193 protein-coding genes, 4 tRNA genes and 1 pseudogene (2 of these 198 cut by a window edge) are annotated in these 230686 nt (G+C 64.3%); 106 read left to right on the forward strand and 92 right to left on the reverse strand.

Annotation, left to right across the window (positions count from 1 at the left end; genetic code table 11):
- The 3 genes from G3574_RS10795 to G3574_RS10805 all read left to right on the forward strand — a co-directional run.
- Positions 1-897 carry the 3' portion of a replication-associated recombination protein A gene (locus G3574_RS10795; RefSeq protein ID WP_205609736.1) on the forward strand. 399 nt of this gene lie to the left of the window's left edge, so only the last 897 of its 1296 coding nucleotides appear in the window; the start codon falls outside the window, past its left edge; its stop codon occupies positions 895-897.
- A 107-nt stretch (positions 898-1004) separates the two neighbouring features.
- Positions 1005-2297 (forward strand): serine--tRNA ligase, encoded by a 1293-nt coding sequence (gene serS / locus G3574_RS10800; protein WP_163962909.1) that lies wholly within the window; start codon positions 1005-1007, stop codon positions 2295-2297.
- Between the two features lie 179 nt (positions 2298-2476).
- Positions 2477-2566, forward strand: a tRNA-Ser gene (locus G3574_RS10805).
- Between the two features lie 173 nt (positions 2567-2739).
- On the opposite strand, the gene G3574_RS10810 is transcribed toward G3574_RS10805, so the two are convergent.
- The gene (locus G3574_RS10810) at positions 2740-4455 is read right to left on the reverse strand and encodes a methyl-accepting chemotaxis protein (RefSeq protein ID WP_163962911.1); all 1716 of its coding nucleotides are present in this window, start codon (positions 4453-4455) and stop codon (positions 2740-2742) included.
- A gap of 51 nt (positions 4456-4506) precedes the next feature.
- A complete protein-coding gene (locus G3574_RS10815) occupies positions 4507-4953 on the reverse strand; it encodes a chemotaxis protein CheW (protein ID WP_235953294.1) in 447 nt (148 codons plus the stop codon).
- A 627-nt stretch (positions 4954-5580) separates the two neighbouring features.
- Between G3574_RS10815 and G3574_RS10820 the strand changes: the two genes are divergently transcribed.
- From G3574_RS10820 to ccmI, 14 genes are all read left to right on the forward strand, one after another.
- Entirely contained in the window at positions 5581-5751 is a 171-nt protein-coding gene (locus G3574_RS10820) for a periplasmic nitrate reductase, NapE protein (RefSeq protein ID WP_163962915.1), read from the forward strand.
- A gap of 25 nt (positions 5752-5776) precedes the next feature.
- The gene (locus tag G3574_RS10825) at positions 5777-6055 is read left to right on the forward strand and encodes a chaperone NapD (RefSeq protein ID WP_163962918.1); all 279 of its coding nucleotides are present in this window, start codon (positions 5777-5779) and stop codon (positions 6053-6055) included.
- On the forward strand, positions 6052-8547 hold the full coding sequence (gene napA / locus G3574_RS10830) for a periplasmic nitrate reductase subunit alpha (protein ID WP_163962920.1): 2496 nt from the start codon (positions 6052-6054) through the stop codon (positions 8545-8547). Before G3574_RS10825 ends, napA begins: the two co-directional genes overlap by 4 nt.
- Before the next feature lie 10 nt (positions 8548-8557).
- Positions 8558-9049, forward strand: a complete 492-nt coding sequence (locus G3574_RS10835) for a nitrate reductase cytochrome c-type subunit (RefSeq protein WP_407941666.1) — start codon at positions 8558-8560, stop codon at positions 9047-9049.
- Positions 9050-9056: 7 nt separating this feature from the next.
- Positions 9057-9638, forward strand: a complete 582-nt coding sequence (locus tag G3574_RS10840; RefSeq protein ID WP_163962922.1) for a cytochrome c3 family protein — start codon at positions 9057-9059, stop codon at positions 9636-9638.
- 88 nt (positions 9639-9726) lie between these two features.
- Positions 9727-10374 carry a cytochrome c biogenesis heme-transporting ATPase CcmA gene (ccmA, locus tag G3574_RS10845; protein ID WP_163962924.1) on the forward strand — a complete coding sequence of 216 codons (648 nt, stop codon included), beginning with the start codon at positions 9727-9729 and terminating at the stop codon, positions 10372-10374.
- Entirely contained in the window at positions 10368-11036 is a 669-nt protein-coding gene (gene ccmB, locus G3574_RS10850; protein ID WP_163962932.1) for a heme exporter protein CcmB, read from the forward strand. Before ccmA ends, ccmB begins: the two co-directional genes overlap by 7 nt.
- Before the next feature lie 275 nt (positions 11037-11311).
- Positions 11312-12085 (forward strand): heme ABC transporter permease CcmC, encoded by a 774-nt coding sequence (gene ccmC, locus G3574_RS10855; RefSeq protein ID WP_205609745.1) that lies wholly within the window; start codon positions 11312-11314, stop codon positions 12083-12085.
- Between the two features lie 11 nt (positions 12086-12096).
- On the forward strand, positions 12097-12327 hold the full coding sequence (gene ccmD / locus G3574_RS10860; RefSeq protein ID WP_235953296.1) for a heme exporter protein CcmD: 231 nt from the start codon (positions 12097-12099) through the stop codon (positions 12325-12327).
- Positions 12311-12748, forward strand: a complete 438-nt coding sequence (ccmE, locus tag G3574_RS10865) for a cytochrome c maturation protein CcmE (protein ID WP_163962944.1) — start codon at positions 12311-12313, stop codon at positions 12746-12748. Before ccmD ends, ccmE begins: the two co-directional genes overlap by 17 nt.
- Complete coding sequence (locus G3574_RS10870) at positions 12748-14727, forward strand: heme lyase CcmF/NrfE family subunit (protein ID WP_163962946.1); 1980 nt, start codon at positions 12748-12750, stop codon at positions 14725-14727. Before ccmE ends, G3574_RS10870 begins: the two co-directional genes overlap by 1 nt.
- A 2-nt stretch (positions 14728-14729) precedes the next feature.
- On the forward strand, positions 14730-15257 hold the full coding sequence (locus G3574_RS10875) for a DsbE family thiol:disulfide interchange protein (protein WP_163962948.1): 528 nt from the start codon (positions 14730-14732) through the stop codon (positions 15255-15257).
- The gene (locus G3574_RS10880) at positions 15250-15762 is read left to right on the forward strand and encodes a cytochrome c-type biogenesis protein (protein ID WP_163962950.1); all 513 of its coding nucleotides are present in this window, start codon (positions 15250-15252) and stop codon (positions 15760-15762) included. The genes G3574_RS10875 and G3574_RS10880 overlap by 8 nt, the downstream gene beginning before the upstream one ends.
- The gene (gene ccmI, locus G3574_RS10885) at positions 15759-16637 is read left to right on the forward strand and encodes a c-type cytochrome biogenesis protein CcmI (RefSeq protein WP_163962952.1); all 879 of its coding nucleotides are present in this window, start codon (positions 15759-15761) and stop codon (positions 16635-16637) included. Before G3574_RS10880 ends, ccmI begins: the two co-directional genes overlap by 4 nt.
- A 14-nt stretch (positions 16638-16651) precedes the next feature.
- Here the strand turns inward: ccmI and G3574_RS10890 are convergent, their stop codons facing one another.
- Positions 16652-17170 (reverse strand): polyhydroxyalkanoate granule-associated phasin, encoded by a 519-nt coding sequence (locus tag G3574_RS10890; protein ID WP_163962954.1) that lies wholly within the window; start codon positions 17168-17170, stop codon positions 16652-16654.
- Between the two features lie 161 nt (positions 17171-17331).
- Here G3574_RS10890 and G3574_RS10895 point away from each other — a divergent pair, with 161 nt between their 5' ends.
- From G3574_RS10895 to G3574_RS10935, 9 genes are all read left to right on the forward strand, one after another.
- A complete protein-coding gene (locus G3574_RS10895) occupies positions 17332-18564 on the forward strand; it encodes a DUF445 domain-containing protein (protein ID WP_163962955.1) in 1233 nt (410 codons plus the stop codon).
- 161 nt (positions 18565-18725) lie between these two features.
- The gene (pstS, locus tag G3574_RS10900; RefSeq protein WP_163962956.1) at positions 18726-19769 is read left to right on the forward strand and encodes a phosphate ABC transporter substrate-binding protein PstS; all 1044 of its coding nucleotides are present in this window, start codon (positions 18726-18728) and stop codon (positions 19767-19769) included.
- Between the two features lie 186 nt (positions 19770-19955).
- Entirely contained in the window at positions 19956-20903 is a 948-nt protein-coding gene (gene pstC, locus G3574_RS10905; RefSeq protein WP_235953318.1) for a phosphate ABC transporter permease subunit PstC, read from the forward strand.
- A gap of 46 nt (positions 20904-20949) precedes the next feature.
- Entirely contained in the window at positions 20950-21795 is an 846-nt protein-coding gene (gene pstA / locus G3574_RS10910) for a phosphate ABC transporter permease PstA (protein ID WP_235953298.1), read from the forward strand.
- 31 nt (positions 21796-21826) lie between these two features.
- On the forward strand, positions 21827-22615 hold the full coding sequence (pstB, locus tag G3574_RS10915; protein ID WP_163963361.1) for a phosphate ABC transporter ATP-binding protein PstB: 789 nt from the start codon (positions 21827-21829) through the stop codon (positions 22613-22615).
- Between the two features lie 29 nt (positions 22616-22644).
- Positions 22645-23346: a phosphate signaling complex protein PhoU gene (gene phoU / locus G3574_RS10920; protein WP_163962957.1), complete on the forward strand. Its 702-nt coding sequence runs from the start codon at positions 22645-22647 to the stop codon at positions 23344-23346.
- 14 nt (positions 23347-23360) lie between these two features.
- Positions 23361-24050 (forward strand): phosphate regulon transcriptional regulator PhoB, encoded by a 690-nt coding sequence (gene phoB / locus G3574_RS10925; protein WP_163962958.1) that lies wholly within the window; start codon positions 23361-23363, stop codon positions 24048-24050.
- Between the two features lie 43 nt (positions 24051-24093).
- A complete protein-coding gene (gene phoR / locus G3574_RS10930; protein WP_163962959.1) occupies positions 24094-25410 on the forward strand; it encodes a phosphate regulon sensor histidine kinase PhoR in 1317 nt (438 codons plus the stop codon).
- Between the two features lie 87 nt (positions 25411-25497).
- The gene (locus G3574_RS10935; RefSeq protein ID WP_163962960.1) at positions 25498-26451 is read left to right on the forward strand and encodes a patatin-like phospholipase family protein; all 954 of its coding nucleotides are present in this window, start codon (positions 25498-25500) and stop codon (positions 26449-26451) included.
- Positions 26452-26505: 54 nt separating this feature from the next.
- Here G3574_RS10935 and G3574_RS10940 read toward each other — a convergent pair whose 3' ends face one another.
- Positions 26506-27000, reverse strand: coding sequence for a C40 family peptidase (locus G3574_RS10940; RefSeq protein ID WP_407941667.1), 495 nt, complete (start codon positions 26998-27000; stop codon positions 26506-26508).
- Positions 27001-27177: 177 nt separating this feature from the next.
- Between G3574_RS10940 and G3574_RS10945 the strand changes: the two genes are divergently transcribed.
- From G3574_RS10945 to G3574_RS10965, 5 genes are all read left to right on the forward strand, one after another.
- Positions 27178-27582, forward strand: coding sequence for a GlcG/HbpS family heme-binding protein (locus tag G3574_RS10945; RefSeq protein WP_163962962.1), 405 nt, complete (start codon positions 27178-27180; stop codon positions 27580-27582).
- Between the two features lie 268 nt (positions 27583-27850).
- The gene (carA, locus tag G3574_RS10950; RefSeq protein ID WP_163962964.1) at positions 27851-29017 is read left to right on the forward strand and encodes a glutamine-hydrolyzing carbamoyl-phosphate synthase small subunit; all 1167 of its coding nucleotides are present in this window, start codon (positions 27851-27853) and stop codon (positions 29015-29017) included.
- Positions 29010-32240: a carbamoyl-phosphate synthase large subunit gene (gene carB / locus G3574_RS10955; RefSeq protein ID WP_163962966.1), complete on the forward strand. Its 3231-nt coding sequence runs from the start codon at positions 29010-29012 to the stop codon at positions 32238-32240. Before carA ends, carB begins: the two co-directional genes overlap by 8 nt.
- A gap of 157 nt (positions 32241-32397) precedes the next feature.
- Positions 32398-32874 (forward strand): transcription elongation factor GreA, encoded by a 477-nt coding sequence (gene greA / locus G3574_RS10960; protein WP_163962967.1) that lies wholly within the window; start codon positions 32398-32400, stop codon positions 32872-32874.
- An 11-nt stretch (positions 32875-32885) separates the two neighbouring features.
- Positions 32886-33359 carry a DUF4149 domain-containing protein gene (locus G3574_RS10965; RefSeq protein ID WP_163962969.1) on the forward strand — a complete coding sequence of 158 codons (474 nt, stop codon included), beginning with the start codon at positions 32886-32888 and terminating at the stop codon, positions 33357-33359.
- Positions 33360-33441: 82 nt separating this feature from the next.
- On the opposite strand, the gene G3574_RS10970 is transcribed toward G3574_RS10965, so the two are convergent.
- Positions 33442-33903 (reverse strand): YhbY family RNA-binding protein, encoded by a 462-nt coding sequence (locus tag G3574_RS10970; protein ID WP_163962971.1) that lies wholly within the window; start codon positions 33901-33903, stop codon positions 33442-33444.
- Positions 33904-33941: 38 nt separating this feature from the next.
- Between G3574_RS10970 and G3574_RS10975 the strand changes: the two genes are divergently transcribed.
- The 8 genes from G3574_RS10975 to G3574_RS11010 all read left to right on the forward strand — a co-directional run bounded on the left by G3574_RS10975 (position 33942) and on the right by G3574_RS11010 (position 43270).
- On the forward strand, positions 33942-34586 hold the full coding sequence (locus tag G3574_RS10975) for an RlmE family RNA methyltransferase (RefSeq protein ID WP_163962973.1): 645 nt from the start codon (positions 33942-33944) through the stop codon (positions 34584-34586).
- A gap of 134 nt (positions 34587-34720) precedes the next feature.
- Positions 34721-36607 (forward strand): ATP-dependent zinc metalloprotease FtsH, encoded by a 1887-nt coding sequence (ftsH, locus tag G3574_RS10980; RefSeq protein ID WP_163962975.1) that lies wholly within the window; start codon positions 34721-34723, stop codon positions 36605-36607.
- Between the two features lie 130 nt (positions 36608-36737).
- Positions 36738-37607, forward strand: a complete 870-nt coding sequence (gene folP, locus G3574_RS10985; RefSeq protein WP_163962977.1) for a dihydropteroate synthase — start codon at positions 36738-36740, stop codon at positions 37605-37607.
- Between the two features lie 16 nt (positions 37608-37623).
- Positions 37624-38961: a phosphoglucosamine mutase gene (gene glmM / locus G3574_RS10990; protein WP_163962979.1), complete on the forward strand. Its 1338-nt coding sequence runs from the start codon at positions 37624-37626 to the stop codon at positions 38959-38961.
- Positions 38962-39024: 63 nt separating this feature from the next.
- Positions 39025-39101 (forward strand) — tRNA-Pro (locus G3574_RS10995).
- A 280-nt stretch (positions 39102-39381) separates the two neighbouring features.
- Positions 39382-41511 carry a putative bifunctional diguanylate cyclase/phosphodiesterase gene (locus G3574_RS11000; RefSeq protein WP_163962981.1) on the forward strand — a complete coding sequence of 710 codons (2130 nt, stop codon included), beginning with the start codon at positions 39382-39384 and terminating at the stop codon, positions 41509-41511.
- Between the two features lie 148 nt (positions 41512-41659).
- Positions 41660-41736 (forward strand) — tRNA-Arg (locus G3574_RS11005).
- Positions 41737-41956: 220 nt separating this feature from the next.
- Entirely contained in the window at positions 41957-43270 is a 1314-nt protein-coding gene (locus G3574_RS11010) for an HD-GYP domain-containing protein (protein ID WP_163962983.1), read from the forward strand.
- Between the two features lie 37 nt (positions 43271-43307).
- On the opposite strand, the gene G3574_RS11015 is transcribed toward G3574_RS11010, so the two are convergent.
- From G3574_RS11015 to wrbA, 4 genes are read right to left on the reverse strand one after another with little or no spacing between them, the layout of a single operon-like run.
- Positions 43308-43820, reverse strand: coding sequence for a hypothetical protein (locus G3574_RS11015; protein ID WP_163962985.1), 513 nt, complete (start codon positions 43818-43820; stop codon positions 43308-43310).
- A complete protein-coding gene (locus G3574_RS11020) occupies positions 43817-45223 on the reverse strand; it encodes an FAD-binding oxidoreductase (protein ID WP_163962987.1) in 1407 nt (468 codons plus the stop codon). Before G3574_RS11020 ends, G3574_RS11015 begins: the two co-directional genes overlap by 4 nt.
- Entirely contained in the window at positions 45220-45612 is a 393-nt protein-coding gene (locus G3574_RS11025) for a DUF2069 domain-containing protein (protein ID WP_163962988.1), read from the reverse strand. The genes G3574_RS11020 and G3574_RS11025 overlap by 4 nt, the downstream gene beginning before the upstream one ends.
- Before the next feature lie 14 nt (positions 45613-45626).
- Positions 45627-46235 (reverse strand): NAD(P)H:quinone oxidoreductase, encoded by a 609-nt coding sequence (gene wrbA, locus G3574_RS11030; protein WP_163962990.1) that lies wholly within the window; start codon positions 46233-46235, stop codon positions 45627-45629.
- Between the two features lie 126 nt (positions 46236-46361).
- On the opposite strand from wrbA, the gene G3574_RS11035 reads away from it, so the two are divergent.
- On the forward strand, positions 46362-47663 hold the full coding sequence (locus G3574_RS11035; RefSeq protein WP_163962992.1) for a YihY family inner membrane protein: 1302 nt from the start codon (positions 46362-46364) through the stop codon (positions 47661-47663).
- Here G3574_RS11035 and G3574_RS11040 read toward each other — a convergent pair.
- The 3 genes from G3574_RS11040 to G3574_RS11050 all read right to left on the reverse strand — a co-directional run bounded on the left by G3574_RS11040 (position 47623) and on the right by G3574_RS11050 (position 50215).
- Positions 47623-47940, reverse strand: coding sequence for a DUF962 domain-containing protein (locus G3574_RS11040; RefSeq protein ID WP_163962995.1), 318 nt, complete (start codon positions 47938-47940; stop codon positions 47623-47625). The two genes, G3574_RS11035 and G3574_RS11040, sit on opposite strands and share 41 nt — an antisense overlap.
- 141 nt (positions 47941-48081) lie before the next feature.
- Positions 48082-48903 carry an alpha/beta fold hydrolase gene (locus G3574_RS11045; RefSeq protein ID WP_163962997.1) on the reverse strand — a complete coding sequence of 274 codons (822 nt, stop codon included), beginning with the start codon at positions 48901-48903 and terminating at the stop codon, positions 48082-48084.
- Position 48904: 1 nt separating this feature from the next.
- On the reverse strand, positions 48905-50215 hold the full coding sequence (locus tag G3574_RS11050) for an O-acetylhomoserine aminocarboxypropyltransferase (protein ID WP_163962999.1): 1311 nt from the start codon (positions 50213-50215) through the stop codon (positions 48905-48907).
- A gap of 194 nt (positions 50216-50409) precedes the next feature.
- On the opposite strand from G3574_RS11050, the gene G3574_RS11055 reads away from it, so the two are divergent.
- Both G3574_RS11055 and G3574_RS11060 read left to right on the forward strand, forming a co-directional pair.
- The gene (locus G3574_RS11055; protein ID WP_163963001.1) at positions 50410-50856 is read left to right on the forward strand and encodes a CBS domain-containing protein; all 447 of its coding nucleotides are present in this window, start codon (positions 50410-50412) and stop codon (positions 50854-50856) included.
- Positions 50857-51540: 684 nt separating this feature from the next.
- Positions 51541-53427, forward strand: a complete 1887-nt coding sequence (locus tag G3574_RS11060; protein WP_163963003.1) for an MFS transporter — start codon at positions 51541-51543, stop codon at positions 53425-53427.
- Between the two features lie 6 nt (positions 53428-53433).
- Here G3574_RS11060 and G3574_RS11065 read toward each other — a convergent pair whose 3' ends face one another.
- The 3 genes from G3574_RS11065 to G3574_RS11075 are packed head-to-tail and all read right to left on the reverse strand — an operon-like array spanning position 53434 to position 59443.
- Positions 53434-56709 (reverse strand): PAS domain S-box protein, encoded by a 3276-nt coding sequence (locus G3574_RS11065; protein ID WP_163963005.1) that lies wholly within the window; start codon positions 56707-56709, stop codon positions 53434-53436.
- A 56-nt stretch (positions 56710-56765) separates the two neighbouring features.
- Positions 56766-59006 carry a GGDEF/EAL domain-containing response regulator gene (locus G3574_RS11070; protein ID WP_163963007.1) on the reverse strand — a complete coding sequence of 747 codons (2241 nt, stop codon included), beginning with the start codon at positions 59004-59006 and terminating at the stop codon, positions 56766-56768.
- Positions 59003-59443 carry a hypothetical protein gene (locus tag G3574_RS11075; RefSeq protein WP_163963009.1) on the reverse strand — a complete coding sequence of 147 codons (441 nt, stop codon included), beginning with the start codon at positions 59441-59443 and terminating at the stop codon, positions 59003-59005. Before G3574_RS11075 ends, G3574_RS11070 begins: the two co-directional genes overlap by 4 nt.
- Here G3574_RS11075 and aroC point away from each other — a divergent pair.
- From aroC to G3574_RS11170, 19 genes are all read left to right on the forward strand, one after another.
- A complete protein-coding gene (gene aroC, locus G3574_RS11080) occupies positions 59387-60520 on the forward strand; it encodes a chorismate synthase (protein ID WP_163963011.1) in 1134 nt (377 codons plus the stop codon). The two genes, G3574_RS11075 and aroC, sit on opposite strands and share 57 nt — an antisense overlap.
- Complete coding sequence (locus G3574_RS11085; RefSeq protein ID WP_328804778.1) at positions 60436-61770, forward strand: MFS transporter; 1335 nt, start codon at positions 60436-60438, stop codon at positions 61768-61770. Before aroC ends, G3574_RS11085 begins: the two co-directional genes overlap by 85 nt.
- Positions 61767-62597 carry a M48 family metallopeptidase gene (locus tag G3574_RS11090; RefSeq protein ID WP_163963016.1) on the forward strand — a complete coding sequence of 277 codons (831 nt, stop codon included), beginning with the start codon at positions 61767-61769 and terminating at the stop codon, positions 62595-62597. Before G3574_RS11085 ends, G3574_RS11090 begins: the two co-directional genes overlap by 4 nt.
- Positions 62598-62772: 175 nt before the next feature.
- Entirely contained in the window at positions 62773-64176 is a 1404-nt protein-coding gene (gene leuC / locus G3574_RS11095; RefSeq protein ID WP_163963018.1) for a 3-isopropylmalate dehydratase large subunit, read from the forward strand.
- A gap of 26 nt (positions 64177-64202) precedes the next feature.
- Complete coding sequence (locus tag G3574_RS11100; RefSeq protein WP_163963020.1) at positions 64203-64334, forward strand: entericidin A/B family lipoprotein; 132 nt, start codon at positions 64203-64205, stop codon at positions 64332-64334.
- A gap of 28 nt (positions 64335-64362) precedes the next feature.
- Positions 64363-65010, forward strand: a complete 648-nt coding sequence (leuD, locus tag G3574_RS11105) for a 3-isopropylmalate dehydratase small subunit (protein WP_163963022.1) — start codon at positions 64363-64365, stop codon at positions 65008-65010.
- A gap of 18 nt (positions 65011-65028) precedes the next feature.
- The gene (gene leuB / locus G3574_RS11110) at positions 65029-66105 is read left to right on the forward strand and encodes a 3-isopropylmalate dehydrogenase (RefSeq protein WP_163963024.1); all 1077 of its coding nucleotides are present in this window, start codon (positions 65029-65031) and stop codon (positions 66103-66105) included.
- A gap of 33 nt (positions 66106-66138) precedes the next feature.
- Positions 66139-67275 carry an aspartate-semialdehyde dehydrogenase gene (asd, locus tag G3574_RS11115; protein ID WP_163963026.1) on the forward strand — a complete coding sequence of 379 codons (1137 nt, stop codon included), beginning with the start codon at positions 66139-66141 and terminating at the stop codon, positions 67273-67275.
- Positions 67276-67559: 284 nt separating this feature from the next.
- Positions 67560-70520, forward strand: a complete 2961-nt coding sequence (locus tag G3574_RS11120; protein WP_163963029.1) for a FimV/HubP family polar landmark protein — start codon at positions 67560-67562, stop codon at positions 70518-70520.
- A gap of 128 nt (positions 70521-70648) precedes the next feature.
- Complete coding sequence (gene truA / locus G3574_RS11125) at positions 70649-71452, forward strand: tRNA pseudouridine(38-40) synthase TruA (RefSeq protein WP_163963031.1); 804 nt, start codon at positions 70649-70651, stop codon at positions 71450-71452.
- Complete coding sequence (locus G3574_RS11130) at positions 71449-72114, forward strand: phosphoribosylanthranilate isomerase (RefSeq protein ID WP_163963363.1); 666 nt, start codon at positions 71449-71451, stop codon at positions 72112-72114. The genes truA and G3574_RS11130 overlap by 4 nt, the downstream gene beginning before the upstream one ends.
- 24 nt (positions 72115-72138) lie before the next feature.
- Positions 72139-73407, forward strand: a complete 1269-nt coding sequence (gene trpB, locus G3574_RS11135) for a tryptophan synthase subunit beta (RefSeq protein WP_163963033.1) — start codon at positions 72139-72141, stop codon at positions 73405-73407.
- Positions 73408-73527: 120 nt separating this feature from the next.
- Positions 73528-74325, forward strand: coding sequence for a tryptophan synthase subunit alpha (gene trpA, locus G3574_RS11140; RefSeq protein WP_163963035.1), 798 nt, complete (start codon positions 73528-73530; stop codon positions 74323-74325).
- Positions 74326-74484: 159 nt separating this feature from the next.
- The gene (gene accD, locus G3574_RS11145; protein ID WP_163963037.1) at positions 74485-75357 is read left to right on the forward strand and encodes an acetyl-CoA carboxylase, carboxyltransferase subunit beta; all 873 of its coding nucleotides are present in this window, start codon (positions 74485-74487) and stop codon (positions 75355-75357) included.
- Positions 75358-75426: 69 nt separating this feature from the next.
- Entirely contained in the window at positions 75427-76725 is a 1299-nt protein-coding gene (gene folC, locus G3574_RS11150) for a bifunctional tetrahydrofolate synthase/dihydrofolate synthase (protein WP_163963039.1), read from the forward strand.
- 71 nt (positions 76726-76796) lie between these two features.
- Positions 76797-77699, forward strand: coding sequence for an SPOR domain-containing protein (locus G3574_RS11155; RefSeq protein WP_163963042.1), 903 nt, complete (start codon positions 76797-76799; stop codon positions 77697-77699).
- Positions 77700-77705: 6 nt separating this feature from the next.
- On the forward strand, positions 77706-78200 hold the full coding sequence (locus tag G3574_RS11160) for a CvpA family protein (protein WP_163963045.1): 495 nt from the start codon (positions 77706-77708) through the stop codon (positions 78198-78200).
- Between the two features lie 14 nt (positions 78201-78214).
- Positions 78215-79738 carry an amidophosphoribosyltransferase gene (gene purF, locus G3574_RS11165; protein ID WP_163963047.1) on the forward strand — a complete coding sequence of 508 codons (1524 nt, stop codon included), beginning with the start codon at positions 78215-78217 and terminating at the stop codon, positions 79736-79738.
- A gap of 183 nt (positions 79739-79921) precedes the next feature.
- The gene (locus tag G3574_RS11170) at positions 79922-87568 is read left to right on the forward strand and encodes a hypothetical protein (protein WP_163963049.1); all 7647 of its coding nucleotides are present in this window, start codon (positions 79922-79924) and stop codon (positions 87566-87568) included.
- Here the strand turns inward: G3574_RS11170 and G3574_RS11175 are convergent.
- Positions 87498-88637, reverse strand: coding sequence for an acyltransferase family protein (locus G3574_RS11175; protein WP_328804779.1), 1140 nt, complete (start codon positions 88635-88637; stop codon positions 87498-87500). The genes G3574_RS11170 and G3574_RS11175 overlap by 71 nt on opposite strands.
- Positions 88638-88817: 180 nt before the next feature.
- Here G3574_RS11175 and G3574_RS11180 point away from each other — a divergent pair, with 180 nt between their 5' ends.
- Positions 88818-89291: a cupin domain-containing protein gene (locus tag G3574_RS11180; protein WP_163963051.1), complete on the forward strand. Its 474-nt coding sequence runs from the start codon at positions 88818-88820 to the stop codon at positions 89289-89291.
- A gap of 67 nt (positions 89292-89358) precedes the next feature.
- Here the strand turns inward: G3574_RS11180 and G3574_RS11185 are convergent, their stop codons facing one another.
- The 4 genes from G3574_RS11185 to pgi all read right to left on the reverse strand — a co-directional run bounded on the left by G3574_RS11185 (position 89359) and on the right by pgi (position 93797).
- Positions 89359-89631, reverse strand: coding sequence for a KTSC domain-containing protein (locus G3574_RS11185; protein ID WP_163963053.1), 273 nt, complete (start codon positions 89629-89631; stop codon positions 89359-89361).
- 35 nt (positions 89632-89666) lie between these two features.
- A complete protein-coding gene (locus G3574_RS11190; protein WP_163963055.1) occupies positions 89667-90536 on the reverse strand; it encodes an SIS domain-containing protein in 870 nt (289 codons plus the stop codon).
- Positions 90537-90557: 21 nt separating this feature from the next.
- On the reverse strand, positions 90558-92036 hold the full coding sequence (zwf, locus tag G3574_RS11195) for a glucose-6-phosphate dehydrogenase (protein ID WP_163963057.1): 1479 nt from the start codon (positions 92034-92036) through the stop codon (positions 90558-90560).
- Between the two features lie 111 nt (positions 92037-92147).
- Entirely contained in the window at positions 92148-93797 is a 1650-nt protein-coding gene (pgi, locus tag G3574_RS11200) for a glucose-6-phosphate isomerase (protein ID WP_163963368.1), read from the reverse strand.
- 274 nt (positions 93798-94071) lie between these two features.
- Between pgi and edd the strand changes: the two genes are divergently transcribed.
- A complete protein-coding gene (edd, locus tag G3574_RS11205; RefSeq protein ID WP_163963059.1) occupies positions 94072-95982 on the forward strand; it encodes a phosphogluconate dehydratase in 1911 nt (636 codons plus the stop codon).
- 40 nt (positions 95983-96022) lie between these two features.
- A complete protein-coding gene (locus G3574_RS11210) occupies positions 96023-96646 on the forward strand; it encodes a bifunctional 4-hydroxy-2-oxoglutarate aldolase/2-dehydro-3-deoxy-phosphogluconate aldolase (protein ID WP_163963061.1) in 624 nt (207 codons plus the stop codon).
- Between the two features lie 539 nt (positions 96647-97185).
- Here the strand turns inward: G3574_RS11210 and G3574_RS11215 are convergent.
- The 3 genes from G3574_RS11215 to G3574_RS11225 are packed head-to-tail and all read right to left on the reverse strand — an operon-like array spanning position 97186 to position 99198.
- On the reverse strand, positions 97186-98220 hold the full coding sequence (locus G3574_RS11215) for a sensor domain-containing diguanylate cyclase (protein WP_163963063.1): 1035 nt from the start codon (positions 98218-98220) through the stop codon (positions 97186-97188).
- A 1-nt stretch (position 98221) separates the two neighbouring features.
- A complete protein-coding gene (locus G3574_RS11220; RefSeq protein ID WP_163963066.1) occupies positions 98222-98836 on the reverse strand; it encodes a chemotaxis protein CheC in 615 nt (204 codons plus the stop codon).
- Positions 98837-98838: 2 nt separating this feature from the next.
- Entirely contained in the window at positions 98839-99198 is a 360-nt protein-coding gene (locus G3574_RS11225) for a response regulator transcription factor (RefSeq protein ID WP_163963067.1), read from the reverse strand.
- Between the two features lie 176 nt (positions 99199-99374).
- On the opposite strand from G3574_RS11225, the gene rpiA reads away from it, so the two are divergent.
- Positions 99375-100046 carry a ribose-5-phosphate isomerase RpiA gene (gene rpiA / locus G3574_RS11230; protein ID WP_163963069.1) on the forward strand — a complete coding sequence of 224 codons (672 nt, stop codon included), beginning with the start codon at positions 99375-99377 and terminating at the stop codon, positions 100044-100046.
- 52 nt (positions 100047-100098) lie between these two features.
- Here the strand turns inward: rpiA and G3574_RS11235 are convergent, their stop codons facing one another.
- Entirely contained in the window at positions 100099-100371 is a 273-nt protein-coding gene (locus G3574_RS11235) for an oxidative damage protection protein (protein WP_163963071.1), read from the reverse strand.
- Between the two features lie 35 nt (positions 100372-100406).
- Positions 100407-101717, reverse strand: coding sequence for an amino-acid N-acetyltransferase (gene argA, locus G3574_RS11240; RefSeq protein ID WP_163963073.1), 1311 nt, complete (start codon positions 101715-101717; stop codon positions 100407-100409).
- Positions 101718-101899: 182 nt separating this feature from the next.
- On the opposite strand from argA, the gene hrpA reads away from it, so the two are divergent.
- The gene (hrpA, locus tag G3574_RS11245) at positions 101900-105841 is read left to right on the forward strand and encodes an ATP-dependent RNA helicase HrpA (RefSeq protein WP_163963075.1); all 3942 of its coding nucleotides are present in this window, start codon (positions 101900-101902) and stop codon (positions 105839-105841) included.
- Positions 105842-106227: 386 nt separating this feature from the next.
- On the forward strand, positions 106228-107514 hold the full coding sequence (locus tag G3574_RS11250) for a PQQ-dependent sugar dehydrogenase (protein WP_235953329.1): 1287 nt from the start codon (positions 106228-106230) through the stop codon (positions 107512-107514).
- A 12-nt stretch (positions 107515-107526) separates the two neighbouring features.
- Here G3574_RS11250 and G3574_RS11255 read toward each other — a convergent pair whose 3' ends face one another.
- Positions 107527-107916, reverse strand: a complete 390-nt coding sequence (locus tag G3574_RS11255; protein ID WP_163963079.1) for a DUF488 domain-containing protein — start codon at positions 107914-107916, stop codon at positions 107527-107529.
- A 286-nt stretch (positions 107917-108202) separates the two neighbouring features.
- On the opposite strand from G3574_RS11255, the gene G3574_RS11260 reads away from it, so the two are divergent.
- On the forward strand, positions 108203-109555 hold the full coding sequence (locus G3574_RS11260; protein WP_163963081.1) for an NAD(P)/FAD-dependent oxidoreductase: 1353 nt from the start codon (positions 108203-108205) through the stop codon (positions 109553-109555).
- A gap of 3 nt (positions 109556-109558) precedes the next feature.
- Here G3574_RS11260 and G3574_RS11265 read toward each other — a convergent pair whose 3' ends face one another.
- Positions 109559-110551, reverse strand: a complete 993-nt coding sequence (locus G3574_RS11265; protein ID WP_163963083.1) for a hypothetical protein — start codon at positions 110549-110551, stop codon at positions 109559-109561.
- Positions 110552-110855: 304 nt separating this feature from the next.
- Here G3574_RS11265 and dcd point away from each other — a divergent pair, with 304 nt between their 5' ends.
- Entirely contained in the window at positions 110856-111422 is a 567-nt protein-coding gene (gene dcd, locus G3574_RS11270; protein WP_163963086.1) for a dCTP deaminase, read from the forward strand.
- 8 nt (positions 111423-111430) lie between these two features.
- Here the strand turns inward: dcd and G3574_RS28660 are convergent, their stop codons facing one another.
- The 4 genes from G3574_RS28660 to G3574_RS28665 form a co-directional block, all read right to left on the reverse strand.
- The gene (locus G3574_RS28660; RefSeq protein WP_163963088.1) at positions 111431-112432 is read right to left on the reverse strand and encodes a glycine-rich domain-containing protein; all 1002 of its coding nucleotides are present in this window, start codon (positions 112430-112432) and stop codon (positions 111431-111433) included.
- An 82-nt stretch (positions 112433-112514) separates the two neighbouring features.
- Positions 112515-113534, reverse strand: a complete 1020-nt coding sequence (locus G3574_RS28090) for a hypothetical protein (protein WP_205609739.1) — start codon at positions 113532-113534, stop codon at positions 112515-112517.
- A gap of 13 nt (positions 113535-113547) precedes the next feature.
- Positions 113548-114519 (reverse strand): glycine-rich domain-containing protein, encoded by a 972-nt coding sequence (locus tag G3574_RS11285; protein WP_163963090.1) that lies wholly within the window; start codon positions 114517-114519, stop codon positions 113548-113550.
- A 128-nt stretch (positions 114520-114647) separates the two neighbouring features.
- A complete protein-coding gene (locus G3574_RS28665) occupies positions 114648-115622 on the reverse strand; it encodes a glycine-rich domain-containing protein (RefSeq protein WP_205609740.1) in 975 nt (324 codons plus the stop codon).
- Between the two features lie 249 nt (positions 115623-115871).
- Here G3574_RS28665 and G3574_RS11295 point away from each other — a divergent pair, with 249 nt between their 5' ends.
- Genes G3574_RS11295 through G3574_RS11305 form a run of 3 tightly spaced genes read left to right on the forward strand, consistent with a single transcriptional unit; the run spans position 115872 to position 121275 of the window.
- Positions 115872-118901: an ESPR-type extended signal peptide-containing protein gene (locus G3574_RS11295; protein ID WP_163963091.1), complete on the forward strand. Its 3030-nt coding sequence runs from the start codon at positions 115872-115874 to the stop codon at positions 118899-118901.
- A gap of 47 nt (positions 118902-118948) precedes the next feature.
- Positions 118949-120100 carry a DUF2827 domain-containing protein gene (locus G3574_RS11300; protein WP_163963093.1) on the forward strand — a complete coding sequence of 384 codons (1152 nt, stop codon included), beginning with the start codon at positions 118949-118951 and terminating at the stop codon, positions 120098-120100.
- The gene (locus G3574_RS11305) at positions 120097-121275 is read left to right on the forward strand and encodes a DUF2827 domain-containing protein (protein WP_163963095.1); all 1179 of its coding nucleotides are present in this window, start codon (positions 120097-120099) and stop codon (positions 121273-121275) included. The genes G3574_RS11300 and G3574_RS11305 overlap by 4 nt, the downstream gene beginning before the upstream one ends.
- Before the next feature lie 131 nt (positions 121276-121406).
- Here the strand turns inward: G3574_RS11305 and G3574_RS11310 are convergent, their stop codons facing one another.
- The 4 genes from G3574_RS11310 to ybaL all read right to left on the reverse strand — a co-directional run bounded on the left by G3574_RS11310 (position 121407) and on the right by ybaL (position 127894).
- Positions 121407-122525 carry a DUF2827 domain-containing protein gene (locus tag G3574_RS11310; RefSeq protein WP_163963098.1) on the reverse strand — a complete coding sequence of 373 codons (1119 nt, stop codon included), beginning with the start codon at positions 122523-122525 and terminating at the stop codon, positions 121407-121409.
- A gap of 287 nt (positions 122526-122812) precedes the next feature.
- A complete protein-coding gene (locus tag G3574_RS11315) occupies positions 122813-124264 on the reverse strand; it encodes a DUF1501 domain-containing protein (protein ID WP_163963100.1) in 1452 nt (483 codons plus the stop codon).
- 13 nt (positions 124265-124277) lie between these two features.
- Entirely contained in the window at positions 124278-126008 is a 1731-nt protein-coding gene (locus G3574_RS11320) for a DUF1800 domain-containing protein (protein ID WP_163963102.1), read from the reverse strand.
- 188 nt (positions 126009-126196) lie between these two features.
- Positions 126197-127894, reverse strand: a complete 1698-nt coding sequence (gene ybaL, locus G3574_RS11325; RefSeq protein ID WP_163963104.1) for a YbaL family putative K(+) efflux transporter — start codon at positions 127892-127894, stop codon at positions 126197-126199.
- 141 nt (positions 127895-128035) lie between these two features.
- Here ybaL and G3574_RS28795 point away from each other — a divergent pair, with 141 nt between their 5' ends.
- On the forward strand, positions 128036-129772 hold the full coding sequence (locus tag G3574_RS28795; protein WP_163963106.1) for a cation:proton antiporter domain-containing protein: 1737 nt from the start codon (positions 128036-128038) through the stop codon (positions 129770-129772).
- A gap of 52 nt (positions 129773-129824) precedes the next feature.
- Here the strand turns inward: G3574_RS28795 and G3574_RS11335 are convergent, their stop codons facing one another.
- The 11 genes from G3574_RS11335 to G3574_RS11385 form a co-directional block, all read right to left on the reverse strand.
- Positions 129825-132074: an arginine/lysine/ornithine decarboxylase gene (locus G3574_RS11335; protein ID WP_163963109.1), complete on the reverse strand. Its 2250-nt coding sequence runs from the start codon at positions 132072-132074 to the stop codon at positions 129825-129827.
- Positions 132075-132346: 272 nt separating this feature from the next.
- Positions 132347-132916, reverse strand: a complete 570-nt coding sequence (locus G3574_RS11340; protein ID WP_163963111.1) for a DUF4337 domain-containing protein — start codon at positions 132914-132916, stop codon at positions 132347-132349.
- Between the two features lie 8 nt (positions 132917-132924).
- Positions 132925-133422, reverse strand: coding sequence for a dihydrofolate reductase (locus G3574_RS11345; RefSeq protein ID WP_163963112.1), 498 nt, complete (start codon positions 133420-133422; stop codon positions 132925-132927).
- A gap of 78 nt (positions 133423-133500) precedes the next feature.
- Positions 133501-134295, reverse strand: coding sequence for a thymidylate synthase (locus tag G3574_RS11350; protein ID WP_163963115.1), 795 nt, complete (start codon positions 134293-134295; stop codon positions 133501-133503).
- 22 nt (positions 134296-134317) lie between these two features.
- Entirely contained in the window at positions 134318-134854 is a 537-nt protein-coding gene (locus G3574_RS11355; RefSeq protein WP_163963117.1) for a cytochrome b/b6 domain-containing protein, read from the reverse strand.
- 24 nt (positions 134855-134878) lie between these two features.
- Entirely contained in the window at positions 134879-135154 is a 276-nt protein-coding gene (locus G3574_RS11360; RefSeq protein WP_163963119.1) for a PepSY domain-containing protein, read from the reverse strand.
- A gap of 109 nt (positions 135155-135263) precedes the next feature.
- A complete protein-coding gene (locus G3574_RS11365) occupies positions 135264-136187 on the reverse strand; it encodes a sterol desaturase family protein (protein WP_163963121.1) in 924 nt (307 codons plus the stop codon).
- Between the two features lie 92 nt (positions 136188-136279).
- Entirely contained in the window at positions 136280-138073 is a 1794-nt protein-coding gene (locus tag G3574_RS11370; RefSeq protein WP_163963123.1) for an ABC transporter transmembrane domain-containing protein, read from the reverse strand.
- Complete coding sequence (locus tag G3574_RS11375; RefSeq protein WP_235953302.1) at positions 138070-139173, reverse strand: lipocalin-like domain-containing protein; 1104 nt, start codon at positions 139171-139173, stop codon at positions 138070-138072. The genes G3574_RS11370 and G3574_RS11375 overlap by 4 nt, the downstream gene beginning before the upstream one ends.
- A gap of 11 nt (positions 139174-139184) precedes the next feature.
- Positions 139185-141719, reverse strand: coding sequence for an FtsX-like permease family protein (locus G3574_RS11380; protein ID WP_163963125.1), 2535 nt, complete (start codon positions 141717-141719; stop codon positions 139185-139187).
- Positions 141716-142375, reverse strand: coding sequence for an ABC transporter ATP-binding protein (locus G3574_RS11385; protein WP_163963127.1), 660 nt, complete (start codon positions 142373-142375; stop codon positions 141716-141718). The genes G3574_RS11380 and G3574_RS11385 overlap by 4 nt, the downstream gene beginning before the upstream one ends.
- Positions 142376-142550: 175 nt before the next feature.
- On the opposite strand from G3574_RS11385, the gene egtD reads away from it, so the two are divergent.
- Both egtD and egtB read left to right on the forward strand, forming a co-directional pair.
- On the forward strand, positions 142551-143501 hold the full coding sequence (gene egtD, locus G3574_RS11390) for an L-histidine N(alpha)-methyltransferase (protein WP_235953304.1): 951 nt from the start codon (positions 142551-142553) through the stop codon (positions 143499-143501).
- A gap of 22 nt (positions 143502-143523) precedes the next feature.
- Positions 143524-144774 (forward strand): ergothioneine biosynthesis protein EgtB, encoded by a 1251-nt coding sequence (gene egtB, locus G3574_RS11395; RefSeq protein WP_163963129.1) that lies wholly within the window; start codon positions 143524-143526, stop codon positions 144772-144774.
- 414 nt (positions 144775-145188) lie between these two features.
- Here egtB and G3574_RS11400 read toward each other — a convergent pair whose 3' ends face one another.
- The 3 genes from G3574_RS11400 to G3574_RS28680 form a co-directional block, all read right to left on the reverse strand.
- Positions 145189-147213: an alkyl/aryl-sulfatase gene (locus tag G3574_RS11400; protein WP_163963130.1), complete on the reverse strand. Its 2025-nt coding sequence runs from the start codon at positions 147211-147213 to the stop codon at positions 145189-145191.
- 141 nt (positions 147214-147354) lie between these two features.
- Complete coding sequence (gene leuA, locus G3574_RS11405) at positions 147355-149031, reverse strand: 2-isopropylmalate synthase (RefSeq protein ID WP_163963131.1); 1677 nt, start codon at positions 149029-149031, stop codon at positions 147355-147357.
- Between the two features lie 335 nt (positions 149032-149366).
- On the reverse strand, positions 149367-149489 hold the full coding sequence (locus tag G3574_RS28680) for a hypothetical protein (RefSeq protein WP_268958874.1): 123 nt from the start codon (positions 149487-149489) through the stop codon (positions 149367-149369).
- A gap of 136 nt (positions 149490-149625) precedes the next feature.
- On the opposite strand from G3574_RS28680, the gene senA reads away from it, so the two are divergent.
- Positions 149626-150810 carry a selenoneine synthase SenA gene (gene senA, locus G3574_RS11410; RefSeq protein WP_163963132.1) on the forward strand — a complete coding sequence of 395 codons (1185 nt, stop codon included), beginning with the start codon at positions 149626-149628 and terminating at the stop codon, positions 150808-150810.
- 65 nt (positions 150811-150875) lie between these two features.
- On the opposite strand, the gene G3574_RS11415 is transcribed toward senA, so the two are convergent.
- The 10 genes from G3574_RS11415 to G3574_RS11460 all read right to left on the reverse strand — a co-directional run bounded on the left by G3574_RS11415 (position 150876) and on the right by G3574_RS11460 (position 162302).
- Complete coding sequence (locus G3574_RS11415; RefSeq protein WP_163963133.1) at positions 150876-152288, reverse strand: DEAD/DEAH box helicase; 1413 nt, start codon at positions 152286-152288, stop codon at positions 150876-150878.
- A gap of 373 nt (positions 152289-152661) precedes the next feature.
- Positions 152662-153444, reverse strand: coding sequence for an enoyl-ACP reductase FabI (gene fabI, locus G3574_RS11420; protein ID WP_163963135.1), 783 nt, complete (start codon positions 153442-153444; stop codon positions 152662-152664).
- Positions 153445-153625: 181 nt separating this feature from the next.
- Entirely contained in the window at positions 153626-154567 is a 942-nt protein-coding gene (locus G3574_RS11425; protein ID WP_163963137.1) for a MurR/RpiR family transcriptional regulator, read from the reverse strand.
- Between the two features lie 226 nt (positions 154568-154793).
- On the reverse strand, positions 154794-156053 hold the full coding sequence (locus tag G3574_RS11430) for a tetratricopeptide repeat protein (RefSeq protein ID WP_163963139.1): 1260 nt from the start codon (positions 156051-156053) through the stop codon (positions 154794-154796).
- A 99-nt stretch (positions 156054-156152) separates the two neighbouring features.
- Complete coding sequence (locus tag G3574_RS11435) at positions 156153-156584, reverse strand: ExbD/TolR family protein (protein WP_205609741.1); 432 nt, start codon at positions 156582-156584, stop codon at positions 156153-156155.
- Between the two features lie 38 nt (positions 156585-156622).
- Positions 156623-157054, reverse strand: coding sequence for an ExbD/TolR family protein (locus tag G3574_RS11440; RefSeq protein WP_163963141.1), 432 nt, complete (start codon positions 157052-157054; stop codon positions 156623-156625).
- Positions 157055-157057: 3 nt separating this feature from the next.
- The gene (locus G3574_RS11445; protein WP_163963143.1) at positions 157058-157966 is read right to left on the reverse strand and encodes a MotA/TolQ/ExbB proton channel family protein; all 909 of its coding nucleotides are present in this window, start codon (positions 157964-157966) and stop codon (positions 157058-157060) included.
- Positions 157967-158034: 68 nt separating this feature from the next.
- Entirely contained in the window at positions 158035-158700 is a 666-nt protein-coding gene (locus G3574_RS11450; RefSeq protein WP_163963145.1) for an energy transducer TonB, read from the reverse strand.
- Between the two features lie 194 nt (positions 158701-158894).
- Complete coding sequence (locus G3574_RS11455) at positions 158895-161771, reverse strand: TonB-dependent receptor (protein WP_235953306.1); 2877 nt, start codon at positions 161769-161771, stop codon at positions 158895-158897.
- 135 nt (positions 161772-161906) lie between these two features.
- A complete protein-coding gene (locus G3574_RS11460; RefSeq protein ID WP_163963147.1) occupies positions 161907-162302 on the reverse strand; it encodes a hypothetical protein in 396 nt (131 codons plus the stop codon).
- 68 nt (positions 162303-162370) lie between these two features.
- Here G3574_RS11460 and G3574_RS11465 point away from each other — a divergent pair, with 68 nt between their 5' ends.
- From G3574_RS11465 to G3574_RS11525, 13 genes are all read left to right on the forward strand, one after another.
- A complete protein-coding gene (locus G3574_RS11465) occupies positions 162371-164140 on the forward strand; it encodes an ABC transporter substrate-binding protein (RefSeq protein WP_163963150.1) in 1770 nt (589 codons plus the stop codon).
- 154 nt (positions 164141-164294) lie between these two features.
- Entirely contained in the window at positions 164295-166055 is a 1761-nt protein-coding gene (locus G3574_RS11470) for an ABC transporter substrate-binding protein (protein ID WP_235953308.1), read from the forward strand.
- A 134-nt stretch (positions 166056-166189) separates the two neighbouring features.
- On the forward strand, positions 166190-167929 hold the full coding sequence (locus tag G3574_RS11475) for an ABC transporter substrate-binding protein (RefSeq protein WP_163963154.1): 1740 nt from the start codon (positions 166190-166192) through the stop codon (positions 167927-167929).
- A 10-nt stretch (positions 167930-167939) separates the two neighbouring features.
- Entirely contained in the window at positions 167940-169727 is a 1788-nt protein-coding gene (locus G3574_RS11480; protein WP_163963156.1) for an ABC transporter substrate-binding protein, read from the forward strand.
- Between the two features lie 38 nt (positions 169728-169765).
- Positions 169766-171562 carry an ABC transporter substrate-binding protein gene (locus tag G3574_RS11485; protein WP_163963376.1) on the forward strand — a complete coding sequence of 599 codons (1797 nt, stop codon included), beginning with the start codon at positions 169766-169768 and terminating at the stop codon, positions 171560-171562.
- Between the two features lie 250 nt (positions 171563-171812).
- Complete coding sequence (locus G3574_RS11490) at positions 171813-173819, forward strand: M3 family metallopeptidase (RefSeq protein ID WP_163963158.1); 2007 nt, start codon at positions 171813-171815, stop codon at positions 173817-173819.
- Between the two features lie 27 nt (positions 173820-173846).
- Positions 173847-174785 (forward strand): ABC transporter permease, encoded by a 939-nt coding sequence (locus G3574_RS11495; protein WP_163963160.1) that lies wholly within the window; start codon positions 173847-173849, stop codon positions 174783-174785.
- A gap of 9 nt (positions 174786-174794) precedes the next feature.
- The gene (locus G3574_RS11500; RefSeq protein WP_163963162.1) at positions 174795-175958 is read left to right on the forward strand and encodes an ABC transporter permease; all 1164 of its coding nucleotides are present in this window, start codon (positions 174795-174797) and stop codon (positions 175956-175958) included.
- A 9-nt stretch (positions 175959-175967) separates the two neighbouring features.
- Positions 175968-177668 (forward strand): ABC transporter ATP-binding protein, encoded by a 1701-nt coding sequence (locus G3574_RS11505; protein ID WP_163963164.1) that lies wholly within the window; start codon positions 175968-175970, stop codon positions 177666-177668.
- A gap of 154 nt (positions 177669-177822) precedes the next feature.
- Positions 177823-179262 (forward strand): TldD/PmbA family protein, encoded by a 1440-nt coding sequence (locus tag G3574_RS11510; protein ID WP_163963166.1) that lies wholly within the window; start codon positions 177823-177825, stop codon positions 179260-179262.
- A complete protein-coding gene (locus G3574_RS11515) occupies positions 179262-180584 on the forward strand; it encodes a TldD/PmbA family protein (protein ID WP_163963168.1) in 1323 nt (440 codons plus the stop codon). The genes G3574_RS11510 and G3574_RS11515 overlap by 1 nt, the downstream gene beginning before the upstream one ends.
- Positions 180585-180744: 160 nt before the next feature.
- Positions 180745-181974, forward strand: coding sequence for an efflux RND transporter periplasmic adaptor subunit (locus G3574_RS11520; protein WP_163963170.1), 1230 nt, complete (start codon positions 180745-180747; stop codon positions 181972-181974).
- 3 nt (positions 181975-181977) lie between these two features.
- A complete protein-coding gene (locus G3574_RS11525) occupies positions 181978-185097 on the forward strand; it encodes an efflux RND transporter permease subunit (protein WP_163963172.1) in 3120 nt (1039 codons plus the stop codon).
- A 52-nt stretch (positions 185098-185149) separates the two neighbouring features.
- Here the strand turns inward: G3574_RS11525 and G3574_RS11530 are convergent, their stop codons facing one another.
- The 4 genes from G3574_RS11530 to G3574_RS11545 all read right to left on the reverse strand — a co-directional run bounded on the left by G3574_RS11530 (position 185150) and on the right by G3574_RS11545 (position 188435).
- Positions 185150-185413 (reverse strand): hypothetical protein, encoded by a 264-nt coding sequence (locus G3574_RS11530; RefSeq protein ID WP_163963174.1) that lies wholly within the window; start codon positions 185411-185413, stop codon positions 185150-185152.
- 531 nt (positions 185414-185944) lie between these two features.
- Positions 185945-186697: a LytR/AlgR family response regulator transcription factor gene (locus tag G3574_RS11535; RefSeq protein ID WP_163963176.1), complete on the reverse strand. Its 753-nt coding sequence runs from the start codon at positions 186695-186697 to the stop codon at positions 185945-185947.
- Between the two features lie 29 nt (positions 186698-186726).
- Positions 186727-188067, reverse strand: a complete 1341-nt coding sequence (locus G3574_RS11540) for a sensor histidine kinase (protein WP_235953310.1) — start codon at positions 188065-188067, stop codon at positions 186727-186729.
- 83 nt (positions 188068-188150) lie between these two features.
- Complete coding sequence (locus G3574_RS11545; protein ID WP_163963180.1) at positions 188151-188435, reverse strand: hypothetical protein; 285 nt, start codon at positions 188433-188435, stop codon at positions 188151-188153.
- Positions 188436-188714: 279 nt separating this feature from the next.
- On the opposite strand from G3574_RS11545, the gene G3574_RS11550 reads away from it, so the two are divergent.
- Positions 188715-191378, forward strand: coding sequence for a M1 family metallopeptidase (locus G3574_RS11550; RefSeq protein ID WP_163963182.1), 2664 nt, complete (start codon positions 188715-188717; stop codon positions 191376-191378).
- 97 nt (positions 191379-191475) lie between these two features.
- Here the strand turns inward: G3574_RS11550 and G3574_RS11555 are convergent, their stop codons facing one another.
- From G3574_RS11555 to gloB, 3 genes are all read right to left on the reverse strand, one after another.
- Complete coding sequence (locus G3574_RS11555; RefSeq protein WP_235953311.1) at positions 191476-193491, reverse strand: S9 family peptidase; 2016 nt, start codon at positions 193489-193491, stop codon at positions 191476-191478.
- Positions 193492-193659: 168 nt separating this feature from the next.
- Entirely contained in the window at positions 193660-195174 is a 1515-nt protein-coding gene (locus G3574_RS11560; protein WP_163963184.1) for a transglycosylase SLT domain-containing protein, read from the reverse strand.
- Positions 195175-195311: 137 nt separating this feature from the next.
- Entirely contained in the window at positions 195312-196085 is a 774-nt protein-coding gene (gloB, locus tag G3574_RS11565; protein WP_163963187.1) for a hydroxyacylglutathione hydrolase, read from the reverse strand.
- Between the two features lie 3 nt (positions 196086-196088).
- Between gloB and G3574_RS11570 the strand changes: the two genes are divergently transcribed.
- From G3574_RS11570 to G3574_RS11590, 5 genes are all read left to right on the forward strand, one after another.
- A complete protein-coding gene (locus G3574_RS11570) occupies positions 196089-196865 on the forward strand; it encodes a class I SAM-dependent methyltransferase (protein ID WP_163963189.1) in 777 nt (258 codons plus the stop codon).
- Positions 196866-197306: a ribonuclease HI gene (gene rnhA, locus G3574_RS11575; RefSeq protein ID WP_163963191.1), complete on the forward strand. Its 441-nt coding sequence runs from the start codon at positions 196866-196868 to the stop codon at positions 197304-197306.
- Positions 197307-197392: 86 nt separating this feature from the next.
- On the forward strand, positions 197393-198103 hold the full coding sequence (gene dnaQ, locus G3574_RS11580) for a DNA polymerase III subunit epsilon (RefSeq protein WP_163963193.1): 711 nt from the start codon (positions 197393-197395) through the stop codon (positions 198101-198103).
- A 35-nt stretch (positions 198104-198138) separates the two neighbouring features.
- Positions 198139-198213, forward strand: a tRNA-Val gene (locus G3574_RS11585).
- A 114-nt stretch (positions 198214-198327) separates the two neighbouring features.
- Positions 198328-198945, forward strand: a complete 618-nt coding sequence (locus tag G3574_RS11590; protein ID WP_163963195.1) for a DUF6680 family protein — start codon at positions 198328-198330, stop codon at positions 198943-198945.
- A 166-nt stretch (positions 198946-199111) separates the two neighbouring features.
- Here the strand turns inward: G3574_RS11590 and G3574_RS11595 are convergent, their stop codons facing one another.
- The 13 genes from G3574_RS11595 to G3574_RS11655 all read right to left on the reverse strand — a co-directional run bounded on the left by G3574_RS11595 (position 199112) and on the right by G3574_RS11655 (position 209239).
- Complete coding sequence (locus tag G3574_RS11595; protein ID WP_163963197.1) at positions 199112-200620, reverse strand: terminase large subunit; 1509 nt, start codon at positions 200618-200620, stop codon at positions 199112-199114.
- On the reverse strand, positions 200620-201093 hold the full coding sequence (locus G3574_RS11600; protein WP_163963199.1) for a P27 family phage terminase small subunit: 474 nt from the start codon (positions 201091-201093) through the stop codon (positions 200620-200622). Before G3574_RS11600 ends, G3574_RS11595 begins: the two co-directional genes overlap by 1 nt.
- A gap of 45 nt (positions 201094-201138) precedes the next feature.
- Positions 201139-201540, reverse strand: a complete 402-nt coding sequence (locus G3574_RS11605) for an HNH endonuclease signature motif containing protein (RefSeq protein WP_328804780.1) — start codon at positions 201538-201540, stop codon at positions 201139-201141.
- Positions 201473-202750, reverse strand: coding sequence for a phage portal protein (locus G3574_RS11610; RefSeq protein WP_163963204.1), 1278 nt, complete (start codon positions 202748-202750; stop codon positions 201473-201475). Before G3574_RS11610 ends, G3574_RS11605 begins: the two co-directional genes overlap by 68 nt.
- Positions 202747-203289: an HK97 family phage prohead protease gene (locus G3574_RS11615; protein WP_235953313.1), complete on the reverse strand. Its 543-nt coding sequence runs from the start codon at positions 203287-203289 to the stop codon at positions 202747-202749. Before G3574_RS11615 ends, G3574_RS11610 begins: the two co-directional genes overlap by 4 nt.
- Positions 203290-203303: 14 nt before the next feature.
- Positions 203304-204536 carry a phage major capsid protein gene (locus tag G3574_RS11620; RefSeq protein WP_163963209.1) on the reverse strand — a complete coding sequence of 411 codons (1233 nt, stop codon included), beginning with the start codon at positions 204534-204536 and terminating at the stop codon, positions 203304-203306.
- A gap of 594 nt (positions 204537-205130) precedes the next feature.
- Positions 205131-205571: a hypothetical protein gene (locus G3574_RS11625; protein WP_163963211.1), complete on the reverse strand. Its 441-nt coding sequence runs from the start codon at positions 205569-205571 to the stop codon at positions 205131-205133.
- 72 nt (positions 205572-205643) lie between these two features.
- Complete coding sequence (locus tag G3574_RS11630; protein ID WP_163963213.1) at positions 205644-205973, reverse strand: hypothetical protein; 330 nt, start codon at positions 205971-205973, stop codon at positions 205644-205646.
- Positions 205974-206248: 275 nt separating this feature from the next.
- Positions 206249-206536 carry a helix-turn-helix domain-containing protein gene (locus tag G3574_RS28340; protein ID WP_235953315.1) on the reverse strand — a complete coding sequence of 96 codons (288 nt, stop codon included), beginning with the start codon at positions 206534-206536 and terminating at the stop codon, positions 206249-206251.
- A 3-nt stretch (positions 206537-206539) separates the two neighbouring features.
- Positions 206540-206782, reverse strand: coding sequence for a hypothetical protein (locus tag G3574_RS11640; protein ID WP_163963215.1), 243 nt, complete (start codon positions 206780-206782; stop codon positions 206540-206542).
- 150 nt (positions 206783-206932) lie between these two features.
- On the reverse strand, positions 206933-207727 hold the full coding sequence (locus tag G3574_RS11645; RefSeq protein ID WP_163963216.1) for a hypothetical protein: 795 nt from the start codon (positions 207725-207727) through the stop codon (positions 206933-206935).
- Positions 207724-208962 (reverse strand): site-specific integrase, encoded by a 1239-nt coding sequence (locus G3574_RS11650; RefSeq protein WP_163963219.1) that lies wholly within the window; start codon positions 208960-208962, stop codon positions 207724-207726. The genes G3574_RS11645 and G3574_RS11650 overlap by 4 nt, the downstream gene beginning before the upstream one ends.
- 133 nt (positions 208963-209095) lie before the next feature.
- Positions 209096-209239 (reverse strand): hypothetical protein, encoded by a 144-nt coding sequence (locus tag G3574_RS11655; RefSeq protein WP_163963221.1) that lies wholly within the window; start codon positions 209237-209239, stop codon positions 209096-209098.
- Here G3574_RS11655 and G3574_RS11660 point away from each other — a divergent pair.
- Positions 209238-209645, forward strand: coding sequence for a nucleotide pyrophosphohydrolase (locus G3574_RS11660; protein WP_163963223.1), 408 nt, complete (start codon positions 209238-209240; stop codon positions 209643-209645). The two genes, G3574_RS11655 and G3574_RS11660, sit on opposite strands and share 2 nt — an antisense overlap.
- A 58-nt stretch (positions 209646-209703) precedes the next feature.
- Here G3574_RS11660 and G3574_RS11665 read toward each other — a convergent pair whose 3' ends face one another.
- Both G3574_RS11665 and G3574_RS28685 read right to left on the reverse strand, forming a co-directional pair.
- Complete coding sequence (locus tag G3574_RS11665) at positions 209704-209940, reverse strand: hypothetical protein (RefSeq protein WP_163963225.1); 237 nt, start codon at positions 209938-209940, stop codon at positions 209704-209706.
- Between the two features lie 414 nt (positions 209941-210354).
- On the reverse strand, positions 210355-210486 hold the full coding sequence (locus tag G3574_RS28685; RefSeq protein WP_268958875.1) for a hypothetical protein: 132 nt from the start codon (positions 210484-210486) through the stop codon (positions 210355-210357).
- 395 nt (positions 210487-210881) lie between these two features.
- Between G3574_RS28685 and G3574_RS11670 the strand changes: the two genes are divergently transcribed.
- From G3574_RS11670 to G3574_RS11695, 6 genes and pseudogenes are all read left to right on the forward strand, one after another.
- A complete protein-coding gene (locus tag G3574_RS11670) occupies positions 210882-211064 on the forward strand; it encodes a hypothetical protein (RefSeq protein ID WP_163963226.1) in 183 nt (60 codons plus the stop codon).
- Between the two features lie 658 nt (positions 211065-211722).
- Positions 211723-212844, forward strand: a pseudogene (locus tag G3574_RS11675) (ABC transporter substrate-binding protein); the annotation flags it as partial.
- A 502-nt stretch (positions 212845-213346) separates the two neighbouring features.
- Positions 213347-214357, forward strand: a complete 1011-nt coding sequence (locus tag G3574_RS11680; RefSeq protein ID WP_163963230.1) for an ABC transporter permease subunit — start codon at positions 213347-213349, stop codon at positions 214355-214357.
- A complete protein-coding gene (locus G3574_RS11685; RefSeq protein ID WP_163963232.1) occupies positions 214354-215286 on the forward strand; it encodes an ABC transporter permease subunit in 933 nt (310 codons plus the stop codon). The genes G3574_RS11680 and G3574_RS11685 overlap by 4 nt, the downstream gene beginning before the upstream one ends.
- A gap of 13 nt (positions 215287-215299) precedes the next feature.
- Positions 215300-216313, forward strand: a complete 1014-nt coding sequence (locus G3574_RS11690) for an ABC transporter ATP-binding protein (RefSeq protein WP_163963235.1) — start codon at positions 215300-215302, stop codon at positions 216311-216313.
- Positions 216310-217287 (forward strand): peptide ABC transporter ATP-binding protein, encoded by a 978-nt coding sequence (locus G3574_RS11695; RefSeq protein ID WP_163963237.1) that lies wholly within the window; start codon positions 216310-216312, stop codon positions 217285-217287. The genes G3574_RS11690 and G3574_RS11695 overlap by 4 nt, the downstream gene beginning before the upstream one ends.
- Positions 217288-217324: 37 nt before the next feature.
- Here G3574_RS11695 and G3574_RS11700 read toward each other — a convergent pair whose 3' ends face one another.
- Entirely contained in the window at positions 217325-218119 is a 795-nt protein-coding gene (locus G3574_RS11700; protein WP_163963238.1) for a substrate-binding periplasmic protein, read from the reverse strand.
- A 170-nt stretch (positions 218120-218289) separates the two neighbouring features.
- Between G3574_RS11700 and G3574_RS11705 the strand changes: the two genes are divergently transcribed.
- Entirely contained in the window at positions 218290-218769 is a 480-nt protein-coding gene (locus G3574_RS11705) for a type 2 periplasmic-binding domain-containing protein (protein ID WP_235953316.1), read from the forward strand.
- Between the two features lie 17 nt (positions 218770-218786).
- On the opposite strand, the gene G3574_RS11710 is transcribed toward G3574_RS11705, so the two are convergent.
- The gene (locus G3574_RS11710; protein ID WP_163963241.1) at positions 218787-221018 is read right to left on the reverse strand and encodes a YgiQ family radical SAM protein; all 2232 of its coding nucleotides are present in this window, start codon (positions 221016-221018) and stop codon (positions 218787-218789) included.
- Positions 221019-221108: 90 nt separating this feature from the next.
- Positions 221109-221516: a hypothetical protein gene (locus G3574_RS11715; RefSeq protein WP_163963243.1), complete on the reverse strand. Its 408-nt coding sequence runs from the start codon at positions 221514-221516 to the stop codon at positions 221109-221111.
- Between the two features lie 196 nt (positions 221517-221712).
- On the opposite strand from G3574_RS11715, the gene G3574_RS11720 reads away from it, so the two are divergent.
- Positions 221713-222042: a hypothetical protein gene (locus G3574_RS11720; protein WP_163963245.1), complete on the forward strand. Its 330-nt coding sequence runs from the start codon at positions 221713-221715 to the stop codon at positions 222040-222042.
- A 99-nt stretch (positions 222043-222141) separates the two neighbouring features.
- Here G3574_RS11720 and minE read toward each other — a convergent pair whose 3' ends face one another.
- The 6 genes from minE to kynB all read right to left on the reverse strand — a co-directional run bounded on the left by minE (position 222142) and on the right by kynB (position 227081).
- Positions 222142-222405, reverse strand: a complete 264-nt coding sequence (gene minE / locus G3574_RS11725; RefSeq protein ID WP_163963247.1) for a cell division topological specificity factor MinE — start codon at positions 222403-222405, stop codon at positions 222142-222144.
- Between the two features lies 1 nt (position 222406).
- The gene (gene minD, locus G3574_RS11730; RefSeq protein ID WP_163963250.1) at positions 222407-223222 is read right to left on the reverse strand and encodes a septum site-determining protein MinD; all 816 of its coding nucleotides are present in this window, start codon (positions 223220-223222) and stop codon (positions 222407-222409) included.
- A gap of 20 nt (positions 223223-223242) precedes the next feature.
- A complete protein-coding gene (gene minC, locus G3574_RS11735; protein ID WP_163963252.1) occupies positions 223243-224025 on the reverse strand; it encodes a septum site-determining protein MinC in 783 nt (260 codons plus the stop codon).
- Between the two features lie 254 nt (positions 224026-224279).
- Positions 224280-225170, reverse strand: coding sequence for a tryptophan 2,3-dioxygenase (gene kynA, locus G3574_RS11740; protein WP_456237893.1), 891 nt, complete (start codon positions 225168-225170; stop codon positions 224280-224282).
- 13 nt (positions 225171-225183) lie between these two features.
- On the reverse strand, positions 225184-226434 hold the full coding sequence (kynU, locus tag G3574_RS11745; protein WP_163963254.1) for a kynureninase: 1251 nt from the start codon (positions 226432-226434) through the stop codon (positions 225184-225186).
- A 5-nt stretch (positions 226435-226439) separates the two neighbouring features.
- The gene (kynB, locus tag G3574_RS11750; protein WP_163963256.1) at positions 226440-227081 is read right to left on the reverse strand and encodes an arylformamidase; all 642 of its coding nucleotides are present in this window, start codon (positions 227079-227081) and stop codon (positions 226440-226442) included.
- A 132-nt stretch (positions 227082-227213) separates the two neighbouring features.
- Between kynB and G3574_RS11755 the strand changes: the two genes are divergently transcribed.
- Positions 227214-227714 (forward strand): Lrp/AsnC family transcriptional regulator, encoded by a 501-nt coding sequence (locus tag G3574_RS11755; protein WP_163963258.1) that lies wholly within the window; start codon positions 227214-227216, stop codon positions 227712-227714.
- 85 nt (positions 227715-227799) lie between these two features.
- Entirely contained in the window at positions 227800-228546 is a 747-nt protein-coding gene (phbB, locus tag G3574_RS11760) for an acetoacetyl-CoA reductase (RefSeq protein ID WP_163963260.1), read from the forward strand.
- 111 nt (positions 228547-228657) lie between these two features.
- Here phbB and G3574_RS11765 read toward each other — a convergent pair whose 3' ends face one another.
- Together G3574_RS11765 and G3574_RS11770 are read right to left on the reverse strand one after the other, a co-directional pair.
- On the reverse strand, positions 228658-229539 hold the full coding sequence (locus tag G3574_RS11765) for a Crp/Fnr family transcriptional regulator (protein ID WP_163963262.1): 882 nt from the start codon (positions 229537-229539) through the stop codon (positions 228658-228660).
- A 507-nt stretch (positions 229540-230046) separates the two neighbouring features.
- Positions 230047-230686 carry the 3' portion of a response regulator gene (locus G3574_RS11770; RefSeq protein ID WP_163963264.1) on the reverse strand. 5 nt of this gene lie beyond the right edge of the window, so the window shows 640 of its 645 coding nt (coding positions 6-645); its start codon lies beyond the right edge, outside the window; its stop codon occupies positions 230047-230049.

Below are 230686 nucleotides of genomic sequence, written 5' to 3' on the forward strand. Positions count from 1 at the left end.
GAGAACCCCTCCTTCGAGGTCAATAGCGCGCTGCTGTCGCGCGCGGCCGTCTACGTGCTCAAGTCCCTCAGCGACGAAGACCTCGACGCCCTGGTCGACCGCGCCTGCATCGAGGAACTCGACGGACTCGACTTTGAACCGGATGCCAAGCAGACCCTGGTCGCCAGCGCCGACGGCGATGGCCGCAAGCTGCTGAACAACCTCGAAATCGTCGCCCGCGCCGCTGCCGCCAAGGACACGCAGACCGTGGACGAAGCCTTGCTCGCCACTGCCCTCGCGGAAAACCTGCGGCGCTTCGACAAGGGCGGCGACGCCTTCTATGACCAGATCTCGGCGCTGCACAAGTCGGTGCGCGGCTCCAATCCGGATGCCTCGCTCTACTGGTTCGTGCGCATGCTCGACGGCGGCGCCGATCCGCGCTACCTCGCGCGGCGCATCATCCGCATGGCGGTCGAGGACATCGGCCTGGCCGACCCGCGCGCGGTCCGCCTGTCGCTGGACGCCGCCGACATCTATGAACGCCTGGGCTCGCCCGAGGGCGAGCTGGCGCTGGCCGAGGCCGTGGTATACCTCGCCTGCGCCGCCAAGTCGAATGCCGTCTACAACGCCTACAACGCCGCGCGCGCCTTCGTCGCCAAGGACAAGTCCCGCCCGGTGCCGGAGCATCTGCGCAACGCCCCGACCAAGCTGATGAAGGAACTGGGCTACGGCAAGCTCTACCGCTACGCGCACGACGAACCGGACGCCTACGCCGCCGGGGAAACCTATCTTCCCGACGGCATGCGCGAACCCGGCTGGTACCAGCCGACGCCGCGCGGGCTGGAAGGCAAGATCGGCGAGAAGCTGGCCTACCTGCGGGAACTCGACCGCGAGGCGCGCAAGAAAGGCAAGGCCTGAGGGGCTCCACGCCCTCCCTTTGCCGCCGCTCAATTCCGGCCCATGCCGGATTCCGCGCGTTCGCTTGCTACAATGGCGGTTTCGCATACCTCCAACCCGGCACTTCCATGATCGACATTCAACTGCTCCGCAAGGACATCGACGGCGTGGCCGCGCGCCTCGCGACCCGCAAATTCCAGCTTGACATCGCCGCCTTCAACGCGATGGAAGCCGAGCGCAAGCAAATCCAGACCCGCACCGAAGAACTGCAGGGCAAGCGCAATTCCCTGTCCAAGCAGATCGGCATGCTGAAAGGCAAGGGCGAGGACACCACGGCGGTAATGGCGGAGGTGGCCGGCATCGGCGACGAGCTCAAGGCATCCGCCGAGCGCCTCGACGCCATCCAGGCACGGATGAGTGATTTCATGCTCAGCATCCCCAACCTTCCGCACGAATCGGTGCCGGTGGGGACGGACGAAACCGGCAACGTGGAAGTGCGCCGCGTCGGCACGCCGCGCCAGTTCGACTTCGAGGTGAAGGACCACGTGGACATTGGCGAAGCCCTCGGACTGGATTTCGACACTGCTGCCAAGCTCACCGGCTCGCGCTTCGCCGTCATGAAGGGCGGCATCGCCCGCCTGCACCGCGCGCTCGCGCAGTTCATGCTCGACACCCAGACCGGCGCGCACGGCTATACCGAATGCTATACGCCTTACATCGTGAACGCGGACTCCCTGCGCGGCACCGGCCAGTTGCCCAAGTTCGAGGCCGACCTGTTCGCCGTAAAGAAGGGTGGACAGGAAGGCGAGGGCGAGTCGCTCTACCTGATCCCAACCTCGGAAGTCTCCCTGACCAACATGGTGCGCGATGAAATCCTTGCCGCCGACGCCTTGCCGCTCAAGTTCACCGCGCACACGCCGTGCTTCCGTTCCGAAGCGGGCAGCTACGGCCGCGACACCCGCGGCATGATCCGCCAGCACCAGTTCGACAAGGTCGAGATGGTGCAGATCGCCCATCCCGAGAAATCCTACGAGGCCCTGGACGAAATGGTCGGCCATGCCGAAGCCATCCTGCAGAAGCTCGGCCTGCCTTACCGCGTCCTCGCGCTGTGCACCGGCGACATGGGCTTCGGCGCCACCAAGACCTTCGACCTCGAGGTCTGGCTGCCGGCGCAGAACACCTATCGCGAGATATCGTCGGTCTCCAACTGCGAAGCCTTCCAGGCCCGCCGCATGCAGACCCGTTTCCGCAATGCGCAGGGCAAGCCTGAACTCGTGCACACGCTCAACGGCTCCGGACTGGCGGTCGGCCGCACCCTGGTCGCCGTGCTGGAAAATTATCAGCAGGCGGATGGCAGCGTAGAAATTCCGGAAGTGCTGCGTCCGTACATGGGCGGACTGACAAGCCTGGCCCGCGGCTGAATTGCCGGATCGTCTCTCGTAGCGGCAGAGCCTTGCCGCATTGAAAAGTTCTGGCACCGTCGTTAGGGATTTTTCGTCGGGTCCTGAGGTTTCGCATGGGAACGCCTATTCCGCCTCGCGAGATGATCTGCTATACTTGCACGCTTTGCAGCTCCCCGAGCTGCAAGTCGACCCTATTCGGAAAGGTGGCAGAGTGGTCGAATGCGCTGGACTCGAAATCCAGTATACGTTTATGCGTATCGAGGGTTCGAATCCCTCCCTTTCCGCCAGTAGATCGACAAACTGGATTCAAAAAAGCCGCTGAAAAGCGGCTTTTTCTTTGCGCGTTCGGAAAGCTTCCCAAGATTTCATCAGCGACCCGGCTATCGTTCCGGACCGGCCGGGGGCTCACATCGTCCCCGCTGCCGCGAGGACGACATTCCGCTGACGGCGATATCTCACATCAAAACGTTTCCCACTCGTCGGCGCTGTTCGATGCCAAGGCGGGATTGGCCCTGCGATCGGCCCGCGTCGCCACGGCGTGTTGCTGGCGGATCGCACGCACCGGCTGGCGCGCAGCGTGTGGCCGGGCTGGTGCTGCAACTGCCGAAGGCAGGGTGGCTGCAAGATGGGTGGAATCCACGCGGAAGATGCTCACCGCCTGCGCCAGTTTCGCGGCCTGGTCCTGCATGGCTTCCGAAGCGGCGGCGGCTTCTTCCACCAGCGCGGCGTTCTGCTGCGTGACCTGGTCCATCTGCGTCACCGCCTGGTTTATCTGCTCGATGCCGGACGTCTGCTCGGCGCTGGCGGCGCTGATCTCGGCCATGATGTCGGTCACGCGGCGCACGCTCTCGACGATTTCCTGCATCGTCGTTCCGGCGTCGTTCACCAGCTTGCTGCCCGCTTCCACCTTTTCCACCGAATCGCCGATCAGGCTCTTGATTTCCTTGGCCGCGTTCGCCGAGCGCTGTGCCAGGGTGCGCACTTCGCTTGCCACGACCGCGAAGCCGCGTCCCTGTTCGCCGGCCCGGGCCGCTTCGACCGCGGCGTTCAAGGCCAGGATGTTGGTCTGAAAGGCGATGCCGTCGATGACGCCGATGATGTCCACGATCTTGCTGGCGGACGCATTGATCTCGCCCATCGTGCCGACCACCTGGCCGATCACCGCGCCGCCCTTGGATGCCACTTCGGAAGCCGTTGCCGCCAGCGCATTCGCCTGGCGGGCATTGTCCGCGTTCTGCTTCACGGTGGAGGTCAGTTCTTCCATCGACGACGCGGTTTCTTCCAGCGAGCTGGCCTGCTGTTCGGTGCGGGAAGACAGGTCCTGGCTGCCCGCCGCGACCTGTGCCGAGGCGGTCGCAATGGTGTCCGTGCCGGCCCGGACGGTCGCCACGGTGTGCGCAAGGCTTTCGTTCATCGCCTTCAGGGCATTCAGCAGCTGCCCCATTTCATCGGTGGTGTCGACGTCGATGCGGCTGGTGAGATCGCCGGACGCCACCGTGTTGGCCACCTTCAACGCCTTGGCGACGGGACGGGTGATCGATACCGTGATCCAGTAGCCGACGACGGCCGCGAACGCCAGGATGCCGATGCCCAGGCCGATCATCAGGTTGCGGGCACCCGAATAGGTGTCCTCCGCGTCGCCGGCGAGCTGTTGCGTCACCTCCGTCTGCATCTTGATCTGGTCGGTAATCGCCTGCTTGTAATCCGCCAGGATGGGCCGGAGGTCCTTGCCCAGGAATGCCTTGGCTTCATCGCTGGAACCGGCATTGATGAGCTTGATGAGCTGGTCCTGGCCGCTGACGAACTTCTCGTTGGACGCGACCATCCTCTCCAGCACTTCCTTTGCCTTGGGCAGGCGCAAGCTGCGCTGCAATTCCGCCAGCGAGGCGCTGACGTTGCCGCGCAGGGTCATGATGCGTTCGACCTGGCGTTGACGGTCTTCCTTGCTCTCCGTAAGCATCATGTTGCGCACGGTGATGGCAATGGTATTGATGTCGGCGAGCAGGGCGTTCGCCACGGCGATCTTCGGCATCCGGTCATTGACGATCTGGTTCGTGCCGTCATTGATGCGGCCCAGCATGGTGATGCTCAGGACCTGGACGAAAACGAGCAGGGCGCAGATGATGCCGAAGCCGAGCCCGAGGCGCTTGCTGATATTGAGATTCGAGATTTTCATGATGGCTGCCAGCACACAGCTGGTCTGAGTGGTTCTGTGGTTGCGGGGGATTCAGGCGGCGAGCTTTTGCAGCAGGCCGATTTCCGCGCCGGACATCAGGCGGTCGATGTCGACCAGGATGAGCATCCGGTCGTCGATGGTGCCCAGGCCGATCAGGTAGTCGGTATTCAGCGCCGTCCCCATCTCCGGCGCGGGTTTGATCTGCTCGCTCGCGAGGGTGACCACGTCCGATACTGAATCCACCACCATCCCGATCACGCGGCCGGCGATGTTGAGGATGATGACCACGGTGAAATCGTCGTAGGACGGCGTGCCGATGTTGAAGCGCACGCGCATGTCGACGATAGGCACGATGATGCCCCGCAGGTTGACCACGCCCATGATGTAGTCGGGCGCATTAGCGATCCGCGTGACGGATTCGTACCCGCGTATCTCCTGCACCTTCAGGATGTTCAGGCCGTATTCTTCCTGGCCTAGCTTGAATGACAATATTTCCATTGAAGTATCGCCCGATGTTGTCGTTTCCATATGCCTCCGAACTGCGATGTCAGCCATGTGGCACTTGGCCGTTGCCGGTGGTGCCGATGTCGTTGAACCAGGACCGCTGCCCGATGGCTTCCGGTGCGCGGCCGCTGTCCTGCAGCACGCTGGTAAAAATAATTTACTGGTGTGCACATGCATGGTGCGTTATTGCCAGGAAACATTCATTAGGTATCTCACTGCAGGAACTAGGCAATTTCCCTATTGTTGGAATGCCGGCAGGCGTGATAGAACACTAAGTTGCATTTCATTCACGCTCGGGTGCCATTGCGCCCGGCCTTGCCTTGCTGCCTGCCCCCGATGCGCATGCATGCCCCCGCGCCCGGTCCTGACTTCTTCCTTCCGCTCTTCCTGATTGCGCCTGCGTGGCATGCCGGGTTCGACTGATCCGTCCAGAACGTCATCTTTACCTTCCCGATACGGTGATCGAAACGACCCGGTTCCGCGAGCGACCGTGGCGTCAAGTTCCCCATCCGGCATAACTTGATTCAGATCAAGGTTCGATTTTGGTGCGCGCCGATACGATGCACCAAATCCAGGCGGGCCAGGCAACCCGCGACGAATGACCCCAGACCGGACCGAAACATGAAACGAGACGACCACGTCGAGCACGTGCCCACCAAGACCCAGGAACTGCGCGCGTTCCTGATCCTGACCGTCATCACCGCGCCCATCCTCGCCGTCATGACGGTGGGCGGCTACGGCTTCTGCGTCTGGATGATGCAGCTGCTGAGCGGACGCCTGCCCGGCGCCTGATGACCCTCACATACCCAGGACCAACATGTCATCAGAACAGCAAGAACTGCACATCGCCAGCGTGGTGGTGTCTGCCCGGCACGAACAGCTTTCCTCCATCCGTTCCTGCGTCGAGTCCGTGCCCGGCGCGGAAGTCCATCATGTCGCCGCCGGCAAGATGATCGTCACCCTGGAAACGGAAAGCACGCGGCGCACCGTCGACATCATGGATGCAATCCGCGCGCTGCCGGGCGTCATCGACGCGGTACTCATTTATCAACATGCGGAACCCGTTTCCGCGCTCGAACAGGAAGTGCAATCATGACGCTCACACGGCGCGACTTCATCAAGCAAACGGCGGTCGTGACGGCTGCCAGTTCGATCGGCATCCCGGTCGAATCCATCGCGTCCAACGTGGTGACCGACGCTTCCAAGACCCAGTTGCAATGGTCCAAGGCGCCATGCCGGTTCTGCGGCGTGGGCTGCGGCGTCAACGTCGGCGTCAAGGACGGTCGCGTGGTCGCCACCCATGGCGACGTGAACGCCGAGGTCAACCGCGGCATCAACTGCGTCAAGGGCTACTTCCTCTCCAAGATCATGTACGGGCAGGATCGTCTCACCAAGCCGCTGCTGCGCATGAAGAACGGCAAGTACGACAAGAACGGCGAATTCATGCCGGTGTCGTGGGACACGGCGTTCGACACCATGGCGAGCCAGTTCAAGAAGGTCCTGCGCGACAAGGGCCCGACCGGCATCGGCATGTTCGGCTCCGGCCAGTGGACCATCTGGGAAGGCTATGCGGCGGCGAAGATGTTCAAGGCCGGCTTCCGCTCCAACAACATCGATCCGAACGCGCGCCACTGCATGGCCTCGGCCGTGGCCGGCTTCATGCGCACCTTCGGCATGGACGAGCCCATGGGCTGCTACGACGATATCGAAGCGGCCGACGCCTTCGTGCTGTGGGGTTCGAACATGGCGGAGATGCATCCCATCCTCTGGACCCGCATCACCGACCGCAAGCTCTCAAACCCGCACGTGAAGGTGTCGGTGATGTCGGTGTACGAGCACCGCAGCTTCGAGCTCGCCGACCTGCCGATCATCTTCAAGCCGCAGAGCGACCTGGCGATCCTGAACTACATCGCGAACTACATCATCAAGAACAACAAGGTCAACAAGGACTTCGTCAGCAAGCACACCCGCTTCGCGATGGGCAACACCGACATCGGCTATGGCCTGCGCCCGGACCATCCGCTGCAGAAGGCCGCGAAGAACGTCGCCGACGCCAACGGCAGCAAGCCCATCACCTTCGAGGAATTCGCCAAGTTCGTCAGCACCTATGACGACGAATACACCTCGAAGCTGTCCGGCGTCCCGAAGGACAAGCTGCACAAGCTGGCCGAGATGTATGCCGACCCCAAGGTCAAGGTGACGTCCTTCTTCACCATGGGCTTCAACCAGCATACGCGAGGCGTCTGGTGCAGCAACCTGCTGTACAACATCCACCTCCTCACCGGCAAGATCTCGACGCCGGGCAACAGCCCGTTCTCCTTGACGGGCCAGCCCTCGGCCTGCGGCACGGCGCGCGAAGTCGGTACTTTCTCCCACCGCCTGCCCGCGGACATGGTCGTTGCCAATCCCAAGCACCGCGAGAAGGCCGAGAAGATATGGCAGCTTCCCGCCGGCACCATCCCCGAGAAGCCGGGCTTCCACGCGGTGGTGCAGTCGCGCATGCTCAAGGACGGCAAGCTGAACGCCTACTGGGTCATGGCAAACAACAACATGCAGGCCGGACCGAACGCGCTGCAGGAAATCTATCCGGGCTTCCGCAACGGCGCCAACTTCGTGGTCGTTTCCGATCCGTACCCGACCGCCACCACCATGGCGGCCGACCTCATTCTGCCGACCGCGATGTGGGTGGAGAAGGAGGGCGCCTATGGCAACGCCGAGCGCCGCACCCAGTTCTGGCACCAGCTCGTCAATGCGCCCGGCGAGGCACGTTCGGATCTATGGCAGCTCGCCGAGTTCTCCAAGCGCTTCAAGATGGAAGAGATCTGGCCCAAGGAACTGCTGGACAAGGCGCCGCAGTATCGCGGCAAGACCATGTACGACCTCGTCTTCCGCAATGGCGTGGTCGACAAGTTTCCCGTCGCCGACATGGCGAAGGAATACGAGAACCACGAAGCCAAGGCCTTTGGTTACTACATCCAGAAAGGCTTGTTCGAGGAATACGCCGAGTTCGGCCGCGGCCATGGCCATGACCTCGCTCCCTTCGACACCTATCACAAGGAGCGCGGCCTGCGCTGGCCGGTGGTCGACGGCAAGGAAACGAAGTGGCGTTACCGCGAGGGACTCGACCCCTACGTCAAGGCCGGCGCCGGCGTGGAATTCTATGGGCAGCCCGATGGCAAGGCAGTGATCTTCGCCTTGCCTTACGAGCCGCCCGCGGAGTCGCCGGACAAGGACTATCCGTTCTGGCTGTCGACCGGCCGCGTGCTCGAGCACTGGCACACCGGCACCATGACGCGCCGCGTGCCCGAGCTGTACCGCGCGGTGCCGAACGCGGTGTGCTTCATGCACCCCGAGGATGCCAAGGAGCTCGGCGCGCGCCGCGGCGACATGATCGAGATCGCGTCCCGCCGCGGCTCCATCCGCAGCCGCGTGGAAACGCGCGGCCGCAACAAGCCGCCGCGCGGCCTGGTGTTCGTGCCCTTCTTCGATGCCAGCCAGCTGATCAACAAGGTGACGCTCGACGCCACCGATCCGATTTCTTTCCAGACCGACTTCAAGAAGTGCGCGGTCAACATTCGCAAGGTATAAGGAGATTACCGTGAAAAAATGGCTTATCGCCTTGCTGGCCCTGTTGTCATTGCTGTCCCTGCATGCGGGAGGTGCCTCCGCCGTCGACCTGCAGGACGGCATGCGCGGCCCACTGGGATTCGAGCAGACCACCCAGCCGCCGCCGCTGGCCAATCCGGACAACAGCGACATCAAGCGTTCGCGCAACTACGCCATGCAGCCGCCGGTGATTCCCCACAAGATCGAAGGCTACCAGCTCGACAAGAATGCGAACCGCTGCATGATGTGCCACGCGCGCACGCGTACCCAGGAAAGCCAGGCGCCCATGATCAGCGTCACCCACTTCATGGACCGCGACGGAAACTTCCTGGCCGAGGTTTCCCCGCGCCGCTATTTCTGCATGCAGTGCCACGTGCCGCAGGCCGGGCTGAACCCGCTGGTGGGCAATACCTTCACCGACGTCGACAGCATGCTCAAGAAGACGGATGGCAAGCAGGAAACTCCCGCCGCCAGGAAGAAGTGAGGCCGCCATGATCGCCATCATGAAGCAGTACTGGACCATCCTCCGCCGTCCCAGCATGCACCTCAGCCTGGGCTTCCTGACCATCGGGGCCTTCATTGCCGGCGTGATCTTCTGGGGCGGCTTCAACACCGCCATGGAAGCGACCAATACCGAGAAGTTCTGCACCGGCTGCCACGAGATGCGGGACAACGTGTTCCAGGAACTGCAGAACACGATCCACTACTCGAACCGCAGCGGCGTGCGCGCGGTGTGCTCGAACTGCCACGTGCCGCATAACTGGACCGACAAGATCGCGCGCAAGATGCAGGCCTCGAAGGAAGTCTGGGGCAAGCTCTTCGGCACCATCGATACCCGCGAAAAGTTCGAGGCGCACCGCCTTGAGCTTGCCAGCCACGAGTGGGCCCGCCTCAAGGCCAACAACTCGCTGGAGTGCCGCAACTGCCACCAGTTCGAATCGATGGACTTCACCCGGCAGAGCAAGCGCGCGGTGGAAGCGCACTCGACCTACCTGGCAAAGGGCGAGAAGACCTGCATCGATTGCCACAAGGGCATCGCCCACCAGCTGCCTGACATGGCTGGCGTAAAATAAGCCGTCATCGTCTGACGCGCTTCCGGCAGCGGAAAGGACGCCCCTTGCGGGACGTCCTTTCCTTCGCCGCGGCCATCCTTCCGATTCCATGACTCTCGAAGCAAGCAAGCTGACCTGCAGGCGCGGCGATCTCGAATTGTTCGCCGGCATCGATGCCGTCGTCGCTGCCGGCGACGCATTGCGGGTCGCGGGCGGAAACGGCAGCGGCAAGACCAGCCTGTTGCGCATTCTCGCCGGCCTGTCGCCGCCCGAAGCGGGCGAGGTGGCATGGCAGGGGCGCAACATCCGCCGCATCCGCGACCAGTTCAACAGCCAGCTCGTCTTTCTCGGGCATGCGCTGGGCGTCAAGGATGAGCTGCTGGCATGGGAAAACCTCGTCATGGCCATGACGCTCGCGGGCAGGCGCCTCGGTCCCGACGAAGCGATCGATGCCCTCGAGGCGGCGGGCATCGGCCACATCGCCGACCTGCCGGGACGCGCGCTGTCGGAAGGGCAGCGCAAGCGGGTCGCGCTGGCCAGGCTGCCCCTGTTGTTCGACCGCCCCCTCTGGATTCTCGACGAACCCTTTGCCGCGCTGGACGTCGCCGCCATCAAGGATCTCATTGCCGTGATCGACCGCCATCTCGCCGGCGGAGGCATGCTCGTCTACACCACGCACCAGGATGTTTTCCTGCAGGCAGCCCGACAGGGCCTCCTTGACCTGGGCAAGACGCCGGAAAGGCCGGACGCATGCTGAACCTGCTGCTGGCGGTGGCGCGCCGCGACCTCCTGCTTGCCTGGCGCCGCAAGTCCGACGTGCTCACCACGGTGTTCTTCTTCATCATCGTCATCAGCCTGTTTCCCCTTGGCGTCGGGCCCGAGCCGCAACTCTTGCGCAGCATGGCGCCGGGCATCGTCTGGGTGGCGGCATTGCTGGCCTCCATGCTGGCCCTCGGCCGCCTTTTCGCGCAGGACCATGCCGACGGTTCGCTCGAACAGATGGTGCTGTCGCCCGAGCCCCTGACCGTCATCGTGCTGGGCAAGGTCATCGCCCACTGGCTGGTGACCGGGATGCCGATCACCTTGCTGGCGCCGGTGATGGCGCTGCAGTTCGACCTGCCCGGCCAGTCCGTGGCCATCCTCGCAATCGGCCTGCTGCTTGGCACGCCGGTGCTGAGCCTGGTCGGCGCCATCGGCGCTGCGCTCACGCTCGGCGCGCGCGGCAGCGGCGTGCTGGTCGCGCTGCTCGTCCTGCCGCTCTACATTCCCGTCCTGATCTTCGGCGCCGGCGCGGTGGGGGCGGATGCGGCCGGCGTGGGTGCCAGCGCGCACCTGCTCCTGCTGGGCGCCGGGCTCGCCGCCTCGGCGGTGCTGTCGCCATGGGCCACTGCGGCGGCCTTGCGCATCTCGCTCGAATAGAGTCGCCGGGCCCGGCTGGTACGGTGCTTGCTCTATACCCCTTCGTTACCGCGAACGCGCCGCCCAGGCCGCCGGGCAATGAAAAAACCCAAGAAAATCGGCCCACTGGGTGGCCCGCGCGACGAGAAAGAACATATCGATGCGGACCGCCTTCCCGGCCGCGGGAAAACAGGCCAGGCAAGGCGAAACCAGGCGGAATGCGCCCCAGACCGCCTTTCATCACCAAGCACCACCAAGCAAACCGGAGTCACGACACCATGGCGAATGCCAGCCCAATGATGCCGACGCGGCACCCCTGCCTTGCGCCGTCGCTGTACAGATTCGCATCGCCGCAGGCGTTTTTCCCGCTCGCGGGAAAGCTGATTCCCTGGTTCGGGATTTCGGCCGCGCTGCTGGCTCTTGCCGGCATGGCGATCGGCTTCCTTTTCGCGCCGACGGATTTCCAGCAAGGCGATGCTTACCGCATCATCTTCCTGCACGTGCCGGCGGCGTGGATGTCGATGTTCATCTACATCGTGATGGCGGCATGGGCCGGGCTCGGACTGGTCCTGAACACACGGCTGTCGTCGATGATGGCCACGGCTCTCGCGCCCACCGGCGCGATGTTCACCTTCGTCGCCCTGTGGACCGGCGCGCTTTGGGGCAAGCCGACCTGGGGCGCGTGGTGGGTCTGGGATGCGCGCCTGACGTCCGAGCTCATCCTGCTGTTCCTGTATGCCGGCTTCATCGCGCTGCAATCCTCGATCGACGACCCGCGCCGCGCCGACCGCGCTGGCGCCGTCCTCGCGCTCGTGGGCGTGGTCAACGTCCCCGTCATCTATTTCTCGGTGCAATGGTGGAACACCTTGCACCAGGGCTCATCCATCAGCATGACCAAGGCGCCGAGCATGGCGCTGGTGATGGTGGCCGGGATGGTCGTCATGGCGCTCGCCGCCTGGGCCTATACCGTTGCCGTCGCGCTGAAGCGGGTGCGCCTCATCATTCTCGAACGCGAACGCCATGCCGACTGGGCAAGGCAATACTTGCAGCAGCAACGGGGGCACGCATGAACTGGCACGGCATGAACGAATTCATTTCCATGGGCGGCTATGCGCTCTACGTCTGGGGCGCGGCGGGCATGACGGCCTTGCTGGTCGCGGGCGAAGTGCTGGCGCTGCGCAGCCGGACGAAGGCCATCGTGCGCCAGCACCAGCGCGCGCTGCGCCGCGAGCGGCACCCGACCGACGGCATTGGCGGAAGGAACGGAAAGAACGGAAAAAACGGAAAGGATGGACATGAAGGCAAGGCATAAGCGCCTGGCGCTGGTGGCAACCGGGCTCGCGCTGCTGTGTCTCGCGGCATGGCTGGTGCTGTCCGCGTTCCGGCAAAACATGGTGTTCTTCTACACCCCCGCGCAGGTCAGCGCAGGCGAAGCGCCTAAGGGCCGCAGCTTCCGTGTCGGCGGCATGGTGGAATCCGGCAGCCTGCGGCGCCATGCCGACGGCGTGACGGTCAGCTTCACCGTCAGCGACAACGTCAAGACCATCCCGGTGACATACAAAGGAATGCTTCCCGACCTGTTCAAGGAAGGGAAGGGCGTGGTCGCGCAAGGCAGCCTGGACGGCGAGGGCCGCTTCCGTGCCGACAAGGTGCTGGCCAAGCACGATGAAAACTACATGCCGCCGGAAGCTGCCTATGCCTTGAAGAAGGGGCAGGAAGGGAAGGTCCGCTGATGTTGCCGGAACTCGGAAACTTTTCCCTCATGCTGGCGCTGTGCGTCGCGCTCGTGCAGGCGATCCTGCCTGTCGTCGGCGCGCACCAGGGAAGGCGTGGCTGGATGGCGCTGGCGCGTCCGGCGGCGCTTGCCCAATGCCTGCTGGTCAGCGTCGCCTTCGGCGTCCTGGTCCATGCTTTCGTCGCCAACGACTTTTCCGTTGCCTATGTCGCTGGCAATTCCAACTCCAGGCTGCCGGTCTACTACCGCATTGCAGGCGCATGGGGCGGCCACGAAGGCTCGCTGCTGCTGTGGATCGAGATGCTTTCCTGCTGGGCGCTCGCCGTGGCGCTGCTGAGCCGGCAGCTCGCGGAAGACACCGTGGCGCGGGTGCTGGGCGTGCTCGGCATGATCTCCGTGGGCTTCCTGGCGTTCCTGCTGTTCACCTCGAATCCGTTCGACCGCCTGCTGCCGGGCGCGCCGGAAGGCCGCGACCTCAACCCCTTGCTGCAGGACTTCGGCATGATCGTGCATCCGCCGCTGCTGTACATGGGCTACGTCGGATTCTCGGTCGCCTTTGCCTTCGCCATCGCGGCGCTGCTCTCGGGACGGCTCGACGCGGCGTGGGCGCGCTGGTCGCGCCCCTGGACTTCCGCCGCCTGGACCTTCCTTACCCTCGGCATCTTCATGGGCAGCTTCTGGGCCTACTACGAGCTGGGCTGGGGCGGCTGGTGGTTCTGGGATCCGGTGGAGAATGCGTCCTTCATGCCGTGGCTGGTCGGCACGGCATTGATGCACTCGCTGGCGGTGACGGAAAAGCGCGGCAGCTTCAAGAACTGGACGGTGCTGCTGGCAATCGTGGCCTTCTCGCTGTCCCTGCTCGGCACCTTCCTGGTTCGTTCCGGCGTGCTGACTTCAGTGCATGCCTTCGCCACCGATCCTCGCCGCGGTACCTACATCCTGGTCTACCTCGCGCTGGTGATCGGCGGGTCGCTGAGCCTGTATGCATGGCGCGCGCCGAAGGTGGGATTGGGCGGACGCTTCGAACTGGTGTCGCGCGAATCCCTGCTGCTGGTGAATAACGTGCTGCTGCTGGTGGCATCGGCCACGGTGCTGCTTGGCACCTTGTATCCCCTGTTCATGGATGCCTTCGGCCTCGGCAAGATTTCCGTCGGTCCGCCGTATTTCGAGGCGGTGTTCGTGCCGCTGATGCTGCCGATGCTGCTGCTGCTGGCCGCGGGTCCGTTCGCGAGGTGGAAGCGCGACACGGCCGGCGAGATCATGCGCCGGTTGCGCGTTAGCGCCTTCATCGCAGTGGTTGCCGCGCTTGCCATGCTTGCGGTCCTTGCCGCTTCGCCGATGGCGGCGGCGGGCATCGGCATGGCGGCCTGGATCGTGGCATCCTGCGTGGCGCACGTGGTCGAACGCGCGCGTCACGCGCCGCGCGGCATGTCCTGGCGCCGCCGCCTGGGACGCGAGCCGGCCAGCTTCTGGGCCATGCAGCTTGCGCATGCCGGCATCGGCATCTTCGTGGTCGGCGTCACCATGGTCAACGGCTTCGCCATCCAGAAGGACGTGAAGATGCGCCCGGGCGACGTCGTGCAGCTCGGAGAGTACCGCTTCTCCTTCGCCAAGCTGGAAGACGTTGCCGGCCCCAATTACGTCGCCGCCCGCGGCAGCTTCGCGGTCAGCCGGGGCGATGACGCGGTCACGGTGCTCCAGCCGGAAAAGCGCGTCTACCTGGCATCGCGCATGCCGATGACGGAAGCGGCCATCGACCGCGGCCTGGCGCGCGACCTCTACGTTTCGCTAGGCGAGGCGGCGGACGACGGGGCGTGGATCGTGCGGCTGCAGCAGAAGCCCTTCGTCAGCTGGATCTGGGCCGGCTGCCTCGTCATGGCCCTGGGCGGCGTGCTCGCGGCCGGCGATCGCCGCTACCGCCAGGCTGCGCGCAAGAGCGCGGCCGCGCCCGCCAACATCAATCTCGTGAACTCCTGAACATGAAACGTTTTCTGCTGCCGCTCGGCGTATTCCTCGGCCTGTTGCTGCTGCTGGCCGTCGGCCTGCGCCTGAACCCCCGCGAGATTCCTTCGCCCTTCATCGGCAAGCCGGCGCCCGCCTTCCGTCTCGAACAGCTGCATGCCGCCGGCAAGACTATCTCTGCCGCCGACATGGCCGGCCAGGTGTGGATGCTCAACGTCTGGGCGTCGTGGTGTTCCTCCTGCCGGGTGGAACATCCCGCCCTGCTGAAATTCGCCAGGACGAATGCCATCCCTGTGCTGGGGCTGAACTACAAGGATACCCGCGAGGAAGGCATGAAATGGCTGGAAGAGCAGGGCAATCCCTACCTGGTGTCGGCGTTCGACAAGGAGGGCAGGGTCGGCATCGACTATGGCGTGTACGGCGTGCCCGAAACCTTCGTCATCGACAAGAAAGGCGTGATCCGCATGAAATTCACCGGCCCGCTGACCGACGACACCATCCGCGGCAAGCTGCTGCCCCTGATCGAGGAACTCAAGAATGCCTAAGTTCGCCACGATGCTGTGCGGGATCTGCTTCGCGCTGCTCGCCGCCGCGTCCAGCGGCGCCGGCGCGGCGGGCCCGGACCTTCCGTCCGACGATCCCGTCCTCGAGAAGCGCGTCGCCGCCCTGTCCTCAGAGTTGCGTTGCCTCGTCTGCCAGAACCAGACCCTCGCGGATTCCCACGCCGACCTGGCGATCGATCTCAAGAAGCAGGTCCGCGAAAAGCTGGCGTCAGGCATGTCGGAACGCCAGGTCGTCGATTACCTGGTCGAGCGCTACGGCGACTTCGTGCTGTACCGTCCGCCCCTGCGCGCCGCAACGATGCTGTTGTGGGCAGGCCCCTTCCTGCTGCTGGCCTGCGGGCTGTTCGTCCTGCTGCGCGTCGTGAGGCGGCGTGCAGCGGCCGGGGAAGATTCCCCCGAGCGGGCGTCGGCCGCCGACATGAAGCGCGCCGCGGCCCTGCTGGAAAGCGATTTGCGAAGCGACCAACTTGATGGAGCGCGGTCATGATTCCATTCCTGGCGTGCGCCTTGCTGCTGCTGGTCCTGACCCTCGGGCTGCTGCTGCCGCCCCTGTTCAGGCAGAGGACGAGGACGACGGTCGAGGGAGGCGAGGCGGGGGGTGAAATGCGGGGGCAGCTCAACCTCGCCGTCCTGCGCGCGCATTCGCGCGACCTGGACCTCGACCTGCAGGCCGGCCGCCTCGACCCGGCGTCGCATGCCGCCGCGCGCGAGGAATTGCAGCGGCGCGTCCTCGAAGAATCCGGAACGCCGCCCGCAACCCTGTCCGGCAAGGCATCGGCATCGAGATGGGCCGGCATCGTCGTCGGCATCGCGGTGCCGGTCCTGGCGGCGGCGCTCTACGTGCTGGCCGGTACGCCCATGGCACTCGTGCCGGTGCAGGACGAACGCCACGCGCCTGCATCGAGCGAAGTCGAAGCCATGGTGGCGGGACTCGCCGAGCGGCTCAAGGCCAATCCGGACAACGTGGAGGGTTGGCAGATGCTGGTGCGCTCCTACAACGTCATGGGCCGTCACCGCGAGGCGAGCGAGGCCTACGCCGAACTCGTCAAGCGCGTGCCGAACGATGCGCGCGTCTACGCCGACTACGCCGACACGCTGGCCATGGCGCAGGGGCGTACCTTGCTGGGCGAGCCGGAGCGCCTGATCGACAAGGCGATCGCGCTCGACCCCGGCAACCTCAAGGCATTGGCGCTGTCAGGCAGCGCCGCCTTCGAGCGCAAGGACTTCGCCAGGGCGATCGCGGTCTGGGAAAAGCTCATGCGCGTGGCGCCGGCCGACAGCGACGTCGCGCAGTCCACAGCCGAAAGCATCGCGCATGCGCGCCGCCTGCTGAAGGAGCAGGGCGGCAAGGCGGCCGGCTAAACCGCCTTCCAGGATCACTTTCCCCGTTTCTTCCCGAGGGGCGCGCCGCCGACCGGGTTGAGCTTGATGAGGCGCCGGGCGTTGCCCGTGGCGCGCCGGTGTATCGGCTTCAAGCCATGCTGGCCGACATGGGCCATCGCGCCAATCATCTGGTTCGACAGGGCGCCGGCGTGCCGGTAAGCCTGCCCGGGCAATTGCATCATGCGGGCCGGCGATGCAGCCGCCGTCATCATGCTGGTCATGCCGGTCATAGCCTGCTGCCAGAAGCCGGCAACGAGCTGCTGGTTGGCAAGCAGGTAGCGGGTGGAGGCCGCCATCGCGGATTCCATCACGGCGTCGACCTTCTCCTGGCCCATCTTCGTGAATTCCCGCTGGTCGCGCGCGCTGGGAAGCGGCCCCGCGCTCATCATGCGGGTCGTGCGGTGGCCGATCACCTGTGCCGATGCCGCCAGCATCTCGGCGGTCTGGAACCACAGGCGGAACCAGACGAGGAAGGGGTTGAGCGAAGTGACGGCGGGAAAGGCTGGGCGCATGGCAGGGATCCGGAAAGGCATGAACCGCTTGGATGCCGGAGATTGCAAGACGTTCATTGGCTGGCATGCAATGATCGGCAGCATGGCATTGTTGTCGGAAACGAACCATCTTCCCCGGTCAGGCTCGAAACGCTAGATCAATTCATGCCTTGCGATTGCCGATGACAGAACAGGAACAGGTTGCCCAGCTGAAAAAGACGCGCGCCCTCGCGACCGGCCTGCTTGTCGTCATGAGCATCCTTTTCCTGGTTTCCCGCAGCATGCAGGCGCGTCATCCCGCCCTCGGCTTCGTCGCCGCCTTCGCCGAGGCGGCCATGGTGGGCGCACTGGCCGACTGGTTCGCGGTCACGGCCTTGTTCCGCTCGCCGCTCGGCTTGCCCATCCCGCACACCGCCATCATTCCGAAGAACAAGGACCGCATCGGCGACAGCCTGTCGGATTTCCTGGAGCACAATTTCATGACCCAGGAAATCATCCGGGAGGAACTGCGGCCCATCGACTTCGCCGGCGCGGCTGCGGCGTGGCTGGTCGAGCCGGAGAACAGCCGCGCCATCTCCCGGCAGATCGTGCGCAGCCTGCCAGCCCTGCTCAAGGTGGTGGAGGACGATGACGTCCAGAAATTCATGCATGGCCAGATGCAGTCGACCATCGACAAGATGCAGTTCGCGCCGGTGTTCGCCGAACTCGTCTCCACCCTTGCCGCCGCCCGTCATCACCAGGCGCTGTTCAATTACCTGATCGACATGGCCGCCAGCGCGTTCGAGCACAACAAGCCGTACATCCGCTGGAAGATCCACGAGAACAGCCCGAAGTGGATGCCCAAGATGGTCGACGAGAAAGTGTACGAGCGCCTGCTCAATGCCGTCCAGAGCACCTTGAATGAGATGCGGGAAGAAGATAGCGAATGGCGGATGCGTTTTGAAAAGGCAACGGCAAGCCTGATCGAACAGCTGCGCACCTCGCCTGTTTACGAGGAAAAGATCGGCGCGGTGGTGCGCGACGTGCTGGCCCACCCCCTGTTCAGGAACTACACCTTGGACATCTGGCATGGCGTCAGGCAGCGCCTGGTGCAGGATGCAACGTCGCCGGATTCGCAGATGGTCGCCAAGCTGGATGGCGTGTTCCGTTCCTTCAGCAAGGACCTGCTGGGCGACCGCCAGGTGCAGAGCAAGCTGAACCAGTGGATACGCATCACCGCCACAGAGACCATCGTTGCCCGACGCGAGGCAATCGCCGACCTCGTGGCGCGCGTCATCCGGAAATGGGACGCCGACACCATGTCCCGCAAGCTCGAGCTGCATGTCGGCAAGGACCTGCAATACATCCGCATCAACGGCACGCTGGTCGGAGGCCTCGTCGGCCTGCTGCTGCACGTGGTCTCGCTGGCGCTCTAGGCGGGCTTGCGTCCCGCCTCCGCCATGACAACTCCATGACGGAAAATCTCCTGCCGCCGCCAAATATGACAAGTCGCCAGGGCCGTGTCATGAAGCCGTCATAAAGCGTGTTTACAGTTCGCGTTGTCACTTTTCCGACGATAGATTACGTGGAGAAAACCATGCGAATGAACAAGTTCCTCACCGTTGCGGTCTTCGCGGCGGGCGCGGCCCTCACCTCGATCAACGCCCTGGCCGCCGAAATGACCGGCGCCGGCGCGACCTTTCCCTATCCGATCTATGCGAAGTGGGCGGAGGAATACAAGAAAGCCAGCGGCAACGGCCTGAACTACCAGTCCATCGGCTCCGGCGGCGGCATCAAGCAGATCAAGGCCAAGACGGTGGATTTCGGCGCGTCCGACATGCCGCTCAAGGCCGAGGACCTCGACGCCGAAGGCCTGACGCAATTCCCGGCCATCATGGGCGGCGTGGTGCCGGTGGTGAACCTGGATGGCGTCACGCCCGGCCAGATGAAACTGACCGGCCAGGTCCTCGCGGACATCTATCTCGGCAAGATCACCAAGTGGAACGCGCCGGAAATCGCCGCCCTCAACCCGGGCGTCAAGTTGCCGGCGGATGACATCACCGTGGTGCACCGTGCCGACGGCTCCGGCACTTCCTTCCTCTTCACCGATTTCCTGTCCAAGACCAACCCCGATTTCAAGGCCAAGGTCGGCGCGTCGACCGCGGTCAAGTGGCCGGTCGGCGTGGGCGGCAAGGGCAACGAAGGCGTCGCCGCCAACGTGCAGCGCATCAAGAACGCCATTGGCTACGTCGAGTATGCGTACGCCAAGAAAAACAAGATGACCCACACCCAGATGAAGAACAAGGACGGCCAGTTCGTGCAGCCGGACGACGAAACCTTCAAGGCCGCGGCAGCCAACGCTGACTGGGCCAAGACGCCCGGCTTCGCCGTGGTGCTGACCGACCAGCCAGGCAAGAGCAGCTGGCCGATCACCGGCGCTTCCTTCATCCTGATGCACAAGGCCCAGGCCGACGCGGCCAAGGGCAAGGAAGTGCTCAAGTTCTTCGACTGGGCCTACAAGAACGGCGGCGCGATGGCCACCGACCTGGACTACGTGCCGATGCCGCAGAACGTCGTCAAGCTGGTGCAGGACGGTTGGAAGGCGCAGATCAAGGACGCCTCCGGCAAGGCGGTCTGGTAAAGCCAAGCCGCGACCTTCTCCGGCCAGCGCGCCGGAGAAGGCGCGGCGCCGCAGCGAAACAGCATGTCACTCATCGGGAACATATCCGCCATGGCAACCAGGACCACCTTCATGGAAACGCCAGCAAGCCAGTCTGACGCCGCCCGCCAGACGGCGGGCGCAGGCCTTCCGCCCGCCGAGAAGGCCATGGTTGCCGTCATGCGCCGCCAGCGGGTGCAGGACTTCCTCTTCCACCGGGTAACGCAGCTGTTCGCCCTCAGCGTGCTGGCGGTGCTGGCCGGCATCATCGTGTCGCTGATCATCGGCGCCTTCCCCGCGCTGCGCGAGTTCGGCCCCTCGTTCGTGACCACCATCGAATGGGATCCGGTGAACGACCAGTATGGCGCCCTGATCGCCATCGTCGGCACGCTTGCCACTTCCTTCGTCGCGCTGCTCATCGCCTTTCCGCTCAGCTTCGGCATCGCACTGTTCCTGACCGAGATCTGCCCCGCGCGCCTGCGCCGTCCGCTCGGCACCGCGGTCGAACTGCTGGCCGGCGTGCCGAGCATCATCTACGGCATGTGGGGGCTGTTCGTCTTCGCGCCGCTGTTCGCGGACTACGCCCAGCCGGCGCTGCACAACACCATCGGGAAGCTGCCCGTGGTCGGCGCGCTGTTCTCCGGGCCGATGATGGGCATCGGCATCCTGACGGCCGGCATCATACTGGCGGTGATGATCGTGCCCTTCATTTCGTCCGTGATGCGCGACGTGTTCGAGATCGTTCCCGCCGTGCTCAAGGAATCCGCCTACGGCCTCGGCTGCACGCGCTGGGAAGTGGTGCGCAAGATCGTGCTGCCCTACACCAAGAACGGCGTGGTCGGCGGCGTGATGCTAGGACTGGGACGCGCCCTCGGCGAGACCATGGCGGTGACCTTCGTCATCGGCAATGCGCACGCGCTTTCCTGGTCGCTGTTCGCGCCGGGCAACAGCATCGCCTCGACGCTCGCCAATGAGTTTGCCGAGGCGGAGTCGACGCTGCACGTGTCCTCGCTGTTCGCGCTCGGCCTGATCCTGTTCGTCATCACCTTCCTCGTGCTCTCCGCCGCCAAGCTCATGCTGATGGGCCTCGCGCGCAAGGAAGGCACCAAGTCCTGAACCAGGCGAGACAACCGTGACTAGCGACCCAATGTTGAATCCTCCCATGAATCCGGTTTACCGCAGGCGGCTCTGGTCGCACCGCATCGGCATCGCCCTCTCGGTGGCGGCGATGGCGGTCGGCCTGTTCTTCCTGCTGTGGATCCTGTTCACGCTGCTGATCAAGGGCGTCGACGCGATCAGCCTGGCGATGTTCCGCGATACCACGCCCGCGCCCGGCAGCGATGGCGGCGGGCTGCTGAACGCCATCGTCGGCAGCCTGATGATGGTCGGCGCCGCGACCGCGATCAGCACGCCGGTCGGCATCCTCGCCGGCATCTATCTCGCCGAGTACGGCGAGGAAAGCTGGCTGGCGCAGGTCACGCGCTTCGTGACCGACATCATGCTGTCCGCGCCCTCGATCGTGATCGGCCTGTTCGTCTATGCCGTCTACGTCGCCAACGTGAAGCATTTTTCCGGCTGGGCCGGTACCTTCGCCATCTCGCTGATCGCGGTGCCGGTGATCGTGCGCACCACCGACAACATGCTCAAGCTGGTGCCGAGCAGCCTGCGCGAGGCGGCCTTTTCGCTGGGCGCGCCGCGCTGGAAGGTGGCGCTGATGGTGAGGCTGCGCGCGGTCAAGGCCGGCGTGGTGACCGGCGTGCTGCTCGCGGTGGCGCGCATCTCGGGCGAGACCGCGCCGCTGCTTTTCACCGCGCTCAATAACCAGTTCTTCAACGCGGACATGAACAAGCCGCTCGCCAACCTGCCCGTGGTGATCTACCAGTTCGCCATGAGCCCCTACGACAACTGGCGCGCGCTGGCCTGGGGCGGCGCGCTGCTGATCACCTTCAGCGTGCTCGGCCTCAACATCCTCTCGCGCACCCTGTTCAGCCAAAAGGTTCCCAACTGACATGACTATCCTCGCTACCGGCAATCCGGCCATGGCCAGCGGCAACGCCGCCGGCGTCGATGCGAACAAGGTGACGCTGGCCATCTCGAAGCTCGACTTCTACTACGGCAGCTTCCAGGGCTTGAAGAACATCAACCTCGACATCCTCGAAGGCAAGGTCACCGCCTTCATCGGCCCCTCGGGCTGCGGCAAGTCTACCCTGCTGCGCACCTTCAACCGGATGTACGACCTCTATCCCGGGCAGCGTGCCGTAGGAGAGATCATGTTCCACGGCCGGAACATCCTCGACGCCGGCCAGGACGTCAACATGCTGCGCGCCAAGGTGGGCATGGTCTTCCAGAAACCCACGCCTTTCCCGATGTCGGTCTACGACAACATCGCCTTCGGCGTGCGCCTCTACGAAAACCTGTCCAAGGGTGAAATGGACGAACGCGTCGAATGGGCGCTCAAGAAGGCGGCGCTCTGGGGCGAGGTCAAGGACAAGCTGAACAAGAGCGGCCTGAGCCTGTCGGGCGGACAGCAGCAGCGCCTGTGCATCGCGCGCGGCGTCGCGGTCAAGCCGGAAGTGCTGCTGCTCGACGAGCCGACCTCCGCCCTGGACCCGATCTCTACCGCCAAGATCGAGGAGCTGATCGCCGAACTGAAGGAGGAATACACCATCGCCATCGTGACGCACAACATGCAGCAGGCGGCCCGCTGCTCCGACTACACCGCCTACATGTACCTGGGCGAGCTCGTCGAATTCGGCGAGACCGACCAGATCTTCATGAACCCGGTGAGGAAGCAGACCCAGGATTACATCACCGGCCGATTCGGCTGATTGCCTGAACGTCATTGAAAGGAAACGTCATGCCCGGCGACCACTCTTCCAAGCAATACGACCTCGACCTGGAAGCGATCCGCTCCAAGGTGCTGAGCATGGGCGGCCTGGTCGAAAGCCAGTTCAACGCCGCCATCGAATGCTTCCGCGGCGGCAATGCCGCGCGATGCGACGAGGTGATTAAGAACGATGAAAGCGTCAACCGCCTCGAGGTGGCGCTCGACGATGCCTGCAGCCACCTGATCGTGAAACGCCAGCCTGCGGCCAACGACCTGCGCATGGTCATTGCCACGCTGAAGGTCATTACCGACCTCGAGCGGGTGGGCGACGAGTCGACCAAGATCGCCCGCACCGCCAAGGCGCTGCACGAGCGCGGCCTGGTCGGCGTGCTGAACCACTACGAGTCGATCCGCCTCATGGCCAACACCAGCGCCGAGCTTCTGCATGACGCGCTCGATGCCTTCGCCCGCCTGGACCACAAGCAGGCGGTGCGCATCATCGGCCAGGATGCGGTCATCGACCACGAGTTCGGCGCGGTGTTGCGCGCCATGATCACCTTCATGATGGAAGATCCGCGTACGATCTCGACCGCTTTGGATACACTATGGGTTGCCAAGGCGATCGAGCGCATCGGCGACCATGCGAAGAACATCGCGGAGTACGTGATCTACGTGGTCGAGGGACGCGACATCCGCCACACCGATTACGTCCAGACCCAGAAGGCATCCTAGACCGAGACGCGCACATGCCCGTAGACAAGACCAGCATCCTGATCGTCGAAGACGAGCCTGCCATCGTCGAACTCGTTTCCTTCACGCTGAAGGAGGCCGGCTGGCAGCCGCAGGCCGTCGGCTCGACCGCTGAAGCCTGGGAGCAGCTGCAGCGCCGCATACCGCAGCTCGTCCTGCTCGACTGGATGCTGCCCGACCAGAGCGGCCTGCGCCTGTTGTCGCGCATCCGCGGCGACCGGCAGTTCCAGGAGCTGCCCGTCATCATGCTGACCGCCAAGAGCATGGAGGAAGACAAGATCGCCGGCCTCGACAATGGCGCCGACGACTACGTCACCAAGCCGTTCTCGCCGCGCGAGCTGACCGCCCGCGTGCGCGCGCTGCTGCGCCGCAAGAGCCCGGAACATGCGCAGGAAGAACTGAACGTCGGCCCTGTCACGCTCGATCCCAACAGCTGCTCTGTGTCGCTGCACGGCCAGAAGATAGAAATCGGGCACGCCGAATACAAGCTGCTGAAGTTCTTCATGGCGAACCCGGAACGGGTATTCTCGCGCAGCCAGCTGCTCGACAAGGTCTGGGGCGACCACGTCGCCATCGAGGAAAGAACCGTCGACGTGCACGTGCTGCGCCTGCGCAAGGCGCTGAAGGAAGGCGAGTCTCTGATCAGGACGGTGCGTAGTGTAGGATACATGCTGTCGGAAAAATGACCGGCGGCATCGCCGGCACGTCCGGTCTTTTCTTTCATCGTCCATGAGTCCACGTCTCGTCTTCTGGGTGCCGGCCGCCATCCGCCTTGCCTTGCTCCTGGCGGGAATCGGCGGTGTCTGGTATGCCTTCGGCCTCCTGCCCGCGCTGGCCGCCGGCGTCGCCGCCATGATGGTCCTGCTGTTCGTGCAGCTGCAATACCTCTACCTGCTGTCGAGCTGGCTCGAGGACCCGGCCAGCGCGCGGCTGCCCGATGGATGGGGCGCGTGGGCAGACATTTTCTCGCGGCTCTACCGCCTGCGCCGGCAGGATGAAAAACACCAGGCCGAGCTCACCGAATGGCTGGCCCGCTTCCGGCAGGCGATGAGCCTGCTGCCGGACGGCGTGGTCATCATGGACGACGTGCTCTTCCTGGAGTGGTGCAACACCGCCGCCGAGCAGCACCTCGGGCTCGAACTCGGACGCGACAAGGGCATGCGCATCACCAACCTGATCCGCAGCCCGATCTTCATGGACTACATCATCCTCGGGCGCTACGAGCAGCCGCTCACGCTCAACCTGCGCGACCGCAAGCTCATCGTGCAGATCATTCCCTTCGAGAACCGACGGCAGATCCTGGTGACGCACGACGCGACCGAATCGGAACGCATCGAGATGATGCGTCGCGACTTCATCGCCAATGCCTCGCATGAATTGCGCACGCCGCTTACGGTCATCAACGGTTTCCTGGAAATCGCCGGCGCCCAACCCAACCTCGACGTGCAGACCCGCTTGTCCCACCTCAGGCTGATGGCGGAGCAGGGCAAGCGCATGCAGAACCTGGTGGAAGACATGCTGACCCTGACCCGGCTGGAGTCGGTCGAATATCCGCTGCGGCCCGAGCATGTGCCGGTCGCCAGCCTGCTCGAGCAGATCCGGCAGGAAGCCGAGGCCCTGTCGTCCGGCCGGCATGCGATCAGCCTTTCGGTGGAAGGGCCGGACATCCAGGGCGGCATCGACGAGCTGCGCAGCGCCTTCGGCAACCTGGTATCGAACGCGGTGCGCTATACGCCGGAGCATGGCCGCATAGACATCGTCTGGCGCCTGCACGAGGGCGCGCCGCAGTTCCTGGTGCGCGACACCGGCATCGGCATCCGCCCCGAGCACATCGCCCGCCTGACAGAAAGGTTCTACCGCGTGGACAAGGGCCGCTCGCGCGAAACCCAGGGCACGGGACTCGGCCTGGCGATCGTCAAGCACGTGCTGCTGCGGCATGACGCGGTGCTCTCGATCGAATCGGTCCCCGACAAGGGCAGCACCTTCACCGTTACCTTCCCGGCAAGGCTGGTCATCGATTCCGGCATGCGGGCCGCCGCCGCCTAGCGCAGCCTGCCGGACGAGTTCGGGATGGCGGGCATTCCGCTACAATGCGGGTCCTGTCCTTGCCGACGCGTATCACGCATTGCCCTCATGTTCCGTGCTCCACGAATCGCCGCCATTCTTCTCCTGACCGCCGCCGTGCTTGGCGGATGCGCCGCTCCGGTGGTCACCAGCCGTTCCACTCCGCCAAGCCAGACGCCAGGCCAGGCATCGACCCAGGCAGCCAGCCAGACGCCGTCCGCCCGGCCGGCGCGTCCGGTGCGGATCGGACTGGCGCTCGGCGGCGGCGCGGCGCGCGGATTCGCCCACATCGGCGTGATCAAGGCGCTCGAGGCGCAGGGCATCGTTCCCGACATCGTGGTCGGCACCAGTGCCGGCAGTCTGGTCGGCGCCCTGTACGCCGCCGGAAACGATGGCTTCGCCTTGCAGAAGATGGCGCTGGAAATGGATGAGGCGACAATCTCCGACTGGTCGGTGCCGCTGTTCGCCAAGGCGACCGGCGTGCTGAAGGGCGAGGCATTGCAGAACTATGTCAACCGGGCCGTGCATGACATTCCCATCGAGCGCCTGAAGATTCCCTTCGGCGCGGTGGCGACCGACCTGAACAACGGCCATCCCATCCTGTTCCGGCGCGGGAATACCGGCACCGCGGTGAGGGCGTCGTCGGCGGTGCCGAGCGTGTTCCAGCCGGTGAAGATCGGCGACCGCTCGTATGTCGATGGCGGTCTTGTGTCGCCGGTGCCGGTGCGCTTCGCGCGCGAGATGGGCGCGGATTTCGTCATCGCCGTCAACATTTCCTCGCAGCCCGATGCCCAGCCGTCCAACAGCTCGCTGGAAGTGCTGCTGCAGACCTTCGCGATCATGGGCCAGAGCATCAATTACTACGAGCTGCGCGAGGCAGACGTGGTCATCCAGCCGCGGCTGGGAACGATGAAAGGGAGTGATTTCCCGGGCCGCAATACTGCCATCCTGGCGGGCGAGCAGGCGACCGCGACCCTGATGGCGGACATCAAGCGGAAGCTGAATGCAAGGCGGATGCAGTAAGGCGGAGGAAGGCGGCAGGGGAGCCGGGAAGGTAGGGCGCCCGCGGGCGCTGCCTCATTCTCCGGCCGGGTCGTCGATGCGGCGGGCGCCGTTGAAGCGGTTGCGCCAGTAACTCACGTCCATGCTCTCGATGCGGACTTCGCCGCCGGCCGAGGGCGAGTGGATGAACTTGTTGTCGCCGAGATAAATGCCGACGTGGGAAAAGCTGCGCCGCAGCGTGTTGTAGAACACGAGGTCGCCGGGGCGCAGGTCCTTGAGCTCGACCTTCTGGCCAACCTGGCTGATTTCCCGCGAGGTGCGCGGCAGGTCCCGGTTCCAGGCTTCCTTGAATACGTAGCGCACCAGGCCGCTGCAATCGAGCCCGGTTTCCGGTCCGTTGCCGCCGTATTTGTAGCGGATGCCCAGCATGTCCATGGCGCGCACGGCGAGGTCGGAGGCGCGCGACGTCAGGTCGTGGAGCCGCTGCAAGGCAATGGCCTTCGGCGAGTCGGGCTGCGGCTCGGCATGCAAGGGCTGGAGCAGGGCAGCGGCACACGCCACGCACACCATCGCCCGCATCACCTTGTTGCCCGCCTTGACCATCCCTTTGCTCCGTTTTGTTTCCTTTGGGAATGGCCGACTTTAAGGGATTGGCCGGGTCGTGTCAAAGTCGAATTTGTATCAGCAAGTGAGCCCGGAAAGCCGGCGGCGAATCGCGTACAATCCAGCCATTTTTGAGGAGAGATCATGCAAACGAAGCAAATCCTGACCCTGGATGATGTCAAGAAGATCGCTGCCGCCGCCGAGGCCGAAGCCAAGGCCAACAACTGGGCGGTGACCATTTCCATCGTCGACGACGGCGGCAACCTGCTCTGGCTGCAGCGCCTCGACGGCGCCGCGCCGATTTCCGCCAGCATCGCGCCCGCCAAGGCCAAGACCGCCGCCCTCGGCCGCCGCGAATCCAAGGTCTACGAAGACATGATCAACAACGGCCGCTATTCCTTCATGACCGCGCCGGTGCTCGAAGGCATGCTGGAAGGCGGCGTGCCCATCGTGGTCGGCGGCGATTTCCTGGGCGCGGTCGGCGTATCCGGTGTGAAGTCGTCCGAAGACGTGCAGATCGCCAAGGCCGGCATCGCCGCGCTCGGCTGATGCGTCCGGCCGGCACGCCGGTTTTTCGCCGGGAAGGCGGCGCGGTTGCTTTGCATCAAGCCCCTTTCCGTGCGTTCAGAGTAGCCTGACGGGTTTGCAGGCGGGGGTGATCCGCGCTATAATCTTGCGGTTTATCTAAATCAGCCCGCCGTAGCGCATACCCACTCTCTCACCGTCCCTTGAAGACCCTCGATGCCCGGCGCGCCGCCGTGTCGTCAGCGGTCGAACGGGCTCGGCGCAGCGGCGGTAACAATCTCAGGAGTTACCCTTGCTGCCATTTATTTCTGGCCAATCTGTTCCGGCCATCCTTGCGCTCGCAGACGGGTCTATTTTCCAGGGTTTTTCCATCGGTGCTCCCGGTCATACGATCGGTGAGGTCGTGTTCAACACGGCCATGACCGGCTACCAGGAAATCCTGACGGATCCCAGCTACAGCCGCCAGATCGTCACCCTCACGTATCCCCACATCGGCAACGTCGGCGTCAACCGCGAAGACGTCGAAGCCAGTCGCATCCACGCCGCCGGCCTGATCATCAAGGACCTGCCGCTGATCACTTCCAATTTCCGTTCCACCCAAACGTTGTCCGACTACCTCAAGGCGGAAAACGTGGTGGGCATCGCCGGCATCGACACCCGCAAGCTGACCCGCATCCTGCGCGAAAAGGGCGCGCAGAACGGCGCCATCCTGGCGGGCGAAACCGACGCCGAAAAGGCCCTGGCGCTGGCCAAGTCATTCCCCGGCCTGGCAGGCATGGACCTCGCCAAGGTGGTGTCGGCCAAGGAATCCTACGTCTGGACCGAGACCGAGTGGAAGCTTGGCAAGGGCTACGGCAAGCAGGAGAAGCCGCAATACCACGTGGTCGCCTTCGACTACGGCGTCAAGTACAACATCCTGCGCATGCTGGCCGAGCGCGGCTGCAAGGTGACGGTGCTGCCGGCGCAATCCAGCGCCGCCGACGCGCTCGCGCTCAATCCGGACGGCATCTTCCTGTCCAACGGCCCCGGCGACCCGGAGCCCTGCGACTACGCCATCCAGGCCACGAGGGAACTGATAGAGAAAGGCCTGCCGACCTTCGGCATCTGCCTCGGCCACCAGATCATGGGACTGGCCTCCGGCGCGAAGACCATGAAGATGAAGTTCGGCCACCACGGCGCGAACCACCCGGTGCAGGACCTCGACACCAAGCAGGTCATGATCACTTCCCAGAACCACGGCTTCGCGGTCGATCCGGCAACCCTGCCGTCGAACTGCCGCGTCACGCACGTGTCCTTGTTCGACGGTTCCCTGCAAGGCTTCGAGCGCACCGACCGCCCGGCCTTCTGCTTCCAGGGCCACCCGGAAGCCTCGCCCGGCCCCATGGACATCGCCCCCTTGTTTGATCGCTTTATCGGGCTCATGTCCAAGGCGAAGACGGAGAAACGCAAACATGCCTAAGCGCACAGACATCAAGAGCATCCTCATCATCGGCGCAGGCCCGATCATCATCGGCCAGGCCTGCGAATTCGACTATTCCGGCGCCCAGGCCTGCAAGGCCCTACGCGAGGAAGGCTACCGCGTCATCCTGGTCAACAGCAATCCGGCGACCATCATGACCGACCCCGAAATGGCCGACGTGACCTACATCGAGCCCATCACCTGGCAGGTGGTGGAACGCATCATCGACAAGGAAAAGCCGGACGCCATCCTGCCGACCATGGGCGGCCAGACCGCGCTCAACTGCGCGCTCGACCTGCACCGCAACGGCGTGCTGAAGAAGTACGGCTGCGAACTCATCGGCGCCACGCCGGAAGCCATCGACAAGGCCGAGGACCGTCTGAAGTTCAAGGACGCCATGACCAAGATCGGCCTCGGCTCGGCGCGTTCCGGCATCGCCCATAGCATGGACGAAGCCTGGACGGCACAGAAGGCCATCGGCTTCCCGGTCATCATCCGTCCCTCGTTCACCATGGGCGGCAGCGGCGGCGGCATCGCCTACAACCCCGAAGAATTCGAAACCATCTGCAAGCGCGGCCTCGAAGCCTCGCCTACCAACGAGCTGCTCATCGAAGAATCGCTCATCGGCTGGAAAGAGTACGAGATGGAAGTTGTCCGCGACAAGAAGGACAACTGCATCATCGTCTGCTCGATCGAAAACCTCGATCCCATGGGCGTGCACACCGGCGACTCGATCACCGTCGCCCCGGCGCAGACCCTGACGGACAAGGAATACCAGATCATGCGCAACGCCTCGCTGGCGGTCCTGCGCGAGATCGGCGTCGACACCGGCGGCTCCAACGTGCAGTTCTCGGTCAATCCCAAGGATGGCCGCATGATCGTCATCGAGATGAACCCGCGCGTGTCGCGTTCCTCCGCGCTGGCTTCCAAGGCCACCGGCTTCCCGATCGCCAAGGTCGCGGCCAAGCTGGCGGTGGGCTTCACGCTCGACGAGCTGCGCAACGAAATCACCGGCGGCGCGACCCCGGCGTCCTTCGAGCCCAGCATCGACTACGTGGTCACCAAGGTGCCGCGCTTCGCGTTCGAGAAATTCCCGACCGCCGACAGCCACCTCACCACCCAGATGAAATCGGTGGGCGAGGTCATGGCCATCGGCCGCACCTTCCAGGAATCCTTCCAGAAGGCGCTGCGCGGCCTCGAAGTCGGCGTCGACGGCATGAACGAAAAGACCAAGGACCGCGAGACCATCGAGGAAGAACTCGGCGAACCCGGCCCGGAGCGCATCTGGTACGTGGGCGACGCTTTCGCACAGGGCTTCTCGCTGGAAGAAGTGCACCAGCTCACGCACATCGACCCCTGGTTCCTGGTGCAGATCAAGGAAATCGTCGACATCGAGCTCTGGCTGGAAAAGCAGACCCTCGAATCGCTCGACAAGGCCACGCTGTTCAAGCTGAAGCAGAAGGGCTTCGCCGACCGCCGCCTCGCCAAGCTGCTGAAGACCACCGACAAGGCGGTCCGCGAGCGCCGCCGCGAGCTCAACGTGCGTCCGGTCTACAAGCGCGTCGATACCTGCGCCGCCGAATTCGCCACGAAGACGGCCTACATGTACTCGACCTATGACGAAGAGTGCGAGTCGCAGCCGACCTCCAGCAAGAAGATCATGGTGCTCGGCGGCGGTCCCAACCGCATCGGCCAGGGCATCGAGTTCGACTACTGCTGCGTGCACGCCGCGCTGGCGATGCGCGAGGATGGCTACGAGACCATCATGGTCAACTGCAATCCCGAGACCGTCTCGACCGACTACGACACCTCCGACCGCCTGTACTTCGAGCCGCTCACGCTGGAAGATGTGCTGGAAATCGTCGACAAGGAAAAGCCCTACGGCGTGATCGTGCAGTACGGCGGCCAAACGCCGCTGAAGCTGGCGCTCGACCTCGAAGCCAACGGCGTGCCCATCGTCGGCACCTCGCCCGACATGATCGACGCCGCCGAAGACCGCGAGCGCTTCCAGAAGCTGCTGCAAGACCTCAACCTGCGCCAGCCGCCGAACCGCACCGCGCGCACCGAGGAGGAAGCACTGCGCCTGGCGCAGGAAATCGGCTATCCGCTGGTGGTCCGCCCGTCCTACGTGCTCGGCGGCCGCGCGATGGAAATCGTGCACGAGCAGCGCGACCTCGAGCGCTACATGCGCGAAGCGGTGAAGGTCTCCAACGATTCCCCGGTGCTCCTCGACCGCTTCCTCAACGACGCCATCGAAGTCGACGTCGACTGCCTCTCCGACGGCAACCGCACCTTCATCGGCGGCGTGATGGAACACATCGAACAGGCCGGCGTGCACTCCGGCGACTCGGCCTGCTCGCTGCCGCCGTATTCGCTGTCTCAGGAAACCATCGCCGAACTCAAGCGCCAGACCTCGCTGATGGCCAAGGGCCTGAACGTGATCGGCCTGATGAACGTGCAGTTCGCCATCCAGCAAAAAGAAGTCGACGGCCAGATGCAGGACGTGGTCTATGTGCTGGAAGTGAATCCGCGCGCCTCGCGCACCGTGCCCTACGTGTCGAAGGCCACCGGCCTGCAGCTTGCCAAGATCGCGGCGCGCTGCATGGTCGGCCAGTCGCTCGACAGCCAGGGCGTCGCGCATGAAGTCGTGCCCGAGTACTACAGCGTCAAGGAAGCCGTCTTCCCCTTCAACAAATTCCCTGGCGTGGATACCATCCTCGGCCCGGAAATGAAGTCCACCGGGGAAGTCATGGGCGTGGGCAAGACCTTCGGCGAAGCCTTCGTGAAGTCGCAGCTCGGCGCCGGCGTGCGCCTGCCCAAGTCGGGCAAGGTCTTCCTGAGCGTCAAGAACAGCGACAAGCCGCGCGCGGTGCAGGTGGCGCGCGATCTCGCCGGACTCGGCTTCTCGCTGGTCGCGACCAAGGGTACGGCGGCCGCCATCAGCGCGGCGGGCATTCCCGTCACCCCCGTCAACAAGGTGGTGGAAGGACGTCCGCACGTGGTCGACATGATCAAGAACAATGAAATCGTTCTGGTCATCAACACCGTCGAGGAAAAGCGCACCGCGATCCACGACTCGCGCGCCATCCGCACCTCGGCGCTGCTGGCCCGCGCCACGACTTACACCACCATCGCCGGCGCGGAAGCCGCGGTCGAGGGCATGCGCCATCTCGACGAGATCCACGTCTACGATTTACAAGGGCTGCATAAGTCTTTACACTAAGTTGATGGTGTCCGGCCGGGGCAGGCGAATGCGTCCTGAATTCCGGCTTCATTGCCCAGGCACTTAAACTAAACCACGCCACAGAGGTCACAAACGGTTCCGGAAAGTCCGGTGCCTGTTGTGACCTCTGTGGTTTTCATTTCGACGATAAAAACGTATGAGCACTATCCCAATTACCAAGCGCGGCGCTGAAATGCTGAAAGAAGAACTGCACCGCCTGAAGACCAAGGACCGTCCGAGCGTCATCAACGCGATCTCCGAAGCGCGCGCCCAGGGCGACCTATCGGAAAATGCCGAATATGATGCGGCAAAGGAGCGGCAGGCCTTCATCGAGGGACGCATCGCCGAACTCGAAGGCAAGCTTGGCGCAGCGCAGATCATCGATCCCACCACGCTGGATGCCGAAGGCCGCATCGTCTTCGCCTCCACCGTCGATCTCGAAGACCTCGAGAACGGCCAGAAAGTGACCTACCAGATCGTGGGCGAGGACGAAGCAGACCTGAAGGAAAAGAAGGTCTCCGTCACTTCACCAATTGCACGCGCCCTGATCGGCAAGTACGCCGGCGACGTGGTCGAGGTCAATGCGCCTTCCGGCGTGCGCGAATACGAAGTCCTCGAAGTCCGCTACATCTGATTCACCCCGCCATGTCCATTTCCAGGTTTCGCCTCCTGCTGATTACCTTCTGGGTGGGAAGCCTGTGGACCATCGGTTATCTCGTTGCTCCCACGCTGTTCGCCACCCTGTCCGACCGGGTGCTGGCCGGCACCATCGCCGGCCGGTTGTTCCGCGTCGAGGCTTGGGTCTCGGTGGTTTGTGCGCTGATCCTGATCGGCATGTCATGGCGCGGCAAAAGCGGCCAGGGCGTTGACCCGCAGATCGGGGTCAGCCAGGCTGGCAAGGGCAGGGCGGTCCTGTGGATCGCACTTGCCATGCTGGCCTGTACGCTCGTCGGCTATTTCGGCTTGCAGCCCTTCATGGGCGCGTTGCGCGAAGCTGCGCAAAGCGGCGGCATGGATGAAGCTGCCCGCAGGCAATTCGGCATGCTGCATGGCGTGGCAAGCGCCTTCTATCTGGCGCAATCCGTGCTCGGCATTGCCTTGGTATGGAAGCAGCGTTGACGATTCAACGCGGCGCTGGATAGTTGGAAAGTCAGCACGGCCCGCTGCCTGCAGGGCAGGCCGGATCGGGGAGCAAGGGCTTTTACAGCGGCCGCTTGGAACTCTTCTGGCGGGGCTTGGCGCGCTTGATGTTGCCGCCCGCGGTGACCCGTTCGTTGCCCTTCAGAACAACCTTCTTCACGGTTGGCCGTTTCGTGCCGCTGGGGCTGGGCTTGACGATGGTGACTTCGCGCAGGCCCTTGCCGCGCTTGTCGCTACGTTCCTTGGCGGCGTCCTTCTTCGGCCGGTACAGCACCAGCAGCTTGCCGATGTGCTGGATCGGCGCGGCACCGAGTTCATTGCAGATGGTGTCGTACATCTCGATGCGTGCGTCGCGGTCGTCGCCGAAGACGCGGACCTTGATCAGGCCATGCGCGTTCAGGCTCGCATCGATTTCCTTCATGACGCTGGGCGTCAGGCCGGACTCGCCGATGATGACCACGGGATTGAGGGCATGCGCTTCGGAGCGCAGGGCCGAGCGCTCGGCGGGTGTCAGCTTCAACATGATCTATTCACATTCAGTAAAACCGGTATTCTACGCGAATGGCAAAGAACAAATTCAACAAGAACTGGGTGCATGACCATATCAACGATCCGTATGTCAAGCTCGCGCAGAAGGAAGGCTATCGCGCCCGCGCCGCCTACAAGCTCAAGGAAATCGATGAAGCCGAAAAGCTGGTCAGGCCCGGGCAGGTGATCGTGGACCTCGGCTGCACGCCCGGAAGCTGGTCGCAGTACCTGCGCAACAAGCTGGCGGGCAAGGAGGGCGGCGGCATCAACGGCACCATCATCGGCCTGGACATACTGCCCATGGAACCGATCGCCGACGTGCATTTCATTCAAGGCGATTTCCGCGAGCAGGCGGTGCTGGAACAGCTCGAGGCGCTGGTGGGCGAACGCCAGGTCGACCTGGTCCTGTCGGACATGGCGCCCAACCTCTCGGGCGTGGCGATCGCCGACGCCGCCCGCGTAGAAGAGATCATCGAACTCGCCATCGACTTCGCGAAGGCGCACATGAAACCTTCCGGGGCACTCCTCGTCAAATGCTTCAACGGAACCGGGTACAACGAGATACTCGCCAAATTCCGCCAGGAATTCAAAGTTGTTTCCTCCAAGAAACCAAAAGCCAGCCGCGACAAGTCCTCGGAGATCTTCCTGCTTGGCAAAATTCTCAAAAACCCTGCCTGAAGAACGGTTTTTTCCTTCGGAACCCTTGATTTTTCAAGGATTTCACCCCAAGTGCAGCCTAGCAAGTGCCGTTCAATACGGGTAGAATCAATTTTACAAGCGACATCAGGCGTCTCACCGTCTAAGGAGTTCTAGTGAACAACATGTTTTCCAAGGCCGCCATCTGGGTGGTCATCGCCTTGGTGCTCTTCACCGTCTTCAAGCAGTTCGACGGCCGCACCATCGCGGGAGGCGCCACTCCGGTGCCTTACTCGGACTTCCTTGACGAGGTCAAGTCCAAGCGAATCAAGGAAGCCACCATCGAAGACCGCACCATCGTCGCCACCACGACCGAAGGCAAGAAGGTCAAGACAGCGGTCACCTACCTCGACCGCGGCCTGATCGGCGACCTGGTCAACAACGGCGTCAAGTTCGACGTCAAGCAGCCGGAAGAGCAATCCTTCCTGTCGCAAGTCTTCATTTCCTGGTTCCCCATGCTGCTGCTGATCGGCGTCTGGGTCTTCTTCATGCGCCAGATGCAGGGCGGCGGCAAGGGCGGCGCCTTCTCCTTCGGCCGTTCCAAGGCCCGCATGCTCGATGAAGCCAGCAACACCGTCACCTTCGCCGACGTCGCCGGTTGCGACGAAGCCAAGGAAGAGGTCCAGGAGCTGGTCGACTTCCTGCGTGATCCCACCAAGTTCCAGAAACTCGGCGGCCGCATTCCCCGCGGCGTGCTGATGGTCGGCCCTCCGGGTACCGGCAAGACCCTCCTGGCCCGCGCCATCGCCGGCGAAGCCAAGGTGCCGTTCTTCACCATTTCCGGTTCCGACTTCGTCGAAATGTTCGTCGGCGTGGGCGCCTCCCGCGTGCGCGACATGTTCGAGAACGCCAAGAAGCATTCTCCCTGCATCATCTTCATCGATGAAATCGACGCAGTCGGCCGTCATCGCGGCGCCGGCCTCGGCGGCGGCAACGACGAGCGCGAGCAGACCCTCAACCAGTTGCTGGTCGAGATGGACGGCTTCGAAGCCAATTCCGGCGTGATCGTGATCGCCGCGACCAACCGTGCCGACGTCCTCGACAAGGCCCTGCTGCGTCCCGGCCGCTTCGACCGCCAGGTGATGGTCGGCCTGCCCGACATCCGCGGCCGCGAGCAGATCCTCTACGTTCACATGCGCAAGGTACCCATCGCACCCGACGTCAAGGCCGACGTCCTGGCCCGCGGCACGCCCGGATTCTCCGGCGCCGATCTCGCCAACCTGGTGAACGAAGCCGCGCTGTTCGCCGCGCGCCGCAACAAGCGCCTGGTCGAAATGCAAGACTTCGAGGATGCCAAGGACAAGATCGTCATGGGTCCGGAGCGCAAGTCCGCCGTCATGCGCGAGGAAGAGCGCCGCAACACCGCCTTCCACGAATCCGGCCATGCCGTCGTCGCCAAGCTCCTGCCCAAGGCCGACCCGGTGCACAAGGTCACCATCATGCCGCGCGGCTATGCCCTCGGCCTGACGTGGCAACTGCCCGAGCATGACCGCGTGAACATGTACAAGGACAAGATGCTGGAGGAAATCTCCATCCTCTTCGGCGGCCGCATCGCCGAGGAAATCTTCATGCACCAGATGTCCACCGGCGCTTCCAACGACTTCGAGCGCGCCACCAAGCTGGCACGCGCCATGGTCACCCGCTACGGCATGTCCGAAACGCTCGGCACCATGGTCTACGAAGACAGCGAGCAGGATGCCTACTTCGGCCGCATGTCGTCCAAGACTGTGTCCGAGGCGACGCAGCAGAAGGTGGACTCGGAAATCCGCGCCATCCTCGACGGCCAGTACAACCTGTCTCGCCAGCTGCTGGAAGAAAACCGCGAGAAGGTCGAGATCATGGCAAACGCGCTGCTCGAGTGGGAAACCCTTGACGCCGACCAGATCAACGACATCATGGAAGGCCGCGAGCCGCGTCCGCCGAAGGCAGGCATTCCGCCGCGCCGTTCGAATCCCGACAGCGCTTCCGGCGGCATGTCGCCGAACGCCACGGCACCGGCCTGACGGCGGCCCCAGGCTGAAAGCGGGGCAAGCCCGGCAACAAGTCAGAAAGCAAGAAGGGTGAGGAGCGATCCTCACCCTTTTTATTTTTATTTGCGACAATGCCGGTCTCCGTCCTTCCAGGATTCCCTTCATGACAGCATCGACAACCCCCTCCACCAGCCTGCGCTGCGGCCGCTATCGCCTCGCCGTGGGCGAGCATGACCGTCCCCTGGTGATGGGCATCCTGAACGTGACACCCGATTCCTTCTCGGATGGCGGGCATTACCAGGCGCTCGACGTCGCCATTTCCCACGCGGAGCAGATGATCGCCGACGGCGTCGACATCATCGACATCGGCGGCGAATCCAGCCGCCCCGGCGCGCAACCCTTGCCGCTGCAGGAAGAACTGCGGCGGGTCATGCCGGTGATCTATGCGCTGCGCGACTGCGGCAAGCCGATATCCATCGATACCTACAAGCCGGAGGTCATGCACGAGGCCATCCAGGCCGGGGTAGACATGGTCAACGACATCAATGCTTTCCGCGCGGAAGGCGCGTTGCGTGCCGTCAAGGACGCCGAAGTCGCGCTCTGTATCATGCACATGCTCGGCGAGCCCAAGACCATGCAGGCTGAGCCGCACTATGACGATGTGCAAGCCGAGGTTGCAGACTTCCTCCTGGAACGCATCCAGGCGCTGCGCGATGCCGGCATCGCCGCCGGACGCCTGTGCATCGACCCGGGATTTGGCTTCGGCAAAACCCTGACGCATAATCTCATCCTGCTGCAAGGGCTTCGCCGGCTGATCGACGCGACCGGCCTGCCGCTTCTCGCGGGCATGTCGCGCAAGTCGATGATCGGCGCGGTCACCGGCAAGCCGGTGGAAGAGCGCATGGCGGGCAGCATCGCGGCCGCCGTCATCGCCGCCGAGCGCGGCGCGCGCATCCTGCGCGTGCATGACGTCGGCGCGACGGTCGACGCCATCGCGGTCTGGGACGCGGTACGCAAGCAACAATCCGTTTAATCTGAAGGGGGAAGGCATGACACGAAAGTATTTTGGCACCGATGGCGTGCGCGGCAGGGTAGGGATCACGCCGATTACTCCGGACTTCGTCATGCGGCTCGGCTATGCGGCCGGCAAGGTGCTGGCAGGAGAGGTCGACGGCGGCAAGAAGCCGGTGGTCCTGATCGGCAAGGACACGCGCATTTCCGGCTACATGCTGGAGGCAGCGCTCGAGGCGGGGTTTTCCGCGGCCGGCGTGGACGTGATGCTCGCCGGACCCATGCCGACGCCGGCGATCGCCTATCTCACGCGCGCGCTGCGCCTGTCCGCGGGCGTCGTGATCTCCGCCTCGCACAATCCCTACGACGACAACGGCATCAAGTTCTTCTCCGCCTCAGGCAACAAGCTGCCCGACGCGGTCGAGTCCGCCATCGAGGCCGCGATCGAGCAGCCGATCGAATGCGTGCCTTCCGAGCGCCTCGGCAAGGCCAAGCGGCTCGACGACGCGCAGGGTCGCTACATCGAATTCTGCAAGAGCACCTTCCCCAACGAGCTCGACCTGCGCGGTATGAAACTGGTGGTCGATTGCGCGCATGGCGCGGCCTACAACATCGCTCCCGACGTGTTCCATGAACTCGGCGCGGAAGTCGTCGCCATCGGCAACCAGCCTAACGGCATGAACATCAACGACCATGTCGGCGCGACGGCGCCCGCCGCCTTGTCCGAGGCGGTGCGCGCGCATGGCGCCAACCTCGGCATCGCGCTCGACGGCGATGCCGACCGCCTGATCATGGTCGATGGCACCGGACGCATCTACAACGGCGACGAACTCCTCTACGTCATGGCCAGGGACCGCATCGCGCAAGGGCCTGTCGCGGGCGTGGTCGGCACGCTCATGACCAACATGGCGCTGGAAGTGGCGCTGAAGGACATGGGCATCGGCTTTGCCCGCGCCAAGGTCGGCGACCGCTACGTGCTCGAGATCCTGCAAGAGAAGGGCTGGCTCATCGGCGGTGAAGGCTCCGGCCACCTGCTCTTCCTCGACAAGCACACCACCGGCGACGGCATCGTCTCGGCGCTGCAGATCCTGTCCGCGCTCAAGCGCGGCGGCAAGTCGCTCGCCGAAGCCACCGCCGACCTCGTGCTGTATCCGCAGACCCTGATCAACGTGAAGGTGGAACCCGGATTCGACTGGCAAAAGAACGCCGCCGTCGTCAGCGAAAAAGAAAGCGTCGAAGCCGAGCTCAAGGGCACCGGCCGCGTGCTGATCCGTCCCTCCGGCACCGAGCCGCTGGTACGCGTCATGGTGGAAGCGAAGGACGAAAACGCGGCGCAGGAGATGGCGCGCCGCATCGCCGACAAACTTGCCGCGTGACACCGGATTGCTCCCGGATACGATTTGACCCCGCTTCTCCATGCGGGTATGATGCGGGCTTCTCGGGGCGTAGCGCAGCCTGGTAGCGCACCTGATTTGGGATCAGGTGGTCGGACGTTCGAATCGTCTCGCCCCGACCAGGACACGAAGGACTTAGCTAGCAATAGCTAGGTCCTTTTGTTTTGCGCCTCCGTTTTCCACGTTCGGTTTCCTTGAACTTCCGCTTCGCATGCCCGGCTGCGGCCATCCGATGCTCACGCCTTGTCTTCCATTTTTGTCCCCGCGTGTACATCCCTTGCGACATCAGGTTTGATTTACCCCCGCAGGCCCGGCATAATGGGTTTCTTCTTGTCTTTTTCTACAGAGCGGATCATCGGTGTTGAATCCCAGCGCGGTACCCACGACTGGCAGGCTGGCAACATGAGCCTGCGTGCGATATCCACCGGCATGGCAAGTCGTCCGGACCCGGACGCCGTCATCGACAAGACTTCCCTTTCCCGGGACGTGGCCGCCATTCTTCCCATCGGCGTCATGCTGCTCGACAGCCGCTTCGTCATCCAGTTCATCAATCCCGCCATGTGCGGCATCTTCAACGTGCAGGAGCGCGCGGCGGTCGGCACGCCGGTGCGCGAGGTGCTTCCCTGCGATGATTTGCAGGCGGCCCTGTTCGGCCTGCGCTCCGGCAGCAGCCAGGCCATGCAGAAAGCCATGCAGACCAGCGAGGGCATGCGGCACGTCGAGTTCGCCGTTTCCGGCACTGCGCTGCGCCAGACGGGCATGATCACCGTCGTGGCGCAGGACATCACCAGGAGGGTGGAACGGGAAGAGGCATCCCGCCGCGAAGCCGAGGCCGTGCTGCGCGAGAGCGAGGAGCGCTTCCGTGTCGCCTTCAACCAGGCGGGCGTCGGCCTGGCGCATGTCGGGCCGGACGGGCGCTGGCTGATGGTTAACCGCAAGCTCTGCGAGATCGTCGGCTACACCCAGGAAGAAATGCTGGAGCTTCGTTTCCAGGACATCACCCATCCAGAGGACGTGATGGTGGACTGGGCGCTGGCCAAGCGCATGCTCAACCGTGAGCTCGACGAAAAGACCCGCGAGAAGCGCTACCGTCACAAGCATGGCCATTACATCTGGATCAACCTGACCAGTTCGATGGTGCGCGACGACGAAGGAAATCCCAAGTACTACAGCACGGTCGTCGAGGACATCTCGCGCCGCAAGCAGGCCGAGCAGGATCTGCTGCACCTCGCAAACCACGACACCCTGACCGGCCTGCCGAACCGTACGCTGCTGCTCGACCGCCTCTCGCAAGCGGTGGTGTACGCGCAGCGCGACGACAGCAACATCGCGGTGCTCGTCATCGATCTCGACCGCTTCAAGAAGGTCAACGACAGCCTCGGCCACGAGGTGGGCGACCAGATCCTCCGGGAAGTCTCGCAGCGCCTCCAGGCCATCCTCGAGACGGGCGATACCCTGGCCCGGTTCAGCGGCGACGAATTCGTGATCGTGCGGCCGGGCATGGCCAGGGAAGACGCCGTGGCTACGCTGGCCCGCGAAATCCAGACGGCGCTGGCGGCGCCAATGGCCATCCAGGAGCACGACTTCTTTCCCGCGGCGACCATCGGCATCAGCATGTTTCCCAGGGATGGCGGCGACGCCCAGACCCTGCTCAGGAATGCCGAAACCGCGATGTACCGCGGCAAGGACGCCGGCCGCGCGACCTTCCAGTTCTATGCGCACGATATGAATGCCCGCGCGCTGGACCACCTCAAGCTGGAGGCCGGCTTGCGTCGCGCGCTCGAGCGCAACGAATTCATCCTGCACTACCAGCCGCAGCTCGATCTGGCCAGCGGCGGCATCATCGGGCTGGAAGCCCTGGTCCGCTGGCAGCCCTCCCGCCAGCCCCTGCGCTATCCGGGGGATTTCATCAATCTCGCGGAAGAGACCGGGCTGATCGCGCCGATCGGCGAATGGGTGCTGAACGAGGCATGCCGGCAGCGCAAGACCTGGCATGATGCCGGGATGCCGTCTTCATGCCGGGTGGCTGTCAATCTTTCCGCGCGCCAGTTCAGGCAGCAGGACATCGTCGAGGTCGTGTCGGCGGCGCTGCGCAGCACGGGCTGCGCGCCGGCCTGGCTCGAACTCGAGATCACCGAAAGCGCCATCATGGACGATCCGGAGTCCGCGGCCGCGATCATGCGCCAGCTCAGCGACATGGGCGTCCACCTGTCGATCGACGACTTCGGCACCGGTTACTCGAGCCTCAGCTATCTCAAGCGCTTTCCCATCCATTGCCTCAAGATCGATCGTTCCTTCGTGCGCGACATCGCCAGCGACAACGATGACGCGGAAATCGCGCGCGCCGTCATCGCCCTGGCGCACAGCCTGAAGGTCAAGGTGATCGCGGAGGGCGTCGAAACCGAGGCGCAGCGGGACTTCCTGCGCGAGCATGGCTGCGACCAGATACAGGGCTACTTCCTCAGCCGGCCGCTTCCGGTCGAGGCGCTGGAGCGTTTCCTGCACACGCACGCGGAAGGCGGGACGGACTGAGCCGTCTGTTCTGTGTCATGACGCGTCGCTTTGGCGTTGAAACGGCCGGCCTTTAGCGGTAATATCCGCAGTCTTCGGCGCATCGGCGACGGCGCATCCATCAAGCAGCTGCGCCGGATCGCAACGTGCTGTCACGCACTGCCACGCACTGCCCATAGCTCAGCTGGATAGAGCAACGGCCTTCTAAGCCGTAGGTCACAGGTTCGACTCCTGTTGGGCAGGCCACCTTCCATCTTTCTTCCTTCCATCTCGATTCACCCTGGCGAGCGCCGGCACCGGGTCTCATCCGCATGACGTGAGGTTTGCAGTCATTCCCATTCGTGGTGCGCCGCACATTACTTCCCGCTGCCAGTCAGGTATCATGTTGCCAATAAGCAATTTACCAACCCGGTTTCGTCGGGCTGGAGAGCGGCTCGCTTCTCCAGCTCACCTATGCGAGTGGCGGATGGCAGATGACAATCAAATCAATTCGGTGAACCAGCATTACCTCGACAAGGTGATGCACCTCGCCGAATCGCAGGACGTCAAGGCGACGGAAGACATCTTCGATGCCCGCGGCATGAAGCTGGTGGCGAAGGGAGCGAAGATTTCGCGCGCCTTGCAGGAGCGGCTCCTGCAGCGCCGTCTCAGCAAGCCCTTCGAGGCCAGCATCGCGGTGGAAGAAGGCGTGGACGTGCGCGTCATCCAGCGCGAGGCGGAATCCATTATCGAGACGGTCGATCCGGTGCGCTCGGTGATCAAGGCCTTGAACAGCGGTCCTTCCCCAATCCAGGTCCTGTCGGAAATCCAGTTCGGCAGCGCGATCAGCACCATGCTGACCATCATCCAGCGCGGCGGGCAGCAGGCGCTCAGCCACAGCGTCATGGTCAGCCTGTTGTCCATCGCGCTGGCGAGAAAGCGCGGCCTGGGCGTGGCCGACCAGAGCGTCGTCGCCTTGGCTGGCCTGCTCCACGACATCGGCGAACTTTACATCGAACCTGCCTATCTGAAATCGCGGCGCCGCCTTTATCCGCATGAATGGCGCCACGTGGTCGTCCATCCGCGCATCGGACAAATGCTGATCAGCGGCCTGGAGCATTACCCGGCCGCGGTGGCGCAGGCCGTGTTCGAACATCATGAGCGTCTCGACGGCAGCGGCTATCCGCGGCGCGTCTCGGGCAACGCGATCAGCGTGCCCGGCCAGGTGGTGTCGGTCGCGGAACTGCTGTCCGGCGTGTTCATGGAAAAGAGCGAACCGTTGCAACGCGCCGAACTCGCCCTGAAGATCATTCCCGGCGAGCATGCGCGCGAACTGGTATCCGCCGTGTCCAGCGCCATGCATGAAGCCTGCGGCGGCCGCGTGCCGCACGCCGCCGCGCCCACCGGGGAAGAGCAGGACCAGGTGCGGCGCTTGCGCGAGCGGATAGGCAACGCCATCGGCTCGGCGCAATGCCTGGCGGATGGCGGCACGATCAGGTCGAAGCGTGGCATGAGCATGCTGCAGGACTTGATCGGGCGGGCCGCCGGCATCCAGCGCGCCTTCATCAGCACCGGGCTCGATGCCTGCATCGAGGGCGACGACATCTTTTCTAGCGGCGACGCGCAGATCCTGTTCGAGACCGCGGTTGCCACGCGCGAAATCCAATGGCGCCTGCGCGACGTGGCGCGGGAATTGTCGCTGCAATCTGACGAGCTGGACGAGTCCGATCAGGCATCAATGCAGGAATTGATTGCCGTGCTCGATGGCGAGCGCCAGGATCTGTCGACCGCCGCGGCCTGATGCCGTATCAGCGAGAGGCGATATGGCGCCTCTCGTTTCACGAACGCTGTGCCAATGGCTGGTCGGCCGCACAGGCCCGGCGGGCCTTGTCTTCGAGCTGGCGCGCCTTCGCGGATCGCTTTTCCCGCCTGCTGAGGCTGCTCTTGCCTTGCCCGCCGAGGGCGGCCGTCTCTTCCCTTGCCAGTTGCGTGCGGCGCGACAGCGATGCGCATTTCTCCTGCTTCGCCGATGCGCGGCGCGTGCCGCGGTCTGGCGCGCCGAGGCTGACGCTGGCCGGCCGGTCCCGCCTGTCCAGGAGGGCGGCGGCATGCCGGTCTTCGGCGGCCCGGTGATGCGCCGACGCCATCTCGCCGGGTGAGGGTGAGATGGATTCGATCACCCGTCCGCCGCCGTTCCGGCAGGGCGAGTTCTGGTAGGCGATCTGGCCACCGTTGTCGCAGCGGTAGACCAGCGTGCCTGGCGCATCGAGGGCAGGGCTTGAGGAGATGGCGGGCAGGGCGGCGCAGGAAGCCGCGCCGAGCAGCGAGGCATGCAGGAACAAACGCTTCAAATGACTTTTCCGGGATTCATGAGGTTGAGGGGATCGAGGGCCTGCTTCAGGCTGCGCATCAGCTGCAGTTCGACCTCGGACTTGTAGCGGCGGATTTCATCGCGCTTGAGCGCGCCCAGTCCGTGTTCCGCGGAGATTGAGCCGCCAAAGCGGTGCACGCTGTCATGCACTACCTGGTTGATGTCTTCCTGGCGCGAAATGAACTCATCCGGCGAGACGCCTTCCGGCGGCGACACGTTGTAATGCAGGTTGCCGTCGCCGAGGTGGCCGAAGGTCACCATGCGGATGCCGGGGAAATGCTGCTGCAGCAAGGCGTCGGTCTCGCGGATGTAGTCGCCGATGCGCGAGATCGGCACGGAGACGTCGTGCTTGATGTTTTTCCCTTCCTCGGCCTGGGCCAGCGGAATGTGCTCGCGCAAATTCCACAAGCCGCGCGACTGCGCAATGGAAGAGGCGACGACCGCATCGACGATGAGTTCTTCTTCGAGCGCGCTGCCGATGAGCGATTCCAGCATGCCGTTCGCATGCTCTTCCGATTCGCTGTCGGATAGTTCGAGGAGCACGTATTGCGGATAGGCCTGCGGAAAGGGCAGCCGCATCTGCGGGAAGTGCCTGGCCACGAGCTGCAGGCAGAAATCGGACATCAGCTCGAAGCCGGTGAGGGCGGGGCCGCATTCCTGCTGGGCCAGCGCCAGCAGCCTGAGCGCATGGTCGGGCGTCGGCATGGCGGTCAGCGCGGTCAGGCTGGCCTTGGGCTGGGGGAAAAGCTTGATCACGGCGGCGGTGATGATGCCCAGGGTACCTTCCGCGCCGATGTACAGGTCGCGCAGGTCGTAGCCGGTGTTGTCCTTGCGCAGGCCCCGCAGCCCGTTCCAGACTTCGCCCTGCGGCGTGACGACCTCGAGCCCGAGGCAAAGCTCGCGGGTGTTGCCGTAGCGGAGCACCGCCGTGCCGCCGGCATTGGTGGCGAGGTTGCCGCCGATGGTGCAGCTGCCTTCCGCGGCCAGCGACAGCGGGAACAGCCGGCCGGCCTCGGCCGCCTTGTTCTGGATGGTCTCGAGGATGCAGCCGGCTTCCACCGTCATGGTGTTGTTGATGGTGTCGACGTGGCGCACCACGTTCATGCGCGCCAGCGACAGCACGACCGCGTCGCCCGAGGCATCCGGCACGCTGCCGAGGACCAGGCCGGTGTTGCCGCCCTGGGGCACGATGGGTACCCGGTGCGCATTGCTCAGCTTCACCAGGCGCGCCACTTCGTCGGTGGATGCCGGCCGCAGCACGCCCTGGGCGCGGCCGGTGAAGCGGCGGCGCCAGTCCGTCAGGTAGCCCGCCATGTCGGCCGGGTCGGTCAGGACGTTCGCCGCGCCGATGGCGGCACGGCATTGATCGAGGAACTCGCTCATTTCGATGCTTTCTGTATCGCTTGTTGCGCCAGCTTCTTGGCCGCCTGCTTGTAGGGACGGAGATAGAGGATGGCGCAGAAGAAAAATACGCAGGTCAGGCCTACCTCGATCCAGCCCAGCGTGGCCGATAGGCCGGCATCGGTCGTTGCGCGCACGATGCCCTCGGCAAAGTAAAGCAGGATCAGCATGGACGACCATTGCATGGTGTAGATGTCGCGCTTGATCACGCCGCGCAGCGGCAGCAGCAGCGGCAGCACCTTCAGCACCAGCCAGGAACCGCCCGGCCGCAAGGGCGCGAGCACGAGTTCCCATGCCACGCACAGGGCGATCAGCAGGGTGAGGCTGGCGGCGGCCACGATGTAGCAGGTCTTTTGCGTGGGTGAATGCATGGTTCGGCGTTCCTTCATTGCCGCCGCAGGCGCAGCGCGGCTTCTGCGAGGCGCTTGCCAAGGGCGATGGTGAGTAGCTTGGTGTCATGGGAAATGGCTTGCGTTCCCTGCGCTCCCGCCCAATGGCTCGCGCCGTAGGGCGTGCCGCCGGTGGCGGTGGTCATCAGCTCGGGATGCCCGTACGGAATGCCGAGCAGCAGCATGCCGTGGTGCAGCAGCGGCAGCATCATGGAAAGCAGCGTAGCTTCCTGGCCGCCGTGCAGGCTGCCGGTAGAGGTGAATACGCAGGCGGGCTTGCCGGTCAGCGCGCCGGAGAGCCATTGCGGCGCGGTCCCGTCGAGAAAATACTTCAGCGGCGCGGCCATGTTGCCGAAGCGCGTCGGCGAGCCCAGGGCAAGGCCGGCGCATTGTTCCAGGTCGCCAGGCTCGGCATAGGGCGCGCCGTCGTCGGGGATGGCCGGGGCGGTGGCCTCGGCCACCGTCGAGACCGGCGGCACGGTGCGCAGCCTGGCTTCGCAGCCCGGCACGCTCTCGATTCCCTGGGCGATGAGCTCCGCGAGCTTGCGCGTGGATCCTTGGCGTGAATAGTAAAGAACGAGGATAGGCAGGTCGGATCGATTCATGCTTGGTATTATAGGTCCTCCCTGCAATGCCGATATGATGCAGCCGGGTCCTTCCGACACCGATCGCGCATTGCCAACCCGAGACACCCACGCAATCCTTGCGCGTCCATTACGTATCCATCACGCATGCGCTTCACCGATCATCCGCTCCTGTTGAAACTGCCGCTCAAGGAAGGGCGGGACCTGCTGCGCTTCGCGCGCCGCCGGCTCAACCAGGAGCGCCTGCCTCAGGTTGCTTCCAGCCTGACCTTCACCACCATGCTGGCGCTGGTGCCGCTGCTGACCATCGCGCTCGCGGTCTTCACCGCCTTTCCGGTATTCAATACCTTCCGCGCCTCGCTCGAAGCCTATTTCATCAAGAGCCTGATGCCGAAGATGATTTCAAGCACCATCCTGGGCTACCTCAACCAGTTCGCTTCCAAGGCGACCCGCCTGTCGGCGATCGGCGCGATCTTCCTGGTGATGACCTCGGTGGCCATGATGCTGACCATCGACCGCGCGTTCAACCAGATCTGGCGGGTGAGGGAATCGCGGCCCTTCACGCAGCGCGTGGTGATCTATTGGGCCATCGTGACCCTCGGACCGCTGCTGATCGGCGTCTCGATCACCGTCACCTCGCACCTCTTCACCGCCACCAGCGGCCTGCTGTCGGCGGTGGCCTTCACCGGGGTGCTGCTATCGACGATCATTTCCCTGCTGCTGACGACCGCGGCCTTCACGCTGCTCTACATGGCGGTGCCCAACCGGCTGGTGAACTGGCGCGACGCCGCCTGGGGCGGGTTCCTGGCCGCGGCGGTATTCGAGCTCGCCAAGCGCCTGTTCGTGGATTTCATCACCCGCTTTCCGACCTACACCATGATCTATGGCGCGCTGGCGGCGCTGCCCATCTTCCTGGTCTGGGTGTACCTGTCCTGGCTGATCACGCTCGTCGGCGCCGTGCTGGCCGCGGCCCTGCCGGTGGTGCGCTACGAGCGCTGGTGGCACATGCCGGCGCCGGGCAGCGAATTCATCGATGCGCTGGCGGTGCTGAAGGTCTTGTACGATGCCCGCGAAAGCGGGGCGCGCTCGGCGGTCGATGCCGCGAGCATCCGCTCGACTACGCGGCTCGGGTTCGATGAATCGGAATCGCTGCTGCAGCGCATGCGCGACGCGGGATGGGTAGGACGCATCAAGGGCGAGGTGACGCGCCGGGTGCAGTTCGGCAAGCGCATCACCGACGGCCGCGACAGCTGGACCCTGCTCGCCAATCCCGGGCAGCTCCGCCTGTCGGACGTCTACCGGCTGTTCGTGTTCACGCCGGTCGCCGACGCCGGCGCATCCGGCATCGTCGCGGACGCGGTCGAGCAGGGCCTGGAGCAGACCCTGTCCGACTACTTCGATGGCAACGTCAGAAAGATGCCTGCCCGGTCAGCATCTGCCAGTACATGACCCAGTCGCCCATGAAGGAATAGAGCGGATGGCGGAAGGTGGCAGGCTGGTTTTTCTCGAAGAAAAAGTGGCCGGTCCAGGCAAAGCCGTAGCCCGACAGCAGCGCAGCCGCCAGCCACCATAGATTGCCCGTCAGCAGCAGCGCGGCGAGGCAGATCATGGCGAGGGTGGAGCCGGCAAAGTGCAGCTCGCGGCAGGTGCGGTTCGAATGTTCCCCCAGGTACACCGGATAGAACTCGCGGAACGACGCGTACTCTCTTTTCATGGCGGCAGGCATGGCGGTCTCCTGTGTTGACCCTCTCGACCTTCTTTGCCCGAATCGGACGCATTGATCCCGGGCTTCATCCTGTCAGGGTAATGCAGCGGCGGGCCGATGGCAACCCGCCGCGGAGAAAAGCCGGAAGCGGTGCCGCCGGCGTCAAGCCGCCGCCATGTTGGCCTTGCAAAAGCCGTAGAGGGCGTCGAGCACGCCGTCCGGTTGTTCGGCCATGAGGGCGTGGCCGCAGTCGTCGAGCTGGGTCACCGTGCAGTGGGCGAGCAGCTTGCCCAGTCCCATGGCGGCCTTGGGCGGCGTCATCATGTCGCTCTTGCCGAGCAACAGCAGCGCGGGCGCCTGCACCGCCTGCGCGGCGCTCTCGCCATTCGAGTAGGCATTGCATGCCGAAAAGTCGGCATGGAAGACCTTCGCCGGATTGCGCCGGGAGATGCGTTCCATCAGGCGACGCGACCCGCTCATCACGAAGAAACCCGGACCGGGGGAGGATGGCTTCTGCGCCATGCCGGAATGCGACCAGATGTTGACCATGTCGATGGCGCGGTGCTCTTCGTGCAGCGATGCATCGAGCAGGGCGCCGGACACCTTCATGGGGTAGGCCGTGCCGACCATGCACAGCGCCGCGACCCGCTGCGGCGCGCGTCCCGCCGTTTCCAGTGCGACCAGCGACCCCATGCTGTGGCCCACCAGGAAGGCGCGCTGCACGCCCGCCGCGTCGAGCAGGGCCAGCAGCCAGTCCGCCATGCCTTCGACCGTGGCCAGCGGCTCGCCCTCGCTGCGGCCGTGGCCCGGCAGGTCCACCGCCAGCACGCCGAAGCCATGGTGCGCGAAGTAGCGCGTCTGCAGGGCCCAGACCGAGTGGTCGTTCTGCGCGCCGTGGATGAACACCGCGGTCGGCAGCGCCGCATCGAAGGCCTTGCCGCCGGTGTAGCAGTAAGCCTGCCGTCCTTGAACGTCGAGCAGCATGTCAGGCTCCTTTCTGCGCCGCCTTCAGGCCGCGGGTGAGATCGTCGATCAGGTCGTCGGTATCTTCCAGGCCGATCGACAGGCGCATGGTGCCTTCGGTGATGCCGGAGGCCGCGAGCTGCTCGGTCGGCACGCGGAAATGCGTGGTCGAAGCCGGATGGATGACCAGCGACTTGGCATCGCCGACGTTGGCGAGATGGGAAAAGATCTTCAAAGCTTCCACGAAGCGGCGTCCGGCAGCGCGGTCGCCCTTGATGCTGAACGAAAACACCGCGCCGCAGCCCTTCGGCAGAAGCGCCTTGGCGAGGGCGTGGTCGGGATGGTTGGGGAGTTCGGGATAGGACACCGATTCCACGGCGGCATGCGAGGCAAGGAATTCGACCACCTTGCGCGTGTTCGCGACATGGCGTTCCATGCGCAGGCCCAGCGTCTCGATGCCTTGCAGGATGGCAAACGCGTTGTGCGGACTCATCACGGCGCCGAAGTCGCGCAGGCCCTCGCGGCGGGCGCGCAGCGAGAAGGCGGCAACCGTGGATTCCTCGGCGAAGACCATGCCGTGGAAGCCATCGTAGGGTTCGCACAGTTCGGCGAATCGGCCGGTTTTTTCATGCGCCAGCTGCCAGTCGAAGGTGCCGCCGTCCACCAGCAGGCCGCCGATGGCGGTGCCATGTCCGCTCAGAAACTTCGTGGCGGAATGGAAGAGCAGGTCGGCGCCCAGGTCGAAGGGACGCATCAGGTAAGGCGTGGTGAAGGTCGAGTCCACCATCAGCGGCAGGTGGTGTTCATGCGCGATCGCCGAAATGCGCGGAATGTCGAGCACGTCCAGGCCGGGATTGCCCAGCGTTTCGCCGAACAGCACCTTGGTGTTCGGCCGGATGGCGTTGCGCCAGGCATCGATGTCGCGCGGGTTCACGAAGGTCGTCTCGATACCGAAGCGCTTCATGGTGTAGGCCAGCAGGTTCTGCGAGCCGCCGTACAGCGCGCGCGAAGCCACCACGTGCGAACCGGCGCCGGCGATGGTCGCCAGGCCGAGGTGCATCGCCGCCTGGCCGCTGGCGACGGCGAGTCCCGCGACGCCGCCTTCCAGCGCGGCAATCCGTTCCTCGAGCACCGCGTTGGTCGGATTGGAGATGCGCGAATAGACGTGGCCGGCGCGTTCCATGTTGAACAGCGACGCGGCATGGTCCGAATCCTTGAACACGAAGGACGTGGTGAGATAGATCGGCGTGGCGCGCGCGCCGGTCGCCGGATCGGGCGCTGCGCCCGCATGCAGCGAGAGGGTATCGAAACCCGGATAGCGTGGATCGCTCATGGTGGTGGAAGATAAAGGTTAGGCGAAATTGAGCAAGCGCAATCCTAGCACCGTTGGATGAGGCAAGGTGTATTCGGATGGTCGAAAGGCGTCTCTCCGTCCCGGTGCCGGTGCTGGATTTTTCAGGCGGCTTAGGCTACATTTGAATCAAAATGACAACACTCCAAGACCCGTCACACCTCTCAGGACCGTCCATGAAAGTTTCCGAAATTCTGAAAGTCAAAGGCGATATTCTCTACACCGTCACGCCCGACACCCCGATGACGGAGGCCGTCGATACCATGGCGGAAAAGGATATCGGTTCGCTCGTCGTCATGGAGTTCGGCGAACTGGTCGGCATGCTGACCTTCCGCGAAGTGATGAAGACCCTCTATGCCAACAAGGGCGAGGTCGGCGGCGGCACGGTGCGCAAGCACATGGACGATCATCCCATCACCATCACGCCCGATACCGAGGTCAACGAAGTGCGCCGGCTCATGCTCGAGCGGCACGCGCGGTATGTGCCGGTGGTCAGCGCCAAGACGCTGTATGGCGTGATTTCCTTCTATGACGTGGCAAAGGCGGTGCTCGAGGCGCAGAGCTTTGAGAACAAGATGCTGAAGGCGTACATCCGTGATTGGCCGTCGGAGGGGGATGAGTAGGGCGGCTGCTGTCATTCTCGCGAAAGCGGGAATTCCATTGCGGTTTTGGGTTTCTCTCCGGTGACCCGGTTGCTGTTCCCACTCCGTGGGGGTTTGCCGGGACTGGCCCCGGCGGGCCACCTACTTCTCTTGTCTCGCCAAGAGAAGTAGGCAAGAGAAGGCGACCCCTGCCGTCGCCCCTTCGGGGTTCCCGAAAGGGAGGACGGCCAAGCGGGAAGCGTGGAAACTCGCCTGCGGCTCAGACAGCCACGCTTCTTTTTCCGCATGGCCGCCCTCCCTTTCGGCGACGTCAGAAGGGACACTGCAGGCTCGCCTTCGGCAATGCACACGTCACCGCGCGACTACCTCCATCGTTCCCGCATACCTCTGTCATTCCCGCGAAGGTGGGAATCCCATTTCGGTCGTCCGGAGAAGCGCACAATGGGATTCCCGCCTTCGCGGGAATGACAGAGGCAGCCAATTGCGGCAACCTCAGCACCTCAGCACCTCAGCACCTCAGCACCTCAGCACCCCAGCACCCCAGCACCCCAGCACCCCAGCGCCCCAGCGCCCCAGCGCCCGCGGGCAAACCAATCCGCCCGCTACCCCCGGTCTCATATCCCGCTACCCGCCACATTTCCCCCCGATCCCCACCGCCCTCGCGTAAACTACTTCCACTTCGCCAATCTCCATGACGAGTGATCCATGAGCCAATCCAGCCAGTTTTCCCTGCTATCCCAGCGCCGCTTCGGTCCCTTCTTCTGGACCCAGTTCTTCGGCGCCTTCAACGACAACGTCTTCAAGACGGCATTGCTGACCATCCTGACCTATGACGCGCTGAACTGGACCAGCATGGATCCGGGCCTGCTGAACAATCTCATCCCCGGCCTGTTCATCCTGCCCTTCGTGCTGCTGTCGGCGTCGGCAGGCCAGCTTGCTGACAAGTTCGAGAAGGCCGGCCTCGCGCGCTACGTGAAGCTGCTGGAGATCGTCATCATGATGATCGCGGCGTTCGGCTGGATGACGCATCAGCTCTGGCTGCTGGTGGCGGCCGTCGTTGGCATGGGCGTGCATTCCACGCTGTTCGGTCCGGTGAAGTATGCCTACCTGCCGCAGCACCTCAAGCCGGAGGAACTCGTCGGCGGCAATGGCGTGATCGAGATGGGGACCTTCGTGGGCATCCTGCTCGGCGAGGTGCTGGGCGCGGTGCTGGTGGTGCACAAGCCGTGGGGCATGCAGCTCGTGGCATTCGGCACGATCGCCATCGCCATCGTCGGCTGGCTGTTCAGCCGCGGCATTCCGCATTCCCCGGCGCCGGAACCCGAACTGCGGATCAACTGGAATCCGTTCACCGAAACCATGCGCAACATCCGCTTCACCCGGCAGAACCGCCCGGTGTTCCTGTCGGTGCTGGGGAATTCCTGGTTCTGGTTCTATGGCGCGGTGATCCTGGCCCAATTTCCCGTGTACGCCAAGGATTACCTGCATGGCGACCACAGCGTCTTCGTGCTGCTGCTGACGGTCTTTTCGCTGGGGATCGGCGCCGGCTCGCTGCTGTGCGAAAGGCTGTCCGGTCACAAGGTGGAGATCGGCCTCGTGCCCTTCGGCTCCATCGGCTTGTCCGTGTTTGGCTTCGACCTGTACCTCGCGAGCCAGCAGTACGTCAACACCTCGCTGGTGGACGTGGCGGGTTTCCTGGGGCAGAAGGGCAGCATCCGCATTCTGTTCGACTGCGTCATGATCGGCATGTTCGGCGGGTTCTACATCGTGCCGCTGTTCGCGCTCATCCAGACCCGCTGCGACCGCAAGCACGTCTCGCGCACCATCGCCGGCATGAACATCATGAACTCGCTGTTCATGGTGGTGGCGGCGGTGTTCGCGATGCTGCTGCTGAAAGCCGGCTTCACCATCCCGCAGCTTTTTGCCGCCACGGCCGCGCTGAATGCGCTCGTGGCCTTCTACATCTTCTCGCTGGTGCCGGAATTCCTGATGCGCTTCCTGGCGTGGATCCTGATCCATACCGTCCACCGCGTCCATGCCGTGGACACCGACCGCATCCCGGAAGAAGGCCCGGCGGTACTGGTCTGCAACCATGTCAGCTACGTGGACGCGGTCGTGATCATGGCCGCAAGCCCGCGCCCGATCCGCTTCGTGATGGATCACCGCATCTTCAAGATCCCGGTGCTGTCTTGGATCTTCCGCACCGCCAAGGCGATTCCGATCGCGCCGGCGAAGGAAGACCCCTGGCTCATGGAAAAGTCCTTCGTCGACATCGCCCAGGCCCTGCACGAGGGAGAACTGGTCTGCATTTTCCCGGAAGGCAAGCTGACGTCGACCGGCGAGATGAACGAGTTCAAGGGCGGCATCCGGAAGATCCTCGACCGCAGCCCGGTCCCGGTGATCCCCATGGCCTTGCGCGGCCTGTGGGGGAGCATGCTGACGCGCAGCCCGGGCAATCCCTTCGAGCGCTCGTTCCGGCGCGGTCCGTTCTCGCGCCTGTCGCTGGTGGTAGGCAAGCCGCTCGCGCCGGCCGCGGCCACGCCCGAAGCGCTGCAGGAGGAAGTGCTGAGCCTGCGGGGCGACTGGAAATAAGGCGCGTCAGTCGATCACGGCGCCCTGCATCGCTGGCGCCTCGTCGAGCTGCTTCTGCGGCGCGGTCTGGGGCACGGTGAGCACGAAGGCGGTGCCGACGCCGACCTCGCTCTGCACCCGGATGCGGCCGCCGAGGATGCCGGTCACGATGTTGTGGGTGATGTTCAACCCGAGGCCCGAACCGCCCGCGCCTAGCTTGGTCGTGAAGAAGGGATCGAAGATCCGGTTCATGTTGGCGGGTGGGATGCCGACGCCATCGTCCTTCACGACAAATTCCACCCAGCCGTCCTCGACGGCGCGCGCCGAGATGACGACGGTGCCGTGGGACCGCCCGTCGAAGCCGTGGAGCAGGGCGTTGTTGATCAGGTTCGTGATCACCTGGCCGAGCGGGCCGGGATAGCTGTCCATCACCAGGTTGTCGGCGATGTCCTGCTTGACCACGTAGGCCGTCTTTCTCAGGGTCGGCCACAGGGTCAGCATGATTTCCGAGATGGCTTCGCCCACCGGGAACTTGCGGCGCTGGGAACTGGTCTGGTCGACCGCGACCTGCTTGAAACCGGTCACGAGGTTGGCGGCGCGCTGCAGGTTGCGCACCAGGATGTCGCCGGCCTTGCCGGCATCGCCGATGTACGCTTCCAGCATGGAACGCTTGATGCCGTTGTCCCGCTTCCACGTGGTGGTCAGGGTCACGGTCTGGTCGAGCAGGGTGCTGGCAACCATCAGGCTGTTGCCGATCGGGGTATTGAGTTCGTGCGCGATGCCGGCCACCAGCGACCCGAGCGCCGCCAGCTTTTCGCTGCGCACCAGTTCGCCCTGGGCCATGTTGAGGGTTTCCAGGGTCTGCGCCAGTTCGTCATTCGCCCGCTGCAGTTCTTCTGTGCGCTCGACCACGCGGTGCTCGAGCGTGGCATTGAGTTCGCGGATCTCGTCTTCGATGCGCCGCTTGTCGGTGACGTCGGCGCAGGCAAGGATGCCATAGCGCTCGCCCGCCAGGGTAAAGGTGTGCCCGGAAAACTGCACCAGCACCCGGCTGCCGTCGCCGCGGAACATCCAGGCTTCGCGCTGGCGGTCGGTGGACCCGGTCTGCTTCAGTTCATCGATGACCGCGGAGCGGTCGGCCAGGTTGCAGTAGAGACCGAGTTCGACGGTGTTCTTGCCGAGCACGATGGCCTTGTCCCGCATGAACAGTTCGATGAAAGCCTGGTTGACGTCCTTGATGATGTAGTTGCCCCGGACCTGGGTGACGAACATCGCGATCGGCGACGACTGGAAGATCGTGGAGAACCGCTGTTCGCTGATGCGCAGTTCTTCTTCCGCCCGCTTGCGTTCGAGTTCGGCCGAGGCGCGTTCGCTGAAGACCTGCAGCAGCGACTTCACGAGGTCGGGGTTGCCCATCGTCGCGGAATGCAAGACCACCAGCACGCCGATGGTATTACCGGCGGTATCGCGCAGGGGCGCGCCGGCATAGCTTTCCCAGGCGTGCTCGGCGAGATAGGCGTCCTGCGGAAACGCCTGGCGGATGCCCGAGGGGAAGATGCGGATTTCGCCTTCGAGCGTATGCGCGCAGGGCGAGCCCTGGCTGGCGTAGTCGAAGTCGTCCACCGCATGCCCGCGCACATGGGCGGCGATGGTGCCGATGCGGTTCTGGTCCTGCGCTTGCCGCAGCCCGATGAAGGCGCAGTCGACGCGCAAGGCCGATGCGAGATCGGCCACCAGCAGGTCGAAGAAAGCTTCGCCGGCCATGTCGCGCGTGCCTTGCGCCAGTCGCAGCAGGGCGCGGTCCGCCTCGGCCTTCTGTTCTTCCAGCACGCGCTGGTCGGTCACGTCGCGAATGACGGCAAGCATGTACTGCTCGTTGTTCGCGCTGAAGATGGTGGCGTTGGTCAGGCACTCGCGAAGCATGTCGTGCTTGGTCCGCATCGTCCACGGGAAGTTGCGCGCGATGCGGTCCTGCCGGAGTAGCCTGAACAGCTGTTTCCGCTGCTCGAGGCTGACCCAGACGTTCAGGTCGATCGCGGTGCGGTCCACCAGTTCGTCGCGGGAATAGCCGCTGATTTCCTGGAAGGTCTGGTTGACGTCCATGATCACGCCGTCGCTGATGCGCAAGATGGCGACCGAATCGGGATTGCATTCGAATGCGCCGGCGAACTTGGCCTCCGAGAAGCTCAGGGCTTCCTCGGCGCGGCGCTTCCGGGTGATGTCCTCGGCGATCGAGAGCAGACGGTCGGCGCGGCCGCCTTCGCCGGCGACCAGCGTATGGCTCCACTGGCAGGTGATGACCTGGCCATCCGACCGGCGGTTCTCGCTGACGTTGCGGCTGTCGCCGCCGGCCTGCGCGCGCCGGAAGAAAGCCGCGTCGACCGATTCCCGGGATGCATCCTCCACGATGAAGCTGGCATGGCGCCCGAGCGCCTGCTCGCGCGAGTAACCGAAGATCTTTTCGGCGGCGGCGTTCCATTCCAGCACGCGGTACTGGCTGTCCCATTCGATGATGGCGATCGGGCTTTTCTCGACCAGGGCGCGGAAACGCTCCTCGCGTTCGTGCAATTCCTGTTCGACGCGCTTGCGCTTCTCGATGTCCTGCTCGAGTTCGTCGTTCTTGCGATCCAGTTCGTCGAACAGCCGGCGCAGGCTGACGCGGGTGTCTTCCATGCGCTGCGACAGCATGCCGATCTCGTCCAGCCCCTTCCAGGTGAAGGGTTCGTCGAGGCGGCGCTGCGCGAGGCGTTCGGCGCCGGCGCCTAGGCGCTGCAGCGGCCGCACCAGCCGGCGGTCCAGCAGCACGAGGATCAGCGCGATCGACAGCGCCGCCTGCGCCAGCACCGCCGCCATGGACTCGATCAGCCCCTTGAGCATGACCCGGCGCAAGCGGGCGCCGCTGACTTCCAGCTTCACCATGCCCACGGTGTTGCCGCGGTACACCACCGGCTTGTCGGCGGACAGGACGAGGCCGCTGCGGCGCTCGGCGTTTTCTCCCGAGACGAACATCCCCAGCGTGTTGTCGCGCACTTCGATGCGCACGATGTCCTCGTTGCGCGTCATCATGGCGTCGAGCAGCGCCTGGCCGCTCTCCTGGTTGATGTTCCACAGCGGTTCCTGCATGCCGTTCGCCAGCACGTCGGCGTGCTGCAGCAGGATTTCCTCGGTCTGCCGCTGCATGTCGTGGCGGTACCGGTGGATCCAGGAAAAGCCGCTGATCAGCAGCGCGGGCACGAGCAGGCCCAGCACCACCACCAGCACGATGGCGCGACGCAGGGTCAGGGTTCTGCCGTTCAGGAACATGCGGTTCTCGCTTTGATCAAACGCGACGATGTGACGCCGGCCGGCGCGCGGCGGGTTCAGCGCGCGCCGTTGTTGTTCATCCAGGTCCGCAGCTGGTCGACCGTCATCGGCCGCGCGAACAGGTAGCCCTGCGCGAGAGGACAGCCGAGCGCGCTCAGGATGGAAGCCTGGCGTTCATCCTCGACGCCCTCGGCGATGACCGACATGCCGAGGTTGCGCCCGAGCTGGATCACCATCTCGGCGATGCTGCTGCCGCGCTGCGAATGGGTGATCTCGGTGACGAAGGCGCGGTCGATCTTCAGGCGGTCGGCATGCAGGCGCTGCAGGTAGCTGAGCGAGGAAAAGCCGGTGCCGAAGTCATCGATGGCGATGCTGACGCCGGTCTGCTTGATCTGTTCCAGCAGGCGGATCAGGGCATCGGGGTCTTCCATGGCGATCGACTCGGTGATCTCGAGCTCCACGCGGCCGGCCGGGGCGCCGGTCTCGGCCAGCACCTTGTGCAGCGTATCGAGGAAGCGCGGATGCCGGAACTGCACCTGGGAAACGTTGATGGAAATCGTAAAGTCCCGGAAGCCGAGCGCATTGAGCTGGACCAGTTCGAGGCAGGCGTCTCGCATGACCTGTTCGCCGATCTCGATGATCAGGCCGGAATATTCGGCGATCGGGATGAAGCGGTCCGGTGGAATGAAGGAGCCGTCCTTGGTCCGCCAGCGCAGCAGCGCCTCGGCTCCGACGGGGCGGCGCGTCGTCAGGTCGATCTGCGGCTGGTACACCACGAACAGTTCCCGGTCTTCCAGCGCCGAACGCAGCGCGTGCATGGTCCTGACCCGTTCGCGGATGTCCACGCCCATGTTGCGCGAAAAGTAGAAATGCCCGGAACGCTGCAGCAGCTTGGCGCGCTTGAGGGCGATGTCGGCGTCTTTCAGGGCGTCGGCGCCCGCGCCTTCGTAGTCGTCCAGGCGCAGCAGGCCGGCGGTCGCGGAAAGCTGCACGTCCTGGCCGTCGATGTGGAAAGGCTCGTCGAACAGCGACAGGATGACCGAGGGTTCGACCAGCGCGGAATGGCCCAGCACGCCGAAGGTATCGCCGGCGATGCGGCCGATGGAAAGCTGGTCGCCGAGGCGGGTCTGCAGGCGCGCCGCCACGCCGAGCAGCAGCGAGTCGCCGAACTTGTGGCCGAGCGCGTCGTTGGTTTCGGAAAAGTGGTCGATGTCCACCAGCGCCAGCGTGACTTCCGCGCGGCGGGGCGAAACGAGGACGGCATCGACAAGTTCCCGCAGCCGGGTGCGGTTCGGCAGCTTGGTGAGCGGATCGTAGAAGGCGAAGTTGTGCAGCCGCGACATCAGCAGCACGTTGTCGAGTCCGACCGCCACGTTGCGGCTGAAGACTTCCAGCAGCTGGCGGGCGATGGCGTCGAGGGATAGTTCGGTGTCGAGGTAGGCGACGAAGTCGCGGCCGCCGGCCCGGCCGAAATGTAGGATGGCGAAGTCGTTGCCGTAGATGTTGCGCCTCGCGTGCAGGCCGTCGCGCAGCGCGGCGAACACGTAGGGGCCGGCGACTGCCTCCGCATCGCAGCCGGCGGTCGCAGCGAACCGTCCGGTGGCGGCGTCGACCTGGAGTACGGCCTGGGCATCGCCGATGCGGTCCGTGCTGCACAGCAGGCCGTCGATGCGCGTTTCCAGCAGGTCGCCGGCGACCCGCAGCACGCCGCTGGCGAACTGCTCGAAGCCGTGCAGCGACATGAGCTCGGTGCTGGCCTGCACGATCCGGTCCAGTCCGCGGCGGCTGGCATTGATGGCGCGGATCTGTTCGTAGGAGCGGATGGCCGAGGTGATCGTGGTGTACAGCTTGATGCGCGTCAGCTCGGACTTGGTCTTGTAATCGTTGATGTCGAAATCGCGGATGGCATCGATTTCAGGCGCATAGCCGGGCTGGCCGGTGCGCAGGATGATGCGCGCCTCGCTGAGCCCGAGGTTTTCCCTGATGTGCCTGACCAGCTGCAGCCCGGAGTCACCCTGTTCCATCACCACGTCCAGCAGGATCACGGCCACGTCCTTCTCCACCGCGAGCCGCTCGCGGGCTTCGCGCGCGGAATAGGCATGCAGGAATTCCAGCGGGCGCTGCTGCATTTCCAGGTTGGACAGGGCGAAGATGGTCGCGGAATGCACGTCGGCGTCGTCGTCGACGATCAGGATGCGCCAGGTGGGACGGAGGGAGGGCAGGGGGGACGGGGTGCCGTCGTCGGGCTCATCCAGGAAGATGAGGTCGTCGTCGACCGAAGTGTCCGGTCTGCTCATGCTTCCTCCACGAAAATCCATTGGGCGATGCAGGATCGGACCAGCCCGCCGTTCCGGATGGCAGGGGCATGACGGTAGAGGCGCTTGCCATTCAGGCAAGATGTGCTCGCGCTGTTTTTCATGGCCGGCTCCCTTTCCGCCACGCTGGTCCGCTTGGTTACCTTGCGACAATATATTTTCGATGTTGCACCATATTTTTGGTTACTGCAACGCATGTCTCGCAAAAGTGGAGGATTTCTTCTACCCGCCTTGCGCAGCCCGGCGGAGCGTCGTTTTTCGCTGACATGGGCCTGCCTGCGCGCCGGGCGCAAATTCGCCGGCATGGATGTTTCGCCATAGGCTAAAATCTTGCCTTCGTTCTTCGTCCTTGCGATTTCATCATGTCCGGCAACACCTTTGGCACGCTGTTTACCGTTACCACTTTTGGCGAATCGCATGGTCCGGCGATCGGCTGCGTCATCGACGGCTGCCCACCCGGCATGCCTTTGTCCGAAGCCGACATCCAGCCGGAACTCGACCGCCGCCGGCCGGGCACCTCCCGGCACGTGACCCAGCGCCAGGAGCCGGATACCGTGGAAATCCTGTCCGGCGTGTACGAGGGCAAGACCACCGGCACCCCGATCGCGCTGCTGATCCGCAACCAGGACCAGCGCAGCAAGGACTACGGCAACATCGTCGAGACCTTCCGTCCCGGCCACGCCGACTACACCTACTGGCACAAGTACGGCATCCGCGATCCGCGCGGCGGCGGGCGCTCTTCGGCGCGCCTGACCGCGCCGGTGGTCGGCGCCGCCGCCATCGCCAAGAAATGGCTGCAGCAGCAGTACGGCACGGTGTTCAAGGGGTGCATGAGCCAGCTCGGCGACATTCCCATTCCCTTCGTGTCCTGGGACCACGTTCCGGACAACCCCTTCTTCGCCGCCAACGCGGACATCCTGCCCCGGCTGGAAGCCTACATGGACGACCTGCGCAAGGACGGCGATTCCTGCGGCGCGCGCATCGACGTGGTGGCGCAGAACGTGCCCGTCGGGCTCGGCGAACCGATCTACGACAAGCTCGACGCCGACATCGCCTACGCCATGATGGGCATCAACGCGGTGAAGGGCGTGGAGATCGGCGCGGGTTTCGCCTCGGTCAGCCAGCGCGGCACCCAGCACGGCGACGAGCTGACGCCGCAGGGCTTCGCCAGCAACAATGCCGGGGGCGTGCTCGGTGGCATCTCCACCGGCCAGGACATCACCGTGTCCATCGCCATCAAGCCCACGTCCAGCATCCGCACGGCGCGGCAATCCATCGACAAGGCGGGCAATCCCGTGCCAGTGGAAACCTTCGGCCGCCATGATCCCTGCGTCGGCATCCGCGCCACGCCCATCGCCGAGGCCATGCTTGCGCTGGTGCTGATGGACCATGCCCTGCGCCACCGGGCGCAGTGCGGCGACGTGCGCGTCGACACGCCGCGCATCCCGGCCAGCGCCGCGGTACCGAGCGCAACGCCGGCCGCCGGCAAGGCCTGACCAGGCCCAGGCCCAGGACTCATCCCGGCAGGCAATGCCGGGATGAGCCGAGTGACATTCCAACGCGTTCATCCTTCGTGCAGCACCCGCCCTGGCCCCGCCAATCCTTCAGCTTCGCGCTGTTCTTCTTCGCCTACTACGGCTACATCGGCATCTTTTCGCCCTACGCCAGCCTGTACTTCGCCAACAAGGGCATGACCGCCGCCCAGATCGGCATCCTGATGTCGCTCATGCAGGTCATGCGCATCTTCGGCCCCAACCTCTGGGGCTGGGTCGCCGATCGCCACCAGCAGCGGGTGACGGTGCTGCGCCTGACGGCGGCTGCCGCCACGGCCTGCTTCTGCGGCATGTTCTTCGGCGCGACCTTCGCCTGGTTCTTCGCGGTGATGATCGCGGTCAACCTGTTCACCAGCGCGCAGGGGCCGCTGTCCGAGGCCCTGATGCTTTCCGAGATGCGCGGCGACCTGACCCACTACGGCCGCCTGCGCCTGTGGGGATCGGTCGGCTTTATCGTGACCGCCACCTTCGGCGGCCCGGTGCTCGACCGGCTCGGCGTCAACTCGCTGCCCTGGATGACCCTCGCGCTGCTCGCGCTGGTGCTGGTGGCCGCGCTGCGCATGGAGGAAACCGTGCACCCCGCGACGCACCAGGCCGCGCCATCGGTGTTCGCCTTGCTGCGCCGCCGCGAAGTAATCGCCTTCTTTTGCTCGACCTTCCTGATGATCGCGGCGCATGCCTCGCTCTACGTGTTCTATTCCCTCTACCTCGCGCGGATAGGCTACTCGAACACGCTGATCGGCTTCATGTGGTCGCTCGGCGTCATCGTGGAAATCGTCTTCTTTTACTACCAGGCGCCGCTGTTCCGGCGCTTCGGCGTGCGGCGCCTCATGCTGGCGAGCCTGCTGATCGCCGTCGCGCGCTTCCTGCTGATCGGCTTCGGCGCAGAGTCGCTGCTGCTCCTGCTGATTGCCCAGGTGATGCATGCCGCCACCTTCGGCGTGCATCACTCCGCATCGGTCGTCACCCTGCAGCGCTGGTTCGCCGGCCCCCTCCAGGCAAGCGGGCAGGCCCTGTACACAAGCATTTCCTATGGGCTGGGAGGCACGCTCGGCGGTTTGATCCTGGGCGTGTTCTGGGAAACATTTGGCCCGCAGACAGTCTATTTGTTGGCAGCAGCATTTTCGCTGGCAGGCGCGGGGGCGGCGACGCTGTCTTACCGCTGGCTACTCAACAATAAGGAGAAGAAATGACTGCAAGGATCAGGAAGTCGATGTGGAAGACGACGATCGTTGCCGCCGCCATGATCATGGCGACCGGCTGCGAGACGGTGCAGACCACCCAGGCCGGCGCGGTCGGCGTCGACCGCACCCAGCGGATGGCGGTGTCGTCGCAGGAAGTGGACCAGGCGGCGGGCCAGCAATACGCCCAAGTCATGGCGGAAGCGCGCGCCAAGGGCTTGCTCAACACCAATCCGGCCCATGTCGCCCGGGTCCGGGCCATCGCCCAGCGCATCATCCCGGCGACCGCGGCGTTCCGGCCGGACGCGGTGAAGTGGGGCTGGGAAGCCAATGTGCTGACGGCCAGCGAAGTCAATGCCTGGTGCATGCCGGGCGGGAAGATCGCGGTGTATTCCGGCCTGATCGAGAAGCTGCAGGTCAGCGACGACGAACTGGCCGCCGTCATGGGGCACGAGATCGCCCACGCGCTGCGCGAGCATGCGCGGGAGCGGGTGTCCGAGCAATCGCTCGCCGGCACCGCGATCTCCATCGGCGCCGCCGTGCTCGGCGTGGGGCAGGGCGGCCAGCAGCTCGGGGAAGCCTTGTACCAGGGCGTGCTCGGGCTGCCGCACTCGCGCGCCCAGGAAACCGAAGCCGACCGCATCGGCGTCGAGCTCGCCGCCCGCGCCGGCTACGATCCGCGCGCAGCGATCACGCTCTGGCAGAAGATGGGCCAGATGGGCGGCGGCGATCCGGTAAAGTGGCTTTCCACCCACCCGTCGCGGGAAGACCGGCTGCGCGACCTGACAGCCTATTCGCAGCGCGTCCTGCCGCTCTACGAGCAATCCCGCCGGCGCTGACCGGCATTGAATCTCCGGCAAGCTTCCCCGCCTGAAACGCCCGCCATGCCAATGCGGGCGTTTTCATTTTCGCCATGCGCCGGCAAAGCCGCTTTTGCGCTGCACAACTATGGCATAATCAAGAACTTATTCGTCCGTCTTACGCTTCCTCAAGCTCCATCCGCGCATACGAACCATGGCTCAAACCCTCTACGACAAACTCTGGGAATCGCACGTCGTGCACACCGAAGAGGATGGCACCGCGATCCTCTACATCGACCGTCACCTTGTCCATGAAGTCACCAGCCCGCAGGCTTTCGAAGGCCTGAAGCTGGCGGGACGCCAGCCGTGGCGGCTATCCGCCAACCTGGCCGTGGCCGACCACAACGTGCCGACCACCGACCGCGCCCACGGCATCGCCGACCCGATCTCCCGCCTGCAGGTGGAAACCCTGGATGAAAACACCAGGCAGTACGGCGTGACCTATTTCAACATGCGCGACAAGCGCCAGGGCATCGTCCACGTCATCGGCCCCGAGCAGGGCGCGACCCTGCCCGGCATGACCGTGGTCTGCGGCGACTCGCATACCTCCACCCACGGCGCCTTCGGCTGCCTCGCGCACGGCATCGGCACCTCCGAGGTCGAGCACGTGCTAGCCACCCAGACCCTGCTGGCCAAGAAGTCCAAGGCCATGCTGGTCCAGGTCGACGGCGCCTTGCCCTTCGGCGTCACCGCCAAGGACATCGTGTTGGCCATCATCGGCAAGATCGGCACCGCCGGCGGCACGGGCTACGCCATCGAATTCGCCGGCTCCGCCATCCGCTCGCTGTCGATGGAAGGCCGCATGACCGTCTGCAACATGGCCATCGAGGCCGGCGCCCGCGCCGGCATGGTCGCGGTGGACGACGTCACCATCAACTACGTCAAGGGCCGTCCCTACTCGCCCGTCGGTCCGCACTGGGACCGCGCCGTCGAATACTGGCGCACCCTGCATTCCGACCCCGGCGCGAGGTTCGACCTGGTGGTCACCCTCAACGCCGCCGAGATCAAGCCGCAGGTCACCTGGGGCACTTCGCCGGAAATGGTGGTCTCGGTCGACGACCGCGTGCCCGATCCCGACAAGGAAAAGGATGCCGTCAAGCGCGACGCCATGGAGAAGGCCTTGACCTACATGGGCCTGCAGCCCAACACCTCCATCAGCGACATCCGCATCGACAAGGTCTTCATCGGTTCCTGCACCAATTCCCGCATCGAAGACCTGCGCGCCGCCGCCGCCGTGGTGCGCGGCAAGTTCCGCGCCTCCAACGTCAAGCTGGCGATGGTGGTGCCGGGTTCCGGCCTGGTCAAGGAACAGGCAGAGCGCGAAGGCCTGGACAAGATCTTCAAGGACGCCGGCTTCGAATGGCGCGAGCCGGGCTGCTCGATGTGCCTGGCGATGAACGCCGACCGCCTCGAGCCGGGAGAGCGCTGCGCCTCGACCTCGAACCGCAACTTCGAGGGCCGCCAGGGGCAGGGCGGACGCACCCACCTGGTGTCGCCCGCCATGGCCGCCGCCGCCGGAATCGAAGGACATTTCGTCGACGTGCGCGCCCTGCGCTGAGCATGGGTTTCAAGGGAGATAAAAAAATGAAAAAACTGTTTGCATTGACGCTTGGCATCTTGTTCTTCGCCTTCCTGGCCGGTTGCAACACCGTCCAGGGCATCGGCAAGGATGTCAAGAAGGCCGGCGAAGTCGTCGAGAGCGCCGCCCGGAAATAAGCAAGTCCGAATAAGCAAGTTCGAGATCATGGATAAATTCATCGTACACGAGGGACTGGTCGCGCCGCTGGACCGCGCGAACGTCGACACCGACGCCATCATTCCCAAGCAATTCCTGAAGTCCATCAAGCGTTCCGGCTTCGGCCCGAACCTGTTCGACGAGTGGCGCTACCTCGACCACGGCGAACCCGGCATGGACAACAGCCGCCGCCCGGTCAACCCGGATTTCGTGCTGAACCAGCCGCGCTACCAGGGCGCGACCATCCTGCTGGCCCGCAAGAACTTCGGCTGCGGCTCCTCGCGCGAGCACGCGCCGTGGGCGCTGCAGCAGTTCGGCTTCCGCGCCATCATCGCGCCGAGCTTCGCCGACATCTTCTTCAACAACTGCTTCAAGAACGGCCTGCTGCCCATCATGCTGTCCGAGACGCAGGTGGACCAGCTGTTCAATGAAGTGAAGGCTTTCCCGGGCTTCTGCCTCGTGGTCGACCTCGAGAAGCAGGTCGTGTCCACCACCAGCGGCAGCAACGTCTATCCGTTCGAGGTGGACCAGTTCCGCAAGTATTGCCTGCTGAACGGCCTGGACGACATCGGCCTGACCCTGCGCCAGTCCGACAAGATCCGCGCCTTCGAGGAACGCCACCTCGCGTCCCAACCCTGGCTGGCCAACACGATCTAACCAACGCGAACAAGAACAATGAAGATTGCAATCCTGCCGGGCGACGGCATCGGTCCCGAAATCGTCGAGCAAGCGGTACGCGTGCTCGACGTGCTCGACGAGAAATTCGAAATGGAAACCGCGCCGGTCGGCGGCGCGGGCTATGAAGCGCACGGCCATCCGCTGCCCGAAGGCACGCTGAAGCTGGCCAAGGAAGCCGATGCGGTGCTGTTCGGCGCCGTCGGCGACTGGAAGTACGACAAGCTCGACCGTCCGCTGCGTCCCGAGCAGGCCATCCTCGGCCTGCGCAAGAACCTGAACCTGTTCGCCAACCTGCGTCCGGCCATCCTGTATCCGGAACTGGCGGGCGCCTCGACCCTCAAACCCGAGGTGGTGTCCGGCCTGGACATCCTGATCATCCGCGAACTGACGGGCGACATCTACTTCGGCCAGCCGCGCGGCGTGCGCACCGCGCCCGACGGCGCGTTCAAGGGCGAGCGCGAAGGCTTCGACACCATGCGCTACGCCGAGCCGGAAATCCGCCGCATTGCGCACGTCGCCTTCCAGGCGGCGCGCAAGCGCGGTAAGCGCCTGACCAGCGTGGACAAGGCCAACGTGCTCGAGACCTTCCAGTTCTGGAAGGACATCGTCACCGACGTGCACAAGGAATACCAGGACGTTGCGCTCGACCACATGTATGTCGACAACGCCGCCATGCAGCTCGTGCGCGCGCCGAAGAAGTTCGACGTCATCGTCACCGGCAACATGTTCGGCGACATCCTGTCCGACGCCGCCGCCATGCTGACCGGTTCCATCGGCATGCTGCCCTCGGCCTCGCTGGATGCGAACAACAAGGGCCTGTACGAGCCCTCGCACGGCTCCGCGCCGGACATCGCCGGCAAGGGCGTGGCCAATCCGCTGGCCACCATCCTGTCGGCGGCGATGATGCTGCGCTTCTCGCTGAACAAGGCGGAGCAGGCCGACCGCATCGAGGCGGCGGTCAAGGCGGTGCTGGCCCAGGGCCTGCGCACCCCCGACATTTATGAAGAAGGAACGACCAAGGTAGGAACGGTCGAGATGGGCGACGCGGTGGTGCAGGCGCTATCGCGACATTGAAGTTTTGATCGAAGTGTCTCTAGGGAGAAAATCGTGAAGTTAGTAGGTCTGGTGGGTTGGCGTGGTATGGTGGGCTCCGTCCTGATGCAGCGCATGCAGGAAGAGGGCGATTTCGCACACATCGAGCCGGTGTTCTTTTCGACGTCCAATACCGGCGGCAAAGCCCCGGCAATGGCGAAAAACGAAACCACTCTGAAAGATGCCAATAATATTGATGAGCTGAAAAAATGCGACATCATTATTACCTGCCAGGGCGGCGACTACACCACCGAGATTTTCCCGCAACTGCGCGCGGCCGGCTGGAACGGCTACTGGATCGACGCGGCGTCCACGCTGCGCATGAAGGATGACGCCATCATCATCCTCGACCCGGTCAACCTCGACGTCATCAAGACCGCGCTGTCGCGCGGCGTGAAGAACTTCGTCGGCGGCAACTGCACCGTATCCTGCATGCTGATGGGCCTGGGCGGCCTGTTCCGCGAAGACCTGGTCGAATGGATGACCTCCATGACCTACCAGGCCGCCTCCGGCGGCGGCGCGCAGCACATGCGCGAACTGCTGACCCAGTTCGGCACCATCAACGCCGACGTCAAGTCCCTGCTCGACGATCCCGCTTCCGCTATCCTCGAAATCGACCGCAAGGTCCTCGCCAAGCAGCATTCCATGAGCGCCGACGAGACCAAGCAGTTCGGCGTGCCGCTGGCCGGCAACCTGATCCCCTGGATCGACAAGGACCTCGGCAACGGCGTGTCGCGCGAGGAGTGGAAGGGCGGCGCCGAGACCAACAAGATCCTCGGCCGCGGCGAAGGCTTCGGTGCGGGTGCCAAGGCGGCGATCCCCGTCGATGGCCTGTGCGTGCGCATCGGCGCAATGCGCTGCCATTCCCAGGCGCTCACCATCAAGCTGAAGAAGGACGTGCCGCTCGACGAGATCGAAGGCATCATCGCCAGCACCAACCAGTGGTCCAAGGTCGTGCCGAACAACCGCGAGGCCTCGATGAAGGACCTCACGCCCGCCGCCGTCACCGGCAGCCTGACCATCCCGGTCGGCCGCCTGCGCAAGATGCAGATGGGCGGCGAGTACCTTTCCGCCTTCACCGTCGGCGACCAGCTGCTGTGGGGCGCTGCCGAACCGCTGCGCCGCATGCTGCGCATCGTGCTGGACAAGTAATAAAGCATCATGCGATGCCGGAATGAACTTCCGGCAAGCTTGCCGGGGCCTGCCGGCGGTCTATGCTGTAATCAGACCGCCGGCAGGCCCTTTCTCTTTGGGTTGCCGAAATGCAACATTGCCCCATAGAATTCGCAACTCAAGGTAACAAGTTTTACAGTACCTAGTGCTTTGGTTACACTTGCGGGCCTAAGTCCATGATGATAAGGTGAAAGTTCCTCCGAACAATGCTAAATTGCGCGAAGTGACGTTGCCTCGATCAGATTCGCCATCGGAAGCCATCCATGCCATCTAATACGCAAAACAAGCGCTTTCCCGCCGGTACCTTCAACCTCAAGACGGTCAGCGCGGCCGTCGTTTCGGCCCTGTTGTTCTCCAATGCGGGCGCCGTCGGGCTCGGCAAGCTGACCGTTCTTTCCGCCCTCGGCCAGCCGCTGCGCGCGGAAATCGAGCTGACCACGGTGGCCAAGGATGAGTCCGGGGCGCTGGTCGCCAAGCTGGCCTCTCCCGATGCATTCCGACAGGCGGGCATCGACTACAACAATGCGCTGACCTCGCTGCGCTTTGCCGTCGAACAGCGCGGCGACCGCCAGGTGGTCCGCGTCACGTCTCCGCAGCCGCTCAACGAACCCTTCGTCGACATGCTGCTGGAGCTCGCCGGCCCGAACGGCCGCCTTGTCCGCGAATACACCTTCCTGCTCGATCCGGCCGACCTGCGCACCGCGCAGCCGGCCCAGGTCGCGCCCAGCGCGCCGGCCGCGGAGTCCGCGAACGTCCCACGCGCGTCTCAGCCGGCCAACGCCGCGCCCGCGTCCATGCCGTCCGCGATGTCTTCCCGTGCCGATGGCCAACGCGCCGCGCCTTCCATCCGCGCACCGCGCGCCGACGCCGGTCCGGCGGACGCCGCCGGCGGCGAATACCGCGTGCGCAGCGGCGATTCGCTCGCCCGCATCGCCGGCCAGTACCGCAGCCCCGGCGTGTCGCTCGACCAGATGCTCGTGGCGATGTTCCGCAACAATCCCGATGCCTTCGCCGGCAACAACATGAACCGCCTGAAGGCCGGACAGATCCTGTCGGTGCCGTCCGCCGAGACCGCGCGCGGCATCAGCGCCGGCGAGGCGCACGAGATCGTCGTCGCCCAGTCGGCGGACTTCGGCAACTACCGCAACAAGCTCGCCGGCCAGGTCGCGACATCCGACGCTTCCCGCTCGGCCGAGTCGCGCCAGAGCGCGAGCGGCAAGATCACCGCCAAGGTCGAGGAAAAGCCCACGCCCGCCAGCGAATCCAAGGACAAGCTCAAGCTGTCGAATGCCGCGCCTGCCGCCGGCGCCGGCAGCGCTGCCCCTGTCGCAGCGGAAGACAAGATTGCCCGGGAAAAGGCGGTCGCCGATGCCAACGCCCGGGTCAAGGAACTCGAAAAGAACGTCAACGACCTGCAAAAGCTGCTCGACGTGAAGAGCAAGACGCTCGCGGACCAGCAGAAACAGGCGGAAGCCAAGCCCGCCGCCAAGCCGGAGCAGAAGCCCGAACAGAAGGCGGAGCAGAAGCCCGCGGAACAGGCCGCAAGCGCGCCTGCAGCGTCCGCCCCCGCCATGCCTGCCACGCCTGCAGTCACCGCCTCCGAGAAGCCGGCCGAGCCCAAGCCCACCAAGCCTGCCGCCCCGACGCCGGCCCCGGCGCCCAGCTTCACCGACGAACTGCTCGCCAGCCCCTTCCTGCTGCCCGGCCTGGGCGCGCTGCTGGTTGCCCTCGGCGGACTCGGCCTGTATTCGCGCCGCAAGAAGCAGGCGAAGTCCTTCGACGACAGCATCATCACAGATTCCAGCCTCAAGGCGAATTCGCTGTTCGGTTCCACCGGCGGCCAGAGCGTCGACACAAACAACAGCGTCTTCAATTCCAGCTTTTCGCCGTCCTCCAGCCAGCTCGATTCCAATGAAGTCGACCCGGTCGCTGAAGCCGACGTCTACATCGCCTATGGCCGCGATGCCCAGGCCGAGGAAATCCTCAAGGAAGCCCTGCGCACTCAGCCTGATCGCCATGCGGTGCGCGTGAAGCTGCTGGAAATCTATTCCAACCGCCGCGACCTGCGCGCCTTCGAAGTCCTCGCGACCGAACTCTACGGCATGACCAAGGGAGAGGGACCGGAGTGGACGCAGGCGGCGACCATGGGCGCGGCCATCGATCCGAACAATCCGCTGTACGCCGGCGGCAAGTCGGCCGATGCTCCGGCAACGTCAGCGGCGGACGCGGATCATGCCGAAGACAAGACGGAGCCCACGCAGCCGCTCGACGAGCAGGGCCTGTCGACGCTGTTGTCCACGACCCAGATCGCCGGGTCCGACAGCAACCTCGGCAACCTGGACCAGGATACCGCCTACTTCAATGACACCGCGCTGAACACCGCGCCGCCTGAAACGGAAAAGAAGGAGCCCGCCCCGCCGGTGAATGCCTTCGACTCGCTGGATTTCGACCTCGAAGGCATGGACAGCCTGGAGCAGCCCACCCTGCCGAAGGCGGAAGCGCCCTCGGCCACGCCGGTGCCCGACGCGCCCGACCTGTCTTCCATCGATTTCAATTTCCTCGACGAGCCGGCGAAGGATGCCCCGGCAAGCAGCGCGGACGCCGACCTCAAGCTCGACGAGACCCAGCCGCTCATCAGCGACATCGATCTCGGCCTGCCGACCGAGCCGGCGCGGGAAGAAGTGTCGTCCTTCGACGACCTGCAACTCGATCCGCCGCCGTCGCTGCCGAACGACGCGCCGCTGGAACTTGCCGCCGCCGAAGCCGCGCCGCTCGAGATGGACATTCCCGAACTGCCGTCGATGGATGCCGCGCCGGCAAGCCATTCCGCCAAGGACGATGCCTTGGCCGACCCGCTGGATTTCGACCTGTCGGGCATCAGCCTCGAACTCGATCCGCAGTCTGAGGCCGCCGCGCCTTCCGCTTCGCATGACGCAGCCGACCACATGAAGGCGGCGGACCTGTCGGGCTTCGACCTGCCGGCCGAGCCCGAGTCGCTTGACCTGCCCGCGGACAGCCTGTCGCTCGACGAGGGACTGCCCAGCCTGGATGACAGCAACACCACTTCCGTCGATGCCGAGATGGCCACCAAGCTCGACCTCGCGATCGCCTACCAGGAGATCGGCGACAAGGAAGGGGCGCGGGAACTGCTGGACGAAGTGCTCAAGGGCGGCACGCCCGAGCAGAGCGAGAAGGCAAGATCCCTGCTGCTGGAACTGGCCTGAGCCAGTCCGGTTAAAATGCACGGGCGCCGCATCAGCCGGCGCCCGTTTTTGCTTTGGCGGCCAGCCCTTCCCTGACGGGACGCCGGCCGGCAAGGTGCCTTCCCCACGTCGGAAATCCCGGAGTCGCGTTGAACACCCGTATCGTCCTTGGCATCCAGTATGACGGCGCTTCCTATCGCGGCTGGCAGACCCAGCCCGGCGGCGGCACCGTGCAGGACACGCTCGAAACCGCGCTGCGCCGGTTCGCGCTGGAGGACGTCGCGACCACCTGCGCCGGCCGCACCGACGCCGGCGTGCATGCGCTCGAGCAAGTCGTGCATTTCGACACCGCCCTGCAGCGCGACCTGTTTTCGTGGGTGCGCGGCGTCAATGCCTTCCTGCCTCCCAGCGTCGCGGTGCGTTGGGCGCACGCAACGCCGCACACCGGCGGCGAGGACGATTTCCATGCGCGCTTCGGCGCCGTCGGCAGGACCTATCACTACGTGCTGTACAACCACGCGGTGCGCTCGCCCCTTCTGGCCGGCAAGGCGGGCTGGGTATTCCGGCCCCTGCAGCTCGAACCGATGCAGGCGGCGGCCCGCCACCTGCTCGGCACGCACGACTTTTCCGCCTTCCGCGCCGCCGAATGCCAGGCCAAATCGCCCGTCAAGACCATGTTCGACGTCAGCATCACGCAGCGCGGCCACCTGTTCGTCTTCACCCTGAAGGCCACCGCCTTCCTGCATCACATGGTGCGCAACATCGTCGGTTCGCTCATCATGGTCGGCAACGGCAACCAGCCGCCCGCCTGGATAGCCGAACTGCTCGATGCCCGCGACCGCAGCCGCGCCGCGCCCACCTTCATGCCGGATGGCCTCTACCTCGCGAAGATCGACTACGATCCAAAATGGGAATTGCCGCAGGAGGCCGCCAGCCTTCCCTTGTTGCCATGAATAAACGCACCCGAATCAAGATCTGCGGTCTGCGCACGACCGAGCATGTCCAAGCCGCCGTCGACGCCGGGGCCGATGCCATCGGCATGGTGTTTTATGCCAAGAGCCCGCGCGCCGTCGACGCGCCGGAAGCAGCCAGCCTCGCGCGTGCCGTGCCGCCCTATGTCAGTCTCGTCGGCCTGTTCGTCAATGCCGGGCCGGAAGAGGTGGCCGGCGTGGTCAGGCAGGCACCCTTGTCCCAGCTGCAATTCCATGGCGATGAAAGCCCGCAACAATGTGCCGATGCCGCCGCCGCCGCGGGCCGGCAATTTACCCGCGCAATCCGCGTAACCCCTGATATGCGCGCCGCCGATTTGCTAAAATACGAAGCGGATTACCGTGCCGCCAGTCCCTTGTTCGCAGGGTTGCTGCTCGACGCCTTCGTCGACGGTTATGGCGGCGGTGGAAAGGTTTTCGATTGGTCTCTCATTCCAGAAGAACTCGCGCCTCGGGTCGTTTTGAGTGGTGGGTTGAACGCGCAAAACGCGGCTGACGCGATCCGCCGCGTGCGCCCCTACGCGGTCGACGTCAGCAGCGGCGTCGAAGTGGCGAAGGGCGTCAAGGATGCCGCCCGCATCCATGCCTTCATCCAAGCGGTCCGCATGGCGGACCTGCAGGACTGATCAACCCGCATCGAAAGCATCATCATGAAAGAACTCAATCCGCTCGAGCACGTCGCCGAGCGACAGGGTCTCGCCAACACGGCGGTGATCCAGTCGGCCCGCTACAACCTGCCCGATTCCCGCGGCCACTTCGGCCCCTACGGCGGCAGCTTCGTTTCCGAAACCCTCACCCACGCGCTCAGCGAACTCAAGGATGCCTACGCGCATTACCAGAAGGACCCCGAGTTCCTCGCCGAATTCGAGCGTGAGCTGAAGCATTTCGTCGGCCGTCCCAGCCCGATCTACCACGCCCGCCGCTGGTCCGAGATTGCCGGCGGCGCGCAGATCTATTTCAAACGCGAAGACCTCAACCACACCGGCGCGCACAAGATCAACAACGTCATCGGCCAGGCCCTGCTTGCCAAGCGCATGGGCAAGCCGCGCGTGATCGCCGAAACCGGCGCCGGCCAGCATGGCGTCGCCACCGCCACCATCTGCGCCCGCTTCGGCCTGGAATGCGTGATCTACATGGGCAGCGAGGACGTGAAGCGCCAGGTGCAGAACGTCTACCGCATGGAATTGCTCGGCGCCAAGGTGGTCCCGGTCGAGTCCGGTTCCAAGACCCTCAAGGACGCGCTCAACGAAGCCATGCGCGACTGGGTCACCAACGTCGAAAACACCTTCTACATCATCGGCACCGTGGCCGGCCCGCATCCCTACCCGATGATGGTGCGCGACTTCCAGTCGGTGATCGGCCTGGAATGCATCGAGCAGATGCCGGAGCAGGCGGGCCGCCAGCCCGACTACGTCGTGGCCTGCATCGGCGGCGGCTCCAACGCGATGGGCATCTTCCATCCCTACATCGATTTCAAGGACGTGAAGCTGATCGGCGTGGAAGCCGCCGGCGAAGGCCTCGAAACCGGCCGCCATTCCGCCTCGCTCATCGCCGGTTCGCCCGGCGTGCTGCACGGCAACCGCACCTACCTGTTGCAGAACGAGGACGGCCAGATCATCGAGACCCACTCGGTGTCCGCAGGACTGGATTATCCCGGCGTGGGACCCGAGCATGCGTGGCTGAAAGACGCGGGACGCGCGCAATACGTGTCCATCACCGACGACGAGGCGGTCGAGGCCTTCCACAATTGCTGCCGCATCGAAGGCATCATTCCGGCGCTCGAGTCGAGCCATGCGCTGGCCTATGCCGCCAAGCTGGCCGCGACCTTGCCGAAGGACAGGATCATCCTGGCCAATCTTTCCGGCCGGGGAGACAAGGACATGCATACCGTTGCCGAACGCATGAAGAGAACGATCTGACCGCGTTCTTGCGCCTTGACGACGGCGGCCCGCGCAGGCGCGCGGCCGCTCCATGATGCAACACCGTCTTTGCGCGTCCGGCCACGATGGCCGGCGCGCGGGACGACAACGGAAACCGACATGTCCAGAATCCAGAACACGCTGCAGGCCCTCGCGGCGCAAAACAAGAAGGGTTTGATTCCATTCATCACGGCCGGCGACCCCGCGCCGGAGCTCACCGTTTCCCTGATGCACGCGCTCGTCGCGGGCGGCGCCGACGTCATCGAACTCGGCGTGCCTTTCTCCGATCCAATGGCGGACGGCCCCGTCATCCAGCGGGCCTCCGAGCGCGCGCTCGCCAATGGCGTGGGCATGCGGCACGTGCTGCAGTTCGTGCATGAATTTCGGGCAAGCAACCAGCACACGCCGGTCGTGCTGATGGGTTACGCCAATCCCATCGAACGCATGGGCGAGGAGAAGTTCATCGGCGCGGCTAAGGAAGCCGGCGTCGATGGCGTGCTGGTGGTGGACTATCCGCCGGAAGAATGCGAGGAATTCGCCGCGCGCATGAAGGAGAACGGTCTCGATCCCATCTTCCTGCTCGCGCCGACCTCGACCGCCGAGCGCATCGCGCAGGTAGGCAAGATTGCCAGCGGTTATGTCTACTACGTGTCGCTGAAGGGCGTGACCGGCTCCGGCCATCTCGACCTCGACGCGGTGGCGAAGAAGATCCCGGAGATCAAGCAGAGCGTCAAGGTCCCGGTCGGCGTGGGATTCGGCATCCGCGATGCCGAGACGGCAAGGGCGATCGCGTCGGTGTCCGACGCGGTGGTGATCGGCAGCCGCATCATCCAGGAACTGGAGAACACGCCGCGCGAGCGGGCAGCCCAGGCGGTCCAGGAATTCATCGCCGGCATCCGCGCGGCGCTGGACGGCTGAACAGCTGAGCGGCTGAATAGCTGAACGGCTAAGCGCCTGACGGCTGATCCCGCGCGTGACTTTCCCCCAAGCCCGGTTGTGCACGAAGGGCAGGGGGAAGTTGGCGGAAGCCGGGACGAACGGTACAATGCGGCAACGCGACATTTGAATGAGGTCTTCATGAGCTGGCTCGAAAAACTGCTTCCCCCGCGCATCCAGCGCTCCGATTCCGCCACCCGCAAGTCGGTGCCCGAAGGATTGTGGGTGAAATGCCCTTCGTGCGAAGCCGTGCTGTACCGTACCGACCTCGAATCCAACCTCCATGTCTGCCCCAAGTGCAGCCACCACATGCGCATCCGCGCCCGCGAGCGCCTCGACGGCTTGCTCGACGCCGGCGGACGTTATGAAATCGGCCAGGAAGTCCTGCCGGTGGATTCCCTCAAGTTCAAGGACAGCAAGAAGTATCCCGACCGCCTGAAGGATGCGCTCGAAGCCACGGGCGAAACCGATGCGATGGTGGTGATGGGCGGCGCAATCATGACCCTGCCTGTGGTGGTCGCCTGCTTCGAATACGAATTCATCGGCGGTTCCATGGGTTCGGTGGTGGGCGAGCGCTTCGTGCGCGGCGCGCAGACGGCGCTGGAGCAGAAGGTGCCCTTCATCTGCATCACCGCCACCGGCGGCGCGCGCATGCAGGAAGGCCTGCTGTCGCTGATGCAGATGGCGAAGACTACCGCCATGCTGACCAAGCTCTCCGAGAAAAAGCTTCCCTTCATCTCTGTGCTGACCGATCCCACCATGGGCGGCGTGTCGGCATCCTTCGCCTTCATGGGCGACGTGGTGATCGCCGAACCCAAGGCCCTGATCGGCTTCGCCGGTCCGCGCGTGATCGAGAACACGGTCCGCGAGAAACTGCCCGAAGGCTTCCAGCGCGCCGAATTCCTGGTACAGAAGGGCGCGGTGGACATGATCGTCGACCGCCGCAAGATGCGCGAGGAAATCGCCCGCCTGCTGGCGCTGCTGCAGAACCAGGCCGCCGAAGTCGTGGCCTGATCCGGCAGAACATACCCTCGAACCCGGACGCCATCGTCCGGGTTTTTTGTTTTCGACACGTACACCATCATGACTCCGACTTCCCTCGCCGACTGGCTTGCCAAGCTTGAAACCATGCATCCGAAGGCGATCGACATGGGCCTGGAACGCGTCGCGCAGGTCAGGGACCGCCTCGGCATCCGCTTCGAATGCCCGGTGATCACCGTCGGCGGCACCAACGGCAAGGGCTCGACCTGCGCCATGCTCGAGTCCATCCTGATGCAGGCCGGCTACCGGGTGGGCGTATATACCTCGCCGCATCTCATCCATTTCAACGAGCGCGCGCGGCTCAACGGCGACATCGTGTCCGATGCCGACCTGGTCGCGCAATTCGAGGCGGTGGAGGCGGCGCGCGAAGGTGTGTCGCTGACCTATTTCGAATTCACCACGCTGGCCATCCTGCGCCTGTTCGCGCAAGCCGGCCTCGATGCGGTGGTGCTGGAGGTCGGGCTGGGCGGGCGCCTGGACGCGGTCAACATCATCGATGCCGACGTCGCCATCGTGACCAGCGTCGACATCGACCATGCGGAGTACCTCGGCGACACCCGCGAGAAGATCGGCTTCGAAAAGGCGGGCATCTTCCGCCCGGGCCGCACCGCGATCTGCGGCGACCCGGTTCCGCCGCAATCGCTGATCGATCATGCCCAGGCCATTGGCGCCGACCTCTGGCTCTTCGGCCGCGACTTCAACTACTCCGGCGACAAGCAGCAGTGGAACTTCGGCGGCCGCAGCCAGCGCCGCAATGCCCTCGGCTACCCGGCTCTGCGCGGCGCCAACCAGCTGCTCAATGCTTCGGCGGCGCTGGCCGCGCTAGAAGCTTTGCGCCACCGCCTGCCGATCGGCGCGCAGGAAGTGCGCAACGGCCTCGTGATGGTCGACCTGCCGGGGCGCTTCCAGGTGCTGCCCGGTAGGCCGACGGTGATCCTCGACGTCGCGCACAATCCGCATGCGGCCGCCACGCTGGCGCAGAATCTCGACAACATGGGTTTCCATCCTTATACCTTCGCCGTCTTCGGCGCGATGCAGGACAAGGACATCGTCGGCGTGGTCCGCCAGCTCAAGGACAAGGTCGACCACTGGTGCCTCACCGACCTGCCGCTGCCGCGCGCGGCCAAGGCCTCCGAGCTGGTCGCCAAGCTGGCGGAGGCGGGTGTCGTGCCCAGCAGCCTGCCCGGATCCGAACGCACCATTGCCAGCTTTGCCACACCTGCACAAGCCTTCGCCGATGCGCGAAGCAGGGCGGGGGAGAATGATAGAATTGCGGTTTTCGGATCCTTCCTTACCGTCGCAGGCGTGATGGAAGCGCTGCGATCCGGCGGGCGGACCTGATGCTTCGCGCGACGAGCGCCGGCTGACCATTCACCCGTTACGAGCAATCCCTTGATGGTGTCACTGATCGCATGAGCTTGTTATCGTCCAACAGCAAAGACAAGCAAGAGCCCGCTTCTGACGATGGCGCGTTCTACTCCCGCGCCGAAGAAGAATCCAGCGCGGTGCGCAAGCGCGGCGGCAAACGCCGCGCCGGCGCGGCCAACCAGCCGGTCGATCCGGTCCTCCCCGAAAAGAAGCGCGCGCGTCGGCGCCTGATCGGCGCGGTCGCACTGGTGCTGGCGGCGGTGATCATCCTGCCCATGGTCCTCGACACCGAGCCCAAGCCGGTGCCCGACGACATGGACGTGCAGATTCCCTCGAAGGGCAAGGCGCCGGCCCAGGCCGCACCTGCTGCATCCGCAGCTGTGAATTCAACCAATTCCTCTTCCACCCCCGCCGCATCGTCGCCGGCAGCCCCGGCCCTCGCTTCGCCTCAGCCAGCGGCGGCCCTCGATCCCAAGGAAGAGATCATCGAGGCGCCCGCGAACCAGGCGCACCCTGCAACTTCCCTTCCTGCTGGCAAGGCATCTGCCGTCAAGCCGCAGGATCCGCCAAAGCCGGCCGACAAGAAAGCCGAGCCCCACGCAAAGCCAGATGCAAAGCCCGCTGAAACCAAACCCGCAGAGAAGAAGTCGGAGGATGGGTCGCGTGCGCGCGCGCTTCTGGACGGCAAGCCGGATCCCAAGGATGCCGACAGGAAACCGGCAAGGGTAGCCCTGCAGGTCGGCGCGTTTGCCAGCAAGGAAAAGGTGGATGAACTGGTCGGCAAGCTGAAGTCCGCCGGCGTCAAGGCCTACACCCAGAAAGTGTCGACGGAATCGGGCGAACGGACGCGCATCCGCGTCGGTCCGTTTGCATCGAAGGAAGAAGCCGAAAAAATCCGGGAAAAAATCATCAAGCTGGGCTTGCGCGGCGACATTGTGCCCGCATAACAGAACGTGACGATTTTCGATTACCTGGTCCTTTTCATCCTGCTCGTTTCCCTGGTCATCGGCGTACTGCGGGGATTCGTCAAGGAAATCCTTGCGCTTGGCAGCTGGATCGTCAGCCTGGTGCTGGCCAACATGTATGCCAGCGTGCTGGCGGGCATGCTGCCGGAGGCGATACCCGGCGAGACCTTGCGCCTGATCGTTGCCTTCCTGGCCTTGTTCATCGGTGTGCGCATCCTGATGATGCTGGTCGGAATGCTGTTCGATGCGATGATCAAGGCCACCGGTTTGAGCGTTGCCGACCGGGCGCTGGGCAGCGTGTTCGGATTGGCGCGAGGTGCGTTGATCGTGGTCGGGGCGGTGCTGCTGTGCGGCATGACCGCCTTGCCGAAGCAGCCGTTCTGGACCGGGGCCATGCTGAGTCCCTATGCCGAAGAGGCGGCGCGCAGCGTGCTGCCGTTTCTGCCTGAGGCGTTTTCCAGGCAAGTACAATTTTCAAATTGATTGAGGAGTCCACCATGTGTGGCATTGTCGGTGTTGTTTCCCACGGTCCGGTGAACCAGCTCATCTATGACGCCTTGCTGCTCTTGCAGCATCGCGGCCAGGATGCGGCCGGCATCGCCACCAACCATGGCAATACGTTCTCGATGTACAAGGCCAACGGCCTGGTGCGCGATGCCTTCCGGACGCGCAACATGCGCTCCCTGCCGGGCAACGCCGGCATCGGCCAGGTGCGCTATCCGACCGCCGGCTCCAGCAGCGAGGAAGAGGCCCAGCCGTTCTACGTCAACGCGCCCTTCGGCATCATCCTCGCCCACAACGGCAACCTGACCAACTGGGAACAGCTCAAGATCGAGATGTTCCAGAACGACCGCCGCCACATCAACACCGACTCCGATTCGGAAGTCCTGCTCAACGTGCTGGCGCACGAAATCCAGCAATCCACCACCGGCTATTCGCTGGATGCGTCGACCCTGTTCAAGGCGGTCTCCGCCCTGCACAAGCGGGTGCGCGGTTCCTACGCGGTGGTGGCGCAGATCGCCGGCCACGGCCTGCTGGCCTTCCGCGATCCCTACGGCATCCGGCCGCTGTGCATCGGCTTCGCCGAGTCCGACAAGGGCACCGAATACATGGTCGCCAGCGAATCCGTGGCGCTCGAGGGCCTCGGCTTCCGCTTCCTGCGCGACGTGCTGCCCGGCGAGGCGATCTTCATCGACAACGACTGCAAGATCACCAACCAGCAATGCGCCGACAACCCGGTGCTCTTTCCCTGCGCCTTCGAGTTCGTCTACCTGGCGCGTCCCGACTCCGTCATCGACGGCGCCTCGGTGTACCACACCCGCCTCAAGATGGGCGAGTACCTCGCCGAGAAGATCGCCCGCGAAATCCCGCGCGGTGACATCGACGTGGTGATGCCGATTCCCGATTCCTCGCGCCCCGCCGCGATGGAGCTCGCGCACAAGCTCAACCTCAGCTACCGCGAAGGCTTCATCAAGAACCGCTACATCGGCCGCACCTTCATCATGCCCGGCCAGGAACTGCGAAAGAAGTCGGTGCGCCAGAAGCTCAATGCCATCGGCAGCGAATTCAAGGGCAAGAGCGTGCTGCTGGTCGACGATTCCATCGTGCGCGGCACCACCAGCCGCGAGATCGTGCAGATGGCCCGCGAGTCGGGCGCCAAGCGCGTCATCTTCGCGTCGGCCGCGCCGCCGGTGCAGTTCCCGAACGTGTACGGCATCGACATGCCGACCCGCAACGAGCTGATCGCCCACGGCCGCACCGAGGAAGAGGTGTGCCGCGAGATCACCGCCGACGCGCTCGTCTACCAGGACCTCGACGCCCTCAAGCGTTCGATCTCCGATGTGAATCCGGCGCTCAGGAATTTCGAGACCTCCTGCTTCGATGGCGTGTACGTGACCGGCGACGTGTCCCGCGACTATCTCGACCGCGTGGAATCGACCCGCAACAAGCCCAAGGGCTCGGGCAGCGGCGACGATGCCGTGCGCTCGCAGCTCAACCTCAACCTGGCGCGCGTCGACTGATCCAGACCCGCGGCCACGGATTCCGCTCCGAAAAGCCTGCCGTCCGAAAGGACCGCAGGCTTTTTTATTAGGTTCCGCTAATACTTTCCGGGCGGATAAACCGCAGCCCGTGATCGGACACATACTGTCGAGTGAACCAAACTCCCGCACAAGGTCGGCAGGGAGTCGTTCAGGAGACAGAACATGGTTAGCGCCGTACCAAAGTTCACCAATAACATCAACGCCAGCCCGGACGCCGGCGCACGCACCGGCATGCCAGACATCAGGCAGTCGGTGGCGTCGTTGCATAGCGCCTTCGGCAGGCTGAAGAACCACCTAAGGGCGTACCACGACCACACCCACACCAATCGCTTGAAGCAGTTTGTCGTCGCAGGCGAATCCGGCGACGGCCGGCTGCAACTCACTGCCTTCACGCCCGTGGCGCCGCAAGCCGTTGCCGGTGGCAGCGGCGCATTGACCGCGCGCGAACACGAACACAAGGCCGCCGGCCTCTCCACCCAGGGGTTCATGGAGGCGCTCGAAAGCGAAGGCCATGCCGATATCGGCAAGGTCACCGACGCGATCATCGGGCAAGGAAAGTGCGCGGCTTTCGAGACGGCCTTGGGCAAGAACGGCTGCCCGGCGGATCTGTCATCGGTGATGTCGGAACTGGCTTTCGCTTGCGCATCTGCCTACCCCGAGGCAGACGCCATCGCACCGGGCGCGCTGCGGGATTTCCGCGACACCGCAACCGAACTCGCGCGCAAGGATGCCGCCGCGCCATTCTATGACTTCATGGCGCGGGTCTTCAGGTTGGGCGACGCCGAACAGGCCTTCGCCAGCCACCACCTTCCGCTGCTGCGGCTTTACTTCCGCCTGCTCCACGAACGGTCCGGGAATCCGCAAACGGACTTCGCGGCCGGAGGCGCCCAGGCCATCGGCGCCGAGGCGTTCTCCGACCTGAACGATTTCCTCGCGGAGGGCAAGTCGCTGCGGCGCGAGGGCGAAGTGCAAGACCTGCTGGCCGCGAACGGCGCCGTCCGGCTGGCGCTGGAAGGATATGCCGGCGCCTCGGCGGAACAGGCATGGCAGTCGGTGATCCTGCGCGCGCACGGCTTGCGCCAGCATGTCGCGCAAGCCAGGTCGGCGGGCAAGGACTGGATCACCCGCCCTGCAACCGGGCTGGGCAGGGCAAAGGCCGCGCTCGTCAACCTGAAGGCCTGGGCGAGCCGCGGTCCGAATCCGATGGATGCCATGCTGCAGGGCGTGCAGGCTGCCGGCAAGGGGGCGGCCGTGCGCGCCGCCGCCGAAAAGGCATTGGCCGGCAAGGCCTTGCTGGTGCATGAGCAGGTGTACCGCCTGCCGGAACGGCCGCGCCTCGACAATCTTGACGCGCCTACCCGGACCATCCTGTTCGAGCGAGCCTTGCTGCAAGCCTGGAGCGGGAAGCCGGCCTCCGCCGCCAACCCGGCGACGGCCAACACGGAAGACAGGCAGGCCTGCCTCGACGCGCTCGAACGGCTGCTGGCCGCATGCGGATGCCATCGGCCCCAAGACGACGCGTCGGACGGTTTCTGGCAAGCGGCAGAGGCGTATTTCGCCCGCACCGGCATGAACCGGGATGCCTTGCGCGGCACCGCGGAAGCGCCCGGCATGCTGGCGCGCATGAGGCAGGCACTCAGGCAGGACCTGCTCGACCAGGGTTGGACCGGCGCCCAGATCGACGCGGCGGTGAAGGCACGGCCAGCGGCAAGCCTCCTTCCCGAAAAGAGCTTCGCCGGGCAGGCGCAGCGGCTCGACGGACACCTGGAGCGCCTGAAGGAAGGCAGCCAGCGCGCCCGGGCCGAGTGGGCCTGGATGCAGCGCACACTCATGAATTACCCCAGGCTGCGCGCCGCCAACGGCCGCCGCCTCGATGCGTCCGGCTACAAGGCCTGGCTGCTCGAGAAACAGCGGCATCACCTCGCGCGAATGAAAAGCTTCCAGGACCCTGTCGCCATGTCCAGGCTGGAAGCCAAGCTTCGGCGGGGAAAGAAATGGCTCAGCGCGGAGGCGTTCGCGCGGGAGCGGCAGGCCAGGCACGAGCGCAAGCGCAGGGAATTCGAGGTCGAAGCGGCGGTCCTGCAGAACCTGCTGGCGGCGGTGGATGCGCATCTCGCGCCGGGTGGCGGCAAGACGCCTCCGCAAGGCAGGGAATGGCAACTGGTGCAGCGCCTGCTCGCGCCGCGCGGCCAGGAAACTGCGGCCGGTTTCCTTGAAGCGTGGCTCGAAGACGAGCCCGCCCGCGTCACCCGGTGCGAAGCGGCATGGCGACTTGCCGAGCACGTCAAATGGAGCATGCATTGGCGGCAGGTGCCGGATGGCCCTGACCTGCGCAGGGGACGCATCGATCAGCTTCGCCGGCAATGCGCCGCGCTGCTGGCCGGCGATGGTGTCTCCGACAGGCAGGAGCGCGATGCCTTGAACGGCATCCAGGCGTTCTGCGATGCCGCCGACCGTAAGCTGGATGGCTACCTCGGGCATGCCGGCGAAGACCGGATGGAAAGGCTGGCCCTGGACTTCGCCCACCTGCGGCACCTGCACGAGAAAGCCTATGGACCGGAACGCGAGGAAGAGTACCAGGCGCGGATCAAGCCGCTGGGCCTCGCCCGGCGCTTCGGCATGCGCCACCAGCCGATGAAGCTCGCCCGCACCCGCTTCCGCATCCTGCAGCGGATGCAGGACCCGCTCGGCCACCTCGCGGATGTCATCGAAAACAATTACCGCGGACTGGCCGAGGGCGACGAGATCCGCCGGTCGGCCGAGCAGAACAAGGGCATCAAGCTGCCCATGCCTTGGGAATCCGCCACCAGCAGGTTGGAAGCGCTGAAGGACTACCATCTTCCCGTCAGTTTCAACTTCAAGATCCGGAAGACCAGCAAGCCCATGGTCGAGGCATTCGTCGACCGGGCGGGCGCCGGCATCAGGGTGGGCATCAGCAAGCAGCTGCGCACGAACATCGGCATCAACGGCCTGCTGCCGATCGTGCCGACGCAAGGCCTGCGCTTCCATGCGAACTTTTCCGCGAAACGCTTCAACACCGACAAGGACAGCTTCCTGGTTTTCCGTTTTCCGCGCCGCGAGAGCGGCAACCCCGGCGCGGAAGGAACGGACGGCGCGGCCTCGGACCTCTCGGCCAGCTTCGCGCTGTCCCGCCTGGCGCGCGACCTCGGGCAAGGGTTCGCCACACTCTCCAATGACACCGACCTCGCCGATCTGCTGGCGGAGATTGCCGCCCGCAACCCGTCATTGTCGATCAGCTTCGAGACAGCGAAGGGCAGCATGTCATCCTTCAAGGTCGAGGGAAACGCGAGCTTCGCCGCCCAGGCCGGCGCGGCCATCGAGCGCATCGCGGAAGACCGGGAGCAGCATGCCCACGGCGGCAGCCTGCAGACCACGTCGACGGAAGCCCAGCGCGCATCCATCCTGGAAGCCGCCGCGGGCATCGGCAATCCCTTGCAGGGCCTGGTCGGGCCGCGCTACTTCGCCAGCAGGATATGGCGGCGGACCAACAAGAAGAGAAGCGCGGTGTCCGTCACCCGCGAGCAGGGCATGTATCGCGCGGGCATGGGCGGCATCACCATCACCTACTCCAATCCGGGGCGCTACAGGCGCGGCATCGAGAAACACCTGCCGTGGCTGCGCCGGACCATCGGCGACGTGGAGCTGGACATGGTCCCGCGCATGCACGAGCAGACGGTGGAAGCCACGCACGGCAAGGTGAACGGCGTCATCAGCGGCATGCTCAACGACGATGGCGCGAAGGCGCTGAACATCGCCACGGCGCTGCTCGAGATGAATGCAACGAATGCCTCCTCCCAGCCGGGCGGCATGGACCGCGAACAGTTGCTCCGGCTCCAGGCGGCCGCCGGCGACTATCTGCGCGGCGTGTTCAGCGGCAGGCAAACCGATTTCGCCGATGCGAAGGCCTTGTACGCGACGCACGAAACCTCGCCCAGGCGCGATCCTGGCCAGGCCAGGCAGGAAGCCCGCGACGCGCACGAACAGACTACCGTGGCCCGCTATGTGCAGGCTGGCGGCAACCTCAGGCCTGGCGTCTTCAGCCACCACGGCGGGAAGGGCGAGATTGCCGCAGGCAAGCAGGCCGCCGGACAGGAAAGGCATTCGGTTGCCATCCCCATCCTCAATAAGGCGGGCGGGCGCGGGGTGTGGAATGCCATCACGTTCGGCAACAACGCGACCAGCGTGTCCGGCTTCCGAGAAATAGAAACCTTCAGGAACGCCTTGCCGACGATCTGGGAAGTCGAGGCTGAGGCATCCATTGCCCGGGCGTCCGATTCTCCCGATGCCGCACGCAGGCCCGTCGGGAACCTGATGACGGTCCTGGCGGCAAATGAACTCGACACCATCGGCAAGGTGACCGATCGCCTCATCGGCGAGGGCAGGTGCGAAGCGATGCAGGCTGGACTGCAAAGCCTTTACCCAGGTCGCGGGCAAGTCCTGCTCGACGCGGTGTTCGCGCGCCTCGCCGGCGATGCGAAGCTCGAGGATTTCCGCGCGACGGCGACCAGGCTCGCCCGCATGGACCATGCTGGTCCCTTCTATGACTTCATGGCGCGCGTCTTTGGCCTCGGCGAAGTAAAGTCCGCGTTCGCCGCCAGCAACCTGCCGATGTTCCGCACCTATCTGCGGCTGCTCAGCCGCACGGAATGGAATCCGCGGGCACGGCCGGCGAATGACGGCAAGGCAGTCAAACTCGGGCGCGAAGCCCTGGGTGCGCTCAACCGTTTCCTGAACGCCGGCGGCAGCCTGGCCGATGCCGCCGGACTGGAACGCCTGGACGCGCATGCGCGAGGCGTCATCAGCCTCGCGCACAATGGCTTCCTGGACGATGGCAATGGACAAGCCCTGCGCTCGGTCACGGGGCACATGCGGGGCCTGCGGCGCATGATCGCCGCGTCGCGCGCCGATGCCAGGCTGGGCTCGACATCGGCGCATCCTTTCCATGCCCTGCTCAAGGGCGCTCGGTTCGCGGGAAGGGGCACCTATAACCAGGTCGAGCTCGAAAAAGGCCTGCTCGACAAGACGCATGCCTTGCACGAAACCCTGCCGCCCTTGTCGGACGCGGCAACTGGCGCGCTGAACGCCCAGGTGCTGTTCGAGCGCGTCCTGCTTCAGTACTGGCGGAAGAAGGGATACGGCGAGTTCGAACTCACCACCTTGTCCCCGTTGCCCGGCCACGATGAAGTCAGGAAGTGCTGCGGCATGGCCAAGGCAACGCTCGAGCGCCACGGGCTCGCGGTGCCGGCCGACGATGCGCCGTTCTGGCAGGAAGCCGATGCCTATTTCCGTGGCGTCGCCATGACGCCCGCCCTGCTGCGCAGCGAAGACCTGGATGCGGATGGACAGCCGGCCGGCATCCTGCCGCGGCTGCGGCTTGCGATCGACGCGCGCATGGCGGACGCCGTGCCCGGGGCGGCGGACGCGAAAGGCGGGCGCGCCGAGGCGCTGGCTTCGCTAGGCATGCAGGCCGAGGCGCTGGCCGCCGCCAATCGCGACGCCGCGCTCGAATGGAGCTGGATCAATCGCACCCTATCGAAATTCCCCTCGCTGCGCGGCGAAAGCGCGAACCAGATGGATGCGGGCAAGCTGGCAGGCTGGCTCGCGGCCAAGAAGCGCAGCCTGGAAAAGCGCATCGAGAGAATGAATGCGCGGCCTGTCACGCCGGGCCGCTTCAAAATGCGCCTGCTGGGCGTGTCGGGGCAGCAAAGGACCCTAGAAGCAAACGCCCGGCTGGAAGAAAAACGAAAATCGGAGCTGGCCCGATGCCAGGCGGAGCTGGCGGCGCTGGAGAAGCTGGCGCCGGGCGGAAGGCCGGGCGGCGTGCTGTCCCGGTTCCTCGACAGCGGCCCACGGCAGCAAACGACCCACCGTGAACGATTCATCGCCTACCTCGAAGCGGGCGTGAAGCGCATCAGCGACCTGGAACGGCTGGCGAGGCTGGCCGAAGACACCCGATGGATGCTGCATGGCCAGCCAGGACCGGGCGACATCGACCTGCGCCAGCGGCGCATGCGCGACCTGAACGCGCTTGCCGCCAAGCTGAAGGCTGGGCAGGCGGAAATATCTCCCGCCGCCATGGAAGCGGTGGATGGCATCGCCCGCTTCGAGCGGCAGTGGGCCGCACTCAATGCGCCCGGCAATCCCGGTCCGGCGACCAGCCTGGAGCGCCTGACGCTGGACCGCGCCCACCTCGATCATCTCGAACAGCAGGCCTTCGGCGAAACAGCCTTCCAGACCCAGCCCGAGCATCTGGCGGATGTGTCGCTCTCGCGCTGGAAGGCCTGGCGCATGCATCCGCTGCGGCGCGCCCAGAACAGCCTGCGGCAGCAGCAGCGCCTGCGCCAACCGCTCGACCAGGTCGCTAATGTGCTGGAGGCCGGCTACCAGGGGCTGAAGGTCGGCACCGCGCTGCGCTGGTATCGTACCGGCGGATTCCGCATGACGCTCGATTCCGGCATGGTCACCACGCCGCTGGTCTATGCCGGCACGATGGGCGCGCTCGCGGTCACGCCTTCCGTCCAGGCCGGCATCGAAAAGACCAAGAAATCCCTCATTGAAGTCAGCGTGTCGACCAATGCGGTGGAGCTGAAGATCGGCATGGAAAGGAAGACCCGGAAAAAACTCGGCGCCGGTATCTCGGCGGGCATCGCGTTCAAGACGGCGAGCGTTAGCGCGGGTGCGGAAGTCGCCAGGGAAAAGGAGACGGGCAGCTATCTCGTGTTCCGGCTGCCCAGGACGGGCTTGACCCTGGAAGGGCAGGCATTGCCGGCGGGCGTGGCATCCGACGGCATCCTCACGGCGGATGTGCTGGCCCGGTTCACCCGGCGACTGGGCGAGGTGCTCGACGACGCCGGAGACGACGTCGATGCCGCGCTGAAGGCCATCGCCGGCGAGTTTCCGATGGTGTCCATTTCCGAGCAGGAAGGCGAGTCCCGGCAACGGAGCGCCATGGCCAGGGCCGGCGTGAATGTCGTCGCCGAGCTCGAGGTTTCGCAGGAGCGGGCCGGCATGGTCCAGGAAACGCGCGATACCGTTGGCAGCTTCCGGACCACGGCTTTCATGAACGTCGGCAGGACGCAGACCCGGGCCACGGTCGGCTTGTCGGCGTCTCCCGTCAAGCTTTTCACCAGGATGCCGGCGTTCAGGCTGGGCCTGCGCGAATGGCTGAACGAACGGTCCTCGCGCTTCGTGCTGGCCCGCGCCCATGGCTATTACCAGGAAGGCGGCGGCGCGCTGACCCAGACCTTCTCCACGCTGGAAAGCTTCGGGGAAGCGGTGCGCCGCCAGGGCAGCCTGCTGCAGGAACAGGGCATGACCGCGAGCGAGATCCGCCAGGCGCCCGAGCTGTTCGCGAAGCGCTTTGTAGAAGCCGACGGCAACCTGCAAGCCACCTTCTGGAGCGTGCTGAGCGAGGAGGCGGCCAACGCGCTCAACATCATCGGCGCGCTGAAGGAAGGCGGAAAAATCGACGAGGCCGGATCAGCAGGACTGCAGGCGGCCGAGGAAGAATTCTGGGCGACCCTGAAACGCGGAGAGCTGAACGACCTGACCAAGGGCACGATGCTGACCGTCAAGCACGCGAGCAGCGAGGAAAGGGCGCGGGGCAGGTTCTGGTTCGCGGGGCAGGGCATGCAAGCCTCCACGGCGGGAGGCGTGCTGGGCGTGGCCCGCGGGCATGGCGGCGCGGACGGCGGCAGGCGCGAGAGCAGGGAAAGCGTCAGCCTTCGCGGTAGCGGCCGACGCCTGCTGCCGCCCTCGCCGGTCGCGGCGCGGAGAACAAGCGGTTGAGGGGTTGCTCCACCCAGTGATGGAACGCCGCGCCCGCGCCGAGGCTTGCGCCCCAGGCCAGCAGCATGCCCAGCCCCTGCACCAGCGGACTCGCGGGCAGGAAGCGCGTGAAATAGGCATTGATCAGCAGCGACACCGGGAAGTGGATCAGGAACTGGGCATAGGACAGGTTGCCCAGCCGGTTCACCACGGTGCTCGCCATGCCGCGCGACGGCAGGCGCACCCGGCCATACAGGCTCAGCACGAAGGCGGTGATCAGGGCCACCGCGATGCGGCTGCGGAAGTCGATCATCAGCGCCAGCAGGGCGGGCAGGAGGATGGCGAGCCGCAGGCAGGTTGCGCCCATCGGGCTGCGCTCCGGATCGCCGGCCCACCATGCCAGTACCCCGAGGCCGTAGCTGCCGAAGAAATAGAGCGCCCAGTTGTCCAGGTCGGGCTGGCGGTTGAAGTGCAGCAGCGACATGGTCGCGCACAAGGTCACCAGCGCGAAGCCCGCCAGCGCCCGCGAACGCTGCGAGCCTACGCCGGCGCATACGCACAGCAGCAGGCAGAAGGCGGTGTAGAGCTGGAAGTCGATGGCCACGTACCAGGCGCCGGCGGACAAGGATTCCACCTCGAACACGCCGTGCAGCAGCAAGGCGTGCGAGATGAGCTGGAGCAACTGCGGCGGCGCGGAAATCGAGCCGTGGTGCATCCAGCGTCCCGCCAGTGCCGATGCGGCGACCGCGACCAGCATGGCGACGATGAACGGCGGCGCGAGCTTCAGGTAACGCCTCAGGATGGTGCGCAGCGGCTGGAAGGGCAGGCTGGCCCAGCCCTTGGGCGCGAGCGACTTCGCCGCAAGAAACCCGCCGATCACCAGGAAGAGTTGTACCGCGATGCGCGCCTCATTACCCAACCAGCCGATGAGCCCCGGCAATTCCGGACGCACCTGGTCGGCCATCGGCCCGTAGAAGGCGAGGTGGTGCAAGACCATGAGCTGTGCCGCGCCCGCCTTCAGCAGGTTGATCAACCCGAATGGCGCGCTGGCCTCCGGGCGCACGGAGGAATGGTTCGAGGAAGGTGGCACGGTGGAAATCGAAGGCCCGCGGGCGGCTTATCAGAACGTGAACGGGCGCCATTTTACATGTCAACGCGATGACCTTGCCAAGGTGGCTCAAATCCGGCGCGGGCCGGGCGCGCCGCGGCATGAGACACATCAAGAAGCCGGCTGGGCAAGTGACGATACTTCGCCAAGGAGGTGCCAGCCATGGAAAACGTGCCAAAGACCGACAATCCCAGCCCATCCGCGCCAGGCGTGCAGGCGGTGCGGCCCGACCAGGAAATCATGACCCGGCAGCGCCTGCCTTACTTCGTCGGCATCTCCGGCAACACGGTGCAGGCCACTGGACTGTCGATGCACCTCGTGGTGATCCCGCCCGGAGCGCGTGCCGACCCGCACGTGCACCTCGGCTACGAGACCGGGATCTACGTGCTGGAAGGCACGGTCTGCACCCGCTGGGGAAATGCGCTGGAGCATGAAGTCGTCAGCCGCGCGGGGGAGTTTTTGTTCATTCCGCCAGGCGTGCCGCATGAGGCGATCAACCTCAGCGCCGAGTCGCCCGCGCGGGCGGTGGTGGCGAGGAATCATCCGGCGGAACAGGATATGGTGGTGCCGTATGTGGCGGGTGGGGTGGAGGTTCTTCGGACAACGGAAACGGGATCCCCGCCTTCGCGGGGATGACGGAGGGCGTCACGGAGGACGAAGCTTGGTGCGGTCGACAAGCCTCGCGTGATCAACCGCAAATCAACTAATCCCCCTCCGTCCCCTTGAACAAGTCATCAAGCCCGCTCGGCTTCCCCTGCGGCTTGACCCGCCCCTTGCGTCCGGCGAACTCTTCCTCGATATTGTCCCGGTAAAAACTCCACGCCGCGCCGGAGGTGGAGAATCGCCGCCACAGCTCGTTCCCCACCCCGGTATGGTCGATCGCCGTACCATCGTCGAACTCCACCCGCAGCACGCGTTCGCGCGCATCGTAGCCGATGGCGCGCAGCTTGCCGGCATTGATCTTCTTCATTTCCATGGCGGGTTCCTTTCTGCGTCGGGACAGCGGGAAAGTCAGGCCTTCGGCGGGTGCCGGAAGTAAGAGTCGAGCTGCAGGTCGTACTTCTGCAAGGCCTTCTGCGCATTCTGCATCTTCTTGCGGAATTCGGGTCCGCGCTTGAGGGCGAGGCCGACCGCGAGGATGTCGATTACCACGAGGTGGGCGAGGCGGGCCGAGATCGGCGTGTACGGGTCGATGTTGAAGCTGAGGTCGATCGGCACCAGCACCGTCGCGAGTTCGGCCAGCGGCGTGCCGCTGGGGGTGAGCGCGACCACGTCGGCGCCGGCCTTGCGCGCGAGCTGCACGCTGCGCAGCAGGGCGGCGCTGTTGCCGCGCTGGGAAATGGCCACCACCACGTCGCCCTTGTGCAAGAGCGAGGCGGAGATGCTGTGGATGTGCGGATCGGCGTAGGCCACGGTCGGCACGCCGGAGCGAAAGAACTTGTGCTGGGCGTCGGAGGCGACGATGCCGGAGCTGCCCTGGCCGTAGAACTCGATCTTGTTGGCACGCGCCAGCAGGTCGAGCGCCTGCTCGATCGCCGCGGGCTTGAGGTTGTTGCGCAGGTCGAGCAGGGTATTGATGGAGCGGCTGCAGATCTTGTTGACGAGGTCGGCGGCGAGGTCGTCGGGCAGCGGCGCCTCGTCGCCGGGCGGCAGGGCGAGCGCCAGGCCCTGCGCCAGCTTGAGCTTGAACTCGTGCCATCCGTCATAGCCAAGCGCCCGGCAGAAGCGCACCACCGTCGGTTCGGACACCTGCGCATTCTTCGCGAGCGCGGTGATGTTGCCCGATACCGCGAGGTCGGGATTCTTGAGCACGGTGATGGCGACCTTCTTCTCGGACTTCGAGAGGGTATCGAGCTGGGTGCGGATCGAGTCGAGCAGCATGGCTGGCCAGTGGCGCGGCGGTTACAGGTCGGGCAGCGATTCCTCGCGCCATTGCAGGCCGTCGCGGCCGATCAGGGCGCTTGCCGCCGCCGGGCCCCAGGTTCCCGCGGTGTACGGCAAGGGATCGTCGCCTTCCTGTTCCCAATGGTCGAGGATGGGTTCGACCCATTCCCACGCGGCTTCGAGTTCATCGCTGCGCATGAACAGCGTGAGCTGGCCGCGCAGGACGTCGAGCAGCAGGCGCTCGTAGGCGTCCATGCGCGGCATCTTGAAGGTTTCGCGGAAGTCGAGTTCGAGCTCGACCGGCCGCAGGCGCATCCCGTCGCCAGGCGTCTTCGCCATCAGGTTGAGCTGCAGGCCTTCGTCGGGCTGCAGCCGGATGATCAGCGAGTTCGGCTGGAAGCTGCTGTTGTGCTGGGCAAAGATGGAGTGCGGAATGCCCTTGAAGCGCACCACGATCTCCGCAAGCTGGTCGGCCATGCGCTTGCCGGTGCGAAGGTAGAAGGGCACGCCGGCCCAGCGCCAGGTCTCGATCTCGGCCTTGATGGCGACGAAGGTTTCGGTGCGCGAGTTCTGGTTGGCGTTCGGTTCCTTGCGATAGCCGGGCACCGCGATGCCGTTCACATGGCCGGAGCGGTACTGGCCGCGCACGATGTTCTGCGTCAGCAACTGCGGCGTGAAGCGCTTGAGCGAACGCAGGACCTTGAGCTTCTCGTCGCGGACCGCGTTCGGCGTGGCGGAGGTGGGCGGCTCCATCGCGACGATGCACAGCAATTGCAGCAGGTGGTTCTGCAGCATGTCGCGCAGCGCGCCCGAGGTGTCGTAGTAGCCGATGCGGTTGCCCACGCCCAGCGATTCGGCGATGGTGATCTGCACGTCGGAAATCCATTCCCGGCGCCACAGCGGCTCGAACAGCACGTTGCCGAAGCGCAGCGCCAGCAGGTTCTGCACGGTTTCCTTGCCGAGGTAATGGTCGATGCGGAAGATCTGCGATTCCTCGAACACCCGGCCGACTTCCGCGTTGATCTGGCGCGCGCTGGCGAGGTCGCGGCCGAGCGGCTTCTCGAGGACCACGCGCGAGGTCGGCGTCGCGAGGCCGCTCGCCGCGAGGTGCTGGCAGATGTGCGAGAACAGGCTGGGCGGCGTGGCGAGGTAGAACACGCGGGTGACACGGGCATCCGGGCCGTCCGGCCGCAGGGCCTTGGCCAGCGCCTCGTAGCTGTCGGCATGCATGGCGTCGAGCATCACGTAGACCAGCTTGTCGCAGAAGCGCTGCCAGGCAGGCGCATCGACGCTGCCCGTCACGTGCGGACGGGCGTTGTCGTCGATTTCCTTGAGGAAGGCTTCGCGGTTCCATTCGTGCCGGCCGACGCAAATGATGCGGGCGGTGGCGGGCAGGTCGTTGCAGCGTTCGCGGTTGAACAGCGCCGGCAGCAGCTTGCGCATCGACAAGTCACCACCGCCGCCGAACAGCACGAGGTCGAAATCAGTAAGAGCCATGATAGGGTTGGTCCGTCATCAAAAGGTCGCCCAGGGTGCGATGTTACTGCGTCTTGCCCTTCTGGGAGGGCTGCCGCCGTGTTTTCCTTGTGTTTCCTTGCCTTGCCTCGTTCAGCGCACGCCGGCGGCGCGTGCCCGCGCGATCAGCGCGTTCGTCGAGCAGTCATGCATGCCGGGCTTCGCCTCGCCGCCCAGCTCGGCCTCGATGTTCCTGGCCAGCACCTTGCCGAGTTCCACGCCCCACTGGTCGAAGCTGTTGATGTCCCAGATGGTGCCTTGCACGAAGACCTTGTGCTCGTAGAGCGCGATGAGCGCGCCGAGGGTGGCGGGCGTCAGCGCATCGAACACGATCATGTTGCTCGGCCGGTTGCCGGGGAAGGTGCGGTGCGGCACCAGCGCCTCGATCTCGTTGCTGCCCAGCTTCTGCGCCTGCAGTTCGGCGCGCACCTCGTCGGCGGTCTTGCCTTTCATGAAGGCTTCGGCCTGCGCGAAGCAGTTCGCGAGCAGCACCAGATGATGACCTTCGAGACCATGCGCCGGTTTCAGCGCAGCGATGAAATCGACCGGCGTGACGTCCGTGCCCTGGTGCAAGAGCTGGAAATAGGCATGCTGGCCATTGGTGCCGACGTCCCCCCAGACGATGGGTCCGGTCTGTACGCCGGCGGGCTCGCCGCCGCGGGTGACGCGCTTGCCGTTGCTCTCCATGTCGAGCTGCTGCAGATAGACCGCGAACTGGCTCAGGTCCTGGTGATAAGGCGCGATCGATATCGACGGGCAGGCCAGGAAATTGCGGTACCAGACGCCGAGCATGCCCAGCAGCACCGGCAGGTTGCGCTCGAGCGGCGCGCCGCGGAAATGTTCATCCATGGCATGCGCGCCGGCGAGGAATTCCGAGAAGCGGTCGAAGCCCACTGCCAGCGCCACCGGCAAGCCGATGGCCGACCACACGGAGTAGCGTCCGCCCACCCAGTCCCAGAACGGGAACATGTTGGCGGTATCGATGCCAAACGCCGCGACGGCATCGGCATTGGTCGATACCGCGACGAAATGTTGCGCCAGCGCGCTTTCCGGCCCGTGGCGCAGGAACCAGCTGCGCGCCGTGCCGGCGTTGAGCATGGTCTCGCGCGTCGTGAAGGTCTTGGAGGCAACGATGAACAGGGTGGTGGCGGGGTCGAGCCTGGCCAGCACGGCATCCATGTCGTGGCCGTCCACGTTCGAGACGAAGTGCATGGAGAGGCGCGGATGCACGAAGGGGCGCAGCGCCCGGCAGACCATCTCGGGACCGAGGTCCGAGCCGCCGATGCCGATGTTGACGATATCGGTGATCGCCGCGCCGCCATGCCCGCGCCATGCGCCGGAGCGCACGCGCTCGGTGAAGGCCGCCATCCGCTCCAGCACCGCATGAACCTCTTTGACCACATCCTGTCCATCTACGATCAGCGAGCGGCCGCGCGGCAGGCGCAGGGCGGTGTGCAGGACGGCACGATGCTCGGTGTTGTTGATCTTTTCCCCCGCGAACATGGCATCGCGCCGCGCTTCCAGCTGTCGGTCCCGGGCCAGCGCCATCAGCAGGCCGAGCGTGGCGTCGCCGATCCGGTTCTTCGAGTAATCCAGCAGCAGGCCGGCGGCTTCGGCGGAGAAGCGGGCGCAGCGGCCGTCATCGGCCTCGAAAAGTTCGCGCATGTGCCACTTGCTGGCTTCGGCAGCGTGCGCTTCGAGGGCGCGGTAGGCGGACGACGCGGTCAGGGCAGGCAGGCACATCATGTCGAGATTGCTCCGGAGAAAATGGTTGGAACTGCCAATTGCAGAACTATACATCAATTTTCGGTAAATTCACTACATCGAATTCGCTGCCATCTGCATCGGTTTGCGCTTGCTCATGGCCTATGCCTTTCGGCTCTTGACAAGGGCGGCGGCATCCGTCCCGGCTACCGCTCCGGCGGCAAGCGAGGTGCGCCGGAACGGTGCATGGCGATGCGCGCGCTTCGTCAAATTATGTAGTAAAATTTCATAAATTCCTCACCAGAAAACCATCATGCCCATTCATCGCACCCTCCAGGCCGTCACAACGCGCATCGTGGAACGCAGCCGTCCCTACCGCTCCGCCTACCTCGCGCGCATCGAGGCCGCGCGCAGCAATGGCGTGCATCGCGGCGCGCTGGCCTGCACCAACCTCGCGCACGGTTTCGCCGCCTTTCCGCAGAACGACAAGCTGCTGCTCAAGCAATTGCGCAGCCCGTCCGTCGCCATCGTGTCCGCCTACAACGACATGTTGTCGGCGCATCAGCCCTTCGAGCGCTTCCCCGCCATCATCAAGGATGCGGTGCGCGCGGCGGGCGGCGTGGCGCAGTTCGCGGGCGGCGTGCCCGCCATGTGCGACGGCGTGACGCAGGGCCAGCCCGGCATGGAGCTGTCGCTCTTCTCGCGCGACACCATCGCCATGGCCACTGCGGTCGCGCTCTCGCACAACATGTTCGATGCGGCGGTGTATCTCGGCGTATGCGACAAGATCGTGCCCGGACTCCTGATCGGCGCGCTGCATTTCGGCCATCTGCCGGCGGTGTTCATCCCCGCCGGTCCCATGACCACCGGCATCGCCAATGCCGAAAAGGCGCGGATCCGCCAGCTCTATGCCCAGGGCAAGGTCGGGCGGGACGAACTGCTGGAATCGGAATCGGGGTCGTATCACGGCGCCGGCACCTGCACCTTCTACGGCACCGCCAACAGCAACCAGATGCTGATGGAAGTGATGGGACTGCACCTGCCGGGTGCCGCCTTCGTCACCCCCAACACCCCGCTGCGCGACGCGCTCACCGCCGCCGGCGCGCAGCGCGCGGTCGAGATGACCGAGATGAACGGCAACTACCTCCCCATCGGCAAGGTGGTCGACGAAAAAGCCATCGTCAACGCCATCGTCGCCTTGCTCGGCACCGGCGGCTCCACCAACCATACGCTGCACCTCGTGGCCATGGCGCGCGCCGCCGGCATCGTCATCGACTGGAACGACTTCCACGAACTGTCGGCCGTCGTGCCGCTGCTGACGCGCATCTATCCGAACGGCGATGCGGACGTCAACCACTTCCATGCCGCCGGCGGCGTCGGCTTCGTGATCCGCGAACTGCTCGGCGCCGGCCTGCTGCACGAGGACGTCACCACCGTCCTCGGCCAGGGCCTGCATTCGCATTGCACCGAGCCTTTCCTGAACGGCGACAAGGTGGTCTGGCGTCCCGTGGCGGAAGCGTCCAGCGACGTCGCGGTGCTGCGCCCCGCGAGCGATCCCTTCTCGCCGGATGGCGGCCTGCGCCTCCTCACCGGCAACCTCGGCCGCGCGGTGATCAAGGTGTCGGCGGTGAAGCCGCAGCATCGCGTGGTCGAAGCGCCGGCCATCGTGTTCAACTCGCAGGAAGACTTCATGACGGCCTACAAGGCCGGCCGGCTCGACCGCGATTTCATCGCCGTGGTGCGCTTCCAGGGACCGCGCGCCAACGGCATGCCGGAACTGCACGCCCTCACGCCGGCGCTGGCCAATTTGCAGGATGCCGGCCGGCGCGTCGCGCTCGTGACCGACGGCCGCATGTCGGGCGCTTCCGGCAAGGTGCCCGCCGCCATCCACGTCTCGCCCGAGGTGCTGGCCGACGGCCCGCTCGGCAAGGTACGAGACGGCGACCTGATCCGCCTCGATGCCGATGCCGGCGTGCTGCAGGCGCAGGTGCCGGACGCCGAGTGGAACGTGCGCTCCCTCGCCATCGCCGATCTCTCGGCGAACCAGGTCGGCATGGGACGCGAACTGTTCGGCGTGTTCCGCAAGTCCATCGGCGAAGCGGAGCAGGGCGCCGCCACCTTCGACCTGCCGCCGCCGTTGCACCTGCCGCAGGAAAACGACAATCCGCTCGCGGTGCCCGAGGGGCAATCGTTCTCCGACGAAGACCACCTCATCGCCCGCTGATCATCCGTTCAACCGCATACCTTCGATACGAAAGCCCGACATGACCCTGCTCGACATCATGCATGCCTCGCCGGTGATCCCGGTCATCGCCATCGACCGCCTCGAGGACGCCGTGCCGCTCGCCAAGGCGCTGGTCGCAGGCGGCATCCGCGTGCTGGAAGTGACCCTGCGCACGGCCCATGGCTTGCCGGCGATCCGCGCGATCGCCGAACAGGTGCCCGGCGCCATCGTCGGCGTCGGCACCCTGACCCAGCCCGAGGAATTCACTGCCGCCCGCGACGCCGGCGCGGTGTTCGGCGTTTCCCCCGGCCTGACGCCGGCCTTGATCGACGCGGCCAGGAAGAGCGGCCTGCCGCTGCTGCCGGGCGTGATGACGCCCTCCGAAGTGATGGGGGCGCGGGAGCACGGGTTCAGGCAGCTCAAGCTTTTTCCGGCGGTGCCCGCGGGCGGCGTCGGCATGCTCAATGCCATCGCCGGGCCGCTGGGGGATGTGATGTTTTGTCCTACCGGAGGGATTTCCCAGGAGACGGCGGGGCGGTTTTTGGCTTGCAAGAATGTGGCTTGCGTGGGGGGATCCTGGCTGACGCCGAAGGAGGCGTTGGCGGCGGGGGACTGGGGGACGGTCGAGGAGCTGGCGCGGGCGGCGGCGGGGTTGAGGGGGTAGGGGAGGGAACACAGCGGAGGGCGCTTGAAAGGACGGTGGTGCTCATTCGTCTGCGGCACCGTGCTCCCCGTCGTCGGGACAAACTCGAGCCATGCCGATGCGGCAGCAGGTCGAGTCATCGAATGCCTTTCAGGTGTGTACTACCGCGGAGAACGGCATCCCCTCAACCCATCGAACAAGGTCATCCGAAGTAACTCCCACATGGGTGTTGAAGCAGATTTCTTTGGGTACTTTCTTTATCTGCTGATAAAGAAAGTACCTGGGCCGCCGGGACCAGTCCCGGCAAGTACCCACGGAGTGGGATCCGCAACCGGTTCACCGGAGAGAAACCGAAACAGAAAACCGAAATGGGAGTTCACGATCCGCCTTGCAAGGCAGATCGGTTACGCAGGCGCAAGGCAGTGCCTTGCGAAACCCCTGCTTCACCCCCGCCTGCGCAGGGATGACAGCGGTAGGCGCGGGAATGACTGCTCGTTGTGCGGATGATCCAGGATGGCGCGAGCGACAGATTGAGCCTTAAATGGCTCCCTTTGCCAAACTTACCCCTCCAAAACGCCCCCATCCCCCCCAAGCTTCCTCTCCCCCGCAACAACCACGCAATTCCGTCCCGATCGCTTCGCCTGATACAGCGCCCGATCCGCCGCATGCACCAAACTCCCAGTCTTGGCAAGCTGCTCCGGCACCATGGTCGCCACACCGAGGCTAACCGTCACGTGCGGCGCGACGTTGGAGTAGGCATGCGCAAGCGCCATCGCTTCGACTTCGATTCGCATCGCCTCGGCGACGAGCAGGGCGCCGTCCGCGTTGGTATCAGGAAGGATGACGGCAAACTCTTCGCCCCCGTAGCGCGCCACGAGGTCGCGCGAGCGGTGCAGCACGCTGCCCAGTCCGGTGGCGAGTCGCAGCAGGCAGTCATCCCCCCGCTGGTGGCCGTAGTTGTCGTTGTAAGGCTTGAAGGAATCGACGTCGATCATGATGAGCGAGATCGGCGTGGCGCTTCGCTTCGCGCGGCGGAATTCGTCTTCCAGGTGCAGGTCGAAGCGGCGGCGGTTGGCGATGCCGGTAAGGCCGTCGACGAAGGTTTGCGATTCGAGTTCGACCGCCATCTCGCGCAGCTTGCGTTCGCGCGCCACCGCCATGCTGACGTCGCTGATCTGCACCAGGCAATGGCGCGCGGCGCCGGGGACGTCGAGCGGCATGACGTGCACCGCTTGCTGCATGCGGGTGCCGGTGGCGAGATCTGCCGGCGTGTTGTAGAGCGGGAAGGGCGCCTTGTTGAGGGTTTGCGAGATGAGCGAGGCGAAGTTGTTGACCAGCGACTCGCCGATGGCGATGTGCGTGCGGCCATTGACCATGTCCGGAAAGACCGCGGCGAACGGCTTGCCGACGACGGATGCCGCCTTGAGCCCGGAATGCTGCTCCACCCAATTGTTCCAGAGCACGATGCGCTGTTCGCCGTCGAACACGATGAGTCCGGTGCGCACGGCCTTGAAGACGCCTTGCAGCAGGTCGAGCGGGTTGACGGACGCGGCGGCGCCGGAAACGCTGTCGGCAGAAACGGTCGCGGCTTCCATGTCAGCAGGTCAGCCTGGACAGGTAGTCGTCGATGTAGGCGCGCAGGTCCTGCAGCGCCGGCACGTCGAGCAGGAAGGCGACGTAGCCGTGGATCATGTGGCGTTCGATGTTGAAGTCGATCTTCAGGGTGAGCACCACGCCGTCCCACTCCTTGCCGGCGTCGCCGAGGATGTCGTTGCCGGTGCCGACGCGGTAGATGGGTAGCGAGCCGTGGAGTTCGCGGCCGGAGGCGTTTGCCAGCGTCGCCATGCAGGAGTTCAGGATGATGTTCCCGATCTCGCTCATGGCTTCCTGCTCCATCTCGCTCAGTTCCTCCATGGACAGGCTCTGCCCGACCATCAGCCGGACGATCTCCAGGCTTTTCTCTTCGGGGAACATCAGGAAGGCTTCGGTGTTGAAGGCGCCCTGGAACTGCTGGGCCACCGCGCAGATGCGGCGGCCTTCCGCGCTGCCCAGCGTCTGCGCCACTTCCACCCGCTTCTGGATCATCACCATCGGCACCGACATCGTGACTTCCTCGTTCACGATGCGGCTCATCGCAGCCGCCGCCTGCCCGACCCCGAGGTTGAAGATTTCAACCAGGGCATCGTGCTGGAGTTCGGTCAGGTGGAACATCGTCAGCCCTTGAACGTGGCGATGATCTGGTCGATGCGCGCTTCGGTCACCGGCTTTTCGGCGAAATGGATGCCGAGGGTGATGGCGCGTTCCCGGGTGGCGTCCTGCACGTTGGCGGTCAGGAGGGTGACGTGCGCTTTCGGGCAGGTGGCGCGGATCTTTTCGGCTGCGGCGAATCCGCCCATGCCGGGCATGTTGACGTCGAGAAGCACCAGGTCGGGGGTTACGGTGGCGAGCTTCTCCACTGCTTCCTCGCCGCTGGCGGCTTCGGCGATCGCCCATTCCGGGTGCTTGTTGAGGATGAACTGCTTGGATAGCATCCGTGATACCCGGCTGTCGTCAACGACTAATACAGTGGTCATGTCTACGGTACTCAATGTTGCGCTACACAAAAACTTCGCGGATTATTAATTCCTGATGGCAAGTCTACCACCGACCTGCCCGGTGTCGCCGGCCGCGTGAGAAAAAAGTCATCGGCCGCAACGTTTCCCTGCAAGGCATCCCGTAAAATACCGGTTTCCTTTCATTGCACTGCATCATGACCCAGGACGAGCTTAAGCAAGCGGTCGCGCGCGCGGCCATCGAATACGTTCCCGAAGGCGAGATCATCGGCGTCGGCACCGGCTCCACGGCCAACTACTTCATCGACGAACTCGGCAAGATCAAGGACCGCATCAAGGGCGCGGTCGCCTCGTCCGAGGCCACGGCGGCGCGCCTCGCATCGCACGGCATCCCGGTCCTCGACCTGAACGACGTCGAGGGCATGTCGGTCTACATCGACGGCGCCGACGAAATCACGCCCCAGGGCGCGATGATCAAGGGCGGCGGCGCGGCCCTGACCCGGGAAAAGATCGTGGCGTCGGTGGCGAAGCGCTTCATCTGCATCGCCGACGGCTCCAAGCTGGTGGATGTACTCGGCAAGTTTCCCCTGCCGGTGGAAGTGATCCCGATGGCGCAGGCGGCGGTGGCGCGCAGGCTGGCCGCCCTCGGCTGCGAAGCGCGGCTCCGTCTCAAGGACGGCAAGCCGCTGCTGACCGACAATGGCTGCATGATCCTCGACCTCGTCGGCCTGCGGATCGAAAAGCCGGCGGAACTGGAGAAGCAGATCAATGACATTCCCGGCGTGGTGACCGTGGGACTGTTCGCCATCGGCGGCGCGAACGTCGCGCTGCTGGGAACGGAAGAAGGCGTGAAGACGCTGACGTTCTGAGCCGCTGCCTGCCTTGAGCATCCCCGCCGGGCGGCGGGGACCGCAAACGGGTTTACTCGCTCGGCGGCACGTAGCCCGCCGCAGCATCGGCGCCTTCGCCGAAGAAATGCCTTTCCATCTGCGTCGCCAGGTACTTGCGTGCGCGCGCATCGGCCAGGTTCAGGCGGTTTTCATTGACCAGCATGGTCTGGTGCTTGAGCCAGCCGGCCCAGGCTTCCTTCGACACGCTTTCATAGATGCGCTTGCCCAGTTCGCCGGGATAGGGCGGGAAGTCCAGGCCTTCGGCTTCCTTGTTGAGTTTGATGCAGTGGACCGTGCGGGCCATGAGGTTGCTCCTTGTTGCGAGAAATGAGGGGGGAATCAGAGCTGTTTGATCAGCACTTGGGACTTTCGTTGCCAGTTGTACATGTGCTGCCTGTCCTTCGGCAAGGCGTCCACGCTGGCATGCACGAAGCCGCGCTTGAGGAACCAGTGGGCGGTGCGGGTGGTAAGCACGAACAGCTTGTCGAACCCGGCGGCGCGCGCCCGGTTTTCCATGTGCTTGAGGATGCGCTCGCCGTCACCCTGGCTCTGGACTTCCGGATTGACGGTGAGGCAAGCCATTTCGGCCATCTTTTCCGCCGGGAAGGGGTAGAGCGCCGCGCAGCCGAAGATGACGCCGTCGTGCTCGATGACGGAGAAATACTCGATCTCGCGCTCGATGAGTTCGCGGCCGCGCTTGACCAGCGTGCCGTCCGCTTCCAGCGGTTCGATCAGCTTGAGGATGCCGCCGACGTCCTCAATGGTCGCTTCGCGCAGGGTCTCGAGGTTCTCGGTGCTGATCATCGTGCCCACGCCGTCGTGGGTAAAGATTTCAAGCAGGGCGGCACCGTCCAGGTTGTGAGGCACCATGTGCACGCGGGGCACGCCGGCGCGCGTTGCCTTCACGCAATGCTGGAGATAGAACGCGATGTCGGCCGGCAGGTTGCCATGGTGCAGCAGGATGTCCGCCTGGTGGGCGGTGAGTTCGCGCACCTCGTAGCCCTGGCTGTCCGAGAGCAGCGGCGTTTCGGTGATGAAGATCAGCTTGTCGGCGCGCAGCGCGGTGGCGGCGGAAACCGCCACGTCTTCCATGGTCAGGTTGAAGGCTTCGCCCGTCGGGGAGAAACCGAGGGGCGACAGCAGGACCAGGCCGCCGGCACTTAATATCGGGTGGATGGTCTCATAGGCGATCCGGCGCGCGATGCCGGTGAATTCGAGGTCGACGCCGTCGATCACGCCGATCGGGCGGGCGGTGACGAAGTTGCCGGAGATGATGCGGATGGCGGCGTGCGCCATCGGCGTGTTCGGCAGGCCCTGGCTGAACGCGGCCTCGATGTCGAGGCGCAGCTCGCCGGCGGCTTCCTTGACGCATTCCATCGCGGCGGCATCGGTGATGCGCAGGCCGTTGTGGTAGCGGGCGCTGAGGTTGCGCAGGCCGAGCTGTTCTTCCACCTGCGGCCGCGAGCCGTGCACCAGCACCACCTTGATGCCCAGCGCGTGCAGCAGCGAGAGGTCATGCGCCAGCACCGGCAGGGCGCCGGCCCTCACCAGCTCCCCGGGAAAGGCGACCACGAAGGTCTTGCCCCGGAAGGCGTGGATGTAAGGCGCGACCGAACGCAGCCATTGTACGAATTGAATTGCATTTTCCATGTTGCGCATTATATAGCCGGAGGGGGTTCGCGCACGCCGACGCGGGCCTCAAGGCCCCTCTGTATAATTCGCGACCAAACCTTCCGATGCCGTTCGAGCAGCATTGATGCCCTCAATCCGGTCATTCCCGCCTGCGCTGGAATGACCGAGGCAGGCGACATGTCCGAACGGCATTCCAAACTATGTCAGCATCCGAACCGATCCAGAAAAATCCCAGCCGACCACGCCGACCGCGCGTCGACGGACCGCCGCCGCAGGTCGAGCGCAACCCGCTGCCTCCCATCACCTTCCCGGAAGAGCTGCCGGTCTCCGGCCGCCGCCGGGAAATCGCCGAGGCGCTGAAGAAACACCAGGTCGTGATCGTCAGCGGCGAGACCGGCTCGGGAAAGACCACCCAGCTGCCCAAGATCTGCCTCGAGCTCGGCCGCGGCCAGGCCGGCCTGATCGGCCACACCCAGCCGCGCCGCATCGCCGCGTCATCGACCGCCAAGCGCATCGCGCAGGAACTCGGGTCCCCGCTGGGCGAAAACGTCGGCTTCAAGGTCCGCTTCACCGATACGTTGTCCAGGGGCGCGTCGGTCAAGCTCATGACCGACGGCATCCTGCTGGCCGAAACGCAGACCGACCCGCTGCTGAAGCAATACGACACCATCATCATCGACGAGGCGCACGAGCGCAGCCTGAACATCGATTTCCTGCTCGGCTACCTGAAGCAGATCCTGCCGCGCCGGCCCGACCTGAAGGTCATCATCACCTCGGCGACAATCGACGCCGATCGCTTCGCCCGTCACTTCGGCAAGCCCGAGCGGCCGGCGCCGGTGATCGAGGTGTCCGGACGCCTGTATCCGGTGGAAGTGCGCTACCGCCCGGTGGAGCCGAATGACAAGGCGGAAAAGGCCGAGAAGGCCGAGGGCAAGCCCAGGAACAAGGACCAGCGCGACCTGATGGACGCGGTGGTCGATGCCGTCGACGAACTTGCCCGCATCGGTCCCGGCGACGTGCTGGTGTTCCTGCCCGGCGAACGCGAGATCCGCGATGCCGCCGAGGCGCTGCGCAAGCATCATCCGCCGCACGTGGAAATCCTGCCGCTGTTCGCCCGCCTCTCGGTGCAGGAGCAGGAGCGGGTATTCAAGACATCGAACGCGCGGCGCATCGTGCTCGCCACCAACGTCGCCGAAACCTCGCTGACCGTGCCGGGCATCCGCTACGTGGTCGATGCAGGCCTGGCGCGCGTGAAGCGCTACAGCTACCGCAACAAGGTCGAGCAATTGCAGATCGAACCGGTGGCGCAGTCCGCCGCCAACCAGCGCGCCGGCCGCTGCGGCCGGGTCGCGGCGGGCGTCTGCATCCGCCTCTACGACGAGCAGGATTTCCTGCAGCGGCCGAAGTTCACCGACCCGGAAATCCTGCGTTCCTCGCTGGCCGCGGTCATCCTGCGCATGAAGGCGCTGCGCCTGACCGACGTCGAAACCTTTCCCTTCATCGAGCCGCCGCTGGGCCGGGCCATCGCTGACGGCTACCAGCTTTTGCAGGAACTCGGCGCGGTCGACGACGCCAACCAGCTCACCGCTCTCGGCCGCCAGCTCGCCAAGCTGCCGCTCGATCCGCGCGTCGGCCGCATGATCCTCGCCGGGCGCGACAATGCCGCGCTCACCGAGGTCATGATCATCGCCGCCGCGCTGTCGGTGCAGGACCCGCGCGACCGCCCGATGGAAGCGCAGGACGCCGCCGACAACGCGCACAAGAAGTTCGCCGACGAGAAATCGGAATTCCTCAGCTACCTGAAGATCTGGAAGTGGTTCGAGGAAGCGATCGAGCACAAGAAGTCTAACAAGCAGCTCATAGAAAGCTGCCGCGCCAACTTCCTGTCGCAGCTGCGCCTGCGCGAATGGCGCGACGTGCATTCCCAGCTCCTGACGCTGGTGAAGGAGCAGGGCTGGCGCATGAATGAATCGCCGGCGACCTATGAGCAGCTGCATACCGCGCTGCTGACCGGCCTGCTGGGAAACATCGGCTACAAGGCGGAAGACGAGCCGCATTACCTCGGCGCGCGCGGCATCAAGTTCCACATCTGGCCCGGCTCCTCGCTGGCGAAGAAGGCGGGGCGCTGGATCATGGCCGCCGAACTGGTGGAAACCACGCGCCTGTACGCCCGCTGCGTGGCGCAGATCCAGCCGGAGTGGCTGGAGCGGATCGGCGGCCACCTGCTGAAGAAGTCGCATGGCGAGCCGCGCTGGGAAAAACGCGCAGGCCAGGTGGTGGCGTCCGAGCGCGCCACGCTCTACGGCCTGGTAGTGTATGCGCAGCGCCGCATCGACTACGGCAAGATCCATCCGCTGGAAGCGCGCGACATCTTCATCCGCAGCGCCCTGGTGGAAGGCGAACTCGATACCCGCGCGCCTTTCCTGGTGCACAACCAGAAGCTGGTGCGGGAAATCGAAAACCTCGAGCACAAGTCGCGCCGGCTCGACGTGCTGGTCGATGAAGAGCTGATCGCCGCCTTCTACGACAAGCTGATTCCGATGGACGTCTTCACCACCCTGTCCCTCGAGAAGTGGGTGAAGGACGCCACCGCGAAGAATCCCAAGCTGCTGCACCTCAACCGCGACGACCTCATGCGCCACGAGGCGGCGGGCGTGACCACCGACCTCTTCCCCAAGACGATGACGGTGGCCGGGGTGGCAATGCAGCTCAGCTACCACTTCGAGCCGGGCAGCCCGCGCGACGGCGTCACGCTCACCGTGCCGCTCTATGCCCTCAACCAGGTCTCCGCCGACCGCTGCGACTGGCTGGTGCCCGGCATGCTCAAGGAAAAGGTGCACATGCTGCTCAAGTCGCTGCCGCAGAAGCTGAGGCGGCATTGCGTGCCGCTGCCCGACTACGCCGCCGGCTTCTGCGACCGCGCCGACTTCGGCAAGGGGCATCTGCTCGACACGCTCATCGCCGACATCCGCGAGCAGACCGGCGTGACGGTGAAGACCACCGACTTCAAGTTCGAGACCTTGCCGACGCATCACTTCATGAACTTCAAGGTGGTGGACGAGCATGGGCGCCAGCTCGACATGGGACGCAATCTCGCCGGGCTGCAGGCGGAGTTCGGCGGCCAGGCGCGCGAGAGCTTCCAGAAGATCGCGGAGCAGGGACTGGTGACCGCCTTGATGGAAGACGGAAGCGAAGTCGAGGCCCGACCGGCGAAGCCGCAGGCGCAAGGCGCCAGGGCCGTGCAGGGAGTCGCGGCAACCCAGGCCGCGCAGGCTGCCACGCCGATGACCGCGCCGGAAAACATCACCGCGTGGAGCTTCGGCGAGCTGCCCGAGCTGCTGGAGATCCAGCAAGGCAAGCAGACCATGATCGGCTTTCCCGCGCTGGTGGACAAGGCCACGCACTGCCAGCTCGAGGTCTTCGACGATCCGGCGGAAGCCGCCCGCACGCATCACCAGGGGCTGCGCCGCCTGTTCGCCCTGCAGCTCAGGGAACAGCTCAAGTTCCTGGAAAAGAACATTCCCGGCCTGCAGCAGATGGGCATGCAGTTCATGACCCTCGGCACGCAGGAGGAATTGCGCGACCAGATCCTGCAGGTCGGAGTGGAGCGCGCCTGTATGCAGGATCCCTTGCCGAAGAATGCCGAGGAGTTCAACAAGCGCAAGGACGAAGGAAAATCGCGCCTCGGCCTGCTGGTGAACGAGATCGCCCGCCTTGCCGGGCAGATCCTCGGCGAGTACTACACCCTGCCCAAGAAGCTGCAGGGCGCCAAGGGCCACGCGCAGGCGGTGGCCGACATCCAGGCGCAGATGCAGGCATTGATCGGCAAGCGCTTCGTCGCCGACACCGACTACGTGCAGCTGCAGCATTACCCGCGCTACCTCAAGGCGATCAACATCCGCCTCGACAAGCTGCGCGCCGATCCGGCCCGCGACCAGCGGCTGATGGCGGAATGGATGCAGGTCGCCGCGCCCTGGCAGCGCGCGCAAAAGGACCGGCAAAGGAACGCCGATCCGCGGATGGTGGAATTCCGCTGGCTGCTGGAGGAATTGCGGGTCTCGCTGTTCGCGCAGGAATTGCGCACGCCGATGCCGGTGTCGGTGAAAAGGTTGCAGAAGGTGTGGGAGTCGATGCAGCGGTGATTTCTAGCCTGTCGTTCCCACCGTCGTTTGCTCCCACCGTCGTTCGCTCCCACCGTCGTTCCCTCCCCTTCAAGGGGAGGGCTAGGGTGGGGATGGGGTTCAGGCGTGATCAAAGAACAGCCTTGCCATCGCAATCGCACTCACGATATTCTTTGCTCGCGGCCGAGACCCACCCCACCCCAACCATCCCCTTGAAGGGGAGGGGCTAATCCGGCGAGGAAATAAAACGCACGAATCCGGCATTGCGCTTTCTCAACAAACCCCAGCATCGTCTTCATTTCCAGGAATCCGGCCTCCGTTTCATTGCCTAAGCGCCAAGGTATACACGCTTATATTTCCCGGAGGCCGTAATGCGATTCCCTTCCCTCACGCTCATGCCGATGCTCATGCTGCTGGCTTCCTGTGCCATGTCGCAGCAGAAGACTGATGCCTCCCGCACCTTCGGCCCCAACCCCACCCTGCCGGAACCCGAGAAATCCCTGGTCCCGACCGTCAACATCGCCACCGCGACCGGCTGGCCGGCGAACGGGAAGCCGACGCCGGCGGCCGGGTTCGCCGTGACTGCCTTCGCGAAGGACCTCGACCATCCGCGCTGGGTCTACGTCTTGCCCAACGGCGACGTGCTGGTCGCGGAAACGGACGCCCCGCCCAAACCCGAGGACGGCAAGGGTATCAAGGGGGCGGCGATGAAGCTGCTGATGAAGCAGGCCGGCTCCGGCCGCAAGCCCAGCGCCAACCGGATCACCCTGCTGCGCGACACCGATGGCGATGGCGTGGCGGATGTGCGCACCGTGTTCCTGCAAGGCTTGAATTCGCCCTTCGGCATGGCGCTGGTGGGCAACGACCTGTACGTCGCCAACACCGACGCGATCATGCGCTTTCCCTACCAGCCCGGCCAGACCGAAATCCGCGCGCCGGGCGCCAAGGTGGCCGACCTTCCGGCCGGGCCGATCAATCACCACTGGACCAAGAACATCATCGCCAGCCGCGATGGCAAGACCCTGTACGCCACCGTCGGATCGAACAGCAACGTGGCGGAGAACGGTATCGACAAGGAAGTCAACCGCGCCGCCATCCTGCAGGTGGACCGCTCGAGCGGCATGATGCGCGTCTTCGCCTCGGGCTTGCGCAATCCGAACGGCCTGGCGTGGGAGCCGGTGACCGGCATGCTCTGGACCGCGGTGAACGAGCGCGACGAACTCGGCGACGACCTCGTTCCCGACTACATGACGTCGGTGAAGGAGGGCGCCTTCTACGGCTGGCCGTACAGCTATTACGGCCAGCACGTGGACGAACGTGTCAAGGAAAAGCGCCCCGAACTCGTGGCGCGCGCCATTCCCCCCGACTATGCGCTGGGCGCGCATACCGCCTCCCTCGGACTGGCCTTCTACGACGGCACGCTTTTCCCCGAGTCCTATCGCGGCGGCGCCTTCGTCGGCCAGCATGGCTCATGGAACCGCAAGACCCCGTCCGGCTACAAGGTGATCTTCGTTCCGTTCAAGGAAGGCAAGCCGGCCGGCCAGCCGCAGGATTTCCTGACCGGCTTCCTCGACAGCGAGGGCAAGGCGCAAGGCAGGCCGGTGGGCGTGGCGGTCGACAAGCGCGGCGGCCTGCTGGTGGCCGACGACGTCGGCGAGGCCATCTGGCGTGTCGCTCCCGCGGCCGGCAAGTGAGGGTAAGGTGAATCAGGAGGCGATCTCGGCCTCGTGCTCGAGCAGCAGTTCCCGCAGCAGCGAGCGATGGCAGCGGGATTCGTCCTCGCAGTAGCAGCCGACGGAAAAATTGCTCGTGCGCGACAGCGCGGCGAGCAGGGCGATCGTATGCTTGTTTTCCGGCGTCGCCATCTCCGCCCGGTACTTGCGGCGGAAGGCCTGCCATGCGGCCGGCGTGTCCGCGGCCATGGCCATCTTGACGGTCTCGGCGGCGGGCGCGAGGTTGGGATACCAGACGTCGTACCAGTCCTGCGCGGCGTATTCGCTCCTGGGCACGCCGCGCGGCGGCCGGCGTACGGTGCCGATGCGGATGCCTTCACCGGATTTTCGCGGGCTGCCGAGACGGACGATGCGGATGGCCATGGACTCTCCTCGCTGGTCGATGTCCGGAAGCGTAGCACGCCCCCGTGTCAGGCATTGCCTTGGCCTTGTCAGAATATCTCCCGGGAAAGACCCTGTTTCAGGCATGTGCCAGTTTGCGTTAAGCCAAAAAGCACACCTGCACTGCAGCGATCTTGACATTGTTCAATGGATGGGTGGGGGTCGTGGATATAGTCGCCTAAGAGTGTTTAACAAAATGCCGCCGGCGAGCTCCCAACGGTATTTTGCTGACCGCTCTTCGTTATACCCCATCATTATCGGAGGGATAATGCAAGAACCGACTACTGGTCGCGGCACGAAACATGTGATCCTTGGTACCGGCCCGGCCGGCGTGATCGCGGCGGAAACCATCCGCAAGAACGCCCCGGACGACGAGGTGCTGCTCATCGGCGACGAAGCCGACGCGCCGTATTCCCGGATGTCCATTCCCCAGATCCTGAGTGGCCACATCGGCGAATCGGGCGCCCGCCTGCGGCGCGATGCCGACTACTTCTCCCGCCAGCGTATCGAGCTGCGGCGGGGCAGGGTAGTGCAGCTCAGCGAACGGCCGCGCGTGCTGCACATGGAAGACGGCAGCGCCATACCCTTCGACAAGCTCCTCATCGCCACCGGCGCGCGTCCGCGCGTGCCTGTCATTCCCGGCATCGACCTGCCCGGCGTGCATGCCTGCTGGACCATGGACGACGCCCGCCGCCTGCTGGCGCTCGCCAAGCCAAGGGCGCGCGCGGTGCTGATCGGCGCCGGCTTCATCGGCTGCATCGTGATGGAAGCGCTCGCCACTCGCGGCGTGCACATGACCGTCATCGAGAAACGCGACACCATGCTGCCCAACATGCTCGGCAAGACCGCCGGCGACATGGTGCGCCGCTGGTGCGAGCGCAAGGGCATGCAGGTGCTGACCGATACCCGCGTCAAGGCGATCGGCCTGGTCGAAGGTTGGGACCCCGACTCCCCCAAGCTGGTGATGCTGTCCGACGGCCGCCTGCTCGAAGCCGACTTCGTGGTGTACTGCGCCGGCGCCACGCCCAACATCGATTTCCTGCGCGGCAGCGGCGTGCGCTGCCTGCAGGGCGTGGTGGTCGATGCCTGCATGCAGACCAGCCTGCCGGGCGTATATGCCGCAGGCGACTGCGCCGAAGCCTATGACGAAGGCGCCGGCCGCTCGGTGATCGCCGGCGTGCAGCCCAACGCCGCCGACCAGGCCTACTGCGCCGCGCTCAACATGACCGGCCGCCAGGCCTTCCAGCGCAACGTGCGCCACATCGACGTGGTCGATACCATGGGGCTGATTTCATCGTCCTTCGGGCAATGGGAAGGCATCCGGACGGGGCAGTGGGTGGAGTATCACGATCCGGTGCATTTCAAGTACCTGCGGCTTGAATTCGGCGGGGACGTGCTCATCGGCTGCTCCGCGGTGGGCATCACGGAGTATTCCGGGATCCTGCGCAGCCTGATCCATCACCAGGTCAGGCTGGGGGAGTGGAAGGAAGGCTTGATGAAGAATCCGCTGGCGCTGAAGGAGGTGTACCGGGATTGCGTGCAGAAGCAGTACATCCACCAGTCGTCGGTGTTTCATACGCCGTCGCCGTCGCGGGCGTCGACCGATTTTCATGCGATGTAGGCTCTAGCCTTCGAACTGAAGGACGACGGCGCCGGTCTTCCCGGGCAGGCCGCTGCCGCCGTTGGCCCCGCCGTTGCCTCCCTGTCCCACGGGCACGCCGCATGTGATCTTCAGATTGAGGCTTGCTGACGCGTTGTAGTTTCCGACGCCGCCGGTGTAAGGCGCGATGACGAAACCCGAACCGCCATTGGCCGGGGCGACGGCGGTCGGGAAATTCAGGTATGACGTTCCGCCCGTGCCGGCCGGGCCTCCGCACCACAAGGTATTTGCGCATCCGAGATCGCTTGCCGATTGGCCCGGTGCGCCGACTCCTCCATTTGCGCCGCCGCTGCCACCGCCGCCGCCCGGACCGCCGCCGTTCGCTCCGTCGCCGCCGGTCTGTCCCAGGTCATTGAAACCGCCGCCACCGCCGCCGCCGCCGTTGGCGGATGAAGTCCAGAGATGGCCCGCGCCGCCGCCGCCGCCGCCGCCGTTTCCGCCGTTTCCGCCTGCGCCGGGGATCAGGTTGTAGTTGAAATTCCCGCCACCCTGCGCCGGGTTGCCGCCACCGCTTCCGCCCGTTGCTGTCCAGACCGAGCTTCCATAGGTCAGCCGGCTTTGGCCGCCGGCCCCGCTGGTATTGGAATAGGCAGCCGGTGTGCCGCCGGCTCCTGCCGCCCCGATCGACAGGCTCAGGTTGCCGCCCGTGTACGTGAAGGAGCCAGACGTGACGGAGCCGCCCGCCCCGCCGCCGCCGCCATGAAAAGGCGCGGAGCCGCTGCTGCTGCCGCTTCCACCTCCACCGCCGCCGCCGCCAACAACGGCGAAGACGACGCGCTTCGTTCCCGCCGGCGGGGTGACCTGACCCGCCGAGGTATAACAGTCGCCGGACAGGACGCTGTAGCTCGTCGTGGCCGGCGTACTGGCGTTCGTGCCTGACAGTCCCGGAAAGAACAGATAGCCGGCCGGGCTGTTGGGCTGCACGTTGATCGGTGCTGCGGAAACGAAGGCGGGCATGACACCCAGGATCGTCCGAGCGATCCATGGCAATGCTTTACTTCGTCGTGGCGGGCAAATGAAAAATGGCATGGCGTGACTCATCACTTCGGGTTCGGCAACATGGCTGGCAAGAGGCGAGGCAACTGGGCTGGATGGTGGCAAACCGCCAAGGGGAGAGAAACCGGAATTAATTTGGCTTAATACATTGCGAAGAGGGCTCATGCAGGCCGGAAGATGTCGCCAAGTTGTCGGAAGCCAGCATTTTTCGCGTAAAATCGCGGTCAACCTCCTTACCGGGAATCCAACTTCCCCAGTGAATTCCATGAGCATCAAATCCGACAAATGGATCCGCCGCATGGCCGAGCAGGCGCGCATGATCGAGCCCTTCGAGGCCGGGCAGGTGCGGCAGGCCAACGGCCACAAGATCGTCAGCTACGGCACGTCGTCCTACGGCTACGATATCCGCTGCGCCGACGAATTCAAGATTTTCACCAACATCAACAGCACCATCGTCGATCCGAAGAACTTCGACGAGAAATCCTTCGTCGACTTCAAGGGCGAGGTCTGCATCATCCCGCCGAATTCCTTCGCGCTTGCTCGCACCGTCGAGTACTTCCGCATCCCGCGCAACGTGCTCACGATCTGCCTCGGCAAATCGACGTATGCGCGCTGCGGCATCATCGTCAACGTCACGCCCTTCGAGCCGGAGTGGGAAGGCTACGTCACGCTGGAGTTTTCCAACACCACGCCGCTGCCGGCGAAGATCTATGCCGGCGAAGGCTGCGCGCAGGTGCTGTTCTTCGAAAGCGACGAAGTGTGCGAGGTGTCGTACAAGGACAGGGGAGGGAAGTACCAGGGGCAGCACGGGGTGACATTGCCGAAAGCCTGAGGCCGGATTCAGCCTTCGAACTGGAGCAGGACGGCGCCATTGGAGCCCGAGGTTCCATTGACGGACCCGGCGCCGCTGCCCGGGTAATAATATCCGCCGGATCCGCCTCGGCCGGCAGGATAACTGCAGGTGACCTTCAGGTTGTATGCCGCCGAAGCGACGTAGTTTCCGACGCTCCCGCTGGAACCATTTGCAGCTCCTGTTCCTCCGCTGCTTGGCGCGACCGCCGAGGACGTGTTCAGGTAGGCCGAGCCGCCTGCGCCGGACGCGCCGCCCGGAACGGGTCCCCATGCTCCTCCGTTTCCGCCAAAGCCCCCGCCCGTTCCGCCGCCGCCGCCGCCGCTGCCAGTGATGCTCAATGGTCCCGGAATACCACTTATCCCGTTTGCGCCGCCGTCGTTGAAACCGCCGCCACCGCCACCGCCGCCACCACCGCTGTAATTGACATAGCCCATGCCGCCGCCGCCGCCGCCATTGCCGCCATCTCCGCCCTTGCCGCCGGAATTGAGGCTGCCGCCACCGCTTCCACCATTTGCCTGCCAATTCTTGGCGCCATAAATCAGGCTGCTTGCACCGCCTGCCACGCCGTCGGTGCTGACGCCGGATCCGGCACCCCCATTGCCGATGCTCAGCGTGAGTGTTCCGCTTGTGTAGGAAAACGATCCCAGGGTGACGTATCCACCGCCGCCCCCGCCGCCCCCACCGGCCGTTGATGTCACGTAGGGAAAAGGTCCGGCTCCGCCCCCGCCGCCGCCGACGACCGCAAACACCACCCGCTTCGTTCCGGCGGGTGGCGTCACGCTTCCGCCGCTCAGGTAGCAATCGCCCCCGATGAAGTTGTAGGACGTGGACGTGCTCTGGGTAGATGTGCCGGGGAAGTAGAGATAGCCTCCGGGACTGCCGGGCATGACGGTGACCGGCGCAGCTGCGGCTGTGTTGATGAGCAAGGCCGCCGTGGCTATCCTGATGGCGGGGCAGCGGAAAAGCTGCATGGCGGATCGAGGCCTCATCTCTGCCTCGGCCGGCATGTCGATCTCCCGGGAGTCGGAATCCTGGACATCACCTCGCGAAAGAAATGAGGCATAAATTGGGTCATCCCTCGAACTGGAGCACGGCCCCGCCACCGTAGCCATTTTGACCGGCATTGGGTCCATACCCTCCCGTGCCGCCCCTTCCCACCGGCAGGCTGCACCCAACCTTCAGGTTCAAAGCCGCGGCATAGCCGACGTTGCCGACGTTCCCCGGGGAGCCGCTCGGGCTTCCGGTACCTCCCGCGGACTGGGATACGGCGGCGTAGTTGTTGAGGTAGCCCGTGCCGGCATTTCCGCCGGCGCCGCCCGTGTTTCCGCCGACGGAACCGCCCGCACCGCCCGGGCCGCCGCCCGTGCCGCCACCGCCCCCGCCGCCACTCGAAGCGCCGACTGCAGTGATGCCTGGCTGGCCGACGTCATTGAATCCGCCGCCGCCCCCGCCGCCGCCGCCATACAGGTTGGTCCCGCCCGCCGAACCCCCGCCGCCGCCGCCGCCGTTGCCGCCGTCGCCTCCTTTTCCTCCCAGGTTCGCGCCGGTATAAACGTATTTTCCGCCCTGGCCGCCGCCTGCCGTGTACGAGGAAGCGCCATAGGTCAGGGTCGTGGTACCGCCGTAGGTGCCGTCGGCATTACTGGCGTTGATGAGGCCGAATGCGCCTCCGGTGCCGCCGGTGCCCACCGAAATGCTGATGCTGCCCCCCGTATAGGCAAACGAACCCACCGTGACATAACCACTGCCCCCGCCGCCCCCGCCGCCGTAGTAATAACTGGATCCCCAGGAATAGGAGCCGCCCCCGCCACCGCCACCGCCGACGACGGCAAACACGATGCGCTTCGTGCCCGCGGGCGGCGTGACGCTGGTGTTCGTCATGTAGCAGTCGCCACCGAGGAAGTTGTAGTTCGTCGTCGTGCCTTGGGAAGTCGAGGCGGGGAAGTACACATAGCCTCCGGGACTGCCCGGCATGACGACCACCGGCGCCGCTAAGCCCGGCGCTGCAAACAACGCCTGCAAGGAAAATGCTGAAAGAAGCGCCGCGAGCGCATGCTGCAGCCTGGTTTCCGGAATCGTGAGGGTGAACATGGGAAGGCGCTTCCTATCCTTCGAACTGCAGGATCACGGCGCCGCCCGTGCCGGCGGTGCCATTGGTCGTGTTGTAGCCGCCGTTGCCGCCCCGTCCCGGTACGCTGCTGCAATTGACCTTGATGGCGTAGGGCCATGCGATCGGATAATTGCCGACGCCGCCCGCTGTCCCGCTTGCAGCGCCGCCGCCGCCCGCTGCCGGGGTGACGACCGTCATTGGACTGAGATAAGCGTTGCCGCCATTGCCGCCATACTGCGTGCCATATCCGCATACGCCGCCGACGCCCGCGCCGCCTGCGCCGCCTCCGCTGCCGCCTCCGCCGCCGCCAGCGCCAGCACCGCTGCCACTCGTTCCGGCGGCACCAGGGTCATTGAAGCCTCCGCCGCCTCCGCCGCCGCCGCTGTAGCCGGCTGTCCACGTCGTCCTGTTACCGCCCGAGCCTCCGCCGTTGCCGCCATTGCCGCCCGAGCCGCTGCAACCGGTGGCGACCCCCGCGCCGCCGCCGCCGCTGCCGCCAGGCGCGGTCCAGGTCGACGAACCAAAGGTCAATGTACTTGCTCCGCCCGCGCTGCCATTGGTCGTGGTTCCACCTCCGGCTCCGCCAGCGCCGATCGAGAAGGAGATCGACCCAGATGTATAGAGGAAAGCCGCGATCGAGACGTAGCCCCCGCCGCCTCCGCCGCCGCCCTCATTCCAGAAACCGCCGAGAGGGCCGCCACCGCCGCCGCCGCCGCCAACCACCGCGAATACCACGCGCTTCGTTCCGGAGGGCGGAGTAATGCTGCCGTTGCTGGTAAGGCACTGGCCGCTGATGAAGTTGTAGGCGGTCGTGGGCGTCGCGGTGTTCGTATAGAGGTAGTTGGCATTGGTGCTTGGCGTGACAACCACCGTCGCGGAAATGGCTGCCTGGATGGCAAGGACGTTCGCGGCAGCGCACGCAGCGAGAATTCGTCCTGTCCATCGTGAAAGCGGAATCATCGTCATGGTTAAACCGGTCACTGCTTTAGTCCAGTTCAGTGAATGAACAAGCCGGCAGGACGTCTGGATTGGCGAACGTTCCCAAGGTGATATACCCGCCATGAAGTCTGTCGCCGGCGTTCGCCATGTTCCCTTCAACCCTCGAACTGCAGAATCACGGCGCCGCCCGTGCCGGCGTTGCCATTGGTCGTGTTGTAGCCGCCGGTGCCGCCGCGACCCTGCGGGCTGCTGCAATTGACCTTGATGGTATAAGCCCAGGCAAGGGGATAGTTGCCGACGGCGCCCGCCGCGCCGCTCGCCGTGCCGCCGCCACCAGCCGCAGGCGTGGCTGCCGTTGTTGGACTGAGGTAGGCGCTGCCGCTATTTCCGCCGTAGATCGTCCCATATCCGCATACTCCGGCTGCACCTGCTCCGCCTGCGCCCCCTCCGCTTCCGCCGCCGCCGCCGCCGCCGCCATTCGTGCCGCCGCTTGTGCCTGGCGTGCCAAGATCATTGAAGCCGCCGCCGCCTCCGCCGCCGCCGCCATAGGCATTCGTCCAGGCGGTCACATTGCCTCCGGAGCCACCCCCGTTACCGCCATTCCCGCCGGCACCTCCGCATCCTGTGCTGCCAATGCCTCCATTGCCTCCGGCGGCGGTCCAGGTGGACGAACCGTAGGTCAAGCTGCTCTGTCCTCCTGCCGTGCCGTTGCTTCCGGCTGTCGCGCCCGCTCCGGCGCTGCCCACCACGAAGGTGATCGATCCGCTTGTATAGAGAAAAGAGTTGATCGTGACATAACCGCCGCCGCCGCCACCGCCACCTTGATTGATGTAGGCATTCGCAGCGGAAGAATAGGCGCCGCCTCCTCCTCCGCCGCCGCCAACCACCGCGAACACGACCCGCTTCGTTCCGGAGGGCGGATATACCGACCCGCTGGCGGTGTAGCATTGTCCGTTGAGGTAGCTGTAGGTACCCGAGGCCGTCGCGGTGCTCACATACAGGTAACCCGAGTTTGTTCCCGGCGTCACCACGACCGGGGCGGCTTGCGCTCCCGCTGGAGCAAGGCAGGCGCCCAGCAGCCAGCATGCCGGCACCAATGCCGGCCGGCGAAATGTGAAAGCCCGGGTCATTCGGGTCAACGGCTGGAATCGGAAACGGGAAGTTGTCATGCGTTCGGTGACGCGTGAGGCAGGCGCGCCGTGCGAGGAAACACGGGTATCTTCATCAAAGCCGCGTGGGCACTGGAGATAAATTAGCCGTGCCTAATTTTTCGTTGCCGTCCTGCTCGCGACTGCATTAGGACTTTTTTTAATATCATTTTGGAAACAGAATTCTCCTCCGGCATCATGCCAGTCATCACAATTTGATTGGGCATTTTCATGAACCGGATTTACCGCCTCGTATTCAGCAAGCGGCATCAAGGGCTTGTGGTCGTCAGTGAAATTGCAACATGCCAGGGAAAGGGAGGCATCGGGGACGGGGTCAGCGCGGCATTCGGCATGCATGCCCTTGCCGCCCGCCAGATTGCAGCTCTGCGCGAACGAGGACTGTTCGTCCGCGCCAGGCTGAACATCATGACAGGCATGGTCCTCGGCGCGTTCGCTCCATTCTGTGCCGCCCTCGACTGCGTCGGCACGGTGGCCCAGGTCACGCAGGATTCCCAGGCTTCCTATCAGTACGACAATTGCATCTCCAATTCCGGCATCATCCTGCGCGCCAACAATGACAACAATCCGGGTGGCACGGGGCAGGGCATCATGCTGCAGGGAACGAACGCGAAACAGCTGTTCTTCGGCGATGTCGCCCCGGACGGGCAAAGCACCTTCATCCGGCTGGGCGACAGCGCGAGCAATTCCCTTACCGGTTCGAACAACTCGATCTATCTCTTCGGACAAACCCGGGTCTTCAACAACCTGAGCGTCGACGGCTTTTCGTCGTTCACCAATGGCGCGGCCTTCAGCAACGGCTTCGGCGCCAGCGGCCTCATCCGGATGGACGGCGACATCGGCCTGGGCGGGAGCGTGAAGTTCAGTCCCAATACCACGATCAACCTCAACAACAATCGCCTGCAGGGATTGGCGAGCGGCACCGCGCCGGGCGATGCCGTCACCCTGGGGCAGGTCAACGCCGTCCAAGGCGGCCTGAACACGTCGATCAACAGCCTGTCCACCGCCACCTCGTCCTCGATTTCATCGGTGAGCAATACACTCAACACCCTCGGGCAGACAACGTCGAGCAATATCGCTTCGCTGTCGACGTCAACCGCTTCCTTGTCTACTCTCGCAGGCGGAAACGCGACGGCCATCAATTCCCTGTCGACCCTGGCGAACACCGGCGCCGCACAGATCGGCTCGCTCTCGACCCTCGCTTCGTCGGCTTCAACGGCGATCGGCTCCCTGTCCACTCAGGTCAATGCGAATACCTCGTCGCTCAGTGCCTTGTCGTCGCTCGGGTCCGCGAACAAGGCCTCCATCTATTCCCTGTCCACCGCGGTCGGGACTGCCGTCGGCTCACTCATCCAGGCGGGCAACGTCAATGGGGCAGCGGTCAGTTCCCTGTCGACGGCCGCAACCGGCACCGCCATCAGCCTGAACTCGCTTTCCACCGGCGCGGGTGCGGCAAACGCGACGATCACTTCCCTCTCCACGCTTGCCGGCAACACCACGACCCGCGTGGACAAGCTGTCGTCCGACGTGGGGAGCCTCTCCACCGGGCTGAGCACCCAGATTTCCACCACGAGCAGCCTGCAGGCCTATGCCGAGCTGATCGCCACGCAGACCGGCAGCTACTTCGGCGCGATGGGCAAGGACCTGAGCACGCTCAGCACCTCCACCTCGACGAGCGTCTCGGCACTGACGACGTCGATCGGTTCGCTGTCGACGGCTGCCGTCTCGACGCAGCAGGCGGTCGTCGACCTGAAGTCCGACCTGAGCACGGTGAAGGGGAAGGTCAACAATGCGTTGGGGTCGGTGGACAGCCTGTCGACCTCGATCAACCAGTTGAGCACGTCGACGTCGAATGGACTGACTTCCTTGTCGACGTCAACCGCATCCCGGATCGCGGATGTGCTCAGCACCAGCCTTGGCGCGGTAGGCAGCCTCTCCACCTCGGTCGACGGTTCGGTGAAGTCGCTGTCCACCGGCCTGAGCGGCGTGTCCGCCGACGTCGCAACCTTGTCGACGTCCGCATCGACCGCGGTAAGCGACCTCGGGGCGGGTATGAGTGCGCTATCTACCTCCGCCTCGACCGGTATTTCCTCGCTTTCCACCGCGACGGCAGCGGGGTTCTCCTCGCTCTCGACCTCCACCTCGAGCGCGGTCGGATCCTTGTCCACCAGCATTGGCGGCGTTTCCCGCGGGCTGTCATCGCTGTCGACGCAAACCGCAGGACAAGTCAACTCGCTTTCCACCAGCACCACCTTGGTCGCGGCGTCAGTGAAGTCCCTGTCCACCATGACCGATGGCCAGATCGTTTCGCTTTCCACGCAGACCGCCGGCCAGGTCAGCTCGCTTTCCACCGGCTTGAGCACGACCAACGACAGCGTGCTGAAGATGTCGAAGTCGTTGAATACCATCATGGCGCAAAGCGACGCGGCCGCGGCTAAGGGCGGCACCGGGACGCTTGCCGTAACCGGCGGCATGCAGGACGACGGCCAGCTCACCCAGGGCAAGAAGGCCAACAATGTCGTCTCGACACGGGCCGATGCAGACTGTACCGTCGCCAATGGCATCGACACCACGGCGCTTGGCACCTGCGCCAACGCCGGCAAGGTCAAGGGCGTCAATGGCGCGACGGAATCCGTGGTCGCCGACGGCGCCACCGCCATCGGGGCGCAGGCGCAGGCGCAGAGCGCCAATGCCACCGCGCTGGGCTTCAGGTCGAATGCGAAAACGGACGGCGCAGTGGCCGTGGGTTACCAGGCGCAGGCCACCGGCGAAGCGGCAACGGCAATCGGCGCGAACTCCAATGCCTCTGGCGCCGGTGCGGTAGCCATCGGCGTCGGCGCGCAGGCCACGGCCCCGGGTGCGGTGGCAATTGGCGCCGGCTCGATTGCGAACGAGCCGAATACCGTGTCGATGGGTTCGCCCGGGAATGAACGCCGCATCACGAACGTCTCACCCGGTGTGTATGCCTCCGATGCCGTCAACGTCGGTCAGTTGAACGAGGTGGCGCGAAATGCCTACGTCGGAACCGCGATGAGCATGGCAATGATCAACAACTACATGCCGCACCTGTATGGAGGCGAAAAGGCGGTAGGGGTTGGGGTCGGCAGTTATCGCGGTTATGGGGCGATCAGCGTCAACTTCAAGGCGGCGTCGGAAAGCGGACTGGTGAGCTGGGGCGGCGGACTGGGCACGACCGGCAAGGAATGGGGCCTCAATGCCGGGGTGGGCTGGAAATTGAAATGAGGATGCTTGCCTCCACCCCGCCACGCCCCGAAGGCAGGTGATCGGCCATGCGAATCGGCCTTTCCGTCATTAGCCGTGAAGGAGACAGCATCTGGTCGAACGGTCTCGGCCAGAACGTGATCTTCCTCGCCCAGCTGCTGCGCCGCATTCCTTTCGTCAGCGCCGTGGTCCTCGTGGATGTCGGCGTGTCAGGGAGCATGCCCGCTCAGCTCAACCTTCGCGGGCTGGATCTGGAACTCGTTCCTTTCCAGGCGGCCAATGACAGGATCGATCTCATCATCGAAATGGCGGGGGGACTCGATCCTTGCTGGCTGGATCGATTCCGCGCTTGTGGCGGCAAGGCCGTCTATTACTGCGCTGGACAACCCTATGTCGGATTGATCGAGCCCGTCCTGTTTTCAGACAAGGGATTTTCACATCGCCCCGACCGGATGGATGAAGTGTGGCTCCTGCCCAAGGATGATTCCCGGTTCGCACCGATGATGCGGACCCTGCATCGTTGCCCGATGCACGAGGTGCCTTACCTCTGGTCGCCGCTCTTCGTCCAGCAGCGCTCCGAGGACATCGGCCGCCAGGGCTATCATTTCGGCTATCGCGCGCGCTCCGGCCGTGACGCGCAGCCCTCAGCCTGGCGGGCCGCGATCCTTGAGCCCAATATTTCGGTCATCAAGTCGGCGTGCCTCCCCATGCTGATCTGCGACGAAGCGGCCCGCAGCGAGCCTGGCGCCATCAATGCCCTGCATGTGCTGAATTCGCTGCATCTGAAGGACCATCCAACGATGCTCCACCTGGCGAATTCCCTGGATCTGGTCCGGAACGGCAAGGCCCTGTTTCATGGTCGCCACGACATCGCGGGCTTCATGGCGCAATACGCCGATGTCATCGTGTCGCACCAATGGCAGAACGATCAGAACTATCTCTATCTCGACGCCCTGTGGGGCAACCTTCCGCTGATTCACAATTCACCCTGGCTGCGGGACGCCGGATATTACTACCCTGAATTCGATGTCCCGTCAGGCGCACGCCAGTTGCTGCATGCATGGCGGAACCATGAGGAAGACCTGCCGGCCTACCGGACGCGCGCGCGTACAGTGTTCGCGCAGGTCGATCCCGCCAGTATGGTGAACGTGCAAGCCTATGCGCACCGCCTGCTTGCGCTTTTCCAGGGCAGGCTTCCGGCGGAGGGAGTGAAGTCATGAGGAACACATTCAGAAGGCGGCCTGAGAACCTGCGCGTCGGGGTGTCCATCGTCGTGCGGAAGGGAGATCAATCCCTGTGGGAAAACGGCATCTTCCAGAATTGCCTTTACCTGGTCATGCTGCTGATGCGATCGCCGCGCGTGGCGCAGGCTTACCTGGTCGCCGCCGGCGGCGATGGCGATCCGCAAGATGCCCATGCCTTCGCGGAAGACGCGCCCGTGCCCATCATCGACCTGAGGCAGGCCGGCGAAACCCTCGACGTCATGATAGAGATGAGCGCACAACTGCCGGCCGAGTGGATCAACGACTTCCGCCGGCAAGGTGGAAAGATCATCGCGGCGCATGTCGGGAATGACTACGTCATCGACGTCGAGCGCATGAATTTCGACAAGGCCCCCGGCATGCTGGTCAACGGCGCACCGTATCATGAAATCTGGACCTTGCCCCAGCACCTGAAGACGTGCGCACCTTATTACCAGGCCGCGTTCCGCGCGCCGGTGCGAGTCATGCCGCACTTGTGGAGCCCGGTGGTATTGAACCGCGCCGTCGCACGTTTGCCCGCCGACCAGCAGTTCGGCTACCAGCCTGGCCGCAAGCATTGGCGCCTGGCCATGTTCGAGCCAAACATCTGCATGGTCAAGACCAGCTTCATTCCGATGCTGTGTTGCGACGTGGCGCACCGGATGCGGCCGGACTTCATCGAGCATGTCTGGGTCTACAACACCTTCCATCTCCGCACGCATCCAAGCTTCGTGATGTTCGCCAACAGTCTCGATATCACGAAGCATGGCCTGGCTTCCTTTGAAGGGCGGTTTCCGTTGTATCAGGTCATGGCGCAAAACGTCGATGCGGTCGTGTCGCATCATTGGGAGAATGGCCAGAACTACCTGTATTACGAGGCGCTTCATGGCGGGTATCCCTTGATACACAATTCCGAATTCATCGCCGACTGTGGCTACTATTATCCCGGGTTCGATTGCGAGCTGGGCGGATTGGCGATACTGCGCGCGCTTGCCGAACATGATGCCGCGCTCGACGATTATCGGCGGCGAGCGCATAAGTTGCTGGCGGGTCTCGATCCGGGCAATGAGGAAAATGTTCGGGCTTATACCGAGGCTATCCTGCGGTTGTATGAGAGAGAGGAGAGCACAGTGGCAAGACAGGCGGGGTACTGATCGATGCTTGGGTTTGTGGCTTGCTCCAGGCGACCGGAATGGGATCGCCGTCTGCGCGAGAATGACTGCGGTTGGTGCGGAAGACAGCGGTAGGTGCGGCAATGACAGTACCTAGGGCGATAGAGTGCCGCTCAATCTGCTCCCCGAGAAACCACCGCATCCAGCAGCGCAGCATACCTGCCCACCAGTTTCGGATCCGAAGGCAAATAACGACTCATCACCCGCCGCTGCAACGCGCGATACTCCTCCCACCCTGCATCATGATTCTCCAGCGCCTCAAGCAAGCGCTCGCACCCAGTCTGCACGTCATGCCCGGCATAGTAATACCCCAAATCAGCGCAAAGCCCGGCATTGTGCACGAGGGGATAGCCAAGCCAGCAGACTTCCAGGTAGAAGTAGTTGAGCGGATTCCCCCATTGATGCGAAATCATGATGTCGGTGTGTTCGCTCAGGAACTGCGGCGTGTCATGCCTGCCGGTGAACACCGCCTTGTGCTCGCGCACCAGGTCGAGGTGATGCATCAGCGCGATGAAATCCCGGTTTTCCTGCGCCATGCTTAACGCGTTTGCCACCTGCACGCCGGTAATCCGGTCCGGGCGACGACGGTAGGCTTCTTCCGCGATGAGCAGGGGATAGAGGCAGAATTTGAGCACGTCGATGTTCGGTTCCATCACGCTCAGGCGGCGGGGGCCTGGGCGGGGCTGATAGACGCCGCGATGCGGCAAGGCGGCGCAACGTTCTTCCAGCAGGACCGGAGACCAGACGAAGGGCACCACCGTCGCCGGCCGCCGCCGCAGGGTCTGGAAAAAATCGCGGTTCAGCGCATCCACCTGCGGAATGATCCAGATCGCGTCATAGCACTGGTTGATGAACAATCGGTCGCCCCACAAGGGACGGTTGAACAGCATGGCCTCCATGGCCAGCACGTATTCCGAGCCGCAGCAATACGACACCAGCCGGGCGCCGCGCGATTTCAGCGCCTCGGTCTGGTCCGCGCTGAGCTGGCCGCCGAGCTCGATCACGACGTCGAGTTCGTGGATCAAGTCGTTCAGGGGAAATACGGGCCAGCGCGACGCATCCCAGGGCAGCGAGGCAGGGAGCGGTACGTCGGTGGTGTTGACCAGGCGGACCGAGCCGACGTTCGGACAGCGCCGCAAGGTATCGGCCAGGAAGAGCGCGTTCTGCTTGATGCCATTGTTCCAGAGCGATTCGTCCTGGCGCAGGCCCACGGTGATGCCGATACGGAGCATGGATGCCGTTCCCTTGAAGTCGATGAGTGGAAACCAGACATCCAGTGACCGCCGCCTTCTTCAGGTTCACGCGGCAGGTGCTAATGCAGATGAAGACGCCAACATCGCCAAGCCAAAAAAAAGCCCCTTCCCATCGCTGGAAAGGGGCGGGTAAGCGATAGCCTACTTGCCTTCTTGCGCAACCACATTCAAACACACACGCTGCCGCTTACCCAACTTCCCTGCCAGGGAAGGCACCCTCCTATGGAGCCTGTCGCCGCAACCCGGGGCGGTTCGTCACCGAACCATCATCCCATGAATCCCAGGTCGCGCTTCGTGAAATTGGCGATGTTGGGAAACACATCGCCGATCTGCGCATCGCTGAGCCCGAACCACCTGGCCAGCGTGCCGCCATACTGATCCACCGAAATCCCGGGCAGCAGGCTGCCCGAACCCACGTCCTGCGCATGGCCGAGCGCGGTGACGGGGAAGGTGCCATAGATGTCCTTGCCCTTGACCGCGCCGCCGGCGACGAAGTGATGCGAGCCCCATCCATGGTCGGTGCCATCGCCGTTGCTGGTGAATGTCCGGCCGAAGTCCGAGGCGGTGAACAGAGTTACCGAGGGACGCAGGTCGCTGCCGCCGAGCGTGGACAGGGTGGTGTCGAAATAGCTCAGGGCATGTGCCACCCGCGCCAGCAGGTCGCCCTGGTTAACGCGCTGGTTGTCATGCGTGTCGAAACTGCCGATGCTCACGAAGAACACCTGGCGTTTCACGCCCAGCGCGGCGCGTCCGCCGATGACACGCGCCACCGTTTGCAATTGCGTGGCCAGCGAATTGTTCGCCAGGGCGCCGGTATTCGGGTTGGTGTATTGCGTCGGGTTGGCCACGCCGCCCGTGCCGGCGGGCAGCATCGCCGTGGCGAGGATGGCCTGGGCGTCGATGGAACGCTTGACGATGGCCGCATGATCCTTTTCGAACAGGTTGGCATTGCCGCCGCCGCTGATGATGGCCGCCAGCGGATTGCCGGCCGTCGTGCTGCCGAACAGGGAACCCGACAACCCGCCGATCGGCACCGCGCCCGCAGAGCTTACCTGGTACTGGTTGATGGTTTTCCCGCTCAGGAAAACGGCGTTCCCCGAGGCCGACACCGAGGTGAAGATCGCATTGCTGTTCATGGAGGCGAGCAGGTCGCCCATGCGGCCGCCCCAGCCGAAGCTTGCGCCTTCCGGCTTGTAGGACTGCCAGAGCGATTGCTGGTCGTTGTGCGAGAAGAGCTTCGGCGGCAGCGGCACGCTTCCGGCCTTGTACTGGGCCAGGGTGGCCGGCACGATCAGCGGGCCGACGTTGGCGATGACCGCCGCGCGGCCGGCATCGAACAGGTCCTTGAGCGGTCCGAGGCTGGGATGCAGCGCGAATTCCCGGCCCGCCTGCGCGGTGGTTGGCACGATGGGCAGCACGCCGCCGGCCGCGCCCGGCGCGGGCAGGGCGATGGAATCCGCGCCACTGGTGGTGCGTACCGACTGGTAGGTCGACCAGGAGGTCGGGTCGGTGGCCAGCACCGTGTTCGCATGATCGTTGCCGCCCGAGAAAAACAGGCAGACGATGGCCTTGTAGTCCGATTGCGGCGCGGTCTGGGCCGAGGCGGCGGCCATGGTCATGAGGTTGAGCGCGAACGGCGCGCCGGATGCGCCGACCACCGACATCAGCGAGGCGGCGCGCAGGAATTCACGGCGGGAGGCGTTGATCTTCTTGGTCATGCTTCGGGCTCCCTCATTTCTGGACGATGTATTCCGGCGAAGCCATCGCCAGGAAGATCGCCAGGTTGACGCGGTTCTTGCGCGCCGTGGCGGCGTTGGTGGCGTTGGTCGTCGAGATCGCGACCGAATTCACCGCGGCGATGATCTGGTTGCGCAGGCCGGCGGACATGGTGTTCCCCATCAGCAGCAGGTTGACGCGGTCGACGAGCTTGTCCGCCGTGTCGGCCAGCGCGAGTTCGGCGGTGTAGTCGGGCTTGATGTCGCGCGAACTGCCGGTGCCGTTGGGAATGGCGTCGCGCATGAAGTTCAGGTAGCCGACCACCGAGGTTTCGCCGGTGATCTGCATTTCCGGCGCGACCAGGCCGGCCGCGGCGAGCGCGGTGTTCGGCGGAACATAGCCCGGCCGGTAGAAGTTGAAGACCGAGGGGGAACGCATCGGCGTCTGGCCTAGCTGGGTCAGGGGATCGTCGAGCGAGCCCATCAGGAAGCGGCCGGATGCCGACTTGGCATTGAAGCCGCGCATCCAGTTCGCGAGGCGCACCACCGGTTCGCGCAGCTTGCCCTGGCTGGCAGCAGGCACGTCCGGGCGGGCCTCCTTGTCCAGCAGGATGGCCTTGATGACCGCCTTCATGTCGCCGCGCACGCCGCTGCCGTTGTCGGCGAACGCGGCGGCCACGCGGGCGACGTACTGCGGGCTCGGGTCGCTGGTGACGAGGCGCTGGATCAGCTGGCGGCCGATGAAGGGGCCGACGTTCGGATGGTTGAACAGCTTGTCGAGCGCCACCTTCAAGTCGGCTTCGGGGCTGGTCGAGCCCGCCGCGATGGTGGTGCCGAGGAAGGCCTTGTCCGAGACCGAATGGAACTTCGGATAACTCTGCATCGGCATCCAGTCGCGGTTCGCGTCCGGGCTGCCGCCATAGAAGCGGCTGTCGGTCTTGTCCGGGCCGGCCCAGCTCCAGCCGGTTAACACCCGCGACATGCCGACGATGTCGGCGCTGGTGTAGGTCTCCACCGGCATGTTGTCGATCATCTTCAGCGAGCCGTCCTGGTTGAGCTCGTAGAGGCCGATGGTGAACAGCTGCATGCACTCGCGCGCATAGTTCTGGTCGGGGATGCGGTTGCCGGATTCCTTCTCGTTGTGCAGCGAGGTCAGGTACAGGCCCATCATCGGATGCAGGCTGACGTCTTCCAGCAGTTTGCGGAAGTTGCCGAAGGCGTCCGAGGCCAGCATGTCGTAGTACGAGGCCACGCCGCGCGGATAGTTGGCGACATTGCTGTCCTGCAGGGAGACCACGAAGATCTGCGACAGGGCGAAGGCTACACGCTGGCGAAGCTGGTCTTCGCCGCCGACGGCCTGCTGCCAGAAGGATTCGAAGAAGTTGTTTTGCGTGGCGGCCGTGCTGCTGGAGGCGACGATGTCGTCGACATAGGTGCGATGCAGGCGCTGCGGCTTGGCGAATTGTTCATCGATCCAGCCGGACATGCCGAGGCTGGTCATGTGATCGATGTCGGCCGACGTCGCGCCGAAGCTGGCCTGGGCGAGGAGTCGGGCAGCCTGGGGCTGGGTCGGAATGTCGGTGGGCGCGGCCGAAGACGTGGCGGAAGAAGAGGCCGAGCCAGGCGCGGTGCCGTTCGCCGTTCCGCCGGCCGATCCGGCGGGTCCGCTGGCGCCACCACCGCCGCCGCAGGCGGCGAGCATGGCGACGAGGGCGGCAGCGACCGCCGCGCGCATGGAATGCTGCATGTAAGGCTCCCGTTGTTCTTCGCAGGCAGGTCGATGCGCCGGTTGGGCGCATCATGACTGCTGATTTGGCACATGATCGATGGAAACGCCGCCGGCGGATGTTTCCATGATGCTAGAAATGTGACGAGAAGTAAGGGAACCCGACGAACGGCGCGCCGGCGGCAATGAATGGCTCTATGGCAGCGGGACTACGGCAATGGATGATCTTTCAAGTGCGACAGCACGAACCGGGACATTCCCGTAGCGAGTTCGGTTTCGCCGATGAAGACCTTGTCCGCCTGTTCGCTTTCCAGCAGGCGGGCCTCCTGCTCGTTATGCGAGCGCACCACCGCCACGATGGCGGGGTTGAGCGCCTTGCCGGTTTCTATCATCTGCCGCACGTTCAGCGTTTCCGGCGTGGCGACGACGAGTACCCGGCAACGGGCGACGTGGGCCTGGATCAGCACCGCCGGTTCGGCGGCGTCGCCGGCGACCGCGGGCGTGCCGCGCTTGCGGAGGTGTTCCACCAGGTCGCGGTTGTCTTCCACGACGACATAGGGAACATGCTGCTCTTCCAGGGCCTGCGCAATCTTCCGGCCGACGCGGCCGTATCCCACCAGCACGACGTGGCCGTCGAGGCTGGATTGCGGCGTCGTCGCGGGAAGTTCCGCGAGCGGGTCGGGGGAACGCGCATAGCGCTGCTGTTCAGGCGAGGCGTTGCCGGCGCGCCGCAGCAGGGGTTCGATGGCATGGAACACCAGCGGATTGAGCGCGATGGAAATGATGGCGCCGGCCAGGATGAAGTTCTGCCCCTCCACCGGCAGCAGGCCCAGCGATACGCCGAGGCCGGCCAGGATGAAGGAAAACTCGCCGATCTGCGCCAGGCTCGCGGACACCGTCAGCGCGGTCTGCATCGGATAGCGCAGCGCCAGCACGAGCAGGAAGGCGGCAAGCGACTTGCCGATGATGATCACGGAAACCACCGACAGCACCTGCAGGGGCGAGTCGAGGAGCACGCGCGGATCGAACAGCATGCCGACCGACACGAAGAACAGCACGGAGAATGCATCGCGCAGCGGCAGCGATTCTTCCGCCGCGCGATGGCTGAGCTCGGACTCCTGCAGCACCATGCCGGCAAAGAAGGCGCCGAGGGCGAGGGAAACGCCGAACACGCGGGTCGCCGCGTAGGCGATGCCGACGGCGGCGGCGATCACGCACAGCGTGAACAATTCACGCGAGCCGGTGCGCGCCACCCGCCACAGCAGCCAGGGAAACAGGCGCCGGCCGACCACCAGCATGAAGGCCACGAAGGCGCTGACCTTGGCGAGCGTGATGCCAAGGTCGAGCCAGAACGGCCTGCCGTCCGCGGCGGGTTTTCCGGAGAGCCAATCGGCGAGCAGGGGCAGCAGCACCAGCATGATCACCGTCACGAGATCTTCCACCACCAGCCAGCCGACCGCGATGCGGCCATTGACCGAGTCCAGCGCCCCGCGGTCTTCCAGGGCGCGCAGCAGCACCACGGTGCTCGCCACCGACAGCGCCAGGCCGAACACCAGTCCGGCGCCGATGCTCCAGCCCCAGAACATCGCGAGCAGCACGCCCAGGCCGGTGGCGGCAACGATCTGCAATACGGCGCCGGGCAGGGCGATGCGCTTGACCTCCAGCAGGTCCTTTACCGAGAAATGCAGGCCGACGCCGAACATCAGCAGCATCACGCCGATTTCCGCAAGCTGGGAAGCGAGTTCGACGTTGGCGACGAAGCCGGGCGTGGCCGGGCCGATCGCGATCCCCGCGGCAAGATAGCCGACCAGGGCCGGCAGCTTGAGCCGGACGGCGAGCATGCCGAACAGGAGCCCGAAGCCGAGCGCCGCGGCGATGGTGGTGATGAGGGGAATGTCATGATGCATGGATGAATCCTGTTCGAGTTCATTGTGAGCGGCCACGCGTGATGGGTCTTTCACCATGGCGCATCGTGTATCCTTCTTGCAGCCGGCAGCGGGCAAACGGATGCCGGCGCAGGCCCGGTATTCAGTCAAGCGAGTAGTGTAGTGGAACAGTCATCTCACAATTTACCCTTTCTTCAGGAAACGATACTTTTTCTCGTCCTTGCCGGCATCCTGATTCCCTTGCTTCAACGCCTGCGCATCAACCAGGTTCTCGGCTTCCTCAGTGCGGGGGTGCTGCTCGGGCCCTTCGGCCTCGCCCTGTGGACGGCCGACCATCCGATGCTGTCGCAGCTGACCTTCCGCGATCCCGATGCCGTCTCGGTGCTGGCCGAACTCGGCGTTCTGTTTCTGATGTTCATGATCGGGCTGGAGCTTTCCATCGAACGGTTGCTGGCCATGCGCCTCTGGGTCTTCGGCGCCGGGGCGCTGCAGGTCGGCATGACGGCCCTGCTGATCGGCGGCTTCGCCTGGTACTTCGGCAACCGCGTGGAAGCCGCGGTCATCCTGGGCGTCGTGCTGTCGCTTTCGTCCACCGCGGTCGTCATGCAGATCATGGGCGATCAGCGCATGGTCAATACGCCGGTCGGGCGGGCCGGCTTCGCCATCCTCATGTTTCAGGACCTGGCGGTCGTGCCCCTGCTGGTGCTGCTGCAGATCCTTGGCAAGGGCTCGTCCGAAGGCGCGGGGACACTGGTCGCCATCACAGCCGTCAAGTCCATCGGTGCGATCGCAGGCATATACCTCATCGGCCGGCGCGTCGTGCGGCCCCTGTTTCATGCCATGGTCGGCAAGGGCAGGTCGGATGTGTTCATGGCGCTGACCCTGCTGAGCACGCTGGGCATCGGCGCCCTGACCGCGGCTGCCGGCCTTTCGATGGCGCTGGGCGCGCTGCTGGCTGGCCTGCTGCTTGCCGAAACCGAGTTCAAGCATGAAGTGGAACTGACCATCGAACCGTTCAAGGGCTTGCTGATGGGCCTGTTCTTCATGTCGGTCGGCATGGGCATCGACATCAGGGAAGTGCTGCGCTATCCCGTGCTGCTGCCGCTTTCGGTCTTTGGCTTGTTTCTCATCAAGGGAGCGGTCATGGCCTTGATATTCCGTGCCGGGCGCATTCCCCTGGGCGAAGCCATGCAGGGCGGCCTGCTGCTCGGGCAGGGCGGCGAGTTTGCCTTCGTCGTCGTCGGCTACGCCCTGTCGGTACACTTTCTCGATGCCGCGACGGCCCAGTTCATCCTGCTGGTCGTCAGCCTGAGCCTGTTCGCGACGCCGCTGGCCGCCAGGCTCGGCAGTTTGCTTGCCGGCAGGTGGCCCGCCAGTGGCGATGCCTTGCCGCACGCGGACGCGACGCTGGCCGCGCTACCTGACAGCAAGGTGATCATTGCCGGATTCGGACGCGTCGGGAAGATGCTGGCGACCCTGCTGGAGGCACAGCGGGTGCCTTATGTCGCGTTCGAGAGCGATGTCGCCGTCGTCGCGCGCGAGCGGGCGGCGGGGTTTCCGGTGTTATACGGCGATGCCTCGAAATCGGAACTGCTGCGCAAGGCGCATGCCGACCTCGCCCCGGCGGTCGTGCTCACCATGAACCATGCCGGCGCGGCGCTGGGCGCGGTCAAGTCGATCTCGCGGGAGTTTCCGCACGTGCGGCTGTTCGTCAGGTCGGTGGATGAGCGCCATGCGGTGGTGCTCAAGCGCGCGGGCGCGACGATGGTGGTGCCGGAGGCGTTCGAGGCCAGCCTGCAGTTGTCGTCGTTCGTGCTGCAGGCGGTGGGCGTGGACGGGGAGGAGATTGACCGGACGCTGGCGCGCGAGAGGGCGCGGCATGCGGGGATGTGGGAATGACAGTGGTAGGAGGGCGGTCCAGGCCGTTGCAGGCTGGACCGCCCAAGCGTCCCTACTTCACGCAATCCACGTAATAGCCCCGCTTGCCATCCACCTGCGCCGTCACCAGTCCGTGCACATCCGTCTCGAACCCTGGGAACTTCTCGTTGAAGTCGCGGGCGAAGCGCAGATAATCCACGATGGTCTTGTTGAAGCGCTCGCCCGGGATCAGCAGCGGAATGCCGGGCGGGTAGGGCGTCAGCAGGATGGCGGTGACGCGGCCTTCGAGTTCCTCGATGGGCACGCGTTCGATCTCGCGGTGCGCCATCTTGGCGAAGGCGTCGGACGGCTTCATTGCCGGCTGCATGTCGGACAGGTACATCTCGGTCGTCAGGCGCGCCACGTCATATGACTTGTACATGTCGTGGATGCTCTGGCACAGGTCGCGCAGGCCGACGCGCTCGTAGCGCGGGTTGGCGGCGGCGAACTCCGGCAGGATGCGCCAGATCGGCTGGTTCTTGTCGTAGTCGTCCTTGAACTGCTGCAGCGCGGTCAGCAGAGTGTTCCAGCGGCCCTTGGTGATGCCGATGGTGAACATGATGAAGAAGGAGTAGAGGCCGGCCTTCTCGACGATCACGCCATGCTCGGCGAGGTACTTGGTGACGATGGACGCTGGAATGCCGCTGTCGCCGAACTTGCCGTCGAGGGCCAGGCCCGGCGTGACGATGGTGGCCTTGATCGGGTCGAGCATGTTGAAGCCGGGAGCCAGCTTGCCGAAGCCGTGCCAGTCGTCCTCGGCGCGGATCATCCAGTCTTCGCGCGAGCCGATGCCGTTCTCGGCGAAGTTCTCCGGGCCCCAGACCTGGAACCACCAGTCCTGGCCCCATTCCTGGTCGACCTTGCGCATGGCCCGGCGGAAGTCCAGCGCCTCGAGGATGCTTTCTTCCACCAGCGCGGTGCCGCCCGGCGGCTCCATCATGGCGGCCGCCACGTCGCAGGATGCGATGATGGCGTACTGCGGCGAGGTGGAGGTGTGCATCAGGTAGGCTTCGTTGAACATGTCCTGGTCGAGCTTGACCTTTTCAGAATCGCGTACCAGGATCTGCGAGGCTTGCGACAGGCCGGCCAGCAGCTTGTGCGTGGACTGCGTGGAGAAGATCAGCGACTCCTTCGCGCGCGGCCGGTCCTTGCCGATGGCATGCATGTTCTTGTAGAACTCGTGGAAGGTGGCGTGCGGCAGCCAGGCTTCGTCGAAATGCAGGGTGTCGATCTGGCCGTCCAGCATTTCCTTGATCGTCTCGACGTTGTACAGCACGCCGTCGTAGGTCGACTGCGTGATGGTGAGGATGCGCGGCTTCTTGTTCTTCGCCTCGCGGGCGAAGGGATTGGCCTCGATCTTCTTCATGATGTTTTCCATCTTGAATTCGTCGAGCGGGATCGGGCCGATGATGCCGAGGTGGTTCCGCGTCGGCATCAGGAAGACCGGGATCGCGCCGGTCATGATGATGGAGTGCAGAATGGACTTGTGGCAGTTGCGGTCGACCACGACGATGTCGCCGGGGCCGACGGTGGAGTGCCAGACCATCTTGTTCGAGGTCGAGGTGCCGTTGGTGACGAAGTAGCAGTGGTCGGCGTTGAAGATGCGGGCCGCGTTGCGCTCGGAGGCCGCCACCGGGCCGGTGTGGTCGAGCAGCTGGCCGAGTTCCTCGACCGCGTTGCAGACGTCGGCGCGCAGCATGTTCTCGCCGAAGAACTGGTGGAACATCTGGCCGATGGGCGACTTCAGGAAGGCCACGCCGCCGGAGTGGCCGGGGCAGTGCCACGAATACGAGCCATCCTTCGCGTAATGCACCAAGGCGCGGAAGAAGGGCGGGGCAAGGCCGTCGAGATAGGACTTGGCTTCGCGGATGATGTGGCGCGCCACGAATTCCGGCGTGTCCTCGAACATGTGGATGAAGCCATGCAGCTCGCGCAGGATGTCGTTCGGGATGTGGCGCGAGGTGCGGGTTTCGCCGTACAGGTAGATCGGGATGTCGGCGTTCTTGTAGCGGATTTCCTCGACGAAGGCGCGCAGCGACTTGAGCGCCACGTCGGTCTCTTCGGAGCTGCCGCCGCCGAATTCTTCATCGTCGATGGAAAGGATGAAGGCGGAAGCGCGCGACTGCTGCTGGGCGAACTGGGACAGGTCGCCGTAGCTGGTCACGCCCAGGACTTCCATGCCTTCCTTTTCCATGGCTTCGGCCAGCGCGCGGATGCCGAGCCCGGAGGTGTTCTCGGAGCGGAAGTCCTCGTCGATGATGACGATGGGAAAGCGGAATTTCATGTGGTCTCCAGGAGTGGAAAGGGAGACGCCTGGGCGGGATGCTTGCGCGCCGAAAAATGAAAAACCAGAATTGTCGCAGATATGGGGGGATAGTGCCGGAAAATGCGCGCTTCCCTTGATGCGCGGCGTGGGTGCCGGCGGTCCTGCGGTGAGAGGAAGGCTTGAGGAGGGGTTGCGGTGGTTCTGAGGAGGGAGGCCGGGCGCATGGACGATCGACGATCATGCCCGGCCTTCACGCGCTGCCGGCCTCCCTTCGAAGGAAGCGTGCCGGGTCAGATATGCATCGCGGCCAGCACGGCCAGCAGGCCGCCGACGCCTGCCACCCCGATGGAGCCGTATTCGAGCCACTTCTTGCGGGTCAGGAGGGCGATTGCGGCGAGCGAAATGGCGATCTGCACCGCGGTCATGGCCTGCGCCCAGCGGTGATGGAGATGCATCTGCTGTTCGGCCTGCTCATCCCAGTCGGCCGATGCCTTTTCCAGCTTTTCCGCGTCGGTCTTGATGTCGTTCTTTTCCTTCTTGTAGCGCTCGACTTCCGCCTTGTACTTTTCGACTTCGACGCCCGGCAGCGCCATGGCCAGTTCGGAGAGGTTCTGCTTGCTGGACTTCGACTGGTAGTAGTTCCACTGGTTCGACGCCTCGGTCTTCTTGATCGCGGCGTTGTTCTTGTAGAGCGCGGCGCGGTTCTGCGTATCGCCCGCCATGTAGCCGAAGAGAGCGCCGACGGTCGCGAAAACCGCGGTCATGACAGCGATCTGACTGGAAAAGCTGTCGCCGCCGTGCGCGGCGTGTTCTACCTCGTGATCATGAGGGCCATGTACATGAAAGCCTGTTCCTGACATATCTGCTCCTAAACTCTTTCAAGGGTGACGAATGCGTAGTCGAATCCATTCAGGTCCGAATGATACTTCTCGCGCGTCACTTCTTTCCACTCTCCCGGTTCGATTTTTGGAAAAAAAACGTCACAGTCGAATGCCCGTCCGATCTCGGTGACGACCAGGCGTTGCGTGATTGGCATCGCCTCCCGGAATATCTGCTCGCCGCCGATCAGGCAGGAGGGCGTGTCGCCCACCAGCGCCACCGCTTCCTCTACCGAGTGCGCCACCTCCACGCCCTCGCGCGTCCAGCCGGCATTGCGGGTGACGACGATGTTGCGCCGGTTCGGCAGCGGCTTGCCGATGGAATCGAAGGTCTTGCGGCCCATGATGACCGGGTGGCCGATGGTGGTGCGCTTGAAATGCGCCATGTCCTCGGGCAGGCGCCAGGGCAGCTTGTTGTCGATGCCGATGCCGCCGTTGAGATCCATGGCGACGACGGCGGTGAGATGGGGGGTGTGGGATGTGGTCAAGTGGTTGCCTACTGCCGGATTCGCGGGAATGACAAGGTACGAAGCGCGGCCTTTTGATGAGTTAATTGTTAGGCCGCATCAAACCGCCACCGGCGCCTTGATGTGCGGATGCGAGACATACCCGGTGATCTCGAAGTCCTCGTACTTGTAGTCGAAGATGGAATCCGGCTTGCGCTTGATGACGAGCCTGGGCAGCGGATGCGGCGCGCGGGAAAGCTGCTCGCGCACCTGGTCCATGTGGTTGGAATACAGGTGGCAGTCGCCGCCGGTCCAGACGAAGTCGCCCACGTCCAGCCCGGTCTGCTGGGCCATCATGTGGGTCAGCAGCGCGTAGGAAGCGATGTTGAACGGCACGCCGAGGAAGATGTCGGCGCTGCGCTGGTAGAGCTGGCAGGAGAGCTTGCCGTCGGCCACGTAGAACTGGAAGAAGGCATGGCAGGGCGGGAGCTTCATCTGCGGGATGTCGGAGACGTTCCACGCCGATACGATCAGGCGCCGCGAATCCGGGTTGTTGCGGATCTGGTCGACCACCTGGGCGATCTGGTCAATGTGCTTGCCGTCCGGCGCCGGCCAGTTGCGCCATTGATAACCGTAGATCGGGCCGAGGTTGCCGTCGGGGTCGGCCCATTCGTCCCAGATTGAGACGCCGTTTTCCTTCAGGTATTTGGTGTTGGTCGACCCGGCGAGAAACCAGATGAGTTCGTGGATGATCGACTTCAGATGGAGCTTCTTGGTGGTGACGAGCGGGAAGCCTTCCTGCAGGTCGAAACGCATCTGGTAGCCGAACACGGAACGCGTGCCGGTGCCGGTGCGGTCGGTCTTTTCGGTGCCATGCTCATACACATGGCGCATGAAGTCGAGGTACTGGCGCATGGAGTTCCTTGGAAATGTTGCGCTATTCTACCGTTTCGTCCGCGGCCGGTGTGCCCGCTTTCTTCCTGCCGGTGACCATGGCGCGCGGCAGGTTCTCGCGGTGCGCGAAGCTCATGGCGAGCACGGCGCAGACATGCATCCCGGCGCAGGCCAGCAGCAGGTAGGCGAGTGCGGCGTGCAGCGCTTCCAGCCAGGACTCGCCCCAGAAGGCGTCGAGTCCCATCATCCAGCCGGTCACGCCCATCGCCAGCACCAGCAACCAGATCGTTGCCGCCATGGCGGCCCCGGCGGGATTGATGCCGAGCGTGCGCTTCGCCTGGCCCCGCAGGCTGGCCCGCACATAGGCCAGGATGCCGGGAAACCCCGGCCACCAGCGGCGGAAGCCGGCATGTCCGCGAGAGACGCAGCCCCAGAGCAGGCGTGTGGCGACGAGGCCGGCGGCGGTGTAGCCGGCATAACGATGCCACGCCGTGCCGTCCTCGTTGAGGAAGTTGCCGAGAACGAGGGCCGCCAGCGTCCAGTGGATGACGCGGACCAGTGGATCCCAGACGAGGATCATGGCGACGGTGCGGCCGGGTGCGGCTTACTTCTCGATTTCTGACTTGACCACGTCCAGGGTCTTGGTGTCGAAGTAGATCTCGACCTTCTTGCCCTCCTTGTTGTGGCCATAGATCTCGTAGCAGTTGCCGTCGACCTTGAACTTGCGGATCTTGTAGCCGGCGGCTTCGAGCTGGGCCTTGGCATCGGATTCCTTCATCCATTCCGATTTCGGGTGGGCGGTGCACTTGGCGCTGGCGAAGGCGCCGCCGGAAACGATGAGCAGGATGGCGGGGAGGGCGGAAACAAGCTTGGCGCGCATGGAACGGTCCTTTCAAGGTGGGATGCTTGAAAAGATTCTATCACGCGCAAATGCGAATCATTCCCAAAAACCCTGAGGGTGGCTCAACTTTTCCCGGCGGCAAACCGGTTCAGGCGTGTTCGGCCTGATTTTCGGTCCGTGCCTTGGTTCGCGGCTGAGCGTCGCGGCGCGCCCGCAGTTCGGCGGTCGTCGTTCCCGCGCCGTCCGGCGACCAGCCCGGCGGCATGAAAAGATGGCCGAGGACGGCGCGCAGGCTGCGCGCGCCGCGGAGGTCGCGCGCCAGGGCCATCCATTCGAAGAACTCCACCTTCAAAAGGTTGTTGGTGCGCAGCGGATGAACCAAGCCGTAGATACACGGCTGCCTGTCCTGTTCCGGCACGTAGGTGCCGAACATGCGGTCGAAAATCAACAGCACGCCGCCATAGTTCGCATCAAGGTAATCCAGGTTGGAGGCGTGGTGCACCCGGTGCGCGGACGGAGTGTTCAGGATGCCTTCCAGCCAGCCCAGCTTCGGGATCCAGGTGGCATGGATCCAGAACTGGTAAAGCAGGTTCAAGGAGAGCGTGGCGAACACGATGCGCGGGTCGAACCCCAGCCAGATCAACGGCGCGAAGAAGAGCGAGACCCCGCTCAGCTTGCCGGCGAAGCCGATGCGGATCGCGGTGGACAGATTGAGTTCGTTCGGCGAGTGATGGACCGCATGATTGCACCAGAACCAGCGGACCCGGTGCGCCGCGCGGTGGAACCAGTAATAGCAGAATTCCTGGCCGATGAAGAGGGCGAGAATCGCCAGCGGTCCGTCGAGCGCGACGGGTGAGAGGCGATGCAGGTAGGCCCAGCGCACGGCGAAGGTGGCGATGGAAAAGGGAATGAAGATGTTGGCGGCAATGCGCAGCACCATGTCCAGCGTGGACACGCCGAAGGCGCCCCAGTCGTAGCTCCGCTTGCGTGACAGCACGAACGCCTCGATGAGGGCGCAGGCCAGCACGGCGGGCGCGGCGTACATCAGCAGGAATTTGTCGATGGGATGCATGCGTCGCTCCGAAGTGGCACGGGCCGGTCAGGTGTCAACGGCGATGGTAACGTCTGGCGCTCCGGCAGGCAATCCCGCGGCGCGGGACGGCGTCACAAGCCGTGGCCGGTCGTGAACTGCAGCGCGGCCAGGCTGGCATACAGCCCGCCCTGGGCCAGCAGGCTGGCATGGTTGCCGGCTTCGATGATGCGTCCGTGTTCCATGACGATGATGCGGTCGGCGCGCTGCACCGTCGCCAGCCGGTGGGCGATGACGAGCGTGGTGCGTCCCTGCATCGCCGCTTCCAGCGCGCCCTGCACGAGGCGTTCCGACTCGGCGTCGAGCGCGCTGGTGGCCTCGTCGAGCAGCAGCAGGGGCGGGTTCTTCAGCAGGGCGCGGGCGATTGCGATGCGCTGGCGCTGGCCGCCGGACAGCCGCACGCCGCGTTCGCCGAGGAAGGATGCGTAGCCTTCCGGCAGGCGTTCGATGAACTCGTGCGCGGCGGCCAGCTTCGCCGCCGCGACGACCTCGGCGTCGGTCGCGTCCGCCCGGCCGTAGCGGATGTTCTCCATGGCATTGGCGGAAAAGATCACCGTATCCTGGGGCACGATGCCGATCGCGCCGCGCAGGTCGTCAAGCGCGAGCCTGCGGATATCCATGCCGTCGAGCAGGATGTCGCCCGATTGCGGGTCGTAGAAGCGCAGCAGGAGCTGGAACAGCGTGGTCTTGCCCGCGCCCGAGGGACCGACGATGGCGACGGTCTCGCCCGGGGCGACTTCCAGCGCCAGGCCGTCGAGGGCCGCGGTCTGCGGCCGCGATGGATAGTGGAAATTCACTTGCCGCAGGGCGAGCGCCGCGCCGTTGGCCGTGCGCCGGGGCAGCGCCTCAGGGTTAGTCGGCGAGCGGATCGGCGATTCCACGGCGATGAGCTCCAGCAGGCGTTCCGCCGCGCCCGCCGCCCGCTGGGCTTCGCCCATCACCTCGGATAGCGCGCCGATCGCGCCTGCCACGATGGAGGCATACAGGATGAACTGGCCGAGCTCGCCGGTGCTCATCTGGCCCTTGACCACGGTGTGCGCGCCCAGCCACAGCACGAAGACCACCGCGCCGAAGGTCAGCAGGATGGCGATCGCCGTCAGCAGCGCCCGCGCGCGGATGCGCTGCATGGCGGTGCCGAAGGCACGCTCGACGGTGGCGCTGAAGCGCTGGATCTCCTGGGGCTCATGGGTGAAGGCCTGCACCGTCGGCATGGCGTTGAGGATCTCGCCCGCGACGGCCGACGCATCGGCGACGCGATCCTGGGAATCGCGCGACAGCTTGCGCACGCGCCGGCCGTAGATGACGATGGGCAGCACCACCGCCGCCAGCAGCACGATGATGATGGCCGACAGCCGGGCGCTGGTGACGAACAGCATCACCAGCCCGCCTGCGAACAGCAGCGCGTTGCGCAATGCCATCGAGATGCTTGTTCCCACCAGCGCCTGGATCAGGGTGGTGTCGGTGGTCAGGCGCGACAGGACTTCGCCGGTCTGGGTGGTTTCGAAGAACTGCGGGCTCTGCATCACCACGTAGCGGTAGATGGTCTGGCGCAGGTCCGCGGTGACGCGCTCGCCCAGCCAGGACACCATGTAAAAGCGCGCGGCGGTTGACACCGCGAGCACGCAGGACACGCCGAACAGGGCAAGGAAATAATCGTCGATATGCGCGGTGTCGCGCGCGCCGGGCGTGAAGCCGACGTCGATCATCTGCCGGAAGGCATAGGGAATCGCCAGCGTCGCGCCCGCCGCCACCAGCAAGGCGATCGCTGCCATCGCGAACTGCTTGCGGTAGGGCAGCAGGAAAGGCATCAGGCCCCGCAGCATGGCGAGGGTGCTCTTGCGCGGAGTTGATGGCGCGTCCCGGCTCATAGCTTGAGCGGCTTGACGTAGCCGGTGAGTTCGAGATAGCCCGCGCCGGCGCGGCGGCCGTCGCGCTCCACGGCGATCGCGCCTTCCCAGTAGACCGAGCCGGTGGACTGGCGGGAATCGAGTTCCTGGTCGTCCTGCAAGGGTGCAAGCCGCCAGCTCATGTCGCCCACCTTGAGGATGAACTCGACGGGGTATTCCGCGCCGGTGCGCGGCGAACGCCAGCGTCGCTGCGGCAGGAACGCGACGTCGCCGGGCCCGTGGTTGGCGATCTCGCCATTGCGCGAACGCATCGTGGCGTGGGACCAGACCGTGCCGCCGTCCTTGCCGCGGATGCGGAAGGCCATCAGCGCGCCGCCGTCGTCGAGGTTGATGCCCGTCCAGTCCCATCCGGTGGCATCGGCGTCGAGCACGCTGGTGGACCATTCATGGTCCAGCCAGGCGGTGCCGGTCACCTCGACGGGCTTGCCCTGGCGCGACACGGTTCCCGACACCCGCAGCTGCGGCTCGCTGTAGTAGTAGCTCGCCTGTTCCGGGCGCGGGCCCTTGCGCGAGTATCCCTGTTCGCCTTGCAGCAGTACCGGCTGCGTTGGCGCCAGGTTCAGCGCCAGGCTGAATTCGCGGCCCTCGATGCGGGCTTCGTAGCGGCCGTCCTGCCGCACGAAGCGCCACGGGCCGAGCTTGACGTCGCTGTCGCCGACGCGCGCCTCCGCCAGTCCGAAGCCTTGCCGCGCGCTTTTCTGGTCGTGCAGCAGCTTGCCCAGCGCCGGATCGGACAGCGCGGCGTGCGCGATCACGAGCTGGCGGGGCGCGAAGCGGCTCGGATTGGCGGCATCGTGCTCGGTGGCGGAACGGAAGAACGTGACCTGGAAGCCGAGCGGCTTGCCGTCCGGCTGCTGCAGCCAGCCGGTGACGTACCACCACTCGGTGCGGAAGTCGGGATGGGCGCCGAAGTCCCTTGGAAACGACAGGGGACGGCCGGGCTCGACCGCCTGGAACCGGGGCGGCGCAGCCGGCGCGAGCCCGGGCCATGACGCCAGCAGGCAGGTCATTGCCAGCAGCGGCGCGAGGCGGCGCAGCGCGTTGCGCATCGAAACCATCATGCCTTGCATCATCACCAGTCCTCCCTGACGGCGCGCACCGCGTCGCCCGACACCGCGAACCTGCCCGACACCACCGCCGTCGCGCAGGCCGATGCCAGCAAGGCCATCGCTACCGTGCCCAGCAGGGGCCAGGGCAGGTGAAGGCGCATGGTCCAGTGGAAGGACTGCGGATTGACCACGAAGATGAGGATCAGGCTGATGGCGCCGCCGAGCACGAATCCGACGAGGATGCCGAGCAGGGCGAGCAGCCCGCCTTCCGCCGCCAGCATCGCCAGGATCTGGCGGCGCGTCACGCCGAGATGGCGCAGCATGCCGAATTCCTTGACGCGCGCGAGGGTCTGCGAGGAAAACGTGGCCGCCACGCCGAACAGGCCGATCACCATCGCCACGCCTTCCAGCAGGTAGGTGATGGCGAAGCTGCGGTCGAAGATGCGCAGGCTGATGGCGCGGATCTCGCCGGGCTGGGCGAACTCGAGGGTGGCGCCGAAAGGCAGCTTGCGGATGGCGGCAATGACCTGCTCTACGGTGGCGCCCTTGTCCAGCCAGAGGGAAGTGTCGTTGATCACGGTGTCGCCGGTCAGGTGGCGATAGTCCTCGAGCTGCATCTGGATGGCGCCCGCCTGCCGGGCATAGTCGCGCCAGACGCCGGCGACGATGCATTCCGTTCCGCCCGCAAGCGGCAGCACCACCCGCTTGCCGACGGCGTAGCCGTAGAGGTCCACCATGGCTTCGGATACCCAGATCGGCACGCCGCGCCAGGCGTTTGGCGGCAGGGTCTCGCCGGTCAGCGGCAGGGTCTTGCCCGGGTCGACGCGGTTGATCGGCCGCCCGATCAGCGCCACCGCCGGCCGGGCCGGATCGAGGGTGAGCTGGTTGACGCGCAGGAATTCGGCGCGGGCCACGCCCGGCGCCGCGGCAATGGCCCGCTGCTGCTCCGCGGACAGCCCGGCGGAGTTTCCCGCGGCCGCCACCCGTGCGTACAGGTCGGCGGCGAGCACCTGGCCGAGCCAGTCGTCGACCGAGACGCGGAAGCTCGCGACCATGATGGCCATTGCGACCATCAGCGAAAAGCTCGAAAGCACGCCGCCCAGCGCGATCGACGCCTGGTTGGGGGCGTTCGCCAGCCGGCCCAGCGTCATGGTGCCGAGGGCGGTGGCGGCGGCCCGGCTGCGGGCGAGCAGGGAAAACAGCGACGATGCCATGCGCGGCATGAGCATGATGCCGCCGACGAGCAGCAGGGCCACCGCGAGATAGCCGAAGATGGGCAGTTCGCTGACCGGAGGCAACTGGGAAAACGCCGTGCCGGTGGCGAGCAGGGCCAGGCCCGGCCAGGGCGAGGCCAGGCGCGAGAGGACGCTGTCCTCGCTGCCGGATTTCAGCGCCTGGGCGGGACGCGCGCGGGCGGCTTCCAGCGCCGGGCTGAGGCAGCCCGCCACCGCCACGCCTGTGCCAAGCAGGAAGAAGACCGTGGCCGCGACCGGCAGGAACTCCACCGACGGCTGGATGCCGGGGAAATAGCCGCCGCCAAGGTCGCCGCCGAAGAAGCGCAGGGCGAGGGCGGCCATGCCGTATCCGGCCGCGATGCCCAGGGCCGAGCCGAGCACGCCGAGGCTGCCGCCCTCCATCAGGATCTGCCGCATCACCTGGCCGCGTCGCATGCCGACCACCCGCAGCAGGGCAAGCTGGCTGCGCCGCCGGATCACCGACAGGGCCTGCGTGGAAAACACCAGGAAGGCGCCGGTGAACAAGGCCACGAGCGCCAGCACGTTGAGATTGACGCGGTAGGCGCGCGACATGTTGGCGGTACGCGCTTCCTGTTCCCGCGGTTCGCTGACGAGATAAGCCTTGCCAAGGTCGCGGTGCAGATCCTCGCTGAAGCGCTTGCGCGAGACGCCCTCGGCCAGCTTGATGTCGATGCGGGACAACTGGCCCAGCCTGCCGAAGCGCCATTGCGCCGCGGCGATGTCCATCACCGCAAGCCGTTGCCCGGGGCGCGCGCCGAGCAGGCCGCCGGCCACCCGCAGCGTCACCGTGCCGCCCACCGACTGCAGGCGCAGCGGATCGCCCCGGCGCACCGCCAGCCACTCCATCGCTGCCGGCGAAAGAAAGATGGCGTCGTCGGCGAGGGCGTCGAATGGCCGGTCTTCCGCCGGCACCCCGATCAGGTCGGGCGCGATCGCTGCCGCGCGGAACACGTCGATGCCCAGCAGTTTGAGGGCGCCCTGCCTGCCGGGCACCGCGGCGTCGATTTCGACCACCGGACTGGCCACCGCCACGTCCGGACGGCTTGCCAGCGCCGGGTAGACCGACTCGTCGAAACTGGCTTGCGCGGTGCGCAACTGCAGGTCGGCCTGCCCGGACAGGCTGCGCGAGGCGGCCGAAAACTCGTCGTAGGCGGCGGCATTGATGAGATGGATGGCAAAGCCGAGCGCCACGCCCAGCGCGATCGCCAGCAGCGCGACCGCGGCCCGCACCGGATGGGCGCGCCATTCGCCGAGCGTAAGCCAGCGATGCAGGAGCCAGGGCGTGCGGGCGGCGGGTTTCATGCGGGATGCAGGCCTTCCCGGGTCAGCATGAGTACGCGGTCGGCGGTGTCGGCCGCCGCCGGCGAATGGGTAACGATGATCGCCGTGGCGCCATTCGACTTGATCTCGTCGCGCAGCATGCTCAGCACCACATGGGCGGTGTCCGGGTCGAGATTGCCGGTGGGTTCGTCCGCCAGCAGCAACATGGGCTTGTGCACCAGGGCGCGCGCGATCGCCACGCGCTGCATTTCCCCGCCGGAGAGTTGCCGCGGGAAATCTTGGTCGCGCCCCTGCAGGCCGAGCGCGCCAAGCATGGCTTGCGCGCGCTGCATGGCCGGCCCGTGGCCCGCGCCGTTGAGCAGCAGCGGCAGGGCAACGTTTTGCGCCAGCGTAAGATGGGGCAGCACGTGGAAGGCCTGGAACACGAAGCCGAAGCGCTGCCGGCGCAGTTCCGTGGCTTCGTCGTCCTGCAGCGCGCCGATGTCCACGCCGCCGATCAGGATCTCGCCCGAATCGGGACGGTCGAGGCCGGCGATGAGATTAAGCAGGGTAGACTTGCCCACGCCGGAATCGCCCATGATGGCCACATACTCTCCGTCGGGTATCGTATAGTTGAGCCGGGTCAACACCTGGCGGCCGCTGGCATACGATTTGGAAACGTCCCTAAGCTTCAGCATGGTCGGATTTGGAGCCTGATTGAGCGTGCCGGCAAACTCCGGCCATGGTCACGGGTCAGAAAGCGTATTTGGTTATTTGTTTCGTTAGTCCGGCTTGTTAAGCATCAATGGCTGGAAAGGGAGCACACCTATGATAGACGGATCGCCTGTCCAACCCGTTCCTGAAGGAATCAGCTTGTCCTACGGATTCATTCAACTCTACCAGCAGAACGACGACGCCGTGCGCGCCGAACTGCGGGAGGGGCTCCTCGACGAACACCCCTGGATTTCTCCGAAGTACCTTTACGACGCGCTCGGCTCCAAGCTGTTCGCGGCGATCTGCGCGCTGCCCGAATACTATCCCACGCGCACCGAGCAGGGCATTCTCCAGGAAAACATGCGCGCCATCGGCAAATCGGTCGGACGCGGCGTCACGCTGATCGACCTCGGCGCCGGGGATTGCGCCAAGGCCGCGAAGCTGTTCCCCGCCCTGCAGCCGGCGCAATACGTGCCGGTGGACATTTCGGTGGAGTACCTGCGCGAGGCGGTGTCCGCGCTGCAATGCCTGCATCCGCAGATACAGATGAACGGCATCGGCATGGATTTCTCCGGCAGCCTCGACCTGCCGGACGAGGTGCGGCGCGAGAAGCGGCTGTTCTTCTATCCCGGTTCCTCCATCGGCAACTTCACGCCCGAACAGGCTGCCGCCTTCCTCGGCAACGTGCGCGATGCCTGCGGGCGGGACGGCGGCCTGCTGATCGGCGTCGACCTCATCAAGGACCCAGGCATCCTGGAGCCCGCCTACGACGATGCCATCGGCCTGACCGCCGCCTTCAACCTCAACATGCTCCAGCATCTCAACGTGCTGCTGGGCGCCGACTTCCGGCCGAACGACTGGCGCCACCGCGCCCGCTTCCATTCCGGGCACGGCCGCATCGAGATGCACCTCGAGGCCCGCAGCGAGGTCCAGGTCCGTTGGAACGGCGGCGGACGCCTCTTCCACGAGGGACAATGGATCCATACCGAAAGCAGCTACAAGTACACCCGCGAGGCCTTCCTCGCGATGCTGGAACGGGCCGGCTTCGGCGAGGTGCGCTGCTGGACCGATCCGAACAACTGGTTCCTGGTCTGCCACGCCAGGGCCTGACGACCGACACAGGCTCGCCCCCATGACGCAGAACGACATCGATCTCATCGCGCGTTTCCAGGCAGTCCGCCAGCACACCGTATCGCTTGCCGAACCCTTGTCTCCCGAGGACTGCTGCGTGCAATCCATGCCGGACGCCAGCCCGGTGAAATGGCACCTTGCCCACACCACCTGGTTTTTCGAAACCTTCATCCTCGAGACGGAAGAGCGCCATTTCCGGCCCTTCCATGCGGCGTTCCGCGTGCTTTTCAATTCCTATTACAACGGCGTCGGCGACAAGCATCCGCGGCCGCAGCGCGGCATGCTGACCCGTCCCGCGCTCGGCGAAGTGCTGGCCTACCGCCGCAACGTCGACGAACGGATCACGGCCCTGCTCGATGCCCGCCCGGACGACGCGCTGCGCGCGCTCGTCGAGACAGGACTGCAGCACGAGCAGCAGCACCAGGAGCTGATCCTCACCGACGTCAAGCACATGCTGTCGCACAACCCCTGGTGGCCTGCTTATTCCGAAGCCGGCTTCGGCGAGCAGCACACGGCGCCCGGCCTGCGCTGGCTGGCGTTCGAGGGCGGTGTCGTGGAGATCGGCCATCCCGGCAACGGCTTCTGCTTCGACAACGAACTTCCGCGCCACCGGCAATTTGTCGAACCGTATTCGCTGGCCTCCCGCCTCGTCAGCAATGACGAATACCTTGCCTTCGTCGAGGACGGCGGCTACCGGCAGGCGGCGCTCTGGCTGTCCGAGGGCTGGGATTGGGTGCAGGCCAACCGGCTCGCGCATCCCCTGTACTGGCGGGAGCGCGACGGACGCTGGGAAGAATTCACGCTGCACGGCGCCCAGCCGCTCGACCCCGGGCGTCCGGCTTGCCACCTCTCATGGTTCGAAGCGGATGCGTATGCCAGGTGGGCTGGCGCGCGTCTGCCGACCGAGGCGGAATGGGAACATGCGGCGCGGCGGCAGGAAAGCTCCGGCGGCGAGGCGAACGATGGCGTTGCCCGGGGTCTGCATCCGCGCGCCGTGCGTGACGGTGGCGATGACCTGTTGCAGCTCTTCGGCGCAGCGTGGCAATGGACTTCCAGCAGCTATGCGGCTTACCCCGGGTATGCCCCGGCGGCGGGGGCGCTTGGGGAATACAACGGGAAGTTCATGAGCAACCAGTATGTGCTGCGTGGATCGTCCTGCGCGACGCCGCGCGGGCATTCCCGGGTGGAGTATCGGAATTTCTTTCCGTCGGGGGCGAGGTGGCAGTTTAGCGGGGTGAGGCTGGCTCGGTAGGGTGCGGTGGAGCGGTTGAGGGTGGGGTTCGGTAGGAGTAAAGAGCGGTGTTGATTTTGCCAGCGATGTCAATCATTTTCTTTGCTCGCGACCGAAGCCCATCCCCACCCTAACCCTCCCCTTGAAGGGGAGGGGACAGAGCGGAAGGTGCTTGAGACGACGGATGTGCTGATTCGTCTGCGGATTCATGCTTCCCGTCGTCGGGACAAGCTCGAGCCATGCCGATGCGGCAAGAGGTCGACCCGGCAAGTCCCCACGGAGTGGGAGACGTAGGCGGGTCACCGGAGAGACGTGCGCAAGCGCAGCAGAAATGGGATCCCCGCCTGCGCGGGAATGACAGCGCGTTGTCGGGCTGCCGGCGCGTTGCGAGGGCAGCGCGGACGCCAAAGCCCTGCGGACTTACCGCCCACCCAATCACCGCCCCGTCACCGGCGTGACAATCTCAAACGCCGGCGCAAAACTATCCAGCATCCCGAACAACCCCGCAAACGCCTCCGGATTGCCGGCAACCGTCACCAGCCCCTGCTGAACCGCATCCTTCAGCGTCGTCCGCCCCGTGCTGATCTGATCAAGCACCGCCTTGGTCAGCGTCACCGCCGCGGTTGGCTTGTCATAGGCGAAATCGGCAAGATAGGTCAGCGCGCCATTGCTGAGGTTCATGCCGTATCGTTCCCCCAGGTCGGTGAAGTTCCAGTTGAACGTCATCGCCTTGCCCGCGGCCTTGTCGGCATTCAGGCGCACGGCAAGAAAATCCATGAACATCGGCACCGTCAGCGCCTGCACGAGGTCGGCGGAGGCCGTGCCCTTGCGGGCGAGGGGCGAGACGCCATTGCGTAGTTCCTGGGCGCCGCTGAGGTAGGCATTGCGCCAGGTGCTGTTTTCCGACTGGTAGCCCAGCTGTTCGAGGGCATTGGCCTGCAGTTCGCGCGCCGCGCGGTTCTGCGGGTCGGCGAACACGAGCTGGTTGCCGATCTGCGCCACCCAGCGGTAATCGCCCTGCGCGTAGGCGGCGCGGGCCTTCTCGAGCACCGCATCCGGGCCGCCCATCCAGGCGATGGTCTTGCGCGCCGCATCGGCTGGCGGCAGCGGGTTCAGGTTGGCGGGATTGCCGTCGTAGTAGCCGAGGTAACGCTGGTAGACGGCGCGCACGTTGTGGCTGATCGAGCCGTAGTAGTCGCGCGCATGCCATTGGCTGGCGAGCGGTTCGGGCAGCCGCTGAAGGCGCTCGGCGATTTCCATCGGGGTATAGCCGTGGTTGAGCAGGCGCAGCGTCTGGTCGTTGAGGTAGGCGTACATGTCGCGTTGTTCGGCGAGGAGGCGGGAAACCCGCTCGCCGCCCCAGGTCGGCCAGTGATGCTGGCCGAGCATGACCTCCGACCTGCCGCCGTAGCGCCGCAGGGTTTCGCCGAGGTAGTAGGACCAGAGCTTGGCGTCGCGCACCTTGGCGCCGCGCAGCGTCAGCAGGTTGTGCTGGGTGTGGACCGCGTTCTCGGCGATGCACAGCGCCCGCATGCCGGGGAAGTAGAGGTTCATTTCCGCCGGCGCCTCGGTACCGGGCGTGAGCTGGAATTCGATGTCGACGCCGTCGATCCGGCGCGCCTCCACCGGCTTGCTGATGAGTTCGTTGGGGGCGATGAGGGTGATCGTGCCGCGCGACAGGCCCTTGCCGAGGCCGGCATCCACCTGGCCGGCAGGATTCTTCGGCAGCAGCGCCCCGTACATGTACTGCGCGCGGCGGCTCATGGCATTCCCGGCCAGCACGTTCTCGCTGACCGCTTCTTCCATGAAGCCTGCCGGGGCGATCACCTTGACCTTGCCCGATGCCGCGTCTGCCTCGCTGATCACTCCCTTCACGCCGCCGAAATGGTCGACATGGCTGTGGGTGTAGATCACGGCCGCGACCGGCTTGCGCGGACGGTGCTGGAAATACAGCGCAAGGCCGGCCTGCGCGGTCTCGGCGGAGAGTAGCGGGTCGATGATCAGCAAGCCGGTGTCGCCTTCGACGATGGTCATGTTGGACAGGTCGATGCCGCGGATCTGGTAAAGGCGGTCCGCGACCTTAAACAGGCCCGCCGCATTGTTGAGCCGCGCCTGGCGCCAGAGGCTGGGGTTGACCGTCGGCGGCGCGTCCGGCGCGGCTTCGAATGCGTAGGCATCGCGGTCCCAGACCACGTGGCCGTCCGCGGCGCGGATGGCTTCGGTGCCGAGCGCGGCGATGAAGCCGCGGCTGGCGTCTTCGAAGTCTTGACGGTCGCCGAACGGCAGGCGTTCCAGCCATGCCTTGTTGGATTGGACGGTGGCGGGTTCGGCTGCCCGCGGTCCGGCCTGCGGTTCCGCCGCGCCCGCCGGGAAGGCGGCGAACATCATGGCAAACAATGCGATGGGCGCGATGGCGCTCAGGCGGCGCGCGACCGGGCGGCGGGTGGCGGACTTGGGCATGGGATCTCCGTGTGCTCTAGGAATGCAGCCGGCACGTGGATGCCGGCACCTGGCACTATGGAGCGTGAGACCCGCAAAGTAAACTAACGTTAAGATCAATCGCCATAACCCGCAGGAATGCTTCCCCTGCGGCTCGCCGCGTCAGGCGGCCATTGCCGTGGCTTCGCGGCCGTCCTGCAGGTCGCGGTTGACCGCGCTCAGCACCGCTTTGAACGACGCCGTGACGATGTTCTCGTCGATGCCCACGCCGAACAGGGTCGCGCCGCCATTGACGCGCAGCTCGACGTAGCAGGCGGCGCGCGCATCCGAGCCCCCGCCGATGGCATGCTCGTGGTAATCCATGAGGCGGATGTCCATGCCGAGCGCGGCGACGAAGGCATCCAGCGGTCCGTTGCCCGCGCCGGAAAGCGTCACCGGCCGGCCATGGCGGATCGCTTCCACCTGGACCTTCACGCCCGAGCCATCGTCCTGCATGCGGTGCGCATGGTACTTGAACGCGCCGTCCGGGCTCAGGTATTCCTCCTCGAAGACGGCATGGATGTCCTTCGCATCCACTTCCTTGCCGGTCTCGTCCATCACGCGCTGCACCGCGCGGCTGAATTCGATCTGCAGGCGGCGCGGGAGCTTCAGGCCATAGGTCTGCTCGAGCAGGTAGGTCATGCCGCCCTTGCCGGACTGGCTGTTGACCCGGATCACGGCATCGTAGCTGCGGCCGAGGTCGGCCGGGTCGATGGGAAGATAGGGCACTTCCCACAGGCCTTGCGGATCCTGCTGCGCGAAGCCTTTCTTGATCGCGTCCTGGTGCGAACCGGAGAAGGCCGTGAACACCAGGTCGCCGACGTAGGGGTGGCGGGGATGCACCGGGATCTGGTTGCATTCCTCCACGCACTTGCGGACTTCATCGATGTCCGAGAAATCGAGGCCGGGATGCACGCCCTGGGTGTACAGGTTGAGCGCGAGGGTCACGAGATCGACGTTGCCAGTGCGCTCGCCATTGCCGAACAGGCAGCCTTCGACGCGGTCGGCGCCGGCCATCACGGCGAGTTCGGCGGCGGCCACCGCCGTGCCGCGGTCATTGTGCGGATGCACGCTCAGCACGATGCTGTCGCGCCGCGCGAGGTGGCGGTGCATCCATTCGATCTGGTCGGCATAGACGTTCGGCGTGCTGACCTCGACGGTGGACGGCAGGTTGATGATCATCTTGCGTTCCGGCGTCGGCTGCCAGACGGCGGAGACCGCGTCGCAGACTTCCCTGGCGAAGTCGAGCTCGGCCATGCTGAAGGTTTCCGGCGAGTATTCGAATACCCATTCGGTCTCGGGCCGGGCGTCGGTCAATTCGCGGATCAGGCGCGTGCCGGCGACCGCGATGGCGACCACTTCCTCGCGCGACATGTTGAAGACGATGCGGCGGAACGATGGCGAGACGGCGTTGTAGAGGTGGACGATGGCGCGGCGCGCGCCCGCGAGCGAATCGATGGTGCGGCGGATCAGGTCCTCGCGGGCCTGGGTCAGCACTTCGATGGTCACGTCCGCCGGCACGCGGTCCTGTTCGATGAGCTGGCGCACGAAGTCGAAGTCGGCCTGCGAGGCGGAAGGGAAGCCGACTTCGATTTCCTTGATGCCGCAGCCGACGATGGTGTCGAAGAAGCGCATCTTGCTCGCCGCGCTCATCGGTTCGATCAGGGCCTGGTTGCCGTCGCGCAGGTCGGTGCTCATCCAGACCGGCGGCGCGGTGATGGTCTTGTCGGGCCAGGTACGGTCGGCGAGGCGGACGGGCGGGAAAGCGCGGTACTTGTTTTCGGGGTGGGGCAACATCATGGTGCGTCCTTTCGTGGCAATGCGGAAAGCTTCGGTTCGTCAGTCGTGGGGATGTGGCGAAGAGGCTGACGAACTGCCACGGGGCGCAAGGTCCGTCAACCGGGCGGTAGCGGTAGCAGGGCGTGCGAGCGCGCAAAGATCATCGCGGCGATGGGTTCGCCGTTGACGATGCTGACAGGGTTGCGCTTGAAATGCATGGCTCGTGTGATGCGGACAGCGCGCCGGCCGATGCCGGACGGGCGATGTCCTTGCGGGTATCTGGACGTGTGGAAAGTAATTGCGTCCGCGCCATCGCTGGCGCGGAATCCGATTGAACTGCCGGTCAGTTCTGCAACTTAGCGCGGGCGGCGCGGTAGTCGCTGTAGTCGCTGTGCCTGTAGCTTCTTGCGCGCCTTGTCGCGTGCGATGATGGCGCCGGCCAGTGCGACGGTGAGGGAGGTAGCGATGAATGTCAGCATGATGGTTTTAATGTAGGGGAAAGGCAAAGGAGTTGTCAACTACGTTTTTAATGAATTCGTCATATCGCTTGGTGTTCAGGCCTGCCGGTCCGATAATGAAGCGCTCCGACCTACCGGTGACCTTGCCAGACCAGTAATGAACATTTCCTTCCGGACCGCCGGCCGCCTCGAACTCGAGGCCGCTTTCCATGCGTCCCGCTGCCGCACGCTGGCGCTGTTTGAGCGCTTCGCCGAGGCCGGTCTTGCCGTGCCGCGTTCGCACAATCCCATCGCAGGCATCGATCCGCCGCTCTGGCAGCTGGGGCACATTGCGTGGTTCGCCGAATGGTTCGTGCTGCGCGAGGCGGACACCAGCGATTCCACATCGGCCCTGCGTCATTCCATCCTCACCAAGGGCGACGACTGGTTCGATGGCAGCATGGTCGATGCCAAGGCCCGCTGGCGGCTCGACCTGCCCGGCGCCGGGGCCGTAAAAACCTACTGCCGCGAAGTGCTCGACCGCGTGCTCGACAAGCTGGAACGTGCCGGCGGCGAGGCATCCGACCTCTATCCCTACCGGCTTGCGCTGGCCTACGAAGACATGTGCGGCGAGGCCATGGCGGCGGCGCTGCAGGCGCTTGACCTCGCGGCGCCGGACGACATCGGCAACAAGAGCCTGCCGTCCTGGGGACAAGGCGAGATTCGCTTTCCTGGCGGCACGATACGGCTCGGCAGCGAACCCGATGGCTTCGTGTTCGACAATGAGAAATGGGCCCATGCCTTCCATGTGCCGACGTTCACGATGGATTCAACCCTCGTTACCAATGAACAGTACGCGGACTTCATCGATGACGGGGGTTACCAGCATGCCCATTTCTGGACCCGCGGCGGACGCGGATGGCTGATGACGCGCGATTTGTCCGCGCCGCGCGACTGGGAGCGGGAAGGGCGCACCTGGCTGTGCCGGCGCTTCGGCAAGATGATCGTACTGCCGCTGCATGAACCGGTGCGCCACCTCAGCCTGTACGAGGCGCAAGCCTACTGCGCCTGGGCCGGGCGGCGGCTGCCGACCGAGGCGGAGTGGGAATACGCCGCCATGACGGGCCATGCGGCCTTCCGCTGGGGTGATTTGTGGGAATGGACATGCACGCCTTTCGAACCCTATCCAGGATTCGAGCCCGACGGCTGGCGGGAATATTCGGCGCCGCATTTCGCCGACGACCAGGTCTTGCGCGGCGCTTCCTACGTCACGCCGCTGCGGATGAAGTCGCTGAAGTTCAGGAATTTCGCGGATCCGGGAAGGAACGACCTGTTTGCGGGTTTCCGGACCTGCGTGCTGTAGGAATGGCTGGTTCAAAAAAAAAAGCCACCGGAATCCGGTGGCTTTTTGTCGCTTAACGACGCCGATCAGCGTTCGCCGAAGGCGCGGCGAGAGGCCGCTTCGCCGAAACGGCTGCTCTTGCCGTAACCGCCACCGCCGCCGCCGCCTTCCTTGCGCGGGGCGCTGCCCGGCTTGCTGAAGCTGCGCTGGCCCGGCTTGCCGCCACGGCCGTCGCCCGGCTTCCAGCCGTTCGGTTTGCGGGCACCACCGGGGCGCGCGGCCGCGGTCGTCTTCTTCGGCTCGAAGCCTTCGATGACATCGACCGGGATCAGCTGCTTGGTAAAGCGCTCGATGCGCTTGATGTTGATGTGCTCGGAATGGTTCACCAGCGAAATCGCCTGGCCGTTGCGGCCCGCGCGGCCGGTGCGGCCGATGCGGTGCACGTAGTCTTCCGGGAACTTCGGCAGGTCGTAGTTCACGACGTGCGTGATGCCGGGCACGTCGATGCCGCGAGCCGCGACGTCGGTTGCCACCAGCACCCGCACCTGGCCGCGGCGCAGGGCGTCGAGCGTGCGGTTGCGCGCGCCCTGGTGCATGTCGCCATGCAGGGCGGCGGCGGCGAAGCCGGCGATGTTCAGGCGGTCGGCGATGGTGTCGGCATCGCGCTTGGTGGCGGTGAACACCACGGCCTGGTCGATACCGGCGTCGCGCAGCAGGTGGTCGAGCAGGCGGTTCTTGTGCGACAGGTCGTCGACGAAGTGGACGCGCTGCGCGATGTTTTCATGCTTGGTCGAGGAACCGGCGATCTGGATGACTTGCGGCTCGCGGGTGATGCGGCGGGCCATGCTGCCGACCACGCCGTCGAGCGTGGCGGAGAACAGCATGGTCTGGCGCGTGTCCGGCGTGGCGGCGACGATCTTTTCGATGTCTTCGATGAAGCCCATGTCGAGCATGCGGTCGGCCTCGTCGAGCACCAGCATCTGCAATTCCGAGAAGTCGATCTTGCCGGATTCCATGTGGTCGATCAGGCGGCCCGGGGTGGCAACCAGGATTTCCGGATTGCGGGACAGCAATTGCATCTGCTTGGGGTAGGGCATGCCGCCGAGGATCGAAACTGCGCGCACGCGGCGCAGGCTGGAACCGTATTTGGCGGTGGCGGTGGTGACCTGCAGCGCGAGTTCGCGGGTCGGGGTCAGGACCAGCATGCGCGGTTGCGCGGGCTGGAAACGGGGGCGTTCGCCACGCGCGCGGGCGGCCTGGCGGTCCTGGTTGGGGGTACGCTGGGTGCCGGTCTGCTGTTCGGCAACGGCGAACTTGTGCAGGGCGGGCAGCATGAAGGCGGCGGTCTTGCCGGAGCCGGTTTGCGAGGAAACCAGCAGGTCGCGGTTTTGCAGGGCGGCGGGAATCGCCTGCTCCTGCACGGGGGTGGGCTTGGTGTAGCCCGCTTCGGTCAGTGCTGTGAGAATGCTTGCGTGAAGGCCTAGTGCTTCAAAACTCATTGTGGTCTTTCGTAGTCGTCAACGCCGCAACCACGCGAAATGGGGTCGCGGACGATAAAAATGCAACGCTCACCAACGAAACAGCTGAGAAATTAATCAGATTGAATCGGCACAAAAGCTTTGCGCCGGGACGGTGTCATGTGGATCGACACCAAAGAGGCGGGAGGGCTTTGTCGGTACAGCTCAGGTTTGCGATGCTGCTAGAGGTGACTGCCTTGCTGCAGTGCACAGCGGCGAATTATACAGGCTTCGCCGAAACGGTGCGGGATTTATTCGGGTAAAGACCCGACCCTTGCAGTGCGTCAAGATAGCCTCGACGTCGAGATGGATTGCCTTCCTTCAAGGCGACGCATGAAGGAAGGCCTTGACCAATTTACTCGGTCGGGGCGTACATGACGTGCGAGAAGCCGCCATCGACGTAGGTGATCTCGCTGGTGATGCCGGACGACAAATCGGACAGCAGGAAGGCCGCGGTATTGCCCACGTCCTCGATGGTCACGTTGCGGCGCAGCGGGGCATGCGCGGCGACGATGCCGAGCAGCTTGCCGAAGTCCTTGATGCCCGATGCCGCAAGGGTCTTGATCGGTCCTGCGGAAATGCCGTTGACGCGGATACCCTTTGGGCCGAGCGACTCTGCGAGGTAGCGCACGCTGGCTTCGAGCGAGGCCTTGGCCAGGCCCATGGTGTTGTAGTTGGGGGTGGCGCGCACCGAACCCATGTAGGTCAGGGTCAGCAGCGAGGAACCTTCGTGCAGCAGCGGCAGGGCTGCCTTCGCCATGGCGGGGAAGCTGTAAGAGGAAATGTCGTGGGCGATCTGGAAGGCTTCGCGCGACAGGCCTTCGAGGAAATCGCCGGTGATGGCTTCGCGCGGCGCAAAGCCGATGGAGTGGACCAGCCCGTCGAGGCGGTCCCAGGATTTCCCGAGTTCGGCGAACAAGGCATTGATCTGCTCGTCGCTGCCGACGTCGCAGTCGAACACCAGCTTGCTGCCGAATTCATTGGCGAAATCGGTGATCCGGTCCTTGAAGCGCTCGCCGACGTAGGTGAAGGCCAGTTCGGCGCCTTCGCGCTGGCAGGCCTTGGCAATGCCGTAGGCGATGGAACGGTTGGAAAGCAGGCCGGTGATCAGGATTTTCTTGCCTTGCAGGAATGCCATGGTTGACTCCAGGTGAAGCCGTCCGCCATGGCGCGTCTTGCGGGAAAAGGAAATGCGCATGGCTGGCCGGCCGGTTGTACTGTGCTGCCGCGGCCGAGATTGTAGGGGCAAGCGGGCGAATTGGGCAACTTTTCAAGCGGCCGGACCGCCCGGCCGCCTTGTCAGGGGCTGGTCCGTCCGATCACGGCTTGCGGCCGCGCTTGCGCTCGGCGGCGGGCTTCTTCTCGACCTGCTGCTTCTCGGAATAGAGGTAGGGCAGGAGGCGTTCGGTGAGTTCGGTGGCATTGCGCAGGGAATTTTCCGAACGGTGCACGACGGCGCCGCACAGCGCTTCGATGAGCGCGAGCGCGCCCGCCTCGGAGTTGGCGAAGAGCCGGCGCTCGGTCTTCGCATAGAGCACGATGTCGGAGATAGGCACCAGCGGGGAAGACGGGCTGTCGGTGATGGCAAGGATCTTGGCATGACGCTCGCGCGCCATCGCGAGCAGTTCGACCGTGAACTTGTTGTAGCGCGGGAAGGAGATGGCAATGACGAGGTCTTCCCGGTTCAGCTTGAACAGGCGACGCGCGGCCAGCGTCGGTCCGGCATCGTCGGCGATGGTCTGCACGATGGAGCAGCATTGCTCCAGGCGATGGGCCATCATCGACGCAAGGTAGGCGCTGGTGGAAAATCCCATCAGGAAGATGCGCGGCGCGCGCAGGATCATCTGCACCGCCTTCTCGCAGGCGGCCGCGTTGAGCTGCCGCAGGGTGTTCTGGATGTTGCTCAGGTCTTCTTCCAGCGAGGCGGAAAAGATTTCCACGCTGGAGGCTTCCCGCTGCAGTTCGGTGCGCAGGTTCTCGACCGGCGCCAGCGTGCTTTCGAAGGCTTTCACGAGTTCGGCGCGGAACTGCGGATAGCCGTCGAAGTCGAGCGCGCGGGCGAAGCGGTTGGCGGTGGCCACCGACATGCCGACCGCGTCGGCCAGTTCGTCGATGGTCATCGTGGCCGCCTGGAAGGGATTGGCAAGCACGAAATCCGCCGCTTTCCGGTGTGCCTCGGTCAATGTCGGATAGGTCCGCGCGATGCGTTCCGTGATGGCGGCATTGGACAGCATGAAATCGATCGGAGCGTGGTGTTTCATCAATTACCCATTCATTCTGTGCGAACGGCGTGAAGTCGCGCCATCGCTTGGCTGTGTCTCGCAGCCTGGTACGCCTGCCAGCGGATGGGGGAGGGGCATGCCTCGCCGCATGGCATGCGCGGTCTCCCTTTCTTGCTTTAACAGGCGTCGGCTTCCACCCTCGTGTTCTTGTTGCGGGAAGGCGCGCCGCCATGCAGGGCGGCCTTCCCGGCCCTCTTGCGGGGCGTCAGCTGGTCTTGCTGTTGGACTGGAGGATCCAGTAGCGCGCCAGGTCGGCGGTGCCGTCGTTGCCTTGCACCGACTTCAGCGTCTGGACGCCTTCGGACTTCTTGCCCGCCTGCAGCTGGGCCACGCCGTAGTGCAGCTTGGCATCGTCCGGACGCTTCAGGTTGCCCTTCTTGATGCCCTGGTCCATCAGCGCGAGTCCCTTGTCGGCCTGGCCGGCGGTGACATAGGCATAGCCGAGGTTGACGAGGGCGGTGCCATCCTTCGCCTTCTGCGCCTCTGCCTCGCCCTGCGCCATGGTTTTCTGGTCGTCGGCCGCCTGCTTGTTGGCAAGGTCGCGCAGGCGCTTCTGGCGCTCGGCTTCCGCGCCGTTGCCGAGGGCGCCGGCCTTGTAGCCCGCTTCCATGACCTTCACCGCCTCGGCCGGGAAACCCGCCTGCAGCGCGAGCTGGGCCATTTCCATGTAGTCGTTGGCATCCTTCATCTGGCCGATCGCCATCTTGAGGCGGTAGACGTCCAGGGTCAGGCGGTCGGAGAAGCCGGGCTTGCCCTGCACGCGGTTGATCAGGTCGGCCCAGTATTCCTTCTTGGGATAGTAGGCGACCAGCTTTTCGATCGACTGCACGTAGGCCGCCTTGTCGTTCTGCTTGAGGGCGATGTTGGCGAGCAGCTGCAACTGTTCTTCCGACGGTGCCTGGCCAGCCTTTTCCTCGGCCGCCACTTCGCCGGCGATGGCCTTCTGCGCCGCGGGATAGTCGCCGGCGAGGTAGTAGGTCTGGTTGAGCAGGGTGCGGATCTTGGGATCGTCGCCGCCTTCCTTGAAGTAGCGCTGCCAGGTCGAGATCGCCTTGGGGTAGTCCTTCTGCTGGTAGTACATCGCGCCCAGCGCGCTCGTGAACTTGGTCTGCTCGGCGGGTGCCAGCTTGCCGGAATCGAGCAGGTATTCGAAGGACTTGATCGCGACCGCGGTGTCGCCGGCGGCCGCGGCGATCGAAGCGCGCATGCGTTCGATGGTATAGGTTTCCTGCGGCGTCTTGCCGCCGATGGCGTCGGTCTCGCGGACCTTGGCCAGCGCTTCCTTGTACTTGTGCGCCTTCATCAATTCGCCGGCGGCCTGCAGCGGCTTGCCGACCTCGGGGCGGAGGGTCTGCTGCTCGCCCGCCGCGTAGGCGGCCGGGACCGCGCCGAAGAGGGCGGGCACGGTATTCAGGCCGATGGCGGCCAGCAGCAGTCCGATGTGTGCAAAGCGAAACTGTGTCATGGATAGTCTTCCAAACGGGATAAGGAACGACGGGCTGCGAGCCTTGCGGGCCGGGGAGGGCAGCCCGTCGTCCGTGGTTGACGCATTTGCGCGCCTCGGCTATTTCAGGAACTGTTCGTTGCCCACCATGCCGATCTTGGTCACGCCCAGCCGCTGCGCCGTCGCCATCACCGCCGCGACGTTCTTGTACTGCACCAGCTTGTTCGGACGGAGGTGAACCTCCGGCTGGACCGGCTGCGCCGCGACTTCGGCGAGCTTGGATTCCAGCGAGGGACGGTCGGGGACGACCGTGCCGTTCCACAAGACGGTGCCGTCGAAGTCGACATCGATGTTGATCACGATCGGCGGCGCGGTCGGCGGGGGAGGGGTGCCGACCGGCAGGTTGAGGTTGACCGCGTGGTTCTGGATCGGAATGGTGATGATCAGCATGATCAGCAGCACCAGCATCACGTCGATGAGCGGCGTTGCATTCATTTCGACCATCACATCCGGATCTCCGGAACTGCTTCCGGAACCGACGTTCATGCCCATGTTAACTCCTGTTCAAATTGTCTCGGTCATCAAGGCGCTCAGCCCCCGCGTGCGGGCGGAACCAGGATGAAGCCCACCTTGGCGATGCCGGCGCGCTGCGCGGCAAGGATGACCTTGCCGACGAACTCGTAGCGGGCTTCCTGGTCGCCGCGGATGTGCACTTCAGGCTGCGGCTTCTGGGTGGATACCTTCTTGAGTCTTTCGACCAGCGCGTCATTGCTGGGGATGAAAGTCTCGTTCCAGAAGATCTCGCCTTCCTTGGTGACAGAGAGGTTGATGTTTTCCGGCTTGGTCTTATACGGCTGGTTACGCTCGTCCGGCAGCTTCACCGGGACCGTATGCGTGACCACCGGAATCGTGATCAGAAAGATGATCAGCAGCACCAGCATCACGTCCACGAGGGGCGTGGTGTTGATGGCGTTGATCACTTCGTCTTCATCCCCGTCCGGGGAACCGATAGACATTGCCATGATTTAGCCAACCTTTTTTGCGGCATGCACCGTGGACATGGCGCCGGACAGCAGCACGGAGTGCAAGTCGGAGCTGAAGGAACGCACGTTTTCCATCGCGCCCTTGTTGCGGCGGACCAGCCAGTTGTAGCCGAGCACCGCGGGGACTGCAACGCCCAGGCCGATGGCGGTCATGATCAGCGCCTCGCCCACGGGGCCTGCCACCTTGTCGATGGATGCCTGGCCGGCGATGCCGATGGCGGTCAGCGCGTGATAGATGCCCCAGACCGTGCCGAACAGGCCGATGAAGGGGGCGGTGGAGCCGACGGTCGCCAGGAAGGCCAGGCCATCCTGCAGGCGGCTCTGGATCTTCTCGACGGCGCGCTGGATCGACATCGTGACCCAGGTGTTGAGGTCGATCTGCTCGAGCAGGGCGCCCTCATGGTGCTGGGATGCGTTCAGGCCGGCCTCGGCGATGTAGCGGAAGGCGCTGCCCTGGGCCAGGCTGGTGGCGCCTGCCTGCAGGGACGGGGCTTTCCAGAACTTGTCCTGGGCTTCGCGGGCCTGCTTGTTCAGGCGGATCTGGTCGACCAGCTTGGTGATGGTGATGTACCAGGAACCCATGGACATGATGATCAGGATGATCAGCGTGCCGCGCGCGACGAAGTCGCCGCCTTTCCAGAGGGCTTCCAGGCCATAGGGATTCTCGACCACCTCCTTGTCGCCCGCGGGGGCGGATGCCGTCGCCGCAGGGGCGGGCGCGGCGGGAGCCGATGCGTCCGCCGCGGGTGCGGCAGGTGCCGAAGCCGCCGGCGCGGAGGCGGCCGGTGCCGGTGCGTTTTGCGCAACGGCCGGAGCCGACAGGGTGGCGGCTGCGGCCACGGAAATCACGACAGCGCCGAAGAGGGCGGACAAACGGGTGTTGTTAAACATGCTATCTCCAATTCTTGAAAAAAATCCTTGATGCTGAACCAGGTGAACGTCGGGCTTGTGGCGCCGCGTCACTCGATCCTCCAGACGTATTCCATCCTCGTCCAAGACTGCTCCGGCTGGCCGTTCACCGTACCTGGCTTGAACTTGCACAGGCTCAGGCCGGCGACCGCTGCCCTGTCGAGATCGCGGAAACCGCTCGACTTCTCGACCTTGGCATCGACGACCTTGCCGTCGGTGCCGATCAGGAACTGCAGTACGACCGTGCCCTGTTCTTCCGCGCGCAGCGACTTGCGCGGATACTCGGGCTTCTGGCAATTGGAAGCGTCGACCACTGCCGCCGTGCGGGCCGGGCCCGAAGGCGCGGCTGCCTGTGGCGCTGCCGCGGGGGCGGGCGGCGCGGGGGGCGGCATGACCGGGTTTTCCGGTTTGACGTTCGTCACTGCCGTGATGGTGTTCGGCGGCGGCGGCGTCTGGATGTTGACTTCCGGCGGCGGGATAAACGGCGGCGGAGGTGCGGTCAACTTGGGCGGAGGAGGGGGCGGCGGAAGATCCTTCGGCGGAGGCGGCTTGACCTCCTCGATGATCTTGGTTTCGACCGGTGCCTTGACGACTTCCACGACCTTGCGAGCCAGACCCGTCACCAGGGCGTACACGATCAACAGGTGTAAAAGAATCACAAAGGCGAGGCCGGACAATTTCTTGCCTGGTTCACGCTCGTGTTCCGAAAAATCCATGACTGCTTCCTCCAGTTGCATCGCTCTGTTCGTTCTGGCGGCAACAATGTGTTGTGGACAATGTTGCCCGATTACAAAACCAGCGATCTATGTGAAACCGCCCGGACGGATCCGGGCGGTTTGCTTACCTCTCCAAGTTCGGAGCCCCGTGGGTTAGACAGCAATCAGCGGGGCTTGATCACGAGGTTTCTCGTTTAGAACTTGTATTTCAGGCCGACGTTGAAGAAACGGCCGACAGCGCCGCTGTAGTCCAGCGGGTTGTACGAGGTTGCGCCATAGGTCAGCGGATCGAGCGGAGCGACGGAATCGAACAGGTTCTGGATCGAGCCGAAGACTTCGATGTTCTCGCGTACCTTGTAGCGTGCGGTCAGGTCCACCGTGGTGAAGGACTTGATCTTGCAACCCGAGGGAGCGTCGGTACCGTTGGCGAACACGTTCGCGCAGCCGGCCGGATCGTCCTTGAAGTTGATGTTCTTGATCGCGCCGCGGTAGTTGACGACGGTGGACACCTTCCAGGCCGCACGTTCCCAGGTTGCGCCCAGGTTGATACGGTCGTCAGGCGTGCCGATGCAGTTGGTCACGTCGCAGTTGCCGTGGGTGCCGGCGTAGTCAAACACCGTGCCGTCGGCTTCCGTACGCTTCCACTTGAACAGGTGGGTCCACTTCATGTCGAGCGTCAGCTTGCCGTTGGTGCCGAGGTCGAAGCCCTGACGCAGATCCAGGTCAGCACCCTGAACGCGGGTGTTGTTGGAGTTGACGTAGTTGGTCAAGACCGCGGTGATCGGGCCGGGATCGCCAGGCGTCGGGGTGGCCGACGTCGGGTCACGTGCAACGCGGCCGGCGGCGATTGCCGAGGTCACGCTTTCCTGGTTGATCTCGTTGTTGCGGTCGATCTGCCACACGTCCAGCGAGATGCTGGTGCGGGGCAGCGGATCCCAGACCACGCCCAGGCTGTAGCTCTTGGACTTCTCGGGCTGCAGGGCCGGGTTAGGCGAGGTGATCAGAGCGACGTTGGCCGGCGAGCAGGCAGAAGCGATGCCCAGGCGGCAGCGAGCCGGATCGGACGCGGTGGAGAAGGCAGCCAGGCCGCCCACGCCGTTTTCTGCGGCGCTCGGAGCGCGGAAGCCTTCGGCGTACGTGCCGCGGATCGCCAGTTCCTTGATCGGGGTCCACTTCGCGCCAACCTTCGGCGTGAAGGAGTTGCCGACGTCGGTATAGTGGTCGCCGCGGATGGCTGCGGACAGTTCCAGGGTCTTCAGCACCGGAGCCAGGACTTCGGCGTAGAGCGCGCCGACGTTACGCTGGCCGGAGTAGGCCGAGTAGCCCAGACCGATGATGTTGCCGCGGTCGGTGCCGGCGGTCGGGTCGAGACGGGTGTACTCGTGGCGGAATTCACCGCCGACTGCCACGCCGATCGCGCCGCCTTCGAGCTTGCCGAATTCGCGCGATGCCTTGAAGTCTGCCTGGGCAACCTGGGTCTTGGCATCGTTGCCGATCGACGGCGACAGGGCGGCGTACAGGGCTGCCGAGTTCAGGCCGGCGTTTTCGCCGATGCGCCAGACGCTGCCTGCCGGCAGGGCGGCGTAGGCGGCGCTGCCGGCGCGTGCTGCTGCGACGTTGGCGGCGCTCGGGTTCAGCAGGGCGAAGGCGACGTCACGCTGCAGGTAGCCGGTGCGGTTGTTGCTGACCTTGTTCTCGGAGTAGAGCAGGGCGGTATCCCAGTCCCAGCCGAAGTTCGTGCCCTTCAGGCCGCCCAGCAGGCGGTTGAAGGTCGAGCCGACATTGGAAACGCGCGGGCCCACGTCCCAGGCCGAGTAGCGCAGGCGGGCTGCGGTGCCGAAGTAGGGGTTGTCCGGGTGGGCAGCGCCCAGGGCGACGGTGGTGTTGGTCACCGGGCCGCCAGGATAGCCGACCGAGGAGCTGACCGCGCTCGGCGTGGTGTAGGCTGTCGAGTCGTTCTTGTAGTAGAGCAGCTCGCCGTAGGCCTGCATGTCGGCGCCCAGGTTCTTGGTGGCGCGGGTGAAGAAGTTGTAGCTCTGCGAGGACGGCTGGATCTGCTGGTACTGCTGGGCCGCGTCGTAGATGCAACCGTTGCCGGCCAGTGCCTGGTCGCGGGCAGCTTGCGGGAAATTGCCGCAGGCGGCGCCCGGGAAGGTGCGGGTGAAGCCGCTGTCCGCGCCGGTGTAGCCGCGGTTGTAGTAGTTCAGCGTGGTCGGGTTGCGTACCAGGCCTTGCAGCGAGGAGGAGCTTGCCACCGTGCCGCCGCCCGTAGTGAAGCCGACGCCGGCCAGACCGGTATCCGGGCTGAAGCCGAGGGAGCGCAGGTCGCCGCGGCCGATCTGGTCGCGGTCGGAACGGTCGCGGTTCCAGATCTCGCCCTTCTTGCCGTATTCGAAGTTGAACAGGACGTTGAAGCCGTCCGGACCGTTGAGGTCGCCCATGCCGTGGGTGAAGGTCAGGCGCGTGTCCTTGCCGTCGCCGTAGCGGGACTGGCCGTAGGAAACCTTGGCCGTGGAGCCCTGGTAGTCCTTGCGCAGGATGACGTTGACCACGCCGGCGATGGCGTCGGAACCGTAGATCGAGGAAGCGCCGTCCTTCAGCACTTCGACGCGCTCGACGGCTTCGAGCGGGATGATGTTCAGGTCGGCGAAGACCTTCTGGCCGTCGTCGGCCAGGCCGTAGGGCGCCACGCGGCGGCCGTTGATCAGGACCAGCGTGGAAGCAGCGCCGAGGCCGCGCAGCGAGATGCCCGATGCGCCGGAAGCGAAGCCGCTGCCGAAGGTCGTCGGGACCGAACCCTGGTTATCGACGGCCAGCGTCTGCAGCAGTTCTGCCACGGAGGTCTTGCCGGAACGTTCGATGTCTTCGCGGTTCAGGGTCTGGACCGCGGAAGCGGTTTCGGACTGTGCCCGGCGAATGTTCGAACCCGTGACTTCCACGCGTTGCACGTTGGAACCACTGGTTGTCTGCGCTACTGCAGGCTGCGCGAGGAGGCCAACCCCGACGACAGCCATGCCACCCGAGAAAATCAGGCGGACGGAACGTGCAAGCACGGTTTCCATCATTATCATCACCCCACTCCTATGAAAGTGCGTTTGAAGGCTAAGTTTTTTGTACACCGGCTTGGTAAGCCGGCGGCGTGAAAATTAATTTCGCTTGAAAATATATTTTCGCGGTGAGTATGGAAACATTATGACAAGCCAATGTCAACTCGACGTTTTTGCGATTTTCGCCAGAAAACAACGCGCCAAAAACGTGCCCCAAAAAAGGGGTCCGATTTGGGTACTGAATTTGTGCGGCGCGACATCCAAATTTGCCACCCGCGCCGCCCTGTAGCGATGAGGCTTTGCACCACGTCGGAATGCTGCTTCGCAAAATAGAGGGTCTTCTCTAAACATTTGATTTACAAAAATCTGAGAAAAATCAACGATGACTCGTTTTTGCGAAGCAGCATGAAAAAATCTTTGCAGATACCTCCCAAAATGGATTTGTTGAGGTATGGTTACGCCCGTTTGAGCGCCGACCGGGCGTCCAGACAGAGAAGCATGAAAATATTTTTCGCCTGCGGCAAAAGCGCTTGAGCGAAACGACTTGGTGACCAAGGACTCTAAGGCGCATGACCGCGGCGGCGGCGGACGCGGTCACGGCAGGCACGGAGGATGAACGACACATGTGGAAGAGATTGAGAGGCGCGCTGCTCGCCGTCCTGCTGCTCGCGGACGTGGCGCAGGCGGTCGGCGCTGCCGATCCGTCCAAGGTCGTCCGCATGCCGTTCCCCGCGCCGGACGACGGCTTCGACATGGTCCGCTCGCTGAACCAGTATTCCGGCTGGCTGGCCGAGGCGATCTTCGAGCCGCTGCTCACCTACGACTACCTCGCCCGCCCGGTCAAGCTCGTTCCCAATACCGCCGCCGGCATGCCCGAGGTTTCCGAAGGCGGCCGGGTGTACACCTTCCGGCTGAAGAAGGGCATCCGGTTTACGCCAGACCCGGCCTTCAAGGGCGCACCGCGCGAACTCACCGCCCAGGACTACGCCTACTCCTTCAAACGCCTGCTCGACCCGGCCAACCGGTCCCCGGTCGCGAGTTTCCTCGACGGCAAGCTGGCGGGCATGGACAAGCTTGTCGAACAGGCAAGGAAGGGCGCTAAATTCGACTACGACGCGCCGGTGGCCGGCCTGCAGACACCCGATCCCTACACCCTGCGGGTGGAGCTCACCGCCCCGGACTACAACTTCCTCTACCTCGCCGCCAACGTCGCGCTCGGCGCGGTCGCCCGCGAAGCCATCGAAGCCTACGGCGAACAGTCGCGCCAGCATCCGGTCGGCACCGGCCCCTTCATGCTCAAGGAATATGTCCCGCGCAGCCGCATCCTGCTGGTGGCGAACCCCGGCTACCGCGGCATGTCCTGGAACTTCGAGCCCGGCAGCGATCCGCTCGACCAGCAGCTCGTCGCCGACATGAAGGGCAAGACCATGCCCCGGGTCGGTCAGGTGGAGGTGCTGATCATCGAGGAGGAACAGGCGCGCTGGCTGGCGTTCCAGGGCAAGCAGATCGACCTCGACTGGCTGCCGCAGATCGCCGCGCCCAGCGTGCTCAACGGCGACCGCCTGGCGCCGCAGTTCGCCAGCCAGGGCTTGCAGCTGCAGCGCTTCATCGAGCCGGCGGTCACCTACACCTCCTTCAACATGAAGGATCCCGTGGTCGGCGGCTACACCAAGGAAAAGCTGGCGCTGCGCCGCGCGATCGCGATGGCCTACAAGAACGCCGATGAAATCCGGCTCATGCGCAACGGCCAGGCGGTCGAGGCGGAAATGATCATCCCGCCCGGCATTGTCGGCCACGATCCCGACTACCGCCGGCTCGAAAAATACGATGTCGCGGCGGCCAACAAGCTGCTGGACAGGTTCGGCTACCGGAAGGGCGCGGACGGCTACCGCATGACGCCGGACGGCAAGCCCATCCTGCTTCGCATTTCGCGCGAAGCGGCGGTGATCTACCAGGAGCAGGCCGAGCTGTGGAAGCGCGGGCTCGACCAGATCGGCATCCGCGCCGAGTACCCGGTCAGCAATTTCGCCGACAACCAGAAGGCAGCCATCGAATGCCGGCTGATGATGTGGGGCAGCGCCTGGAATGCTGACTATCCGGACGGCGAAAACTTCCTGCAGCTGCTCTACGGGCCGAATGCCCGCCAGGGCAACAACGCCTGCTACGAATCGCCGGCCTATGACGCGCTCTACAAGAAGGCGATCGCCTTGCCGCCCGGCGCGGAACGCAACCGGCTCTATGCGCAGATGAACCGCCAGGCAGAGGTCGACAGTCCCTGGGTGATCCACACCTGGCGCATACGCAACTGGGTGGCGCGGCCATGGGTCAAGGGGTTCAAGAAGCATCCCATTTTGAATGCGCCCTGGCTGTATCTGGACGTGGAGAAGCATTGAGCGGGTGAATTGGGTTCAGGACACATCCTGGCGCGCTTTGTCGCAGTCATTCCCGCCTTCGCGGGAATGACGGAGGTAGCAAGGAACTGATGAATGGTGAAGTCCGAAATTGGCGCCACCAGCAAAGTGAAAGATTGTTGAAATGAAGCAGGCAATGCGATACGCGATGATGACGATGGCCGCCCTCTGCCTGGCGCCAGGCGCCGCGTCGGCCAAGGCCGATCCCGCCAAAGTCATCCGCCAGTCGCTGGAAGCGGCCGACGACGGCTTCGACACGCAGAAGACCGCCAACCTCTATTCGACCTGGATTGGCGAAGCGATCTACGACAGCCTGCTGGCCTACGACTATCTCGCGCGCCCCGCGAAGCTGATGCCTGGCGCCGCCGAGGCCATGCCGACCGTCAGCGAGGATGGCAAGGTCTATACCTTCAAACTGAAGAAGGGCATCTACTTCGCGCCGGACGAGGCCTTCAAGGGCGTCAAGCGCGAGCTGACGGCGAATGATTTCATCTACACCATCAAGCGGCTGTTCGACCCGGCGGTCCGCTCGCCGGTGCAAAGTCCCTTCGTCGGCAAGATCGTCGGCCTCGACGCCTACGCCGAGCAGGCGAAGAAATCCGGCCGCTTCGACTACGACGCGCCGGTGGAAGGCCTGCAGGCGCCGGACAGGTACACGCTCGTCATCAAGCTGACCGCGCCCGACCAGACGCTGAACTACCTGCTGGCCAATTCCCACACCGGCGCGATGGCGCGCGAAGCCATCGACTACTATGGCTCGGACACCGGCCGCCATCCGGTGGGCTCCGGGCCTTACTTCCTCAAGTCGTACACGCCGCGATCCAAGATCGTGCTCGAAGCCAATCCCTACTACCGCGGCTTCACCTGGAACTTCCAGTCTTCCGGCGAACCCGGCGACGACAAGATCATCAAGGAGATGAAGGGCAAGGACATGCCCCAGATCGGCCGCGTGGAGGTCGACATCATCGAGGAAGACCAGGCGCGCTGGCTCAGCTTCGACAGCGGCCAGCACGACATGGCCGAACTGGCCGACCCGGCCTCGCCGCGCGTGCTGGTGAAAGGCAAGCTCAGGCCCGAGTACGCGGCCAAGGGATTCCAGCTCTACCGCTATGCCGAGCCCGGCATCACGCATACCTTCATCAACATGAAGGATCCGACCCTGGGCGGATTCGGCAAGGACAGGATCGCCCTGCGCCGCGCGCTGGCGCTGGCCTACCGGGTGGACGACGAGATCGACCAAGTGCGCTTCGGCCAGGCGATCCGCGCGCAGTCCAACCTCGCGCCGGGCATCGTCGGCTACGATCCCGCCTACCGCAACAGCATCGCCTACGACCCCGTCCTCGCCGCCAAACTGCTGGATCATTTCGGCTACAAGAAAGGCGCTGACGGCTTCCGCACCATGCCTGACGGCAAGCCCCTGGTGGTGAAGATCAATGCGCAGGCCCATGCCCGCGACAAGGCACGCATGGAAATCTGGAAGCGTTCGCTGGACGCCATCGGCGTGCGCTCGGATTTCCAGGTCAGCAGTTTCGCCGACAACCTGAAGGCCGCCTACCGCTGCGAAGTGGCGATGTGGGGCCTCGGCGGAACCGCGTCGATTCCTGACGGCATCGACGCCCTCGAAACCTTCTACGGCCCGAATGCCTACCAGGGCAACCTCGGCTGCTACCAGTCGAAGGAATTCGATTCAGCCTTCGAAAAAGCCCGTATCATGCCGGACGGACCCGAACGCCAGGCCTTGTTCATCAAGATGAGCCGCATCCTGGAAGCGGACACGCCCGACATCCTTCACCTCTGGCGCATACGGAACTGGGTCACGCAGCCACACGTGAAGGGCTTCAAGAAACATCCCATCCATCACGCCGACTGGGTCTTCCTCGACGTGGAGAAGAAATGAGCAAAGAGACATTCAAAGCGGACAGCGGGGATCGCCTCTGTCATTCCCGACTACCTTGTCATCCCCGCGCAGGCAGGAATGACAGTGCCAGGCTGACAGGGCTCGCCAGACGCTTTCTCGGCACCTGCCTCGCCATGGGTCTCGGACTCGTCCTGCAAGGCCACGCCTTCGCCAAGGCTGACCCTGACAAGGTCATCCGCATTGCCTTCGAGCAGGCCGACAACGGCTTCGACATGCAGCGCGTCTCCAGCCTCTACTCGACCTGGATGTCCGAAGCGATCTACGAGACGCTGATGATCTACGACTACCTGGCGCGTCCGGCGAAGCTGGTGCCGCAGGTCGCCGAGGACATGCCCGAAATCACCAACGACGGCCGGACCTATACCTTCCGCATCCGCAAGGGCATCTTCTTCACGCCCGATCCCGCCTTCAAGGACCAGAAGCGAGAGCTGACCTCGACCGACGTCGCCTACACGCTCAAGCGCATCATGGACCCGAAGACGCTGTCGCCGCAGGCAGGCAGCTTCGAAGGCAAGTTCGTCGGCATGGAGGAACTGGTCAAGGAAGCCAAGGCGAGCGGCAAGTTCGATTACGACAAGCCGATCGCCGGCCTGGAAACGCCCGACAAGTACACCCTGCGCCTGAACCTCGCCGAGCCCGACTCGACCATGCTGCACCTGCTGGCGAATTCGCACAGCGGCATCGTTGCCCGGGAGGTGGTGGAAGCGAACAACAACGACGTCGGCCGCCACCCGGTCGGCACCGGCGCCTACATGCTCAAGGAATACGTGCCGGGCAGCCGGGTCATCCTGGTGGCCAATCCGGATTACCGCGGCTTCACCTGGGACTTCAAGGCCTCCGAGCCGGGCGACGAACGGCTGGTGAAGGAAATGAAGGGCAAGCAGATGCCCCAGGTCGGACGCATCGAAGTCCTTTTCATCGAGGAAGACCAGTCGCGCTGGCTGGCCTTCGACAGCGGCCAGATCGATCTCGCCGAGCTGGCCGACCATGCCTCGACCAAGGTGCTCGACAACGGCAAGCTGCGCCCGGCCTTCGTCGAGAAGGGCATCAAGATCTCGCGTTCGCTGGCGCCGGCCATCACCTATACCTTCTTCAATTTCCGCGACCCGCAGGTCGGCGGCTTCAGCCTGGAAAAGATCGCGCTGCGCCGGGCGCTGGCCATGTCCTACCGGGTCAAGGATGAAATCGTGCAGGTCCGCTACGGCCAGGCGGTGCGGGCGCAGTCCATCATCCCGCCCGGCGTGTATGGCTACGATCCGGCCTACCGCAACAGCATTCCCTACGATCCGGACTTAGCCAACAAGCTGCTCGACCGCTTCGGCTACAAGAAGGGGCCGGACGGCTTCCGCAACCACCCCGACGGCAAGCCGCTGGTGTTGCGCATCCATTCCGCGCCGAGCACGCGCGACAAGGCCATCATGGAAATCTGGAAGCGTTCGCTGGACGCCATCGGCGTGCGCGCCGAATTCCCGGTCAGCAGCTTCGCCGACAACCTCAAGGCGGCCTATCGCTGCGAGCTGATGATGTGGCAGCTCGGCGGCGTGGCGGGCATCCCCGACGGCATGGACTTCCTCGACAGCTACTACGGTCCGAACGCCGGCCGCGGCGCGAACCGTAACTGCTACCAGTCCGAGGCCTACGACGAGATGTTCCGCAAGGCGCGCATCCTGCCCGAGGGCCCGGAGCGCCTGGCGCTGTACCAGAAGATGGTGCGCCAGCTCGAAGCCGATACCGCGATCACGCTCAACCTCTGGCGCTACCGCAATTTCCTGTCGCAGGGCAGGGTGCTGGGCTACAAGAAGCACCCCATCATGTACGGCGACTGGCGTTTCCTCGACGTGGAAAAGAAATAGGACGCCGACGATGCCGACGCTGACACGACGATTGCTGAACGCCCTGGCGGCGGTCCTGCTGGCGCATGCCGGCATGGCCGCGCCCGCCTTCGCCAAGGCCGACATGTCCAAGGAGCTGCGTGTCGCGTTCGACGGCGCGGACGACGGCTTCGACATGGTCCGCACCAACAACAGCCTGTATTCGACCTGGGTGGGCCAGGCAATCTACGAATCCCTGCTGACCTACGACTACCTCGCGCGGCCGGTGAAGCTGGTGCCTTCCGCCGCGGAAGCGATGCCCGAAGTGAGCGACGACGGCAAGACCTATCTCTTCCACCTCCGCAAGGGCATCTACTTTTCGGACGATCCGGCGTTCAAGGGCAAGAAGCGCGAGCTGACCGCGGCCGACGTGGTCTACAGCATCAAGCGCATCGTCGACCCGGTCAACCGCTCGCCGTCGTCGTCTTCCTACGAAGGCAAGATCGCCGGGCTCGACGACCTGATGAACGCGGCCCGCAAGGGCGGCAAGTTCGACTACGACAAGCCGATTCCCGGCCTCGAGGCGGTGGACAGCCATACGCTGCGCATCCGCCTCGTCACCCCCGACCCCAACATGCCCTTCGTGCTGGCGCATTCGAGCGCGAGCATCGTGGCGCGCGAGGTGATCGAGCAGTACGGCCAGGACAGCGGCCGCCATCCGGTCGGGACGGGACCCTACCTGCTGAAGGAATACGTCCCGCGCAGCAAGATCGTGCTCGAAGCCAATCCGAACTACCGCGGCGCGACCTGGAACTTCCAGCCCGGCGACGACAAGTGGGACGAGCAGCTCGTCAAGGACATGAAGGGCAAGAGCCTGCCGCTGATCGGCCGCGTCACCGTCAGCATCATCGAGGAAGAGCAGTCGCGCTGGCTGGCGTTTTCCAGCGGCCAGCTCGACTTCGACAAGCTCGCCGACAACGTGTCGAGCCGCGTGCTCGACCGCGACAAGCTCAAGCCGGAATTCCTCGAGCAGAAGCTGTCGCTCTACCGCTTCGTGGTGCCCGACATCGTCTACACCTACTTCAACTTCAAGGATCCGGTGGTCGGCGGCTACACCAACGACAAGATCGCCCTGCGGCGCGCGATCGCGATGAGCTACAACGTCAACGACGAGATCTTCAGGGTGCGCCAGGGACAGGCCATCAAGGCCCAGTCGCAGATCGTTCCCGGCACGGTCGGCTACGACCCGAACTACCGCAGCAGCATCGCCTACGACCCGGAGCTCGCCAACAAGCTGCTCGACAGGTTCGGCTACAAGAAGGGCGACGACGGCTGGCGCACCGCGCCCGACGGCAAGCCGCTGGTGATCAAGATGTATTCCCAGCCCAGCGCCAAGGATGCGGCCATCATGGAGGTGTGGAAGCGCGGCCTCGACCGCATCGGCCTGCGCAGCGATTTCCCGGTCAGCAACTTTGCCGACAACCTCAAGGCCGCGTCCCGCTGCGAGCTGCCGATCTGGATGCTGGGCGGAACGGCGGGCATCCCGGATGCCTACGACGGACTGGAAAGCTTCTACGGACCGAATTCCGGACAGGGCAACATGGGCTGCTACCAGTCGGAAAAGTTCGATGCCTGGTACCGCGAAGGCCGCACCATGGGCGACAAGCCCGAGCGCCAGGCGCTGATCAACAACATGAACCGCCAGCTGGAAGCGGACACCGCGGTGTTCCCCCATGTGCATCGCATCCGCAACTGGATTTTCCAGCCCTGGATCAAGGGCTTCAAGCAACACCCCATCCAGCATAACAACTGGATGTACCTCGACATCGACAAGCATTGACACCGGATACGCAGGATCAAGGAGCAGCGACAAGCATGATGAAACGGACCTGGATACGCGGCATGTTGGCCGCATGCCTTCTGGCAGGCGCGGCTGGCGCGACCCTGCCCGCCACGGCAGCGTCCGCCGACCCCAACAAGGTGCTGCGGTACATCTTCATCGCGCCGGAGACGGGCTTCGACCCGGCCATCTCGCGCGACCTGTATTCGGCGCACGTCGTCCAGTCGGTGTTCGAGACCCTGTTCAGCTACGACTACCTCGCCCGCCCGGCGAAGCTGGTGCCGCTGACCGCGGCCGAGCTGCCCGAGGTATCCGAGGATGGCAAGACCTACACCATCAAGCTCAGGAAGGGCATTTTCTTTCAGCCCGATCCGGCCTTCGGCAGCAAGAAGCGCGAGCTCACCATGGCCGACTACGTGTATTCGTACAAGCGCCTCTTCGATCCCAAGCTTGCGTCGCCCCATACCTGGCTGCTCGAAAACAAGGTCGTCGGGCTGGACGAACTGGCCGAGCAGGCGAAGAAGACCGGCAAGTTCGACTACGACGCGCCGGTGGCGGGCTTCGAGCTGATCGACAAGTACACCCTGCGCATCCGCCTCAAGCAGCCCGACTTCAACCTCGGCATGGCCCTCGCCCACGAACCCACCAGCGCGGTCGCGCGCGAGGTGGTCGAAAAATACCGCGACGCGATGGGGCAGGTGATGGCCAACCCCGTCGGCACCGGGCCGTACACCCTGACCGAATGGGTGCGCGGCGCCAAGATGGTCCTGACCGCGTATCCCGATTACCGCGGCTACACCTGGGACTGGAAGGCCGGCACCGATCCCGAGGACGCCGACATCGTCGCCAAGTTGAAGGGCAAGCGCATGCCGCAGATCGGGCGCGTGGAAATCTACGTGATGGTCGAGGACCAGTCGCGCTGGCTCGCCTTCCAGAACGACGAGGTCGACCTGTTCCAGCTCGAAGGCCCGCTCGCGCCGCGCGCGCTGGACAACGGCAAGCTCAAGCCCGAGCTGGCGAAGAAGGGCGTCTACATGTCGCGCATCATCGACCCGGAAATCAGCTACTACTACTGGAACATGAAGGACCCCGTCACCGGCGGGCTGAGCAAGGAAAAGATCGCGCTTCGCCGGGCCATCGCCATGGCGCACAACGTCGAGGAAGAAATCAAGATCGTCTGGAACGGCGAGGCGGTGGCCCTGCAATACCCCATCCCCCCGGGCGTGGTCGGCCACGATCCCGACTACCGGAGCACCATCCAGTACGATCCCAAGGCCGCCAACGCCCTGCTCGACAAGTTCGGCTACAAGAAGGGTTCCGACGGCTACCGCAACACGCCGGAAGGCAAGCCTTTCACCATCCGCTATTCAGCCCGCGCCGATTCCAACGGCCAGGCGCAATCCGAGATCTGGAAGAAGACCTTCGATTCCATCGGCCTGCGCATGGTCGGCGACCGCCGGCCCTTCCCGGAACTGCTGAAGGCTGAGAAGCAATGCCAGCTCATGACGCGCACCAATCCCTGGATCGCGGATTACCCGGACGGCGACAACTTCATGCAGCTGTTCTACGGCCCCAACATCGGCCAGAACAACAATGGCTGCGTCGCGATACCCGAGTACGACAAGCTGTACGCCGAAACCCAGAAGCTGAAGCCCGGCCCGGAGCGGGATGCGCTGTACCACAAGATGGCGCGCATCATGGAGGTCAACTCCGCCCAGCGCATCGGCTACGCGCGCTACCGCAACATGCTCGCCCAGCCGCGCGTGATCGGCTTCAAGAAACATCCCATCCTGCATGCGGAATGGATGCATATCGATGTGGAGCCGAGGAAGTGATGCCTATTGCGCCCGTCATGGCTATCTCCCTAACTCCCGCCATAACTCCCTCCCCTTCAAAGGGAGGGCAGGGGTGGGGATGCGTCTCGGGCGTGATTAAAGAACAAAATTCGGGTCGCCGGCGATATCTATGCTGTTCTTTGCTCGCTATCGAAACCCATCCCCACCCTAACCCTCCCCTTGAAGGGGAGGGAACCGACAAGACGATCACCCTCTCCTTCAAGGGGCGGGGACTAGAACGAGGAACAGAATGAATCCGACCACCATTCTCCGCCCCCTGGGCGCCACCCTGATCGCCCTGGCAGTCGGGCAATCCCACGCCGCCGCCGAGCGTCCGCTGATCCCGCTGCTCAAGGCGGAACAGGTCAAGCCCGCCTGCGACAAGGGCCTCGCTTCGCTCCGCAAGCAGGTGACGGCCCTCGAAGCCAAGCCCAAGGCCCAGTCCGGCGACGCGAAGAAGGTCTTCGCCGAATGGAATACCCTGCAGATCGCCATCGAGGACCTGCAGGGGCCGGTGGAAGTCTGGAACAACATGTCGCCCGACCCCAAGGTGCGCCAGGCGTCGGAAGCCTGCCTCGTCGAAATCAGCAAGTTCGCGACCGACCTGTTCCAGAGCGACAAGCTTTACCAGCGCTTCAAGGTGGTGAAGCCGGGCGACAAGGTGGAAGACAAGGTGCGCGAAGACGCGATGGAAAACTTCGAGGACACCGGCGTCGCCCTCGCGCCGGCAAAGCGCGCGCGCATGAAGCAATTGCTCAACGAGCTCGAGCTGCTGAGCCAGGAATACGCCCGCAACGTCCGCGACAACAATACCAAGCTCGCCTTCACTCCGGATGAAGTGAAGGGCCTGCCCGAGAGCTATCTTTCCCGCGCCAAGCGCGACGCCAACGGCAACTACCTGCTCGGTTTCGAATATCCGGACTACAACCCCTTCATGGAGTACTCCGACAACGAAGCCGCGCGCAAGCGTTACCAACTCGCTTTCGCCAACCGCGGCACGCCGCGCAACCTCGACCTGCTCAAGCAGGCGATGGAAAAGCGCCTCGAGATCGCCAAGCTCTTCGACCTGCCCAGCTTCGCCCATTTCGTGATCCGCCGCCGCATGGCCGAAACGCCCGAGGCCGTCAACAAGTTCCTCGCCGACGTGCAGGGCGCGGTCACCGACGTCGAGAAGCGTGAACTCGAGGAACTGCGCCAGTTCAAGGCCGCCAAGCTCAACATTCCCGCCGAGCAGTCGCGCATCGAACGCTGGGACGTGTCGTACTGGCAGCAGAAGCTCAAGCAGGAGCGCTACAGCATCGACCAGAACGAACTGCGCAAGTATTTCCCGACCGACGCCTCGGTGGACTGGGCGCTCAAGATCTCCAGCGACCTCTACGGCGTGGATTTCAAGCGCGTCGACGTTCCGGCCTGGCACGAGGAAGTACGTTATTACGACGTGATCGACCGTGCCAGCGGCCAGCGCATTTCCGGCATGTACCTCGACCTCTTCCCGCGCGACGGCAAGTACAACCATGCCGCCGCCTTCCCGATCCGCAGCGTCAGCACGGTCGCCAAGCGCACGCCGATCTCGGTACTCGTCACCAATTTCGACCGCCAGGGCCTGAACGCCGACGAACTCGAAACCCTGGTGCACGAGTTCGGACACGTGCTGCACGGCGTGCTTTCGAACACCCGCTACGTCATGCAGGCCGGCACCAGCGTCGAGCGAGATTTCGTCGAGGCGCCGTCCCAGATGTACGAGGAGTGGGCGCGCAGCAAGCAGTCGCTGCAGATGCTGGCGCCGCTGTGCAAGACGGCCTGCCCGACCATCTCGGATGACATGGTCAAGCGCATGACCGCCGCCCACAACTATGGACGCGGCATCCGCTATGCGCGCCAGTTGCTTTACGCGAGCTACGACATGAACCTGCATACCCCCACGGTGGGCGATCCGCAGGCGATCTGGGAAAAGATGGAAGGCGCCACGCCGCTCGGCCACGTGCCGGGCAGCCAGTTCCCCAGCCAGTTCGGCCACCTGATGGGCGGCTATGCGGCCGGCTACTACGGCTACATGTGGTCGGAAGTGATCGCGCTCGACATGCTGTCGCGCTACAGCGGCAAGCTGATGAATCCGGAGGTGGGCCGGCTCTACCGCCAGACCATCCTGGAACGGGGCAGCGAACTGAAGGGACGCGACCTGGTCCGCTCCTTCCTCGGCCGCGACCCGAATCCCAAGGCTTTCTTCGATGAAATCAATGGCCAGCGCCTGCAATAACCCCATGCAAACGAGAGGGAAACCATCATGACCGCTTATATCCTGCGACGCCTCTGGCAGATGCTTCCCACCATGCTCGGCGTGGTGGTGCTGGTATTCGTGCTGTTCAACTGGGTCGGCGGCGACCCTGCCTACATCCTTGCCGGCAAGATGTCGAATCCGGAGCAGATCGCCAACATCCGCCGCCAGCTCGGCATCGACGAGCCTTACTACGTGCAGCTGTGGATCTTCATCAAGCAGATCGTCACGTTCAACTTCGGCGCAAGCTGGAGCACCGGCGAGTCGGTAGCCAACGTCATCCTGACCCGCCTCGGGCCATCGCTGACGGTGCTGATCCCGTTGACCATCCTAGAAACCTTCCTCGCAGTGGCGCTGGCACTGGCGATCGCCTTCGTGCGCGGCTCGCTGACCGACCGCGCCGTGATGATCGCCTGCACCATCGGCATGTCGATCTCCATCCTGGTCTACATCATCGTGTTCCAGTATTACTTCGCCTACAAGCTCGGCCTGTTCCCGGTGCAGGGCTGGGGCAACAACTTCTTCGAGAACCTGTTCAAGTACTCGGCGCTGCCCATCCTGATCGCGCTGGCGGTCGGCATCGCGCCCAACCTGCGCCTGTTCCGCACCTTCGTGCTCGACGAGGTGAACCAGGACTACGTGCGCACCGCGCGCGCCAAGGGTGCGTCCGAGAAGCGCGTGCTGTGGGTGCACGTGCTGCGCAACGCCTCGATTCCCATGATCACCCACGTGATGTCCAACCTGCCGGCCCTGCTGATTGGCGCCTTCCTGATCGAGCGCTTCTTCTCGATCCCCGGCATCGGCCGCGAGGTGATCCTCGCGGTGGAGCGCAGCGACTTCCCGGTGATCAAGGCCATCACGGTCTACGTTGCCGCGGCGACCATGATTTTCAACCTGCTGACCGACCTGATCTATTCGGCCGTCGATCCGCGCGTGCAGCTGAAGTAAGGATGAGCCATGAAAGCAACGACTGAAATCAAATCCGCCGGCCCCGCGCCGGGTCTTCCGGCCGCGCCGGTCGATGCGCACGTGTCGCCCAGCCTGTGGGCGCTCGCGTGGCGCCGCCTGAAGGCCGACACCGTGGCCATGATCGCGCTGGTGGTGGTGTGCTTCTACCTGGCGCTGCTGGTGCTGTCGATGACCGGCATGATCGCCAAGGACTGGGACGCGGAAGTCGCGGTGAACTACGCGCCGCCCACTTTCGTCGGCCCGCAGTCGGCGGAAGACCTGGCCCTGGCCACCGGCGGCAACGCCGTCGAGGCGCCGCCGCCGGAAAACCCGCTCGATCCGCTCAAGGACATCATCCGCGAGCTGCGCGGCAATGCCGCCGCTTCCCCGAACGCCAATGTCGACATGTACGGCGTGACCGATCCGCTGGAAAAGGAAATGGCGGAAATTCGCGCCCAGCTCGGCAACACCACCGCGAAGGCAGCCGACAAGGCGCAGACCCTGCCGTTCGGCGCCGACAAGTGGGGCCACGACGTCATCAAGAAGACCATCAAGGGCGCGGAAACCTCCATCGTCGTCGGCCTCGTCGCCGCCGCGCTGGCGACCGTGCTCGGCACCATCTTCGGCGCGCTGTCGGGTTACTTCGGCGGCTGGGTGGACGACTTCTTCAACTGGTTCTACAGCATCTTCACCTCGGTGCCTTACCTGCTGCTGATCCTGGCGGTGGCGGCGGTGCTGCAGCAGAAGGGCGTGATGACCATCGTGCTCATCCTCGCCCTGACAGGCTGGACCGGCACCTACCGCCTCATCCGCGCCGAATACCTGAAGCACAAGTCGCGCGAATACGTGTGGGCGGCGGATGCCATCGGCGCCACCGACTGGCGCAAGATGTTCAACCACATCTTCCCCAACGTCAGCCACGTTGCCCTGGTGCAGATTTCCATCCTGGTCGTCGCCTTCATCAAGTCGGAAGTCATCCTGTCCTTCCTCGGCTTCGGCGTGCCGGTGGGCGTGGTGTCCTGGGGCTCGATGCTCAACGAGGCCCAGAACGAACTGATCCTGGGCAAGTGGTGGCAGCTCACCGCGGCGACCGTCGCCATGGCGGTGCTCGTGACCGCGTTTTCCATGTTCACCGACGCGCTGCGCGACGCGCTCGATCCCAAGCTCAAGTAAAGGACGCCCATGAACGACAAACCTCTCCTGAGCGTGCGCGACCTGCGCGTGAGCTTCAAGACCGACAAGACCCATTACATCGAGGCGGTGAAGGGCGTGTCCTTCGACGTGCCGCGCAACGCCACGGTGGCGCTGGTGGGCGAATCCGGCAGCGGCAAGTCGGTGAGCTCGCTGGCCACCATGGGCCTGCTGCCCGGCGAAACCTCGCGCATCGACGCCAACAGCCGCATCGAGTTCGAAGGCCGCAACCTGCTCGACCTCACGCCGGCCGAGCGCCGCGCCCTGTGCGGCAAGGAAATCTCCATGATCTTCCAGGAGCCGATGACGTCGCTGAACCCTGTGTTCACCGTCGGCTACCAGTTGTCCGAGGTGCTGATGCTGCACATGGGACTGGGCAAGCGGCAGGCGAGGGCGCGCGCCCTCGAACTGCTGAAGGAAGTCGGCATTCCCGACCCCGAGCGCAAGATAGACGCCTATCCCAGCCAGATGTCCGGCGGCCAGCAGCAGCGCGTGATGATCGCCATGGCGATCGCTTGCGAGCCCAAGCTTCTGATCGCCGACGAACCCACCACGGCGCTGGACGTGACCATCCAGAAACAGATCATCGACCTGATCGCCGCCCTGCAGAAGAAGCACAACATGTCGGTGCTGTTCATCACCCACGACCTCGCGCTCGTGGGCGAGATCGCCGACCACGTGATCGTGATGCGCAACGGCGAAGTCCGCGAGACCGGCACGGTCGAGCAGATCTTCGACAACCCGCAGGACGCCTACACCAAGGCGCTGCTGCGCTGCCGCCCCTCGCTCGACAGCCGGCCGATGCGCCTGCCTGTGATCGACGACTACATGAACGGCCACCACGAGCCGGACATCATTCACCAGCAGCGGTCGCGCGGCTATACCGGCAACGAGGACATCGTGCTGGAGGTGCGCAACCTCGGCAAGAGCTTCTATACCCGCGAGGGCCTGTTCGGCAAGAAGGAGTTCAAGGCGGTCAACGACGTGTCCTTCAAGCTGGCGCGCGGCAAGACGCTGGGCGTGGTGGGCGAATCCGGTTCCGGCAAGACCACGGTGGGCCTGACGCTGCTGCGCCTGCACCAGGCCACGGCCGGCCAGGCTCTGTTCGAGGGCAAGGATATCCTGGCTATGTCGAACAGCGAATTCCTCGCCTACAAGCGCCGCATCCAGATCATCTTCCAGAATCCGTATGCCTCGCTGAACCCGCGCTTCACCATCGGCCAGATCCTGGTCGAACCGATGCGCATCCACAACATCGGCGCCAACGACGACGAGCGCGCCGCGATGGCCCACCAGTTGCTCAAGCGCGTGGGCCTGCCGCCGGTGGCGTTCTACCGCTATCCGCACGAGTTTTCCGGCGGCCAGCGCCAGCGTATCGCGATCGCGCGCTGCCTGACGCTCAAGCCCGAGGTGCTGGTATGCGACGAGTCGGTCTCGGCGCTCGACGTCTCGGTGCAGGCGCAGGTGCTCAACCTCCTGCAGGAACTGCAGGAAGAGTACGGCATGAGCTACATCTTCATTTCCCACGACCTTGCGGTGGTGAAGTACATCGCCGACCAGGTCATGGTGATGAACAAGGGTGAAGTCGTGGAGATGGCCAATTCCGACGAGCTGTACCACGATCCCAAGCATCCGTACACCAAGACGCTGCTCGGCGCGATTCCGAAAGGCTTGGTGCATCACTCGCATTGACGTCACAGAGGTGTGAGGCGATTCACATGGGATCCCCGCCTGCGCGGGGGGTGAAGCAGGGGTTTCGCAAGGCATTGCCTTGCGCCTGCGGAACCGAACTGCCTTGCAAGGCAGTTCGTGGACTCCCATTTTCGCCACCTTTTGAGATAAGACCATGTTCGAAGACATTCCTTCCCTGTTCCGCGAGCTCGCCCCCGGCGTAGACTTTTGCTCCCTGCGCGTGGTCGACGAAACCACAGACAGCCTCATGGTCCGCCAGGACGTCCTGCAGCCCGTCACCACCCGCATCGACCGCGGCGCGATGCTGACGGTCGCGCACCGCGGCGGCTATGGCTATGCCGCCACCGGCGACCTGAGCGCCGATGGCCTGAAGGATGCGCTGGCACGCGCCTGCTCCTGGGCCGACGCCAGCGCCGGCCGCATGCTCGTTGACGTATCCCGGCTGGCCCTCGACCATCCGCGCGGCAGGCATGCCGGACCGCCGGGCGCGCGGGAGGGCGCGAATTTGTCCGACCTGGTCGGCCTGCTGATGCAGGAATCCCGCGCCTGCCGGATCGACCCGCGCATCGTGGACTGGTATGCCTCCCTCTCGCTCGCCAGCACCGCCCAGCTCTACCTGACCTCGCAGGGCGGGGAGGCGTTCCAGGAATTCCATTACGTCATTCCCAATCTCGCGGTCACCGCCAACCAGGGCAACGATACCCAGACCCGCAGCCTCGGCGGCCAGTACAACGGCTACTGCCGGCAGGGCGGCCTCGAAGTGCTGCGGCAGGCCGGCTTCGCTGGCAGCGGCGAACGTGTCGCGCGCCAGGCCCTGGAACTGCTGGATGCGCCGAATTGCCCGGCCGGCAGGATGGACCTGCTGCTGATGCCGGCCCAGATGATGCTGCAGATCCACGAATCCATCGGCCATCCGCTTGAGCTCGACCGCATCCTCGGCGACGAGCGCAACTTCGCCGGCACCAGCTTCGTCACGCCCGACATGTTCGGCCGTTTCCGCTACGGTTCCGAGCTGCTCAACGTCACCCACGATCCCGGGCGCGCGGAGCAGTTCGCGAGCTACCGCTGGGACGACGACGGCACGCCCGCGAAAAAGACCTGGCTCATCCGCGACGGCATGCTCGAGCGCCCGCTGGGCGGCGCCATCTCCCAGGCCCGCGCCGGCATGGAAGGCGTTGCCAATTCCCGCGCCTGCGGCTGGAACCGGCCGCCGATCGACCGCATGGCCAACCTCAACATCGAGCCGGGCGCGTCATCGCTCGACGACATGATCCGCTCGGTGAAGCGGGGCGTGCTGATGGATACCAACGTGTCGTGGTCCATCGACGACTCGCGCAACAAGTTCCAGTTCGGCTGCGAGTGGGGCCGGCTGATCGAGGATGGCGAGCTCAAGGGCGTGGTCAAGAACCCCAACTACCGTGGCATCTCGGAATCCTTCTGGCGCTCGCTCAAGGCAGTGGGCGACGAGTCCATCTTCGAGGTCATGGGAACGCCCTTCTGCGGCAAGGGCGAACCCTCGCAGGTCATCCGGGTCGGCCATGCTTCCCCGGCCTGCCTGTTCGCGGACGTCGATGTGTTCGGAGGAGAGGCCTGATGCAACAGTATTTCAATGAGGTCGCTGCCTTCCTCGCCGCGCGGCTGCGCGGGCAGGAGCAATTCAAGTGCTGGCTGGAAGCCGAGTCTTCCGACTTCGTGCGCTTCAACCGCAGCGCCGTGCGCCAGCCTGGCCATGTGCGGCAGATCATGCTCACGGTCGACCTCGCCGACGGCCTGCGCCATGCCGCAGCCACGCTGTCGCTGGGCGGTTCGCTGGCGGGCGACCAGGACCTGCTCGGCAACACCATCGGCCGGCTGCGCACGCAGATCGCCTCGCTGCCGGAAGACCCGTACCTGCTCCCCGTCACGGCTGGCGGGAATACCGAGCGCATCACTGCGTCGCGCCTGCCGTCCGGCCGGGACATGGCGGACCAGATGCTCGACGCGGCGCGCGGCGTCGACATGGTCGGCATCCTTGCCGCCGGGCCGGTCTACCGCGGCTTTGCGAATTCCCTCGGGCAGCGCAACTGGCACGAGATGTCCAGCTTCAATGCCGACTGGAGCCTCTACCTTGCCCGCGACAAGGCGGTGAAGAACAGCTATGCCGGGTTTGACTGGGACGGCGCGGCCTTCCGCAGCAAGTTCGACGAAGGCGCGGCCCAGCTCGACTTCCTGCGCCGCGACCCGGTGACGATTACCCCCGGCGGCTATCGCGCCTACCTGTCGCCCACGGCGCTTGGCGAAATCATCGGCATGCTCAACTGGGATGGCTTCTCCGAAAAGGCCTTCCGTACCCGGCAAAGCACCCTGCGTGGCATGCGCGCAGGAGAACGCCGGCTGCATCCTTGCATCAACCTGCGCGAGAACACGCGCGACGGCCTCGCGCCGGCTTTCCAGGCGGATGGCTTCATCAAGCCCGGCAAGGTCGATCTCATCCGCAACGGCGAACTCGCCGGTAGCATGATCTCGCCGCGCACCGCGCGGGAATACGGCATCGACACCAACGGCGCGGACGCCGGCGAAGCGATGAGCTCGGTCGAACTCGACGCCGGCACGCTGCCGCGCCAGCATGCCCTGCGGGAACTCGGTACCGGCGTCTACATCAGCAATCTCTGGTACTTGAATTTCTCCGACCGCGCCAGCTGCCGCATGACCGGCATGACCCGCTTCGCCAGCTTCTGGGTGGAAAACGGAGAGATCAAGGCACCGCTGAACGTGATGCGCTTCGACGACTCGCTGTTCCGCATCCTCGGCGACAAGCTGATCGGGCTGACGGATGAGCGGGACATGCTGATCGACAACGAGACCTACGGGGGGAGGCATGTGTCGAGCGCGAGGGTGCCGGGGGCGCTGGTGGGGGAGTTGGCGTTTGTATTGTGAGGGGCAGTCCCTCCCCTTCAATGGGAGGGAGCCATATCCGGCCCGTCCCGCAAATTAACGGTCCATCCCCACGAATCCGCATCCTGTCGCATCCCCCTCGCGACCTGCCGTACCCGGCGATACATTGCCTTGCATCGAACAAGAACAGAAATCCCGAGACATGACACAACAAAACCAACAACAGCCGATTCCATCGCCCGCCGGCGCGCATCGCCGCGGCAAGCGCATCCTCGCCGGGCTCTTCCTGGTCTCCCTTGCCGCCGGCGGCGGCTGGTACTGGATGCAATCCTCAAAAGCCGAAGCGGCGGCAAGCGAAGCAAAAAAACCGAAACCCCAGCCTGTCTACGAGCTCGGAGCGAGCGACGTCGCGGCCATCGAGGCGCGCGAGCTGCGCGTGGTGCTGCCCTTGTCCGGTACGCTAACGCCCCAGGCGCAGGCCACCGTCAAGGCGAAGGTTGCCGCCGTGGTCGATGCGATGCTGGTGGCGGAAGGCATGCCGGTACGCAAGGGGCAGGTCGTGGCCAGGCTCGACACCGGCGATCTGCGGGCGCGGCTGATGACCCAGCAGGCGGCGCAGGACGAGGCGCGCGCCAAGCTCGCCCTGGCGAGGAAGACCCACGACACCAACCGCGCGCTGCTCAACCAGAAATACATTTCCCAGACCGCCTTCGATGCCGCGGAAAACAGCGTCGAACTGGCGCAGGCGGCGCTCAAGTCGGCCGATTCCCAGCTCGACATGGCGCGCCGGGCGCTGGACGACGCAACCATCCGCGCGCCCTTCGACGGCATCGTCAGCAAGCGCTTCGTGCAGGTCGGCGAGAAGGTGTCGCCCGACACGCCGGTGTTCGCCCTGGTGGACCTGAAGGAACTGGTGTTCGAGGCCCAGGTCCCGGCAGGCGAGATTCCCCGCGTGCACGCCGGGCAGGAGGTCGCGTTCGGCGTGGACGGCTTCGGCGGCCGGTCCTTCCGCGGCAGCGTGGCGCGCATCAACCCGACTGCGGAGCAGGGCTCGCGGGCAATGACCGTCTATGTGGCAGTGGACAACAAGGATGGCGCTCTGCGCGGCGGCATGTTCGCCAAGGGCGGACTCGTGCTCGAGAAGTCGGCGCCCGCGCCGCTGCTGCCGTTGAATGCGCTGCGCCAGGCGGACAACGCGGCCGTCGCCTACAAGGTCCAGCAGGGCAGGTTGGTCGCGCAGCCGCTGAAGCTCGGCCTGCGCAATGACGATGACGGCATGGTGGAAGTGGTGGAGGGCTTGCGGGAGGGCGACCACGTGCTGGTCGCGCGCATCGATGCGCTCAAGCCGGGAAGCGCGGTCAAGCTGCCGGCGCGCGCCGCGAACGCGAGCGCCCGCCTTGAAACGGCCGGCGGCGTTCCGGGAAAGAGCTGAGCCATGTGGATCACGACGACCAGCATCCGCCATCCCGTCTTTGCCACCATGGTCATGGTGGCCCTGATGGTCCTTGGCCTGTTCTCTTACCAGAACCTCGGCGTGGAGCAGCTTCCCGAAGTGAATCCGCCAGTGGTCTTCATTTCCGTGCAATACCCGGGCGCGTCGCCGGAAGCGGTGGAAAACGATCTCACCAAGCCGATCGAGGAGGCGCTCAACACCATCAGCGGCGTCAAGATGCTGCGCTCGAGTTCGTATGAAGGCCGCAGCGATACTGCGGTGGAATTCGACCTGACGGTGGCCATCGACAAGATGGTCCAGGAAGTACGCGACAAGATCGCCCAGATCCGGCCCGCCTTCCCCAAGGACGCCAAGGATCCGTTCATCGTGAAGGGCGATACCGAGAACGCCCAGCCGGTGGTGACCTTCGGCGTCAGTTCAAGCTCGCTCAACCTGAGGGACTTGTCCACGCTCACCGAGCAAACCATCGTCAAGCGCCTGCAAAGCGTGCAGGGCGTGGGACGCATCACGCTCGGCGGCGCGTCGAAGCGGCAGGTGCTGGTTCACATCCATCCCGGCCGGCTCGCCGCCCAGGGCATCGGCGTGGACGAAGTCGTGCAGGCGATCAAGCTGGCGAACCAGGATCTGCCCGCCGGCAACATCACCCGGGGCGAGACCGACCAACTGGTACGCATCGAAGGCAAGCTCAAGGATCCGCGCGCCTTCGGCAAGATCATCGTGGCGCGCCGGGCCAATGCGCCTGTCTATCTCGAGCAGGTCGCCGACGTGAGCGATGGCGAGCGCGAGGAAACCTCCATCTCCCGCCTGAATGGCCAGCGCGCGATCATCGTTTCCGTGGTGAAGGTGCAGGACGCGAACGTGGTCGCGGTCGGGGACGGCGTCAAGGCCATGCTCGAGGAACTGAAGAAGCGGCTGCCGCCCGGGGTAGACATCCGGACCATCTATGCCAGCTCGGACTGGGTCAAGGGTTCGCTCTCGCGGGTGAAGTCGACCATCGCCGAAGGCGCGGCGCTGACCATCCTCATCGTGTTCTTCTTCCTGCATTCTTGGCGCAGCACGGTCATCACCGGCCTGACCCTGCCGATTTCGGTGGTGGCGACCTTCATCGCCTTGAACGCCTTCGGCTTCACGCTCAACTTCATGACGCTGATGGCCTTGTCGCTGTGCATCGGCCTGCTCATCGACGATGCCATCGTGGTCCGCGAAAACATTGTGCGCCACCTCGCCATGGGCAAGGACCATCGCACCGCGGCGCTCGACGGCACCCGCGAGATCGGCCTCGCGGTGATGGCGACTACCTTTGCCATCGTCGCGGTGTTCGTGCCGGTCGCCTTCATGAAAGGCATCATCGGCCGCTTCTTCCTGCAGTTCGGCATCACCGTCACGGTGGCGGTGCTGGTATCGCTGTTCGTTTCCTTCACCCTCGATCCGATGCTGTCGTCGGTATGGCGCGACCCGGCCGAAAACCGCTTCCGCCGGCTGCCCTGGCTGGGCCGCCTGATGGACAGGATAGAGCACGGCATCGACGGCCTGCATGCGGTGTATGGCCGCATCCTGGAAACCGCGCTAGCCTGGCGCAAGACCACGCTAGCCATCGCCTTCGGGCTTTTCGCCGGCAGCTTCTTCCTCGTGCCGCTGATCGGCACGGAATTCGTGCCGGAAGTCGACCAGGGCTTCAGCACGCTGCGCCTGAAGGCGCCGGTTGGCTCCAGCCTCGGCTATACCGACGACAAGATCCGCCAAGTGGAAGAGGCACTGAAGGAATTCAGCGAGATCGAGGTGATCAGCTCGACGGTCGGCACCGACGACGGCCGCAACTATGCCGAAGTCAATCTTCGGCTGACCGATGCCAGGAAGTCGCACCGGCGGCCGCAGAAGGAAATCGAAAAGGCGATCCGCGAGCGGCTGGCCACGATTCCCGGCGTGGAATTGTCGGTCGGTTTCCAGAAGCCGATCTATGTCGCCATCCTCGGGCCGGAGGCGGACAAGCTGAAACAGGTGGTTGAACAGTTCATGGAAAAGATGTCCGCCATCAAGGGCATCACCGACCTCGACAACAGCATGTCCGCCGCCAACCCGACGGTCACCGTCAAAGTCAACAATGAGCTGGCGAGCGATCTCGGCCTGTCGCTGCAGCAGATCGGCAATGCCCTGAGGCCTTTCCTTGCCGGCGACACCGTCTCTTCGTGGCTCGCGCCGGACGGGCAGAACTATGAGGTCAACGTGCAGTTGCCGAAGTCGGGCCGGCAAAAGGTCGCCGACCTCGCGGACCTTTCCGTGGCCAGCAGCCGCATGGGCGCGGATGGCAAGCCGGTCATGGTGCCGCTGCGGCAGGTGGTGGAGTTCGTGCCGAGCAGCAGCCCCCAGGTCATCAAGCGCCAGGACCTGGAACGCCGGGTCGGCATCTATGCGAACGTGGAAGGGCGCCCCGCGGGCGACGTGGGTGCGGACGTACAGAAGCTGATCAAGGAAATCACCCTACCGCCGGGATACCGCTTCGACGTCGGGGGACAAACGAAGCAGATGCAGGAATCGTTCACCGCCGCCGTCACCGCCCTGGCCGTCGCGGTGATCTTCATCTACCTGATCCTCGCCTCGCAGTTCGGCAGTTTCCTGCAGCCGGTCGCCATCATGGCGGCGCTGCCGCTGTCCCTGATCGGCGTGTTCAGCGCCTTGCTCGTCACGCGCAGCACGCTGAACATTTTCTCCATCATCGGCTTCATCATGCTGATGGGCCTGGTGACCAAGAACGCGATCCTGCTGGTCGATTTCACCAACAAGGCGCAGCGTGAGGGCAAGTCGCAGCATGACGCCATCCTGCTCGCCGGCCAGGTGCGCTTGCGGCCGATACTGATGACCACCCTGGCCATGATCTTCGGCATGCTGCCGATGGCCATGGGCCTGGGCGAAGGCGCGGAGCAGCAGGCGCCCATGGGACGGGCGGTGATCGGCGGCATCGTCACCTCCACCTTGCTCACGCTGGTTGTTGTGCCGGTGGCATACACTTATCTCGACCGCTGGGGCAGGGCGGCAAGGCGCTACCTTGCGCCGGAACCGGAGACGGCGTTGTCGCCCGAGCCGCAACCCGCCACCTCCGCCTGAGCCTGTCCCCGGCAGCGTTCCCGCCCTGCCGCGGGACGCTTTCCATGACGGCTCAGGGCCGCTTGCCTTCAGGCTTCGATGCCGCCTGCGCCAGCTGCAGCCTGGTCGCGCTGTCGTAGGCTGCCTTCTGTTCAGGCGTCATACGCTTCGCTAAGATCACCATTCGGGGAATCTTGCCGTTCGCGGCCGGCGGCGCGGGAGCCTCGCCGGCCGCGCTGGCCAGGCAAGTTTTGACCAGGACCACGATGGCCGCCGCCGAGAGCGCAAGCTGGCGGCGGAGGCCGGAACGGGTAGGGATGCGACGAACGATGCTCACAACGATTTCCTTGTCTGTAGGGGTTGAGGACGGGATGCCGGGGGATGGCGCGACCTCGGACAAGCGGAGCTTTCAAGACTGGCCGGGACGCGTTCGGCTGGTGAGTGGAAGCGGGGAGGGATTTGTTGCGAGGGTGGAGGGAATGTTGGGAATTGTCAGGACGGGAAGCGAGAACGAAAGGCAAGGCGGGTGCCCCGAGCAATGGCAGGTGATTCGCGCCTAGTCGCTACTCCCCGTCGGCGGGACAAGCGTGCTGGAGCGCTCCGACAAGCTCCCTCCCCTTCAAGGGGAGGGCTGGGGTGGGGATGGGGATCGGTCGCGAGCAAAGAACAGACTTGACTCGCTGGCGATATCAACGCTGTTCTTTATTCGCACCGGAAACCCATCCCCACCCTAACCCTCCCCTTGAAGGGGAGGGGACATGGCGGCGGGAAATCAAGCACACGTTGCAAAGATGCGGGCATAGCTTAGCGCCTTGGCGCGAACGACGGCGGACAACGCGAACATCACCCCATCCTTCTCCCCCGCCCCCTACATCTGCTTGAACAAATGCACAAAACTCCTGCTGACCTCAAGCTTCTCCCCCAACCCCTTCACCATCACGAGATGCCGCCCCCGCAGATCGCGCGTCACCCCATCGATCGCATTCACGTTCACCAGCGTAGACCGGTGAATCTGCCAGAACAGCGCCGGATCAAGCTCCTCGTGCAGTTCCTTGACCGGCTTGCGGATCAGCGCCTCGACGCGCGCCGTCTGCACGCGGGTGTATTTTTCGTCCGAGATGAAGAACAGCACCTCTTCGACTGGGATCAGCCGCAAGTCCTGGCCGATCGATGCCTGTATCCACTTCAGGTAATTCGGCTTGGCCGCCACGCCCATCTGCTTGGCAAGCTGGACAAGCAGCGAGCCCATGTCCGGCGGCGGCGCCGCCAGCCGGCTCTTGATGCGCTCGACGGTCATCTTGAGCCGCTCCGGTTCGGCGGGCTTGAGCACGTAGTCGATCGCGCCGCGCTCGAAGGCTTCCACCGCATACTGGTCGTAGGCGGTGATGAAGACGATGTGGGCCTGCGGGCCGATTCCTTGCGCCGCCTCCAGGCCGGTCTTTCCTGGCATGCGGATGTCGAGGAAGACGATGTCGGGCTGGTGCTGCTGCGTCAGCTCGATCGCCTCCTCGCCATTCTTCGCCTCGCCGAGGATCTCCAGTTCCGGCCAGACCTGCGACAGGCGCATCCTGAGCTGGTCCCGCATGAGGCGTTCGTCGTCGGCGATGATGGCGGTCGGCATGGCGATCGGTAATCTCGAAAGGTGAATGATCAGCTGGCGGGCTGGTAGGGAAGCTCAATGGTAGCGCAGACGCCGGTCGGGCTGTTGGGAACGATGATCAATTGGGCATGCTCGCCGTAAAGCAGCTTCAGGCGCTCGCGGATGTTTTGCAGGCCGAGTCCGGTGCCGTTGCTCTTGACGGCGCCGAAGCCGAGGCCGTTGTCGGCCACCGTCACCATCAGCTTGTTGCCGGACACTTCGGCCATCAGCCGCAGCGTGCCGCCTTCGGGCTTGCTTTCCAGGCCGTGCTTGATCGCGTTCTCGACCATGGATTGCAGCATCATCGGCGGGAAGGAGGCGGCCCGCAGGTATGTCGGGACATTGATGTCCACCGTCAGGCGTTCTTCCATGCGCATCTTCAGCAGGTCGAGGTAGGAACGCACGATGTCCGTCTCGCGCCCGAGGTTGGTGGTGGTGGGCGTTTCGCGCATCTGCGGCAGCACGGCGCGCAGGTACTGGATGAGTGTGCGCTGCATCGCGGCGGCGCGCGGCGGATCGGTCTCGATCAAGTGCTCCACCGATGCCAGGGTGTTGAACAGGAAATGCGGCTCGACCTGCGCCTGCATCATCTGCATCTTGGCCTCCACCACCTGGCGCTGCAGGGCTTCGCGTTCGGCGTCGGCCGTGGCGGCGCTGGCGCGGGCTTCGGCGCGCTTCTTGCCGCCCATCAGCGCCTTCATGCCGAACAGGCCGACCAGCAGGAGCAGCACGAAATTCATGAACCATGCCGACGATTTCTTGCGGTACTTCTCGGCCTTTTCCGCGGCGGCTTCCTCGACGGCCTGGTCGATCGCATCCTTCACCTCTTCGCTGACGTCGGGCGGCAGGTCGATGTTGATGCCTTGGTTATCGATGCGGATGTTGCGCGGAACCTTGGGGGGCTTCGGAGGCTGGGGCGGCTCCGGCGGGGAGGGCGGTGAAGGCGGGGAGGGCACGGGAGACGCCGAGGGCGGGCTCGCGTCCGCCGGGGTTGCCGGCGCCGGTGCGGCAGCTTCCTTCGGATCCTGGTCTTCCTCCGGCTTGGACGATGCCCCCTTCTTGCGGATGCGGATGCCGGAACCGTCGATGCGGATGTCGGTGTCGTCGTCCTCGAAGACCGTCGGGCCTTTGTTCTTCTTGCCGGAATGCTGCACCATGACCGGCGGGTGGCTGGAGCGGCTGAACATCTCGTCCACCAGCGCGCCGCCGATCAGTACCAGGATGCAGAAGAGGATGAACTTCTTCCAGGAGAGTTGCGCGACCCAGGCCGCCGTCTTGTCGAAGGCGATGCGCAGGTTGTGGATGGCGATCCGGGCGTTTTTCCGGAGCGTCTCTGGCAGGTTGCTCGGCATGAGTCTTTTCATCGTGTTCGGTACGGAAGCAATTATTGCCGATGTGGCGGCGGGGGTGAACGGTCGGCGGGAAATTTTTCGATTCAGCAATCGGAACAGGTCAGGCCGACGATCTGGCGCGCGGCGGGACCCGCCAGGCCGCCGGAGACGCCGCCGGGTTGCGCCTTGGCCTGGGACTGCTGGCGGCGCTCGAGTTCGGCGTCGCGGGCCTTCTCCGCATCCGTCATGCGCCTGGCCGTGATAACGATACGCGGCATGGGCCGGGCTTCGGATCTCTGCGCGGCCGCGTCCTGCGGAGCGGCGAAGGGTGAGCCGGCAAGGAGGGCGGCAATGAAGAAGGTGATGGCAGGGCAGAGGCGGCGGGTCATGGCGTTTCCTTTGGCTGGATGCATGTCGATGCTTGCACTGTAGGGAAGGCGTTCCGGGGACGCCATTCGTTTGCGACAGACTGCAAGATTGGCGGGTTGAAACGCCGGACGGCTGGATGGGCGGAAACGGAAAATTGCTTGCGCGACTGTAAAACGCAGCGGGCAAAGCTTGCTAAACTTCCAGCCTCGCGTCGTGGTGCAGGCACAAGCTGCGCCATGCCCGACCAGACGCCGCGGCGATCCGCCGGCGGCGCGTTCACCATAACAACCGGAACAACGATGACCCGCCTTCTTCGCCGCATCACCGCGGTTGCGTTCGCGACCTGTCTTTCTGCCCTGCTTTTCCTTCCGCCGCATGCCGGCGCCACGCTGCCAGCCAAGCCATCATTGCGGCTCGGCGATGCGGTCCGGCCGCTTGCCTACGAGCTGAACCTGGCGATGGTGCCGTCCGCCGACGGCTTCGACGGCCGCATCACCATCGACCTCGAACTCGCGCGCGCCCAGGACGGTTTCTGGATGAATGCGACGCGCCTGCGGGTGAAGCGGGCGGTGCTCGACGCAGGCGGCAAGAACCTGCAGGCGGCCATCGTCCCCGGGGGCGACGACTTCATCGGCCTGCAGTTCCCCGAAAGCCTGCCGCCGGGAAAAGCGCGCCTGACCATCGAGTACAGCGGCAGCTTTTCCGCCGTCGAGACGCGCGGCCTGTTCAAGCAGCAGGACGGCGGGGAGTGGTATGCCTTCAGCCAGTTCGAGGCGATGAACGCGCGGCGCGCCTTCCCCAGCTTCGACGAACCGCAATGGAAGACGCCCTGGACCGTCTCGCTCGACGTCAGGCGCGACCACGTCGCGGTCAGCAATACGGCGGCGGTGGCCGAGGAGGCCATCGGTGCCGACATGAAGCGGGTGCGCTTCGCCACCACGGCGCCGCTGCCGACCTACCTGATCGCCTTCGGCGTCGGTCCGTTCGACGTGGTCGACGGCGGCACCGCCGGCCAGAAACGGGTGCCGCTGCGCTACATCGTGCCCAAGGGACGCGGCGCGGAAGCCGCCTATGCCGCGAAAATCACGCCGCGGCTGGTGGAGCTGCTGGAAGACTACTTCGGGCAGCCCTATCCCTATCCCAAGCTCGACAGCATGGCCATTCCCATCACCGTGAATTTCGGGGCGATGGAAAATCCCGGCCTCATCACCTATCGTTCCAGCCTGTTGATGAGCCGGCCGGAGCGCGAGGATGAAAGCTTCCGCCAGCGCTACGCCAGCGTGGGTTCGCACGAGATCGCACACCAATGGTTCGGCGACCTCGTCACCATGTCGTGGTGGAACGATCTCTGGCTCAACGAATCCTTCGCCACCTGGATGGCGCGCAAGAACGTCAGGCGCTTCAACCCGGAGTGGGAGACGCACGGACGCAGCGAGCATGAGCGGCAGCAAGCCATGCATGCCGACCGGCTCGCCACGGCGCGCAAGATCCGCCAGCCCATCGTGGCCCGCGAGGATGTCGATAACGCGTTCGACAGCATCACCTACGACAAGGGCGGTGCGGTGCTGACGATGTTCGAAACCTGGCTCGGCGAGGATGGTTTCCGCGACGGCGTGCGCCGCTACCTGAAGCGCCACGCCTTCGGCAATGCCACCGCCGAGGATTTCTTCAACGCGCTCGCCGACACCGATCCTTCGCTGGCCAAGGGTTTCGCCAGCTTCGTCGAGCAGCCCGGCGTGCCGCACATCGCCATGCGTCTCGACTGCACCGGCAAACCCGCCCTGCACATGACCCAGGAGCGCTTCCTTCCCGCCAGGAAGGACGGCGCGAACGCGCAGTCATGGACGGCGCCGGTCTGCCTGCGCATCGACGGCCAGGATGCCGGCAAGCCGTTCTGCACCGTGTTGCGCAGCCGCTCGGAAAAGGTCGCCTTGCCGGTGGACCATTGTCCGGCCTGGATCCTGCCCAACCCGAAAGGCGCGGGCTACTACCTGAGTTCCGTCCAGGGCGTGAAGGCGATCCGCCTGGCGCAGGCGCCGCTCAAGCCCGAGGAAGCGGTCTCGATGCTGGGCGACCTGTCGCTGCTGGTGAATTCGGGAAGCTTCCCGGCGGACGTGCTGCTCGACCTCGTGGCGCCGTTCGCGGCCGACCCGCGCCCGGAAGTCGCGCGCGAGGCGGCGGAGGTCGCGAGCGACCTGTATCCCACGCTGAGCCGCGAGGAAGACCGCCGCCGCTACGCCGCCTGGATCCGCAATCATTTCGGCAAGCGCGCGGTCGAGCTCGGTTGGCTGGACCGGCAAGGCGACAGCGACGCGGTGCGCAAGCTGCGCATGAGCCTGCTGCCGCTGGTGACCGAGATCGGCGGCGATGCCATGCTGCGCGACCAGGCGCGCCAGCTCTCCCTCGGCTGGCTGCGGGGCGATGGCGTGCCGCTGGGCGGCATGTTCCGCCAGGTCCTGCGCAGCGCCGCCTTCAATGGCGACGCGGAACTGTTCGACGCGCTGGCGCAGGCGGTCGTGAAGTCGAAAGATAGCGATGCCCGTAACGAGATGTACAAGGCGCTGGGCAGTTTCCGCGCGCCGGAGCTGCGCCAGCGTGCCTTCGCGCTGGTGCTGTCGGACCAGGTCGATGCGCGCGAAGCCTCGACCATCCTGTACCACGCGGGAGAAACGGCGGAGAACGCGCCCGCCTTGCAGCAGTTCCTTGCCGGCAGCATGGATGCGCTGATGAAACGCCTGCCCGACGAAATGATGTCACGCATGCCGCGCTGGGGTCAGAACCTCTGCACCGCCGGGGACCGCGAACGCTACAAGCAAGTCTTCGGGCCGCGCATCGAACAGTATCCCGCCGGCGCGCGCAGCTACGCGCAGGCGCTGGAGACCATCGATATCTGCATCGGCAGCCGAAAGGCGCAGGAGACCCGCCTGAGCCGTTTCCTGGCGGGCAAGCGCATCGAGGGCTGACGAGGCCGGGAAGCAGAAAGGGGAGCGCGTTGCCGGCTCCCCTTTTTCATTGGCGTGCGCGCCGCGTGGTGCGTGGTGCGTGGTGCGCCTGCCGTGCTTACTTCAGCAGATACTCTTCCATGAACTTCACCACGGAATAGAAGTAGTAGTCCGCGTTCGGCTTGCGCGCGAAGCCGTGTCCCTCATTGTCGGCCATGAGGTACCAGACCGGCGTGTTGCTCTTCTTCAGCCGGGTGACGATCTGCTCCGCCTCGAACAGCGGTACGCGCGGATCGTTCTTTCCCTGTACCACCAGCAGCGGCTTCGTGATCTTCTCTGCATTGTTCAGCGGTGAGATGCGCTCGAGGAAGGCGCGCATCTCCGGATCGCGCTCGTCGCCGTATTCCACGCGCCGCAGGTCGCGGCGGTAGCTTTCGGTCCGCTCAAGGAAGCTGATGAAGTTGGAGATGCCCACCACGTCGACGCTGCCGGCGATGCGGTCGGCATAGTGCGTGGACACCGCGAGGCTCATGTAGCCGCCGTAGCTGCCGCCCATCACCGCGATTTTCTTGCCGTCGAGGTCGGGCTGCGTGCCGATCCAGTCGAGCAGGGAGCCGATGTCCTTGACCGAATCTTCGCGCTTGAAGCCGTTGTCCAGCTTGAGGAAGGTCTTGCCGTAGCCGGTCGAACCGCGGACGTTGGGCTGGATCAGGGTGATGCCGAGTTCGTTGACGAGGTAGTTGTAGCGGCCGATGAAGCCAAGCTGCGCCTGTCCCTCGGGCCCGCCATGGATGAGGATGATCACCGGGCGCGGACCCTTGAAGCGGCTGGCATCGGGGCGGGTAACGAGTCCGCTGATGGCACGGCCGTCGAAGGACTTCCAGCGGATGATGGAGGTGTCCGGGAAATTGCCGGTGTCGATCGCCGCCGCCGGCGTGGTCCATTGCTCGACCTTGCCCGTCTTGAGGTTCACCGAATAGCATTCGCCCGGGCTCTTCGCCGAATCGAGGCTGAAGCCGAGTTCGTCCTTGCCGAACCAGCGGATCTGGTGAACGCCGCCCACCGGCATCTTCGGCACCGGCAACTCCTTGCCGCTCGCGGTGTCAAAGAGATGCAGCTCGTTCAAGCCGTCGTTGTTGATGATCGTGGCGAGGCGGCTGCCTTGTCTGGTCGGCTCCACGTTTTCCACGCTCCAGGGAATCCGGGACGACAGGGGCGTGACGCGCATCGTCGCCAGGTCCATCTTCACGAGCTGGCGGAATTCGCCGTCGCGGTCGCTGGCATAGACGATGGCGCGGCCATCCTTCGTGAAATTCGGGTTGCCGTAGAACGCGGGCTCGCCCGGCTTGTCCTGGTTACCCGACTGGGGCAACAGCTGCCTGCGCTCGCCGCTGCGCGTGTCGATCAGCCAGATCGAGGTTTCGTTGGCGGAAACGTAGTTGATGCCGACGAGCGTCTTGTCATCGGGCGACCAGGTGAAATCTCCCCAGCCGCCGCCCGGCAGCGAAGCGATCTTGCGGCGGTTCTCCGGCTTGAGCGGATCGAGCAGCGACACGTCGGTCGTCACTTCCTTGCGGCGCCCGGGGCCGGCGGTCTTGTCGAGCTGGGTCGAGGTCATGACCATCAGCGTGCCGGCATGATTCCATTCGCCGCCTTCGTGCTTTTCGGCCGGGTCGGTCAGCATCGTGACCTTGCGGCTGTCGAGGTCGAGGCGGAACAGCTGGCTGGCTTCGCTGCCGCCTTCATCCTTGAGGAAGACGATGTAGCGGCCCTTACGGGGCTCATAGCGCGCGGCGCGCACCGGGTCGGGGAAATCGGTCAGCTGTTCCAGCGCGCCGCCCGGCTTGCGCAGCACGTGCAGCTGGACGGTCGGGCCGCTGGTGCGGGTGGAGACCAGGATTTCGCGCCGGGTCGGATGCCAGTCGAGCAGCTTGCGCGGACGGAAATCGTTGTAGCGCGCGACGCGCTGCGCCAGGTCTTCGCTGATCGGCGGGATGCCATCGGCGGTCAGGTGCTCGTTGGGCTGCACGATGCCTGCGGGGGCTTGCTGCGCCTGCAGGCTGCCGCAGGCCAGGACCAGTACGCCTGCCGCGATCATGTTGCGCAGGAAGGGGGGTGTTTGTCTCGTGAACATGTGTCTCCTCGGGGGTATCTCTTCTTGTATGAAGCGGCTGCATTGTAGCGCGTAAGCACTGCTGGCGTTATGCCAACGGGCAGGGGGAAACGCGCAAAGAAAAAGCCGGCTTGCGCCGGCTCGTCCTGCCTGGAAACGATGGAATGTAGGGCGGGCTTCCCTGGGCGGTCAGCCGTTCTTCTTGCGGACGGGCTTGGCGGCGACCGCCTTGTTCGAGCGCGGCGCGGGCTTCGCCGCCACCTTGCGCGCGGGCGCTGCCTTGCGGGCGGCGGTGCGCGTGCCCGTCTTGACGGCCGGCGATGCCTTGTAGGGCACGTTGAGCTGCAGGCTTTGTCCGGCCGCCAGCTTGTCGTGCTTGAGGTGGTTCCAGTCCTTGATCTGGTCGACGGTCACGTGGTTGCGGTTCGCGATCGAGGCCAGCGTGTCCTTCCGCCCCGCCTTGACCCAGATCTTGCGGGTATCGGGCAGATCGGGTTCGATCGCGATGCTGGCGGTTTCGACGAGCTCCGGCGCGATGTCCTTTTCGGACATGGCTTCGGGCTTCGGCACCAGCACCGTCGAGCCTGCCTTGAGGCGCATGTTCGGCGGAATGTTGTTCACTTCGCGGATGACCTGCGGCGTCGTGCCGAAGCGGGCGGCGATGGTTTCGATGCGTTCGCGCGCCGCGGTCACCTGGTGCGCGGTCCAGGACGAGAGCGCGCGGCCCCACTTCGAGAGATTGGACTTGAACTTGTCCGCATTGCTCTGCGGCAGCAGGATCTGGGTATTGGTGCTGCCGGCGATGACCGGCTTGTTGAACTGCGGATTGAGCGCCTTGAACTCGTCCACCGACAGCTCGGCCAGCTGGGCGGCCACCTTGATGTCGATGTCGCGCGTCTTGCCGATGGTAACGAAATACGGCTGGTTGTCGACCTTCGGCAAGGCCAGGCCGTACTGCGCCGGGTTGCCGATGATGTTCTTCACCGCCTGCAGCTTCGGCACGTAGTTGCGCGTCTCGGCCGGCATGTGGGCGGACAGGCTGTTGAAATCGGTAGGCAGGCCGGCCGCCTTGTTGCGGTTGACCGCGCGCTGCACCGAGCCTTCGCCCCAGTTGTAGGCCGCCAGCGCCAGTTGCCAGTCGCCGAACATGCCATACAGCTTCTGCAGGTAGCTCAGCGCGGCGTCGGTCGATGCCAGGATGTCGCGGCGGTCATCTTTGAAGCTGCTCTGCTTGAGGTTGAAGTCGCGGCCGGTGGAAGGGATGAACTGCCACATGCCGGCCGCCTGCGCGGGCGACAGGGCCTGCGGATTGAAGGCGGATTCGATGAAGGGCAGCAGCGCCAGCTCGGTGGGCATGCCGCGCTTCTCGAGTTCCTGCACGACGTGGAACAGGTAGCGTGAGGCGCGGGTGGTGGTGCGTTCGATGTAGTCGGGTCGGCTGGTGTACCACTGCACGTGGTTCGCCACCAGCGGGTTTTCCAGGTCGGGGATGCCGAAACCCTTGCGGATGCGGCCCCAGACGTCGACTTCTTCCATCGACAGCACTTGGGCGATCGGGTCGTTGGGATCGTAGGGCTTGTCGAAGGCGGAGACCTGCGACCAGTTCTGCATCGGCAGCGACAGGTCGCTGGCATGGCTGAAAAGGGGAGCTTGTAGGACGACGACTGCCGCGAATGATAAAGCCGTTGTTTTCAGCGGATGCATGGGTCCTCACTTGCTTGTTATGCCACCGCCGCGTGGTCATCCGTCGGCTGGCTGAAGCGTGGCAGTTTACGTAATGGGGTTTTCCTGCGTCAAGATTTATTACACACCATAACCAGTCCGGCATGGGATGCGTCAACTCAACGATAGGTGTTTTTCCATTGGCGTAAGGCAGCAAAACAAGCAATTGGTTCCCGTGTGGAAATAATTTGCCGCTGAATCAAGGTATTGGCGATGGCGGGCTCGCGGAAGCGGACGAAGGGGTTCGTGGCCTTTTCGAGGCCGATATTGGAGGGAACCGTTGGCAGGCCTTGCGCGCGCAGGGCCTGGGCGTCTGCGTAGCGTGCCTGCAAGGCAGTGTTTTCCGGCTCGGCTTCGAGCGCGAATTTCAGGTTCGACAAGGTATATTCATGCGCGCAGAACACCCGCGTGTCGTCCGGAAGTGTCACGAGCTTGTCGAGGGAGTTGGCCATTTGCTCAGGCGTTCCCTCGAAAAGTCGGCCGCAGCCGCCGGCAAACAGGGTGTCGCCGCAGAACAGCCAGCGTTGTTCCCGGGCGACGTAGGCAATATGGCCACGGGTATGGCCGGGCACGTCGAGCACGTCGAGCGTGAGCGCCAGTTCGGGGATCGTTGCCTTTTCGCCTTCGCCCAGCGGCACGGTGACTTGCGGGATGGCATCGTTGCGCGGGCCGTACACGGGGGCCGCGTAGCGCTCCAGCAGCGCGGGCACGCCGCCGACATGGTCAGCATGGTGATGAGTCAGTAGAATAGCGGCAAGGGACAAACCATGTTCCCGCAGCGCCGCGAGGATGGGCCCGGCGTCGCCGGGGTCGACCGCAGCGGCATGCGTGCCGTCGTGGATCAGCCAGAGATAGTTGTCCTGGAAAGCCGGAACCGTCAATACATTCAACATACGATGGACCACTCTTCACCCGAAAAAGCCATTATAGCGCTCGGCCCCTGGCTCGAGACGCCGGTGGGCAGCTACGTCAAGGCCTGGCAGCAGCAGCGCCTCGACATGCTCACGGCCGACATTTTCGGGTTCAATGCCTTGCAGATAGGCTTGCCGCAGCTCGACGCGCTGCAGGCCAACCGCATGCCCCGCAAATGGCTCACGGACACGCACCTGCCGGCAAATGGCATCGAAGGCCAGCGCGTGCCGGTGGTCGTGGTCCACGATTTCGCCGAACTGCCCTTCGCCTCGCAAAGCCTCGACCTGGTGGTGCTGCCCCACGTACTCGAATTCGCGGAGGAACCGCACCAGGTCCTGCGCGAGGTTGAGCGGGTCCTGATCCCCGAAGGGCAGGTGATCATCTGCGGCTTCAACCCCGCCAGCCTGTGGGGCGTGCGGCAGGTCGCCGGCCGGCTTACCGGCGCGCATTTCCTGCCGCAGGACGGCGAGTTCATCAGCCTTCCGCGCCTCAAGGACTGGCTCAAGCTGCTGAGCATGGAAGTCAACCGCGGCCATTTCGGCTGCTACGTGCCGCCATGCACCACCGAGACATGGCTCAAGCGCTTCACCTTCATGGAGAAGGCGGGCAATCGCTGGTGGCCTTACCTGGGCGCCGTTTACATCGTGCAGGCCGTCAAGCGCATCCGCGGCATGCGCCTCGTCGGGCCGGCCTTCACCCGCCAGACAGCCAAGGCGCCGAAAGGCGTGCCGGTCACCAATCGCATACACAAGCAGGAATGAATGGATAAAGTAGAGATTTACACCGATGGGGCCTGCAAGGGAAATCCCGGCCTCGGCGGCTGGGGCGCCTTGCTCGTGGCCGGGCAGCACCGCAAGGAATTGTTCGGCGGCGAAGCCAATACCACCAACAACCGTATGGAACTGCGCGCGGTCATCGAGGCGCTCGGCGTGCTCAAGCGGCCGTGCGAGGTGATCATCCATACCGACAGCCAGTATGTGCAGAAGGGGATCAGCGAATGGATCCATGGCTGGAAGGCGCGCGGCTGGAAGACCGCGTCCAAGGAGCCGGTGAAGAACGTCGACCTGTGGCAGGCGCTCGATGCCGCCCAGGCGAAGCACCAGGTCGAATGGCGCTGGGTGAAAGGCCATGCCGGCCATGCAGGCAACGAGCGCGCGGATGCGCTGGCCAACCTTGGCGTCGACGCGGCCGCAGCGGCCTGAAGCCTCTCCGCGACGCGTTTATCATTCCCCCGGTCCGGCGCTACAATCATGCCGGTCCGCCCTTCTGATTCCCGACCAGACCTTTCATGCGACAGATCGTACTCGACACCGAAACCACCGGCCTCAATCCGCGCTCCGGCGACCGCATCATCGAGGTCGGCTGCGTGGAAATCATCAATCGCCGGCTCACAGGCAACAATTTTCACACCTACATCAACCCGGAACGCGACTCGGAAGAGGGCGCGCTCGCGGTGCACGGACTGACCACGGAATTCCTGAGCGACAAACCCAAGTTCGCCGAGATCGCCGACGAGCTGCGCGATTACGTCAAGGATGCCGAGATCATCATCCACAACGCGCCGTTCGACCTCGGCTTCCTCGATGCCGAGTTAGAGCGCCTCGGCCTGCCGCGCTTCGCCCAGCATGTGCGCTTCGTGACGGACACCCTGGTGCAGGCCAAGGAAATGCATCCCGGCAAGCGCAACTCCCTTGACTCGCTCTGCGAGCGCTACGGCATTTCCAATGCGCATCGCGCGCTGCACGGGGCCTTGCTCGACGCCGAGCTGCTCGCCGAAGTCTATCTCGCGATGACCCGCGGCCAGAACAGCCTGACGATCGACCTGGCCGTTGCCAACGACGGCGCGGCGGAATCGGCCGCCCAGATCGCCATTCCTGTCGGCGAGATGATCGTCCTGCAAGCAACCGAAGAAGAAGTCGCGGAGCATGAGGCGGTGCTGGACAAGCTCGACAAGGAGGTCAAGGGTAGCTGCGTCTGGCGGACCGCGAGCACGAATTGATTGATTGCAGCAGTTATGCCATAATCACGCCTCCCGGACGGTTAGCTCAGGGGTAGAGCACTGCCTTCACACGGCAGGGGTCACAGGTTCAATCCCTGTACCGTCCACCAGAATTACTTAGTCATTTCAATGACTTACAAAAACGAAGCCAGCTAAATCAAGCTGGCTTTTTTGCGTTTGGACTTGTTGTGGACTTTTCCGGCGTAGACTCAGGAGGGGCAGGTATGGCGGGTGAGATCGATCAAGGCATCAAAACGGCAGAGTGGTTAGTGATATGGTCAACACTTGCCGGGCCAATTCTCGCCGTTCAGGCCCAAAAATGGATTGAAGCTGCCCGAGCGAAGCATGCGGTAAAGGATCGGATCTTTCAAACTTTGATGGCGACGCGGGCCGCGAGGCTGTCGGCGGAACATGTTCAAGCTTTGAATATGATCAGCATCGCGTTCTATGGGACCAATTTTTTCCGTTTCCGTTGGCAAACTTCGAAGGAAAAAGCTGTTTATCGTGCCTGGCGGGATTATTTCGACGTGCTCGATGTGAATGATCCGTCACTCAATGAAAGTCAGATCGTTAGAATTGTTGAAGCACGCGAGGACAAGTTCTACGCGCTGCTCGGAGCCATTGCGATTGAGCAAAATTACGATTTCGATCCGGTAGACCTGCGGAGGCAAATGTATAGCCCCGTTGCCCACGGACGTATCGAACAGGAGAATGAGGTCATACGCACTGGCTTGGCTCGAGTTCTAAACCGGCAGCAAGCAATCCCAATGGAAGTCATAAACCTGCCTAGTTCTGGTAATACTGGCGGCCAAACTGCCCAAGGCCAATCGCCCCGTAAATAACTTTGTGGGGGGCAAATCCATCATTGAATAGGTGCCGGCCGCGCAGGAGGGAGGACTAGGCCTGAAAGGAACCTGCCGCCGGCTGTCGGGGTTTTACTTTCTGGGCACTGGCCGACTAATCCCAGGAGCACTATGCGCGAGCAGGGGTGCTCTCCCTCGCTTTCTGTCACACAAACAAGATGCCGTCTCCGGTCAGGACGTTGGCATTCTCATCCGTCCTTGCTGCGATGCCGAAGGCCTGCGCCATGGCCTGGAGGCCGTCTATGCGCCCGGTCGTGCGGCTCTTGTCCAGCTTACGGGATCCAGCCGGATCCTTGGTCACTACCGCATTGGCCGCGCACATGGACAGGACAGGATGCATGCCATGGGCGACACGGCCGTTCAGCAGCTCCGCCTCCAGGGCGTCGAGCGCGGGCGCGCTGTCCTTGTACCCTTGCCCCCACTCCACCAGGGGCAGATCCACGCCGATCCGCTCCAGCTCCTTGCGCAGCACATCGATGCGCCAGCGGTCGTAGGCGATCGCCTGGAGGTTTAGGTCAGCCACAATGGTCACGATGTCATGCGCTACATGCTCATAATCCACAGTGGCGCCAGGCGTGGTGCGCAAGAATCCCTGAGCATGCCAGACGTCGTATGGGGCGCGGTCGCGGCGCGCGCGATCCATCAGACCTTGCGATGGGGTCCAAAAATAGGGTTGAACTTGCCAGACGTCCTCCACCTTCCCGATCAGCACCAGGGCCGTCAAGTCGGTACGGGCAGACAGGTCCAGGCCGGCATAGACCGGGCAGTCGTCATCGAACGGTAGCGGCTCCTCGTCACATGCCCTCCAGACGTCAGGCGAGATGAATGGCGACTCGGTGGCCACGCGTTGGTTGAGCAGCAGGTTGCGCGCCGTGTTCTCCATCGAGGGCATGCGCTGGGCCTGCCCCAGTTGCTCCCGCAAGTCATCCTCGCTGCGGAAAATCCCGAGCGCTGGGTTCGCCGCCTTCCATGCCTTCTGGTCCATCAGGTCGCAGCCGGCCGGCGCTGCGTAAAGGTGACAGACGATCCGCGGATCATTGGACTGGAGAGCATCGTCAATCCAGACCGAGAACAGGTCGGCGTCGCTGGCGGCCTGCGTGGAGATCGCGATCAGCAGCGGCGCCACGTGCGCTCCCTGGCTGGTCGTGATTGCGTCAATGAAGTCATCTTGAGGACCGCGCACCTGGCCGGTCTCGTCGAGCAGCGCCAGCACGGGAGACAGGCCATGCGCCGTCTTGCCGTCCGCCGCCAGCGCCCGGTATTCGGTATTCATTGGCAGACCAAGCAGGCGCTTGCCGCTGGGGACGATGCGCACGATCTTGGAGAGCTTCGGCGAGAGCTGGACCATCTTGGACGCCAGATTAAAGACCAGCGCCGCCTGGTCGCGGCTCATGGCGCCAGAGACGATCTGGCTGTTCAGCTTGGCTTCCGGTCCTACCAGGTGCGCCAGCAGCAGGCCGGCCACGAGACCGGACTTGCCGTTCTTCCGCGAGATGGACAGATATGCTCGCCTGGTGCCGGCCGGGTTGTCATAGACTGCGCGGATGAAGTCCTTCTGAAAGTCAGCCAGCACCAGCGGCTTGCCCACATGCGCGCCGTCAGGCGTCAGGCAGTAGCTCTCGATAAACCGGATGACTTTCTCGGCGCGGCTCATTACTTCACCAGGCGGATAGTCGGGATAAGGTCGTCATCGTCGACCTTGGCGGCCTTCTCGAGCTGAAGGCCCTTGGAAGCATCTTCGGAGCGTCCAACAGTCGCTTGCGCGTGAACGTGGAGCATGCGCGCCAAAGACACAGCACGTCGGGAAAGCGTCTCTAGGAGCTTGTGCTTTGGGTTGACGATGGGCACGCCATTGCCGGAAGGGATAGTAAAGCCCTCGATATCGACCTCCGCCTGGAGGCGCTCGATGTCGGCCTGGCTGCGGGCCAGATTCGCCGCTATAGCGAGATCAGAAACGGTCCAAGTATCCCGCGCGCGGGCCGTCACAATCGCATCCCAGAACGGTTTGTCGCCCGGTCGAAGGGTGACATGAGGCGGAGGAGCCAAAGGGCCCATGGAAGCGGCCTGAGCGGCTTTCACAGCCGCCGCCGCGGAGTCGGATCTGCGTCGCTTGGGTGTCACTTTCATGGTGGATATTTACGGTTAGCGTATGAATGAGGGGAACAGGGCGGTTTAGGCGGCTGAGGTCTTGGTGATTTTTGCCTTTCGCCAAGGATGGTCAGGGTCAATCGGAATCCCATCCGCATCGCATCCCTTCATCGCCAGCACCTTTCCCGTTCGCTTGAAGTACTCATGCCGCTGGGTCTTGGACGAATGGCAAGGCTTACAAAGCCCCATCAGGTTCGATCGCTCGTTGTTCGTCGGATCGTTGTCGACGTGGTCAACCTCACTAGCCGGCACGGTCAGTCCCAGGCGCTGGCAATCAGCACAAAGCGGCTGCGCCGCCAGCACTGAGGCGCGCAGCTTGCGCCACGCCGCGCCATCGAGTGCCAGCGTGCGGCCGGTCTCAAGCTGTCGCTGCTTTAGGGTCTTGCTTGGGTACTTGCTTTGGGTCCTGCTTGGGGTCTTGAGCACCTGGATCCCCCTTGCCGTCATCGGGTTGAGTTCCTGGAGCCGGGGCTTGAGGGTCTGGAGCTTGGGGCGCTTTGGGCTTGTCATCGGCTTTGAGCTTGGGCAGGTTCTCGAACTTGCGGACCTCATCCACGGTGAGCCAGCCATCGGCTATGCCCTTTGCGTAAAAATCCGCTCGGTTGTTGCTGTCGCCTCTCAGGAGGCCTTCAACGTTATGCTCGGCGAAGTAGATACGCCGTCCGGCTTCGGTCAGTAGCATGCGGCTGATCGCCTGCTCCCACATGGCCAGATGGCGCCGCAGGGTGTGGACCACAAAGATGCGACCCATCTCCACGCTGTTGCTGTAGTTGCCGTGTCTCAGATCCCCGATGATGGTCGGAGGTACTCGGAACAGGCGCGCGATTTCCTCCACAGAGAACTGACGTGCTTCGAGCCATTGCGCATCCTCCATGCTCATCGAGACGGTCTGATAGTCCAAGCCTTGATCCAACACAGCAGTCTTTCCAGCATTGGCGCCGCTGCCGTACTGGCTTTGCCAGTGCTGGCCGATCGTGGTCTTCTGTTCTGCGTTGAGCTTGCCGGGGAACTTGAGCAAGCCAGACAGGCGTGTACCGTTGAGGAATGTGCTATTGCCATGGTCACGCTCAGCGAGTGCAAGCTGTACCGTCTCGCGGCTGGCGGTAATCGGAGAGACGCCCACCTTTCCATTGTCGGAGCGGTGGCGCAGGTGGAAGACTTCCTCTTGGATCAGTCGGCGCTTATTGCCCTTGAGGTCTGACACGTCATAGGCAAGGCGGCCGTTGTCCAGCTGGAGGACCGTGACTCGGTCAGCGGGAATCGGGAGCAGCGTGCGCACCTGGCCGTCATACCCTCGCAGGATCTCGGCATAGGCATTGCCACGCAAGAGCACAGACGCTTGCATCAGCTCGCGGAATTCCAGAGCGCTTTGCAAGTCATTCGGCGAGTCGTGAAGTACCTTGTAAAGCGGATGATCGTCGGCCCGGTCTCGGCCGTCATCGTCGGTTTTGCGGTAGAGGATCAACGGCAGGGAGGCGATGGTCTCGGAGATAGCGGAGACGCAGGCGTAGACGGTCGACAGGCTTTCCGCCTGCCCTGGTGCGCCGCCGCCTCCACGCAGGATTGCCGCCCCTCGCCAAGATAGGTCCTCCGAGCGGCGCTCGATGCGGTTGAAGATTCGCTGAATGATGTTCATAGGGTATCGAGCCAAAGGGCATGGAGGCTGCGGGCACCAGCGAGCTGCGGCATGCTGCGCTTTGCAATGCTGGTGTCCATGTAGGCCGGGTCGTCGGTCAGCGTGATTTCGATCAGATCAACGTCCAGCAGCTCGCGCACCAGGGAAGTTCCTCGCTCCTCCCAGCGGTCGCCGTTCTCGCGGACACGAAAGCCGAAAGAGCAGCCGGCCACGTCGCCGCGGTCGACCAGGATGGAGAGGTCCTTGCCGGTGGAAGTGCTGGGCAGGTCAAGCTCGAAGGCAAGGCCTTTGGGATCCTCGATCAGCCGAAGCGTGCCGGCCTGAGTGGTACCGAGCAGCGCCTTGCCGTCGTGCTGCCACAGCGCTCGGATGTTGACGCCGGATTTCAGCGACGCATCGAATGCGCCGCGCCGGATGATCTCGACAAAGCCGCCCAGATCGCGGCTCTCGGAGTTGTAGACTGCGGCATAGCCGGTCAGCTTGCCGGTGGAGTTGGTGCGGAGACTTCCGCCCGATCGTATCTCGAAAGTATTGGTCATCTCCGCACCCTCCATTAGCTGATGGCGATGTCGTCGGCGACCACGAAGGCTTCAGGGTGACGAATCACGATATCGGCTGTTGCCATCGCGCGCACCAGCACGCCGCCGCGCGCGTAGGCGGTCGAGTCAAACGGGTTGACCAGGATATCCAGCTCGGACCAGAGGCCCAGAATGACTTGTGAGAAGTCGCCCAGAATGAGCCGGCCCTTGTTCGGCGAGCCAGTCTTGACCGGCACCTGGTTCGTGACACTCACGCCCAGCTCAGCCATCAAGCCGCCTTCAACCAGGTATTGCGCGCCGGCCGTTGCCGACTTCAGGGTAGTGCGCAGCTTGGTTGCCACCTGCGGATGAGTAAGCCAGGCATTAGCAGTGGCGTTGGACAGTTCCAGCTTTTGGAGCATGGCATTGATGCCGGCCCAGTCCAACGTCGCGAGGCTCGCGGTCTGAATGCCTACAGTCGGCAGGATGCCGGTTGGCTGGTTCGAGCCGCCGCCGTTAATCATGGCCGTGTCGAGCGCTTGCGCCAGGGCGAAGCTCATATCGTCGCGCAGGAGCTGCTCGATCGCTGGGGACGATTGCTGGATAAGCTGGCGGGACATCTCGGACAGAGCGCCAACATGCTTTGGGGCGAGCGACTTCTTCGCGAAGGTCATGTCTGAGGCGGAGAGCGCGCCATTTTCGGCAACCCAGCCAGAGGTAACGCCGGAACCATACGCCGGGATATCGACGTTGCCGGTGAGGCCGGTGAGCACGCGGGCGCCCAGCTGGCGGGCGAGCAGCTTATTTCGGAAGGGCTCGATGAACTGGTCGGCGCGCAGGTCAGTGGCGACCACTTGGCTTGCTGTGCTGGTCAGGTTGACGCGGCGCTCCAGCAAGGACAGCGGCACGAACATGCCGGAGGCTTTGCGGCCGGTGCGGCGCTCGGTCTCTTGCGAGTACTCCAAGGCGGCGCCGGTCAGGCTGCGGCCTTCCATGCCCGCTTTGAGAACGTCCAGCAGGGAGACCCGGCTTTCCAGATCGACTTGCTGGCGTTCTACCGGAGCACCTTGCATGCGGCGCTCAGTCTCAGCCATGAACATGGCTCGCTGCTCGTCGGCTTCCAAACCAGTGATCTCTGCCTTCAGGGCATCAAACTTGGAGGACTCGTCAGCGCTTAGGCTGCGTTTTTCGGTTTCGGCTTTCGCTAGGAGGGAGCGCATCTCCGCCACTTTGGCGGCCTTTTTTTCACGAATTTCTTGGAGAGTCATTTGGATTCCTTTGCAAAGGGGAAAGGGTGAATCTCGCTCGTTATAGCAATGGAAAAACCCGAAGGGTTGAAGTCAGGAAAGATAAAACTATGGTGAACAGAGGAGAACAGCTCGGTGAAATGCCCTTGTTTTGCGCGAGCTTTCGCGAGCCCTCGCGAGGATCATCGAAGGGTCTCCGGAGGGGCTTGGAAGGGGCAGAGAACCGTTCCTGAAGATTCGCGTAACGGCTCAGCAACGGTTCCGTAACGGTTACTTGTTCCTGAGGCAAAGGAGCCCAAAAACGGAACAGGCCCGTTTTCGGAACCCTTCCAATTTTGGGCCTGTTCCTCCAGGGCGGTAAGCCTATGACAGCTGCCTTAGGGGTGAACGACGTTCAGTGCCTCATGTCGTCAGGTTCAGTGCCTTTGGAACGACGTTCAGTGCCTTCATCGAGAATCTGCTCTCATCTTGTCCCCCGGTGATCGATCAAATGCGGTGGGTAGATGGTATTTCTAGATAACGCTCCAGTTTCTGGAGTAGAGAGAAGGGTAAAAAGGGGTCCTATTGCTCCAGAAACTGGAGTAGTAGACGCTCTCTCTACTCCAGAAACTGGAGCTATGCTGCGGCTGCTACTCCAGAAACTGGAGTAAGACTTGCGATTTTCAGATGCCGGTAAGCACCGCGCGGAAATGCTGTTGGCTTGACGTCCATCCCGTCGATTTCATCCAATGCCAACCAGGTAACGGCATACCAGGCCGCCTTGTTTGGACGCGCTCCCTTGCGAGTCTCAAAGAGAAGGCCGGACTCGAGCAGCTCGGACTTGGCCTTCATCAACGTGGTTTGAGAATGCCAGCCGCGAGCCGACATGACGACCCAAGCACAGTAAAGCCGCCCGTTGTTATCGCCCCTAAGCTGGGAAGCGATATCCCATAAGAGCTTTACCGCGCCTGGAGAAAGAGCAAGATAGGCCGGACAATCCAAAACGCTCAAGGGAACGGCTATAAAGCCGCCACCATCGCGCTTTTGCTTGGCGTCCTTATGTCGGCGTTTGGTCATCGCTCAAACGCCCTGTTTGAGGTGTCCAGCTGGAACCGCGGCCGGAACACTTAGATCGGGAAGGGAGGGCGCTCATTGAGTCTTCCCCTTTTTTTGCCGCCTCAATTCCTCGTTGTTGTTGCGATCGATGACGCGGCCGGCAGTTTCGGTCAGCATTCTGGCGGAAGCCAGCGCCATGCGGTTCAACGCGGCTCGGTGAACATGGTCAAGAATGGGAGAATCTTCATTGTCTTCGCTGAGGATGCTGTCCTCGATCAGATCAAGGATGACTGCAATCCCTTTGCCGACATCGTGGGCGAGCTCTGCTAGATCTTCGGCCGGATCATGGCCGCCGTTGACGTGCCAGGAAAAGGATTGGAATAAGGCTTTGGGTGGGCGATTGGACGAGTCTGAGCCAGGCATGCGAGCCTCCTTGAGTAGCGGTTGAACCGCCGCCTCGCTTCCAAACGAGGGGGGGCGGCAGATGGCAGGGTTGGAAGACCGGTACTCAAGGAAACCGGCAGGCCGAAGCCTCCCCACCACCGCCGCCCATTGAAGGCGCAGCATGGTACGGACGAAAAAATACCGCCTGGTGGCGGTTGTCCGCCTCGAGTAATTCGGGCTTCCAAACCCGGTTGCCTCTTTATCAGCAACGGGGAAAGCATACGCCCGCAGTAAACCGGAGTCAATAGCTGTACTCATGCGCCCATCCCGATATAGCGATAGCGCTTGACGTGAACCTCGCGGCCGAAGCGGGTCCGCACCCATTCCCAGTCATCATGGAACTGGTAGCCTTTGGCGCGCAAGCTTGAGATCGTTGAGTGGAGGCAATGGTCGCCCAGGCGCTCGGCCTCGAAGCGGTTCAAGCTCTGGCCGGCGCGCATAATTGCCAGGATGTGACCTTCTTTGGTATTCTGCGCGGGCTGTGTATTCGAAAGCGCGTTCTCTTGGCGGGGCAACGCGCTTTTTTCTTTTTCCAGATCCATGGCTCAACCCTCCACGGTGGTCTGGTTCGTCTGGGCTTCCATTTGCGCGCGCCAGTCTGCGGCGGCCTCGGTACTAATCAAGGTCCGGCGGCCGACTTTCATCAGGCGGGGCCCTTTGCCTTCGTTGACCAGCTTGTGAAAAAAGCTGCGGGAGATGTTGCCATGTTCGTAGCAGAACTCCGCTACGGTAAAGGCAGGCTTGCTATGGATGCGCTTGTCGTGTTCGAAATTGGATTGGATGCTCATCTAAATTCCTTGTCTGTAGTTTCGTGAACACCACTATCACCAGTGGCGTGACAAGGACTTTATAAATTGCGGCTGAATTAAAAAATTTGGATACGTTGCGGACAAATATTTTTCCGTGGCGAACAAATATTTGTCCGCTGCGGAAAGATATTAATTAGCTTTGCTTCTACCTCGCTTTTGGGCTGCTTCTGGAATAGCCAGCGTCCCGGCCGCGCCAGCCTCACGTAGCCAAGTCTTGATAGTGTCCGGCTTTGGAAATGATTCGAGAGAAGTCAGCTTGTGTTTATTTTGCTTGAGGCGTTCAAGGATCTGGTCGGCCATCTCACCGATCCGCGTGTCTGGTTTCTCTACCCACGCTCGTTTCGCATAATCGACGGCCGCTCGACGTGCGAGCTGAAGGTCACGATGGCTTTTCCCAGCGCCTGATTCATAGGCTTGTTTCTTCGCTTCCTTGGCGGCGTCTGCGAAAATTTTTGCGGACTCCATTTCGATTGAGTAGCCGCCAGCGATTGCTTCACAAATAAGGAGCATGCTGATTGCGGCGGCTTCCTCCGCCTTACTACTCGAAAGCGCCTCTCGAAGTGCTGACGTCGCCATGATGATATTGACGGCGGTTTGTCCAATGGGAGAGAGATGCTCGCCGGCTAGTCCCACAGGTGAATGCGTTATGCAATTTTGCGATGCTTCGTTTAGCCACCACATCCGCCAGTCTTCGTATCCGTCGCGAATACTGGGAGCGCCGTCCTTAAAGACGGAGTTTTCCTTGCTCAACCTACTCACAGCTTCTCTCTCGAGGTATGGCAGGATGACGTCGACCATAATGTTGTGTCCATTCCTAATGTCATCTAGCCAAGTTTCGCGCATGCGCCATCTGATCTCGTCCGGTGTAACGGAAAAGACGCGCTGTCCTTCTACAAAAGTAAATCCATTCTTCTGTTCGATCATGCTGCTGTCCTCATCAGTTTTTGTACTGCGGCCGCCTTGTGCTCCGGCGCCAAGTGCGCATAGCGGAGCGTCATTTTGATGTCCGAGTGCCCGAGCAGCTCCCGGACGGTGTTCAGATCCACTCCGGCCATGACCAGGCGCGAAGCGAAGTGATGTCTCATGTCATGCCAGCGGAAGTTCTCTATTTCAGCCTTCTTTAGCAGCTTCCCCCAAGCGGTCTTAACCTCGGTCATGCGGCTTCCATCCCGGCCCGGGAAGACCAACTCTGTGCTTCGGTGCTGGGACTTCCATTGAACCAGTGCGGACTTGGCTTCATCGTTCAGTGGCAAGTGCCGGGTCTTGTTGCTCTTTGCTGTTTCATCCCGCACGGTCAAGATGGCAAGATCGAGATCGATGTCGGCCCAGCGCAGTGAGAGCAGCTCCCCCTGGCGGATCCCGGTATTAAGCGACAGAAGCACGGCCGGCTTCAGATGGTCGACAAATTGATTTTCTTCAACATTTGGCAGTAGCTCATAGCCCCGGGTGGCGCGCCAAGCGTTCGCCCTGGTTCTCCCGTCCCGATCGCGCTTTTCCCGCTCATTCAGTGCCAAGCGCAGGCGCGATTCTTCAGAGTCGGACAAGAACCGAACAATCTTGCCGCCGGATTCATCCATGCGCTTGATCGAGAGAAGAGGGTGCTCCGGAATAAGGCGCCAGTCCACCGCGCGCGAGAAAAGCGACTTGAGGTCATTAAGGTCTCGATTGACGGTCGACGCCTTCCGGCCATCTTTGATCCTGGCGGCCCGCCATTTGTCGATCAGCCTGACGTCAAAGTCGGTCAGCGGTCTATCGCCATACTCGGCGAAAAGTGCCTTGAGGCGGTCAATGATCGCTTCCCCCGTGCGGTTATGCGCGCGCAGGTGATCGCCATAGTCGCCATTGATAAAGGAGAAGAGGGTGAGCTTTCCGCGGATCCGGGCCTTTTTCTCCTCGGCTGGATCGGCGCCGGCCGCTATTCGGCCCAGCAGGATGCGCGCTTCCTCCCGCGCGTCGCTGACCGTAGTCGTCGGAAAGTTCTTGTTGAGCGAGAACCGGACTTGCCGGCCGTCCTTTCCGGTATAGCGGATGCCGTAGTTTTTTGCCCCGCTGGGCGTAATTCGAACGGTAAAGCCTTTTACCTCCGAGTCAGCGATGTCGATCACCTTGTCGGTAGGCTGAAAGTCTCGGAGCAATTCCCTTGTGATTTTTGCCTTCATGAGCTGTGGACTTCTGGTGGACTAGTTCCGCAGCGATCAAGTATAGACATTCAAGGACCGGAATGCTCTAACTCTCTGATTTTTATACCTATATAATACGTCGATGGACGTGAGTGGATAACCGGTTTTTCCTTCACACGGCAGGGGTCACAGGTTCAATCCCTGTACCGTCCACCAGAATTCCAGTCAAGCCGGCTTCCACGCCGGCTTTTGTATTTCTGCCCGCTTTTTCTCCGTTGTTCCCTGCCTGTTTTCCATCGATGGTGCGAAACCCCATGAACGACCTGATCCAACTCCGCAACGCCCTGCGCCAGTTCGCGAATGAGCGTGACTGGGAGCAGTTTCACACGCCGAAGAATCTCGCCTGCGCGCTCTCGGTCGAGGCCGCGGAATTGCTGGAGCATTTCCAGTGGCTGAAGGCCGGAGTCGCGGAGGAACTGGGCGAGCGGGCAAGGACGGAAGTCCGGCTGGAGATGGCGGACGTGCTGCTCTACCTGGTCCAGCTTGCCGACAGGCTTGACGTTGACCTGGTTGCCGCGGCGCGTGAAAAGATGATTCTGAATGCGGCGAAGTACCCGGTGGCGACGGCGAGAGGAAATGCCGCGAAGGCCGGGCATCTGCCGCCATTCCCGGGAGGCCGGAACGAAGAAGGCCCGCCGGGCGGCGGGCCTTCCAAAGAGTGATCTGGTGATGGTGCGGTCCGCGGGCTTGCCTTGCTTCGCGGACCGTCTTGGGATGGCGTCAGTGCTTCGGTGAAGCGCCTTGCGCCATGCCAACGAGAGAATCGAGCACTTTGTCAAAGAGCTGCTCGTCGTGTGTGATCACCGCATATCCTGCCGTCGAAAACACCAGCATCGCGGTTGCCGCAGCCGTCAGGACTTTCCAGTCCCGAAAGAATCCGGATTCCTTCTTTCCCTTCTTGCCGGAAGAAGGCTTTTCAACATTCAACTCCAGTCCGAAATTCAATTTCACTTTCATGGTGGGCCTTTGAGGGGCGCCACGGAAATCATACGCTGCCTGCTTTGTCTTGCCTCGCGACCTTGGCTTCCGGGGCGGACACGCGGATGGTGCTCTCCAGTTGGCAGGCGGCGTGTCGCGAAGGCAGGTTGTTTCCCATGTCTGCCCGGCACCTTGCGTACCGGGCGGGAGAGCGTTGGGTTCTATGCGTCGGATTGGTCTCCTTCTGGGCTCGGTCGAAACGCGATGTCGCTTTGCGTTTCGCCTGCCTTCAGTATAACGACGTCATCCGCCGTCCAGACGACGAGGCAACGCCTTCAAGCCAGGAAAACTTAGTTTTATTCGACAATGCTGTTATTGCATGACGAGGGGAAATGAAAAAGCCGGCTTGAGCCGGCTTTTAATGAATGTCTGCGCGTGTGCCGCGCCTGCCAGTCAGAACAGGGTGCTTGCCGCCCAGTACATCAACCCGATGCTCACCGCCGACGACGCGGCAATGCAGAGTGCCGCCTGGAACTTGTTCACGTTGAAGCGCATGCCAGTCGTGTTGCCGGTTTGGTCGAGCATTTTTTCCATGAGGGGCTTTCAGTGACAGCAATCAGGGGATGTTGAGCATTGTAAAGGCTCTGTGCTTTGGATCAAGAGTCAGAATGGCAACTTGACGAAATTCTTTTTGCGTCGGCGCAAACCTGGTCTTTCCTTCCGCGAAAACCGGGGAACTTTTCTTGGCAAACGTACCATCCTAGGCCGTTTGGCATTGCCCCCGTTCATTTAGTTTATGCGGCGCATTTGAAAGCGCTCAATTGGCCGGTGGAAGTGTTGAACACGTCACAATTTTTAACAGGTAATTTTGAACTGATGCAAATCCTGCATGTCTATCCAGCGTTCACACAAATGATTGGGAGAATGAGATGCAATGCATTCTATGCGCGTCGTTGCCAGTCAATGTTCGAACCTCGCGCATGCACGAGCATCTCGTGCAGATCGGGCTGACCCAGCGGATCGCGCGTCCCGGCAAGGGCAAGGCAGCGTGGATCACGCATTACGCCTGCAGCCAGTGCCACACCGAGTGGAAACACACCGACGACCCTTATGACCGAGCCGCCGGCTGGTCCATCGACAAGGAAGTGCAATGTGCCGCATGAAGGCACGTTCACCGTCCCCCCGCAGTCCTCATTCCTTTACTGCAAAGATCGTCCTTGCCTAGCTGTTTCATCGCCGATCCGTTTGCGGGCAAAAAAAAGCCCGCGAAATTTGCATTCGCGGGCTAAATCCAATTCAAGGAGAGTTGGAGGAGACAGGTGCTACTTTACTGCAGCGCAGCATCGATGGCAAATTCATTATCGCTATAACTGTCATAGCCAGGCTGAATAAGGCCGGCCTCCATGCTGCGTCTTCATCTGGCCGGCGTTTCCACGCCGGCTCCCTCCGCTTCCGCCATCAATGGCGACGTTACCGCCAATGGCAGCGTGCCCCGCGTTTTTCATTTTTCCAAAAAAATTATTGCTTTATCGGTCACAATACCGGACTCGGCTTGCGTGCGCGCAAACCAGGTTGGCGCGCTTCGCTTATACCTCACTAGATCGAAAGCCGTTCACGAGACGGCTGCTTACCATGGAGAGAAGACGAATGAAAAGCAAGGGTAGACCGCTGCTGAAGGCGGGCATGATTGCGATGCTGTGCGCGTTCTCGGGCGCGGCGTTTGCCGCCAAGACGCTGGTGTTCTGTTCGGAAGGCAGTCCGGAAGGCTTCAACCCGCAGTTCTTTACGACCGGCATCACCATGGATGCCTCGGCCGTCCCGATGTTCAACCGGCTGGTCGAGTTCGATACCGGCACCACCAACATCGTGCCGGCGCTGGCGGAATCCTGGGAGATCTCGCCTGATGGCCTGACCTATACCTTCAAGCTGCGCAAGGGCGTGAAGTTTCACACCACCGCCAAGTTCAAGCCCAGCCGCGACTTCAATGCCGACGATGTGATCTTTACCTATTACCGCATGGCGGATCCGAACCATCCCTTCCACAAGGTGACGCCGGGCCAGACCTTCGCGTACTTCGAGGACATGGGCATTTCGAAGATCGTCGACAAGCTGGAGAAGGTGGACGACTACACCGTGCGCTTCAAGCTCAAGCATCCGGAGGCGCCTTTCCTCGCCGACCTCGCGATGGATTTCTTCTCCATGCATTCCGCGGAGTACGCCGACAAGATGAAGGCGGCCGGCACTCCGGACGTGATCGACCGCGAGCCCGTCGCCACCGGCGCCTTCCAGTTCGTCTCCTACCAGAAGGACGCAGTGATCCGCTACAAGGCATTCGACCAGTACTGGGGCGGCCGTCCGAAGATCGACAACCTCATCTATGCCATCACGCCCGACGCCTCGGTGCGCTACGCGAAGCTGAAGGCGGGCGAATGCCATGTCATGGCGCTGCCCAAGCCGGCCGACATCGCGCTCATGAAGAACGACGCCAACATCAAGCTGCTGACCCAGGAAGGCCTGAACGTCGGCTACATCGGCTTCAACGTGGAGAAGAAGCCCTTCGACAACAAGCTGGTGCGCCAGGCCCTGACCATGGCCCTCGACAAGCAGGCCATCCTGAATGCCGTCTACCAGGGCGCCGGCCAGATCGCCAAGAACCCGATTCCGCCGACCATGTGGTCCTACAACGACAAGGTGAAGCCGTATCCCCATGATGTCGCCAAGGCCAAGGAACTGATGGCCAAGGCCGGCCTGGCGAACGGCGTCGACGTCGACCTGTGGTACCTGCCCGTGACCCGGCCCTACAACCCGGACGGCAAGCGCATGGCGGAGCTGATCCAGGCCGACTGGGCGAAGATCGGCGTGCGCGCCAAGCTCGTCACCTACGAGTGGGGCGAATACCGCAAGCGCAGCAAGGTCGGCGAACAGCACGCCATGATGTACGGCTGGAACGGCGACAACGGCGATCCGGACAACTTCTTCGTTCCCCTCTTGGGCTGCGATGCGGTGAAGGGCGGCGGCAACGTCACCCGATGGTGCAACAAGGAATACGAAGACCTGGTGCAGAAGGCCAAGGGCACCACCAGCAAGGCGGAACGCACCAAGTTCTACGAGAAGGCGCAGGAAATCGTGAACGAAGAGGCGCCGTGGATCCCGGTCGCGCACTCGCTGCGCACTACGCCGGTCCGCAAGGAAGTGGTCAACTTCAAGATGGACCCGACCGCCCATCATTACTTCCGGCAGGTGGACCTGGTGAAATAAGCCGCGCAAGCGGCGGCCGGCAAGGATGCGCGTGCTGGCGGCCGCCTGCCGGTTTCGCTATCATGCTGCCTCATCGTGAACCGCGGCGTCCGGCCCACACCGGTCGCCGCGTTTCGCATTGAGGCGGGAAGCTCAAGAGGCATACCAGGCTCCGCCGGGTTCCGGTTCCGATCACTTAGGACACGTCATGTTCGGTTTTTTCTTGCGCCGGGTCGCGCTGGTGATCCCGACGTTTCTCGGGATAACGCTGCTGGTCTTCGCCCTGATTCACCTGATCCCCGGCGACGCTGTGGAGGCGCTCTCGGGGGAGCACGGCATGGACCCGGAACGCTATGCCCGCCTGCTACACGAATTCGGCCTCGACCGGCCGCTGCCGGTGCAATATCTCGATTACGTCTGGCATGCGTTACAGGGCGACCTCGGACGGTCGATCGTCACGCATGAACCGGTCTTCAAGGAATTCCTCACGCTGTTTCCCGCCACGCTGGAATTGTCGGCATGCGCCATCCTGCTGGCGGTGGTGATCGGCCTGCCGGCGGGCGTCCTGGCCGCGCTCAAGCGCAATACCTTTCTCGACTACTCCGTGATGGGCGTTTCCCTCACCGGATACTCGATGCCGATCTTCTGGTGGGCGCTGCTGCTGATCCTGCTGTTTTCAGTCACGCTGGGATGGACGCCGGTGTCCGGGCGCATCGACATCCTCTACGACCTGCCTCCGGTCACCGGCCTCATGCTGGTGGACAGCCTGCTGTCGGGCGAGGAGGGCGCCTTCCGCTCGGCGCTGTCCCACCTCGTCCTGCCGTCGATCGCACTGGGCACCATCCCGCTGGCGGTGATCGCGCGCATGACCCGCTCCGCCATGCTCGAGGTGCTGCGCGAGGACTACGTGCGCACCGCGCGCGCCAAGGGCCTGTCGCGCGCCCGCGTCGTGACGGTGCACGCGCTGCGCAACGCCCTCATCCCGGTCGTGACCGTGATCGGCCTGCAGGTCGGCCAGCTGCTTGCCGGCGCCATCCTGACCGAGACCATCTTTTCATGGCCGGGCGTGGGCAAGTGGCTGGTCGAGGCCATTCACCGCCGCGATTATCCGGTGGTGCAGGGCGGCATCCTGATGTCGGCCACCATCGTCATTCTCGTCAACCTGGTCGTCGATGTCCTGTATGGCATCATCAACCCGCGCATCCGCCACAGCTCATGAGCGACATCTCTCCCCTGGAAACCCGCGACGCCGCCGTCCAGCCCATCGAGGCGGTGGCTGCGTTCGCGCCGCCGCACCCCCTGCGCGAACTCTGGAGCGACTTCAGCCAGAACCGCGGCGCGGTCATCGGCCTTGGCATCGTCCTGCTGCTGGTGGCGGTGGCCCTCCTGGCGGACGTGATCGCCCCGTATTCGCCGATCGAGCAATACCGCGACCTGACGCTGCTGCCCCCGGCATGGCAGGAAGGCGGCAAGGCGGGCTTCCTGCTGGGCACTGATCCGGTCGGGCGCGACATGCTCTCGCGCCTGATCCACGGCACGCGGCTCTCGCTGGTTATCGGCCTGGTGTCGGTGTCCCTGTCGCTCGGCTTCGGCGTCCTGCTCGGCCTCGCGGCCGGCTTCTTCCGCGGCAACGTCGAGATCGCCATCATGCGGCTGATGGACGTGATGCTGGCCTTGCCCAGCCTGCTGCTGGCCGTCGCGGTGGTCGCCATCCTCGGGCCAGGGCTCATGAACGCCATGTACGCGATCGCCATCGTCCTGATGCCGCACTATGCGCGGCTGACGCGGGCGGCAGTGATCGGCGAACTGGCAAAGGACTACGTCAATGCGTCACGCATCGCGGGCGCGGGCACCCTGCGCCTGATGTTCAACACCATCCTGCCGAACTGCGTCGCGCCGCTGATCGTGCAGGCCACGCTCGGTTTTTCCACGGCCATCCTGGATGCCGCCGCGCTCGGCTTCCTCGGGCTCGGCGCGCAGCCGCCGACGCCGGAATGGGGATCGATGCTGGCCAGCGCGCTCGAATTCATCCAGCGCGCCTGGTGGGTCGTGACCTTTCCCGGCCTCGCCATCCTGCTCTGCGTGCTGGCCTTCAACCTGATGGGCGACGGCTTGCGCGACGCCCTCGATCCTCGACTCAAACGCTAGGAAGAGCCAAGCGATGGCACTACTGGAAATCAAGAATCTCAAGGTGGAGTTCGGCGCGGCCGCGACGCCGTTCACCGCCGTCGACGGGCTCGACCTTTCGGTGGAAGCGGGCGAGGTGGTCGGCATCGTGGGCGAGTCCGGTTCCGGCAAGAGCGTGACCTCGCTCGCGCTCATGGGACTGATCGACTACCCCGGGCGGGTGAAGGCCGATGCCATGCGTTTCGACGGGCAGGACCTGCTCGCCATGACTGAGCAGCGGCGCCGCGCGCTGCTCGGCAAGGACATCGCCATGATCTTCCAGGATCCGATGACCAGCTTGAATCCGTCCTACAGCGTGGCTTACCAGCTCATCGAAACCTTGCGCGTGCATGAAGGCGGATCGGCGCGCGAGCTGCGCGCGAAAGCCCTGGCGCTGCTGCGGCAGGTCGACATACCGGACGCGGAACGCCGGCTCGATGCTTATCCGCACCAGCTTTCCGGCGGCATGTGCCAGCGCGTGATGGTGGCGATGGCCATCGCCTGCAATCCGCGCCTGCTGATCGCCGACGAGCCCACCACCGCGCTGGACGTGACGGTGCAGGCGCAGATCCTGGACCTGCTGGTGGGCCTGCAGCGCGAACGCGGCATGGCGCTCATGCTGATCACCCATGACCTTTCCGTCGTCGCCCAGACGGCGCACCGGGTCGTCGTGATGTATGCCGGCCAGGTCATGGAAACCGGGCGCGTTCCCGACATCTTCCACGCGCCGCGCCATCCCTATACCCAGGCCCTGCTGTCCGCGCTGCCCGAGCATAACGCCGGGCGCGCACGTCTGCAGACCATACCGGGCGTCGTTCCCGGACTGCACGACAGGCCGGCGGGCTGCCTGCTGCATCCGCGCTGCCGCTATGCGGTGGCGGATTGCCGCGCAGCGCGTCCCGGCCTGAACGCGGTGGAAGGAGGCGAGTCACGCTGCCACTTTCCCCTGGATGCGCAAGGGCATCCGACCAACGGCTGGGAGCAGCGGCGGGCGGAGAGGGCGGCATGAGCAGCGCAACGCCCATCCTCGAAGCGCGCCACCTGGTCAAGCATTACCCGGTGGCGCAGGGCTGGTTCAAGCCCAAGGCGATCGCCCGCGCGCTCGACGGCGTGTCGTTCAGCCTCGAGCCCGGCCGCACCCTGGCGGTGGTCGGCGAATCGGGCTGCGGCAAGTCCACGCTGGCGCGGCAGGTCACCATGATCGAACACCCGACCGAAGGCGAGCTTTGGATCGGCGGCAGCAACATCGCCCATGCCGACCGTGCCGCGCTGAAGCAGGTCAGGCCGCTGGTGCAGATGGTGTTCCAGAATCCATATGCCAGCCTCAATCCGCGCAAGAAGATCGGCGCGATGCTCGAAGAGCCGCTGGAAATCAATACCGCGTTGAACAAGTCTGAGCGCCGGGACCGTGCGCAAGCCATGATGGCGCGCGTCGGCCTGCGGCCGGAACACCATGGCCGCTATCCCCACATGTTTTCCGGAGGCCAGCGCCAGCGGGTCGCGATCGCGCGCGCCCTCATGCTCGATCCGAAGGTGATCGTGGCCGACGAGCCGGTGTCGGCGCTCGACGTCTCGATACAGGCGCAGGTGCTGAACCTGCTGATGGACCTGCAGCAGGCGAGCGGCGTGTCCTACCTCTTCATCTCGCACAACCTGGCGGTAATCGAGCACATCGCCGACGAGGTGCTGGTCATGTATCTCGGCAAGGCGGTGGAGCACGGCAGCAAGCAGCAGGTGTTCGCCCGTCCCCTGCATCCCTACACCAGGGCCCTGTTTGCGAGCACGCCGCGCATCGACCCGGCGCAGCGCCAGCAAAAGATCATGCTGCGCGGTGAACTGCCGTCGCCGCTCGCGCCGCCGCCCGGCTGCGCCTTCAATACGCGGTGTCCGTACGCGGTCGAACGCTGCCGCCAGGAGGTGCCGGCCTACCGTGAATTCGATGGCCGGAAGGTGGCCTGCCACCGCGTGGAAGAAATCGATTAGCCGTCCGCGGCCGGGTTCGCCGGATCGCTCAGCGCGCTCAGTGCCGGCCGCCGAGGTGCTTCTTCAGCATGCGGTCAACGCTCTTCGATGACCTGAGCGCCGTGATTTCGTCGTCGATGCGCTCCAGCAGGCGCCCGGCGTCCCGGGAGCGCTTGCTGATCGCGAAGTGCAGGCCGATGGGCGCATCTTCCGGCAAGGACGCGCCGGCGATCTGCGCCGGCCCCAGGGCATTCGTCAGGTCGGCATTGAACCGGACCAGGCCCTCCATGACCTCGCGCTTTTCGATGAAGAGGTCGCAATGTCCCGCATGCAGCTTGTCGACCAGGGCAAGATAGGTCTTCGCGCCGCGATCCACGCTTTCCGTTGGAATGCCATAGCTTTCATACGTGTTTCCGATCAGCCCGCAGATCTTGTACGAACGCAGGTTGCCGAGGTTGCGGATGCGGATGCCGTCGGGGTGGTTCCTGCGCGACACGTAGTACATGCTGTGCACGTCCGCATAGGGTTCGGAAATCAGGAAGGGCGTCGGGTCGATCTGGGCGGTTGGCACGTTGATGACGACGTCGATGGCGCCGGTTTCCGCCATCTTCAGGCAACGCTTCCAGGGCAGGAGGGAAACCTCCGCCGTTTCCTTGCCGGTGCGCTCGAGGATGCGGCGAAGGACGTCGATGCCGACTCCCTGGGCCTGGGGCATGCCCTTGTCCGCGCGGCCGGAAGAGTAGGCATAGGGCGGATATTCGATGTCGGCGGCGCATGCCCTGATCACCTCCCCGGCGCGGGCGGCCGCGGCATGGAGGAAAAGAATCAGGAGGAGGATCCGGGTTGCGGTCATGCGTCGCTGGCGTGTCGTATCAATCCGATAACTTTTCTGCCGCAATTCCATGGCGGGGACGGTGAACGGAAAGATCATAGCCAGCATTTCCGGTGCTGGCGTCGTTTGTTATTCAGGATTAATTTAATTTTCCGGAATCGCCGGAATCGGTTTCCATCCCGTGATGATGAATGGCTACGCTTGACGATCCCATGCGCGAAGGACCTATCCGAGACCGGGCGGTAATGCTGCGCGCGCCGCCAGCCCTGGGCATGCTGCTCATGCTCGTCGTACTGCTGTTGGCGGCATGGTGCACGGGCGCGCGCGCGGAACTGGCGGTCATCGTCAACCCGCAGCAGTCCGTCTCGCGCATGCATGCGGGACAGGTCGCACAGTATTTCCTGGGTGGCTCGGCGGCGCTGGTGCCCATCCAGCAGGCGGAAGGTTCGGCGATTTGGAGCGAGTTTCACCGCAAGGTGCTGGACAAGGAGCCGGCACAGGTGCAGGCGATCTGGGCGCGGCTGACCTTCACCGGCAAGGCCAGGGCACCAAGGGAGTTTCGTTCCAGCGCGGAGGTCAAGAAAGCCGTCAGCGAGAACGTCAACGCGATCGGCTACATCGACAGGTCGGAGCTCGACCCGTCGGTCAAGGCGGTGACGATCCTGCCCTGATCAGCCGGAGGAACGGCTCAACGGTCCTGGCCGCCCTTGCGCGCAGGCTTGGGCCGCACGGGCGTACGGACCACGGCAGCGCCGGGACGCGGTTTGTTTTGCCCGAATTTCCGGGCCAGCTTGTCCGGCCCCGGCGTCTCGCGCCTGCGCTGCATCGCCGCCTTGCCGGGAGGCGGATTGAAGCGGGGCACCAGGTGGCGGTCGCTGTTGCCGATTAGGTCGGTTCGGCCCATGCGCACCAGGGCTTCGCGCAGGATGTCCCAGTTATCCGGATCGTGGTAGCGCAGGAAGGCCTTGTGCAGGCGGCGGATCTTGCCGGCGCGAACGGTCTCCACCACTTCCGACTCTTCCGTCACTTTGTGCAGCGGATTGCGACGGCTGTGGTACATCGCGGTCGCCAGCGCCATCGGTGTCGGCAGGAAGGTCTGCACCTGATCGAGGCGGAAATCGTTCTGCTTCAGCCAGAGCGCGAGGTTGAGCATGTCTTCATCGGTGGTGCCCGGGTGGGCCGCGATGAAGTAGGGAATGAGGTACTGTTCCTTGCCCGCCTCGCGCGAATATTTCTCGAACAGCTTCTTGAACTCGTCGTAGGCGCCCATGCCGGGCTTCATCATCTTCGACAGCGGGCCTTCCTCGGAATGCTCCGGCGCGATCTTGAGCAGGCCGCCCACGTGGTGGGTCACGAGTTCCTTGACGTATTCAGGAGAGCGCACCGCGAGGTCGTAGCGCAGGCCGGAACTCACCAGGATCTTCTTGATGCCCGGGATGGCGCGCGCCTTGCGGTAAAGCTGGATCAGCTTGCTGTGATCGGTATTGAGGTTGACGCAGATGCTCGGGTAGACGCACGAAAGCCTGCGGCAGGATTCCTCGATCGACTTGTCCTTGCAGGACAGGCGGTACATGTTAGCCGTCGGGCCGCCGAGGTCGGAAATGGTGCCTGTGAATCCCTTGGTCTTGTCGCGGATGAGTTCGATCTCGCGCAGGATGGAAGGCTCGGACCGGCTCTGGATGATGCGCCCCTCGTGCTCGGTGATCGAGCAGAAGGTGCAGCCGCCGAAGCAGCCGCGCATGATGTTCACCGAGAAGCGGATCATTTCCCAGGCGGGGATGCGCGCCTTGCCGTAGCTGGGGTGGGGCGCGCGCGCATACGGCAGGTCGAACACGCCATCCATCTCGTCCATCGCCAGCGGCAGCGGCGGCGGATTCAGCCAGACGTCCCGCTCGCCATGCGCCTGCACCATCGCGCGCGCGTTGCCGGGATTCGATTCCAGGTGGAAGACCCGCGAGGCATGGGCATACATCACCGGGTCGTCCTTGACCTGTTCATAGGAAGGCAGGCGCACCGCCGTCTTGCTGCGCTGTTCCTTCAGCGCCGCCTGGCGTTCCTCGCGGCTGAGGATGAGCACCGGCTTCTCCACAGGCTTGGCGTCGGACGCCTCGCCAGCGCCAGCCCCGGTGGCGCAGCTTTCGGTGTTCTTTTCCTTCATTTCGTACGGATCGGGATGCGGATCCACCCGGCCCGGCGTGTCCACGCGCGTCGAGTTGGCTTCGGTCCAGCCGGGAGCCGGTTTCCATCCCGCCGGCACCATGAAGCCGGTGCCGCGCAGGTCGCGGATGGTCTTGATCGATTCGCCCGCCGCGACGCGGTGGGTGAGTTCGACCAGGGCGCGCTCGGCATTGCCGAAGAGCAGGATGTCGGCCTTGGAATCGGGCAGGACTGACCTTCTTACCTTGTCCGACCAGTAGTCATAGTGGGCGATCCGGCGCAGGCTGGCTTCGATACTGCCGATGACGATGCCGACGTCCGGGTAGGCCTCGCGGGCGCGCTGTGCATACACCGTCAGCGCGCGGTCCGGGCGCTTGTCGGGCTCGCCGCCTGCGGTATACGCGTCCTCGGAGCGGATCTTGCGGTCGGAGGTATAGCGGTTGATCATCGAATCCATGTTTCCGGCGGTAATGCCGAAATACAGGTTCGGTTTGCCAAGGGCGCGGAAAGGCTCGGCGGAGTGCCAGTCGGGCTGACTGATGATGCCCACGCGAAAGCCCTGCTTTTCCAGCAGCCTGCCGATCAGCGCCATGCCGAAGCTGGGATGGTCGATGTAGGCATCGCCCGTGACGAGGATGACGTCGCAGCTGTCCCAGCCGAGCTTGTCCATTTCCGCGCGGGACATGGGCAGGAAGGGCGCGGGGCGGACGTCGTCGGCGCGGTGGCGCGGATAGGAAAACAGGTTTTTGGGTGGAGTATGCATGCTGGCGCGGATTTTACCGGATTCGGCGATGGGACGTTTCAGCGTGGCTGCCACCGGGGTTGGTGTTTCTCCTGTGCATGTGCCACGGGCTCAGCGCTGGCCGGCATCCACCGCCTGCCATGGCTGCTGGCAGACCTGGATGGACGGGTAATAGCCTTCGGGCTGGGCGCAGTAGTACCAGATGTTGCCGCTCTGCTGAACGACCGGCGGCGAAGCTGGCGTCACCACCACCACCGGCGGCGCGATGATGGTCGCGGCCGGGTAGACGGGATAGGCCGGCGGATAGACGTAGGCGGGCGGATAGACATAGGCCGGATAACCCGGCCGCCGCCAGCCTGCCACGGGCCCGCCGAGATGAACGCCCACGCCCACGCTGGCATGGCCGGGGTGCTGCTTTATCAGGATGTCCGCGCTGTCATGGTAAGCAAGGGCGGGCACGGCATGCAGCGCGAGCAGGCCGCTCAACAGGGCCAGTGCAAAAAGCGGAACGGATTTCATGGCGAGCTCCTTGCCTCGAAGGCAGCCCGGAGCGGAATATCCGTGGGGTCGCCTGGAAGAACCTGTCAACGTTGATGCTTTACATTCTATGACAGCAATCCGGCGATTTCATTTCCTGGTGGCGCATCTGCAAGTGGAACTCGCATGGGCGAATCTGCTCCAACTTAGCCTTTCATCAAGACCAAAGGAGACAAGGATGATGCGCTCCAATGAATTGCAGCAACGCATGAGCCATGTCGAGCAGACCGTTCACCATGCGGCCGAACGTTGCCAGACCGCCACGACCCTGCCGATGGACCTGAAGGACAGCATCCAGGAGCTCGACCAGCGGGTGATGCAGGCACGGCAGACGATGCAATCGAACGACGAAAGCCAGGTGCGGCAATGTATCGAGGACCTGGAGCAGATGGGCGACCGCGCCAAGGACGCCTGCGAACATGCGCCGAATCTGGACAGCGAATTGCGGGACGCCATCATGCAGGCGCACCGCGAACTGTCCGACATGAAGCACCAGTTCCTGCACTGACCTGGCAAATTCGCCAGCCTGAAAGTCAAAACCCGCCGCGCGTTTCCGCCGGCGGGTTTTTCATGCGCGGCGCATGCGCCCCGGATGCTTGTTTGATGCTTACTTGACCGGGGCGGCGTCGGGCAGCACCACGTTCACGTCGAGCACTTCCAGGTTGCCCTGGCGGTCGAGGGAAATCTTGATGTCGTCGGCATTGACTTTGGCGTATTTCGAGATCACCGCGATCAGTTCCTTGTGCAGGGCCGGCAGGAAGTCGGGGCCGTCGCGGCCGTTGCGCTCGCGCGCAATGATGACCTGCAGCCTTTCCTTGGCCGTGCTGGCGCTTTTCGGCTTGGTGTTGAAAAGGAAGGAGAGAAGGGCCATGTCACTTCCCCTTGAACAGCCGCTGGAACAGTCCCGGCTTTTCGTAGGCGACGAAGCGCAGCGGCACTTCGTGGCCGAGGAAGCGCGCAACGACATCTTTGTAGGCTTCCGAGACGTCGGAGCCGGTCAGGTGGATCGCGGGATTGCCCTGGTTGGACGCGTGCAGCACCGACTCGGACTCGGGAATGATGCCGATGAGCGGAATGCGCAGGATTTCCTGCACGTCGGAGTAGGACAGCATCTCGCCGGCGTCGACGCGCTTGGGCACGTAGCGGGTGATGAGCAGGTGTTCCTTGACCGGTTCCTGGCCGTTGAGCGCGCGGCGTGACTTGGCCTGGATGATGCCGAGGATGCGGTCGGAATCGCGCACCGACGACACTTCCGGGTTGGTGACCACGATCGCTTCGTCGGCGAAGGTCAGTGCCATCACCGCGCCGTGCTCGATGCCGGCGGGGGAGTCGCAGACGATGTACTCGAAGCCCATCTTGTCGAGTTCCTGCAGCACGCGCTCCACGCCGGCCTCAGTGAGGGCGTCCTTGTCGCGCGTCTGGGAGGCGGGCAGGACGAACAGGTTCTCGCAGTGCTTGTCCTTGATGAGGGCCTGGTTCAGGGTCGCCTCGTTGTTGACGACGTTGATCAGGTCGTAGACGACGCGTCGCTCGCAGCCCATGATGAGGTCGAGGTTGCGCAGGCCGACGTCGAAGTCGATGACCGCGGTCTTGTGGCCGCGCATGGCGAGGCCGGAAGCAAAACTGGCGCTGGAAGTGGTCTTGCCGACGCCTCCCTTGCCGGAAGTTACAACAATGATTTTCGCCACAAACAGACTCCTTATAAAAACTATGCCTTGATCGTCGTTACTTCGAGCCGGTCGCCGTTCAGCTTCACCTGGGCCGGCTGTTTCGCCACTTCCTTCGGCAAGCCGCCTTCGAAGGTGCGGTAGATGCCGGCGACCGACACGAGTTCGGCTTCCATGCTCAGCGCGAAGATGCGCGCTTCGGCGTTGCCGCTGGCGCCAGCGAGCGCCCGTCCGCGCAGGGGCGCGTACACGTGGATGCTGCCGTCGGCGATCAGCTCGGCGCCGTTGTTCACGATGGCGGTGACGATCAGGTCGGCGCCGCGCGCATAGACGCGCTGGCCGGCGCGCACCGGCGTGTCGATGATCATCGCGGCCACCGGCGCGTGCACGACCTGCACCTGGGGTTCGGGAACCGGCGCGGCCTGCGCGGCCTGGACTGGAGCGGGAGCCGGGGCTGGCGGCGGTGCCGTTTCCGGCTCGCCCTCGGCGGGCCGCGCCTGGGGCTGCGCCAGCGTGTCGATCGACAGGCCATGGGCCAGGATCGCGTCGTGCATCCAGTCCGGCGCGCCGCGGACCGCGACCGGGTTGAGGGAATGCGCCTTGAACAGGGCCGTGATCGCCGGCCAGTCAGCCGGCTGGTCGGTGGCGTCGAGCTGGCCCAGGTCGAGTACCGCGAACTCGTTGTCGAAATAATCGCTCATGCCGCCGGTCATCTGGCGCAATGCCGCGTCCAGCGTGGACAGGTCCAGCGTGCGAAGGATGGCGGATACCGCCACGACGGTGGAGATCTTGATTTCGACGGGTTTGCTGCTGTTCTTGGACATAAGGCTCGACGATGACGATGCTGCGGGGGAGCAGAAGATCTACACAAAAGGACAAATGCCGTTCCGGTAAATGAAACGGGCCGCTTGAAGGCGGCCCGTCATGGATGGAAGTGGTGGACAGGCGGGAAAACCGCCGCGCTGCCGCCTGCGCATTGCCTTGATGCCTGCCATCTGCTCCGTGCTTGGCGGCTATTATACCTGCTGCGAATCAAGGCAAACCCGGAATCTGCGGGGTGAAATCAAGGCTTGTATGCTCATAGCGCCGTGCGCAGCGCGAACAGCTCGGGGAAAAGCACGACTTCCAGCATTTTCTTGAGATAGCTGGCGCCGGCGGTGCCGCCGGTGCCGGTCTTGAAGCCGATGATGCGCTCCACCGTCGTCACATGGCGGAATCGCCAGAAGCGGAACGCGGTTTCCAGATCGACCAGCTTTTCGGCCAGTTCGTACAAGGCCCAGTGCCGCGACGGATTCCGGTACGCCTCGAGCCAGGCGTCCTTCACCGATTCGTCGGCCCGGGTAGGTTGGGTCCAGTCCCGCTGCAGCCGCTCCGGATCGATCGCGAACCCCTCGCGCGCCATCAGCAGGATGGCTTCGTCATAGAGCGAAGGCTGGCGCAGCGCCGCATCCAGCCGCGCATGTCCCTCAGGATGCGAGGCATGGACCTGCAGCATCGCCGGGTTCTTGTTCCCCAGGATGAATTCGATCTCCCTGTACTGGAAGGACTGGAAGCCGGACGACTGGCCGAGGTAGGGACGGATCGCGCTGTACTCGGGCGGTGTCATGGTGGCCAGGACATCCCAGGCATGCACCAGCTGGTCCATGATGCGGGCGACCCGCGCCAGCATCTTGAAGGCCGGCGGCAGCTCGCCCTTGCGCATGCAGGCACGCGCCGCATTCAGTTCGTGCAGCATGAGCTTCATCCAGAGTTCGCTGGTCTGGTGCTGCACGATGAACAGCATCTCGTTGTGGTCGGGCGAACGCGGATGCTGGGCCGACAGCACCTGGTCGAGCGCGAGGTAATCGCCGTAGCTCATGGATTGGCTGAAATCCATCTGCGCGCCATGCCAGCGGGCGGCGCTGCCATTCTCCTTGTCGTTGCCGTTGAGCGGCGCGTCGTTTGGCGTCTTGCCTGCGGTAGTCATCATGGTCCTCCCTGGCTTAGGTCACCTGGTCGCGGCTGGCGGCGACGTCATAGGACCGCGTGTCGAGGATGTCGCGCAGCGTCTCCACGGCATTCCACACGTCAACGAAGCGGGTATAAAGCGGCGTGAAGCCGAAGCGCATGATCTCGGGCTCGCGATAATCGCCGACCACGCCGCGTGCAATCAAGGCTTTCATGACCGCATAGCCGTCCGGGTGCGCCACGCTCACCTGGCTGCCGCGCTGCGCGTGCTCGCGCGGCGTTTCCAGCCGCAGCGGATGCGAGGCGCAACGCTCCTCGACGAGGCGGATGAAGAGGTCGGTCAGCGCCAGCGACTTCGCGCGCACGGCGTCGATGCCGGTCCGCGCGAACAGGTCGAGCCCGCATTCGACCATCGCCAGCGAAGCAATCGGCTGCGTGCCGCACAGGCCGCGGCGAATGCCTGCCGTGGGCTTGAACTCGGGGTGCATCGCAAATGGCGCGGCATGCGCCCACCAGCCGGTCAGCGGCTGCCTGAACTCGGCCTGGTGCCTGGGCGCGACCCACAGGAAGGCCGGCGAGCCCGGGCCGCCATTCAGGTACTTGTAGGTGCAGCCGACGGCATAGTCGGCGTTCGCGCCGCGCAGGTCGACCGGCACCGCCCCGGCCGAGTGCGCCAGGTCCCAGACGGTCAGTGCGCCCTGGGCATGGGCATGGGCCGTGATCGCCTCCATGTCGAGCATGCGGCCGGTGCGGTAGTTGACGTGCGTGAGGGTAACGACGGCAGTGTCGGCATCGATGGCGGCGGAAAGCTCATCCGGCGAATCCACCATGCGGATCTGGTAGCCGCGCCCGAGCCATTCAGCCAGCCCTTGCGCAATGTAGACGTCGGTCGGGAAATTCGAGCGCTCGGTCACGATGACCTTGCGGGCGCTGGCGGCCGGGTCGGCAGCCTGGCGGTGCAGGGCGGCGGCCAGCAGCTTGAACAGGTTGACCGACGTGGTGTCGGTCACGACCACCTCGCCGGCGCCGGCGCCGATCAGCGGCGCGAGCCTGTCGCCGAGGCGGGACGGCAGGTCGAACCAGCCGGCGGTGTTCCAGCTTCCCACGAGGCCGTTGGCCCACTCGTCGGCGACGACCTGGCGCGCCCGTTCAGTCGCCGCCTTCGGCATGGCTCCCAGCGAATTCCCGACCAGGTAGATCAGTCCCTCGGGGAGCGCGAATTCGGGGCGCAAGGGCGCCAGCGTGTCGGCGGCGTCCATCGCCGCGCAGTCTGCTCGTGTCGTCATGGCATTCACTTTTCTTGAAGATTTCTCAGGATCGCCCGGACCGGGCTGGCGTCCATGCCTTTCAGCTTGAGGGGAAGGGCGATCAACTCATAATCGCCGGCCGGCACCTCGTCGAGCACGATGCCTTCCAGGATCGCAATGCCATGTCCGCGGACCGCATGATGCGCATCCATGGTCTTGGATTCCTGTGGATCGAGCGACGGCGTGTCGATGCCGATCAGTGCCACGCCATGCGCGGCCAGCAAGGCGATCGTTTCCGGCGCCACGCTGGCGAAGCCGGCATCCCATGCCCGCTGCGGTGCCTCGCGGTAGGTTCGGAACAGCACGCGCGCGGGAATGCCTTCCAGGACCGGGGCCACATGCGCGGGTTCGACGCGCGCCGCCCCGAGGCAATGCACCACGCGGCAAGGGCCGAGGTAGGGCAAGAGGCTCACTTCGTCGATGGACTTTCCGCTGGGGTCGTAGTGCGAAGGCGCGTCGCAATGCGCCCCGGTATGCGTGGACAGCGTCAGCTTGCTGACCTGCACCGGGCATTGCTCGGTGATCTGCCAGGTCGCTTCCGCGGCGAAAGCGGTGTCCCCCGGCCAGACCGGCGTGGCCGGCGAAAGCGAGGGGCTGATGTCATACAGGGATTGCCTGGTTGTCATGGCGGGCTCGGCGATGTCGATAGCCATAGTTTAGTCGCAAGTCCTTGGTGGGTGATTGCGAAATGCACGGACATCCTGGCCGGAATTGGAATATCCTGCGAATGAATAGACGATTCGTGGAGATTTATTCGAATGCCTCTCGATGCCATAGACCTGAACATTCTCCAGTTCCTGCAGCAGGACGGGCGGATGAGCAATATCGAGCTCGCGGAACGCGTGCACCTGTCGCCGTCGGCTTGCCTGCGCCGGGTGAAGTTGCTGGAAGAAAGCGGTCTGATTAGGCAATACTGTGCCGTGCTCGACCCCGCCGCGCTTGGCCTGGAAGTCGACGCCTTCGTGCAGGTGACGATGCGGCGCGACGTGGAGCAATGGCATGAAAGCTTCAGCGCGGCCGTGCAGCAATGGCCCGAGGTTGCCGGATCGTACATCATTACCGGCGAAGCGAATTACCTGCTGCGGGTGCGCGCGCGTTCGCTCAAGCACTTTTCCGCCTTCGTCCTCGAGAAGCTGTACAAGACCAAGGGCGTGCTCGACATCCGGTCGAACATCGTGCTGCAGACCATCAAGGACACGCAGCAGATTTCCCTTTCACTTGTTCAAGATCAAAAGATGAATATTCTCGACGCGAACTGATCAAACTCCAACGGTTCGAAGCGCCACTAAGAATTTATCCCTTCCGGGATAGGTTCTTAGCAGGTGTGAAAACCAAGGAGACATCATGAAAACCAAGCGCATCGCCGTCGTGACTGGCGGCATGGGAGGACTGGGCGAAGCGATCTGCCGGCGTCTCGCCAAGGAAGGCAACCAGGTCATCGCAACCTATTCGCCGAGCAACCAGAATGCAAAGGAATGGGTCGCGAAGCAGAAGGCGGAGGGCTTCGATTTCCTGACCGCGATGATCGACGTCGCGGACTACGACTCCTGTTCCAAGGGCGTCATGAAGATCGTGACCGATGTCGGCGGCATCGACATCCTCGTCAACAATGCCGGCATCACGCGCGACACCACCCTCAAGAAAATGACGCATGAACAGTGGCGGGAAGTCATGCAAACCAACCTCGACAGCGTCTTCAACATGAGCAAGAACGTCCTGCATGGCATGCTGGAGCAGCAGTGGGGGAGAATCATCAACATCTCGTCGGTCAATGGGCAGAAGGGCGCGTTCGGACAGACGAACTACTCGGCTGCCAAGGCGGGCGTGCATGGCTTCACCAAGGCCTTGGCGCTTGAGGTGGCGAACAAGGGCATCACGGTCAACACGGTGTCGCCCGGTTACATTGGCACCAAGATGGTCATGGCGATTCCCCAGGACGTCCTCAACGACAAGATCCTGCCGCAGATTCCTGTCGGCAGGCTGGGGCAACCGGACGAAGTCGCCGGCCTCGTCGCCTATCTCTGCGGCGATGAAGCGGCGTTTGTCACGGGCGCCAACATTGCAATCAACGGTGGGCAGCACATGATGTAGAAACGCCGGCTCAAATGGAAACGCCCTGCCGAAGCAGGGCGTTTCCTTTATTTTTTATGTGTACGACTGTCTCTCTCCGCTAACTCATCCTCTTGCGGGGTTTCCTGAATCTCAGGCGGTCGCGACCTGGCCCCAGTCGGAATCCGGCTCCTGCGCAGGCTGCATGGCGGCTTGCTGCTTGGACTTCTTCGAGGCGCTCTGCTTGGCGCGCGTGCTCGACGGCGGCAGGCGGCGCAGGGTCTTGAGGGCGTCGAAGTCCTTGATGCCGATCGAGCGCTGATCCACGGTGATCAGGCCGATTTCATTAAATGCGGACAAGGTGCGGCTGACGGTTTCCAGGGTCAGGCCGAGGTAGCTGCCGATCTCATGGCGCGTCATGCGCAGATTGAACAACTTGCTCGAATACCCCATGTCGGCATAGCGCTCGGACAGCGATACCAGGAAGCGGGCAACGCGGGCTTCGGCAGACAGGGCGCCCAGCATGCTCACCATGGCTTGCTCGCGAACCAGTTCGCGGCTCATCACGCTGTAGATGGCATGTTCGAACTCGGCGTGGGAGCGGCCCAGCGCGGTGAGTTTCTTGAAGGGCAGGAGAATCAGGTCGCAGTTGGAAAGCGCCACGGCTTCGGAAGCATAGCGCTTGGAGTGAATGCCATCGACGCCGAAGAGATCGCCCTTCATCGGGAAGCTCAGGACTTGCTCGTTGCCGAATTCATCGATCAGCACGGTCTTGAGAAAACCGGAGTGCACGACGTACAGCGTGTCGAAGGGCTGGCCGATGGTGTGAATGCGCTGTCCGGTCTTGAATTGAACATGCTGGAACAGCAGCTCTTCTTCGGTATGGATTGCAGCGGAGGGGATGCGAAGGATATCGCACAGTTCCTTCAGATTGGACCACAGTTTGCCTTGGCGCTGCCAGCCTGCGTCGACGGAAGTCGTATGTAGCGTGGATGCAGTGTCCGGGCGGGCGTCTGACATGTGTGTCGATAGCATCGTCATCTCCTGTTTCAAATTTGCTTCACCACTAAGAACGGCGGCGTATAGGTCGCCGAGGTCGGTTTGATCCTTCAGCTTCTTCTTGATTGTTGTTGGCCCGTCTGGCGAGGCCTTATCTGCTCGGAATCAACGGTGTGTTGCTACCCGTCATACTGCGTTCAGAGGAAGTCAGTATCGCAATCAAGTTGCGTTATTGCTATCGGTAGTGGCTGAATTGACGTGTAAGGAGACCGCCATGATTGTAGGATTTATCCTACATGGGATGGGGGCTGGATCTGACATCCGCATTGCGTGTACGCAATTTCCCGGGTGTAGGTATGGATTTACCTCAAACAATTTCGCGTTGTCACTGGAGTTAACGCGCAAACTTGGTATGGGGCAATTGAAGCTTTCTCCGGGGCTTGTAAGAAATTTCTTACTTGTGCGGACAAGCGCAATCTTTCCGGGTGCAGGCCCAATCCAAGTGGGTGCAACAATCGTGCGACGGCAGGGAGAAACGGAAGCTTAGTTCTTCAGCGGACCGAGGAGGCGGTGCTGCACAGCGTATTGCACCATCTCGGCCAGGGAGTTCATGTTCATCTTGGTGAGGATGCGCGTCTTGTGCGTGCTCACCGTCTTGGCGCTGAGATGGAGGAAGTCGGCGATTTCCGTGATGGACTTGCCGCTCACCAGCAAGGTGAACACCTCGAACTCACGGTTGGACAGTTGCTTGTGTGGCAGGTCTTCGTTGGCCGGCATGACGTCCATGGCCAGCTGTTCGGCGACCTCGAGGCTGATGTAGGGGCGCCCCGATGCGACCTTGCGGATGGCGCTGACGAGCTGGGTGCCGGCGCTTTCCTTGGTCAGGTAGCCGCGGGCGCCGGCGCGGATGGCACGGACCGCATACTGTTCTTCCTCATGCATGGTGAGGATGAGGATGGGAAGCTTGGGGACCTCGTCCTTGATCTGGCGGATCAGTTCGACGCCGCTGCGGCCGGGCATCGAGAGGTCGAGCATGAGAAGGTCGAATCCGCCCTTGCGGACATGGGCGAGGGCTTCGAATCCATCGGTGGCTTCGCCCACTACTTCGATATCGTCGGCGCCGTCAAGAATGCGCTTGAGGCCTTCCCGCATGATGGTGTGGTCGTCGGCGATAACGATTCGG

It is taken from the genome of Noviherbaspirillum galbum, from assembly GCF_010974945.1.
GTDB classification, from domain to species: Bacteria; Pseudomonadota; Gammaproteobacteria; order Burkholderiales; family Burkholderiaceae_D; genus Noviherbaspirillum; species Noviherbaspirillum galbum.

Coding starts and splice junctions, on each gene's coding strand:
- serS (WP_163962909.1), top strand. CDS start 1,005: ATGATCGACATTCAACTGCTCCGCAAGGACATCGACGGCGTGGCCGCG.
- G3574_RS10810 (WP_163962911.1), bottom strand. CDS start 4,455: ATGAAAATCTCGAATCTCAATATCAGCAAGCGCCTCGGGCTCGGCTTC.
- G3574_RS10815 (WP_235953294.1), bottom strand. CDS start 4,953: ATGGAAATATTGTCATTCAAGCTAGGCCAGGAAGAATACGGCCTGAAC.
- G3574_RS10820 (WP_163962915.1), top strand. CDS start 5,581: ATGAAACGAGACGACCACGTCGAGCACGTGCCCACCAAGACCCAGGAA.
- G3574_RS10825 (WP_163962918.1), top strand. CDS start 5,777: ATGTCATCAGAACAGCAAGAACTGCACATCGCCAGCGTGGTGGTGTCT.
- napA (WP_163962920.1), top strand. CDS start 6,052: ATGACGCTCACACGGCGCGACTTCATCAAGCAAACGGCGGTCGTGACG.
- G3574_RS10840 (WP_163962922.1), top strand. CDS start 9,057: ATGATCGCCATCATGAAGCAGTACTGGACCATCCTCCGCCGTCCCAGC.
- ccmA (WP_163962924.1), top strand. CDS start 9,727: ATGACTCTCGAAGCAAGCAAGCTGACCTGCAGGCGCGGCGATCTCGAA.
- ccmB (WP_163962932.1), top strand. CDS start 10,368: ATGCTGAACCTGCTGCTGGCGGTGGCGCGCCGCGACCTCCTGCTTGCC.
- ccmC (WP_205609745.1), top strand. CDS start 11,312: ATGATGCCGACGCGGCACCCCTGCCTTGCGCCGTCGCTGTACAGATTC.
- ccmD (WP_235953296.1), top strand. CDS start 12,097: ATGAACGAATTCATTTCCATGGGCGGCTATGCGCTCTACGTCTGGGGC.
- ccmE (WP_163962944.1), top strand. CDS start 12,311: ATGAAGGCAAGGCATAAGCGCCTGGCGCTGGTGGCAACCGGGCTCGCG.
- G3574_RS10870 (WP_163962946.1), top strand. CDS start 12,748: ATGTTGCCGGAACTCGGAAACTTTTCCCTCATGCTGGCGCTGTGCGTC.
- G3574_RS10875 (WP_163962948.1), top strand. CDS start 14,730: ATGAAACGTTTTCTGCTGCCGCTCGGCGTATTCCTCGGCCTGTTGCTG.
- G3574_RS10880 (WP_163962950.1), top strand. CDS start 15,250: ATGCCTAAGTTCGCCACGATGCTGTGCGGGATCTGCTTCGCGCTGCTC.
- ccmI (WP_163962952.1), top strand. CDS start 15,759: ATGATTCCATTCCTGGCGTGCGCCTTGCTGCTGCTGGTCCTGACCCTC.
- G3574_RS10890 (WP_163962954.1), bottom strand. CDS start 17,170: ATGCGCCCAGCCTTTCCCGCCGTCACTTCGCTCAACCCCTTCCTCGTC.
- G3574_RS10895 (WP_163962955.1), top strand. CDS start 17,332: ATGACAGAACAGGAACAGGTTGCCCAGCTGAAAAAGACGCGCGCCCTC.
- pstS (WP_163962956.1), top strand. CDS start 18,726: ATGCGAATGAACAAGTTCCTCACCGTTGCGGTCTTCGCGGCGGGCGCG.
- pstC (WP_235953318.1), top strand. CDS start 19,956: ATGGTTGCCGTCATGCGCCGCCAGCGGGTGCAGGACTTCCTCTTCCAC.
- pstA (WP_235953298.1), top strand. CDS start 20,950: ATGAATCCGGTTTACCGCAGGCGGCTCTGGTCGCACCGCATCGGCATC.
- pstB (WP_163963361.1), top strand. CDS start 21,827: ATGGCCAGCGGCAACGCCGCCGGCGTCGATGCGAACAAGGTGACGCTG.
- phoU (WP_163962957.1), top strand. CDS start 22,645: ATGCCCGGCGACCACTCTTCCAAGCAATACGACCTCGACCTGGAAGCG.
- phoB (WP_163962958.1), top strand. CDS start 23,361: ATGCCCGTAGACAAGACCAGCATCCTGATCGTCGAAGACGAGCCTGCC.
- phoR (WP_163962959.1), top strand. CDS start 24,094: ATGAGTCCACGTCTCGTCTTCTGGGTGCCGGCCGCCATCCGCCTTGCC.
- G3574_RS10935 (WP_163962960.1), top strand. CDS start 25,498: ATGTTCCGTGCTCCACGAATCGCCGCCATTCTTCTCCTGACCGCCGCC.
- G3574_RS10940 (WP_407941667.1), bottom strand. CDS start 27,000: ATGGTGTGCGTGGCGTGTGCCGCTGCCCTGCTCCAGCCCTTGCATGCC.
- G3574_RS10945 (WP_163962962.1), top strand. CDS start 27,178: ATGCAAACGAAGCAAATCCTGACCCTGGATGATGTCAAGAAGATCGCT.
- carB (WP_163962966.1), top strand. CDS start 29,010: ATGCCTAAGCGCACAGACATCAAGAGCATCCTCATCATCGGCGCAGGC.
- greA (WP_163962967.1), top strand. CDS start 32,398: ATGAGCACTATCCCAATTACCAAGCGCGGCGCTGAAATGCTGAAAGAA.
- G3574_RS10965 (WP_163962969.1), top strand. CDS start 32,886: ATGTCCATTTCCAGGTTTCGCCTCCTGCTGATTACCTTCTGGGTGGGA.
- G3574_RS10970 (WP_163962971.1), bottom strand. CDS start 33,903: ATGTTGAAGCTGACACCCGCCGAGCGCTCGGCCCTGCGCTCCGAAGCG.
- G3574_RS10975 (WP_163962973.1), top strand. CDS start 33,942: ATGGCAAAGAACAAATTCAACAAGAACTGGGTGCATGACCATATCAAC.
- folP (WP_163962977.1), top strand. CDS start 36,738: ATGACAGCATCGACAACCCCCTCCACCAGCCTGCGCTGCGGCCGCTAT.
- glmM (WP_163962979.1), top strand. CDS start 37,624: ATGACACGAAAGTATTTTGGCACCGATGGCGTGCGCGGCAGGGTAGGG.
- G3574_RS11000 (WP_163962981.1), top strand. CDS start 39,382: ATGAGCCTGCGTGCGATATCCACCGGCATGGCAAGTCGTCCGGACCCG.
- G3574_RS11010 (WP_163962983.1), top strand. CDS start 41,957: ATGGCAGATGACAATCAAATCAATTCGGTGAACCAGCATTACCTCGAC.
- G3574_RS11020 (WP_163962987.1), bottom strand. CDS start 45,223: ATGAGCGAGTTCCTCGATCAATGCCGTGCCGCCATCGGCGCGGCGAAC.
- G3574_RS11025 (WP_163962988.1), bottom strand. CDS start 45,612: ATGCATTCACCCACGCAAAAGACCTGCTACATCGTGGCCGCCGCCAGC.
- wrbA (WP_163962990.1), bottom strand. CDS start 46,235: ATGAATCGATCCGACCTGCCTATCCTCGTTCTTTACTATTCACGCCAA.
- G3574_RS11035 (WP_163962992.1), top strand. CDS start 46,362: ATGCGCTTCACCGATCATCCGCTCCTGTTGAAACTGCCGCTCAAGGAA.
- G3574_RS11040 (WP_163962995.1), bottom strand. CDS start 47,940: ATGCCTGCCGCCATGAAAAGAGAGTACGCGTCGTTCCGCGAGTTCTAT.
- G3574_RS11045 (WP_163962997.1), bottom strand. CDS start 48,903: ATGCTGCTCGACGTTCAAGGACGGCAGGCTTACTGCTACACCGGCGGC.
- G3574_RS11050 (WP_163962999.1), bottom strand. CDS start 50,215: ATGAGCGATCCACGCTATCCGGGTTTCGATACCCTCTCGCTGCATGCG.
- G3574_RS11055 (WP_163963001.1), top strand. CDS start 50,410: ATGAAAGTTTCCGAAATTCTGAAAGTCAAAGGCGATATTCTCTACACC.
- G3574_RS11060 (WP_163963003.1), top strand. CDS start 51,541: ATGAGCCAATCCAGCCAGTTTTCCCTGCTATCCCAGCGCCGCTTCGGT.
- G3574_RS11065 (WP_163963005.1), bottom strand. CDS start 56,709: ATGTTCCTGAACGGCAGAACCCTGACCCTGCGTCGCGCCATCGTGCTG.
- G3574_RS11070 (WP_163963007.1), bottom strand. CDS start 59,006: ATGAGCAGACCGGACACTTCGGTCGACGACGACCTCATCTTCCTGGAT.
- aroC (WP_163963011.1), top strand. CDS start 59,387: ATGTCCGGCAACACCTTTGGCACGCTGTTTACCGTTACCACTTTTGGC.
- G3574_RS11075 (WP_163963009.1), bottom strand. CDS start 59,443: ATGCGATTCGCCAAAAGTGGTAACGGTAAACAGCGTGCCAAAGGTGTT.
- G3574_RS11090 (WP_163963016.1), top strand. CDS start 61,767: ATGACTGCAAGGATCAGGAAGTCGATGTGGAAGACGACGATCGTTGCC.
- leuC (WP_163963018.1), top strand. CDS start 62,773: ATGGCTCAAACCCTCTACGACAAACTCTGGGAATCGCACGTCGTGCAC.
- G3574_RS11100 (WP_163963020.1), top strand. CDS start 64,203: ATGAAAAAACTGTTTGCATTGACGCTTGGCATCTTGTTCTTCGCCTTC.
- leuD (WP_163963022.1), top strand. CDS start 64,363: ATGGATAAATTCATCGTACACGAGGGACTGGTCGCGCCGCTGGACCGC.
- leuB (WP_163963024.1), top strand. CDS start 65,029: ATGAAGATTGCAATCCTGCCGGGCGACGGCATCGGTCCCGAAATCGTC.
- G3574_RS11120 (WP_163963029.1), top strand. CDS start 67,560: ATGCCATCTAATACGCAAAACAAGCGCTTTCCCGCCGGTACCTTCAAC.
- G3574_RS11130 (WP_163963363.1), top strand. CDS start 71,449: ATGAATAAACGCACCCGAATCAAGATCTGCGGTCTGCGCACGACCGAG.
- trpB (WP_163963033.1), top strand. CDS start 72,139: ATGAAAGAACTCAATCCGCTCGAGCACGTCGCCGAGCGACAGGGTCTC.
- trpA (WP_163963035.1), top strand. CDS start 73,528: ATGTCCAGAATCCAGAACACGCTGCAGGCCCTCGCGGCGCAAAACAAG.
- accD (WP_163963037.1), top strand. CDS start 74,485: ATGAGCTGGCTCGAAAAACTGCTTCCCCCGCGCATCCAGCGCTCCGAT.
- folC (WP_163963039.1), top strand. CDS start 75,427: ATGACTCCGACTTCCCTCGCCGACTGGCTTGCCAAGCTTGAAACCATG.
- G3574_RS11155 (WP_163963042.1), top strand. CDS start 76,797: ATGAGCTTGTTATCGTCCAACAGCAAAGACAAGCAAGAGCCCGCTTCT.
- purF (WP_163963047.1), top strand. CDS start 78,215: ATGTGTGGCATTGTCGGTGTTGTTTCCCACGGTCCGGTGAACCAGCTC.
- G3574_RS11170 (WP_163963049.1), top strand. CDS start 79,922: ATGGTTAGCGCCGTACCAAAGTTCACCAATAACATCAACGCCAGCCCG.
- G3574_RS11180 (WP_163963051.1), top strand. CDS start 88,818: ATGGAAAACGTGCCAAAGACCGACAATCCCAGCCCATCCGCGCCAGGC.
- G3574_RS11185 (WP_163963053.1), bottom strand. CDS start 89,631: ATGGAAATGAAGAAGATCAATGCCGGCAAGCTGCGCGCCATCGGCTAC.
- G3574_RS11190 (WP_163963055.1), bottom strand. CDS start 90,536: ATGCTGCTCGACTCGATCCGCACCCAGCTCGATACCCTCTCGAAGTCC.
- zwf (WP_163963057.1), bottom strand. CDS start 92,036: ATGGCTCTTACTGATTTCGACCTCGTGCTGTTCGGCGGCGGTGGTGAC.
- pgi (WP_163963368.1), bottom strand. CDS start 93,797: ATGTGCCTGCCTGCCCTGACCGCGTCGTCCGCCTACCGCGCCCTCGAA.
- edd (WP_163963059.1), top strand. CDS start 94,072: ATGCCCATTCATCGCACCCTCCAGGCCGTCACAACGCGCATCGTGGAA.
- G3574_RS11210 (WP_163963061.1), top strand. CDS start 96,023: ATGACCCTGCTCGACATCATGCATGCCTCGCCGGTGATCCCGGTCATC.
- G3574_RS11215 (WP_163963063.1), bottom strand. CDS start 98,220: ATGGAAGCCGCGACCGTTTCTGCCGACAGCGTTTCCGGCGCCGCCGCG.
- G3574_RS11220 (WP_163963066.1), bottom strand. CDS start 98,836: ATGTTCCACCTGACCGAACTCCAGCACGATGCCCTGGTTGAAATCTTC.
- G3574_RS11225 (WP_163963067.1), bottom strand. CDS start 99,198: ATGACCACTGTATTAGTCGTTGACGACAGCCGGGTATCACGGATGCTA.
- rpiA (WP_163963069.1), top strand. CDS start 99,375: ATGACCCAGGACGAGCTTAAGCAAGCGGTCGCGCGCGCGGCCATCGAA.
- G3574_RS11235 (WP_163963071.1), bottom strand. CDS start 100,371: ATGGCCCGCACGGTCCACTGCATCAAACTCAACAAGGAAGCCGAAGGC.
- argA (WP_163963073.1), bottom strand. CDS start 101,717: ATGGAAAATGCAATTCAATTCGTACAATGGCTGCGTTCGGTCGCGCCT.
- hrpA (WP_163963075.1), top strand. CDS start 101,900: ATGTCAGCATCCGAACCGATCCAGAAAAATCCCAGCCGACCACGCCGA.
- G3574_RS11250 (WP_235953329.1), top strand. CDS start 106,228: ATGCTGCTGGCTTCCTGTGCCATGTCGCAGCAGAAGACTGATGCCTCC.
- G3574_RS11255 (WP_163963079.1), bottom strand. CDS start 107,916: ATGGCCATCCGCATCGTCCGTCTCGGCAGCCCGCGAAAATCCGGTGAA.
- G3574_RS11260 (WP_163963081.1), top strand. CDS start 108,203: ATGCAAGAACCGACTACTGGTCGCGGCACGAAACATGTGATCCTTGGT.
- G3574_RS11265 (WP_163963083.1), bottom strand. CDS start 110,551: ATGCCCGCCTTCGTTTCCGCAGCACCGATCAACGTGCAGCCCAACAGC.
- dcd (WP_163963086.1), top strand. CDS start 110,856: ATGAGCATCAAATCCGACAAATGGATCCGCCGCATGGCCGAGCAGGCG.
- G3574_RS28660 (WP_163963088.1), bottom strand. CDS start 112,432: ATGAGGCCTCGATCCGCCATGCAGCTTTTCCGCTGCCCCGCCATCAGG.
- G3574_RS28090 (WP_205609739.1), bottom strand. CDS start 113,534: ATGTTCACCCTCACGATTCCGGAAACCAGGCTGCAGCATGCGCTCGCG.
- G3574_RS11285 (WP_163963090.1), bottom strand. CDS start 114,519: ATGACGATGATTCCGCTTTCACGATGGACAGGACGAATTCTCGCTGCG.
- G3574_RS28665 (WP_205609740.1), bottom strand. CDS start 115,622: ATGACCCGGGCTTTCACATTTCGCCGGCCGGCATTGGTGCCGGCATGC.
- G3574_RS11295 (WP_163963091.1), top strand. CDS start 115,872: ATGAACCGGATTTACCGCCTCGTATTCAGCAAGCGGCATCAAGGGCTT.
- G3574_RS11300 (WP_163963093.1), top strand. CDS start 118,949: ATGCGAATCGGCCTTTCCGTCATTAGCCGTGAAGGAGACAGCATCTGG.
- G3574_RS11305 (WP_163963095.1), top strand. CDS start 120,097: ATGAGGAACACATTCAGAAGGCGGCCTGAGAACCTGCGCGTCGGGGTG.
- G3574_RS11310 (WP_163963098.1), bottom strand. CDS start 122,525: ATGCTCCGTATCGGCATCACCGTGGGCCTGCGCCAGGACGAATCGCTC.
- G3574_RS11315 (WP_163963100.1), bottom strand. CDS start 124,264: ATGACCAAGAAGATCAACGCCTCCCGCCGTGAATTCCTGCGCGCCGCC.
- G3574_RS11320 (WP_163963102.1), bottom strand. CDS start 126,008: ATGCAGCATTCCATGCGCGCGGCGGTCGCTGCCGCCCTCGTCGCCATG.
- ybaL (WP_163963104.1), bottom strand. CDS start 127,894: ATGCATCATGACATTCCCCTCATCACCACCATCGCCGCGGCGCTCGGC.
- G3574_RS11335 (WP_163963109.1), bottom strand. CDS start 132,074: ATGAAATTCCGCTTTCCCATCGTCATCATCGACGAGGACTTCCGCTCC.
- G3574_RS11340 (WP_163963111.1), bottom strand. CDS start 132,916: ATGTCAGGAACAGGCTTTCATGTACATGGCCCTCATGATCACGAGGTA.
- G3574_RS11350 (WP_163963115.1), bottom strand. CDS start 134,295: ATGCGCCAGTACCTCGACTTCATGCGCCATGTGTATGAGCATGGCACC.
- G3574_RS11355 (WP_163963117.1), bottom strand. CDS start 134,854: ATGATCCTCGTCTGGGATCCACTGGTCCGCGTCATCCACTGGACGCTG.
- G3574_RS11360 (WP_163963119.1), bottom strand. CDS start 135,154: ATGCGCGCCAAGCTTGTTTCCGCCCTCCCCGCCATCCTGCTCATCGTT.
- G3574_RS11365 (WP_163963121.1), bottom strand. CDS start 136,187: ATGCATCCCATCGACAAATTCCTGCTGATGTACGCCGCGCCCGCCGTG.
- G3574_RS11370 (WP_163963123.1), bottom strand. CDS start 138,073: ATGAGCCGGGACGCGCCATCAACTCCGCGCAAGAGCACCCTCGCCATG.
- G3574_RS11375 (WP_235953302.1), bottom strand. CDS start 139,173: ATGATGGTTTCGATGCGCAACGCGCTGCGCCGCCTCGCGCCGCTGCTG.
- G3574_RS11380 (WP_163963125.1), bottom strand. CDS start 141,719: ATGAAACCCGCCGCCCGCACGCCCTGGCTCCTGCATCGCTGGCTTACG.
- G3574_RS11385 (WP_163963127.1), bottom strand. CDS start 142,375: ATGCTGAAGCTTAGGGACGTTTCCAAATCGTATGCCAGCGGCCGCCAG.
- egtB (WP_163963129.1), top strand. CDS start 143,524: ATGACGCAGAACGACATCGATCTCATCGCGCGTTTCCAGGCAGTCCGC.
- G3574_RS11400 (WP_163963130.1), bottom strand. CDS start 147,213: ATGCCCAAGTCCGCCACCCGCCGCCCGGTCGCGCGCCGCCTGAGCGCC.
- leuA (WP_163963131.1), bottom strand. CDS start 149,031: ATGATGTTGCCCCACCCCGAAAACAAGTACCGCGCTTTCCCGCCCGTC.
- G3574_RS28680 (WP_268958874.1), bottom strand. CDS start 149,489: ATGCTGACATTCATCGCTACCTCCCTCACCGTCGCACTGGCCGGCGCC.
- senA (WP_163963132.1), top strand. CDS start 149,626: ATGAACATTTCCTTCCGGACCGCCGGCCGCCTCGAACTCGAGGCCGCT.
- G3574_RS11415 (WP_163963133.1), bottom strand. CDS start 152,288: ATGAGTTTTGAAGCACTAGGCCTTCACGCAAGCATTCTCACAGCACTG.
- fabI (WP_163963135.1), bottom strand. CDS start 153,444: ATGGCATTCCTGCAAGGCAAGAAAATCCTGATCACCGGCCTGCTTTCC.
- G3574_RS11425 (WP_163963137.1), bottom strand. CDS start 154,567: ATGAAACACCACGCTCCGATCGATTTCATGCTGTCCAATGCCGCCATC.
- G3574_RS11430 (WP_163963139.1), bottom strand. CDS start 156,053: ATGACACAGTTTCGCTTTGCACACATCGGACTGCTGCTGGCCGCCATC.
- G3574_RS11435 (WP_205609741.1), bottom strand. CDS start 156,584: ATGGGCATGAACGTCGGTTCCGGAAGCAGTTCCGGAGATCCGGATGTG.
- G3574_RS11440 (WP_163963141.1), bottom strand. CDS start 157,054: ATGGCAATGTCTATCGGTTCCCCGGACGGGGATGAAGACGAAGTGATC.
- G3574_RS11445 (WP_163963143.1), bottom strand. CDS start 157,966: ATGTTTAACAACACCCGTTTGTCCGCCCTCTTCGGCGCTGTCGTGATT.
- G3574_RS11450 (WP_163963145.1), bottom strand. CDS start 158,700: ATGGATTTTTCGGAACACGAGCGTGAACCAGGCAAGAAATTGTCCGGC.
- G3574_RS11455 (WP_235953306.1), bottom strand. CDS start 161,771: ATGATAATGATGGAAACCGTGCTTGCACGTTCCGTCCGCCTGATTTTC.
- G3574_RS11465 (WP_163963150.1), top strand. CDS start 162,371: ATGTGGAAGAGATTGAGAGGCGCGCTGCTCGCCGTCCTGCTGCTCGCG.
- G3574_RS11470 (WP_235953308.1), top strand. CDS start 164,295: ATGCGATACGCGATGATGACGATGGCCGCCCTCTGCCTGGCGCCAGGC.
- G3574_RS11475 (WP_163963154.1), top strand. CDS start 166,190: ATGGGTCTCGGACTCGTCCTGCAAGGCCACGCCTTCGCCAAGGCTGAC.
- G3574_RS11480 (WP_163963156.1), top strand. CDS start 167,940: ATGCCGACGCTGACACGACGATTGCTGAACGCCCTGGCGGCGGTCCTG.
- G3574_RS11485 (WP_163963376.1), top strand. CDS start 169,766: ATGAAACGGACCTGGATACGCGGCATGTTGGCCGCATGCCTTCTGGCA.
- G3574_RS11490 (WP_163963158.1), top strand. CDS start 171,813: ATGAATCCGACCACCATTCTCCGCCCCCTGGGCGCCACCCTGATCGCC.
- G3574_RS11495 (WP_163963160.1), top strand. CDS start 173,847: ATGACCGCTTATATCCTGCGACGCCTCTGGCAGATGCTTCCCACCATG.
- G3574_RS11500 (WP_163963162.1), top strand. CDS start 174,795: ATGAAAGCAACGACTGAAATCAAATCCGCCGGCCCCGCGCCGGGTCTT.
- G3574_RS11505 (WP_163963164.1), top strand. CDS start 175,968: ATGAACGACAAACCTCTCCTGAGCGTGCGCGACCTGCGCGTGAGCTTC.
- G3574_RS11510 (WP_163963166.1), top strand. CDS start 177,823: ATGTTCGAAGACATTCCTTCCCTGTTCCGCGAGCTCGCCCCCGGCGTA.
- G3574_RS11515 (WP_163963168.1), top strand. CDS start 179,262: ATGCAACAGTATTTCAATGAGGTCGCTGCCTTCCTCGCCGCGCGGCTG.
- G3574_RS11520 (WP_163963170.1), top strand. CDS start 180,745: ATGACACAACAAAACCAACAACAGCCGATTCCATCGCCCGCCGGCGCG.
- G3574_RS11525 (WP_163963172.1), top strand. CDS start 181,978: ATGTGGATCACGACGACCAGCATCCGCCATCCCGTCTTTGCCACCATG.
- G3574_RS11535 (WP_163963176.1), bottom strand. CDS start 186,697: ATGCCGACCGCCATCATCGCCGACGACGAACGCCTCATGCGGGACCAG.
- G3574_RS11540 (WP_235953310.1), bottom strand. CDS start 188,067: ATGCCGAGCAACCTGCCAGAGACGCTCCGGAAAAACGCCCGGATCGCC.
- G3574_RS11545 (WP_163963180.1), bottom strand. CDS start 188,435: ATGACCCGCCGCCTCTGCCCTGCCATCACCTTCTTCATTGCCGCCCTC.
- G3574_RS11550 (WP_163963182.1), top strand. CDS start 188,715: ATGACCCGCCTTCTTCGCCGCATCACCGCGGTTGCGTTCGCGACCTGT.
- G3574_RS11555 (WP_235953311.1), bottom strand. CDS start 193,491: ATGTTCACGAGACAAACACCCCCCTTCCTGCGCAACATGATCGCGGCA.
- G3574_RS11560 (WP_163963184.1), bottom strand. CDS start 195,174: ATGCATCCGCTGAAAACAACGGCTTTATCATTCGCGGCAGTCGTCGTC.
- gloB (WP_163963187.1), bottom strand. CDS start 196,085: ATGTTGAATGTATTGACGGTTCCGGCTTTCCAGGACAACTATCTCTGG.
- G3574_RS11570 (WP_163963189.1), top strand. CDS start 196,089: ATGGACCACTCTTCACCCGAAAAAGCCATTATAGCGCTCGGCCCCTGG.
- rnhA (WP_163963191.1), top strand. CDS start 196,866: ATGGATAAAGTAGAGATTTACACCGATGGGGCCTGCAAGGGAAATCCC.
- dnaQ (WP_163963193.1), top strand. CDS start 197,393: ATGCGACAGATCGTACTCGACACCGAAACCACCGGCCTCAATCCGCGC.
- G3574_RS11590 (WP_163963195.1), top strand. CDS start 198,328: ATGGCGGGTGAGATCGATCAAGGCATCAAAACGGCAGAGTGGTTAGTG.
- G3574_RS11595 (WP_163963197.1), bottom strand. CDS start 200,620: ATGAGCCGCGCCGAGAAAGTCATCCGGTTTATCGAGAGCTACTGCCTG.
- G3574_RS11600 (WP_163963199.1), bottom strand. CDS start 201,093: ATGAAAGTGACACCCAAGCGACGCAGATCCGACTCCGCGGCGGCGGCT.
- G3574_RS11610 (WP_163963204.1), bottom strand. CDS start 202,750: ATGAACATCATTCAGCGAATCTTCAACCGCATCGAGCGCCGCTCGGAG.
- G3574_RS11615 (WP_235953313.1), bottom strand. CDS start 203,289: ATGACCAATACTTTCGAGATACGATCGGGCGGAAGTCTCCGCACCAAC.
- G3574_RS11620 (WP_163963209.1), bottom strand. CDS start 204,536: ATGACTCTCCAAGAAATTCGTGAAAAAAAGGCCGCCAAAGTGGCGGAG.
- G3574_RS11625 (WP_163963211.1), bottom strand. CDS start 205,571: ATGACCAAACGCCGACATAAGGACGCCAAGCAAAAGCGCGATGGTGGC.
- G3574_RS11630 (WP_163963213.1), bottom strand. CDS start 205,973: ATGCCTGGCTCAGACTCGTCCAATCGCCCACCCAAAGCCTTATTCCAA.
- G3574_RS28340 (WP_235953315.1), bottom strand. CDS start 206,536: ATGGATCTGGAAAAAGAAAAAAGCGCGTTGCCCCGCCAAGAGAACGCG.
- G3574_RS11640 (WP_163963215.1), bottom strand. CDS start 206,782: ATGAGCATCCAATCCAATTTCGAACACGACAAGCGCATCCATAGCAAG.
- G3574_RS11645 (WP_163963216.1), bottom strand. CDS start 207,727: ATGATCGAACAGAAGAATGGATTTACTTTTGTAGAAGGACAGCGCGTC.
- G3574_RS11650 (WP_163963219.1), bottom strand. CDS start 208,962: ATGAAGGCAAAAATCACAAGGGAATTGCTCCGAGACTTTCAGCCTACC.
- G3574_RS11660 (WP_163963223.1), top strand. CDS start 209,238: ATGAACGACCTGATCCAACTCCGCAACGCCCTGCGCCAGTTCGCGAAT.
- G3574_RS11655 (WP_163963221.1), bottom strand. CDS start 209,239: ATGGGGTTTCGCACCATCGATGGAAAACAGGCAGGGAACAACGGAGAA.
- G3574_RS11665 (WP_163963225.1), bottom strand. CDS start 209,940: ATGAAAGTGAAATTGAATTTCGGACTGGAGTTGAATGTTGAAAAGCCT.
- G3574_RS28685 (WP_268958875.1), bottom strand. CDS start 210,486: ATGCTCGACCAAACCGGCAACACGACTGGCATGCGCTTCAACGTGAAC.
- G3574_RS11670 (WP_163963226.1), top strand. CDS start 210,882: ATGCACGAGCATCTCGTGCAGATCGGGCTGACCCAGCGGATCGCGCGT.
- G3574_RS11680 (WP_163963230.1), top strand. CDS start 213,347: ATGTTCGGTTTTTTCTTGCGCCGGGTCGCGCTGGTGATCCCGACGTTT.
- G3574_RS11685 (WP_163963232.1), top strand. CDS start 214,354: ATGAGCGACATCTCTCCCCTGGAAACCCGCGACGCCGCCGTCCAGCCC.
- G3574_RS11690 (WP_163963235.1), top strand. CDS start 215,300: ATGGCACTACTGGAAATCAAGAATCTCAAGGTGGAGTTCGGCGCGGCC.
- G3574_RS11695 (WP_163963237.1), top strand. CDS start 216,310: ATGAGCAGCGCAACGCCCATCCTCGAAGCGCGCCACCTGGTCAAGCAT.
- G3574_RS11700 (WP_163963238.1), bottom strand. CDS start 218,119: ATGACCGCAACCCGGATCCTCCTCCTGATTCTTTTCCTCCATGCCGCG.
- G3574_RS11705 (WP_235953316.1), top strand. CDS start 218,290: ATGGCTACGCTTGACGATCCCATGCGCGAAGGACCTATCCGAGACCGG.
- G3574_RS11710 (WP_163963241.1), bottom strand. CDS start 221,018: ATGCATACTCCACCCAAAAACCTGTTTTCCTATCCGCGCCACCGCGCC.
- G3574_RS11715 (WP_163963243.1), bottom strand. CDS start 221,516: ATGAAATCCGTTCCGCTTTTTGCACTGGCCCTGTTGAGCGGCCTGCTC.
- G3574_RS11720 (WP_163963245.1), top strand. CDS start 221,713: ATGATGCGCTCCAATGAATTGCAGCAACGCATGAGCCATGTCGAGCAG.
- minE (WP_163963247.1), bottom strand. CDS start 222,405: ATGGCCCTTCTCTCCTTCCTTTTCAACACCAAGCCGAAAAGCGCCAGC.
- minC (WP_163963252.1), bottom strand. CDS start 224,025: ATGTCCAAGAACAGCAGCAAACCCGTCGAAATCAAGATCTCCACCGTC.
- kynA (WP_456237893.1), bottom strand. CDS start 225,170: ATGATGACTACCGCAGGCAAGACGCCAAACGACGCGCCGCTCAACGGC.
- kynU (WP_163963254.1), bottom strand. CDS start 226,434: ATGACGACACGAGCAGACTGCGCGGCGATGGACGCCGCCGACACGCTG.
- kynB (WP_163963256.1), bottom strand. CDS start 227,081: ATGACAACCAGGCAATCCCTGTATGACATCAGCCCCTCGCTTTCGCCG.
- G3574_RS11755 (WP_163963258.1), top strand. CDS start 227,214: ATGCCTCTCGATGCCATAGACCTGAACATTCTCCAGTTCCTGCAGCAG.
- phbB (WP_163963260.1), top strand. CDS start 227,800: ATGAAAACCAAGCGCATCGCCGTCGTGACTGGCGGCATGGGAGGACTG.
- G3574_RS11765 (WP_163963262.1), bottom strand. CDS start 229,539: ATGCTATCGACACACATGTCAGACGCCCGCCCGGACACTGCATCCACG.